This window comes from Rania fehmarnensis, assembly GCF_056494185.1.
Genome location: NZ_CM151398.1, coordinates 5,437,735 through 5,668,420, shown reverse-complemented (window position 1 = coordinate 5,668,420; position 230,686 = coordinate 5,437,735). Strand labels below are relative to the sequence as shown.

Genomic DNA, 230,686 nt, shown 5'->3' with positions numbered 1-230,686 from the left:
CGCACTTAGACGGCGATCGAGCTTACGATTGGCAATGGGCTCGAAGCCAGTGTTTATTGGCTCAAGAAGCAAACGGTATGACCTTGACCGAGCAAGAGATTGAAGACCTGCGCCGACAACTGGCTGCACTAAAAACGCAACTCGAACTCTCTCAGCGAATGGCCACTATTGGTGAGCTTGCTAGCACTACCACACATGAATTTAACAATCTGCTGACGACGATTATCAACTACGCCAAACTTGGTTTGCGGCACAAAGATGAACCGACCCGCGATAAGGCTTTGCAAAAGATCAATGACGCGGCCACCCGTGCAACCAAAGTAGCTAGCAGTGTGCTGGCTATGGCTCGCAGTCGAACAGGCGCGTTTGAGCCAGTGAATTTAGGGTCGGTGCTCGAAGATACGCTGTCGCTTATCGGACGCGAATTTCAAAAACATCGCATCCTGCTGGAAACCGAAGTCGCTTCCGATCTACCGTTGGTGCTCGGCTCGAGCACTCAATTGCAACGCGTGTTGGTGAACCTGTTGGTCAATGCCAGGCAAGCGACCAAGCCTGGTGGGATGGTGCGTGTTCGCTTGGAGCACGATGCACCGACCAATGAAATCGTCTTGCAGGTTCGCGATAGCGGATCGGGAATATCGCCCGAACTATTGCCCAAGATCTTTGACCCCTACTTCACCACCAAAGAAGGTCCTGACGCGAGTGGTCAAGGTGGAACGGGCATTGGCTTGTCCAGCTGCAAGCAAATCATTGATGCACACAGTGGTCGCATCCGAGTCGATAGTGGCCTGGGCAAAGGCACCGCCTTCACCATCCGCCTGCCCGTGCATTCTCAATCCCGCGCTGCCTAGTCGAAAGTTGTAGAGCGGCTGTCCCCAGCCGCTCCGCACCCGGCAAGTCGCTCGCCTGTAACGCTGGTCAGTTGGTCGGAAGAATCATGGGTTAGAGGGTGCTGAGCAGCTGAGGACAGCTGCTCTACGGCAAGTCGCTCGCCCTGTAACGCTGGTCCAGTGGTCGGAAGAATCATGGGTTAGAGGGTGCTGAGCAGCTGAGGACAGCTGCTCTACGGCAAGTCGCTCGGCTGTAACGCTGGTCCAGTGGTCGGAAGAATCATGGGTTAGAGGGTGCTGAGCAGCTGAGGACAGCTGCTCTACGGCAAGTCGCTCGCCTGTAACGCTGGTCAGTTGGTCGGAAGAATCATGGGTTAGAGGGTTCCGAGCAGCTGAGGACAGCTGCTCTACGGCAAGTCGCTCGCCTGTAACGCTGGTCAGTTGGTCGGAAGAATCATGGGTTAGAGGGTGCTGAGCAGCTGAGGACAGCTGCTCTACGGCAAGTCGCTCGGCTGTAACGCTGGTCCAGTGGTCGGAAGAATTATGGGTTAGAGGGTTCCGAGCAGCTGAGGACAGCTGCTCTACGGCAAGTCGCTCGGCTGTAACGCTGGTCCAGTGGTCGGAAGAATTATGGGTTAGAGGGTTCCGAGCAGCTGAGGACAGCTGCTCTACGGCAAGTCGCTCGGCTGTAACGCTGGTCCAGTGGTCGGAAGAATTATGGGTTAGAGGGTTCCGAGCAGCTGAGGACAGCTGCTCTACGGCAAGTCGCTCGCCTGTAACGCTGGTCAGTTGGTCGGAAGAATCATGGGTTAGAGGGTGCTGAGCAGCTGAGGACAGCTGCTCTACGGCAAGTCGCTCGCCTGTCACGCTGGTCCAGTGGTCGGAAGAATCATCGGTTAGAAGGTCCCGAGCAGCTGAGGATAGCTCTTCTACGGCTTGGCCGTAAACGAAACAGCGGCTTGCTCAGAGTTGCGTTTCCACAAATAGACGTGGCCAGCTTCCGAGCCAGCGGCTAGCCAGCCGTTGTCGAGGTCGAGCGACAGTAGCCAATGGCCTCGTTTGGAATCATACGTGGTCGACGATTTCCAACTGACGACGGTCTTCTGTTTGGGCTTACCCGCCTCATCTTGTCCGTCGTCGACTTTTTTGCGCTCGACTGTGTAACTGCGAATACGCCCAGCATCTGCCAAGTGAATGGTTTCATCGTCAGTGACCATACCTTCCAGAAACCGCACGCGTGTATCAGTCTGAGTGATCGTTCGATCGCTGTCATCTCCCGACCATAGCCGCAATTGGCCAGTTTCGTCCAAGGAAACAGGATTCGAACCGATAAAAGCCACGCCTCCAACAGCTCGCTCATGTCGATCGTAGTTAGCGATGAGATCCAGTTGAGGAGCGCGATAGATCTTGGCAGTACGATCGCGCGAACTGGTCATTAGCTGCTGACCATCCTCAGACCAGGCCACACCTAAAATGGCATCGGCATGTGGCGTTAAGGTTCGCACAGCTGATTCCGGGGAATCCGATGCAATTGCTGCCAGGTCAACTAACATGAGCGAGCCATCGCCCTGCGCGATCACCAACAAATTGGAGTTAGGCGCAAAGGCCAGATCGCCGGCCAGATCGTGATGGCTATGAGACCATGTCGGTTGTGCGGGCAACTGGCCGAGCTCAAAGACTTCGACGAACCCCTGTTTTCCCGGAGAGCCACTGGCGACTGCTAACCGCTGGCGGTCATGGCTTAGCGCTAGGGACGCGACGTGCGCACCCGAGACGCTTTGCCGCGCGGTTAGCTGGCTTGAGCCGTCTGGCTCAACTTGCCACAACAAGACTTCTCCATAGCCGCTGGTCCAAACGCGAGGCTGATCGGCGGAATTGGCATCGATGGCAATGGCTGTAATCGGCAGCGACGACGGATAATGGTCCGGGGGGTTCGCCCTTGTGGCTGAGTATGCAAAACTGATAAGCGGGGCTACTTCAATGCTTGAGTCGACTTTAGCGCCCTGATCGATCCAGGTTCTCAACAGCTGTATTTCATCAGCGGTAAGCCGAGGACCTTCAGGTGGCATTCGCTCATCGGCATTCTCCGTCGTAACTCGGCGGAACAATTCACTCTGTTGCGGTTCGCCTGGAGTTAATGGCAGTTGGCCTGAGTCACCGGGTGTGCGCAGTCTAGTCAGTGTGTCGACGCGATAGTCGCCAGATTGTTTTCGGGGACCGTGACAGGTCACACATCGTTGTTGCAATACGCCCGCCAGCAGAGCAACTTGGCGATTGGATTCTTGGTCAGCGGAGGCAATATCTTGTGCCCCCAGTCTGCCGCCAATCGTTATCGCCCAGGTAATGCCGACTAGCGCTCCGACGCGAGCAACCAACTTCGTGGCAGTTAAGCACATTTCAACTCTGTCGCAAGGCGTTGACGACGTTCATGCGAATGGCACGTACGGCAGGAAACAGTCCGCCCAGCAATCCCATGGCCAGCGCCATGGCTACGCCACGAATGAAGATCCAAGGACCAAATTGAAACGAGAACGTCAGCTCGCTAAAAGTTGCAAAATTCGACGAGCCGGCCGTAATTCCGTTAAAGGGTAACGTCAGCAAGCAACCAATGACTCCACCCATCAAGCAAAGTAAAATTGATTCGAGCACAAACGACATGAGGATGCTCATTCTGCCAAAGCCAATGGCTCGCAGCGTGCCAATTTCGCGAGCGCGGTTAGCTACCGCTGCGTACATCGTATTGGCAGCCGCAAACATGGCCCCCAGCGTCAAGAAGCCGCCGATGATATAGCCAATCGCTTTGATCAGGATCGACGATGATGTCTGTTCTTCGTAGTATTTGACTTCATCGACCGGTTTTAACTTAAACCGTTCGTCATCGCGTAGCGTGGTCGTTAGTTGGTCTTTGGCATCTTCATCCACTGCGCGGAGATTGACAATGGAGATTGAGCCTGGCGTGCGGCGGGCGGTATTCAAATCGTCAATCGCTGTCCAAACTTCGGACTCCGACGCACTGCCATCAGCTTCAAAGTGGCCTACCACCGTAAAATCGACTTTGTTGATTTCAAACTTGTCGCCCACGGCCAGGTTCTGAAAGCGCCCAGCCATCGCGGGGCTGGTAATAACCTCGTTGACACCGGTGTTGAAGTCTCGGCCTGCGACGATCTTGAAGTCTGGTCGCAATTGTCGCGAAGCAGGTTCGATACCACGCACGATAACATTGACCGTGCCTCCGTCACCTTGGCGAGGTTTGGTCAAGATGGTTACGAACTCAGCTGCGCATAACGGCGCATTATCTTTGTCCTTAGCGATACCAGGCAAGTTTAAGATCTCGCGAGCCACGCGCTCTTCGACATTGCTGCCTGTTTCGTTGTCGGCCCCTTTTCGCAAGACAACTAAGTCCAGCGGGTCACCCGAGATGCGCAGTGAATGCTCCAGGCCATCCGCTAATCCGAAGAGCAAGACGGTCACCATCACCACGACCGAAGTGGCCACGACGGTCATCAGCGTGGTTACCCAACGCACCCGCAGGTTGCGCACATTGTATTTGATGGGAATCATTCGTCGATCTATTTCAGTTGTTTAGTGTATGTAGCCAAATCGCGATTGATCAACCAACCCGGCGGAGGCCATCGACAACCGATAGCTGTGCAGCGCGAATGGCTGGAATCAATCCGCTTACCAACCCGATCCCGGCGGCAGTTAGTAGCAGAGCTATGATCCATACTCCAACTAGTTCGGAAACCGACAAGGGAATCAGCTGAATCGACGCACGATGCAAGACTTCAAACAAACCGCAACCCAAGGCGATCCCGACTGCTCCGCCGATAGTGGCAATGATGACCGATTCGCCCACGATCATAAGTAGTACTCGCAGCTTGGAGAAACCAATCGCTTTCAGCACGGCAATCTCGGTGGTACGTTCGCGCATCGACATGGCCATGGCATTGCCGGCCACCAGCGACAACGCAAAGACAACGGCCAGGGCGATCCATTGAATGATCTTTTGAATGTCACCCACCATATCGGTGAACATCTTGGCAAAGGCGGCTTCGGTCTGAGTGCGAGTTGGATTCTGCGAACTGGCGAATTTATCATCGATCGACTTGCTGACTGCAGCCATGTCTGCGCCTTCGACCTTGGCCCAAATCGTACCGGAGTTGGCACCTTCTTGAGGAGCGATCTGGCGCACGACTTCATCCATGTATTCCCAGTCGAACAGCAACATGTCGGTGTTCTGCGGGCCTTCGAAGGTGCCCTTGAGCGTCAGCTCCAGAGGCGGGATAGGCATGAAGGTGCTCTGCAGTGGAATCGATTCGCCGATCTTCCAACCGTAGCGGTCAGCCAAATGTTTGTCGGCTACGCAGCCTTGCCGATCCGACTGCCAGTCAGCCAGTTGATCGGGAGCAATCTTCAATTCTTCCCAGACGTTGAACACATGTTTCGGATCGGTAGCAAACTGTGCGAAGGGCATTTTTTCCGTCTTGTAGTCTGCACCAAACCAGGAGTATTGCACGGCATCTTTAATGCCTTCGACCGATCGAACGCGATCGACGTACGCGATCGGTACTTGACCGGCAAACCCTTGAATGTTCATGACCACGATGCGATTGAATTGCACCGACTGGGCTGCCCAGGCCCCTTGCATGGTGATGTAGCCATACAGAATTGTCATGAGCGCCAGGCTGAAGGCAATCGACAAGATGGTCAGGGTCGAACGCAATTTGTTGCGCGTGATATTGCGCCAGATATAGACCAAGGATTTCATGCGCTGGCTCCCTGCACTGTGGTTCGCGTGTCAGAAACTAAAACGCCCTTTTCCAGATGTAGTTGCCGTTTGGAACGAGCAGCCGCATTGGGATCGTGGGTCACCATGATGATCGTTTTGTGAAATTCTTCGTTCAAGCGCCGCATCAATTCGAGGATCTCCGATCCACTTTTGGCATCCAAGTCGCCGGTCGGTTCGTCGGCTACGATCAATGTCGGATCGGTCGCAATCGCGCGTGCGATCGAAACACGTTGTTCCTGACCGCCCGACAACTGCCGCGGATAATGGTCCATGCGGTCATCCAAGCCGACGACACTCAAGGCCGCTTTGACGTGGTCATCGCGTTCGCGTCGCGACAGATGTGTCAGCGTCAGCGGCAATTCGACATTTTCATAAGCAGTCAGAACTGGAATCAGATTGTAAAGCTGGAAGATGAAGCCGATGTGGCGCGAACGCCACTTGGCCAGTTGGCTTTCCGAAGTAGCACCCAGGTCCTGGCCACAAACGATGACTTTGCCTGAGGTGGGTTTATCCAGACCGGCAATTAAGTTCAGCAACGTCGATTTGCCCGATCCCGACGGTCCCATCAGCGACATATATTCGCCCTGGTACAGTTCCAGGTTTAGTCCGCTCAGAACGGGAATGCGGATCTCTTCGCGTCTGAATTCTTTGGTCAGATCGCGAATCGAAACGATAGCTTCTGAAGGTGACAAAGTATCAAGCTCCTGGTGAAGGATCGATTCAAAGCTTCGGTGTGAGTTGGTCGAACCGAGTGCGGGCTATTCGACAACTTTCACCGCTTGATCGGCATATAATTCTGGCGGTTTGGACACAATGCGTTCGTTGCCATCGAGTCCACTGAGGATCTCGACGCGACCGTCTTTGGAATTGCCTACCGTAACGGTCTTGGGCTGAACGTGGTTGGCTTTGTCGACGATCCATACACGTTTGTCGTCGTCGACTTCGACAACCGCATCGGCTGCGCAGAACATGCGCGGCTGGGGATTGACATCGGCAGTTTCGTCAGCGGCCGGCAGGAAGTATACCGTAGCGCTCATCTCCGGGAACAACCGTTGATCGACGTCCACGATAGCGACTTTGACTTTTATAGTCGCGCGGGCGCGGTCTCCCATTGGAATGATCTTTCTCACTACTCCGCGATACCGTTTGCCGGGAACTGCGTCCACAGCGACTTCAGCCGCCTGGTCTGGCAGGATCCGGCTGATGTAATCTTCTTTGACATCGCATTCGACTTCCAAGTGCTCGAGGTCCGCGATGGTTACCGCCGAGCCACGACCCGAGGCTTCACCCATTCCGCCCGGCAAGATTGATTCGCCCACTTCCGCATCTTTGGAGATCACCGTGCCGTCGAAGGGAGCGCGAATGAACATGTTCTCTTTCAGCTGCTGTGCTTCCCTCAGCCGGGCCTCGGCTAGTTGAACATCAGCTTTCATTGACTCCAGCCGCGCAGTTGCGCTTTCGAATTGATAACGAGCTTGATCGAGCTCAGATTCCGAAATGCCGCGCGAGGGCAATAACTCGCGCATGCGTTCAAATTCGCGCTTGTTTTGCGCGATCAGTATCCGCTGCTCGTCGTAATTCGCTTTCGCTCGGGATACACTGGCGGCCGTCGCAGCCAGTGAGGCATCCAAGTCGGCATGCTCGAGCACCGCCAAAATTTCGTCCTTCTTGACACGACTGCCTTCTTCGACATTGACCACTTCAATGCGTCCAGGAGCGCGGGCCCCGATCTTGGCCTGTCTGCGTGACTCAAGATAGCCCGTGGCCACAACTGTAGCATCGGCCGAGCGTCCCTTTTCGATGACCGCTCGTATCACCCGGACTTCGGGCCGCGATTTGATCGCATCGGGCAGCGAGATCCACTTCTCCAGTTGCACCGAACTGTTATTGGAGAGGCCTCCCAAAAAGAGTGCCCAGTATCCGCCTCCACCCATTAGCAGCAGCAGTACTAGCCAAACCATTCGCTTGAGCCACGGAGATCGGCGGCGCGGAGGCGGCGCGGAGCGATCAATTCGCAAAGTGGCCAGCGGGTCGCGTGGCGGTGAAGCCGATGCAGACATAAATATTCTTAGCAATAGACGTTGCAGAATGCAGACACAGAAGGGGCCTCTATGATACCACAACGTACATTCGAGCGAGGAATTTTTTATGTGCCCGTAGCGGAAGCCGTCAAGGCTTTCGTGCTCAGCCTGCCCTACGTCGGGGAACGTTCGAATGCCTTGACGGCGTGCGCTACCTTTCGATGTTCGAAAGCCTTGACGGCTTCCGCTACCTGTCGATCTGCTTGTCGATCAGCGAGGCATGAGCTGCCGAACCTTTCTGCCCAACGTCGCCGATGAAAACGGTTTGGCCAGAAAGTTTGCGTGGTCGCTCGCGACGCCTAGCTCGCCTAACGCTTCGTCTGAATACCCGCTGATATACAACACTTGCAAACCTGGCTGTAACTGGTTGGCAAGTTCTGCTAGCTCCGGTCCGCGCAAAGTAGGCAAAACAACATCTACGATCAATAGGTCGAGGTTCCCCTGCCGCGTTCGCAGCAGTGCCAGCGCTTGCTCCGCGTCAGCCGCAGCCAGCACGCGATAACCTTGCAGCTCCAAGGTCAAGCAAACAACTTTACGAACTTCCTCCTCATCCTCGACGACCATTATGGTCTCAAACCTATCCACACTCCCTGTTGATCCCAACGGGGTTGAACTCACCATTTGCTCCAAACACATATTATCGCAACCCTCCCTTCGTAGGTGGGGTTTTTGTGAAATTACCGCTCAAGTGGAGTAGTATACTGGAAATTTGCAGTAGGCGACAAGCTGTCCGAGGGGGTAATTCCCAAAGACCTCGTGCCCAGGCACTGCGGGTGGCACTGGCAGCAATGCCAGTGCCACCCTGTAGCCGAAGTCGCCAGACTTTGGACGCGTTTCCGATCGACGTCCAATCTCTGGCGAGATCGGCTACAAAGGGCTATGCGCAGCATTGCCAGTGCATGGAAGCTACAAAGACCGATTATCAAACGCTTCGTTGCGAGCACTGGCAATGCTGCGAATAGCCAGTGCCACCCAGAACCCTTAAAGCCATGCAATGCCACACTTTAAAAGCTGGACGATCTCCTTTGAGATGCGCAGGCGGAGCCTGCGAGGCAATGGGTTACCAGGCAAGAGCCTGGTAACCAGAGGCTGCCAGGTAACCAGCTTTGTGGTATCCTATAGTGATTGCAGTAGTCGAGTTCTTAGGTTGTTTTTGGCGGATTGCCGAATGTTTGCACGAGTATCACAAATTGCCTTGGCGACGGCGGGATGGGTCTGGCTGACCGGTATATCTCTGGCGTGTCCAAACTGCAAAGATGGATTTCTCGAGAACGGTCAAACGGGTTTGAATCTGGCGCGCGGCTTCGAATTGAGCATCTATTTGATGCTCGGCGCTCCACTGCTAATTGTTACGACCTTGGCCACCGTCTTCTACTTTCAAATCAAGCGGGCTAAACAGTCGGGTCAGTATCCGGATGCCGCAGAGGTGATTGCACAAGCGGAAGCTCGCCTGCAATCCTAAAGGGATGCGTTACTTCGGGTGCATCTGCAACTTTAGTGCTACGTAAGAGTCCGTTACTTAACATCTTCAACCGCGAGCGGAAACGGAATGACGCTATCTGCCAAAGTTCTTCGATGGTCCTTGGGCTTGTTTGTCGTGAATGCAGGGGTGGTAGTAATCGTCTCCGGGCTGACGCGCGCCGGCGATGAACCGCAAGTGGTCGAAAAGCTCGATGTCGAAGTACCCGTAACGCTCAGCGACCCACCCAGCTTGCCGCAAGTCAATCAAACCAATTCAGCCACGGGCGCTGGGGCGGAAGCAAATTTACTTGGCGATGGCCAGCCTGAATTAAAGACGCCTGCGATTCCGACCATTCCGCCCAGCCTGGGTGCTACCGAAGCCGAGCGAAAGGCCGTTGGAGCCAATTCCGCTGGCAACCAAATGGTGCTGGACGAAATCTTGCAAGCGATTCGAAGCGGCGACCAAAGCCTGGAAGTACCGCCACTAAATTACCCACCTCTCAACACGTCATCTACAGTTTCGATCGATGGTGCGGGTTCGGCGCTAGCTGCCAGCGACTTAGGGCTGCAACATGTTAGCAAGCGAATTGCATCCCTCAAACAATTAACGCTCGCCGCTGATGCCTTAGTCCGTGACGCGCAAGCACTAGCCAGCGCGGGCCAGAGGGCAGAGGCTCGCGCGGTATTAGTACACGTTAATGCCCTACGCTCGATGATCGCTGCGTTGGCTAGCCAACGGTCATCGATTGAACAAGTCGCTCCTTCGGCATCACAGCCCCTTGACGTAGACCCAAATGCACCGACCTTGGATACACTGCCCGCTTCGCCCGGGGCTTAATGTGGTCTTTGAGATGCCTCCACACGAAATGGGACCACAATGTTTGATTTGCAGGCAGCTGTTATCGGAACCGGATTTATTGGGCCGGTACACATTGAAGGACTAATTCGAGCCGGTGTGCAAGTCCGCGGTGTCCTGGGTTCTAGTCCGGAGCGATCCCAATCCTGTGTCGATCAACACGGCCTGCAGCGAGCCTACGCATCGCTGGATGAACTGCTGGCCGACAGCAACGTGGACGTCGTCCATATCACTACGCCTAATCGATTCCATTTTGCCCAAGCCTCTGCCGTTCTGCGGGCTGGCAAACATGTGCTGTGCGAAAAGCCACTGGCTATGAATTCGCAAGAGTCGGCGCAGTTGGTCCAATTGGCAAGCGAAAGTGGGTTGGCGGCGGGAGTGAATTACAACATTCGTTACTACCCACTCTGCCTGGAAGCGGCCCAACGTGTGCGCGATGGCCAGGTCGGCAAGATCGTGCACATGGCCGGCAGCTATGTGCAGGATTGGTTGTTCCATCCCACCGATTTCAATTGGCGCGTTCTGAGCGACGAAGGTGGTCCACTGCGCGCGGTGTCGGATATCGGTACTCACTGGCTGGATTTGATGTATGCGATCACCGGCTGTCATGTCGAAGCGGTATTTGCCGATTTGCAGACAGTGTTTCCGGTGCGACAGCGCCCGGTCGGTAGTGTGGAAACATTCAGCAGCAAACTGAACCAGGCAGTGAACACGGAACCGATCGCTATCGATACCGATGATTGTGGCAGCATCTTGCTGCGGCTAGAGGGCGGTGGTCGCGGTGTAATGTGGGTCTCGCAGGTAACGGCCGGTCGCAAAAACTGTTGTCGCTTTGAAATTGCCGGCTCGAATCAATCATTGGCATGGAACAGTGAATCACCGAATGAATTGTGGATCGGTCATCGCGACCGTGCCAACGAACTGCTCATTCGCGATCCAGCTTTGCTAAGTCCTCAAGCGCGTCAGTTTGCCAGCTACCCAGGTGGTCACAACGAAGGCTTCCCTGATACCTTCAAACAGCTATGCCGTGATTTCTATGGTTATATCGCACGCGGTGATTTCAGTGCCCTGCCAACCTTTCCTACCTTTGCCGATGGACATCGCGAAATCGTCTTGTGCGATGCCATTGTCGAAAGCCATCGCACAGGTAGTTGGGTGAAGATCTGAAACTCAAGGTTTCACGATCGGCAATGTGAACTGCAGGGACCGCTTACTTGGGCATTCCTTCGGTCACGCCTTCCAAATGCGCAATGACTGACGTCGGCATATGATCCAAGTGGTAACCGCCTTCTAGCAGACTGACCAGTCGTCCATGTGCATGAGCATCGACGGCTTGTTTGACGACCTTCGAGAGTCCGCAAAAGTCCTCTTCCATCAAACACAGTCCGCCAACTGGATCGGCCCGATGTGCGTCAAAGCCGGCGCTCAGCAAAACTAGATCAGGCTTTGACTTCTCCAGCATGACCTCCAAACCTCGCGTGAACTTCTCTGTAAAGTCTTGCACGGTAATATCCGCAGGCACCGGTTCATTGCGTACCCAGCCCAATCCTTTTCCCGAACCGGTTTCGCTCTGGCTGCCTGTTCCGGGATAAAAGGGCCAGCGATGGATAGAAAAGAAGGCCACGCGTCCATCGTTGTAAAAGACATCTTGCGTGCCATTGCCGTGATGCACATCCCAATCCACGATCAGCACGCGCACTGCGCCTTGGGCCAAAGCAGCGTGGGCAGCGATCGCCACGTTGTTAAATAAACAGAATCCCATCGGGCCAGTGGGCAACGCATGATGGCCGGGAGGGCGAATAGCGCAAAAGGCCAGTTTGTCTGGCCCGGTCATTACCCGCTTCACCGCATCGATCGCCGCGCCGGCGGCTCGTAGAGCTGCGTTCCAGGATCCGCGACTGACAACCGTGTCGCTCTCGATGCGCCCCGCTGCCTGCTCGCACCAGTTCTTTAACTGTTCAACGTAGGCAACCTGGTGAACCGTTTGTAGTTGCTCGCGCGTGGCCGCATTCCATTGCGGTTTCTCACAACGCTCCACCCAACCGCGCTCGCGCAAGACTTTATTCAGCACACGAATGCGATCAGGGCATTCTGGATGCCGACCGGTATCGTGTTCGACAAAACTCTCATCGATGTAGAGCAGCATGGATTCTTCTCCCGTGCACCGGTTCCTTAGTCTTCTTCGTCGCTATGGTGACCACTGTACACTTCATCGCGACTGCGAAGTTGGCAAAACAGGGCTTTCTTCTGATCGGGCAGCGAGTAGTTGAATCCGAGCTTTTGCAGAAAACTATCTGACGAACTAATGGCCAATACTTCCATTACGCCGCGCTGCTGAGCGAGCTCGACGCAGCGGCGCACTAGCTCGCTACCCAATCCTTGCCCCTGAAACTTGGGTTCAACCGCCAGGCACTGGATCTCGGCTAACTTTCGCGAGTAGATTTCGACAGCAGAAAAGCCAACGATTTGATTATCGGCTATGGCCAAGTAGCCGCTGGGCACTAGCAACTCTAGCTCGGCCCGCGTGCGGCGCAACAGTTGGCGTTGGTTAACGAACGGCTTCAAGAAATCATTGACCGCGCCTGCGTCTTCGGCTGTGCCGCGACGAAACGCAACCTCGGGTTTGGCTGGACGTGTGGCGGCGGTTTTCATCGGTGGCAGACTGCGAGCTGCCGATGGCAACGGGATCGATTCTTGCGAAGGCGTCGAGAGATTGGTGATGTACTGTGTGGCAAAACGACGGAAGAACTTTTCGAAGAGGTCGACTCCCTTCTCGAGTTGCTCGAGCGAAATCCACTCATCAGGTCGATGCGCTTGCTGAATGCTGCCCGGTCCCAACACAATCAAGTCACTCAACTGGGTAAACCAGCAGCCATCGGTTGCATAGCTAACCGAGCCGCTCTGCGCTTGACCGGTCAGCTTCATGGCCGACTGGACGAACGGGCGCTCTGGCGAGGTGTATACCGGCGGCAGCTTGCGGATCGGCGCTACTTCTAATCCCAGGCTGGTCGCTTTGTCGGCTAGCTCATCAACCAGCCCTTCCCAATCCACGTTGGGCATCGGGCGCAAAAAGATCTGCGCGGTCGCCAGTCCCACGGTGATGTTACCGGCGGCGGGCTTATTCTTGATGACCAAGTTGAGCGACAGGTTGGGCGGATCGAAGGTTTCGTTAAGCAGCGTGGGCTGAACCAGGCTACGTTGTTGTACCGATTGGACAAAGGTGAGGTACTCAATCAGTGGCCAATTGGCATTGATGCCTTCGGCTGTACTGCTATGAGCTGATCGTCCATGACTTCTGACACTAACCAGGCAACCGCCTTTGTGCGTATGTTTGACTTGCAGTTCCGTCGGTTCACCGATGATGCCTAGAGTGCCTGCGGCTACCATTTCCGCAAACAGCTGCGAACGAGTGGCCACTAGCTGCGCGCCCTGCATGCCATGTTCTTCATCCGAGGTGGCCACGAAGTAGATTGGCGCAGCCTGTTCTTGCGGATCGATACGCGAAACAGCGGCTAGGGCGGCTGCGGCTGAACCCTTCATATCGCAAGCACCGCGTCCGTACAGTCGACCGTCGCGAACGGCGCCAGAAAACGGACCACCAGCGGCTGCGTTCCAGTCGTCAACCGGTACTACATCGTTGTGGCAGAAGTACCCGATTCCCCCTTGGCCTTTCCCACGCTTGGCGACCAGCGAAACTTTCAACTGGCCGTTGCCATCGGTCATCTCCAGTTGTTCGACATCAAAGGCCAGCGATTCCAGCCAGCGTCGCATTTGTGCGGCCACCGGGGCATTGGAGCGCACGCTCACAGAATCATGAGCGATCATTTCTTGTGCAAGACGTAAAGCGTGCATCCAGGTTTTAATCCGTCGAGTTAAAATCAGGGGCTGAAAGAGCGGACCATTTTCCGCACACATTGCCAAACTGTCAAAGGACCCCAGGGCCTCATGCTGCCAGATCTTCATCGTACGATTGTTGCCCTGGCAAGTGGAGCCCAAGGAGCCGAACGGGCGATCGTACGTCTGGCTGGGCCAGATACAGCCACAATCGTGCAAGCTTTATGCAGCCGCGATTTGGGACCGTCCTCCGTGCCTCCAACTGTGCCTGATGCCCCTGGTTTAACCTGGTGCGATTGCCGGGCTTTTTTACCGCGATTGCAACGTTGGATACCACTAACGCTCCTATACTGGCCCGACGAGCGCAGCTACACGGGTAGTCCAGCTGCCGAACTCCACTTTGTCGGAGCCCTGCCGCTGGCTGAAGCGATCATCGATCGTTGCTGCCAGTTGGGGGCCCAGGTCGCCGGGCGGGGTGAATTTACCCTGCGAGCTTTCTTGGCGGGCAAGCTGGATTTGGCGCAGGCCGAGGCGGTGTTGGGAGTCATTCAAGCAGACTCGCAGGACACCTTGGCAACCGCTTTGGCGCAGCTGGGCGGCAACCTGGCGCCATCCGTTGCGCCTTTGCGTGAAACCGTGATTGGGGTACTGGCCGAACTCGAAGCCGGACTGGACTTTGTCGATGAAGATATCCAATTCATCGACTCGGACCAGTTGCTCCAGCAGCTTCAGACAGTCGCCCATCACTTGCAGCAGTTTGCTGGGAGATTGGACACGCGCTCGAGCACCGATCTGGTCCCCAAAGTCGTGTTGGCCGGTCTGCCGAACTCGGGCAAGAGCACGCTGTTCAATGCCCTGGCCTGCGAAGAGCTAGCGATCGTCGCCGATGTGGCGGGCACTACCCGCGACTATCTACAACATCGTATTACGGTTGAGGATACCGCCTTCGATTTGTTGGACACCGCTGGCTGGGAACTGCTGGCAGATCATTCGCCTCGTGCATTGGCCCAAGCCAAACTGAATCAGTGCCTGGATGAATCAGAATTTGGTGTGCTGTGTATCGACCTTTCGACCACCGACGATTGGTCCGCCGTAACCGATTACTTGCTGAGTCTGCCTGGCTCGGTCGTTCGTTGGATCGTCGTAGGTACTAAAAGTGATAATGCCACCGACCACGGCCGACATGGCCTGCGCGAGGCAGCACAGCGGCTAAATGTGGCTAAGACTCATTGCCTTTTTACGAATTTTCGCTCTAGCGAATCGATCGTCGCCTTACGTCGAGCTATTGCACAATTGATCCGCAGTGAGCGTACTGTGGCCGGCGTCGATCCTTTGGCTTTGGTACATGAGACAGCCGTCCGCTGTCGCTCAGCCCTTCATGCAGCGCAGGCGGCCCTGCAAGCTGCTATCGAACTGGTGCAAGCCGGCGACGGTGAAGAACTGGTCGCAGCCGAACTGCGCTTAGTAATCGAAGACCTGTCGACCATCATCGGCCAGGTTCACAGCGATGATGTCCTAGGCGAAATCTTTTCGAGATTCTGTATCGGTAAGTAAAAAGCCGACCCACGTAGCCGAGTCTCTCCGAGACTCGGATCCCTGCAATTGCAAGACTCTAGCGGCGACTGATCAGCGTCTAGGAGAGACGCTGCTACGTGCACGTAGCCGAGTCTTTCCGAGACTCGAATCCCTGCAATTGCAAGACTCTAGCGGCGACTGATCAGCGTCTCGGAGAGACGCTGCTACGTGCACGTAGCCGAGTCTCTCCGAGACTCGGATCCCTGCAATTGCAAGACTCTAGCGGCAACCGATCAGCGTCTCGGAGAGACGCTGCTACGTGCACGTAGCCGAGTCTCTCCGAGCCTCGGATCTTCTGCAATTGCAAGACTCTAGTGGCGACTGATCAGCGTCTCGGAGAGACGCTGCTACGTGCACGTAGCCGAGTCTTTCCGAGACTCGAATCCCTGCAATTGCAAGACTCTAGCGGCAACCGATCAGCGTCTCGGAGAGACGCTGCTACGTGCACGTAGCCGAGTCTCTCCGAGACTCGGATCCCTGCAATTGCAAGACTCTAGCGGCAACCGATCAGCGTCTCGGAGAGACGCTGCTACGTGCAGTCCGCGGTCTGATGGAGCAGTGTTACTCGTGGCGCAGGGCTTCGATAGGGTTCATCTGGGCAGCGCGGATGGCGGGGTATAGACCAAAGACGATACCGACCAATATAGATATCCCGAAGGCGATGGGAATCGAAGCTGGCACAATCGATGGCGTCACGTTACGTACGACTTCAGGTAGTGCCGCCATCGTATCTGGGTACCAGGCTGAAACTAAATCTCGCAAGCCAACGACGGCCGGTTTGCAGAAGACCCCGGCCAGAATACCGGTTAGCCCACCCACGACGCTCAACACGGCTGTCTCAACCAAGAATTGTCGCACGATGTCATCGCGTTTGGCGCCCAATGCTCGACGGATGCCGATCTCGCGCGTGCGTTCGGTCACGGTAGCCAGCATGATATTCATAATGCCGATACCACCGACCAGCAGCGAAATAGCGGCGACCAAGCCCATGAACACCATGAACATCATGCGCATGGTTCGCGCTTGTTCAAGTAGTTCCAGTGGCACAACAACTTGCACATCTTCCATCTGCTTGTGGCTGGAAAGCGCGTCTTCGATCACTTCGGCGGTCTGCTTGACTTCACCCACGCTGTTGACTCGCAGGGTGATTTGATTCAGTTCGATGATTTCACCGTCGAACGATGCTCCGCGACGAATGGTGATTGTATCACCGATGCGCTGCTGCAAAGTTTTAATTGGGATGTAGATGTCGTTGGAAAAGTCTTGCGCGTCCATCGATCCACCGATCGCGGCCGAGGCGTTGCGATGTTGGAGCACGCCGACGACGGTGTAGAAATCCTTGTGTTCTGGAATGAAAACACGTTTGTTCAACGGGTCTTCGTAAGGGAACAAACGTTCAGCCACACGGGCTGCCAGCACACAGACAGTATCGCGCCTGAAGTTCTCGGCATCGGTAATGAAGTGACCATTTTCGACCACCAGTCGTGTAACTTCGGCATATTCAGGAGTGCAGCCAACCAGACGACCATCGAGAATACGGTCGCGGTACTGAAACTGGCGACGAATCTCACGAATTGGAATGGCGCTTTTGATCGTCGGTATGGTGGTCAGCAGCATATCGAATTCGCTGCGTTTCAGTCCGTAGGGGGTGACGCCTTGGGCGTTGAGTTTTTCGCTAGGTGGTTTGACCGAGCGAATCATGATCGTATCGGCGCCCAAGCTCTCGATCTGCTTCTGAGCTTCGCGACTGATACCTTCACTGATGGCCAATAGCCAGATAACGCTGGCCACGCCGATGAAGATACCCAAGACGGTCAACAGCGAGCGCATCGGGTGCAGCCACAGGCTTTTTATTCCCAGTTCGACAGTTCGCAACCACAACATATCAGCAGCTCGTCATCAAAATCGTCTGAACAAAATTCACTTAAACACCAGCCGGTTCGGCCGGCGGAATGGCGGCCAGTGACCGAGCCGCAGCTTCACGGCGCTGCTCAGGCGTATGCAACTCATCGGATTGCAACAGACCGTCACGCAGTCGTACGACGCGTTTAGCCCGGTGCGCCACATCGTCTTCGTGCGTCACCAAAATGATGGTGCGTCCTTCTTCATTCAGTCGATCAAACATCGACAGAATCTCAGCGGTCGTGCGCGAATCGAGATTACCCGTCGGTTCGTCAGCCAAGATAAAGTAAGGGTCGTTCACCAGCGATCTCGCGATGGCCACACGCTGTTGTTGACCCCCAGAGAGTTGAGTTGGTCGATGGTACAAACGATCTTGCAAACCAACCATGGCGGCCAGTTCTTGACAGCGTTGATGTTCCTTGGGCCCCAAGCGACCTTGATAGTACAACGGCACTTGGATGTTTTCGACAACGGTTAACTGCTGGATCAAGTTGTATGCTTGAAACACAAACCCGATGCGGCGCGAACGGATTTCGGCCAACTCATCATCAGACATTTGAGCTACGTTATCGTCGCCCAGAAACAAACCGCCAGCGGTTGGTTTATCCAAACAGCCGAGCATGTTTAGTAGTGTGCTTTTACCGGAACCGGATGGCCCCATGATGGCGACATAGTCGCCTTCAGGTACGTCAAACGAGACACCGCGCAGCGCGCGCACGGTTTCACCTTTGAGCACGTATTCTTTTTTTAGATCTCGTACCGAACAAGCCAGTTTCATGGTTGCGATTTGATTAGCGTGCTGTGTAAGAACTTGGTTATTGTGGGCGTCCAGCGCCGGGAACGCTGCGCGCTCCGCCAGGTCCACCAGCGGCTCCACCGCCTGCCCCCGGACCTCCCGGACCACCGCCCGGTCCACCGGGTCCTCCGCCTTGAGCCGCACGTTGAGCCATAGCTTTTTTCATGGCTGCCGACAGTTCAGCTCGATCGACCGAGCCATCGCGATTGGCGTCGGCTTGTTGAGCGCGCTCGCGCATGCGTTCATCCATACCAGCCAGCTCGGTGGCTGAGAGTTTTCCATCGTTATCGGTATCCCCGCTGGACATGATGCGATCGACGATGACGTCGGGCGAAAATTGACCGCCTCCCGCACCAGCTGCACCATCAGCCCCTGGTGCCGCGGCAGTGTTTTCACTCTTGGGCATAGGCTCTTTGGCCATGCGGGCTAGCTCTTCGCGATCTTCGACATCTTCGATTTCAGGCAGGTCGAACAACTCCAAACGACTGCGCGGATTGAGAACGATCTCGTCGTTTTCTTCCAGACCTTCTTCGATGGTGACCATCTTGTCATTGGTAGCGCCGATTTTGATCTCGACCGTCTTCCAGCCTGGACCGTCTTTCTTTAAACAGAAATGGTGCCCTTTGAATTCATAAATGCCTTGAACTGGGATTTGAAGCGCATCGTTCAACTGTTCGACGAAAATGCGCACTTCGGCGGTCATGCCGGTTCGAATTGTCTCAGGTGGCTCCATGATCTCGATGTAGGTGGCGTATTCCTTCACCGATGAACTAAACCAACTACCAGGTTCGGCGTATTTGTTAACGCGTTTTACGCGTCCCTTCAGTTCGTCAGAAGCAGCCGTGATGCCGATGCGGACCGGCATGCCTTCGCGAATCAGCGTAATGCGGGACTCGTTAATTTTGGCTTTGACTTGCATGCGGTTCGGGTCGGGCAGTTTGATAATGCATTGGCGTTCGCGAACCGACGCACCAGCTTCCACCACAAACTCTGCCCCGCCGCGACCACTGAACACATTGTTGTGAACCACCACGCCTTCAGCCGGTGACTTGATTACGCACTTGGCGATTTGATCTTCGGCTTCGCGCAGCTTGTTCAGTTCTTCAGCTAACACGCTCTCGTCCGATGACAGCTTGGCCTTGGCGGCATCGATCGCGCTTTCCAACTGGACTTTCATTTTTTCTTTGGTTAGCTGTTCCAGTACGCGTAAGCGGCCGGTAGCCGAATCGAGCATGTTCTTGGCATTAGAGACAGCAAATTTCTCAGCATCGATTTGCAGGGACTTGACCATGCCCTTGGCCGCTAAACGTTCGGCACTGGCCAGGTTCAATTCCATTTTCCGCATCTCTTGCTCGGCCAAGGCGATCTCGCTCAAGATCGCGCGCTTTTCCGTTTCAAACGTGCCTTCGACATACTCTTGCAAGCCGATCTCGGCTGTTCGGACTGCGGCTTTGCTGCTGATCACCACCGCTTCGGCGCTAGAGACCAATATGCGCTGAGCTTGTAGTTCCGTCTCGAGGCCAGAGCTATCGAGTTCGACCAGCTTGTCGCCCTTTTTGACATAAGTGCCTTCGTCGATCACCCACAGAATGGGTGTGCCGGCAGTACCCCGGGTTTTGACTTCGCATAGCACATCGATATTGCTGCTACTCTCGACTTCGCCCTCTTCCAGCACAATGTGGTCGAAAGGGCCGCGAGACACTTTTTGCAGCAGCGGACCACTTTGTTCGCTGTCGCCGGTGGGCATATACAAGCGGTACGCTCCGTAGCCGCCGGCCGCAAATAAGGCGACCAGAAAGAGCACAATGGTCGTGATTCGACCACTACGCGCGCTCTGAATGCGAGCTTTTTTAGAGCGATTCAGGTGGCGCCGAGGTCCGGGAAGAGCGGCCGACGCACTGTCCAAGCTACCTGCGTGAATACACGCTGGGCGATGGTCCATTGCAAAAACTCCAGGAAACAATGCGGAATGTGGGTGGGGATGAAAATGAAAGAATGCGCAGGAGCGGATCAATTGGTGGGGTTCAACCTGTATTGTAGTCGCCCAGGCAAGTACCGTCATCTCGAAAAACGCCCCGCCCAGTTGAGGTTTAACCCCAGCAAAGGGCTTAAGTTTCGGTTAGCCAGTAGCCGAACTCGCCAGAGTTTGGACCGCGGCGTAAGAAAGCAACTAAACGCGGAGACGCAGAGAATCGCAGAGAAGCCATCGTAGAGCAGCTGTCCTCAGCTGCTCCGAACCCTCTAACCAATGTTCCTTCCGACCAGTGGCTCAATGGTCCAGTGTTACAGGCCAGCGGCTTGCAGGGTGCTGAACCGTAGAGCAGCTGTCCTCAGCTGCTCCGAACCCTCTAACCAATGTTTCTTCCGACCAGTGGTCCAATGGTCCAGTGTTACCGGCGAGCGACTTGCCGGGTGCTGAACCGTAGAGCAGCTGTCCTCAGCTGCTCCGAACCCTCTAACCAATGTTTCTTCCGACCAGTGGCTCAATGGTCCAGTGTTACAGGTCAGCGGCTTGCCGGGTGCTGAACAGTAGAGCAGCTGTCCTCAGCTGCTCCGAACCCTCTAACCAATGTTCCTTCCGACCAGTGGTCCAATGGTCCAGTGTTACAGGCCAGCGACTTGCCGGGTGCTGAACCGTAGAGCAGCTGTCCTCAGCTGCTCCGAACCCTCTAACCAATGTTTCTTCCGACCAGTGGTCCAATGGTCCAGTGTTACAGGCGAGCGGCTTGCCGGGTGCTGAACCGTAGAGCTGCTGTCCTCAGCTGCTCCGAACCCTCTAACCAATGTTTCTTCCGACCAGTGGCTCAATGGTCCAGTGTTACAGGCGAGCGACTTGCCGGGTGCTGAGCGGCTGGGGACAGCCGCTCTACACAGGGTCCAGTGTTACAGGCGAGCGGCTTGCCGGGTGCGGACCGGCTGGGGACAGCCGCTCTACTGCTAGGCGACAATATCGTTGATCACGTTGCCGAAGACGTCGGTCAAGCGGTCGTCGCGGCCTTGATGAAAATAGGTCAGCCGCGTGTGGTCCATGCCCAGCAGATGCAAGATGGTGGCGTGAATATCGTGAACGTGCACGCGATTGGTTACGGCTTCAAAACCGAGCTCGTCGGTTTCACCATAAGCCATCCCACCCTTGATCCCGCCACCAGCCATCCAGATCGAAAAGCCATACGGATTATGATTACGTCCTGGTTTGTTGACGCCCTCGCTAAAGGGCATGCGCCCAAACTCACCACCCCACACCACTAGCGTCGAATCCAGCATGCCGCGCTGCTCCAAGTCGGTCAGTAGTGCAGCAATCGGGCCGTCCGTCTCACCGGCATGCCTTCCATGGTTCTTCTCCACACTCTCGTGCGCGTCCCACGTTTCTTCTAAATGCCCGCCGCCTGAATACAGCTGCACAAATCGGACTCCACGCTCCACCAGGCGACGCGCGATCAGGCAATTGCGACCGAACTCGGCGGTCTCCGCTTGCTCAGTGCCATAAGCTTGCAGTGTGGATGCTGATTCTTGCGATAGATCGACCGCTTGGGGCGCTTCGGCTTGCATGCGAAAAGCGAGTTCGTAACTCGCCGCCCGCGCAGCCAGTTCACTTGCACCCGGTCGAGTCGACATGTGTTGACGATTCAATTCCGCCAGTAGATCCAACTGATCTCGCTGTTCGTTACGCGAGACACTGGCCGGTGGACTCAAATCCAGAATTGGAGTACCGGCAGGACGAAAGAGTGTGCCTTGATAAGAAGCTGGTATAAATCCGCTGGACCAATTAGGTTGACCTCCAATCGGTCCGCCGCGTTTGTCCAGCATCACTACATACCCAGGTAGATCTTGATTCTCCGATCCTAAACCATAAGTGACCCAGCTACCTAGCGATGGACGACCAATGATCGGTTTGCCCGTATTGATTTGCACCAGCGCCGATCCATGGGCATGTGTGTCTGTATAACACGAGCGAACCACGGCTAGTTTGTCCGCGTGCTCGCGCAGCTTGGGAAAGAAATCGGAGATCATCAATCCACTCTGACCGCCCGGACGAAACGGACGCACCGATGGTGCCAGCAAACCCACGGCTCGACCACCCGAGTTGATGAACTTTTTGTCCGCTGGCATCGGCTGTCCAGCATATTTTTCCAGCGCGGGCTTGTAGTCCCATGTATCCACCTGGCTCGGCCCGCCATTCATTAGCAGAAAGATACAGCTCTTGGCCTTCGTGGCAAAATGCGGTGGCCGAGGCGACATCGGATTGGTGGGAGCCGTCGGCGGTGCGGCATAGCCAACTTTGTCAAAGAACCCGTCCGCTTCCAACATGGCCGTTAGCGCCACGCCGGCCACGCCGCCACACATTTGCCAGAGCGATTCTCGACGCGTCAAGCGGCAAGGGAATTGGTTCATGATGAATCCTTGGTAGTCACAAATGTCGTGGCACAGGCGAAGCGAGACGGAACGAGGTTCCTAGTCGACGTAAATAAACTCGTTGGTGTTGACCAGCACATGGCAGAGAGCTGTCCAGGCGCTGGTCGGGTCTTCGACATTGGCGACGTGTTTCTGGGCAAGTTCCACTTCAGCGGGTGTCGGCGAGCGACCTAACACGATGCGCCAGGCCGCCACTGCTCGCCCTTCATTATCCGCTGTACTTTCCATCACGCGTTTGGCAATGGCCGCGCTCTCGCTGCGGATCGATTCATTATTCAGCAGAGTCAAAGCTTGCGGAGCCACGATCGTGACATCGCGACGACCAGCCGGGGTGGTCGAATCACAACAATCAAAGACGGTCATCAGCGGAACTTGCAACGACCGTTTAGCAAACATGTAGATACTGCGGCGCGTGGTCTCACTCTCCGGCGAGGCTTGATATGCGCCGGACTTCATCGATAAACCTTCTAGTGCCTCTTGATTGATCGGCGCTCGGAAACTTTCGCCACCACAGCGCGTATCCAAGCGGCCGCTGACCATCAATATCGAATCGCGCAGAGCTTCAGCATCCAAACGCCGGCGGTTGGATCGCCATAACCACAGGTTGTCAGGGTCACGCTGCTCCAGTTCGGCAGCTTGTGGATGTAGGGAGCTTTGGCGGTACGCTTGCGTCGACACGATTTGACGAATCATGCGTTTCAAATGCCAATTGCAGTCCATAAAGTCCTGGGCAAGCCAATCCAACAACTCGCGATGCTCGGGCTTGTGCCCTTGGAATCCCAAGTTATCTGGTGAGCGCACCAGTCCTTCGCCAAAGAGATGCTGCCAAATGCGATTGACCATAACTCGCGCCGTCAACGGATTCTGACGATCGACGATCCAGTGGGCCAGTTGCAAACGACGCTGCGTGGTCTTTGAGTCTGTCGCCGGTGGCTGGAACTCTTTGGCCATCGCAGGTGTCGCCGTCAGCGAACCAGCGCTGACCACTTCGGCCGGTCGATGCACATTGCCTTTCTTCAGCAAATGAAACTCAGGTGCGTCCCGTCCCAGGTCGGTCCAGCCCAGGACATCGTAACCCAGTTCTTCTTTGGTTGGCCCACCGTTCCACTGACGCTCGCGATGAGCCACCGGTCCAGCCCAAAAGGCTGCTGCGATGCGATAATAATCGGTTTGTGGAATCGGATCGAACTTGTGATCGTGACAACGCGCACACTTGACGGTTAATCCCAAAAAGGCCGTCGTGGTCGCATGGACCATATCTTCCAAACGATCGTATTGATACTCCAGAGGATCATTGGGCTCATCGTCCCAAGTGCCCAGTCTCAAGAACCCAGTTGCGATAACTGTCTGTTCCGTGCGCTCGGGTAACTCATCTCCGGCCAGTTGTTCGATCACAAAGCGATCGTATGGCATGTCCGTATTGAAGGCCTGGATTACCCAGTCGCGATAACGCCAGGCATTGGGTTTCACCGCATCGCGTTCGTAACCGTTGGTCTCGGCATAACGCACCACGTCAAGCCAATAACGCGACCAACGTTGGCCGAATTCCGCGCGAGCCAACAAGCGATCGACGATGGCTTGATAGGCACCGTCTTCATTGTTGTTAGTGAACTGCTCGATTTCTTCAGCTGTGGGCGGCAGTCCGATCAAATCGTAATACAGCCTGCGCAACAAGATCGCTTTCTCTGCCAGCGGTGCGGGCGCCATGTTTTGCGACTTCAGTCCGCTCAGCCAAAATGCATCGATCGGCGACATCTGATGCGTACCGGTCGCTTGATTACCGACTGAATCGATTGTCGCTGGTGTGGGTGGCTGAGCATGGCTGAGCGGTTGAAACGCCCACCAATCGCGGCCGCCTCGTTTGGCAGTGGTACGTTCATAAGCATCCAACACTCGAGCCTCGGGCCAGGCGGCGCCTGACTCGATCCAGGCCTTGAGCAGTTGTTGTTCAGCCGGCGCCAGTGGTTGTGGCTGGCCATTTTTCTCAGGCGGCATTTCGCCAGCGTGTACGCGCTGCCACAGGGAACTGGCATCCAGTTTGACTGAATCGATTACCGGTCCGCTATCGCCACCACGTTGCAGACCTTCGGCATTGGTCAAATTCAATCCACCACTGGGGTCAGTGGCTTTATGGCATTCAAGGCAGTTCTTGATCAGCAGTGGAGCCACATCGCGTTCGAAATCCGGTGACTCCGAAAACAAGGGCTCCAACAATGCTGACGATATAAAACCAACGACTGCAAGGGTTGCAATCCAACGGGACATAAGGCGGGGTTCCCTGTGGGTCGATCAAATTGTTTGCGAGGTCAAAGCGGACATGCCGCCGCACACCGACTGGCGGCGATGCGGCTAAACCGTAATTCCAAAGCCCGAGCGCTTTTCACGCGAGATCAAGCCGTTGGCTTCAGCGTCGCCTTCGAACTGCTGCGCTTTGGGATCGAATTTGACCTTGCGGCCGGTCAAGAGCGCGATGTTGGCCAAGTGGCAGGCGTTGACCGCGCGAACGTGATCAACCACGTTGGCTACCGGTTGTTTGCCCGATTTGACGCAGTCAAAGAAGTTGCTCATGTGCCCCAGATGTTCATTGGGCAACGAGCCACCGTATAGCTTGGCCATCAACTCTTCGATCTCTTGTTTGGCCTTCGGGTCGGCATCGATATCTTCCACTGGTTTACCAGTCAAACGTTCGCGGTTGACACGAATACGACCGTTCTCACCCGAGATCAATAGTTGATTGGGACCACTAACCAGCTTGATCGTGTTTCCGGTCGATAGTTTGATATCGACGTCGAAGCTGAAAGCAGTATTGAATCCTGCAGGCATATCAGACGGCGCGACTTTGCCGAGCAGGAAATCGCGAACTTGCTCGCGCTCAACGGCCATGAAATCTCCGGTGCCTTCAGCTTCAACCGCTTGACCATCGGCACCTGCCAAGGCCCAGAAGGCGATGTCGGTGTGATGCACGCCCCAGTCGGTGACTTGCCCGCCCGAGTATTCAAACCACCAACGGAAATTCCAGCCGATGCGCTGATCGCAGAAATCAACCTTTGGCGCTGGGCCAAGCCACAGGTCCCAATCGAGATTCTCAGGCGGAGTCGAGGTAGGGAAGGGGCCGAAGGGTTGATCCTTGTTCGGACTGCGCGAGGCCGCTTTGCCTACCGAACTGACGGCTTCCAAGTTTTTGCCCAAGCGACCGCTTTGCGCGATGGCGACGGCTTTCAAGAAACGCATATCAAATTCGCTGCGTTGCTGCGTGCCGACCTGGAACGTCTTGCCGTATTTCTTTACAGCCGCTTCAACCAACTGTCCCTCAGCAATGGTCATCGTCAGCGGCTTTTCGCAGTACACGTGCTTGCCCGCTTGCATCGCTTCGATAGCAATCTTCACATGCCAGTGATCGGGGGTACCGATCGTCACGACGTCGATGTCCTTTTGCTTGTCCAGCATTTCGCGATAGTCGGTATAGACTTGACTTTTGTGGCCACGTTCCGATTGTTGGGCGGCAAATCGCTCCGCATTGGGCCGCATGACATCGCAAACGGCGACGATATTGCCCAGCTTGCCCGCCTGGTCAGCAATGCCGCTGCCACGACCACCCACACCAATCGCACCGACATTCAAGCGATCATTGGCTGACTCTTGCGCACATAGCTTGGGAAGTATCAACGGCGCAGTGGCTGCAGACAAACCAACAGCAGATGTCTTGAGAAAGCTACGGCGGGAATTCATATGTGCGGGTCCCTACGAAAAGTGGTACTGGGTGGCAGAACGGCATTAGTATAGCTGCAAGGCGCCCCAGGCTTCCAGCCTCCCAGCGGTCAAACGCAGCCAATCGTAGCGGAAGCCGTCAAGGCTTTCGATCTGTAGAGTAGCGGAAGCCATCAAGGCTTTCGATCTGTGGTTGGTATTCGGTTCGAAACGCTTGCCGCGTTCCGCTACGGAAATCTTTCGAAACGCTTGACGCGTTCCGCTACGTATACCGGAAGCGGAGGTCACCTGAGTTGCATTCGGGTCGGGCAGGCGCGATAATTGGATTCCCACCTCAATTATTACCTCCCACACCTCTGGTTCTACCTATGCGCTACTCTTGGCTGGCTCTCTGGCTAGTTGCTCTCTTGGCCTTGCACACACGAGCCGATGCTCCCAAGTTGGACTTTAATCGCGACGTGCGACCGATCCTGTCGGACAAGTGTTTTGCTTGTCATGGTCAAGATGCCAAGCAGCGGCAGGGCGACTTGCGTTTGGATGTGGCTCCAGATGATCAATCGGACATCATCGTGGCGGGCAAGCCAGATGAAAGCCAATTGATTGCGCGCATCGAAGCGACCGATGTCGACGTCGTTATGCCTCCCCCCAAGAGCCACAAACAACTCAGCGAACAAGAACGCTTGATTCTGAAACGTTGGGTCGCCGAGGGTGGTCGATATGCCAGCCACTGGGCGTTCAACGTCCCTCAAAAACAGGTCATACCTGCCGATGCCAATCCGATTGACTACTTCGTCCAACAGAAACTGCAAGAGAAGAACTGGACAATGTCGCCGCCGGCGCTGCCTGAAACCTGGCTGCGCCGAGTTTCGCTGGACCTGACCGGTCTGCCTCCGACGGTCGCTGAAACCGATGACTTCACCACCAGCGTCAAAGACAAAGGTGCGGTGGCTTTTGAACATGCCGTTGATCGACTGCTGGCCAGCCCACGCTTTGGCGAACGCATGGCCCAAGAATGGCTCGACGTGGCTCGCTATGCCGACACACACGGCTTCAACAATGATTCTGCTCGCGAGATGTGGCGCTGGCGCGATTGGGTTATCGATGCCTTCAATGATAACTTGCCTTACGATCAATTTATCACTGAACAACTGGCTGGCGATCTGCTCCCGAGCCCTACTCTCGAACAACGCATTGCCACCGGCTTTTGTCGCAACCACGTGATCAATAGCGAAGGCGGCATTATCCAAGAAGAGTATCGTGTGGAGTATGTGGCGGACCGCGTGCGCACAATGAGCACGGCCTGGTTAGGACTAACGATGGAATGCGTACGCTGCCACGATCACAAGTTTGATCCGTTGACGCAAGTTGATTATTACAGCCTGTTCGCCTTCTTTAATAATGTGCCCGAACATGGTGAAGATGGTCGCATCGCCAACGCCGTACCCATGATCCCCGCGCCGACGCGCGATCAACAACACGAATTGGCTGAGCGATTAAAGGCATTGGAGAAAGTCGATGCCGAGCTAGACAGCCTGCGGCAAGAGTTCTACCAAACAATGCTTCGTGAGCAGTCAGCGCCACCGGCAGAAAATAATGGGGCTCCGGAGCTCACTAAATCCGAGACTTCAACACCGGCTGACAAGGTCGCCGAGGCCAGCACTCCTCTGCCCGCAGGCTCAGCAGCGGAGCCCAGCGGCCCCATCGCAACCGCTGACGCTCAATCAAAAATAGAGGTGCCCGCAGCCGCATTAACGCTGGACTGCGAAAGCGACCAACCCGCTGGCGATAGTTGGAAGGCGTTGGGTGAGCCCATGAAATTGGTGCCCGGAGTTGTGGGTCAAGCCTGGCGGATCGGGGCTGCAGGACCAGTTGCCGAAGTGCCTGCCGGCAAGATCGATCTCGGTAAACGTGGCACTCTATCGCTGTGGATTAAACCCGATGTCGATTGCCCTAACGAGGTGGCCATCCTCTCGAGTGTTAACTATCAAGGCAATAATAGTGCGCAAGGTTTTGCCAAAGGTCACGAACTGCGTTTAAGCGATGGTGAACTGGAACTGCGCACCAACGATACCTTTCCGGCTTATGCAATTCGCATGCGTACCGAGGGTGCCAAGTTGGTGGCGGGCCAGTGGCGACACATCGTGGTAGTTATGGGCGGCACCAAAAAAGCCGTCAACATGCAAGCTTGGATCGATGGCCAGCCGCAACTATTGCATACGACTTACGATGGACTGAGCGGCGACTCAGTGGCCGGCCATGCGACTTACAACGTCGGTGGAGAACGTACTCCACAAGCGCCGGCTTTTCGTGGCGCACTCGATCAGTTGCAATTCTATGCCGCCGAACTCAATACGGCTCACGTTGGTCAACTCTTTCGCGACAGCGGACTGCCCTATGCTCGCGTGCGGGTGGCTCAAGACAAAGCCAACGATCGCGAACGCTTATGGTTGATCGATGCCGCGCTGGGCCAGCAGAACAGCAACTTCGCCCAACTGCTCGACATCCGTAGCAAGTTATGGAGCGAATATCTGCAACTGTATCGTGGTTTGCCGACGACGATGGTGATGCAAGAATTGCCGCAACCCCGACCGACTTATGTACTCAAGCGCGGTGCTTATGATGCGCACGGCGACCAGGTCACGCCGGCCGTACCCGAGAAGTTGTTGGGCGTGTGGCCCGAAGGTGCCCCTCGCAATCGCTTAGGCCTGGCTCGATGGTTGACCAGTCCCGATCATCCGCTGGTGGCCCGTGTTACCGTCAATCGCATGTGGGCCATGCTGTTTGGTAGTGGCCTGGTACGCACGTTGGAAGACTTTGGTTTCCAAGGCGAATATCCCAGTCATCCTGAGCTGCTCGATTGGCTGGCGCGCGACTTTATCGAATCGGGTTGGAACACCAAGCAGTTCCTGCGCAGAGTAGTGCTCTCGCAAACGTATCGACAATCATCCACTGTCAAACCCGAACAATTAAGCGACGATCCGGATAATAGATATTTGGCTCGCGCACCGCGCGTGCGATTGACAGCCGAGATGCTGCGCGATCAAGCCTTGGCTGTATCGGGTTTGCTGCGTGAGCGTTTGGGTGGCCCGAGCGTTTATCCTTATCAACCCGAAGGACTTTATAAGGGGCTGGTCGTGGGCGCCGACTATCCCGGCACGTCGTGGCCAACCAGTACAGGTGACGACCTGTTTCGACGCACCATGTATACTTTCTGCAAACGCACGGTACCGCATCCGGTGATGCAAACCTTCGATGCCCCGGACCGCGAGTTCTGCACCGCGCGTCGTTCACGCACCAATACGCCGCTGCAAGCCCTCATCCTGATGAACGAGCCCGGCTTTTACCAGGCAGCTCAAGCGCTAGGCAAACTCATTACCGCTGAAGGCGGCGCTAGCGATGACGCGCGAATCCAGTGGGCGGTGAAGCAAGTCATTGCACGTCCACCTACCGCAGCAGAAAAGCAGTTGCTGTTGCAAGCCTGGCAAGCAGCTCGCACCACCAATCCAGATACATCCGACACCGTACTCGCTAGTATCTTGTTGAACTTAGATGAAACCGTAACGCGAGAATAACCTAAACCGACGGCGTTAGCCGCGGTTACCAACCTAAACCGACGGCGTTAGCCGCGGTTATTAACCTAAGCCGACGGCGTTAGCCGCGGTTATTGAATTGAGCCGGCATTAGCCGCAGCTATTTTTGAACACGCAATGAATTGGGCACCATCATGCATTGCCAACGATACGAACACAGCAGCAGTCGTCGCGACTTCATAACGCGCACCGGATTGGGTGTGGGCACAGCGGCGCTAGCCCAGTTGCTCACCAGCGACCGCGTGATTGCGGCGGACGCTGCCTTTCCAAATTTTGCGCCCAAGGCCAAACGCGTGATCTGCTTGTTTCAATCAGGCGGGCCATCGCACTTGGAACTGCTGGATCCCAAGCCGCTGCTGAAGGCTCGTTTCAATGAAGATCTGCCGGACTCGGTGCGGCAAGGTCAACGCATCACCGGCATGGTTTCGGGCCAGGCCCGCCTGGCTTTACAGGCCAGCAAGTATGCGTTTCGTCCTTCGGGCAACTGTGGGACTGAGATCAGCGAGCTGTTGCCGTATACACAACGCATTGCAGATGACATCTGCGTCATTCGCTCGATGAATACCGAAGCGATCAATCACGACCCGGCGATCACTTTCTTTCAGACCGGCAACCAACAGCCGGGGCGGCCAAGCTTGGGATCATGGGTCGAGTACGGTTTGGGATCGCTGAACGAAAACTTGCCTGCCTTCATCGTGTTGGTTTCCGTAGCCAGTGATGGCAACGCGGGACAAGGGTTGCTGGCACGCTTGTGGGGTAGTGGCTTTTTGCCCAGTCGCCATCAAGGCGTAAAGCTGCGCGGCAGTGGCGAACCGGTATTGTATTTGGATGACCCTCAAGAGATCAGTCGGTCGCAGCGACGATCGATGCTCGACAGCATTGCAGCCATCAATCGACTGCACCAGGCCGACAAAGGCGATCCAGAGATCGATGCGCGCATTGCTCAATACGAGATGGCCTACCGCATGCAAGCCAGCGTGCCTGAGACGATGGACTTGACCGATGAATCGGCCGGCACGTTGGCCCTATACGGCGAAGACGCTGTCAAACCTGGAACCTTCGCCCGCAATTGTTTGCTGGCTCGCCGGCTGGCCGAACGCGGCGTGCGATTCGTCCAGTTGTATCATCGCGATTGGGATCATCATGGCGATTTAACTGGCCGCATGCCCAAGATTGCCCGCGATGTCGATCAAGCTAGTGCGGCTCTGGTCAGCGACTTGAAGGCGCGCGGTATGCTCGATGAAACGCTCGTCATCTGGGGTGGCGAATTTGGACGGACACCCTATGCCCAAGGCGAAGCTCGAGCGGATAACTACGGACGCGATCATCATGGTCGAGCGTTTTCAATTTGGATGGCTGGCGGGGGCATACGTGGCGGAATGGTGCATGGCAGCACGGATGAATTTGGCTTTAACGTTGTTGAGAATCGCGTTCATATTCATGACCTGCAAGCCACCATCTTGCATTGTTTGGGCATCGATCATGAGCGTTTAACCTATCGTCATCAAGGATTGGATTTCCGCTTGACGGGCGTCGAGCCATCGCGAGTAGTGAAAGAGATATTGGTTTGAAACTCTGGGTTTCTACTTTGAATGTCGAAATTCGAACGTTGATTCTTGGTCTGAGGCCCCTCATTTGCTGTTGATTGACTTTACCTGACGCGGAGCGGTTTAACAGACTCCGCATTTTCAAGTCAACTCTCAATGACTAGCAAGTGAGGAGCAATCACGATGAGCGTCGCAACACGCGGTACAGTTGTCGGAACATTTGAATCTGCTACATCCGCCCAGGCCGCAGTTAATGAACTGCGTAGCTTGGGTTTTACTGAATCTCAAATTGGCGTGGCCTCGCGTTCATCTGGCGAGATGAGCGGCACGATGGCCAAGACCCAGACCGATATGGACGATAACGCTGGCGGAGGCGCCGCCACTGGCGCCGCTGTAGGCTTGGGCGCCGGTGCTCTCTGGGGTCTCGGAATTATGGCAGGTGTCCTGCCTGCCATTGGTCCAGTCATCGCCGGCGGCACATTGGCTGCCATCGCTGCTAGTGCCGCCACCGGAGCCGCAGCTGGTGGTTTGGCTGGTGCCTTGTTGGGCATGGGCGTCAGCGATGACGACGTTAAGTACTATGACTCCGAGTTCAGCCAAGGTCGCACCATCGTTACCGTCGAAGCCGGCACACGCGTTGCCGAAGCTCAATCGGTACTCGCCGCCCACGGTGCTCGCAACCGAGCCGGCCGCTGGTAACGGATTCAAGCAGCGGAATGCGTCAAGCATTTCGAGTTGAAACGTTGTAGCGGAATGCGTCAAGCATTTCGTGTTGCAATGCCGTAGCGGAATGCGTCAAGCATTTCGGGTTGACGATTATTTCCGCAATACGAAAGCCTTGACGGCTTCCGCTACCGGCTTCCGCTGCCAGTTTCCGCTACTTGACAGATTCACTCAGGCGACGGGCTTCGACCAACTTGGGCGAAGCCAGTTGCTGGTGAGACACATGCGAGATCTCGATATTCGCATGGTGTTTGCCCGATTTGGATGGCTGCAACTTGGCCATCGCTTCTTTGCGCATCATTTGCAAGCCACCGAAGTACTCTACGGTCGATTCTTGAGGCTCGGTCTGCGTGGAGAGTTTCTGTGCCCATTGTGTCAAGCGGTTGATAAGGCCGGCATCGATGCGCCGGGCGGTCGTTTGTGAGCGGGCAACGACCAGGCGCGGGTCCGAACGCAGCGCCCACAATCGCCGTAAATCGCCAGCATAGATGCGTCCGCCGGCTTCGGCTGTGAAGACGTAGTCGCCTGTGGCCATTGCCATGGCGGTGGCCATATTGGATTCGAGTGCGCGTTTTTCTGCGAAGCGACGATAGCGAATTTGCGGATAGCGGGCGCTCATGTCTTCGATGACTTCGATCGTGAAGTCGCGCGACGCATTATCGATCACGATAATTTCGAAGGCTGAACTAAGATCCGCCAGGCATTCGACCATCGCGTTCAAATCACCGGCCAGCCAGCTCTGAGCGTTCTCTACCGATAGCAGGACACTAACCGACTCAGAGCTCATCATGACGAATTGGCCTTCTGGTGCAACTGATAAAAGCGAAACAGCGTTGTATTGGCCCAGCCTGGCCGGTTGCCCGTGATCGGCATCCAGCTTCGCTTCCTGCACCCTGAGCCCCCTCGATAGCCACTCCCTGCAAGCTAACGTTTCGGCATTTGCTAGCGTGTGAATTCAACGCGCATCGCCAAGTTCGTTCTGTAGGGAGGATTTCAAATTTGCCAGTCGAGGTCTATTATTAAGTTTTTCGTCACCACCGCGCAGAATCGCTCTATGCAACCTAACTTCGAAGCTGGCCTCCTGCCGGCAATTGCACAGGATGTCAAGACTGGCCAGGTCCTGATGCTGGCTTGGATGAACGCAGAGGCCTACCAGGAGACGATGAGTAGCGGTTACGCGGTCTACTACAGTCGCAGTCGAGGCCGATTGTGGCGCAAAGGCGAAGAGAGCGGTCACCGGCAAAAAGTGATCGAAATGCGCATCGACTGTGACGCCGATGCGATCCTGATGCGCGTCGAACAAATCGGTGCAGCTTGCCACGAAGGTTACGCCAGCTGCTTCTTCCGCCAATTAGACGCCCAGGGCCAGGTGACCATCAACCAGCAGCGCCTAGTCGACCCCGCTACCGTCTACACCCAAAAACCACCGTCTTAGCCCAGGCTTCAGACTTCAGACTTCAATCTCCAATCATCAATCATCAATCATCAATCATCAATCATCAATCATCAATCATCAATCATCAATCATCAATCATCAATCATCAATCATCAATCATCAATCATCAATCATCAATCATCAATCATCAATTCTCGATCCTGCCCTCGCGCAGGCGAATGACGCGGTCGCAGTCAGCGGCGATCGATTCATCGTGGGTGACCATGACGATCGTCAGACCTTGTTCGCGATTGAGTTCCATCAGCAACTGCAAGATATGCCGACCGGTTTCGTAATCCAGGTTGCCGGTTGGTTCATCGGCTAGCAGCAGTGACGGATCTCCGATCAAAGCGCGAGCGATCGCAGCACGCTGCATCTCGCCGCCGGAGAGTTCACGCGGTTTATGACCGAGCCGATGCGATAGACCGACGCGGTCGAGCAGTTGCACAGCTTTGGTTCGATTGGCGGCCCGCTGCCGCATGTAGCTGAATAATCCTTGGCCAATCAAGATCGGCATCAAAACGTTTTGCAACGTAGTGATCTCGGGCAGCAAGTGATAGAACTGAAAGATCATTCCCAGTTGCTGATTGCGGAAGGCATCGCGATGACGGCGCGACAAGTTATCGATGCGTCGACCGTCAAAGTAGATCTCTCCTTCGTCGGGATTATCTAGCGTTCCGAGCAAATGCAGCAGGGTGCTTTTGCCCGAGCCGCTTTGACCCAGGATGGCCGTTACCTTGCCGCGTTCGGCTTGAAAGTCACAGCCGGTTAGCACGCGCACCTCATGGCGTCCTTTGCGGTAAACCTTCGTCACGTTACGCGCTTCCAACACGTAATCCGATTCCGCAGGCAGTGGAATGCGGCCAGCGATGATGGGATTCTCAGTGACGTCGACAGGGGCTGCCCCGTTATCGCGACGCCGAGGAGTGATGCGAACAGTCGAGCCTTCGACGATGTTACTCATAACGCAGTGCCTCCACAGGGCGCATCCGAGCCGCACGCAAAGCCGGCAACACGCTGGCAGCGACTGCGATCAGAACCGCACCGATAATGACCCACACGACCATCCACGGATATACAGCGGTGGGAATGCTGTCGAAGTAGTAAATGGTCGGATCAAAGACTTCGCGGCCCGTGACCCATTCCAGAATGTCAGCGACCTGATTGATGTAAGCCACGAACAACAACCCCAGCACACCTCCGGCTCCCGCTCCCACGGCCCCTAGCAGCACACCATATCCCAGGAAGATGGAGGCGATGCCTGGTCCGGGTGCACCGAGTGATTTGAGGATGCCAATGTCTTTGGTCTTCTCAACCACGATCATGAAGAATGTTGCCAGAATGCCGAAGCCCGCCACTGCGATGATCAAGAACAACAAGATGTTCAAAATGGTTGTCTCCATCTGAACAGCGGCCAGCAGTGGACCCTGTAGGTCCCGCCACGTGCTGACTTGAACCATCATGTCCATCGGAAAGGCTGCCCGCAGTCGATCGCGAGCCAGGTCCAGGTTGGCACCTTTGGTCAGGCGCAATTGAATCGAACTGACCGCGCCGATCTTGCTGGTCGGGTCGACCATGCCGCGCCATTCTTGCAACTTGTCCAGCGGCATAAAGGCAAACGTCATGTCGTAGTCGCTCATCTTACTTTCATAAAAGTCGACTACCGTAAACTTCTCGTTGACTGCTCGCGGCGGCGAGCCCGCGGTCGGAAAGGTCACCGTCACATCATCGCCAGGTCGCACATAATAGAAGTCCGTTACCAGACCGTCCGAGTTGCGATAACGCGAAGTGCCGACGCCAATCCCTAAGACAATACCCGCGTGCTGCTCGGAGCCCATATCGAAGACGTGAGCCTTGTCCATGTCCGCAGGCGTCGATGGAATCGCACTGATGCTTGGCACCGCCGAGCTATCGGTGGCTTGTCCTTCTTCCGTCGGTTCTATCGCAGCTAACTGATTGGCCAGCGACGGGGCTTGGGCAGGTAATTCGGTCACCGGGCCAGTGGTAGGGCCAGGGCTGAGCGAATTCAATTGAGCGCGAAGTTTTTCATTCATCGCCTCTTGTTCTTCGATCTCTGCTTGGATCAGTCTGCGAGTCTCAGCGACTCGTCGTCGATGTTTCCAGCCCGACTCGGGGAAGCCGACTCGTTCGGGTGCGTACCCGCTTTCCTGAAGATTGAAGTTGAGCAGCTTACGATTCTCGGGATGCGTCAGGAACTTGCTGAAGTCGCTGACCGTAGCATACGTTTGAGTATCGATTCCAATGAGATTGATCTGTCGCGTGACCGTCTCGCCATTGCATTGCATGGCGACGATTGCCGGCACATGCACCACAGTCGTGATGCCCTCCAGTTCGTCACCCAGAATGCGCCGAATGCGGTCGGTAAAAATTTGTGGATTCGGTAAACCGCTTGACGAGTGGCTCTCGACGATCACATCCGACAAGATGCCGTGCATTTTGTCTTGCATTGTGAGCGTAAAGCCATCCATCACACTATTAACGATGATCAGCGTAGCCACGCCCAGCGTGACACTGACAACCGAAGCCAGCGCGATATACCGCGTACGCAGATAACGCCAACACAACAGCCAGCGATACATGCAGCCATCCTTAGCTGATGAATTTGGAACAGATCGAGACCCCGCGCCAGCATTTCCTACCCCAGCGCGGTCCGGGTCGGAAGTCTAGCGAGATTTGAACTTGAGCGAAATGGCAAAAAATTTTGGAATTTTGGAGTGGGTCACCACCGACCTCGAGTCGGTGGGAGCATGACTGTCTAGCTAGTCTTGGTCTCGAGCTAGCTAGTCAGTCGTCGGTCCACCGGGACAAGGAGGGCGCTTCGCTTTAATCGTGGGCAAAAGAGGCAATTCTGAGGTATTGCAATGCTTAATCCGGGCTGGCTAGTGGAGCCAGCAGGCGGCACCGAATTGGGTGATCGAGTAGGAGTAGGAGTAGGAGTAGGAGTAGGAGTAGGAGTAGGAGTAGGAGTAGGAGTAGGAGTAGGAGTAGGAGTAGGAGTAGGAGTAGGAGTACGAGTACGAGTACGAAGTTCCATGTGCCATATGGTTACGGTATTGAGCGTCACCGGTTCGCTGGGCCGATGCGAACCCACCCAGCAGATGCTTGCGTTTTTTCGTACTCCTACTCCTACTCCTACTCCTACTCCTACTCCTACTCCATCGTCCCATCCGAGTGCCGCCGGAAGCGATTCTAGCCAGCCAATGAAGCGAAGCGCCCTCCAAGCTCGGTGGAGCCGTTGGCGCCACCAGCCCCTAAAACAGACGATTGAAACCGTTCAGGGCGGCGACGCGGTAGGCTTCGGCCATGGTGGGATAGTTGAACGTCGTGTTGATGAAGTACTCGAGCGTATTGTACGGCGCGGGTTGCTTCATGATCGCCTGTCCGATGTGCACGATCTCCGACGCGTTGGGGCCGAAACAATGTACGCCTAATATCTCCAAGGTTTCGCGATGGAATAACAGCTTCAACATGCCGATGGCGCGGCCGGTGATTTGAGCTCGCGCCAAGCTCTTAAACTGCGAATGACCAACTTCGTACGGGATCTTGGCGGCGGTCAGTTCACGCTCGGTCTTGCCGATACTGCTGATCTCGGGGCTGGTATAGATTCCAGCTGGGCAGTCGTCCAGTTTCAGGCACGCGCTACCCGTGCAACCCATTAAATGCTGCGCCGCGGCTCGACCTTGCATGTACGCCGCACTGGCCAGCGATGGAAAACCAATTACGTCTCCAACTGCGTAGATGTGTTCAACTTGCGTCTGGAAATTCTCGTTAACGCGCAGGTGTCCGCGCGGCGACGGGGTTACGCCGATGTTTTCCAACCCCAAGTCCTCAGTGTTCCCCGAGCGTCCGTTGGCCCACAGAATCACATCTGTCTTAAGCTGTTTGCCGCTCTCCAGATACAGTACGACTCCATCATCCAAGCCTTCGATGCGCTCGAAGGTCTCGTTGTGCCGAATCAGGATGCCCTGATCGCGCATGTGGTACGACAACGCATCGATGATCTCGTCGTCGAGAAACTCGAGCAGTTTTTCGCGCGTGTTGACCAGGTTGACTTTGATACCCAAGTTGCGAAACATCGATGCGTATTCGCAACCAATCACCCCTGCACCGTAGATGCAGATCGATTGAGGTTTGATCCGCAAGTCCAGAATGGTATCGCTATCGAAGATATGCGGGTGCGTAAAGTCGACGTTGGGGGGACGAAAGGGTCGCGAACCCGAGGCGATAACAAAAGCATCGGCGGTCAGCCGTCGATCCTTGCTGACTTCGATCGTATGGGCGTCGATAAAGCGGGCATGACCATGAATGACGGGGACGTTGTTGCGATCGTAGAACGTCTGTCGCATCGATTCTTGTTTGGAAATGATCGAGCGACTACTGGCTCGCAGTTGATCCAAGGTAGGATTGATGCGAAATCCAATGTCTTTCAGAATCGGATTATTCAGAGCTTCCATGATCGAGTAGATCGAGAACCGCAGCGACTTGCTGGGAATCGTGCCCCAGTGAGTGCAACCACCCCCGATGCGCGAATAACGCTCGATTACCGCCACGCGTTTGTCGCTCTTGGCTGCCTGCATGGCAGCCCCTTCGCCACCAGGACCGGTCCCGATAACGATTACATCAAACTTGGATTCTTCCATGTCTTGCTCAGGCGAAATTGTTTATAAGTGGAAATTGTAATGCCTCTTACCTGTAGCCGAAGTCGCCAGACTTTGGACTTACTTGTAGCCGAAGTCGCCAGACTTTGGATGCGTCACCGGCAGTTCGTCCAATCTCTGGCGAGATCGGCTACGTCGTTCGTCCAATCTCTGGCGAGATCGGCTACGTCTCATTAGTCGCATCACCGCGCGGGACGCTTGCCTGTTGATTCCACTCGTACAATTCTTGAGCAGCGCTGGCAACAGTTGATTCTTGTTGGCTGGTCAGTTCACCCAGCATCGGTAGCAACGGTCCGGTGTCGGCAATGCCGGCTAGCTCAACTGCCCGATGCAACACTCGGATCGGTTGAATGGAATTGCGCAAGTTCTCCAGCGGTTCAAAGCGTTGACGAATCGCTTCGGCTTCGTCGTAGTTGCCCGCCTTGACCGCGGCCAGCAGATCCATGGATCGCGATGGGGCTACACAAACGCAGCCGCTGGTGAAGCTGCCGATCCCAAAATCTTGCATATGCGTAATAGCAGGTTGTTCGCCAATACCGCTGACCACCAATTCGCCAGGAACTTCTTGCAGCACTTCACGAAGATAATCGTCTTTAGCTGGATTGTCGCGTACTACGGCGTATTTGACCCAGCTGATCAAGCCATCGCGGTACAGCTGTCCGACGACGGCTGCGTCGAGCCAGCGGTCGTGCTTCAGATACAGCACGATTGGCTTGCCATACTTTTCGGCGAACAGTCGAACACCGCGCGCGATGCCAGTGGCGTCTGCGATTTCGCGCTGAGGCAAAATCATGACGGAGGGAAAATTAAAATCGGCCAACACCTCTGCCTGGTCCATCATGGTGCCAAAGGCTGGGCCTACCGACGGGACCATCAGCGTACCTGCCGCTGCGCTCTCGACCAGCGTTTGTAGCAGCGAGGCGTATTCGCTCAGTCGAACATGGTAGAGAATTGCGTTACCGCCATACAGCAGCGTCGACACGCCGTTGGTTTCCAGATACTGGATTAAGCGACGATTCTGCTCTGGATCGATCGTCAAATCCGCTCGTCGCGCCAGCGGTGGCACTGCAATCACACTGCTAGCCAATCGCTCTGCCGAAATCGTATCAGTATCCATGTTGTCGCTCTAAAACCGTTAGCCGCAAGGCTTGGGAAGTAGCAAACTCGTTCGCGCGCAAGCGCGGGATGCGAGGTTCCCAAAAGATAGCACAACCCCAGTCGACTTAGTAGCCCGCGGCCCGACCGCGCTGCGCGACCAGCACCAGCCCACAGCAAATGCAGGCTACGCCAAAACCAGCCAATGCGTCACTGGGGAAATGAGCCCCACTGTAAATACGCTGAAAGGTTGCCAGGGACGCCAGAAAACAAAACACGATCGCCGCGCGGGGATAAAGCAAACTCAGCCCAATCGCCAGCCCCCACGCAGTTGCCGTGTGCCCTGATGGGAAGCTGCGCTGGCTAGCATCCCAAAAGCTACCGCTTCCCAAGAACTCCCACCCCGTAACATCAGTCGCCGCCGCCGCTCCACTTTCATCATAAGTGTAGGGTCGAGCCCGAGTGAAAGCGGCTTTCAGTATATTGGCGACGATGCCACTACTGGCCGTCATCGCAATCGCTCGCCACAACTGGGGTGACGGAGGCCAGGCCGCCAATGCCATGGCTAACAAGATGGCAGTCACTCCCGAGCCATGGGCGAATGCTTCGCTCAGCTCGATAGCCTTCCGCAAATCACCTGGGACTTGGTAACTACGAAAGTCCTGCGACCACAGATGATCTACTTGAATCAAGGGTAGCGAACCCAAGCCAGCAATGACCCCCACTCCCAGCATCCAGATGGCCAGGCGTTGATGATGGAGCGAGGTTGAAGTTGACGTTGCAGTGTGGTTCATATACCAAATTCTATTCGCTCCAGCGCATCATCCAAATGCCTATTTATGTGCCACTTGGTCGTCGCCGGTGATGAATTTTGTGCCACTGTTGCCGTTGTTGTGGTTGACCGGTGTTGGAAATATGTTGCCAGAGGTAACTGGCATGGTTGTTGCCTTGGCCAAACTCCCGTTACAGTAACAGAGTTGGCAGTCGCTTCGCAGTGACCGCTCTGCATCTATGAAATGAAGACTGAGGAAAGATCGATGTCTAGTTCGTATCGTTGGATGCCCGCTCGCAGGATGTTGGCTTGTGGCAGCTTGATGTCTGCGACCATCGTGGGTGCGTGTGGACTGCCTGCGGTCAGCTTTGCTCAAGACAAAGCCGCAGTCTCTGCCGGCCAAGCTCCGGCGAATGCGGCCAAGCTGATTAGCGCTGGAGTGGAATTCTTGCGCACAGCCCAGGCTGACGATGGTTCGTTTTCGTCACAGACCGGGGTGGGACCAACAGCGCTGGTCGCCGCTGCGCTACTATCGGTCGATGTCTCGCCCCAAGATCCGTTGGTGGCCAAGTCCTTGGCGTATTTGATGAAGAACGTACAAGCTGACGGCGGCATCTATGCGACTGGCTCGCGCCATCAGAATTATGATTCCTGCCTGGCCGTGATGGCGCTGGCCAAAGCTAACAAAGATGGCAAATACACCGAACCGATCAAGAAGATCGAAGCTTTCTTGAAACAGCAACAATGGGACGAAGGTGAAGGCAAGAAACCGGACGACCCGTTTTACGGTGGAGCCGGTTACGGATCCAAAGCCAGGCCCGATCTTTCCAACACAGGCTTTCTGGTCGAAGCTCTGCATGAACTGGGCCGCGATGGGGACGACGAAGCGATTCAACGCGCACTGCTTTTTGTCACCCGCTGTCAGAACTTAGAGTCTCCTCAAAATACGACGCCCAAAGCGGCCAAGGTCAACGATGGCGGTTTCTTTTATACGACCGCCAACGGCGGTGAGAGCATGGCCGGCACCGACGAAAACGGCGGACTGCGCAGTTATGGTTCGATGACTTACGCAGGACTGAAGAGCATGATCTACGCGGGTGTTTCCAAAGACGATCCGCGCGTCAAAGCCGCGCTGAGTTTCTTGGAAAAGAACTACACTGTCGACAATAATCCCGGCATGGGCGGTAGTGGCCACTACTATTACCTGCAAACCATGTCTAAAGCGCTGAAGGCGTTGGGAACTGATTCGTTCCAAGATGGGCAAGGGCAATCGCACACATGGCGCAGTGAGATCGTTAGCAAACTTGCTTCGATGCAGCAACCGAACGGCAGTTGGGTCAACTCCGAGGTTCGCTGGATGGAAGGCGACCCCAACCTGGTCACTGCGTATGCCTTGCTGACTTTGTCAAACTGCAAGTAGGTATTCTCTGCGATCCTCAGCGTCTCAGCGTTTAAAAATAAGAACCTACAAACCACTTAGCCCAGTGGCTAAAGCTACTAGCGATTCCATGTTTAAACGCAGAGTTCGCTGAGAACGCAGAGTTCGCTGAGAACGCAGAGAATACGCTGAGGAAGAATCGTCGACTCTGCGTTTAAGAATAGGGACCTGCGTTACAGCGCTGCGGCGAGGCTGGGGACGCGGGGGTCGGAGGCGGCGGTGAAGGTCTGTTCGATACGCTCGAGACCTTGAGCGACGGCCAGCGTTGAACCGCGGTCAAGTTGATGACCGTAAGACCGTAACTGCTCAACCAACTCCGCGGGTAACGCAGCCTCGTAAGCCAGGGTATTCGGCGACCATTGATGATGGATGCGCGGCGAGCCAATGGCGCTCTCGATGGTTTGCCCCAAGTCGAGCACGCGCACCAGCGTTTGCAAGACGGCGGTTATGATCTTCGGACCGCCCGCAGCACCACAACTCATGCGCAGTTGCCCTTGATCATCCAAGACGATCGTGGGACTCATGCTCGATAACGGGCGTTTGCCGGGCGCTACCGCGTTGGCTTCAGCACCAACCAATCCGAATGCATTGCGCACGCCAGGAGCCAGACTGAAATCGTCCATTTCGTTGTTCAGCAGTACACCTGTTCCAGGCACAACCAGCTTGGATCCAAACGAAGTGTTAATCGTTTGCGTCAAGGCGACTACGTTGCCTTGGTCATCGGCAGTCGTCAAGTGCGTCGTATGTTTGCCGGGCGCGAATAGATCTTCGGTCGAGTTGGGCGGCGTGCCGTGACCAGCTACTTCGGTCACACGTTTCAGATCGATCGCTTTGGCTCGCTCGGCCAGGTAGTCGGCGTCCAGCAACGTTCGCGGCACTTTGGCAAAGTCGGCATCGCCCAGCCAATAGGCGCGATCGGCCATGGCGCGCTTCATCACTTCAGCCAACAAATGCAGCCCCTGAGCGGGCGAGTGCTCGAAGATCGACTTCACATCAAACCCAGTTAACATGCCTAACATCTGCGCGATATGGATGCCACCTGAACTGGGTGGCGGAAAGCCGAAGATGCGTTGGCCTCGATAGCGACTCTCGATCGATGGCCGTTCGGCGACGTAATATTCAGCCAAGTCGTTGGCGCGCAGCACTCCGCCACTGGCCCGCATGAATTTGTCGGTCATCTCGGCAAACGGTCCGCGATAAAACCACTGGCTACCCTTCTCTGCTAACGCCTCGAACGTCTTGGCCAGGTCTGCTTGGACCAACCGCTCGCCCTGCTTGAGAGTTTCACCTTGCGGATTCAGGAACGCGCGAGCAGAATCTGGAAACTTCTTGAGCGTATTGGCATTAGATGCAAACGCGCGTGCCAGTGGCAGGTCGATCGGAAAGCCCCGCGCGGCGATCTCGGCAGCCCCAACCAGCGCCGCTTGCCAACCCTGTCGACCGAAACGCTGCGACAATTGTTCGAGCAAAGCTACCAGTCCAGGAGTGCCCGCCGCCAACGGCCCAGTTTGACTGAGCGCAGGCTCGGGTTGGCCATTGCGCATAAACGTGGCGGGTGACGAGAGCAGCGGAGCGCGCTCGCGCCCATCCAGCGCGAATACTTCGCCTTGGGAGGTGCGAATCAGTGCCAATCCGCCGCCACCTAAGCCTGAATTATGAATGTCGACAACCGATAACATCAACGACGCAGCGACTGCAGCATCAATCGCATTGCCACCGCGTTTGAACTCAGCCAGCGCCGCGCCGGTGGCCAGCGGATGAACCGTGGCCACAACTCCTTTGGTACCACGCGCGACTTTGGCAAGTTCAACGTTGTCCAGTTGGCCAGCGACCCGCTGGATACCTAGGCTCGAAATCATTCCCGAAGCCAACAGTGACGCAGTGAACTGTCGACGATCCATTTCGCTACCTTGAGTTGCTGGGACTTCAGTTGTTCAGAGATAACATGCCTCAACCCAATTCCGCTTTGGGGCGGATCATCAATACCAGGCCGGCTGAGAAAAGTGTAGCTACGGCTACAATTGTGAAAAACACGTTGTCGCCCCAGTTGTTGTCTTTGCACCAACCGTAAATCCAATCAGCAAAGCCGCCGCAGCTGATACTTACGAAGTTCATAATTCCGTATCCCGTGGCCCGCAAATCCGGTCGGGCTATCTGGCTGAGAATCGGCATGTTGTTGCAGTCAAAAAATCCCCAGCCGATACCAAACAGGATCAAGAACAGCACGATCACCGTGACCGATGGTGCATATCCGATGCCCAACAGCGCGGGAACCAGCATGATCATGCCCATCGCACTAACGTTAATGCGACCACGAACAGTCCGACGCATCAGCGTGTCAGCCAACAGGCCACCCAAAAAGGCACCGATCAGAGCGGCGATGTTGACGTATACGGTGGCATAAACGCCGGCAGCGCCTTGTGTCAGATGAAAACGATCTTTCAGAATCGAAGGCATCCAATCCTTGACCACCCAGCCCGCGATGGCTGGCAGGGTGAAGTAGAGCACCAGGAAATAAAACGATGGATTAGTGAATAGATCACTTAGCCGGCCGCGGCGATTGGGCTGGTGCTCATCGTTGGCGGAGGTGATGGCCAACAGGCTCTTGGGCACATCGCGGAGCATCAAGAGTAGCGGCAAAGAATAAACAACGCCCACGGCCCCGGCTATAAAGAACGTCCTTCGCCAACCCAACATCGGTGAATCCGCGGCGTACCCGGTAAAGCCGCCCAGAATCAGTGCCGTATAAATGGCCGTTTGATGGATGCCGATCGCCCGCGAACGCGTAGCCCGCGTGTGATAATCGGCAATCAATGCCAAGGCGGCGGGAATGTAAAAAGCTTCGCTAATGCCCATTAAAGCTCGGGCCAGCAGCAATTGATTAAACGTGGTGGCTTGACCGGTCAAGCAAGTGACCAGGCTCCACACAAACAGGCTGGCGCAAATGATCCAGCGTCGCGAATATCGATCGGCAAAGTATCCGCCAAATGGACTAAGACCTGCATAGACCCATTTGAAGCTAGCGAGCATGATGCCCCAGTTCGCTTGCAGAGCGATCGATGGAATTTCATCCATGATCGAACTCTTCATCGTCGCTATCATCTGCCGATCCAAGTAGTTCAGCAGCGCTACGGGCCAGAGCAGCATCACGACGGTCCAGATGTAGCTCGTCTTGGTAATCTCGCGATCGTCGGTGGGCATAATAAAACTTCAAACGGCGGCGGCAATACGCGACGATTAATTATGGCGACTGATTATGGGGATGACTGGTGGAGAGGATCGATCAGTCCAGCTTGATCCAATCTTTGGAAGCTTGATCATGCGGAACTGGAGGGCTAGCGCGCCTTTGGGCCAGGTGAGGCATCCAGAGTGCCTTGTCGACCAGTTCCAACAATTCGTGCGGATCGAGCGAACGCAGCGCGCAGTAGACACCACCTTGAGCCTGCAAGCTAGCGGCCCAGTGACTGGACATCTGTGGCACCAGAAAAATGATGGGAATCTCACGATGAGCTTCGACCGATCGCAATCGCGATGCGAACTCACAGCCCTGCTCCAGTTGATCAATCCCCAAGACAATCAAGTCGATCGTCTCGCGCTGGAGCGCTTGTTGGGCGACTTCTTCGGTTCGCGCCAGCGTGGCTCGATGTCCTTGCAGGTCCAGAGCCGCACCGATGGCCGTCAGTAACAACGCGTCGGCTTCGATGACCAGAACGTTGGCAGTTGTATGTGCTTTGTGAAATCGTTCCATATGTTCTAACCGCTGCTGTTCTACCAAGGGAAGGCTTCAACAAGCCAAGTTTGCGCTGCCGGTAGGCCTCGCCTGACCGTTAGCCTATCGCTAAAATCCTGTTGAAGTCGACACTGAAAACGTCGAACGCACCAATTTTTAATCCCTTCCATTGAATTTAAGACCGCCAGCATGAACCAGTCGCCTGACCCAGCCACTTCCGGTGAACCGCAGCCTCGCAACGTGCTCCAAGCTGCACGATTGAACAAGCTGCGCAAAATCGAGGAGTTAGGTGTCGATCCATGGGGCGGATATTTCCCTAATCGCGCCATGATCCGCGACGCACGCGCCCAAAGCGATGCCATCAAGTACCGCCTGGCTGATGGTCAAGAGCTCGCCCTGCCCGATTTCGAAGCAACTAGCCAGCCGATAGACTACCGCAAGTGGAAGTCGGATCAAGGGAGCGGCGAAGAGATTGGCCCAAATGTTCGCGTAGCCGGCCGAATCGTGCTCATGCGCCCCACCGGTAAACTGGTCTTTATCAACCTCCGCGATTGGACCGGCGACGTTCAAATTTTCATCGGCAAAGCCCAAGTCGGCGAGGCCGATTTCGAACTGGCTGGGCACTTCGATCTGGGCGACTGGATCGGCGTGGATGGCCGACTGGGGCGCACCAATACCGGCGAGTTAACGGTGTTTGCCGAAAAGCTACACTTTATGTGTAAGACGATGGAGCCACCACCGGAGAAGCATGCGGGCTTGAGCGATCCTGAAATGCGCCAACGTCAGCGCTATCTCGATTTAACCTACAACGAAGGCGTACTCGAGACCTTCTTGAAGCGCACCAAGATCGTGCAAGCCGTCCGCGACACACTCAATCGTCGCGGTTACTGCGAAATCGAAGGCCCCACGCTCCATACCATTGCAGGTGGTGCCGCTGCTCGACCATTCCTGACCCACCACAACGCGCTCAATATGCCCCTGTTCCTGCGCATCGCCCTCGAACTGCACCTCAAGCGTTTGTTGGTCGGGGGCATGGAACGTGTCTATGAACTAGGACGCGTGTATCGCAATGAAGGTATCAGTCCGCGCCACAATCCAGAGTTCACCATGCTCGAATCGTATGAGGCCTTTGCCAATTACGAAGTGATGATGGACTTGACCGAAGAGATTATCTGCAACTGCTTAAAGGCAACCGGTCAAGGCTACAAGGTTGTATGGAACGACAAACCCATCGACTTTACGCCACCCTTCCGCCGCGCCAAGTATAACGACCTGTTCAAGGAATCGACCAAGCTCGATCCATACGATACCGCTGGCATCGCGGCCTTGCACCGCCGCCTAGGTATGGATCCTACTGGCAAACATCCCGATGTGATCAAGAGCGAGGTCTTCGAAGAATTGTGCGAAGAGAGCCTGACGGATCCCACCTTTGTCATCGATTACCCAGCCAGCATCTGTCCCTTGACCAAGCGCAAGACCAGCGACCCAGCAGTGGCTGAACGTTTCGAACTGTTTGTCCATGGCATGGAACTGGCCAACGCCTATACCGAACTGAACGACCCACTGCTGCAAGAAGAACTCTTCCGCACTCAGTTGGACGGTCAAGCCGAAGAGGATTCGATGGCCAAGATGGACCACGACTTCGTGCTGGCTTTGCGCAACGGCATGCCACCAGCTGGAGGATTGGGAATCGGTATCGATCGTTTGATTATGCTGCTGACCGATTCACGCAGCATACGCGACATCGTCCTATTCCCGCTCCTAAAACACGTGGACTAAATAACCGGTTGCCACCGTAGCCACCGTAGCCACCGTCGCCAGACGGTGGTCGCGCTGCACCCAAAATCTCCAATCGTCAATCTTCAATCTTCAATCTTCAATCTCAATTCCCAACTGTTCGCATTGGTCCAACACTATGGCTCGATCGATTTTTGTTTTGCTAACGCAGGCAGCAGCAAAGTAACCGAAGGCGCGGCATAGCTCGCCGCGCACATGATGTCGGTGGTTATCCGGTACATAGCCCGGTCGCGGGACATGGCGAAAGAAGACCGGGTCGATATCGATTGCTTGAGCCTTTTGTTGGGCCAGCATCGCTTGAAAGCGTTCTTCGTAACTATCGATGACGCCTAAGCAATGCGCTACTTCGCCAGCCCAGAACTGGATCTGGGCTGCGTGGCCGCACAGCAGGTCGGATGGCAAACTGGCCATTCGCATGAGTTGTGCCGTTAACTGATGCGCTATCGCCAAAGTGTATTCGGTAACGGTAGCGCCTCCAGTGAACTGACCGTCATTGGTCCACGCCTGGTATTAATCAGCCCGCGAACCACGGCTGGGACCCGATCTGCCTCCGCCGCCAGGTTTCGCACTGCGTGGTTTGCCGCTGCGCGAATCGCGAGCGAATCGACCACCCGTTTTTCCGCCACCCTGACCATCATACCCGCGGTAGCCGCCACGACTACCACTGTATTGCGGCCGTCGCACGCGCGAGCGTTTTTCAGGGACCGAAAGATCGACAAAACGTTCCAGCGAATGATCTGGGCAAGTCGGGATCGATTCTTCCAGCACGCGTTCGATGGCTGTCAATTGCTTGACTTCCAGTGGACAACAGAAGGCAATCGCTTTACCGGCCGCCCCGGCTCGACCGGTACGGCCGATGCGATGCACGTACGTTTCCGGCTCTTGTGGCAAGTCAAAGTTGAACACGTGGGACACGGCTTCAACGTCGATACCGCGAGCGGCCAAGTCAGTGGCTACTAACACTTGAGGCCGCGCTGACTTGAATCGCGCTAGAATGCGTTGCCGCGCATTCTGACTTTTGTTGCCGTGCATTGCCTCGGCTTCGATACCCGACTTGGTCAAATACTCGGCAATGCGATCGGCCCCGTGTTTGGTTCGCGCAAAGACGATCGACCGAGTTCCGCCATCGCGCGGCATCAGCTTGACCAACAGTCGACACTTGTCTTTCTGTTGCACGAAGCACACCTTTTGTTCGATCAAATTCGTGGTCTCTTCGACCGGCGCAATGCTGACGCGCACTGGATCTCGCAACACTCTACCGGCGAGTTCCTCCAATGGTCCGGGCATAGTGGCCGAGAACATAACGTTCTGGCGCTTGGCCGGCAGTACATGCGTAATACGTTTCATGTCGGGCAAGAAACCCAAATCGAACATGCGATCGGCTTCGTCCAGGATAAAGACTTCGATCGCCGACAGGTCGACCAGGCCTTGATTCATCAAATCGACCAGGCGCCCCGGTGTGGCCACGATAATGTCAACACCATGGCGTAGTGCTCGCTCTTGATGGATTTGGTTTATGCCACCGACAATCACTGTTTGTCGTAGGCCGATGCCTCGACCGTAGATGCGCAGGCTATCTTGGATCTGGATCGCCAATTCGCGCGTCGGAGCCAGAATCAGGGCGCGGGGTGGCGTGGCGGCAGCCGGTGGCCGGTTGATTCGCTGGCCACGATGGTTGCGCGCTGGCTTGCCGCGCTCAAGGGATTGTGTAGGTGACTGTGTGCTTTGGGCCGCCGGTGCCTCATCGTTCAGTCGGCTACCGGCCAAACGCACGATCAGCGGTAACGAGAACGCTGCCGTCTTGCCGGTGCCGGTTTGGGCCGAGCCCAATAAATCCCGTCCAGTCAACAATACAGGAATCGACTCAGCCTGGATGGGAGTCGGCTCAGTGTAACCTTCCTCAGCCAAAATGCGCAGGATCTTCGCAGGCAGCCCTAGGGCGTCAAAATTCATACCGGTCCTTTTCTTTTCTTGTGGGGAGTGCTGAAGCGCAGCTTGAGCCTTTACAGACACCACGGTAGACGCGATTCTGGGGGCCAAGTCGGGCTGGCCAAAACTCAAATCGAGCTTCAGCACTCCACCGCTTGGGGCAATAATTCCCAGGACCGAAGGGTTCGGCGCTTAAAAGGAAGCGCACTAGAAGGGCCATTGGACCGGGGCTTAATCCAATGGTCAGATTGTTTCATCATCTGCCTAAGGGATTCAACAGCCCTCAATGTATGCCAAACTCCCCGAACCGTCAAAGGCAAACATTGTTGGAGAAAACACTAATAATGGAGTACAATGTAGTGGACAGCTCCTCAACGCCAGTCGCTATATATAGTCGACCTAGTCTCCTCCTAGTCACCAAACTCCTGGTCCGCTGAGCCTGCCTGTGGCTCGGGCCCCCATTTTATGGGGGCGGCTTCGTATCATCGCGCTTAGAGGTTTCCCGAGTAATGGTGGACCGAGAACCATCGCGAAGCAATCCAGACGATCCGTCGCTCGACGATTGGGACGAGCTGACGGAACCTATCGCCGCTGAAAATGTCGCCGAAAGTGTCGCGCTGGATTTGGATCTTTCAGCTGCGATCAGTGAAACACTGGCCGCCGTCGGACCAGCTGCCGCCGCACCTGCCAATCCGCATCTCGACTCCGCCGAACTTATCAAAGCCGTAGCGGTCACCGCGCCAGTTGGCGCACAACCAGCTCAGCCAGCCCAGACATCTCATCCAGCCCCAGTGACGCCCAGCAAGTCTCCAGTGGATTTAGCACCGGTCGTCCCGACCAACCTGGCGCCTCCCGTCTCGATGCTCAGTCGGCTGGCCATGTTTCGAACTGTACCGAGTTGGTTGATCAGCATGATGCTGCACGTGGCCATCTTGATGACGCTGGCAGCGATTCAAATTGAACCGGTTCGCGATGCCATCGGCATCATGATGACCGCCGTATCGAACGAAGATACTCCAGGCATCGAAGATAGTTTGGAGATGGCTGCTCCGATCGATAATGTGCCCGCCTCTGCGGCCAGCGCCGAATCGGCGCTGGCTAGCGCATCGGATGTTGTGACCTCAGCGGAGATGGCTTTGCCCGATACAGGCAGCCTGGCTAATCCACTGGAAGTGACTGTCGACGTGGGCAAGATTGGTAGCGTGGTCGATAACGTCGTACCCAGCACAGCGCTCAACGCGTCGGCCGGTCGTCTCTCGTCGTCGCTCTCCGGACGCGGCACCGGTTCGATGAAGAGCGAACTAATCGAACGCTATGGCGGAAATGCGGCTAGCGAAAAATCGGTCGCCATGGGATTGAAATGGTTGGCCGACCATCAAGATCGCAGCGGCGGTTGGACCTTTGCTCATTCGGCCGTCTGTCGCGGCAAGTGCGAAGACGACGGAGATATACCTGATGCGGTCAACGCGGCAACTGCTTTGGCGCTGCTGCCGTTTTTAGGAGCTGGGCAAACGCATTTAGATGGCAAGTATAAAACGACGGTCCAAAAGGGCTTGAACTTTCTGATCAGCCGGATGGAGGTTAGCAAAGGTGATCCGCCGCGCGGTTCGTGGCATGAGAAAGATGGATCGATGTACTCACACGGCTTGGCATCAATTGTCGTGTGCGAAGCATACGCCATGACGCGCGATCCGGGACTACTGCAACCGGCGCAGCTGTCGATCAATTACATCTTGTTCGCTCAAGATCCGATCGGCGGAGGTTGGCGTTATGCTCCCAAACAACCGGGCGATACCAGCGTTGTGGGGTGGCAGTTGATGGCGCTCAAGAGCGGCGCGATGGGTAACCTGGCTGTACCCAGCGATACATTTCGCCTGGCCAATGCGTTTCTGGATAGTATGAGCGTCAATGATGGTGCCTACTACGGCTACGACGTACCCACAGCCAGTATCGAAGGTCGTCAAGCGACCACGGCCGTAGGATTATTGTGCCGCATGTATTTAGGTTGGTCAAAAGACCGCGCTGGCATGAAAGAAGGCGTGGCTTATTTGGCCAAGCGTGGCCCAGACGTCAGCGACCTGTACTACTCCTACTATGCAACCCAAGTGCTACGACAACATGGCGGTGCCGAGTGGGAAGCGTGGAATCGTGCTATGCGCGACGGTTTGATCGGTTCCCAGGTGACAACTGGCCATGCAGCGGGCAGTTGGTACACCGCCGCTGGACATAATCTCAAGGGTGGCCGACTCTACTGCACAGCCCTCAGCACCATGATTCTGGAAGTCTACTACCGGCACATGCCGCTCTACTCCGACAAATCGTCCGACGAAGAGTTCGAGTTCTAGCTACGCCCACGTAGCCGAGTCTCTCCGAGACTCGTGGATGGCTAGTATGGTTCGCGGATCTAGCTAGGCAGTCATCGGTCCACCGAGCAAGCTCGGTGGTGCCGGAGGTTTGGTCGACGTTAGCGTTTTCGCGCCGGAGTTGGTTATGCCGAACTATGCTGCGAAAGTCAGTTCAGCCTACAACTCAAGCGAAGTGATCCGGGAATTTATCGCGGCGTCTTGCGTAGCGCATTGCCCCCTCCCGCAGACGAAGGCTAAACGCCTCGTCTGCGACCTCCCCCGCTTCGCGGGAGAGGTGACAGTCACCTCTCCATGCGCAGCATGGGGAGGTCGAATCGAGCCGTGCGAGATTCGGGAGGGGTCTGGGCAGTGGAGGTGGTTAGTACCGCAAGAGTCTTGCGTAGCGCATTGCCCCCTCCCGCAGACGAAGGCTGAACGCCTCGTCTGCGACCTCCCCCGCTTCGCGGGAGAGGTGACAGTCACCTCTCCATGCGCAGCATGGGGAGGTCGAATCGAGCCGTGCGAGATTCGGGAGGGGTCTGGGTAGTGGAGGTGGTTAGTACCGCAGAAGTCTTGCCTAGCGCATTGCCCCCTCTCCCGCAGACGAAGGCTGAACGCCTCGTCTGCGACCTCCCCCGCTTCGCGGGAGAGGTGACACACACAACTGACTTAAAAGCTGTATGATCTCAAGTGGCGAAGGCGGGCCCCATCGCTTTAATATTGCTTTATGTGTAAAGTAATGCGGCCAGCGATCGCCGCCGTTCTTCGTCGGGGTACCAGAACATTATGGATGCATGCGCACCGATCTACTTGCTTCCTGGAATGAGCACGGGATACCCTGTCTACGCTCGGTTACTTCCGTTATTACCGCGTGCTTCCGTCGTCAATTTCTTGCCCGCTAATCACCGGGAATCCCTGGTCACGTACGCTCAGCGCATGGCGCAGACCCTGCCAGCTGACAGTTTCATTGTTGGCGTTTCTTTTGGCGGCATGGTGGCTCTTGAGGTTTCGCGAGTCCTCCGGCCGCTGGGCTGCGTTCTCATTTCATCGATTCGTCACCCCTGCGAACTTCCTCCTTGGTTCCGCGCTTGTCGCGTCATTGGCGGACCAGCTTGCTCCTCCATGATGAAAATTGCAGGGTGGCTTGCTACGTGCGTTCCTCGATCCGTACGCGCGACGTCGACCTTACGCGTAACCAAACTGGCCGAACCTCACGGTCGTTGGCAGCGCTGGGCGACCGCTGCAGTGCTCGATTGGCAACCGCCAGCTAGATTTGATGCATGCCCGCTAATCCACATCCATGGCTGCGCTGACACCACATTCCCAATTCGATACACTCACCCGGATATCAGCATCCCTGGCGGATTACATGCTCTACCAGTTTCTCATCCAATTGAAACCGCAGCCGCAATCCGGACGTTTATGGAAACGGTATAAACAAACGCGTGGGCGCTTGTTAATGCAATAAATGGTACGATGAACCGTCCATGCCAATGGTCAATCGTACGCGGCATTCGTGGGATCTCCGCCGCTCGCCAATCTTTGACCAATAGGAGCAATACGATCGATACGCAGCATCAATGCCCCAAGTGTTCCAGCCCAATGGAACAAGGTTTGATTTTGGATCGCAACCTGATCTCGGCTGTGCCTAGCTATTGGGTTCCGGGGGACTGGTCTGAGCCCAAGGTTGACCTAAATCTCGAACGATACATGGCCAGACTCGGCGAGGTGTTTTCTCGTTTGGCCGAACGAAAGTCACGCAAGTCCATCGGGATCCGGGTTCAAACGTTTCGATGTACGAAATGCGGATTTTTGGAATCGTACGCGCGCGACGAATCTGATAGCGCTGCGAGCTGAAGCAGATCCAACGCCGCAAGGGCTAAATTCTGAGATCCAAGGCCGCTAACAAGATCATAGGGGGAGCGAAGATTTTATGCAAACTGCAAAGCACGAATGGGGCGCGGAGTTGATCTGTCTACGTCCGGCAACGCCGGACGTTCGAGCCATCGCTGCCGAGGTTTATATTCGCACCTGCCGAACCAATTTCGATGCGCCTGGCTTTTGCATAGTCGATGTTGGCTCTGCCATGGAGTCAATCGAGTTTCGGCAACTGATGGTTGACATCAAAGGTGAAATGGCCAGCCTACATCGATCACGAACAGATGAAACGCTGATTTACGTTTCTGCTGCCCGCTTCGATCAACAGGAATCCACCAAGCCACATCTCGATGGCGGTCCTGATGAGTGCTTCCTGATGCTGGGTTATGAGCCAAGCGAGATAGCCTCCGAAATCGAGATAGCCGATTACGCACGTTGCGCCTTTGATCGCGGTTTGTCCCCGAAAGATTTCATGGCCAAACACAATCCCATGTTCAAAACGGGACGTGATTGGCTGGAGTCCTATAGTACGCGTATCCCCTGCTTCTCGAACCGCAATTTTCAGATCGTCTGCATCAACAACTCATCGTCTGCATACTCTGACGATGGTAGCAATTGGCAAGGGACCCTTCACACTGCAACCATACAATCGCCGAACGAATCCACGCGGCGGGTGATCAATTCGACGATGATTGCACGAGCGCCAGCGACCTCGCCGGACTTGATTGATGATTCGGCACTACACTACTTTGTTCATACTTCCGAGGTTAAGCGCCGTGGTTACGACAAGCGGCATTTGGAAGACGACAAGTGACTGGCGAGTTGATGGAAAATGCTAAGCAATTTGTTGCTGAATCGGCGCGGAGTTTTGCTGGTCGATGCACTGGGTGCATCCGCAACGGCATTTACCACCATCTACATTTTGGCAGTTGGACGAATCGATACGGGGTTGCCTGCGGAGCTGCTATACACAATGGGAGCAGTGGCTGCGTGCTTCGCCTGTTTTGATGTTGCAGCGCTGAGCCTAAGCTTTAATCCTTCGTTCGCTCTACGCATAATCGCTTTTGCAAATTTGAGTTACTGCGTGGCGGCTGTCGTTTCTCTGTCACTGTACGGGGCATCTGTAACCAGCCTGGGACTTGTTTACTTTGGCATTGAAATCCCTATCGTGATAGCCTTGGCCATCTGGGAGTTCTGTCTTGCGGCTCGCCAGGCGGACGCGTGACGTATGGAATCCTGCCCGGCGATTAGGCAGAGGAATTCACCCTCCCGAGCGCACGGTCGGTCGAGTATTTGGTTAGCAGGTTCCAAATTAGAAACGCAGAGAAGCTGAGAATCGCAGAGAAGACCGAACTCGGATGATTCACTCGAACGGGTCTTCTCTGCGGACTCTGCGAACTCTGCGTTTTAAAACGAACGGCCAGGCGTCCAAAGTCTGGCGACTTCGGCTACGTCGCAAGACCACCTTTCCCCGAGACTATGTCCGTGCTTCGCAGCGGTATTTGGCTCAGGAGGACCTTCGCCCTCCCGACATGCGTAAACGAAGCAAGGTGGATTCAGCTTCGACCCAGAAGCCTCACCACCTTGCAACCGTATTGGTTTTTCGATCGTCGACGATCCGCTTGGACTAGAACGTCCAGTTCAGACCCAGGTCGACGCCTTGGAACCACATCGATCCGTCGCGATAGTTGAACACTGGCGTCGCAGCGGCTGGACCACCTTGAGCTTGGGTCAGATCGATATTTGGATCGATCTGATTGCCGGCCAGTGCAACCTTCGAGATGTACAAGAAGGTGTACCCTGCCGAGAGAGATAGGTTGTCGCGAATTCGCAATCCACCTTTGACTCCCAGTTCTGGGATGAAGGCAAACGTGTCGCGAGTCACCGTTCCAATATTGCTCTGTTGAGAGTAGATACCACCCGCAGTATTCACGGGAACACCAGCAGGTTGAGTCACCACAGTGTTACCACTGATGTTGGCAACTTGATGCATGTTACCAAAGCTGACTTTGGTCAATGTGCTAAGGCTGATGCGCGAGCGTGAGACCGTATTGGTCAAACCGATGTGACCACCATGGAAAGTGTTTTCCGTGTTGAACAGGTCATTGGTAACAAAGGTAGTGCCGTCCGGAATCAAGTTACCGGTGTTCAAGTCGGTCGAGTTGGTCGAGATACCCAGCGAGTCTTTCATTCGCAGATAGGTATAGCCACCTAGCAGATCAATTTTGTGATCCTTGGCACCGCTGACGAGCAAGCGGAGGGAAGGCTCAGCTGCGATCAAATCCAGTTTGCTAGTGATGGAAGCTGTGCCACTGGCTACTGGCAGGCCGTTATTGAAGGCCACCAAGTAGGAATCGGGCAAACCGATGATCGTATTGATGAACGGCAAGCCAACACTTTGGCCGGCCAGACCGTCACCGCTGGCGGAGAAAGTATCGCTGCTGCGATACAGTCCAAACACGCGGCCGCTGATGCCGACTTGTTTTTCGCGTCCGAAGTACATGCCACCGGAGAGTCGATAACCGGGCATTAAACCTGAGTCGACTCCATTGTCAGGGCCACCCAAGACTGTGGTGACGCCGCCGGGGCCACCGGCAACTGGCAGAACGCCAGCCGGAGCGGTGGTCAGTAGTGGTGGCACATCGCGTTTTTGTCCCCACCACAACAGCGTTTCGGCGCCGAACCACAGGTTGCTACCGCAGGAGCTGCAACCACAGCTGCTACCGCAGCCGCCGCCACAACTGGATCCGCAACCGTCGCCGCAGCTGGCGTCGAACGATCCGCTCGACGCATCATAGCTGGTGGCGCTAGGTGCGATTTCTTGCATACCTGGATCGTACTGGACCATCCGGTATGGGTTTTGGCCTCCGCTCACGGCAACGGCGGGTACAGCATCACCGATGTGTCGGCTGGCATTGCGGGATGCCGATGCTGTCGAAGCCGGAACGGGGGCCTTGGTTTGCGCGGCTGCACTTCCCAGCGTCACGCCTGATAATAGCAAAGTCAAAAACAGTTTTCGAATTCTCATAATTGGTTCTCGCTGGTCGGAGCAAGCGTTAGGGTCGTTACAAGTAGATCGGACTGATTCAGCCGTACTTAGAGCAAAAAAGTCAGAACCGACACTTTCTGTGTAGCTTGCGCAGCTTTACAAACAGTCGTTTTTGATTGGCTTGGCAGACAACTGACAGATATCGCTTAGAATGAAAGCATGGTCCCCTGACCAGCTAAACCCACGGATAACAGAGACTATGAACAACCCTGCGTCTGACCGCACACCGTCGAGCGACTCTGCCGGTCCATCCAATCTCATTCCCCTGCCCGCAGGCGTGGGCGCCGATACGCCGGGACAGTCGACCGCGTCGCCCGAAACCAAAGAGTTACTCAGTAAACCACTAGCGGTTAAGTTGCCGGGCCAGCCGCGTGTGGCGGCTGGTTGGAAGATACCCGGTGCGAGTTCGCTGAAGATTCGCAAGTGGATGGGCACCGTGGCACAGGTCGCGGCGCTCGAGCCACAGCGGCAACGTATGGACGAGAGTCAACTGCGCAAAGAAAGCCTCTCACTGCGTTATCGCGCGATGAGCGGCGAGACGTTGGCTAGCTTGTTGCCCGAAGCCTTCTCGCTGGTGCGTGAAGCCGGACGGCGGGCGTTGAACATGCGGCACTTCGATGTGCAGTTGCTAGGTGGTGCTGCCCTGTTTGATGGCTGCATCGCAGAGATGCAGACAGGTGAAGGTAAGACGCTCACCGCTACGCTACCGCTGTTTCTACATTCCTTAGTCGGCAACGGAGCTCACTTGGCTACCGTCAACGACTATCTGGCCGAACGCGATGCGGACTGGATGTTGCCCATCTATCAACTGCTGGGCGTAACGATCGGCAAGGTCCTTACGGATCACGATTCGGATGCGCGGCGCAAGGCTTACGCGTGCGACATCACTTATGGAACTGCCAAAGAGTTCGGTTTTGATTTTCTGCGTGATCGATTGCTCTTGAGAGCCCAAGGCCGAATGACCGGCGACTTTTTGGGTGAAGGCAGCGCCGAGCGTTGGACCAGCCGAGGTGATCAACCCGTGCAGCGCGGGATGCACTTTGTGCTGGTCGACGAAGCGGACAGTATTCTGATCGATGAAGCTCGTACGCCACTGATCATTGGTTCGCTGGGCGATGAAACTCGCGAAGCGGTCATTGCCACCTACGCCTGGGCTGCTGAACACGCGGACAAGTTCGTACTGAAAGAGCATTACACCTTAGAAGAAGATACGCGCAAAGTCGAACTCAATGGCAAAGGTCGACAACTAGTGCGCAGTTTGCCGCGCAATGAAGTGATGCGCTTGGTTCCTTTGGTCGATCTATATGACTTCATCGAACGCGCCATCAAAGTTCTGAACGATTTTCATCTCGACCGACAATATGTGATTCGCGATGGCGAAATCGTTATCGTCGATGAGTTTACAGGGCGATTGGCCGAAGGTCGCAAATGGCGCGATGGTATTCACCAGGCTATCGAAGCCAAAGAAAAAATCGAGATCACTGTACCTACCGGCCAGGCTGCTCGGATCACTATTCAAGACCTCTTCTTGCGCTACAAGTCGCTGGCCGGTATGACCGGTACCGCTTCAACCAGCGCGCCGGAAATGGCCAAGATCTATAAGACACCAGTGGTGCTAGTGCCTACCAATCGACCTCCCCAACGTGTCCGCTTGCCCGACCGAGTGTATGGCACGATGTTGGACAAGTTCAAAGCAATCGTCGAAGAGACTCAGCAGATGTATGGTAAGGGCCGACCTGTCCTGATTGGCACACGATCGATCGACAAGTCGCTTGTTCTCTCGCAACTACTGAAGCAAGCAGGTATACCGCACGATGTGCTCAATGCCAACGAGATCGCCCGCGAGGCCGAGATTGTCAGCAACGCCGGTCTGCGGGCAAAGGTAACAGTGGCTACGAACATGGCCGGTCGTGGTACCGACGTGAAACTTTCACCGGGCGTGAAAGAGTTGGGCGGGATGCACGTGATTTGTACCGAACTGCACGATGCGGCACGTATCGATCGCCAGTTGATTGGTCGTTGCGGTCGCCAAGGTGATCCGGGTTCGTACTGTCAATATCTATCGTTGGATGACGAGATCCTGCGTTCTGGTTTTGGTATGAAACGTTACGATCACTTGATGAAACTTGGCAAGGGTCAGTCAGGTCCGTTTCACTCGTACAGTCCATTGTTCCGTAAAGCGCAACGTCGAGTGGAACGCAAACATTTCCGCGACCGCATGATGCTGCTGCACCATGAACGCGAACGCACCCGCATCCAGCGTGAAATGGGCCAAGACCCCTATCTAGACACAGCCGAGTAAGCCGCCAACTGTAGAGCAGCTGTCCTCAGCTGCTCCGCACCCTCTAACAAAATCTCGACCGACCTTGTGCCCGGGAGGGCGAAGGCTCCTCCTGAGCCAAACACCGCCACGAAGAACGGGCATAGATCACGGCGACCAATCGGACCGTATCAATAGAACCATCATCTTTTTGCCCAACAATCTTTCTGCCCACCTTCTTCCCCCGGAACAATGTCCGTGCTTCGGTTCGGTGTTGGGCTCAGCAGGAGCCTTCGCCCTCCCGGACATTCGGTCGGAAGCAGATATGGTTAGAGGGTTCTGAGCAGCTGAGGACAGCTGCTCTACACGCCAAAGAAATCGGAAATCGACCTACAACTGCGCGGGTGGATCTTGTACTGTCCCGAAGGCACTAGCGTCCGGGCCTAGAGTGCAAAGTTCCCACCTTACCTAAGCTTCGCATGATTCGCTTGTTTCCAGCCACCATCCAACTCAACTCATCGCGCGCAACTGCTGGTAGGGGCCAGCTGTGGAGCGTTGCGCTTGCATTGTTGATTTTGCTAGCTGTTCACGGCTGTGGGACTACCAAAACTTTTACGGCCACCGAACAGTTGTTGGTTAGCGACGCCATCGACACGACGGTGGCCAAGATCGATTTTCGTCCGCTTACTGGCCACAAAGTCTTCTTGGACAACTCCTACATGCCCAGTCAAAAGGGCGTGCCCACACCCAGTCCATCGCTTGTACATAGTGAGTATGTTACAAGTAGCCTGCGGCAGCAACTGATGGCGGCTGGAGTCTATGTGTGCGAAAAACGTGAGGAGGCTGACATCATTGTCGAAGCTCGGCTGGGTGCGATGGGCTTTGATGGGCACGCGATTACCTACGGCTTGCCATCGAGCAGTTCATTCTCAACCGCCGCCAGTTCGCTAGCCGGGGCGCCGTTTATTCCGCTCTTGCCCGAGATATCTTTTGCCAAGAAGGAAGCCAAACAAGGAGCTGCCAAGTTGGCGCTCTTTGCTTATGAACGTCAATCGTTGCAACCCGTGTGGCAATCCGGCATTGCGCGGGCTGGTAGTTCGGCGCGCGATACGTGGGTCTTAGGGATGGGGCCATTGCAGTACGGAACGATCTACGAAGGCACTCGTTTCGCCGGTAGCCGCATGTTTGGCAAAGCGGTGGGTAAGCTTGTGCCGCATGAGGACGACGAGCCTGAGGAGTTGGTCGATTACAAACGCTCGCAAGTCTTCACCAAACTTGCCAATTCAGATGAGGAAACACCTGGAACAGAAACCGTCAAATCGCCCGAGCCTGGCCAACCTGTTACGCCAGCCACCGCTACTGCGCCGGCCGCTTCACCGGCGGGCGCCACACCGGCACCTGCTTCCGCGGCAGTCACACCGGCTAGTAACGCTAATCCAACCAGCGCGGTCCCCAAACCTCCACCAGCCGCAGGTGCCTCGCAGCACTTGGATGACACTTCAAAGAAGTGATCTTGTGCTGCTTCTCTGGATAACCTACTGAAACTATGGCATCGAGCTTTATGCCAGATGCCAGCCAGTTTCACCAGCCTGTGAGTTATTCACATGCTCGCGCTGGCACATGGATCCCATGCGAAAGGAAGCGCTGCTGGATATGGGTACGGCTACGTCAACCACCAACTTAACGCTACCGCAGCTGCAAGAACTAGCCAACGATTCCGCCGCCACGCTCGGAAACCTCGAGGCAGTGCTAATGAGCTTGCGCAGTTCGGATGACGAGATTGTCAACTGGGCGTGTGAAGCACTTGAGAATTGTGGCACGCCAACGGTTCAATCACTACCCACGTTGCAGAAGCTGATCACGGCTGATGAATCGGCTGTGGCCATCTGGGCTTGCAAGCTGACCGCGCGCTTGGCTCAGGACGCTGCAGCAGTCGAATCGCAACTGGCTGTAGCTCTGCGGCCCGATCAGGAGCCACTGCTGCGTGAAGAAGCGGCCAGAGCGCTGAGCATGATTGGCCCGCTCACTGCAAGCACGACAAATTTACTGGAGCAGGCTGCCAAGGATGGTAGTCCCAGACTGAAACGCATTGCTTCGGCTGCCCTGGGCCGATAGTGCTCAACGGTTCAACCCGCAAAGAACCAACCATTATGCGAGCAGGACGTTCGCGATCCAAGCGTCGAAAACCCAGCACTCTTTCGCGGATCAGCGAATTAGTCGACCCGTTGCAAGGAGGCGATGGGATGCGCCGAGTACCGTTCTTTCCAATGCTCATTACAGTCCTGATCTCCATCGGTGGCTACCTGGGCTGTCAACCGCCACAAGAAATCGTCCAACAAGTTGGACAGCAAGTTGAACAGCGCGTCACGGAAGAAATTGGACGCGTCGGTCAACAGATACAAAACGGTGGCGGGTTACTGCCTGGCGGATTAGTTCCTGGTGGTCTATTGCCTGGTGGCACAGTTCCTGGAGGAATGTCACCGGACGGACAAATTCCGGGCGTACCCGTATCGACTGGGCGCAATGTGCCGCTGACCAATACGCAGGTCATGCCCATCCCCCAACGAACCCAAGCCACTATCCTCATCGGTTCGTTCAACATGCAAAGACTGGGCCCGAGCAAATTGGCCAATCCTACGGTCATGCAGTACTTTGCCAACATCATCCAACGCTTCGATGTGATCGCCCTGCAAGAAATCACGAGCAAAGACCAGACGACGCTTTCTCAGTTGCTGCAATATGTCAACGCTAGCGGAGGTCGATACAGCTACGTCATCAGCGAACCGGTTGGTCGCAGCATTTATCTCGAGCAATATGCATTCGTCTTCGATACGACACGTGTCACTACACGCCAAGATGCATGTTTTGTGATGCGTGATGAGGAAGATCTGTTGCACCGCGAGCCGTTCGTAGGTCGCTTTGCCACTTTGGCCCCGAATCCCTTTGGGTTTGTGCTGATCAACATGCATACCGACCCGGACCTGGTAAATGAAGAGCTCAATACATTGGCCAGCGTCTATATCAACGTGTCCAACTTCTTCTACCAAGGAGCCTATCCCGAGGACGACATTATCCTGCTGGGCGACCTGAATGCTGATCCCAAGAATTTCCGTAACCTGGCGAACGTACCTAACTTGCTACCCACGATTGTGGGCTTGCCCACCAACTTCACTCGCACCAAAACCAACGATAACATTCTGGTCAATCGCGCGGCCACGCGCGAATTCACCGGCAGGTCGGGTGTCTTTGATCTGCAGACAGCTTACAACATCAGCCAAGAACAAGCCAAGCTGATCTCGGACCACATGCCCGTATGGGCCGAGTTCACGATTCAGGAAGTGAACAACGGACAAGTCGCTAGCCAAGGCAGCGTGAGCTGGATGCGATAAAGTGATGACGCTCCACCGGTAGCGGAATGCGTTAAGCGTTTCATGTAGCGGAACGCGTCAAGCGTTTCGAGGAAGTGTTGACAATGCCGAAAGCCTTGACGGCTTCCGCTACGGATTCATGTTGACAATGCCGAAAGCCTTGACGGCTTCCGCTACGAGGGAACGGCTTCCGCTACGAGTGGCTCAATTATCTCGGGCTTTGTCGCGAGCGCTGGCGATTAGGCGGGCGATTAACGGCAAGAGCTGCTTTTTGCGACTGACGACATCGTCGAGCTGGTAGATGTGACGATCGACGCGCGGGTAATTGATCTCCTCCCAGTAGTCGGGCTCGTGGGACATCAGCAATAGACTGCCGTTGGAAACGATGTCGGTCACCAGCAAAGATGAAAACTCCAAACCTCGGGTTTGGGTCATTTCCACCAGCGCCGCCAGAATCTCGTCCTTGCGCTGCCAGAATAGCTCGAATCCGATCTCTTCGATCTGCGAAATCGAAAACCGGATGTCATGTTCGGTGAACTCTTTGCAGTCCTCGCGAATAACATCTTTCGAAGTGCAACTGCGCAGCGCGGAACCGATGGCAAAGAACTGGCGAGCGTAATCATCCAAATCGCAAGTGCAAAAACCGCGCAGCCAATCCAGGCAATCTTTGTCGATAGATGTTGAAGTGGGAGAGCGCAAAAACAGTGTGTCTGAGATGATGCCCGACGCCATGCACAGAGCGATACCGGACGAAGGTGTCAGACCGGCGGCGCGAAACTGTCGCGCGACTAGCGTGCAAGTCGAACCCACCGGTTCATTAATGAAGCGGATAGGTTCCGAAGATTTTAGTGAACCACCCAAGCGATGATGGTCCAGGACCTCGACGATATCGGCCTCATCGGCCCCGACCACGGCTTGCGTCAGTTCGTTATGATCGACCAGTACAAGTTTGGGTCGCGGTGGATTGACCAAGTCGGTTTTCGACAGCACACCGAACAGTTTGCCATTGTCATCGAGCACTGGGAATAACTTTTGCCGACTGCGATCTACCGAGCGACGAACGTCTGCTACTGTGTCTTTGTTGTGTAATGTCAGACCATCGCTATCGATCGCGTCGTCGATCTGGCGAGCCATCTTGATGCGCATGGTCGTGGTCGCTGTATCCAGCGGGCTGTTGATCACGGTGACATTGTTGGCTTTGGCCAGTTGCAGCAAGCCTGGCGATAGCTTGTAACCACCGGTGACGACCATGACCCGCACGCCATGCTCAAGCGCGGGCAGTTGTATCGTGGGGCGGTCACCGCTAACCACGATCAACAACCGTGGATCGAACTTGTGCAGTCGTTTGGTGAAACCTTCGGCGCTCATCGCGCCGACCATGACCATCATTTCCGATGACGATTCAGCATCGAGCACATGTTGGTATTCGCCGTTGATGACTTGGCAAATCTTGTCGACGGAAGTTGATACCTGTCGAAATCGAATCGGATCGTTATCGCCTTCGAAAACCAATTGCAGCAAATTCAACAGCGTCAGCACGCCAGCCAACTTGCCTTCATCGTCCAGTACCGGCATGGCGCCGATTTTGTACTCGTTCATGCGTTGGTAGACTTCGAAGAAGACTTCGCCGGTGCGAGCAATGATGGGATTGCGCCGGCAGACGTCACCAACTTCGGGTCGAACATCCATTACGATGCGGGGCGCGGACAGTCCAGCTCGCTCGAGGGCAAATTCCGTCCGTTTATTGGGCGCACCACAGCAGCAGGCGATCGCATCGGGGCGTGAAGTTCGTTGCAACAGATCAGCGTAGGCCAGCGCCGCACAGATGGCATCGGTGTCGGGATTACGATGCCCAAAGACAAACACAGTCATGCTTTTGTGATACAGGGGCCAATGCTGCCCCGCTCCAGAGAGGGACTATACCGAAAGACGCCTTCGGCTCGCGCCGCCCCTCATGAGCCTGATTAGTCGCCTCGTAAAAATCAACCGATCGAATCCTACCAGTGCGACAGAAAGTCGTAAAGGTCTTCAGCAGTATCGCTGCTCCCACTGACTCAATTCTGCAATCAATTCGTCGTCCAGCGGCATTTCGCCTAAGCGCTGACGCGAATGGTAGATGGCTTCCAAGTCGGTCAAGGGTTCGACGTTGTCCTTCAACTGTACGGGAGTCAGCCGATCGATGAACATGACGCCGTCCAGATGGTCGGTTTCGTGCTGCAAGATGCGGGCCTCGAAGTCCGAGAAATCTTCGTTAATTTCTGCGCCGCCGATCGTGTAGGCGCTCATATGAATGGTTTTGGCGCGGATGACTTTGGCGTTTAGTCCCGGAATGCTCAGGCAACCTTCTTCGGCGGAGTCGTTGCCGCGGGGACGGGTGATGGTGGGATTGATAAACACGGCCGCCTGCCCGCTTTCCGGATCGCCGGTCGGGTCCCACACAAACAAGCGAATGGGCAAGTTGACTTGAGTGGCTGCCAGGCCGACTCCGCGATATTGATACATCAGCTCAATCATGCGCGCGGCGATCTCTTTCAACATGCTGTCGACGCGCTTGATAGGCTTGGCCACATGTCGCAGGCCTGGATGCGGGTAATTGATAATTTGCAATTGCTGGGGCGAAAATTCGGTTACGGACATCAGCTACCCGCCTCGATCAACTTCTGAAAATCGTCTTCGCTCAGCACTGGCACCCCCAGACTTTGAGCCTTATCCAACTTGCTGCCAGCCTTTTCACCGGCCACCAGATAACTTGTGCTGGAGGATACGCTGCTGGTTGCACGGCCCCCCAATCCTTCGATCAATCGCTCGATCTCGTCGCGTTTGTAACGCACGAGTGTTCCAGTGACGACGAAGGTCTTGCCCGCAAACATGCCGGGCGCAGTGGCGGCGCCGTCTCCGGCAGTCGCAGCCTGACCTGCCTGTTCATCTTCGAGCGAAACGCCAACTTTGGCAAGGTCGTCGATTGTGGCTCGACCATATTCGCTGTGGAAAAATTCATAAATGCTCTCCGCGATCGTCGGTCCAATTTCGTCGATCTCGGACAATTCCGCCGCGGTCGCTTCAGCCAGTTTGGGAAGCGATCCGTACTTCTTAGCCAAAATGCTGGCCACGCGTTGACCCACATGCCGAATCGAGATGCCGGCCAAGACGCGACTCGGGCCGCGTTGCTTGCTCTGCGCAATGCCCTCGAGCAGTTTCTCGGCCTTGCGTTTGCCGAAACCTTCCAGCGTCAGTAACTGGTCATTGGTCAAGCGATACAGGTCACCATAGCCATTGACTAGCCGACCTTCGACCAGTTGATCGATGATCTTCTCGCCCAGCCCATCGATTTCCATGGCATCCCGGCTGGCAAAGTAACGTAGCTTCTGCCGCAATTTGGCTGGGCAGACTTCGTTACGACAGCGAATGTAAACACCGGCTTCGTCTTTCACCAGTTCCGTCTGACACTGGGGACAATGCGTCGGGAACTGGTAAGCAGGCAATTCTGTCTCGCGACGATGTTGTTCCACACGCACAATGTGTGGAATGATCTTGCCGGCTTTCTCGACCACCACCCAGTCGCCGACACGAATGTCCTTGCGTTGGATTTCTTCGGCGTTATGCAAGCTCGCGCGGGCGACGGTGGTGCCGGCTAACTGCACTGGTTCCAACTCGGCCACCGGCGTGACCGTGCCAGTCTTGCCGACTTGAACACGAATTTCATTCAGCTTGGTAACGGCTTCATACTTTTCGAACTTGTAAGCCACTACCCAGCGAGGACTCTTGCTGGTGCGTCCGAGTTTCTCGCGCAGGTCGAACTGGTTCAGTTTGAATACCAGGCCATCGACCTCGAAATCCAGTTCATGCAGTTCTTGCTCCAGTTCATCAACGGCCGATACGACATCTTCAACGGAATCAAACAGTCGCACCTTGGGAGTGGATCGCAACCCGAAACTGTTGAGTTGTTTTAGAAAGTCGACATGCGTTTCACTGTGCATGCCTTCGCAGTAACCCACGCCATGGCAAAAGAACCGCAAATGCCGTTGAGCGCAGATGCGCGGATCCTGCATGCGCACTGTACCGGCGGTAACATTGCGCGTGTTGGCAAAGGGCGCCTCGCCATCGGCCACGCGTTGCAGGTTTAGCTTGACCAGTTCGCTGTTGTTCATATAGACTTCGCCACGCACTTCCAGCAGCGGTGGCGGATTACCACTCAGGCGGAGCGGTACATCGGGGATCGTGCGAATGTTATGGGTGATATCGTCACCGACTTCGCCATTGCCACGCGTTACCGCGCGCACCAGCAAGCCATTTTCGTAAACTACGGCGGCGGCCACTCCATCGACCTTCAGTTCCATGACCCAAGCCGTTTGTGCAAGTCCCAGATTCTTCTGAGCCCGCGTGAGAAAGGCTTTCAGTTCGTCCATGTTGTACGTGTTGTCGATCGACAACATGGGCACTTGATGGCGAACTTGCTTGAGTTCGCTGACCGGCTGATCGCCGATCCGCTGAGTGGGACTATCAGCGGTTACCAGATCGGGATGATCAAGCTCAAGCTTCTTTAGCTCGGCGAGCAAACGATCGTATTCTAAGTCGGTGATCTCAGGCGCAGCTTCGACATAGTATTTCTGATCGTGATAGCGAATCTGATCGCGCAGCTGGCTAGCTTGCTCTGAGGGTTCCACGGCTATTCTCCACGACTCCAAGCGCGTTGACAGGTCGAATGCGGGATTATGGCATTCTTCACGCCAAGGAGAAATAGTGTCTCCTTTTGCTCCGCAAAAGGATCTTGGATTTTCTGCGCAAGATGAGCGAGACTTTGGACCACAGTGTCGTTTGCTCCGCGAAAGCACTTTGCCTTTCGCGGAGCGAAAGGAGACTATGCCAAGTCGCGATCTTCGAACAGCAACAACGCCAAGAACATCGAGAGCATCATGTACAGTACGCAGTAGACGAGCGTACCGGAGAGCAGCGACATCGGGATGGGACTGCCGGCATCGATGGCGGCTTGCATCGAGAAGTGTTCGAGAATCGGCGTGACGGTTGCCACTAACTGGGCCACGAATTTTACGATCGGGAATCCTTCGTAGGCACCGCTGACGATGGGCGTGGCCAGGTGACCAATCACGTAGACAGCAAAGCAGACTGCGATGTTGGCCAGCTGTGGCAATCGGGTGGCCAGGGCCACACTGAATGTGCTAAGCAGCGTGGCTTGCATCAAACCCAAAGCTAGGCCAGGCACGGTGGCTACCATTTCACGATGGCAATCTTGCCAGGTCGGCATTTCCAACGAGTTTTCGCGAGCTTCATAGATCGGCTTGTAAGCGACCATGGCCAGTTCCAGTGTGCCCAGAATGACAAACAACATGGCGACCACCCAGAAGATGCCCATGAATTTGCCAAGCACATACGAACGTCGCTGGATAGGCTTGCTGAGCACCGTCAGCGCCGTGCGACCTTCGATTTCTTCGCTGATCGAACTGCTGGCAGACCAGATGCCTTGGAAGGCGGCCAACAACATGATCACCACAATGCCGCATTCTTTCAGCAGCTTGATATCTTCGCCGAAGGTGTAGAACGACAAGAACACAAACAGGATGATCAGACAGAAGCCCATCACCAACAGAACCAGGAACAGCGGTTGAGCCAGTTCGTTCTTGATCGTCGCCAGCGCCACGGCCGAAGCCCGCGGAGCGACCGCTTGTTGCAAGAGCACTGCCAAAGCAGTCAAGAAGACGATGATGGCCGTAATCAAAATCGTGGCGGCTTCTGGTACCGGTGGAGTTGTTGTCGCTATGATCGTCAACTGGCCATCGACCACTTCGCGGTTCAGCACGTGCAGTTTGCGTTCACCAGTAACAGGAATCGGCGGTGCACGACCGTCTTTGCGCGACCAGGTCAGTTCGCCACCGGCTTCGATCTGTTGAGGAGCTTCGAAGAAGTCGGCACTATCGGCTGCGTCAGCCAAATCGACCATCGTCGTGCTCTTGATCACCAGGCTGGTTAGCAACTGATACTCGAGTTGCAGCGGTACTTCGACCAGCTTGGCTTGATCGCGTCCAGCTTCGGGAGTACCCGGAATGGTCTGTGTATATTCACGCGTGCCGGTCTGGAACAAACGCGGAATGCTCTCCAAGGCGACCATCGGTTGCGGAAACAGCAGGCCCGACAGCAGACCGACGACCATCACAACCATGCATACAATGCCCAGCACCGACGAGGCACCTTCGGTCAGCGTGGCAATCAAAGTATCGGCAGACTTTCTGCCAGGACAAAAGGCAAGGGCCCAACCGGCAATTGCGCTGAGCAGCACCACGGCGACAAAGATCAAGCCACGTTCAAGGTTGCTCTCACGTCCCGTAAAGCCGTAGTTGTTTACACCGACGATCACTGCCCCAGCAATAATCGCCGTCAGAACCGCGCCGGCCACATGGCCTGCGGAAGATCGCGACAGGCTTTCCCAGGGCGAAATGTACGAGAGAATCTTGGTCAGGATCAGGAAAACGGCCAAAACCAATAAGCCCAGCAGCACTCCACAACCCACCAAAAAGAATGGGCTAGCCCATTTGATTAGCCAAAATTCCGTGGCGGTATTGGTTTGAGCCAGCAGGCCGGTCGCGAAGGTTTGATTAAGCAGCAGATCCATAGCGTTCGTAGCAACTCGGCAAGAGAAGATCGTCGGTAGGTTAGATAGGTAGCGTTATTCTGCTCGAAACCGAGGGCGGCGTCGACAGCCCACCACCGGTCAATGTCAAAATCCATGATCGTTATGGCAATGTACGCAGGCGGTTGGTGAGGAGTTCGAGTTCAATACCAGCAATTTTGCCCTTGCGTCGTGGACTCGCCCCTCCCGAATCTCGCACAGCCTCGATTCGACCTCCCCATGCTGCGGAGAGCGATGCGATAATAGCAAAGCGTAGTCTCTTATTGATGTGGGGCGGTTGTTTTTTTGCTGACTCAACGCGCTGGGGAGGTTGTTATTTACGAATCCTGGTTCGTCTCGAGGCGAAATTTAGCCCAGACTGCCCAAAGCGGCGATTTGAACGGCTTTTTTCACCCGATTGCGACAGTCGGTGCGCAGCGCTCCACGGCAAGCAGTTTTGCCAGTCGTTTGACGTTCACTGTGAAGCATGTCATCAGTTGTTGGATCTTCACTTTTGCCAGACCGCAGTATCTTGCACAACGACCGCGCCCGTGCCGAGCCACTTCCCCTAACTTCCGTTCGATGGCCGGATGCTCACGCCGGACTTGTTGGTATTGCTCTGTCTTGGACTTCTGACGAGCACGTTTGTATTCTTCTTCATACTCATTCTTATTCACTCGTCGACCTCGACGGCTGGTCTCTTTCATCTTGGGGTTGCACTGCGCGAGCAACGGACAGCCCCAACATTTCTTAGCCGGAAAGTCGAACGTCGTGCGGTTAGGCTTCGTGGCATCTTGAAATCCTTTATTGGATGTGTGGCCAGCTGGACATGTCACATGCTCGCCGTCTGAGGTCAATGCAAACGCCGTCGAAGCAAAGCCTTCATCGTTGCCGAAGTCACGCGGCGGTGTGATCACATCAACTTCCATCCCGCCAGGGCCTTCCAACGCGCGCAGCATTGGCCCGTTAAATCCCGCGCCGTCAAGGGATAGCTGTTCGATCTTGTTGCCATGAGCTTGCTGTTCGCGTTCAATCAGATGAACCGCGTCTTGGGCCTCAGCACCGTTTGCCGGAAGCACCTCAAGTTGAGTGATCAGCTGGCTATCGGCGTCCATCAACACATCGACCAAATAGCCGTCGTAAAACTCGCCATGCATTCCGCGGCGGGCATCGCTATCAACCACGCTCAGCGTGCGATCACCCTGACCTGGGTTCAAGCAATCGCTCACGATCTTTTGAGCGAGCGCACGTACTTCGATGAATCGTTTCCAAGACTCTTGGCAATCACTCTCTTGGGATGGATCGGGCTGCTCGAGCATCCACGTCAGGATGTCGCCGACTAAATCCAGACGAGCATCAAGGCGAATCTCCTCGGATTCTTTCTCGGTTTCGACGCGGCTTCGATCGGTTCGGATACGGAATCCTTGAGCGACCTCAGCATCAATGGGCTCGATAGCAGCGAGCATCTTTTCTCGCAGCTGCGCCAGCAGTTTCAACGTGGTGGGCACAGCAATATTGGCATAGACGTGTGTGGCATCTTTAAGTCGCAACCGATCGCTGACAAGGCCCTTGCTGCGCGCGAAGCTGATCAGTCGGTCGAAAACTTTCTGCATCCCCTCTTCTCCGATGCGACCCCGAAAGCGACTCAAAGTACTTCCGTCCGGCAACTTACAAGTAATCGGCACTTGCAGAAACCAGCGGAACAATAAATCCGAACTGGCTCTTTCTAGGACTTTGCTGTCTGATAGATGATAGAGATATTGCAGGTACAACACCTTCAGGAGGAGGATTACTGGCAGGGTGGGCCTACCTCCCTCACGACAATAATACTTCTCCAGCTCAGGCCGGAAACTTTCCCAGGGGACTATCTCCAACGCATCTAAAAGGGGCGACTTGAGCGGCAGCACACGCTTATAGATCGCCAGATCCGACGCACGAATCTCAAACAAAAAATCGCGATGGTTCGTTAGCATAATGATTGCACCGAGTTGGAACGTCGGCCTCTTCAACCATAATACCCATGCCAGAGCAAATTGGAATTAAATCAGCACTCTCCTGCGCATGGAGAGGTGACTGTCACCTCCCCCGCGGAGCGGGGGAGGTCGCCGACGCGGCGTTTAGCCGTCGTCGGCGGGAGGGGGCCATGCGCCAGGCAAGACTCTTGCGGTAATAACAACTCGAACTTCCCAGACCCCTCCCGAATCCGCACAGCCTCGATTCGACCTCCCCATGCTGCGCATGGAGAGGTGACGCGGTCACCTCCCCAAGGCGCGCCTGGGAGAGGTGTCTACCGTTTACTTATCCGACGCGCGTCGTTCAAATAGTCTGGCCATCCCCATTTCCCGCCTCCCCTAAGCTGCTAGTCTGATGAAACCAATCCGCAAAATTTTGGCTGCCAACCGCAGCGAAATCGCTACCCGTGTCTTCCGAAGTGCGCATGAACTCGGAATTCGCACCGTCGCTATCTACTCGCACGAAGACCGTTTCGCTCTGCACCGGTTCAAAGCGGACGAAGCGTACCAGATCGGGAAACCGGGTGAGCCGATACGCTCGTACTTGGATATCGATGCCATCGTCGACATTTGCCAGCGGTACAAGGTGGATGCTGTTCATCCAGGCTATGGCTTTCTATCGGAGAATCCGAAGTTTGCCGCGGCCCTGGAGGCTGCAGGCGTGGTTTTCGTGGGACCATCGGTCAAAGCCCTGGAGGACCTGGGCGACAAGGTGGCCGCGCGTGAAATTGCCGTGAAGGCCGGCGTGCCCGTTCTGCCCGGCAGTCCCAATGCGGTGACCTCGCTGGACGATGCCCAGAAACGGGCGGCGGCCATGGGCTACCCGGTTATGCTCAAGGCGGCCAAAGGCGGCGGCGGTCGCGGTATGCGGGTGGTCGAAAACGAAGCTGCTTTGGCAAATGCTTTGGAAACGGCTCAGCGTGAATCGCTCAACGCCTTCGGTTCGGATGAAGTCTTCGTTGAGAAACTGGTTCGCAACGCTCGGCATATCGAAGTGCAAATCCTGGGCGACAGCTACGGCGAGTTGATTCATCTCTACGAACGCGACTGCTCAGTACAGCGTCGCCATCAGAAGGTGGTTGAACTCGCCCCCGCGCCCAATCTCGACCCCAAGACCGCCCGCGGGCTGCATGAAGCGGCACTGGCCATTGGCCGCTATGTTGGCTATCGAGCCGCAGGCACGGTTGAGTTTCTGCTGGATGCCGACAGTGGACAGTTCTATTTCATCGAAGTCAATCCACGTATTCAAGTCGAACATACTGTTACGGAGGAAGTTACGGGCATCGACCTGGTGCGGGCGCAGATTTTGGTTTCGATGGGCCACAAACTGGGTGACGATGCGGTCGGCTTGCCGACGCAAGCCGAAGTGAAAACGAACGGCTTTGCGATGCAATGCCGCGTGACGACCGAAGATCCGATCAATCAGTTCCGTCCCGACTATGGACGCATTACGCACTATCGTAGCGCTGGCGGGATGGGCATTCGCTTGGATGCGGGCAGTGCCTTTAGCGGCGCGGTCGTCAATCCATTTTACGACTCCATGCTGGTGAAAGTGACCGCGCGGGGCCGCGATCTGGGCGAAGCGGCCAAGCGCATGGAGCGGGCTCTGCAAGAGTTTCGTATTCGGGGCGTCAAGACGAACATCCCGTTCTTGATTCGACTGGCCACCAATGAAACGCTATTGGCCGGCAAGGCCACGACGCGCATGATTGATACTACGCCCGAGTTGTTTGAATTGCCACGACGGCGCGATCGCGCGACGCGCGTGCTTAGCTTTATGGCCGATACCTTGGTCAATGGCAATGCACAGGCCAAAGGTGGCGCGCCGCTGAAACGCCGCGAGCCTGCCCCGGTTCCCGAAATCAAGCCGGGTATGCCGATGCCTCCTGGCACGCGCGATCGCTTGAAACAACTTGGCCCCGAAAAATTTTCGCAGTGGGTTCTCGAGCAAAAGTCGCTCTTGCTAACCGATACGACCATGCGCGATGCGCATCAATCGCTGTTGGCCACGCGTCTGCGCACTTACGATATGTTGGAGATTGCCGATGCCTACGCGCGCTTGGCTCCACAATTTTTCTCGCTCGAGATGTGGGGCGGAGCGACGTTTGATACGGCCATGCGATTTTTGAAAGAGAATCCTTGGCAACGTTTGACGCAGATGCGCGAGCGGATTCCGAACATCATCTTTCAGATGCTGCTGCGCGCCAGCAATGCCGTCGGTTATACCAACTATCCCGATAACGTTGTGCAGTTGTTCGTCAAAGAAGCTGCCCAGGCAGGCATCGACCTGTTCCGCGTGTTCGACGCGCTCAACTGGGTCGAGAACATGCGCGTGGCCATGGATGCAGTTGTTGAAAGCGGTGCCATCTGTGAAGCAGCCATTTGTTACACCGGCGATATCCTCAATCCCAAACGCCAAAAGTACAACTTGAAGTACTATGTCGATTTGGCTAAACAGCTCGAAAAAATGGGCGCACACATGCTGGCCATCAAAGATATGGCTGGTCTCTGCAAGCCCGAAGCCGCGCGAGTGCTGGTCAAGACCCTCAAGCAAGAGATCGGCATTCCTATTCACTTTCATACGCACGATACCGCCGGCATCCAAGCCGCCTCGATCTTGGCCGCGGCCGGCGAAGACTTGGATATCGCCGATGCGGCCTTAGCCTCGCTCTCGGGTGGGACATCGCAAGTCAACTTGAATACGTTGGTCGAAGCCCTGCGATTCGGGCCACGCGAGAGCCAGTTATCGTCCGAGGTATTGGTTGATCTGTCCGCCTATTGGCAAGCGGTGCGCGAATTTTATTCGCCCTTTGAAAGCGAACCACTCTCGGCCGGTGGCGACTTGTACGAACACGAAATGCCCGGCGGACAATACACCAACTTGTATCAACAAGCACGGGCGCTGGGCCTGGCCGATCGTTGGCAAGAAGTTTGCCACACCTATGCCGCCGTTAATGCCGTGCTAGGTGATATCGTCAAAGTTACACCGACCTCCAAGGCAGTGGGGGACCTGGCCTTGATGCTTGTTTCCAATAACTTGCAGGCCGAAGATATCGTCAAATCAAAACGCGAACTGTCGTTCCCCGCTTCGGTGATCGATTTGCTCAGCGGCATGATGGGCCAACCACCGGGTGGTTTTCCTGCCGATGTTCAGAAGGCCATCTTGCGCGATACGCCGATCGTCGCCGGGCGGCCGGGTGAAACCTTGCCACCAGCCGATATCGAAGCAACTCGCCAGAAGCTGAGCGAGATTTTGAGCGGTGATGTAACCGACCAGCAGTGCGTAACTCATATCCTGTACCCCAAGGTGTATGAAGAGTACGTGGCGCATTACAAGAAATACGGCGATGTCAGCGTGTTGCCTACTCCGTGTTTCTTCTTCGGCCCCGATGTCGCCGATGAAATTGCTATCGATATCGAAACTGGCAAACGTTTGATTGTGCGTTTTTTGACGATCGGCCAGGCCAAACCCGATGGCAAACGCACGGTCTTCTTTGAATTGAATGGTCAGTCGCGCGAAATCGAAGTTGTCGACAACTCGCAACAAGCGACCGCCACCACCAGTGTTCGCGCCGATGCCAACGATCCCACTCACGTGGCTGCCAGTATGCCCGGTATGGTCATCGCGGTGGCTGTCGAAGTTGGTGACTCGGTCAGTAAAGGTGACAAACTAATGGCGCTGGAAGCCATGAAGATGGAAACCATTATCTACGCCGACCGCGCCGGCACGGTCGAACAACTGCTTGCCAAGAGCGGCATTCAAGTCGAAGCCGGTGATCTGTTGGCGGTGGTGAAGTAGTCACACATCTCGTAGCGGAAGCCGTCAAGGCTTTCGGAGTTGGCACGGTAACGAAAACTCAGCCGTAGGCGTCAGCCTGGGGGTTTGGGTGGCACTGGCAATGCTGCGCATAGCCAGTGCCACACCGAAATACTTGACGCATTCCGCTACGTGAAGACCGAAATGCTTGACGCATTCCGCTACGTGAAGACCGAAATGCGTGAAATGGGTGTTAACGCTCGCTGGAGCCTAAGGTGACCGGGACGTTCATGGCCTGGCCGGCGCGGACGATGCCCAGGTTGACGACCTGGCCTGGTCGTAGCTCTTCGATGGTCGAAAGCAATTCGTCGGCGTTGGCTACCGGGCGATCGTTGGCAGAGACGATCAAGTCGGCGGTCTTGGGATCAACGACAGGTTGTTCATATCGGAAAGGTCCTTGGCGCACGGTTTTGCTCTTCAGCGAGAAACCTCGCAAGCCCGCTGATTCGGCCGGGCCGCCTTGGGTCATGGCCACGATCAATAGACCGCCATCGATTTCATAAACGCGAGTAATGCCAATGGTGGCGCGGACGACGCGACCTTCTTTGATCAATTGCGGCACGATGCGGCGAATGGTGCTGGCTGGAATCGCGAAACCGACTCCGGCACTATCGCCGCCGGTGCTCATGATGGCTGCGTTCATGCCGACCAGTTCACCGCGCGTATTGATCAGCGGACCGCCTGAGTTACCTTGGTTCAGCGAGATATCTAGCTGAATCAATGATCGCATGGTGCGATGATTGCCAGCTGGAATCTGGCGATTCAAACTGGAGATGATGCCAGTGGACATCGTTCGTTCCAGTCCAAAGGGGTTGCCGATAGCGAATATACGTTGGCCCACTTTCAAATTGGTCGACTCGCCCCATGACAGTGGCTCGAGTTCCGCAGTGGGCGCATCGATTTTCAGCACGGCAATGTCGGTCTCTGCATCATGTCCCACAAGTGTGCCCGGATAAGACGAGCCGTCGTGCAGGCTGACCGTTATTTCTCTCGCGCCCTCGACGACGTGATAGTTGGTCAGGATGTGCCCTTGCGGATCGATGATCGAACCGCTGCCTGTGCCTTTGCTATAGCTGACTGTTAGCAGCGAATTAATCGGGCGACTCTTGGTGGCAATGTGAACCACGCAGCGGTTGCAGTTCTCATAGACGCCAGTACTGACTTGTTCTTCGGGGCTAAGTAAATAGTCCTGAATCACCGGCGCGGCGGCGCGGCGCGAGGACGAGTTGCCGCGATCGGGTTGAATGGTTAGTCGCGCACTGCCCTGCTGGGCCAGCGAGCGATTATGCCATTCGACCTGGCCTGCTATGAGGCCGACACCCAGGCCGACCAGTAGGGCGATGGCCACGGGCCGATGATTGCTAGCAAATAACGGCAACATCTTGAACTCCTTTTCGATAGTCGGCGGCAATTGCGTCGCTGATGCCGCTATGATCGATTCCAATTACGAATTCGGCAAGCTCAGAATGAATGCTTGACGTTGTCTGATCGTAACATCAACTTTGGAAGATATGGCAGATAGGCAAAATTTCTGCGTTACGCAAAGCTGCGCAGCTCGATAACTAAGCCTATCAATGATAGCTAAAGGCCCGATGACCAGTTTTTGCTGGACTGCACTGATAACTCCAGCCCGCTCCCCAGTGCAGTCAGCCGTGGTAAGCAAGTAGCAAGACCGGTCGCCTCGAGCCTTCCCACCTCACGATTTTTTTCAAATCGCCAATCACCAAGTTAGCAATATCAACCATTTCGTGCGCTCGGCCAGTGCTCCCAATCATAGCTGGCGTCGGAATGTGGAGGACACACGGATGAAAAGTCGCATACGTCGTTTCTGGATCTCGGTATCTTTAGCCACCGGTTCGCTAGCGTTTCCCCTCTCCAGCTCGCTCTGGTCGCATGATTTACCGATACGTTGGACCTCAGGTGCCAATTCAACACCATCTTGGAATCAATTACTGGATGACTGTTTGGATAAGCCGCAGTTTGCTGGACCGCGTTCGCTGATGGATAGCGATGCGGCCCTGCGTCGTGGCACCGAGGATTGGGCCAGTAGTTGTCCAGCCGAATGGACGCAGGCCTTGAGTTGTGGTGCCACGCGGTCGGTCCCGCCGCTGGACACCGACATGTTAGCTCGCAATCCGCTTTCGCGATTCAGCAAGGAGATGACATGCTGGGTCAACGAATGGCATGATTACCAGTTGACGACGGTCGATGCGCCCAGTGGGTCGTCGATGACCTTCGCAGCGCTGCCGGATGAAGGTCAACCACCAGCGCCTGGCTTGGGCGAAATGGATTACCGGCAAGCCGGTGTTGACTATAGTGCCGATACCTGTGCGTTCGACGCAGAGTATCAAGCGCGTCAAACGGCGGCCGACTTGTTGGCCGCCGAGATGGCTCGTGCCGACCAGGTAGCTGCCAACGAAGCTCGCGTCGCTCGGGCACTCAGCGACGCAGATTCGATCGAACGCATCGCCAAACAAGATGCACTTCCAACGGCTACGCCCAATGGCATGCTCGTAGCCAAGAACTTCGCCGAGCCATCGCGCTGTGGTGGCAAACTCAACGAGATCATCAGCCAAAGCTGCTTTCCCAATCGCTTCGCACCCGGCATTGTGGATGAGTATCTGGCATATGAACTAAACGAGAGTGACTCGCATTGGCTCGGCGGGCTCGGTAAGAGCTGGAAGTTACGATCAGCTTTGGCAACTTCGCGCACGGCAACGACTGTTAAGGCAGAAGTCACGGCACAGGACTTTGCCGCTCATACGGCTCCCGAGTCCTTTGTGGCGCCCGACTCAACTCTGGTGCCGGTCAATGACGACGCAGTGGTCTATGGCCCGTTCATGCCGAGCGATACTGAGCAGCTGAACAACTACTTGGATCAATTGTTCGAGCAAGCCCAGCAAAGCACCTTGGCACTGCTGGAGAACGCACGCCTGGCTTCCATGCCAGTTGGGCACACGCTGGCCCAGTCGCCGGACGTGTTACCTGAATTGTTGCCATCGATCAATCAACAGTTGGCGATGGTCAGCGATTGGGTCGAGAATCAACAGTGCCTGGTCTCTGCAGAACTATGCGGCTTTGAACATGCGTACAGCTTGGGTCAAGCCATCGGCAGCCATGCCCGCGACATGGCTGGTTCGGCGATGACCAGCTACATAGCCATGGGCGATTTTCTGGTGGTCAAACCCGAACTAGTTGTCGTCTACGAAGACTCCGATGGCTCGCAGATGGTTGTGCCCAGCTCGATTGCCCGCGCATGGAATCGGCCTGAAGTGGAAAGTGTGGATGCTGAAGAAGCAATGCTCGAGAACCTGGTCGACATCCATCAGCTGCGCGATGAAGTGATCTCGCTGATTGCCGAACAGCTCGATTCGATCGGCATGGCCTGCTTGCAGACCTCTGACCACTTAATCAACTGGTCCAAGGTTGCGCGCAACAAAGGCGCAGATGTCCGCTAAGCGTAAGTTGTAGAGCGGCTGTCCCCAGCCGCTCTGCACCCGGCAAGTCGCTTGGCTGTGCCAAACACCGCTGACATTAACGGACAACGTACCGGGGACCCAGTCGGCTCGCACCATCTCAATCACGGACAACCGGTGTGATGAGACATTGGTTAGAGGGTGCTGAGCAGCTGAGGACAGCTGCTCTACACCATCGCCACCAGAGAGCGCGCGGTGTGATGAGACATTGGTTAGAGGGTGCGCCTCGCCTGCGGCTACGGGTTAAACGATTGAGCCTGGTCGTTTGTTGCAATAAAGCGGATTTCCAGGCGGCGACGATCGGCTTCGGGAATTGCTTCCAGGGCGGCGCGGGTCTGAGTGGCTGGAGCCTGCCAGGCGAGCGCGTCCAGCAGCGATGCCTTTTCGGCCAGGTACGCTGAGGGTTCGATGTTGTCTTTGTACTTTTCGATTACCTGCAAGGCTTGGCCGTGCCACTGGTCACGTCGCAACTGATAAATGTCCAGTTGGAAGAACTCGGGTTGGGCGCGACCTGCCAGTCGCTGTACTTGGTTGGCCGCTTGCAGCACACTGTCGCGTAGCGTTTGCAATTCTTCAGCGGTCAGATCGGTCACGCCTGCCACTGCTTCGCTTTTGCTGTGAGCAGCTTCCAATCCATAGCACACCGCGCGCGAGCGACGGTAGTAGGCAAAGGCCGTGGCTAGCTTGACGTCGTCGGTTTGTTTTTCTTTTTCCAGCAGAGCCAGCACGCGGCCGCAGGCATCGCTGATTTCTTTCCAGTATTCGTTGCGATATCGCGGCTGATCGATCCAGTGCATTTGCAACTGACGCAAACCCAGGTCGCCGGAATGTTCGGAGAGGGCGGTCTGCAAGGCATTAGTGTCCTCGGCTGTGGGGCCGGACTTGTTGCCGAACAGCGCTTGCCGATGTTTGACGGCAAGTTTTTTGGGATCGATGATGGGTTCTTTACGAACCTGAGGCGTGGATTCGGCGTTAGCTTTAACTGCAGTTTCGGGTTCGGCGGCCGCTGCCTGCGCTGCGCGTTTGGGGACCCAAGCGGCCAGCCAGGCACGCTGGGCTTGGAGCTCGGCTTTCAGTTCAGGCTCGATTTTGGCCTGGCCGAGTTGTTGGTCGAAGACCTTGACCTGGACGTCGCGCCACTGGGCATCGGAGTTGCCTTGCGAGAGCGTTCGCAATTGCGCCTGAGCGGCCGTTGGCCAGCATAAAGCCAGGAAACAGAGAACAGCAGGTGTCAATATAAGGAGTAATGCTCGGGACATTAGGATTAGCTAAGCGGTAAAAGGAGCCCCAACGCACTCCGGCCACCAAAGATAGTTGCCAGCTCAGCTGCGTCGGGAGTGGGGGAAACAACAAGGCTAACTGCCCCGCCCACCAAACGCAACCAGCACTTTCGCCTTTACAAGGGCAGGATTGCGAGTCTAATTGCAAGCTGCCCGTGGGTCTTAGAGGCTTGGCCGCCAACTGTCAATTGGAGGCGGAAACGTTTAGCCTATGTGTTTTATGACGGGCATCATCCGGCATGCCTGAACCCTGGCAGTGCCAGCAACCGAGGTCACCAGTTTGAAAACGCTTCCGATCATCGATGCCGCTCCCAGCTGCAGTACGCAGTCAGGTAGCTCCGTTGTCAGCCAGACCAAAGGTCGTTACTGGTTCATCAGTTTGGGCTGTCCCAAAAACCTGGTTGACAGTGAACGCATGTTAGGTCGGTTGCGCGATGAAGGTTATGAACTAGTTACAGAATCCGAAGGGTGTGACTTTGCTGTCATCAACACTTGCGGCTTTATCGACAATGCCCGCACTGAATCGTTTCAAGCCATCGATCAGATGCTAGAGCTGAAGCGGCAAGGCAAGATTCGCGGCGTCATCGTAGCCGGTTGCCTGGCCGAGCGCGAAAAAGAACAGCTCTTGGCGGCGCGGCCCGAGATCGATTCGCTCGTCGGAGTATTTGGTCGCGACGAGATCACCAAGCTGGCAGATCGCCTGATTGATTCGCTGGACGAGCAACGCACGATCTTTCGACCTGCCCCAATTCGCGCTTTGGATGATTCTCAACGCCTGCGCATTACGCCGAAACATTTTGCATATTTAAAGATCTCCGAAGGCTGCGATCGCCTGTGTACGTTCTGCGCCATTCCAAAAATGCGCGGCAAACATGCCAGCAAGCCGCAGGAGCAGATCTTGGCTGAGGCACGCGAACTGGTAGCCTCCGGCGTGCGCGAGCTGATCGTCGTTGCTCAAGATACGACCTACTGGGGCATGGACATGTTTGGCAAGCCCATGCTTAGCCAATTGCTCCGCCAGCTGAGCGCCGTCGAAGGGCTCGATTGGATTCGCTTGATGTACTTCTATCCGATGTATATCGACGATGAGTTAATCGATGTAATTGCCGATACGCCGAATATCCTGCCCTACATCGATATGCCCTTGCAGCATATCAGTGGTGAAATGCTGCGTCGGATGTCGCGACGGGTGACACCTGAACAGACGCGCGAGTTGGTGGCCAAGCTGCGCGAGCGCATCGATGGGCTGGTCATGCGGACCACGTTTGTCACGGGGTTTCCTGGCGAGACTGAACAGCATGTCGACGAGTTGGCCGACTTTATAGCCCAGGCTCGATTCGAGCGCTTAGGTGTCTTTACCTATTCGCTGGAACCCGATACACCGGCTGCCAAGCTGACGGGCCATCTCCCTGATGAAATCAAACAGGCGCGACGCGATCGATTGATGCAAGTCCAGCAGCAAGTGGCCTTTGATTGGACCGACCAAACCGTTGGCAATGCCTTCGAGGTCATGATCGACAAGCCATTCGATACCAGTCGCAATGTCTGGATTGGCCGCACCTATGCTGACGCGCCCGATGTTGATGCGCTAGTGTATGTTACCGGTCAACCGCGACACCCAATCGCCTCTGGGCGCATCATGCCGGTCGAGATTGTGGGGCGCCGCGATTATGATTTGATTGCCGCCACGGTCGGCACCGGTCGCTAACTGTTGCCTAATTTTGCGATGAAAGCCAACGCTTGTTATGGCCGATACGACTCCCAGTAAAGTCAGTTCGCAAGTCTTCAATGTTCCCAATACGTTGTCGATGATCCGCTTGGTGTTGGCGTTGGTGGTGGGTTTGTTGATCGAGCGAGGCAGTTACACGACCGCCTGGATTCTGTTCATCGTGGCCGCCTCCACGGATTTTGTGGACGGCTATTGGGCCAGACGCTTCAATCAGATCACCAAACTTGGACGTATACTCGATCCGTTTGTCGACAAGATCATCATTGTGGCCGCCATGGTGGCGCTAGTGGGTGTGCCTGTCACCGGCGTAGCACCTTGGATGGTTACGGTCATTGTGGGGCGTGAGCTGCTGGTGACCAGTCTGCGAGGCCTGGTCGAGGGTAGTGGTGGTGATTTCAGTGCCCGTTGGCTAGGCAAGTGGAAGATGGTGTTTCAGTGCGTGGCTGTGGTGGCTTGTCTGATGTTAGCCGCCGCCAAGGGTCCGCCTACTTGGTTGGTCTGGACAGCCGTTATCGCACTCTGGTCGGCTGTAATCATGACCATTGCCTCTGGCATGGACTATGTCTGGCTGGTGGTTCATCACCGGCCTCGTAGTTAAAGCCCGTAGCCGAAGTCGCCAGACCTTGGATGAATCGCCTGTAGCCGAAGTCGCCAGACTTTGGATGAATCGCCTGTAATGCCTCCAATCTCTGGCGAGATCGGCTACATAGAATCCAATCTCTGGCGAGTTCGGCTACGTGTCGTGTGGAAAGCTCTGTATCACCTGCCAGGCGGTGACGCTACAATGAGCCGCAAGCGAGAAGGGTCATTCATCTAAAGTTGGCAGCCGCGGGCGGCGCTGCGGTTCAGGAAAATTCATGTCGGCAAAGGTAAGTTCGAAGTATGGCAAGCCTCGGCATGGGGCGGTTGGAATTGTGGTTGAGGATTCGCGGTTTCTGGTCATTCGCCGCAGCCAGTTTGTACGCGCCCCGAACATGATTTGCTTCCCAGGTGGTACCATCGAGATCGGGGAAACGCCCGAGATTGCGGTGGTGCGGGAATTGCATGAAGAGCTGGGCTTGAACGTCAGCGCGCCGCAGCATATCTGGCAGAGCCGCACTAGTTGGGGCACCTTGCTCGACTGGCTAGTGGTCGATCGCGCGCCCGACTCGCAGCCGCAGGCCAATGAACGCGAAGTGGCCGAATTCATGTGGATTGAAGCCAAAACACTGCTGCGACGCTCGGATCTTTTGGGCAGCATGCCCGATTTCTTTGGGGCCTGGGCCAGCGACGCCTTTCAATTACCCGAACGAGCTGGCACCGCCGATCCCAGTTGGCGACGGCTTTTGCGCGCCGATGCGTAGTTATCTCGTAGCCGATCTCGCCAGAGATTGGGATCTTTGTAGCCGATCTCGCCAGAGATTGGATGCTTTACGGGTAATTCATCCAAAGTTTGGCGACTTCGGCCACGGGGTGAATACGTAGGCAATCTCGCCAGGGATGGATGCGTTTGAGGTAATTCGTCCAAAGTCTGGCGACTTCGGCTACAGGGGTAAAAAACTGGAACTCTCTAGCGGGCGAGGTCAATGTCTGCTACTTTGCACTAGTGTCGTTTGGGCCGTTCACTGTTCAAGTGGAGAGGGATAGTATGATGCTCAGTAACAAGTTCCCAGGTCTTATGCTGGGACTGCTGGTAATTGGTACCAGCGTGGTATTCGCAGCCGACAAGCCGAAGCTTGAAGGCGTTAAGTGTATTGTGGCAACTGCCAAGCCAGTGGATGAAACCAAGTCTGCTGAGTGGAAGAAGGGCAAGGTTTACTTCTGCTGTGGCAACTGCGCCAAGTCTTTTGGCGAAGCGAAAGAGAAGTTTGCTACGAAAGCCAATGCGCAGCTGGTTGCATCTAAGCAGTATCAGCAAACGGCTTGTCCGCTCAGCGGTGGCAAGCTGGATGACAGCACGGCTGTTGAAGTAGCGGGCACGAAAGTGAAATTCTGCTGCAACAACTGCAAGGGCAAAGTCGAGGCAGAAAAAGACGAAGCCAAAAAGCTCGAGTTGGTCTACAGCGAAAAGGCTTTCGAGAAAGCTAAGTTTGAACCTGTCAAAGAAGAAGTCAAGTAGCAGCCCAACCTACGCGCAAGCGCGTTGGAGTAGCCACCTAAAGCGCAGCTTTTGAAGCTGCGCTTTTTTTGTATCTATATATTTGCGAGCCCCGACAATTGGTATGCCGGGCTTGACGGTGCGGCGTGCTTTCTGGTGGGCATTTTGTTATAGTTGTCGTCTGGATAGGTTTAGCCTTAGTTCGACAACGGAACATTCGCTGATGTTGCAGGAACCACAACAGAGTCCGTACGACTTGCAGTTTCGCCTGCTCGGATTTCCAGTACGCATAGCGTGGGGATTTTGGATACTGGCGGCTGTCATCGGCTGGAACAACGTTTCCGGCATTGACGAACTCTACGCATCGCAGGATTGGGCCACGCCTGGCACAGCCGTGCTGTTGGTCGTCCATGCCTTGGCGTTGCTCATTTCGATCTTGGTGCATGAGCTGGGGCACTGCTTTCTGTTTCGTCGTTTTGGTACGGATAGTAGCATCGTGCTGTATCACTTTGGAGGCTTGGCGATACCTGGGTCCTTTACCGCTTGGAATGCAGCTCGGCGTCGAATGACGACTCGTCCGCAAGACCTGATCGCTATTTCGGCCGCAGGCCCCATCTTTCAATTGACCCTGGGCATGTTGGTGTGGAGCTTAGCCACGGCTTTCCACATTGGAGTGGGCATGACCTTCTATGTAAAGAACATCTGGGGACTACCGTTGCCGGAGGTTCAGTTACCCGAATCGGCGACGTTACTGGTGTTCTTGGACACGATGATCTATGTAAGTGTCTTTTGGGCCATCTTGAATTTGCTACCGATCATGCCACTGGACGGTGGTCAGATCTTGCGAGAAATTTTACGTCTGCGTGGCAATCGCAATCCCGTGAACACGGCGGCGATGGTGTCGATGGTCACGGCGGGGTTGGTTGGGCTGTATGCGTTTCAGAATGACCAACCCGGTGGCGGACTAATGTGTATCGCGCTTTTAGCCAGTAATTACCAACTCTATCAAGCGTCGCGCTTCGGCGGCTATTGACAGCGAAAGCGTTTATTTTCTATACAGCTTTTGCCAGCTTGCCGTTTCTGTACACAGCCGTCATTGCTGTCGAAAGCGGCGGCATGTTTTTGACATTGTGGAAAAATTGTCAAAAATAAGTGGAAAATGTGTCAGAAACATATTGCATTATTGTGCCGAACTCGTACAAATACCTTCAAGGACGTAGGTAACCGGATTCGTCAAGCCCGGGTTCAAGAAAAGTGCGGTGGCCACCGCGCGAATGAACTTCGGTCATGAAGATACGGTTTTCTTGTTTCGGTGGATGCGAGCTGTAACGTGTGGCTGTTACGGTAGGGCATTACCAAGTTTCCGTTGATCGGAGGATGTGAACGTGGCAAAGAAGAAAGCAGCGAAGACAGGGGCCAAGAAGGCCGGTGGCAAGAAAGCCGCTAAGAAGGCTGGCGGCAAGAAAGCTGGCGGCAAGAAGGCTGGCGGCAAGAAGAAGGCTGCAAAGAAGAAGTCCGCCACCAAGAAGGGCTAAGCTCATCTGGTTGGGGAGCCATGCCGCTTCACTCTCGGTGACCGCATTGCTCGTAACTTCGAACACCGCCGCTGTTTCGCCCGAATCAGTGGCGGTTTTTCGTTGGTCTGAGACTTATTTTGTTCGAGGCTTCAGCCTTGGAGATCTGAGTCCTAGGGTTGGAGATCCTATAAAAAAAGCGACCGCGTTGTGCGGTCGCTTCTTTGGTTTATGCGTTTTGCTAGCGAAAGCCTATTCGCACAGCGGCTTCTTCTTGTCGGTGATCACTGGCGTCTTGGCTGACATTTCTGCATTCAGTTGAACGTAGCTTTTCCACTCATCTGGCACGTTATCTTCGTGATAGATAGCTTCTACTGGGCATTCTGAAACGCAGGCTTCGCAATCAATGCACTCTTCCGGATGGATGTAGAGCATGGTCGCGCCTTCATAAAAACACTGTACCGGGCAAACGACGACGCAATCGGTATAGCGGCAACCATCACAAGGTTTGGTGACAACGTGAGTCATAGGGAACCTTTCTAATGCTCCTACAAACGGGCTATATTGCCAATCGCAGCAAAGTTCAAACCGTCGAATCCTAGGCATTGATCACAGGGATGTCAACTATCCCCCCAGCGCTCGATGATCGCTACGATCGGAACATCCGTAGCTGTGCCATGAGTCCAAAGGAGCGGGCAGTACAAATCTGCCTGAGTTTGCCAGTCTGCCACCCAATGTGGACCTAGGGTTACCCAAGCCGTTTAAACATCGGTTCGCGCGTGCCCCACACCTTTGCGCCTAAGAAGTTCCAATACCTGCGACGGATTCGCGGTTTGGTCATACGAGATCTCTGCTTATGACGCCTGCAGAACTGCTGGTCGAAACATCGGATCTTTTGCCCAACGCCACTGCGGCCGAAGTCTTTCGGATGTGCATGCTTCTGTGCCATGCGCAAGCCCTCGAGTCGCTCGGCACCGAAAATCTGCTAAAACAGATTCAAGAATTGCAAATGCAACTGACGCTGCATGAAGACCAACACGCCGCCGTAGCCGGCGAACTGGACAGCCTGGCCAGCACCGAGCCATGCCAGTTCAACGTCAATCACCTGTGGACGCTGATCCGCGCCATCAAAGTGCAAAGCCAGTATCTGAATCTACATCTGGGCCAGTCTCAGTACGCTAGCACGTAGCCGTCAAGCCTTTGGAGTGCGGTGCCCTCTGGCACCGCTTTGATGTAAGAGAAGTCTACAGCCGCAGCCTGAGTCACTCTGAAAGTTTGGAGTCACCTGGTTCGTGCAGGCTGCGGAACAGTTCACACGCTCACATCAAGGCTACGGCTGCGCCGCAGCGCTCCAAGGAGTTACGGTTTTAGAGGATAAGTCGCGCGACGTTCACATACAGCAGAATTGCGCAGATGTCGTTGATGCCAGCTACAAAGGGGTTGCTCATTAACGCGGGATCCCAGCCGCGTCGCTTGAAATAAACTGGCAAGAGCGAACCAGTTAGAGTTCCGCAGGTAACCACCAGCAACACGGTAATGGGAATCACCAGGGCCGCGCGGAAGGTGGGGGCGAACAGCAAGGCAGGGATCATGCCCACCAATCCCAGCGCGGTGCCCAACAGCAGGCCGGTCGATAGCTCGCGCAGCATGATCTGGAACCAATCGCTGACTTTTACGTCGCCCATTGCCATGGCGGTGATGATCAAGGTGGCTGACTGACTGCCTGAATTACCACCGCAGCCCATGATGAGCGGTAGGAACCATGTCAGCCAGTAGAACTTCTCCAGTTCGGCTTCGTAGTGCTTCATGCTGACAACTGTGACCATTCCCGAGATAAACAGAATGCCCAGCCAAATGCCGCGTTTCCAAGACAGAGTCAGAATGCCGGTGCGTGTGTAACTGTCTTCCAGTGGATCAACGGCTGCGATGCGCTGGGCATCTTCGGTGGCCTCTTCCATGACGACATCGATCACGTCGTCGTGGGTAATGATGCCCAGCATATGGCCTTCGGCATCCAGGACCGGGATGGCCAACAAATTGAACTTGGCTACGGTCTTGGTAACGCTCTCTTGATCATCGGCTGCTCGTACGGCGATCAAGTCGGTTTCCATCAAGTCGGCCAGACGCATATTGGGCTTGCCGATCGATGATACCAATCTGCGCGTGCTGACCACTCCCTTGAGGTGGTTGGTGTCGTCGACGACGTAGATGTAGTAGATGGTCTCGAGCTGTTCGGCTTGGCGCGAAAGTTTTTCCAGAGCCTCGCGCACTAGCAATCGTTCATCCAGGCAGGCCGCTTCGGTGGTCATGATCGCGCCGGCGGTGCCTTCTTCGAAATTCTGCAATCGCCGAATATTGCCACGATCCGGAGCGGGGATCAGCGCCAGTAGATGCTCGACGCGATCTTCTGGCAGTTCGCTGAGCAAATCGACGGCATCGTCAGTGGGCAAGTGCGTGATCAGATCGGCAACTTGCTTGTCCTCTTCGTTGAGCAGAATGGACATCTGCTCGCTCTGATCGAAGTAACTGAAGATCTCCGCTCGCAAGCTGGGAGCGGCAAACTGCAAGACCTCCCAGGCTTCGTGAGCGGAAAGCCCTTCCATAAACTCAGCCGTGCGGCCGGGATGCAGAGCCATACAGAATTCGCGCAGATCGTGTTCGTTGTGCTCCGCCAGCATCTCGCGCAGTTCGGGAAGGTAGAGGGTATTGATCATGTCCCGTCCCGCGGAGAGTAAAAAATCAGTCTGTCACAGTTGAAACATGTTATGGGCTGTGGGGCTTTAGGACTCAATTATGCGAGGCAAATCAAATCTGCGTAGGGGGGCAAAACCGAAGCCGGGCAAACACTGCGTCAGAGACCTCAGTGTTTGCCCGGCAGATTATTTTCAGAACTTCAAACCTCGGAGCTTCAAACTCGAGGACTCAATATCGAAGAATTCGTCCCCTTGGCATTCGAAACTTCTGTCCGACTATTGAGGCTTGGCCACCAGTTGTTGCGAATCTTTCGAACTGGCATCCAAGAAGTACGGGTTGTTGATCACAACTGGTTGCACAGTGCGATGCATGACAACTGGACTAGGTGCGGGAGGGGCGGCGGGAGCAGGAGGAGCCATTTCCATCGGAGCACTCGGTACGACTTCCATCGGCGAATGCATGGGTGGCAAGTTGATGACCACGGGTGCAACATAGTTGGCTGCGGGACGTGGTTCATAACCTACTGGCGAACGCAGTTGTGGCCAGCTGGCAAAAGGGCTTTCACCATATGGGCGCGTGTATTTCTTGCCGTAGTAAACCGGGGGATGCAGCGCAAAGTAAGGAGGTGCTGGAACGAATGAACGAATGGCCGGCGTATTGGACGCTCCATAGCCAAAGAGATATCCATACCCCAAACCCAGTGGATCTTGCGCTTGTGCAGCCATGCAGGGCGCCAACAGTGTTAACAGGCCAAACAGAATCGCAGGCTGACGCGTGATCATGATGCTATCCCAAAACGGTGCGGACTCGTGCAAAGACTCGGTGGCTTAGAATGCTCAAGCCAACTTTCACACTAGTTGCCATCGGTGGGGCGTCAAGCTCAAGCCAGCGCTGTTGGCGTCGCAAAATGTCAAGTTAGGCAGAATAATTGATACTTCCGAATCCGGTCGGAGCGAAAATTGGTTACTAGCTTTCAGCCCTCCGCAGAATCGACTACATTTAAAGGCAGAGTTGGTTCGTTTCTCGTGCCGAGCCGGGAGGTGCTACATGCCACTGTTCGAAATTGAAACTGACGCACATATCATTATTACTTGGGCCAACGACGAGCAAGCTGCTCGACAAGTTGTGGCTCAAGCCTATCCGGGTGACCAAGTAACGCGCATGACCAAACGGCCACGCGATACGTGGGTTATTTCCAAAGGTGTTCTCGGTCTGACGACCAGCCAGATGGACATTTGTGGTGTCGCTCGAGATTGCCTGGCAAAATCCTCGGGCGACAAAGTCCATGCCATCCGACTCTATATGCACGAAACCGGCAGCGACCTGGAAAAGGCGCGCAAGGTTATTGAAAGCAATATGGTCATGGGCTGGTAGCGGAACGCGTCAAGCGTTTCGTCTTATGTTGTCCCCAGGGGATTTCGAAAGCCTTGACGGCTTCCGCTACGAGAAGAGATGCGTAGCGGAACGCGTCAAGCGTTTCGCGAGCCTTCGCAAAGCACTATTCGCAGTGGTTCTTCGTTGACCTCTAACGTCACGTCATTGATGGGCGAGGAATGAACCAGTCGGAAGTCGAAGTCTGCGCCGGTCGTTACACTGGGCAGCGACAGGTAGGATGGACCGGGCACCTGGCTCTTGATATTGCCGCCGATCATGTTGGTCAGTTCGGCAAAGGAATCTTGGATATCGGCGCTGGTCAATTCGGCGTCGTTGATGCACAGCATGCGTGAGGCGGCTGTACGGGCGAAGCCTTCGCTCGACTGCAGGATGACTGCTCCTTGCCAGGTTCCGCTGATTTGTATGCAGCCGGTGACGTGGCCCGGTACGCTATCGAGGACTTGCGGGGCGTCCAGCTCTGATTGAACCTTGACCATCGTATCAAGGACGTTTTGTGCAATAGAGTAAATGTCTTCACTAGTGGGTAGCATGTTAGTTGGCTCCGCGATTTTTAAGTAATCCACTGATTGATGATTCGAACGAAGGACGAACAGTATTTAAGCCTGAGCAGCGTTGCGATAAGCGGTGGCTTTACCGACAGCGATGCGCTCGAAGCTCGTGTCGAGGTTCATCGTTGTTTCCGCGCCGCCCAGGAACAGGTAACCGTCTGGGCGCATAACGCGTCGAACTTTGCCAAGAATCTCTTTCTTGGTTTCAGGGGAAAAGTAGATCAGGACATTGCGCAGAAAGACCACATCCATCGAACCAATTGCTGGCCATGGTTCAACCAGGTTCAGTTCGACGAACTCGACCATGCTGCGAATCTCGTCTTTGATTTTCCAGGTCAATCCATTTTTCTGAAAGTACTTAAGGAGCATCGGTAATGGCAAGCCGCGATTGACTTCGGTTTGGTTGAAGATACCCTCACGTGCCTTGGCGAGAATTTGACTGGATAGATCGCTAGCCAGCAGACGTACTTTCCAGCCGGCTAACTGCGGAAAGTTTTCTCGCAGGAGCATGGCGATGGTATAGACTTCTTGTCCGCTGGAACAAGCATTCGACCAGATCGAGAGCGTGCGCTCGCGTGAACGATTGTTGATTAGTTCTGGCAGAATTATTGACTTAAGCGCATCGAAGGGATGCACGTCGCGGAAGAAACTGGTTTCGTTGGTCGTCATGGCTTCGACGACTTTACGAGTGAGTGCTTGCGAGCCGGGACGGCGCAGGGCTTCGACCAATTCTTCGACGGTGTGCATGCCGTGATCACGGGCCACAGGGGCAAGGCGTGATTCGACCAGGTAGGTCTTGCCGGGCTCCAGCACGATGGCGGAGCGCTGTCGGACCAGGTCGCTGATGTAAGTGAACGCGCTGCCGGTCAAAGTTGCAGTTGTAGTGCTCATAGTTAGGCTTTCACCATCTCCTTGGAACGAAATACGCGACCAACTTCCGTTTCGCGGATGATTTGCATGGCGACTTGGTCAAGGGGCACAATTTTGTCTGCCAGGCCCGCACCCACGACGGCTCCAGGCATTCCCCACACCACTGAACTCTGTTCGTCTTGGGCTAAAATGCGGCCCCCGGCATCGCGAATGACTTCTGCACCGCGAGCGCCGTCTTGGCCCATACCGGTCAGGACAACGCCTAACACATGGGGACCGAACACATCTGCTACGGAACGGAACAGCACATCGACCGCGGGTCGGCAGGAGTTTTCGGGTGGTTGCTGATTGGTATCCAGACGCACGGTCGCACCATCGCGACGAGCGATCATGTGATGGTCACCAGGTGCAATCCATACACCGCCCGGAGCCAAGGTATCTCCCTTGGTTGCTTCGAAAACATTGAGCGTCGAGAGTTGATGCAATCGATCGGCCAAGTGCTTGGTGAAGATTGGAGGCATGTGTTGCACGATCACAATCGGTACGGGAAAATCGGCAGGCAACTTAGTGATAACCGCTTGCAGCGCGTTGGGACCACCGGTGGAAACTCCAATGGCTACGCAGTCGACACGTTCGTTGCGGGCTGGATTGAATGCGCGATGCATTGGCGGGCTGACTGTATTGGCTTTTCGGAGGAGCGGCGTTACGGGTGTCGACATCCATGGACAGAACGCTTTGACTTTCGGAACCAGCTCGTTGCGCACGCTCTGCAGGGCAGCCGTCACGCTGCCGACATTAGCCGGCTTGGTAACGTAGTCGCTGGCACCTTTGGACAATGCATCCAGCGTCGCTTCCGCTCCGCGTTGCGTCAGAGTGCTAAACATGATCACGGGAAGTTTGGGATATGCTTTTCGCAACTCGACCAGCGTCGCGATGCCGTCCATTTCGGGCATCTCGATATCCAGGGTGACCACGTCAGGGTTAACCTGCGGGATCTTGGCTAAGGCAATTCGGCCATTGGGAGCCGTAGCGGCGACTTCGACCATGGGGTCAGAGCTGAGCGCATCGGATAGCAAACGGCGAATGACTGTCGAATCGTCGACGACCAGCACGCGGACTTTGCGCATCATCAAACTCCAATTCCGAGGAGTTGCAGTTTGTCATGAATGGTTTGCTTGTCGAAGGGTTTCATCACGTATTCATTCACCCCGGCCATGAACGCCAAGGCCATGCGTTCCATTTCCGTTTCCGTGGTGACCATCATTAGCGGCAGATCGGCATAGATTGGATTAGCACGCACCGCTTTGATGAACTCCAGGCCGTTCATCTCGGGCATATTCCAGTCAACCAGCACGATATCTGGTGCGCCGTACTGCTGAAGGCGTTCGAGCGCCTCGAGGCCGTTTCCGGCTTCGAGTACTTCGAAGTTCAGCTGCTTCATGATGTCGCCTATAATCCGGCGAATGGCTCGCGAATCATCGACAACTAAAACTCGCATTTGATCAATTCCTATTGTAGTATTTCGGGGTACTGGGGATGCGAACTTTTGGTGGATGCGTTCTCGAGGCGTATGCCCCGAGAACGCATGGACAGGGATGTGCGGTGGACGCAGCCAGCTTGGCCAGCAACAGGCTTGCTGGCCTAGCCGCACTTGCACAGTCGCACAGTGATTAGACGTTCTGATAACTACCCGTATAGGCAGGCATCGAAACAGGTGCCATAGCTGGTCGCTTGGTCAAGCGAGTGTCCAGCTCTTCGCGTTGATACTTGAAGCGGCTGACCAGTTGTTGCAGTTCGGCAGCCATGCGCGACAATTCACCGGCGGCCTGCTGCGTGTTACTGGCACCTTGAGTCGTGCTCTGTGCGGCGGTAGCCACGGCTGTAATGTTCTGAGCAATTTCACCGCTACCCTTGGAGGCTTCGGCGACGTTGCGGCCCATTTCGTTAGCCGTAGCGGTTTGCTCTTCGACGGCACTGGCGATTGTGTTAGAGATATCGTTGATTTGATTAATGACAGCGCTGATTTGACGAATGGCTTCCACGGCGCCCTGCGTATCAGACTGAATCGTTTCGATCTTCAGGCTGATATCTTCGGTGGCTTTGGCGGTTTCTTTGGCCAGTTCCTTGACTTCGTTGGCCACGACGGCAAATCCCTTACCAGCTTCGCCAGCCCGGGCAGCTTCGATCGTGGCGTTCAGGGCCAGCAAGTTGGTTTGCTCGGCGATCGAAGTGATCACTTTGACAACTTTGCCGATTTCGGCCGAGCTTTCGCCCAACTTGGCGATCGTACTGTTAGTCGTATTGGCTACGCTAACGGCTTGTTGCGAAACCTTGGCAGCTTCCGAAGCGTTCTTGGCGATTTCGCGAATCGCCGAGTTCATTTCATCGACGCCCGTGGCCACGGTTTGAACGTTCTGACTGACTTGCTCCGAAGCCGCCGATACAACGTTGGCTTGCGATGATGTTTCTTCAGCATTGCTGCTCATTTGTGAGCTGACGGCTGACAATTCTTCCGAGGCACCGGCCAGAGCAGTCGCGTTTTCGGCAATGGAAGCGACGCTAGCACGCAGGTCTCCGAAGAAGCGCTCTAACGACTCGGCCATCTGTCCGATCGAGTCCTGGCCGGAGACCAAAATGCTTTGTGTCAAGTCACCCTGAGCGGCGGCGTTGACCACTTCCAGAATGGATGCCACTTTGCGCTTTAGCTCTTCACGTTGGGTAACTTGCTCGGTTGTGTCGGAAGCAAATTTCACCACTTTGATCGGCTTGCCGTTTTTATCGAGGATGGGGTTATAGGAGCCATGGATCCAAACTTCTTTTCCACCCTTACCGCATCGTTTGAATTCGCCGGTGAAGGGTTGGCCTCGATTGAGAGCTTCCCAAAACTCTTTGTATTCACGACTGTTACGCCCGGCCGCATCGACAAACATTTGATGGTGCTGACCCTTGATTTCTTCCAGGGTGTACCCCATCGTCCGTAAGAAATTCTCATTGGCTCCGCAAATAGTACCGTCCATACTAAACTCGATCAGTGCTTGCGAACGTCCAACCGCTGCCATTTGACCGGCGTAATCGCGATTGATCTCTTCTTGGCGCACGATGCTACTTCGAATCCACCATGTGAAACCAATGACCGAGGCCAGGACGACACAGCCGATCATTAGCAGGAAAGTCAGACTTCTGGCAACCAGAGCATCCGCTTCCCCCTGAGTGTCCGCTTCCAATTTGTTGACATGCTCGACGACATCCATCATCGCTTTGTAATGGCGATCAAAGACAGCTGGCATTTTGTGATCGATGATCTCGCCAGCTTTGTCAAAGTCCTTGACTCTTAGGGCCGGCAAGAACTCGTTATCCATCAGCGCAAAAAACGCGACTGCCGGCTCGCGAGATTTCTTCAACAAGTCTTCCTTGATTTTGCCCTCTGGCAACTTTTCATCCCAAGTCTTGACGAACGTTTCGTATTCGTTCTTGAGCTTCTCGTACTGAGCTACGCGTTCGTTAAGTAGTGCGGGTGGATTGGCCGGGTCGGCGGCGTCCTGAGCCAGGTGCGACATTAGGTAAGTTTCTACGATGTAACCCGGCGGGGGCAGGATATCAGCCCGCAAGGCCTTGGCATCGACCAGTCGTCCATACATCGGACTACCGATCTTCGATGAATTGATTGCATTGTAAGTGTTGAATCCGAAGACCAGGAATCCAAACGTAAAGGCACATGCCAGTACGATGACCTTGGAGTTCATTGTCAAGTTGTTAAGCGTTTTCATACGGCCCCTCAAAAAAGCTGAAAGTTTGTGTGGTCTATTGGTTGGTAAGCGAACGTGACTAAACAGGGTGTGTCATTCGTCGGTTACTTGAACAACCTGTTCTATATTGAGTAAAAGGAGCAAGCTGTCCTCCAGCTTGTAAGCTCCTTGGACGAAAGAACGTGCCGAACCCCGCAAGGTATCCGGCGGCAATTCAAACCGATCAGCATCGACTTCGATGACGTCGCCGATTTGATCAACAAGCAGACTCACTGCTCCTTCATCGCCGTGAACGACGACGTTCATGGGCAGTTTGTCCGCTGGACGCTCCGTCAATCCCAGTCGTTTCCTTAAGTCGATGGCCGTCACAATCTGCCCCCGCAGATTGATCAAGCCGCTCACAGCCGCTGGCGTCAACGGTACGCGAGTCATCTCTTGATAACGAATGACTTCTTGTACCGACTGGGCGTCGACACCAAACAGATGATCGTCGAGTTTAAATGTGCAAAGTTGTCGCGTGGCTGTAAGCATTTGATGGATTTACGATTTACGATTGGTGATTTACGAGTTTAGATTCACGAAGCAGGATTCACGGTATGCTGGGCGTCAATAGCGACTAAGCACACACGTCGATATCGGGATCGAACTGACGCACCAGCGCGGGCAGGTCGATCAAGTCGGTGACGTGATCACCCACCACAGCTGATCCAAGCAGTCCGTGCCGCTGGCTGGGACGCGTGACCTCTAGCGTAGCGTCGACAATGTCAATGATCCGGTCGACCACCAGGCCGACGCTGCGATTGCCTTCGGTGTAGACGACCACATCCAGCATGCCATCCTCGGCCTGCTGTGAACTGGAAGCGACACACATCGAATCCGCCAACGAGACCAGCGGCAGAATTTCGCCGCGATACTGTACTACCTGTTGTGCGTCTGCCGTCTCGACTGTGCAGGCTTCGATCTTTTCCAGTCGCGTGACTTGCGAGAGTGGCATGGCGTAGCGATTCGCGTGGCCTACGCCCACCACTAGCAGCGATTGAGCATTGGTCAGGCGAGCTGACGAGCGATCGCCAGCGTCAGACATCTGGCGTTCACGTGTTTCGGCAATGACATTGGAACAGTGGGCCAGCCCCAGGACATCCAAGATCAAGGCTACTTTGCCATCGCCCATGATGGTCGTGCCCGAATAAACCGGAACGCATTTGAGTTGTTTGCTCAGGGGTTTGACCACGATTTCTTCGGTGTCATTGATGCGGTCGACCACCAAGCCAAAAGGTCGATCGTCGGCTCGCAGGACAACTATGTTCAGCGCGTCAGCATTGCCGACTAAATCAGTCGACTTCAGTTGCTGCCGCAGATAGACCAGGGGAAGCAGGCGGCCACGCAAGCGATAGACGGGCGCCCCTTGAATCCACTCGACACTCTTGGCGACTTGATCGCCGTCGAGCCTGACCAGTTCTAGCAGGTTGACTTGAGGGATCGCATAGCGATTGCCATCACTGGTCACGATCAAGGCTGGGATGATAGCCAATGTCAGCGGGATCTTGATCTTGATCGTAGTGCCGTAGCCGGATTGGCTTTGCAAGTCGACTGTGCCGCCGATCTTTTCAATGTTTGTCTTGACGACGTCCATGCCCACTCCGCGACCAGAGACGTTCGAGACGGTTTCGGCCGTCGAGAATCCAGGCAAAAAAATCAGGTTGCCTACGTCGCGTTCTGGTAAGCGGGCCGCATGATCGGCGGTGATCAAGCCGCGTTCAACAGCTTTGGCACGAATGCGTTCAATGTTCAGGCCAGCCCCATCATCACAGATCTCGATATTGACCTGGCCACCTTCATGGTAGGCCCGCAACGTCAGGCAACCTTCGATTGGTTTGCCTTTCTGGGCGCGTGTCTCTGGTTTCTCGATCCCATGGTCGACGGTATTGCGGACCAGATGCGTCAGTGGGTCCTTGATGGCTTCGATGATGGTCTTGTCGAGCTCGGTATCCTTGCCTTCCATTTCGATGCGGACTTGTTTGCCGCAGATAGTGGCCAGGTCGCGAACAAGTCTGGGGAATTTGCTCCAGACGTTTCCGATTGGCTGCATACGAGTCTTCATGACTCCTTCTTGCAGTTCGGTCGTGATCAGATTGAGTCGTTGAGAGGTGCGATGAAGTTCGCTGTCGACTTGCGCGTTGGAGAATTGCAGTATTTGGTTGCGAGCCAATACCAGCTCACCGACACACGTCATTAGTTTATCCAGTAACGCGACGTCGACTCGTATCGTACTGTCGGCTGCGGAACCGGTTGCATCGACTGCTGGGGCAGTAGCAGGCTTAGCTGAACTAATTTCTTGGGGGCTCTGCACATTGGCGGGGGCAGCCATCAGTGCTGAGTTTTCTTGTGTGTTCGGTGAGTTGGTTGGCGCTACGGCTGGGGGAACAACCGCAGTTACAGTTGCAGGATTGGGGCATTCCGGCAACTGTGTAGGCTCACCTATTTCACTACCGCGAGGGGCGCTCGCAGCGGGTTGCGACTTGTTCGAAGCTGACTTGCGCGTGGTCTTCTTCGCTTTGTTCGCTTTGGCAGGTGCGGACTGCGAAGTCTGGGCACCAGCCTGTCGTGCTTCGAATAAACTGCTCAGCAGTTCAACGAGCTGTGTAACATCAACTTTCGATTCGGTCCCATCAGCTTCGATCGCAGCCAACAGCTCCCGAACCTTATCAATCACTTTGAACAGCCCGCCGCCAATTTCGGAATCGAATCCGAACTGACCGGCGCGTATGCTGCCCAACAAGTTTTCGGCTACGTGAGTGACACTCTCTAGCTTTGCAAATCCAAGAAAGCCAGCTGTGCCCTTTATTGTGTGTATCGATCGGAATGCGCCGTTGATTACGGCATCGCTCGCGTTTTGGCGTTCGAGCGTCATCAAGTCGCGTTCCAACTGTTCTAGATTATCGTAGCTCTCGATTAAGAACTCACGCATCGCTTCAGAGGAAATTCCATTAATTTGGTTGCTTGTCGGTGCGTTGGACGTGGGTGTTGGTTCCACGATCGGTTCGTCCGCAGCGGTTGTATCGTTGTTGCCATTTAGAATATGGCCTAAAGCAATCATGTGTTCGCTGACATCAACCTCGTTGGACGAATCGATCGCGTCGAGTAGATGTTTCAGTTTGTCGGTGGCGCGCAACAGCGTGTTGATGACTTCACTGGTCGGCCGCAACTCTTGATTGCGAAGTTTGTTGAGCACTTCTTCTTCGCGATGGGCCAAGCCTTGCAGAGTCTCCAGGCCAAGAAAGCCCGCCGCTCCTTTGATCGAATGTACGGCGCGAAACACCGTATTGACCAAAGCGACGTCCATCTGGTCGCCTTGCGATTCCAGCGTTAGCAACTGATTTTCGACATCAGCCAAGTGTTCTTGGGATTCGACCACGAACTCTTTGAGCAGTTCAGCGTCTTCAAAACTCATTGGATTACTAGCCCCGACGAAAAAGAATTGCGCGTCTCTAGGGGAGAAACGCAGCGCTCGTCGGGCACATCGCGGCGCTAGAAGCGCTCATGTGCCAATTGGCTGCAAGAACCTGATGCCTTGAATTGCCCCAGATCCAGTTGTGACCATCGTGGTCACTCCCGCTCCCCCCCGGAAACGGCTCTGTTTGATCTCTGACAAACGTAGGACGTGAATTTGGAGCAAGCAAGCAAGCTGTAGCGCGAATTCCAGAAGTTATGGTCGCTAAGCCCGAATTGGACGAGTCCACCGGCTTGGTCGCTTTTGATTAAAGAAGGGGAGGTTAAGTGAAAGTTGGTGAGGATAACCGTGCAGTCGTCATAACACTGCGGCATTTCATTTCTATCAAGTTTATCAGTAAAGGTTTACGAATAGTTAACCTTGAGACGTGTAGGATTGCATGAGGGGTGCAGGCCAACGATCGTCTCTCATCATCGGGGCAGATGAGATCAGGGGCCGAAGGGATGCGGAATTACCGTCTGGCTGCGCAAGCAGCTCGGGGATGTGTACAACTTCTTCTTGTTGCACACCTAATACCTAGTACCATCGCGGTCCATGCGCAAGAGAGCGCTCTGGACATGCGACCCGAGAATGTCATTACGAATTCAAAGTTGCCGCTGCCTGAACACCCACAGCGCACTCAGGAAGACCCCGAGCATACTCAACCCAAAGCCGCACAACCGGACCGCGAAGCCCGAAGAACCAAACATGTTTCGAACAATCGTTCAAGTGATCGCCTGCCAGTGCCCGGTCGGCCTGGACGCAACCTGGCACCACCCGGCGAGAACCTCGATAGTGGAGACGTTGAAGGGCACGATGATTTAACTCCGGGGCTCTTTGAGCGTCTGCCGCATTCCTTTCGCGATGGAGCGTGGACGTGGGAGTACATCTATACCGGCGAGACCTTCACGAAAGCCACTGGAGGTTTGTCACCGGCCCGCGCTACCAACTATCGCAGCAACCTCGATATTGTCAGCATGATCGACACCGAACGTATGGGGTGGTGGGACGGCGGTCGATTGTTCGTGTACGGCCAAAACCTGACCGGTAAAACCCTGTCTGCCAATTATCTGGGCGATACTCAACTGTTCAGCAACCTCGATTCCACAATCAGCGAGACCGAGCGCCCACACTTCACAACGATTGCCGAATATTGGTACGAACATCATGGAATCGATGATCGCTGGCGTTTGAAGCTTGGCAAACAAGACGCCAATGTCGACTTCGCTTTGACCGATTTGGGCGGTGAGTTTATCCACTCGTCGTTTGGTGTTCCGCCCAATATTCCTTTGCCCACGTTCCCTAGCCAGGCGTTAGGCGTTGCATCATTCTTCGACGCGACCGAAACGCTGAACGTGGGAATGGGTATCTATGATGGTTCACTGCCCAGTGGTCCAACCGGGGTACGTTGGGGATTTGATACGCTTGGACACCATGGCGCGATGTCAATGGCTCAACTGCAGTGGATGCCTCAATTCGGTCCCAACGGTCAATTGCCACATACGACGCGCGTGGGCCTGTGGCATCACAGTGATTCGAGCGTCTGGACCGAACTGACCACCGATCCGAATCCCCGCACCTTTGTGCAAAACTACGGCGTGTTTGCGTCAAGCGATCAAATGGTCTTTAAAGAAGAGTATGGTTCAGACGACACTCAAGGGCTGGGCGTGTTCTGGCAATTTGGCTGGGCGCCAGGCAATCGAAACTTCATTCAAGAGTATTACGGTGGGGGGCTAGTCTATCGTGGTCTTATTCCCGAGCGAGATAGTGATGTGGTTGGCTTGGCTGTCGCCAACGTCCTTTACAGTAGCGCGTTCCGCCAAATGAGCGCAGGCAGCGGAACCCAGATCGACAAATACGAAACGGCCATTGAGCTGTTTTACAAGTACATTCCGTCGCCATACCTATCGCTGCAACCCGACTTGCAATATATCGCCAACCCAGGCGGCCAATACAAAGACGCCTTGGTCCCCGGCCTGCGATTCGAAGTCGTACTGTAGCTCGCAATTGGCCATTGGTAGCGGAAGCCGTCAAAGGTTTCGGTCGGAGTTGCTGTAGCGGAAGCCGTCAAGGCTTTCGTCGGTTCTCCCCGTGTAAGATATTTGAGATACGCACGAAATGCTTGACGCATTCTGCTATGTTAGGCTTTGCCACCAGCGTTGGACGTGTGCTTGCAATTGTTCCAGGTCGCCATCGTTGACGATTGTATCGGTGGCGAACCGGCGTTTATCTTCAATCGACATTTGAGCGGCTTCGCGCCGCTGAAGTTCAGTCGGGGACCAACCTCGAGTCAGAGCTAGTTGTTCGCGTACCTGGCGAGGCGTATCGACCAGCAGGACTCGATCGCACCGCGGCGCCCAACCGGCTTCGATCAGCAGCGGCGCGTCGATGATGACCACAGGGTACTTGGAGCCTTCGGTGGCAATGCGCTCTTCGGTCACCTGGCGTACCAGAGGGTGAACCAGGTCTTCCAACCACTGGAGATTTTCCTTGGCCAGTTGGGTTTCACCAAACACATGGCTCGCAATCTTCTTGCGATCGATGCGTCCAAGTTGATCGAGGATGCCGCTTCCAAACCGCTCAGTCAGCTGGGCGCGCACGTTCGGTCGTTCCAACGCTTCATGTGCCATACGATCTGAATCCAGCCACAACGCGCCGTGGTCCTGAAGCAGACGAGCCACGGTCGATTTCCCCGAGGCGATACCGCCGATAAGTCCAATTACTAGTGGTTGGGGCATGGCGCGAGTTTCGATGATTGTTGTTGAGAGCGTCTCCTTTCGCTCCGCGATAGGCAAAATCCTTTTGCGGAGCAAAAGGAGACACTACCAGCGTACTTCCATCTGGCCGACGATGTCGTGGGCCAGGCGATCGATGGCCCGCATGTGCGCGGTGGAGATGCTCTGTCCGGCCTCGGGCACGAACTCGGTGCCCTGTGCAAATAGCAGGGCGATGTCATCGGGCGGAACGAACTGGTTCTCCATCAAGACATTGTTTTGGCGATCGACCCACGTCAACTGGATAGCGATCTTGGCGTCGAGAGCTCGTGGATCATCGACTCCGTTTTCGGTAATGACGCGTTTGGTCTCGTTGGTGATGCGCACCGTCAGGACGCTATCGGCGGAGGGATCGTTGACCAGGCGATACTGCGTGCGCTGCTGAATGGCTTTTTGAAGTTGTTCGGTTAATTGCTGACCGAGTTCGCTACGCCAGGTATCATTGCGGACAATCGGGACGTAGATGGTTTGCACGTCGTTGCGAAACAGCGTGCGATTGCCATACTGATAACCTGCGCAGCCTACGGTGCCGTAGATCAGGCCCAGGATCAAGCTGGCTTGCAGCCACGCAACTCGTCGTGCCCCGATCATTTACTGCTGCCACCTGTGTTTTGCAGCCAGGGTCGTTCAGCCCCGCGCTCTGGGAACAGCTTTACCAAAGGGCCAAAGTATTGCGGAGGATCAGGGGGCGCATCTTTCAGCTTCTCCATGTTGTCCGAGGCCAGTTTACCAAACGGCGTGTCGGAGTACTTCTTGATGATGATCGCCAGGTTGCGACGACAAGCTTCGTTCTCTTGACGTTTGCGACGAAACTCGGCTTGCTCCCAAAATCGTTCGGCTTTTAGATAGTGAATCTTGGCCAGGGCAGTGTTCAGTTCCTTTTGATTCTCTTGGGATTCTTTGGGGAACTGTCGAATGATTTGTTTGGCGCGCTTCTCGGCATCGATCAACGGTACGCTACTGTACTGGGCACCTTCGTAGGAGGCCATCAGGCTTTGCAGTTCCAGAAACTGCGCTTGAAACTGATGTTCGCTGTCGGGGTACGTAACGCGCAAATCGGAAAAGGTATCGGCTGCGGTTTCGTAGTCTCCTTTTTGGAAACTGGCCACGGCTAAACGCATGGTCGCATCGTCAGTATTCTTGCCGGTGGGATCGTCCAATCGCATATTCTCTAGAACGCGTCGACCATGTCCTCCGGTATCGTTCCAGGGAAACTGACCGTCGGTGAAATTGACCATATAGAAGGGCTTGTGGCTCGCGCCATCGTGTTTCAACCAATAGTCGGCGATCTCGAACCTGCGAGCCCCGATGTGATCCATGTAGCGATTGCGTGGATACTCTTTGACAAGTTTGGCGTATGCTTGCTCTGAGCGATAATAGTCTTCGGCGAAGAAATAACTTTCGCCCATCATCATCAGCGCGTCTTGTTCAAGCGCGGAGGAACGCCAGTTCTTGGCAGCCGATTTGTATTTTTCCGCAGCAGCGCGAAAGGCATCGCTGCGCTGTTCGCCTTCCAAGGCTTTGGCCTGGTTGAACAGATCGTCGGCTTCCAAATATTGTTGCCGCGCCTTGGTAGGATCGATTTTGTCGCGACCGGACATCTGGTCGAAGAGGGCTTGTGGTTTGCTCTTCTTTTCCGCAGCGCGACCTTCGGGTCGATAGATGTCGTCACCGTCGATTTCACGACGGTCTTGCCAGCGATCGATCAGCGAAGCCGAATCGGGATCGAACATTTTGCAGCCGCTCGCAGCGGCTAGCAGCCAACAACATAGACCCAGCACTAGTCCCCGTGACGCAGGTCGAACTCGGGGCATACCGACATTGGTCTTACTCGGACCGAGTAAGTCGCATGGTCGCAGGCTGCTCATTACAGCTGACATCCGTGTCAATGCCCCAATTCCTGGAGGAAGTAACTCAAGTTCAATCGTCGATCAAGCAGGGCCGCCAGGTAGCGTTCCATCACACCTCGCATGGCCGCCCGGGCTTGGCCCGCCACCTGGTCAGTGGCTATGCCGCGCCAGTCCGGTTCGCTGAATCGAAGTAGTTCCAGGCGAGCCGGGGCTGGCAATTGTATCAATGGTCTCAGTCCACTCATGCATTGGCGGCATACAACGCCGCCAACGATGGGCGCGAAGGCAAAAGACTGATCAACTCGTATTGCATTCAAGTCGTTTCCGCATTGGGCGCAACGATCCAACGTCGGTGCGTGACCGACAATGCGCAGCAGTTGCAATTCCCATCGCAGCACCAAAGCGCGCGGTTCGTGACCGAAATCGCCCAGTCCATCGATGGTCGCTACCGCCAGGTCGTACAATTCCGGTTCGGCATCGCCCTTTTCCGTAAAGCGATCCAACAACTCAGAAACGTAGTACCCGCAGTACAGCCGCAATAAATCGCGACGTCCAACGCGAAACCTGTCCACTAGCTTTGCTTCGGTTAGGACCCCGAGTACATCGCCAGCTTTGGGGATGAACACTACGCGACAAATCGACAGTAGGTCAAGGGCACCTTCGAAAGGACTTTTGGGGCGCCATGCCCCTTTTGCCAAGACTGCCTGTTTTCCGAAATTTCGCGTGTACAACGTGGCAATACAGCTAGTTTCGCTCCAGGGAATTGACCGCAAGACAATGGCGTCGGATTGTTCAGCGGTCATGAGAATCTGGAAATGGAAACTTGGATAGCGAATTCAGGGGAGAACTCTTCGATTATGCTGTAACAACGCCCAGTGTACTAGCGGCCAACCCATTCCAGCCTGACTTCTCACTGCCATGCCCAACATCCTTCGATTCTCCCTGCTATGTCAACTGGTGTTCATCGCGTCGGCCAGTCAGCTCTGGGCCGATAAGCCTTATGAACTTGTCATCCAAGGCGGGCGAGTGGTCGACGGCAGCGGCGCTCCGTGGTACGAGGCAGACGTCGCGGTTGCTCAAGGTAAGATCGCTGCTATCGGTCGCATCGATGCGCAATCTGCCACCGAAGTCATCGATGCCCGCGGCCTGATTGTGGCCCCCGGCTTCATCGACATGATGGGGCAGACTGCAACACCCCTGATGCTCAATCCGGAAAGCAGCCGAAACTTGCTGACACAGGGAATCACCACGATCAATTGTGGTGAAGGCAGTTCCGCGGCTCCGCTGAGTGCTGCCGAAGGAACCACCACCGGCTGGACCACCATGCGTGAATACCTGGCTCTACTGGACATGCAGGGGCTGCCGGTCAATGTAGTGCAAACGGTTGGCCATACACAAATCCGCCAGCTGGTTATCGGTGACACCGACCGCCGTCCTAGCGATGACGAATTGAAGCGGATGCAAGAGCTGGTACGCGAATCGATGGAGGCTGGCGCCATTGGCGTATCGACTGCGCTCATTTATCCACCGGCAGTGTATGCAACCACGGAAGAGATTGCTCAGCTGACCAAAGTAGCCGGCGAGTATGGAGGTCGCTACTACACGCACATGCGGAACGAAGGCGACCGACTGTTGGAGGCGATTGATGAAGCCTTGGATGTTGGCCGGCAAGCGGACACTCCCGTACATATCTTTCACCTAAAGACCGCCGGTCAACAAAACTGGGGCAAGATGCCTCAAGCTATCGCGCGCATCAAGGCCGCCCGCGCCCAAGGTCAGCAAGTTGCCGCGGATGTCTACCCATACATAAATAACGGCCTGGGCATATCCGCCCTAATTCACCCGCGACATTCAGCCAACGGACTGTCTAAGTTGATCGAACGCTTGGAAGATGTGAACTTGCGCAGTGAGATTCGTCGTGAGATGCTGGAAACCGAAGGCTGGGAAAACTGGTTTCGTCATGTAGGCCATGACTGGAAGCGAATCGTCTTGGGCCGAACACAAGCCGCACGCTATCGCGATCAGACCGGACAATCCATTGCGGCCATTGCCGAGCAACTGAAGGAAGATCCCTGGGACACCTTCTTTGCACTGGTCAAGAGTGGTGCGTTTGTTCTGCCGCAGAGCATGAGCGAAGCCAACAAGATCCTGGCGATTCAGCAGGAGTTCATGTCGTACTGTACCGACGTCGGACCAGCTAGCGAAGATGAAATTGCCGGGCACCCCAGAGCCTATGGCGCCTTTCCCCGATTGCTCTCGCGCTATGTGCGTGACTTGGGCACGGTCTCACTGGAACGAGCGGTCGCCGGCGCTAGTGCCGTGGCGGCCAACGAGGTTATGGCCTTCGATCGCGGACGCATCTCAGTTGGACTGGCCGCCGATATTATCGTGTTCAACTATGGCCAGCTTGCCGACAAAGCCACGTTCGCGCAGCCCGAAGAAGAGTCGGTAGGCATGCAACATGTTTTGGTAGCTGGTGTGCCCGTATTAAAGCACGGAACAATGACCGGCGCCAAACCTGGACGCGTGCTGCGCGGACCAGGTTATGCTGCGGAGAAGACCTCAGCCAAAATTTCCACCGGTTCAGCATCGCTGGACTGCAGCACGCTTGATCGGTTAGTAAGCAAGTTTGTCCAAGAACATTCGATTCCGGGCATGGCTGTAGCCATTACGCGAAAAGATGATGCGGGGCAGTCGCATATCGTTGTCGCCAAAGGTTTTGGCTATGCAGACCTGGCCAGTCAAGAAGCCGTAACTGCCTCACACCTGTTTCGTATCGCAAGCATTTCGAAGCCGGTCACCGCCGTCGCCATCCTCAAGTTAGTCGAAGATGGAAAATTCAAGTTGGATGACGGCATCGTTGATTTGTTGGAGCTGGACCAAGAGGTGGACCAGGCGGGCGCAGCGTTTGATTCACGTTGGCGGAAGATAACCGTCCGTCAGTTGCTGCAGCATCGTGGCGGCTGGGATCGCGATAAGTCATTCGATGCGATGTTTCAGTCCGTGCGCTTCGCACGCCAATTCGATACCGATGCTCCCGCCAGTCCCGAAGTTATCATCCGCGCCATGTTGCGCCAGCCGTTGGATTTCAATCCTGGTCAGCGATATGCCTACTCTAATTTTGGATACTGCTTGCTCGGGCGATTAATCGAGAAAGTCACCAATCAAGCGTATGAAGATTATGTGCGGCACGCCATTCTGAAGCCGCTTGGTATTGTCAACATGCGACTGGGCAAAACTCTTTTAGGCGAGCGATTGCCTAATGAAGTTCGGTACTATCAACCGGGTCAGGGTCGCTCGGTGTATCAAGCGAACCTGCGCAGCGGGGTGCCCTTGCCTTACGGGGCCTGGCATCTAGAAGCCATGGATTCCCACGGTGGCTGGTTGGCCTCGGCTGAAGACCTGGCTCGCTTCGCGATGGCCTTCGATGATCCAGATCATTGTCCAGTGCTTACTCGCGCATCGATTGAGTGTATGTTCGAGCGCCCCGAAGAACCGCCGCGGCCGTGGCCCGAAAGCGAAGCGGGTTTCTTTTATTCGCTAGGTTGGATGAATCGCATCCTCGATGACGGGCATGTCAACATCTGGCATACCGGTTCACTGGATGGCACAGCCACGATCATGATTCGCCGACACGACGGCGCTAATATGATTGCGCTAATCAACACGCGTTCCAGCCCCATCGCTGCCCATCTTGGCCGCGAAGTCGATCGCTTGCTACACCAGGCCGCCGATAGCCTGTAGCGGAAGCCGTCAAGGCTGTCGTCTCTCATAGTCAGTTGCAACAGCGCAGGCTTAACGGTCCTAAATTGTAGACAGTTAGAGGGTGCATAAATTTAAAACGCAGAGACGCGGAGGATCGCAGAGTAGACCATTTCGATGAGGACCTGTCCTCAGCGTTTTCTCTGCGGACTCCGCGGTCTCTGCGTTTTTTGATCGAGGTGCTGACCAGCTACGAAATGCTTGACGCATTCCGCTACCGCAGGGCGCTTACTATTTGTGTCCTTTCGCGTGTGAGATCTTGGACCGATCGTAGAAATTCTTGCTGCGATTACGCAATGGGTATCGCTGCGCGACGGTTGTCTGCATTTGTAGACTTTGGCCTGCATGTCGGATAATCGGCTCGACGTAGAGGAGGCTGGCTACGGTCACGACAAGTGCCAAAACGATTCTCTGCATAATGGAAGCCCCTGAAAGTAGTTTCTCGGTTGAACCCCAAAACCTCTATGGCCAGGCAGTGCTTGCACAGGCCGTGCCGATTTCGACTGCGATCGTGGGGTAAGTGCGGCGGACTCGCTGGTTATTATGCGCATTTCGAGCATGTTTGCTTGGGTTTTTCAAGCGCGCGCCGGGTGCGAGCTACAGTTGGCTTGTTCAGACGGAACCCGGTCAGCACGAAGCCGGTGGCGTTGCGAGGATGCAACATGTTCCGTTGCATTAGATCAACATTGCTGGCGGTATGGGGGTACCGGTAGCATATGTGGCTCGAGGTTTGGGCACCTCGGGGACAACACATTTTGGTGGGGCCGTTTATGCAACGTCGAATGGGGCTGCGCAGAGTCGTCTGCGCATGGTGCTGTGCATTTGTGAGCTCGATAGTCAGCCTATCGGGGGCAGAGATCGAGATCTATGTTTCACCTGCAGGCAATGATCAAGCTGCGGGTACGCAGACAGAACCACTGGCGACTCTCTTCGGTGCTCAGCAACGTTTGCGCGAATTGCGAGCTGGCGATCAGGCTGATGATGATGCACAGGTGTGGCTGCTGGCAGGCACCTATGAGCTCGACCAACCGCTCGAGTTCACCGCTCTAGACAACTCGCCCAGCGGAGCAAGCACGACTTATGCCGCACGACCGGGCCAGCAGGTTACCTTGCGCGGTGGGCGCACGCTAACTGCTGAACACTTGCAGTTCATAGACGAGCAGCATTGGTTATTCAAAGAATTGCCGCCCGTGGCCAGAGAGCATGTGCGCGCGATCGATCTAGCCAGCTTGCAATTGGACCGCGACCATGCGCTGCATCGCGGCCGAGCGCGTCATCGCCCTATGCATCCGCTGCCGGTCGAGTTGTTTTCAGGTTCGCGTCGTTTGCCAATGGCCAGTTGGCCCAATTCGGGCTGGGCTAACCTGAGCGGTGTGCAACCAGAGAGTTTCAGCTGGCCTGTTCCGGCTGCAGTGCATACTGGCAGTCAATCTACTGGAGCCATGGCGCATGGTTTCTGGATGCATGATTGGCAGGACAGCTGCGAACCAGTAATGATCGACCGGTCCAATACCGGCACGAATCAATTTCGCTTTAACTCTGAGCATGCTCAGCATGTGGGGCACCTACGCAATGGAGCCCGCTATCGAATCGAAAATCTCCTCTCGCAGCTCGATCAGCCCGGTGAATGGTATCTGGACCGATCTGCCAATCGCGCGTATCTATGGCCGACCGATGAAATGCTTCGCGAGGGTCTGTTTGCTTCCACCATGGAAACACCGATCAGCATCTACGATGTTAACCATCTGACACTAACTGGTATCACGATCGAAGGAGCACAAGCTTGCTGTATCGAAATTGCTGGGGGGCAGCAGGTGTGTATCGACAATTGCTTGATTCGTCACGCGGGTAACCTGGGTGTCAACATCTATCACGGTACCGGGCATCGGCTAGTTAACTGCGAGATTACTGTGACCGGTGCAGGCGGCGTGCGCGTTGAGGGCGGCCAGCGTGAAACGCTGACCGCTTGCGATCACTCTATCGAGAATTGTCGCTTGCATGACTACGCCCAGTTGCACCTGGCCTATCGTCCAGGCGTAAACGTGTATGGTGTGGGCGTCAGCGTGATCGGCAATGAGATCTGCGACGCGCCGCATGCAGCTGTGGTATTGCACGGCAACGAACATCGCGTTGAACGAAATCACATTCATCATGTGTGCCGTGAGACCGATGATGTCGGAGCAATTTACCTGGGCCACAATCCAACCTTTCGGGGTAACAAAATTCGCCACAATCATATTCATGATTTGGGTGGTTACAGCTCCCTAGGAATCATCGGCATCTACTTGGACGATTTCGCCAGCGGAACGGAAGTTACGCACAATGTGCTGGTCAGGGCAGGACGTGGAATCGCTATCGGTGGCGGTCGAGATAACCTGGTCGACAACAATCTATTTGTGGATTGTCTGGCTGCTGTACAAATTGATTGCCGAGGCAAGACTTGGGCCAGGCACCACCTGGAAGGCGATGATTCGTTCATTGCCCGCTGTTGCCGCGAAATTGAAATAGAGCAGGGTACGTTTGCAGAGCGTTACCCGGAACTAAGAATGTTGTTCAGCGATTCACCAGAGATCGCCAAGGGAAACCGTATTACGCGCAATCTCATTGAAGGTGAGATCGGCATCGATCTGCATGATGGCCTGAACGAACAAGTGGTGACGGCCTTTGATAACGCCCGGGGCGCGCGGGCAATGTTAGCCGACGTCGACCAGGGCGACTATCGCGCTCAGCGCGGATCGCTGGCTGAGAAGATCAACTTCGAAAACGCTGGGCCAGGTAAGGTCGTGTACGTCAGCAAGTGAAGTGAACTACACCAATTGCGCTAGCGGAGGCTGCTTGGGTTTAGGTCTGCGGAGCAACAGATACAGGCCGATGCCCGCCAAGGACATCAGGCCGATACCCCACAATGGTCGCACCGCAATCCAGGCGACACCGATGGCTGAGAGTGCGAGAACGGAGCCTAAGACTACCGAGATGGCGAAAGTCGCGGTGCCCGCGATGCGCCCCAGAAATGGGATCACGCTAGCCAGCGCCGAAAGTGGTCCCGTGATCAAGCCAAACCCCGCGCATGCCAGAATCCAGCCAACGCCGCGCAGGATCCACGCCAACGCCGTGTTTTGCGCGCGCAGCGAGGCAAACATATCGGCACTACTGCGCTCGCCTTCATCGATGCTCTCGATCATTTCGCCGTTACTGGTGCGAAAGGGTTTGAGCGATTCGTTATCTTGCTGGCTCAGCACACTGATCACCTGTGGATCGATCGATCGAAAACGAATTCGCAAGTCGCCGATCTGGGGTGAGTCAGGGTTGGGATTGCCCTCGGCACCTATGTACAACTGATTGCCACTGACGAGATGCTTTTGTTTTACTGACTCAGATATGGCTGAGAGCAAACTGGATGCATCTAGGGCGAGGTCGTTCCAGCCACCAATCTGTTCGACTTGATCAGGCTGAAGCTTGAAGGCCCCGACGGTGGCGTTTTGAGCAGTTTGCTTTTGCGAGTGGTACGGCAACGGCGGGTTCTTGTGCCCGCTGGCATCATGAAAGTTCTCGCTGTTCTCGCGGTCGTCCGACCAACGCTGCGAATATTCGTAAGTGGTGACCGTTTCACGTCCTCCACCCACTTTCTCACGCGAACGCGTTTCTTTCTTCTCGACCCACTGATACATCTCGACGTCGCGAGCTAAACGCAAGGCGACTTGACTTACTGCAAAGTCACTATCCTTGAGCGTCTCTTCGGTGGTGGCTTGACCAGAGAAATGAACCAGCTTGCCATTTTGCTCCGGCAAGATTTCCAGCGGATCTCGCACTTCTTCAACCACATGTTCGGCTTCCAATAGGCCACGTGTCCGATGGATCGTGCGGTATTCGTTCCAGCTAATCAGCAGGACGGCTCCCGGGATCATCAAGAAACCGATGAGCACACCAACAAGTGAGTTGGCGAGTTTGGAAAAGTAACCTTGATGAGTTCTGGTGGTGAAGACGTCAGGCATGTTTCTTTCTTTGAGGCTGTGGTCTCAACTTTGGGCCGAGGATTCGACCGCAAACCAACGGTCAGATGACTCAGTAGCACGACACGCTTATGGGGTTGCCGTGAGGAATTTGAAAAGTTCGTAAAACTGGTTGGGAATGGCGTAGCAAGCTACGCCGAGAATCGCCACGAGCGCGATCCATAACATGCCGTCGGTAATTGCCCACGGTCGCAGCGATTGATTGACTTTGAAGTAGCGGAAGTACACGGCGGCAGCAGCAATCATTGGCAATGTAGCGCCTTGAGCAATACCACCAATTTTGACCATCAGTTGCGGGTCGCGGGCTACAAAGTAAAACAAAAGTGCCAGGCACGGATAGATTAGGCAGAATTGTCGAATGATCTGGGCGCGCCGATGAGCCGTCGAGCTCTTGGTAAATTTCATCAGGTTCAAAAAATCTGCCGTTAACCGACTGTTGGCGGCACACGAGAGGTACAGCGTCTTGAACAGTACGGCTCCCGCTCCAAACAAGAATAAACTGCGCGCCCACAGGCCGAAGGGCCCCACGTACATATTCGACAGTTCTTCGACTAACTTGGCACCCGCGGGAAACAGTTGTTGCGGATGGAGGACCGCGGCCCCCATCAAATAGAAAGCCACGGTCGACAAGGTGAACACCACCATGCTCACCCAGGCATCCAGATGCATTACACGTATCCACCCCTTGGCACGCGCGGTCCATTCGGCCGAACCATCGTCGCGTCCCACGTAGCGGGCATAGCCTTTCTCCAAGCACCAATACGGGTAGTAAAACAGTTCCGTCGCGCCCACTCCCGTTATGCCGAAGACGGCAAACGCGGCACCGATCCCAGCGGCCGGCACTTGCAACTCCAGTCCACGCGCGATGTCGCTGGCTCGAATGGGATAATCGGTATAGCGCAGGGCATAGGCCGAAAGCACCGTGATGCACGTAGCGCTAACGACAATCACCGTGGTTAGCCATTCGATTCGCCTATAGCCACCACCATAGATGAGCGCCATGGTGACCAAGCAGGTAATGATCGCCCAGGGGAATTCCGGGTGAGTGAGAATATAGTCTTGCAGCGCGGGCGAGAAGCTGCCGGCAACTTGAACGGCGCCGATGGTGAAAAAAGGGAAGGCCAGGTTGAGCGCCTGACCGATGGTGCCGGTCATGCCACCCAATTGCACGACCGTGCAGATCAACATTACAAACCACCACCACACCAACAGCTTGCCCAGCCCTCGATAACGCGTCGAGATCTCGTGCAGCGCGCCCAGCGTCGGCCGGCCGCTCGATATCGCATAACGACCCAGCTCAATCTGCACGAAGACTTTGATGACGCAGCTGAACAGAATCAACCACAGGAATACAAAGCCATGTTTGGCTCCGAGCGAAGTGGTCAAGATCAACTCACCAGAACCCACGATAGTTCCGGCTAAGATAATCCCAGGGCCAATCTGCCGCAGGGCTGTTCCCAGCGATTCGGGAGGAGCTTTAATTGCATCGTCGGGCAATGCATACGGATCGTAGGCTACTTCGGAGTCACTCATGCAGATCGCTTTGCTGTCTAGTCCGCCATTAAACAGGCACCAATGCCCGGCTAGAGAGTATAGCCTGATCACAAGCGAAAGCCCAACATCACAACTTATCAGCCAACTAACCATGACACCGCTGGCTCAAAACAGACTACGATAAAACCAGGCGGTGGGCCGGACATGCAGGGACACAGGAGAACAAGTTGACGACATCATCCATGCGATATAGACGAGCCGCGCAGTACGTGCCGCTGGGCCATGTCGGTCAGGCGCGCATCGAAGCGGCCCGCGTACTAATATGCGGCTGTGGGGCACTGGGCAGCGTCATAGCGGAACGCCTGGCCCGCAGCGGCGTGGGTCAAATGCTGATCGTAGATCGCGATTGGGTCGAGCTGAGCAATCTTCAGCGGCAGACTCTATTTACGGAAGCCGATGCACAGGCCAGCACGCCCAAGGCCATTGCGGCCGTGAGCATGCTGAGGCAGATCAACAGCCAGATTCAAATCGAGGCCATTGTCGAAGACATTACTCACCTGAATATCCAGCGGCTGGCTGAGGGCGTCGATTTGATCCTGGACGGAACGGACAACTTTGAAACACGCTTATTGATCAACGACTATGCACTGAGCCAGCGGGTGCCTTGGATTCACGGCGGATGTTTAGGTGCGAGTGGTCAGGTGATGTCGATCATTCCAGGACAGACCGCTTGTTTTCGATGTTTGGTGCCCGAGTTGCCGCCGCGCGATGCGATGCCCACCTGCGATACAGCCGGTGTACTGGGACCGGCCATCGGTCTGGTGGCTAGTTGGCAAGCGGCTGAAGCTCTGAAGGTACTGAGCGGAAACTTGGACGCAGTGTGCAAAGAGTTGATCACCGTCGACACATGGAACACTAGTTGTCGCCTGTTGTCGCTCGATGCGCTGCGCACGCATGACTTGTGTCCAGCATGCGCTGGACGCGAGTACCCGTTCCTGAGCGGTCGGCGAGCGAGCCTGGCCACGGTGCTCTGCGGCAAGAACGCTGTCCAACTAGCGCCAGCCGAGGGCTCACCGCCTCTCGATCTGGCGCAGATGAAACAGCGTCTGGGGCAACTTGGCCCCGTAACCCTTAATCCATTCTTAATGCGTCTAACCACCGAAAACCACGTTTTTACTCTCTTTAGGGATGGCAGAACCATCGTTGAGGGTACTATTGATCCGGTGGAGGCCCGCACTTTGGCTGCCAAGCTATTGGGGAGCTAAACTTTTTTGCGGCCCCTAGTAGCATTTTGGTTGTAGGGTGGATAATCTAACATTAGTGCCGAAGGCGGTCGGCGTTGTGTTAGTGAGTGGCACATTCTCGGTGGGGCTCTTCACGTCGATTAGTGGCCGATTTCCGCCTCTTAAAGTGAGATTAAATGCGTTACGAATTCCGCTTGGCCGAATTGCTGGGCCACACTCCCGACCGCAAGAAGCGTCCTGGGACGATCAAGAACATCGTTGAATACACGGGTTTGGATCGCCACCAAGTGGCATCCTTGCTCAAGAACGAAGCCAAGTACATTCCGTTGGAAGCGTTGTCGCGTTTGTGTGACTACCTGGTCGAGCACGGCTATGCCTCCGCCGACCAGCTGCCCGGCGCGTTGTTCGCGGTCAAGCCCGAACACTTCTGGGAGTTGTTAGCGCGACGCCGGCGATTGGAGATCTGCGTCGGCGTGCGTCGACCTGAAAAGGATGATACGCCCGATACCGCTTGGGTGGTCGCCTCGGATGCCGTGTTGCTCGGCGAGATGCTCAGTGGTGTCACGACATTGGGAGGGACTGACAAGCTAGCGCGTTCGATGCAACAACCGCGCACCGATTTGCCGACTCACCCTGAGTTGCTCAAGCAAACGCTAGTGTGGAGTCCAGGCGTTGTCCCGCAAAACGAAGCCATCGAGCGGGCAACCTATGTTTATGAAGACTTCAAGTCCGCCGCCGGTGACCGAGCGCTGATTTGTTTGGGTAGTGTCAAGAGTAATCCAGTAGTGGAACTAGTGTTGGCCGAGACGTTCGGCGCGACGCCGTTTGAATCGCAGGATAAAATCTCCAAAGCATCGGATCGACCGTGTCCGTTCTTCCTGCGATACCGCGATCATGATCCGCATCCATCCTGTGCATCAGCTGGTATGCAGTTGAGCACTCATGACAAAGCCGACTTGCCTGGCATCTACTACGAACAAGCCGACGGCACATGGGCTTACGCCGGTGGACAGGATACTGCGTTAGTGTTTTACATCTATCGCGAATCGCTGGGCCGATTGGAGATGGTACTGAGCGGATTCAGCGGCCGGGCCACGCGGCTTTTGGCTCGGACGCTTTCCAATCGTGGTGAAGATTTCTGGCCACCTGTCTTGCAAACCGATTACTTGCAAGTGGGTGCATACATCGTGCAGTACAAACAGTCCGAAGAAGCCGAAGCGCCGTTTGATATTCTGCGCACCGACTTGGTTTCAGCGCCTACGATTACGCCTTTGCCGGTGGAAGCCCTTCGCCGTCGTTTGAGCCAGTAAAAGTCATCTCCATCAGAGGCTATTGAAATCGTACAGCTTCTAAGTCATTTGTGCGAAGGGCTTCATGTCACCTCCCCCGGCGCAGGAGAGCGATGCGATAATAGCAAAGCGTAGTCTCTTATTGATGTGGGGCGGTTGTTTTTTTGCTGACTCAACGCGCTGGGGAGGTTGTTATTTACGAATCCTGGTTCGTCTCGAGGCGAAATTTAGCCCAGACTGCCTAAAGCGGCGATTTGAACGGCTTTTTTCACCCGATTGCGACAGTCGGTGCGCAGCGCTCCACGGCAAGCAGTTTTGCCAGTCGTTTGACGTTCACTGTGAAGCATGTCATCAGTTGTTGGATCTTCACTTTTGCCAGACCGCAGTATCTTGCACAACGACCGCGCCCGTGCCGAGCCACTTCCCCTAACTTCCGTTCGATGGCCGGATGCTCACGCCGGACTTGTTGGTATTGCTCTGTCTTGGACTTCTGACGAGCACGTTTGTATTCTTCTTCATACTCATTCTTATTCACTCGTCGACCTCGACGGCTGGTCTCTTTCATCTTGGGGTTGCACTGCGCGAGCAACGGACAGCCCCAACATTTCTTAGCCGGAAAGTCGAACGTCGTGCGGTTAGGCTTCGTGGCATCTTGAAATCCTTTATTGGATGTGTGGCCAGCTGGACATGTCACATGCTCGCCGTCTGAGGTCAATGCAAACGCCGTCGAAGCAAAGCCTTCATCGTTGCCGAAGTCACGCGGCGGTGTGATCACATCAACTTCCATCCCGCCAGGGCCTTCCAACGCGCGCAGCATTGGCCCGTTAAATCCCGCGCCGTCAAGGGATAGCTGTTCGATCTTGTTGCCATGAGCTTGCTGTTCGCGTTCAATCAGATGAACCGCGTCTTGGGCCTCAGCACCGTTTGCCGGAAGCACCTCAAGTTGAGTGATCAGCTGGCTATCGGCGTCCATCAACACATCGACCAAATAGCCGTCGTAAAACTCGCCATGCATTCCGCGGCGGGCATCGCTATCAACCACGCTCAGCGTGCGATCACCCTGACCTGGGTTCAAGCAATCGCTCACGATCTTTTGAGCGAGCGCACGTACTTCGATGAATCGTTTCCAAGACTCTTGGCAATCACTCTCTTGGGATGGATCGGGCTGCTCGAGCATCCACGTCAGGATGTCGCCGACTAAATCCAGACGAGCATCAAGGCGAATCTCCTCGGATTCTTTCTCGGTTTCGACGCGGCTTCGATCGGCTCGGATACGGAATCCTTGAGCGACCTCAGCATCAATGGGCTCGATAGCAGCGAGCATCTTTTCTCGCAGCTGCGCCAGCAGTTTCAACGTGGTGGGCACAGCAATATTGGCATAGACGTGTGTGGCATCTTTAAGTCGCAACCGATCGCTGACAAGGCCCTTGCTGCGCGCGAAGCTGATCAGTCGGTCGAAAACTTTCTGCATCCCCTCTTCTCCGATGCGACCCCGAAAGCGACTCAAAGTACTTCCGTCCGGCAACTTACAAGTAATCGGCACTTGCAGAAACCAGCGGAACAATAAATCCGAACTGGCTCTTTCTAGGACTTTGCTGTCTGATAGATGATAGAGATATTGCAGGTACAACACCTTCAGGAGGAGGATTACTGGCAGGGTGGGCCTACCTCCCTCACGACAATAATACTTCTCCAGCTCAGGCCGGAAACTTTCCCAGGGGACTATCTCCAACGCATCTAAAAGGGGCGACTTGAGCGGCAGCACACGCTTATAGATCGCCAGATCCGACGCACGAATCTCAAACAAAAAATCGCGATGGTTCGTTAGCATAATGATTGCACCGAGTTGGAACGTCGGCCTCTTCAACCATAATACCCATGCCAGAGCAAATTGGAATTAAATCAGCACTCTCCGCAGCTGGGGGAGGTCGCAGACGAGGCGTTCAGCCGAAGTCTGCGGGAGGGGGCTCGTTACCGAAGAGGAACTGTCTTGCAGTGGAATGCACCACACAATTCATTTCGCGGCATCGACTTAGAAGCTAGACGATCTCCCAAAGCTTGGCTGAGGTGACATGCATTTGCGCTGCACACTCTTACCCTTCGGCAAGCGGCCCCCTCCCGGAGCCTAGCTTAACGCTGGCTCCGACCTCCCCCAAGCAAAGCTTGGGAGAGGTGGCTGGACCTGTCCTACTCCTACTCCTACTCCTACTCGTACCCTTTCGAGTACGAACAGGAGTTTAAAGACCGAGGTCCTGCCCAGTTATTTGGTGAGTTGGCTTAGGCCAGTGTTTCTTGGGTGGCAACGCGCGATGGATTACGGCGTGTGTGGCGGGCGATGGCCGCTTGCACGAATCCTGAGAACAATGGATGAGCGGCAGTGGGTTTCGATTTGAATTCGGGATGGAATTGGACGGCCAAGAACCACGGATGGTCAGGTAATTCCACGATCTCGACCAGGCCTCCATCGGGACTGGTACCAGAGAACTTCATCGAATGGGCTTCGTATTGCTGACGATAGACGTTGTTGAATTCGTAGCGATGTCGATGGCGTTCGTTGATAGATGAAGTTCCATAGACGCGTTGGGCCAGCGAACCATCGACCAGTGAGGCCGGTTGGCTGCCCAGACGCATCGTGCCGCCCATGCGCGTGATCTCGCGCTGTTCATCTAAGAGACAAATCACAGGGTGAGCCGTTTCGCGATCGAACTCGCTGGAATGAGCTCCTTGCAAGCCAATGACGTTGCGACCATATTCGATCACCGCGCACTGCATTCCCAAACAAATCCCGAAGAACGGAATCTGCTTTTCACGTGCAAAGCGGATCGCTTGCAACTTGCCATCGATGCCACGTTCGCCGAACCCACCTGGCACCAAGATCCCATCGTAACCGCTCAAGACTCGCTCTGGCCCTTCGCGTTCGACCTCGGTGCTCTGAATGCGACCCAAACGCACGGAAGCTTGATGATGGATGCCGGCATGATCGATCGCTTCGTAAATCGATTTGTAAGCGTCTTTATGTTCAGCGTACTTGCCGACGACCGCGATACTGATCTCGTGTTTCGGTTCGCGCTGGCGGCGCAAGATTTCGTGCAGCGGTCGCAGGTCGGCTGGATGCGATGGCAGGCCCAGGCGTTTGACGATCAACTCGTCCAAGCCGTTGGTAACCAGGCTCAGCGGTACTTCGTAAATCGAAAAGTCTTTGTCGCGTTCTTCGATCACCGCTTGGACAGGCACATTGCAGAACAAAGCGATCTTCTCACGCTCGTCACGCGATATAGGTTGTTCGCAACGGCAGATCAATACATCGGGCTGAATACCGATTTGGCGCAGTTGGCCGACTGAGTGCTGAGTTGGCTTGGTTTTCAGCTCAGCTGCGGCTTTCAGATACGGCACAAGCGTCAGGTGAATGAACAAGCAGTTCTCTTGCCCGGCTTCGCGTGGAAACTGACGGATGGCTTCGAGAAACGGCAAGCTTTCGATATCGCCTACCGTGCCACCGATTTCGGTGATGACGACATCCACATCGCGTTCGCCCATCTTGCGAATCACGCTTTGGATTTCATCGGTGATGTGCGGAATGACCTGCACGGTCTTGCCCAAGAATTCGCCCCGGCGTTCCTTTTCGATCACGGACAGATAGATTTGCCCGGTCGTGTAATTGGAATCGCGTGTCAGTGGGCCGCTGGTGAAACGTTCGTAGTGACCCAAGTCCAAATCGGTCTCGCTGCCGTCATCGAGCACATAGACTTCGCCGTGCTGATAGGGGCTCATCGTACCCGGATCAACGTTGATATACGGGTCCAATTTCTGCATGCGGACGCGCAATCCACGAGCTTCGAGCAGCATACCGATCGATGCACTCGTGAGCCCTTTACCTATGGAACTGACTACCCCCCCGGTTACGAAGATATGCTTGGTCATCCAGCTGGATTCCTGTTGGGTCGGTCCAGTCAGCGCGGCGCTAGAGCCTGCGGTCCCCGAGGCAAGGCGGCAACTGACATGTAGAAAAGACCGATCTTAACAGGCACAGCGACGTCTGACAAAGGCCCGATAATCATTCCATGTGTCGATCCCTTGCGTCGGCTGGGGGACCGTGCCGACCACAATTGTGCAACCGGCTTGTAAAAAACGGAGTTGCTCGAGTCGTTCCAACTGCTCTAACGGACTTGGCGGAATTTGCCCCAAGCGCAACAAAAAGTCGCGACGATAGCCGTAAATCCCCATGTGTTGCAGGAAGGCTGGTGGATCGCAGCTAAGCAAGGCGTCGTCCCAGGAGCGCGCATGAGGAATTGTGGAGCGACTGAAGTACATCGCTCGGCCGCCGTGGTCGCAGACGACCTTGACGCAGGACGGATCGTCCAGCCGCTCGCGATCGCGAATCGGTGCAGCCAGCGTAGCCACATCGGCTTCGGGGTGATTTTCTAGCAGACTGGTAACCAGGTCGATCGCTTCTCCCGCGATCTCGGGTTCATCGCCTTGTACATTAATAAACAACTCAATTTCGCTGCACTGCCGCGCTACGCTGGCTACGCGGTCGGTTCCGCTGGGCAAATCTGGATCGGTCAAAATCGCCGTGCCTCCAAAAGCCTCAACTTCGCTGGCCAAACGCTGGCAATCAACCGCCACGATGATGCCACTTGGCAGCCTGGCTGCTTGGGCGGATTCGTAGGTATGCTGCAAAACAGTCTTGCCTGTTTCACGAAGCAGAAGTTTTTCGGGCAATCGAGTCGATGCCAGTCGAGCTGGAATGACGATCTGACTATTGAACGCGGATCGCTGAGGTTCGCTGGCTAGAGTGGCCAGCCGCGGAAAGCGTTCAGAAGAATTTGCGTTGGCAGCTTGGGCTGTTTGGGTCATTTGCGTTGCATCCGTGTCCGCAGAATGAATTGTGGCGGGGTGAGATGAGACTACCAAACCAGAGTTTGAGCTCCCAGAGCGATTTTGAGAATTCAGCACCAGCCCCAAGATTGGGGAAACGGCAGATGAGCAACGAATGGCTGTTATGTCTTGGTTGCGGAGTGATTGCTGCGGCTACACTTCTGAGAATGATGCGTCGGCGTCAATTGATATTGGTGACGATGTTAAAGGAGTATGTAGACCGCCAAGTCCAGTGGAACCGACGGCGAGCCAAGGCCAATGCAATTGCGATCGCCGACGAGACCAAGAAAGCTAGCAAAGCAGCAAAAACCGCGGCACTCTTGGGCGCTGAATCTTCGGCAGAATCCCAGTAACGAAGGCCACGAAGACGAGCAAGGTGGTGACGGAGCGTAGGCTCCTATCTTGACGATTGTAGCGCGCAAACTAGGGAACAAAACGCCACTATTTCGCAACTTCGCAAGGACTCGTTACGATAACAGGACAGATAATATACAATCACGCGAAATGTAGGCCGAAACGCAACACACTCTGCGATTGACTCGCATGTCAGATCCACTCGAACTAACCGTGGGCGATGTCCACTTGCTCCTGGCTCGTTGTTATGACGGTCCGGAGAAACCTCGTATGATCCGCCGTTTGGATTTTTTCAACGGCGAGATTCCGGTCAGCGTCGAAGTCAACAAGCTCTTTCACGACATGAAAGTCGTCCGCGTGATTGAGTCCGATCTAGACTTCGTCATCTGCGTACAAGACCCAACGGGGCCCAACACGGTGCTCTCGAGCAATCGTGTTCTCAAGCACAGCGTCAAACGCGTGGTCTACGAATAAACTGCTTTGGAGTGCGGTGCCATGTGGCACCGCTTTGATGTAAGCGTAGTCTCTAAACGCAGCCTGAGTCACGCTGGACGCTTGGAGTCACCTAGTTCGAACCGGCTGCGGTACAGTTGGGTTATCACATCAAAGCTACGGCTGCGCCGCAGCACTCCAAAGGTTCACGGTTGGGGAGCTGGCTTGGGTAGCTGGCGTGGGGTGGGGGCGTCCGATGGGGGCAGGGTGCTGATGCGGATGGCTTGTTCGATTGGGTCGAGGCCCAAAGCCGCTTGCATCTCGGCTAGAGCTGCAAACCACTTATACTGCGATTCAATCAGCTTAATTTCGTATTCGTTGGTTTTGGATTCCAACAAGTTCAAATACACCAAATCGACTTGCCCTTGCAAGAACGCGAAGTTGTAGCGATCGAGGGTCGTGATTGCGCTGCGCAGGGCGGCTTCGGCCTGTTCGACGCCCAGGGCAGCTTGGTCGAGGGCATTGCGAGCCGTCTGCAACTCGGCGCCGATTTTGTCCTGTTGCCAACGCACCTTCTGCTGCAACTGAGCCATCTTGGCAGCAGTGGACTGAATCTTGCCGCGCGCCTTGCGGCGTTGGATAGGCACTTCGCCTTGCAAACCCACTTCTAATTCAAAGCGACTTTTGTCGTTGGCACTGGAGGCCGGGTCGCCGGCATCTTGCGAACCTTCGGTAACTAAATCCAGCTGCGGCAACAGTTGATTACGCGCCAGCCGATTTTCCCAGGTAACTTGTTGCAACTCGAGATTGATCAAACGTAGTTCTGGCCGCTGCGCCATGGCAACGGTCAGATCCGCAGGAAAATCGCCGGGGGGCAAACGCTCGATGCGCGGGAACTTACTGGGCAGCCAATCGCTTGAAGGCACCATCGGTTGCCCGGCTTCATCGCGCAAGAACAATGACAACTTGTATCCAGTTTCGCGATACTTCTGCTCGGTTTCGATGACCAGCAACCGTCGCTCGGCCACCAACTGTTCGTTGAAGATCAAATCAATGCCTTTGTTCTTACCAGCTTTGACCAAATCTTCTAATTGACGCGTCCGCGTTTCGGCCAGAGAGAGTAATTCGCGCTGGGCTTCCAGGCTGCCGCCCATCGCTACCCAGTTCCAGTAAACAATCGCTCCCTCCATCGCGGTTAGCAGTAGTGTTCGATCGATCTCGGGACCAACCGCTTGTTGACGCAGGTTAGCTTGAAAGAGCGCCACACGTGCCGGATCGATTGCGCGACCTTGCAGCAGCGGTTGCACCAAGCCGAGCTTGTACTCGCCACTTTTGTCGGTTTCGCGTTCTTTATACCACGGTTCAAAGTCGCCACGACCAACGCGATAGCCGGCCGACAGATAGCCACCCCACCACAATTGTCGCGCGACACCAATGCCGTGACGATAATTGCGATAGACACCTGTGGGATCCGAAAGTGTATAGCCTTCCAGTTTATGATCGTAGAAGCCGCTTGCGGCCAATTGCTCACCGCCGACTACTCCCCGCTGAAGTCGCGCTTGCTCGATGAGCGGAAAGGCGCGAGCCACGCTGGCCACCACATCCGCTAGCGTCAACTTCCCGCTGGCTAGCAACTCATCACCTACGTTAATCGGCTGCGCAGGGGCAACGACTGATTCCGGCTGGCCATTGGCCGGTAGTGTGGGCGGATTCGTAGATGGTGTCACCTGACTGTCAGGCGTGGATTGAGGATTGGTCGGTTGAGCCGGCGGGAGACTTGGAGCAAAGGGTTGCGGTAGTTGAGGCACTCGCAGCCCATCATTGGTGGCCGGAGGCAGCAGCCTGGCTCCCGAAGTAATGGCCGACTTGACTGGTGCTTCGGGAACTTGAGCAAGGCAGAAAGAAGAATCGCAACTGTAAACCAAACCTGCAATGAGCATGGCTCGCCATCGCCCAATGCGCGGAGGCGCTACATCTTGGGCAGTTTGACCTTCTTGCCTTCCTTGCCTTTGTCCGATGATTGGTAGCCCTTGCCGGGTTCTTGATCGGAAATCACGGGCGGGAATCCGTTCAGTTGCCGCCATACTTCATAACCCAAAGAGACTTGCTTGAGCATAATCCAGCCAGTGGTACGCACGCCTTGTCTAAGATATCGGTTATCCGGCCACTGAGGCTCCTCTGGATCAGGTACAACCAGCACCGAAAAATTTCCACGCGTGTCATCGGTGGGACTGAGGGCCGCAATTTGCCCTCCAAAGGTGCCGACCGCCACCGACGGCCAGCCCACAAATTGCACCGCTGGCCAACCTTCGAATTGCATACGAACTTTGTCACCGACATGCACCAGCGGCATGTCGCGACCAGCCACGTTGAGCGTGACGGCGATGTCGGTTACTTGCGGTACGACAGTAAAGAGCGCATCGCCTTTTTTGACCGTGTTGGCTCCTTCGATCCCGAAAATCTCAAACAATACACCGTCGACTGGCGAGCGGACCTTTAGTCGCCCCAGAGACCCCAGTTTGACACTGAGTTCACTGAGTTCTTTTTCGACGGTGGCCAGCTTTTGTTTCTCTTCTTGAAGTTTGGCCTCAGCCTGACCATTCTTGATTTGGACTTCTTTGCGTTTGGCTTCCAGCTCGTCCTTTTTTGAATTCAGGGCATTGAGGAACTCCTGAACCATGGCTTGTCCTTTTTCCTTTTTCGACACTGCCTGGTCAAATGCATTGAGCTTGCTGTTGTATTCAACTTCCGAAATGAGACTCTTGGGAAACAGGGCTTCGGCTTGCTTCTTTTCGTATTGCTTCTGTTTCAATTCGGCAGTGAGCACTTCGACTTCGTTGTTCTGCTGTTCCCATTTCTTGGCAGCAGCTTCGACGTCTTTCTCACCGGAGGTGATAATGCTGAGCCCGTTAAGTTCTTGCAAGCTAACGTTCTGCTTGGCGACATCCAGCGCAATCTGCGTCGCATCCCGTTTGGCTTGCAGCTGTGCGACTTGCGATTGGACTTGATTGAGTTCATCCGGCGCGAATGGTTCGATCTCCAGCAGGAGTTCATCTTTGGCGACGATGGCTCCTTCGATTAAATCTGACCTGACTTTCTTGACGACCCCATCGGTTGGACTGCCGACGATTTGTGGCCTCTCCTGCGGATTGCGAGCCACCACCATCCCATTGCCGCCAGCGGACTGTTGCCAAGGCAAAAATACCATGCCAATGATGGCCAAGACCAAGAAGACGAAGGTGACCTTGCCCACCAAGCGCACTAGCCAATTGGTGCGCACCAAATGGATGGCCGGCAACATTTGGCCGAGTTGTTGTTCGGGCCGCAAATGATTCAGCGCATGATCGGTCAATTTTTGATCAAGTGCTTTATCCATGAATGGAGCTCTCTGTCGAACCGTGCGATTGATCGTGAATGGTATTGGGTTGGCAAGTCAGTACGCTAGTGCATTGCCTCACAAGTTGGGGATCGTGGGTGGAGAGGACAATTGTCGTTAGTTCTGTGCTCTGATTGAGCTGTGCCCATAGGTGATATCGGCTGTCTGGATCTAGTAGATCCAACATACCATCTATCAGCAGAACGCTGGGTATCGAAACCAGGGCTCGTGCCAAGCTCAATCGCACTGTTTGTTCATACGTTAGGGGATAACCGCCGGTTTGCAATTCTGCATCCAAACCTAACGGGAGCGCGAGAATTTCTTCCCATAGTCCGACTCTTTCCAACGCGCGCCTGACATCGGCGCTCGACAGCCAATTCCGCCCCAATCTTATATTTTCTAGCACCGAACCATTAAAAATTTCGGGGTGACGAGCCATCGAGATTAGATGGCCATCCGATACGCGCGAAGCGTCGCGTGAATCGAAGCCGGCAACTTCGGCGAAACCTTGTGAAGGCTCGACCAGTCCGGCCAGAATGTTCAGCAGTCGACTCTTGCCGCTACCGCTAGGACCAGTGATTGCAAGTCGGCTGCCCGGTTCGATAGTCACGGTGTCGCTGGGAGCACATTCATTAAACTTAATCGGTAAATTTTGCCACCGAATGCGCGGCGGTCCGCTCTCCGCGCTGCGATCCATGGCCGGCGGATCGTAAGGCAGATCCAACATGTGTCCAACTTTGTCTACGGCTGCGCAGAGATCGTAAAACGATTCGAGCGATTTCCCAATCTTGGCGAATGCTCCGACAATCGCCGTTACCACCAGCTCAGCGGCCACCAGCTGTCCCAAAGTCAGTTCACCGCGGATCACCAACCAGCCCCCCACTCCCAACAGAGCGGTCGACGCCACCGCCAAGAGTATCAACGCGAACGCTGACTGGCGCACCAAAACGCGAAAGTGGTCTTGGCGATCCATCAAGTATTGCACGGTCAAGCGATTGGCGCGATCGACCGCGTAACCGGCCCCACCATGCAATCGAAAGGCCGTGGGCATCGAGATCACATCTTGTAGCCAATGGCCCAGCTCATATTTGACTCGCGACTCGGCAATCGACGAGCGAACGCCGCCCCTGCCGAGCAAATAAGTAAACACCGTCATCACCACCAGCAGAATAATATCGAAGCCGAGCAGGTATGGATGATAGAAGGCCAGCAAAACCAAGCCGATCGCAGTCTGCAATACGATCGAAATGCCATCCAGAATCATGTTGGCCGTAGACTTCTGGATAGTCATGATGTCGAAGTAGCGATTGGCCAATTCGGAGGGATGTTCGCTCTCCAAGGCAGATCGCTTGGCCATGGGGAATCGATGAGCCAGATCGCCCACGATGCGCACGAACATCCGTCGCTGTATGATCTCGACAATGATCTGCTGTAAAAGTTTCAATAAACCTGCGAAGGCCAAAAAACCAAACAGCAGCGTGGTCAACACAAATAGCGGCTGCAGATAGGTGCCCCAGGCCACTGTGTTTACTAGTGATTCTACGGCCAAGGGAGTGGCCAGGCCCAGCACTCCGGCCACCAGGGCGAAGAGCGTGATCGTCCAAATATCGCGGGCCTCCAGCCTCAGTAGGCCCCACAATCGCTTCAAGGGCGAAAGGTGGTGGCCATGGTCGTGATGATGTGCGTGGTTGTGGGAGTGTTGGCCATCATTGCCACCTGTTGAAACCGCTCCGGTGTAACGCACGTGGGCTGCATTGTGAGCCGTTGTACCTTGTGCAATCAGCGCCCCCAAACGCTGCTGCCCACCCCAGAAACCTTTCAGTTGTTGCATCGTGACGTGCAGTGGTTCGCTTTCGGACGAATTGGCAGAGGCTTTGAGCTTGAGCGCTTCCAACCGCCAGGCCGTCTTGTATTTGAGCAATAGCCAACTATCGTCGCCCAAATCCAGGACGACAGGAAACCCGTCTGTCACCAACGTCCAGGCATCGCGTGGTCGCAACTCCGTGGCCGCCAAACGCAGTTCCAGTTGCCTGCCAGCCAAAGCCAACAAACCCAACGGCTGCGCCACCTGGGGATCGGTTGAATCGTCCAGCGCCCGTAGGACTTGGTGAATGTCGGCAGCTTCGCGGGGTACCTTTAAACACTCACCAACGCGTTGCAGGATGCTCGCCAATAGCCATGTCTGCTTGGTCCAGGATGGGTCCATGATTTAGTTTCCTGGTTATTCCTATTGGTTTAGCCTTTTGCTCCCGATGTGGGATGCTCGGGGCCACAGACTTTTGCGATTAAGTTGGGCAGGATAACTTTGACACAGGCTAGAAGCCTATTCCACAACACAGGCTGGAAGCCTATGCCACAACACAGGCTGGAAGCCTATCCCACATACCGCAGGTTGGAAGCCTAGGCCACAAGACAAACGCTGGCAGCCTATGCACACATACCACAGGCTGGAAGCCTATGCCACATTAGGCGCTAGGCTGCGGGCATTCCTTCCATTCGCCGCCAAGTGCTGATCTGGCCCAAATGGGAGGTCACATGGCCGACAGCGTAGAACGCCAACATCGAGCCCAATGTGGGACACAGATGCTTTAGAGGAGAATCGGCTGGATTAGGTGCCAGCAACAGCGAATCATCGCAAACGCGCAACGCGGCAAACGCAGCTTCGTAGGTCTGCTGAAAAACCGTTAGAATTTCATCCTTGCCCGGATACTTGACGCCCGATGGGTCGTCCTCGCACTTTTCGTCCTTGGAAAACAGTTCCACAAAACGCGGCGGTGGGGTGGCAGAAGCTTTGTCTTGGCCGAGCAGTTCCACAATCTTCAGTGGATAGAGCGACAAGTGGCCCACATTGAAGGCAGGATGATTCGATGGGACCGCCTGGCCACCTGGACAAGCAATCCTCGCAAATCGTTCCGCCGGAATGCTGTCCAACAAACGCCTGGCGTAACGCATGCCAACACTGCCCGCGTCGGCGATCAGGCCACCAATTTGCCCCATCTGATTGGTACTCCCTATCAAGGTGTCTGCGTGCGGCACCAGCATCCAGCCGGTGTACCGTTATCCGCCATGCAAGCGATTGCTGCGGGCTAATGAATCTTCTGCCATTTGAATGTAACGTGGATCGCGCGTGCCTTCCCAGGCACGTTGATAGCTGACCGACAGGGCCGAGTGGTTCAGAGGTTCGTTTGGCTCCAGTTCAACAGCCCGCAGGTTGTGATTGATCGCGTCATCGTATCGACCCAAATCGACGTAGATTTTGCCAAGCATCATATGGCCGAGCACATAATCGGGGTCATCGCTCAACAACTCTTCGATCGCCTGAGCAGCTTCAGGCAGTTTGCCTGCATCTTTCAATTTCTCGGCGGCATTGTAACGCTGACTGGAAAGTGACATCGGATACCTCGTAACTGGCCATGCAATGAAACGATTGTGAACTAGCTCGCCTCCATACTACAGTGCGTAAAGCTAACTGCAAGTTACTGATTTGTCTATGGACGGTGCGATGAGTGTGGGCCTCCGAACTGGGGCGGTTGTTGGGACAGTTGCTGGTCACTCGTCACAGGCTGGAAGCCTATGCCACACACAGGCTGGAAGCCTATGCCACAGTTACCAGTGCCTTGGCGCGACCACTGGCATCGATGGCGTACGGAACCCAGACCAGGGCGACTAGATCGATGCGTGTGTCACTCTTGCGACAGGGTATGTCCAGCGGCGTCATAGTAATGCCGTGGACAGAGAAACGATTCTTCAGCTGTTCGATCTCGGCTTCGGCTTTCTCAATGATTTCCGCGCGTTCCGTTTGCAAACGCTCGAGTTCTCGCTGTGCATTTTGCGATTGCGAGCGCTGCTGTGCAGCTTTACCAATACCGCGCGTGGTGGTTCCGACGCGCGAACGTTTGTTGCCCAGTAACATGCCCAGTACTGTGCCGCCTATGATGTCGATGGCACTGCCCATGAATTGGCTGTTCTCTTTCGAGGCCCGCTGCTCCGCTGAGGCAATCTTGCTTTCCAAAGCCCGCACCTGAGTTTCATACTTGCTGCGCAGTTTTTCTTTTTCGATATCGCGCAGCTCGCGCAGTTTCTGCTCCAAACCCAATCGCGCGTCCAGTTCGTCTTGCCCTGGTTGGCTGAAGGCTTTCAGGTCTGAACATTCAAAAATTCTTAATGGTTCATGTCGATAAATGAAATCTTTCAGCTGAGTTTGCCATTTCTTGTAGTTGCGTCCGGCCAACATGGTATCTGGCAATTCCGTATAGGCGGCATCCTCGAAGGACGGCTCTTTGGACAATTCCCAGGCTTCACCCGTTAGCCGTTTGGCATCTTCCCACACGTCATCGGCCAATGGACCATCGCTGCCAGCCAGCCAGGTCATATCAACCCATGAGTCGAGGTCGGCAGAGGCCTTGACGTAGTGGCCTGCCACTTTACCCAATAGCGCCGGTCGGTACTCGACGGTGTCTTTTGTGCCCGGAGTTCTGGTGGGCTCGACGAAACGCTCCACCACGTCGGCCGCCACGATGGGACGATTGTTGTGACCAGTGGATTTGGCTGCCGACGGAGCAACGGCGGCCGGGGCTGAGGACGGCGGAGAGTCGGTTGACATTGGTTGCGATACGGGCGGCGGTGCGACGGCTTTTCGCGGAGCCATTAATTTCTGAATGTCTTGACGAGCCAAGGGGCCCCGCAGAAACGACAGTGCCCAGCGAGATTGAAACACAGTGGGGCTGTCGTCATGCACGTTGTTCATCAAGAACACGCGATTGCCCAACGCCGCTAGCGTTCGTTCCATCGCATTGCGATCGAACTTGGCCCCAGCTTGCTGCGCAGCACCTTCCAGTCCCTCGAGCACTCGCGCTTTATCGCGTTCGGTCTGCAAGCGGCCTAAGAACCACGTGCCGATATTAGCCAAGCCTTTGTAGTCTAAATCGACTGGGTTCTGCGTTGCCAATGCAATGCCCAGTCCAAACGCGCGGGCTTGTTTCAGCAGTACCAACATGGGCGGCTTGCTGGGCGGTTTGGCCGAGGGTGGAAAGTAACCGTAAACTTCATCCATATAGAACAGAGCTCGCAGACTGCTGGTTCCCGGTTGTGTGCGCATCCACCCCAGCAACTCATTCAAAAAGATCGTCACAAAGAACATGCGCTCGGCATCGTTCAGATGTGCGATCGAGATGATCGACAAGCGGGGCTTGCGCTCAGCCGTATAAAGCAGACTCTTGATATCTAGCGGTTGACCTTCCAGCCAACCTGCAAAACTGGGCGAAGCCAACAAGTTGTTGAGCGTCATCGCCATCTTCATGCGATCGGCCGCGGGATAAAAACTCTCCAAGTCAAAAACACCTATCTTGCTGATGGGCGGTGTTTGAATCAGCCGAATGAGGGTTCCGAGTTCCAGGTTCTGACCTTTACTCCAGGCGTCGGTGAAGATGTTGGACAGCAGAATATGTTCGCGGCTGGTCAGGGGATCGGCATCGATACCTAGCAGCGTCAGCAACCCGGAAGCCGCACCCGAAATCCGCTCGCGGTACAAGTCAGTATCTTCCAGCACCTCTTTGGGTGGGGCATCAAAGCTGCGCAGCACGGTCATAGGCAGACCGGCATTGCTGCCTGGTGTATAAATCGAGATGTCGACGGAATCGCGAAACTTGGCCACGCGCTCAGGTGACTGCTGCCACGATGCCAGGCCATCGCGCCACTTGGTGGCCGTCTGCGCAGCCAATTCGTCCAAAGAGATGCCTTTGCGCTGTGCCTCTGATTCTTCTAGCCATTCTTTAAATTGCTCTGGTTTGAACTCGGGGAACGTTAACAGCAGATTCCCCAAGTCGCCTTTGGGATCAATACAAATCGCCGGAATGCCATCAATGGCAGCTTCTTCCAACAGCGACAGGCATAGACCCGTCTTCCCACTGCCGGTCATGCCCACACACATGGCGTGAGTCGTCAGATCTTTGGCGTCATAACAGACCAGATCATCCAGCAGTTTGCGATTATCCAGGTCGTATTTCTTGCCCAGGTAGAAGCTGCCCAAACTCTCGTAACTTGCGTCCATGTTCAATTCCAACTGCCGGCGTAATAGGGTGGAAAACGAATAAGCTAACCTCTGCGTGCCAATCGCGAAAGTAAGCGGTCACCTCTGCAGTCACCTCTCCATACGCAGCATTTGGAGGTCGAAGCCAGCGTTAGCCAGGCTTCGGGAGGGGTGTCGCCGAAGTCGCCAGACTTTGGACGCGTTGCCTATTTGTTTTCCATACTCTTGCCTGGTCGTTCAATTGCATGGCGTTTAGGGTTCTGGGTGGCACTGGCAAGGCTGCGCATAGCCAGTGCCACCCTAAGGCCTTTGTAACTCGATAGTTAAAAGCTGCACGATCTCTGCTTCGCCGGTAGAGGTGACCGTGGACTAGTCGATTTTCCGCGGCCGTCGTAAACTTGAAGGCTTCAATTACGGCCGTTTTTTGTTTGTTTTTCGAGCGAGCAGATGCCCAAAGACTTTTTGCAAGGCTGTCAGGATGAATACGACGTGGTGGTCATCGGCAGCGGATTGGCTGGTTTGACCGCGGCCAACGTTTTGGGCCGAGCCGGACATCGCGTACTGTTACTGGAACAACATTACAAACTCGGCGGGCTGGCCACCTGGTTCAAACGCCCGGGCAGCCATACGTTCGATATCTCGTTGCATGGGTTTCCCGCAGGCATGATCAAGAGTTGCCGGCGTTATTGGAACGACGAGATAGCCGGCAACATCGTGCAACTGAAGAACATTCGCTTCGATAATCCGATGTTCTCGCTGACCACCACCTTCAATCGCGAGGATTTTACGCGGCTATTGGTCGAGCGTTTTCAGATCCCTGCGGCCAAGGTCAACGAGTTCTTCGATACGGCCCGGGGCATGAACTTCTATGATGACCAAGATGTGACCACGCGAGAGTTGTTCGAACGATTCTTTCCTGGACGTGAAGACGTGGTGCGTTTGCTGATGGAGCCGATAACGTACGCCAACGGTTCTACGCTGGAAGATCCGGCAATTACCTACGGCATCGTGTTCTCCAACTTCATGGCCAAAGGTGTGTTCATCTACGAAGGTGGCACCGATGACCTGGTCGGCAAGATGCAAGCCGAACTGACACGCAACGGTGTAGATGCCAGAATTCGCTGCGATGTCGAGCGTATCGAAGTCAATCGCCAAGGTGTCCAAGCCGTACAGGTTAATGGTCGACGGATTCGCTGCCGGGCTGTGGTCAGCAATTCAAACTTGCGCGGTACGATTTTCAACCTCGTCGGTCGCGAACATTTTGATCCGGAGTTTGTTCGCGATGCAGAAGCGGTGCGTCTGAACAACAGCAGCACTCAAGTTTATATGGCGCTGAAAGAAGGCGAAGAGATTGACGAGTCGACCGGCGACTTGTTGTTCTGTTCCACCGCCCCGCTGTTCCGCACCGAGATGCTGCTCAGCCGCAACATCACCAGCCGTACCTTCAGTTTCTACTATCCGCGTACCCGTCCTACTGCCAAGCGTCGCTATGCAGTGGTTAGCAGCACCAATGCCAACTACAGCGATTGGGCCAACTTGGACGAAACCCAATACGAGGCCAGCAAGCAAGAACTGATTGAAACGACGCTGGCTGCCTTGGAGCAATACGTGCCGAACGTTCGTGAAAAGATCGACCATGTGGAAGCTGCCACGCCCAAGACGTTTCAGCATTACACGCATCATTTGCAAGGTGCCAGCTTCGGCACCAAGTTCGAAGGCCTGGCCGTTAGCCGTGCGCTCCCACAACAAATTCCCGGCCTGTATCACGCTGGTAGTGTGGGCATCATCATGTCGGGATGGCTGGGGGCAATCAATTACGGTGTGATCGTTGCCAATGAAGTCGATGGCAAGTTATCCACAGCGGCACCCGCCGCGATCGCCACAGCGGAGCAGAAATAAGCTGCGGCTTAAAGTATTGGTTTGCGATTTCAGGTGGCCACCGCTGCCAAGCGGTGGATTCTGTTGCCAAGCGAGTTCACCGTCCGGCCAAGCGAGTCCACCGTCTGGCGACGGTGGCTACTAGCGTTTGACTGGAACTTGGATGTTTGCCGACGCGGCTTGGACAGCCGGTTGGGTCGCAGCGATTTTTTCTTCCAGTAAGTTGGTGATCTTGGTCGACTTGAGCAAACGATCCAGTTCATTCTGCATTTCAATTCGCAGCTTCTTCTCACTGATTTCTCGGGCTAACTCGGCACGAATGGCGGCGTCAAGAGCCGGGGCAATAGGTTCCGTCAGCCCTTGTTTATACATGATGACGAATTGTTCACCGACAGCGATCACGCTTGATAGCTCACCGGCTTGAATTGAGAACGCGGCTTTTTCGAGCGTGGGTTGACCGGAGTGGTGGCGGATTGGTGGCACCTTGCCGAAGTTGCTGCGCGATACTGGTTCCACCGAATACTTAGCAGCCAGGTCACCGAAGTTGGCTTCGGTCAAGTTCTGGCGAGCTTCCGACCAGACTTGTTCCGCAATGCGTTGATTGCTCAGTACGATCGCCAATACTTCTGCACGTGGACCGAAGTTGGATTCGAATCCCTTTTGAAGATCTTCTTCCGTGACTACGACTTTGTCAGCCACCAACTTTTTGAGGGCCACGCTCGGCCAGACTGCATCGCTGACATACAGTTCATAGCTAGCGCCTTCTTCCTCCTTGAGAACGCTCTGAATCCAGGCATCCACATCAGGCGTACCATCTTTCTTGACGTATCCAAGTGCATCGGCCGCGCGAGCGATTTCAGCATCGATGTCTTCTTTGGTGATGACTATCTGCTTGGCTTGAACTGCCGAGCTAATGATGATGCGATTGATCTCACCTTTGAGCACTTGCTTGCCATGACGTGTGATGCATTCAGCGGCTAGTTGGTCCAGGGCAACTGGCTGACCATTGATGACACCGGCTACGTTGGGATATTGTTTTTCCAGTTCAGGCTTGCCTACAACCTGGACGATTTGCGATCCCTTCTGCAGTTCTTTGAACAGTTCGTCCGACGCCTTGATCAAGCGATCCTGTTGCAATTGATCCGCGATGCGTTGCTCGATCATCGGGATATGTTTGGCGTCGGGCGTGCTGGCAGGCATGTGACGTACGCATTGTAGGATCAGCCACAAGTCGGCCGCCTGAAAGACCGGCGAGACCTGGTTGGGTTGCAATTGGAAGGCGATCTTTTCTAGCGCATCATCACCGCTGTACTGCGAGACCGGCGGTAGCAAGCCTTCGACACTAGCACTGGCGGCATCAATACTCTTCTCTTTGGCCAGCCGTTTAAAGGTATCCGGCGCGGCCGTAACTTGCTGGTGAATTTCGTCAGCAGTCTTGCGGTCTCTGACGGCAATCATACGCACTTGAACCTTCGGTCCATACGCATTGGCAAAGACCTTCTGCACATCATCTCGCGAGATCTGAATCTTGTCGGCAGCCAGAGCCTTGAGCGCCAGGACGGGCCACACGATTTCACTGGCATATCGCTCAGGTGGATAGTCGCGGTTCTCTTCCAGGGTCTTCAAGAACTGAGCTGTGGTCAAACCGTAGTTACCAGCCATGCGACCGATCTCGGCGTTGACTTGATCTGTCGTGATGTTGATGCCTTTGGCTCGGCAAGCTTGTAGGATCAAGTGTTTGTTCAGGAAGTTGTCCAGGACCATTGCCCCGTGACGCTTGACGCATTCATGGCCAAGCTGTTCTCGCGTGATGGTCAGTCCACCCACCATGGCTACCACTTTAGGTAACTTCGACATGGGATTGTCATCTTTGGGAGCAGCCGCAGCCGGTGGATCAGCTGCTATGGTTGACGACGACAACAAACCCAAACACAAGCTGGCCGTGGCCATCCAACGCACCAATCGAGACATGTCGAAGGTTCCTCCTGAACCATTTCCGGCGAGTAGTAAATGTGGTTTTAAATAGTAGCGGAGGCAGGCGGTTGGGTACAAGGCAGATTTTCTGGGCCGCGTAGCGGAAGCCGTCAAGGCTTGTAGAGCAGCTGTCCCCAGCTGCTCAGAACCCTCTAACCAATGTCTCTTCCGACCATCGGCCCAGAGTTCCATGAGAACGCATGCCGAGCGCCTCGCAGTTTAGTTCATATGAACTTTACGCATAAAGTAACCGCCGACTGCTAGCAAAGCCAGGTTTCCGAGCCAGACGCTGTAGGGTGGCCAACCGCCATCTTTGGCTTGCTCCAAGCCGAGTGCAAACAGCGGATAATAGACGACCAATAGCGGCAAGAAGGCTATGCCGAAGCTGGACCAGTAGTCCGCTGTCCGGCACCAAATGGCCAGCGGAACTCCCAGCCAAACAAAGCAGAAACAGCTGAAACCACTAGCCCAACGCCGCCAGGGTTCCGTGTTTAACCTGGCCAAACGCTCGCGCGCGGCGTAGATGCGGCCATTGGATTCAACACTTGTCGGCGCGTTCAGCCAATCGTAGCGGCCAACTGCCAAGCCCATCAAGGCTCGCGCGGCTAGCAATTCTTCGCTCTTGCGAATGATCTCGCGCTGGTTGGTTATCTCAGTGTTAATCTGTCGCAGTGGAATCTCGGCCGGCCGACCAGCTTCACGACCTTTGCGTGCTGCTTGCGCCCAACCAATATCGTGCGAAAACGGTTCGGGGAATCGACATTCGGTACTTGTTCCCACATTCAAAATTGCATCTTTTAACGTCACTCGCAAAATTTCGAGTTCGGGAATCAATCGCAGTTCGCCCACGCGGGCCGAAACATTGATCGGGCCGTCATTGCCACCCTGAATCGTAATTTCCGGGTTGATCAGTTCATGACCTTGAACCGAATCAACCATGATCGAGAAACCCCCGCTGGAAGTGTAGGAACCTGTGGAGCGCAAAGTGTGATACACAACCTCTTCGATATGATGCATGATCACACGATCCATCCCCGGTCGACCCCAGGAGACCGCCAAGTCCATCATCCACACGGCGAAAGGGCTGAACAGAAACCCGACTATGATCGTCGGGCCCATAATGCGCATCGGTGGAACACCAGCGGCTTTGACGGCCAAAACTTCATTGTCAGCCGCAATGCGACCAAAGACACTGCACACGGCAAACAACAACGTTGCCGGCAGAGCATACTGCATGGAGATGGGCAAAATATAGGGAATGAGCCCCAGGATTGCCAGGAAACTGACCCGCTCACTGACCAGCTTTTCGACCACGAACAATAACATGATCAAACTGGTAAACGCCAAGAGCGCAACCAGGAAAAGTTTGCTGACTTCCCAAAGTACATAAACCGTAAAACGCCGAATCATAGTGGCGCGGAGTCTAGCGATCACGTCACCGGATCGCAATATCACAAGTTGTGGAATCGAAGGGCCGTAGGGCCAGCCCAAATTCGACGCAAAAAATAGGAATAGGAATAGGAGTAGGAGTAGGAGTAGGAGTAGGAGTAGGAGTAGGAGTAGGAGTAGGAGTAGGAGTAGGAAATTGACACGCATGCTCTTCACTAGCGAAGGGGCAACGACGCATTGGGTAACCAATGCTTGCTCGTACTCCTACTCCTACTCCTACTCCTACTCCATGAGTATCTGTAGTTTTGAGGCCGTGCCACCCGCAGGCCCATTGCACCCCGATCGGATTGAGGGCTAAGGCGACGAAGTAGCCGACATTTCCTTCGTTCCGATGCCAATCGCGTCGTCCAATAGAAATTCCACTCGGCCCGAGCCTACGTTGTAAATCGCGCCGACCAGACCGATCTTGCCCTCTTCAGCTAGTCTGCGCAAGCTCGCACTTTCGTCGACAATCTGACGCAGCGAATGTAACACATTCTGGCGTGTAACCTGTTCGACGAGAATCGATCGCTCGTCGGTTGTGCACTTATCCAAGTCATGGCATTGACCGAGATCGATCGAGTGGGCAATGCGATCGACGATGGAATCCAAATGCTCACACCCGGTGGCATCTTCGGGCTTGGTGCCCGTGGAGGTGAAATTGACCGAAGCGGTCACCGCCCCACACTTGGTGTGCCCCAACACCAGAATCAATTTCGAGCCCGCTACACCGCACGCGTATTCCAGAGAGCCTAGAACCTTGGGGCCAACCACATTGCCTGCGATGCGTATGCTGAAGATATCTCCCAACCCCAGGTCCAGAATAGTCTCCACGGGCGCCCGCGAATCGATGCAACTCAAGATGGCTGCAAACGGGAATTGACCTTGTGCGGCCGTGGCTAGCTGCGTTGAGTAATCTCGAAACAGTGGTTGACCAGCTTGAAATCGCTCGTTGCCGTCCTGCAATATCTTTAGAACTTCGACGGGCTTTAAATCTCGCTGCAGCTCACGGGTTGAATAATCGATGAACTGGGTTTCATTTCCCAAGCTGTACTTGCTCTTGAAGCCACGCAGGCTAACAGCGATGTTGTATTTGGGCGCCGTGCGATCCTTAAAGTCGCGAATCAGACTCAGTACGTCGGGATCAATAAAATCGGTGTTGGTTGCATCTAGCAGGATATGCGATCCGGGTCGAGCGTCGCGCAAGGCGCGTTCAAAGGCGGCGCGATTCAAGAAACTGACTTGGTTACCAAGCTCGATGCGTGTTAGGTCGCCACCGATATGCTTTTCGTTGATCTTCTTCAACGGACGTCGCACGTTGCTGTTGAGTATGAAGACGATGCCAACGGTTAGGCCAATCATGGCTCCAATCAGTTTTTCGGTGAATACGATAGCAATGACCGTCAACAAAAATGGTAGGAACTGATAACGACCTTCGGCCCACATCGATCGAAACAGCGCAGGTTGAGCCATCTTGCATCCGGTCCAAAACAGAATGGCCGCAATGCACGATAAGGGGATCAAGTTCAAGTAAGTGGGAACCAACCATACGCATAACAAGAACAGGCAGCCGTGAATGATGGTCGTCAGCTTAGTTCTGCCACCGGCATCCATGGCTAATTTGGAATGGACAACTCGCGAAGTGATCGGCAAGCCGCCCAAACATCCGCTGAGTATATTGCCAACGCCCTGTGCAACCAATTCGCGATTGGCCGGTGAGTGTCTGAGTTCCGGATCGAGTTTGTCGACTGCATCCAAATTCAACAACGTCTCCAGCGAAGCGACCACGGCAATCAACATAGCGGCCATGTAGATCGTGGGATTGTTCCACTGCGCGAAACTGGGAAACGTCAGTACTTGAGCAGGACCATCGGCGATTGCTCCAGCGACGGGCACTCGCAAGAAGTGCCAGGCTTGACCGCTCCAATTCGTGTCGTATTGCCGTAACCACAATCCCAGCAGACTGCCCACGACGATCACCACCAGCGGCGCAGGCAGGATCTTCATCGATCGATTCTTGCTGAATTCCCAATAAGCCAAAATCGCCAGCGACACCAAACCGATCATGGCTGCGCCAAAATGCGTATCGCCGGATATTTTTAAGAACTCTGAAAAGGTTGTCTGACGGTCGGGTTGCCAAAAGGACATTTCACCGATCGGATCGGAATCGTGACCGAGCAAGTGTGGGATCTGCTTCAAGATTAAGATGATGCCAACTGCGGCAACCAAGCCCTTCACCACGCTCGAAGGCAGAAAGTCGGCAATATCTCCCACGCGAATCAAACCAAAGATGATTTGAATCAGTCCGGCCAACATCAAGGCGAACAAGAAGATCTCAAAGCCTCGCAGGGTGGCCATCTCCGTAAGGATAATCGCCGCCAGTCCGGCTGATGGTCCACTTACGCTAGTATGCGAACCGCTAATCCACCCCACGATCGTGCCACCGATAACTGCGGCGATCAGGCCCGCGTACGGCGAAACATTCAGCATACTGGCAATGCCGAGACTGATCGGGATGGCCACGATGAACAGCGCAATGGCAGCCAGCAGGTCGCCGAATACGGGCGATGGTTTTATGGATGTTGCTGAAGTGGGTGATGATGATTGCATATTTGTCCTTTGTCGGCACTGGTCATTCAATTTGACTTTGATGCCAATGATCATTTGTTCTTGAGCACGGTTCGTCTGGAACACTCAGGCCTACGATACGACAGCTTCTTTTAATTCGTTGTTCAACCCCAGTGCCTGTTCGAGCATGAATTCAATGTGGCCGCTGCGTGGGTCGATCATAGCCCCTACGATGGCAATCTCTTTTTCATCCAATAACTGACGAATCGTCCGGCTCCGCTCGGGCAACAGGCGAACATTGCGTAGTACATGACGGCGAGCGATGGCATCGACGCGAGCTTTGCGCTCCTGGTCGCTCAAACTTCCGTAATCGCTCAACGTTTGATGATCGATGGAATGGCTAATTTCTTCGATGATGTGATCGAAGTGCTGCCCGTAGTCGGTTGAGTCACGCGACTGGCAGGCTGCGGCAACTGCCGATTGCAAGATGCTGGATCCAAAGTGCCCCAGTACGACGACCAATCGCGCCCCCGCAACCGCGCATCCGTATTCAACACTGGCCAACGTGCGCGGCCCCAACAGCGCGTTGGCAGCCTGGCTGACATTCAACAGGTCACCGATTCCCGCGTCGAAAATCAGCGAAGTTGGCGTACGGGAATCCATGCACGTCAGCACGACCGCTAAAGGATACTCACCATGTTCGGTGGCGTTCATCTGCCGGCGCGTATCCCGATAAAGTGGTTGGCCGGAATGGTAGCGATCATTGCCTTCGCGGAGCAACGTCAGAACTTCATCTGGCTTCAACTGGCTCTGCAAATCAGGTGTGCTGTAATCGACGAATTGCAGATAATCGTGGAGCTGGTATTTCTCGCGGAAACCCTTCAGGCTCAGCGGTATACCCAGCGCGGGCGCAGTTGTATCGCGGAACTCGCGAATGAATCCCAGTATGTCCGGGTCTATATAGTCAGTATGACGCGCATCCAACATGACGTGATCGCCCCGCGGGACGCTGCGTAGAGCCTTCTCCAGTGCGGCTCGACTAAGAAAACTCACTTGATTGGCTAGTTCGATGCGATGCAGGCGACCGCCAGCATGTTGTTCGATAACTTTGTGAATGGGACGTTTGGTGTTGCTTGCCAAGATGAACAAGAAGCTCACTCCCAGCCCGATCAAGATGCCAATCAGCAAGTCGGTCAGTACGATGGCCAGGACTGTAATCATAAACGGCAGGAATACCGCCCGACCTTGTTGGTACAGCTGTGCAATCAGCTTGGGGCTGGCCAGTTTGTATCCCGTCATGAACAGGATAGCAGCCAAACTGGACAGCGGAATCATGTTCAGATATTTGGGCAACCACAGGGCAAAGCTGAGCAGAAAACAACCATGCAGGATGGCTGAAACTTTGGATTGAGCGCCCGCATAAATGTTGACCGAGCCGCGCACCACGACGCACGTCATGGGCAAGCCGCCAACCAGGCCCGATGTAAAATTGCCGACGCCTTGAGCAATCAGTTCGCGATTAGGCGGTGACACACGCTGGCGTGGATCGAGATTATCCACCGCCTCAAGGTTGAGCATCGATTCCAGCGTGGCGACAATCGCAATAGTTACCGCAGCCAGATACACGGCCGGTTGATTGAGTGACTGGAAATTGGGATGCATCAAAAAGCCAATGAAGTCCTGGAAACTATTGGCTACCGGTACACTAACCAACTGCGATGGACCAACTTGCCAATCACCGCCCAGTCCACGAAATGCATAGACCAAGGTAACTCCCAACAGCACCACAACCAGTGGCGATGGCACCAATGATTTCTTTAACCATTTGACTTGATCCCAGCCGATCAGAATCGCCAGCGACAATAAACCGATCGTTAGTGCGCCGACGTGGTATTGCCCAGACAGCAATACTACCAACGAAAAAATCGGGTTCTGATGCCCACCCTTTTCGTGTCCGCCGGATTCTTTGGCCATTTCTTCAAAGGCATTTTCACCAACTGATTCATGACCCAACAGATAAGGTAGCTGTTTCAAGATCAGGATCAGGCCGATCGCGGCCAACAACCCCTTGATAACGCTTGATGGAAAGAATGAGGCGATGAAACCGGCTCGCGCTACACCCATGACAACTTGAATCAGGCCAGCCAAAGTGACCGCCATCAAGAAGGTCTCAAACGATCCCAGAGTTGCGATCTGCACCGCCACGATCGCCGTCAGGCCAGCCGCTGGTCCAGAGACACTGGTATGCGATCCACTGATCAAGCCCACTAAGATGCCGCCGATTATGCCGGACAATATTCCAGCAAACGGGGGCGCGCCGGATGCCAACGCGATACCCAAACATAGGGGCAGAGCGACCAAAAACACTACCGTGCCAGCGGTTAGATCGCGCATAAAGACGCTGGGTGTATATCTTGACAGTGTGCCATCAGGCATTCGAACGACTCCGCTGTCGGTCAAGGAACTTAAAGTTGGTTGTCAACTGAAACTAGATCAACGCGACCACCGGGTCGATGCTGGTCCACCAAGTCGATGGCGTTTCACTGTTGGAACAAAAGATGGCTGCTGAGAATCAGCAACGCAGTAGAGAGCCGCATCCATTGCGATTGTTATGAGCCCCTCGAGAAACATCCAGCGTTCCTTGGCGAGCTGTGACTTGGCGCGTTGCAGGCAACCAAGACACGCGGGTCGACACCAGGTGACGCTTGCTCGCAACCTGCACGGCACCCGAGGTGAACTCTTCGATTTCCAGTTGCTCGACGGGCGTAGATCCAGCAGGGGATTCTTCGGCAGGTGATTCTGCCGTGGGGCCGGGTGAGGTACACCACGGAACTCGAAAGCCCACATCGTTGCCCGAGAGCAGGCTTCTTAGACTGCCCCCAAATCCAATTGTGCAGCACAATACGAGCAACAAGCCACGAAGGCATGAGCTGGAACTGGTGACGAATTGAACTGGGCTGAGCTGAAACATGTGGACATTGTAGTCGAAATTCAGGCGGCGGGCGCTGGGTGCGTCCTTGAGAACGGGGCTCTACTTGCCCTTATTCGCATTTGATCCATTTAGTTTGCCTAATAGAAGCGGCCACGTGCTTAAAGGCCGCAGCGCTTTTCAACGATACTCTGATGATGGCGAATGTGGCCGATGATCGCTTTGCCCAAGTCCTTTACTTTCCACACCAGCCCAGCCGCCTGACCGGAATTCTCCCAAGCTGACTCGGGAAGGGTAGCGAACATGGCAATGTTTGCCTGGCGAGCCAAACATAACTGCTCCAAAATGTCCCCAACTGTTCGCTCGTTGTAGTTCGAATTAGCCACAAATTGATGTTCGTCGAAGCCGGAGAGCGGCGTGGGATCGTTGCGCGAAAAACGAAAGGCTCGGTAGGCGAAAATGATCTCTCCGTCGATCAGATGTCCAAGCGCTTCCTTGATCGTCCAAGTATAAGGTGGATGAACCATGTCGCCCTGCTCATCGCTGATTCGCTCCAGCCGTTTGAAGTCGATCTCCAACTGTAGACGCAGCGCATCGACCACATCGGTTTCCGGCACTAGTCGCGTGTAGTTCTCGTAAAAGGGAGCTTGCATAGTCATCTCCAGGGTGAATAAAACTTAGCAAACTTAACGATAGCAAATGGGGCCGTAGGCTGCTGGTCCGAGATGGTTTCGAAGATCTAACTTTGACCAGAATAAAGACGGCCGGGCTGCAGCTAGCCCGACACCAAACTTGCGTTAAACCCGAATGGGGTGTGTCGACGCGCATAGCGATGCCAAGCCCGCGAGTTCCACTTTGAAACGCAGAGTTCGCAGAGCCCGCCGAGCGAATTCAGTATTCTCTGCGATTCTCCTTGTCTCTGCGTTTAAAACAGCGGAACTCTCGAATAGCCACCGGTTGTGTCGCAAAATCGTGCCGGCAGTTCAATTGTCAGGCGACAGCCTCTTACGGCATGGGTGCGCTAGAACTGGCACCCGAACCAGTCGGTGCGCTCGCGCCAGTGCCGGATGCACCTGAAGGCGATCCGCTGGAGTTAGGCATCGTCGAATTCGTTGTGGGCGTCGAAGTCGTCGATGGCGCACTGCCACCTGTACCGTCAGGGTTGGGGTTGGGCTGACAGCCAAGGATCGACAACGACAACAAGGACATCAACGTTGCCAAGAATGTCACACGCTTCATAGTGCGAGAACCTTTCGGAACAAGGGGAACCAGTCGTTTGGCTCCGTGATTGGAAACGGCCCGAAAGGGTAATGGCTCGCAAGCAAAGAGAATGCCGCGGTTCACCGGTCCGCGATTAACTGGAGCGTAACTAGAACGCCTGAGCGGATACGCGTAAGCACCACCGCAAAGTGCTCATGCGTAACAGCTAAGGAAGAAAAGCACGCTCCGTAAACTAACCTCCCAACGCTTGAGAAATTGCAGCGGCGGAACGGTCAAAGCTGGAACCAGTGGCTGTGGCCATATTCTTTACGGCCCCCACACAAACCACAACTATCAAGGCTAATAACACTGCATACTCAACAGCCGTAGGTCCATCCTCGGCACTCATAAAACGCTTGAGTTTGTCGCGCCAGCGAACTTTCGACATAAAAACCTCCAACGAAATCAGCCGCTAATCCCCTGGAACCCCGTTTCCCCAAATCGAAGGCATATCCAGGCGATAGCAGCTTAGGCTCAATGAGGCCTTGGGTGGCCTACAAGTACCCTACGTTAGAATTGTCGCATCGGGTTTCAGACAGGGCCGTTCGGATGATTGATCGTGAATCAGAAGTGGCTCAAACCGTACAATCGTTGCGGCCGGCAGCCACGAACAAATTCGCGCATCGTGCGTCTACCGGCGCGTTCAGCCCAGTTCATCCCTCTACACTTGTACATTACCACGCTGGCACTGCGTTACCACCTAGCTCAACTAAGTGAGTGTACAACGTATCGCAACCGTTGTCGGTCAATCCAGCGAGATATTCAGCCGCTACACGTTGCGGGTTCGAGCGATTTACTCGATTCTGAAAGCGTTCCGGTAGCAACTGTGGCTTCGTAGACAGCTCGCCATGCAACTCTTGGAGCCTGATTGCAGCGCGCTTGCGCATGTCGATCAACTTAGAATGACGGTAGACATTCTCGAAAAGAAAACTCTCCAGCTCGCGCCGCTCATCGGCCACTAGCGGCCCGAAGCCGAGAGTTGTTCCAACTTGGCGCACGGCCGTGCTATCTAGATTGGCCACGTCCAACAGCACATCTTGACTGTGTTCCAACAAGTTAGCCACCTGCACATCGATCAGACTGTGTACCAGCATCTGTCGAGCGGCCAGTGAATTGCCAGTGACCTGGTTGGTTTCGCGCCAGCCACGCGCGCGTCGAACTAGCTCCAAGCCGCTTAGTTGTTGCAGACTGATCAGGCCCAACATGAGCGCATCGTCAACGTCGTGCGCGTTGTAGGCAATACTATCAGCCAGGTCCACGATCTGCACTTCCAGCAGTGGAGGTTGGCCGGCATGAGTGATCCGAAAACGTTGACCACTCAGGACTTCTTCGGTCAGATTCAAACCTGGATACTGGGTGTAGCGAGTCTCCAGTTCTTCAGCCAACGTCAATGCAAAGTCATTATGCGAAAAGCCACCTTGGTCTTGAAGGCATTGATCAAGGGCCTCTTCGCCACTGTGTCCGTACGGGGGATGACCGATATCGTGCAGAAGAGCTAACGCCTCGATCAAATCTTCGTTCAACCGCAACGCGCGACCCAGAGTACGCGCGATCATGGTGACTTCTTGCGTATGCGTCAACCTGGTGCGATGGTAATCGCCCATGTTTCCGGTGAACACCTGCATCTTGCCACTGAGCCGCCGAAAGGCAGCACTATGCAAGACGCGATCACGGTCGCGCTGAAACGGACCACGATAGGCATGCGGCGGTTCGGCATAGCGTCGGCCGGCCGACTGCTTGGAGAACATGGCATACGGAGCCAGCAAGAGCCGCTCGCGTTCCAGCCACGCACAGGTGCTAATATGCTTTGAGGTGTGACTTGTCATACATTAAAGATATCGGCTGCGAGCATTAGAACCAAGAGCAATGTCACCTCTCCAAGGCTTCGCCTTGGGGAGGTCGAATCGAGGCTTTGCGAGATTCGGGAGGGGTCTGGGCACGTAGCCGATCTCGCCAGAGATTGGGAATTGATTGGTGACGCGTCCAAAGTCTGGCGACTTCGGCTACAGGTTTGTCCGCAGGAGTCTTGGCTCAAGCGCCTCGTCGGCGACCTCCCCCGCTGCGCCGGTGAGGTGACTAAGCGCCGAACTTGCGTTTGTAAATCAGTTGTATCAGCGTCTCGGTATCTTTGAACTTGGTGCCTGTGGCTACAGCCTGGTCGATTAAGTTGCGGGCGTCGGCTTCGGCGTGGCCTAGTGCTAGCAGAGCTCGATAGGTTTCTTCAACAACGCCTTCGGCGACATTTTCCGCAGCGGCTGGGGCATCGCGACGCACCAGCAGTGCGAATTTGGGCATCTTGCGACGCAGCTTGGCCACGATTCGCTCGGCTGTGGCCGGGCCTACTCCTGGCAAGGCGGATAGAGCTTTAGTGTCCTGCTGCTCGATCATCACGGCCGTGTCTTGAACCGGCTGAGTCATAGCCCGCAGAGCCTTCTTGACGCCTACCCCATCAACGGAACAAAACAGTTCGAAGAACTCGCGCTCGATGATGGTCAGAAAACCGACCAATCGCGGCATCAGCTTGCCGCCGCTGGCCGCGTTGCCTTCCATGTAATAAATCGTATGCAGCGAAACCGGTTTGCCCCTTTGGCTTTGCAAATGCCGACGCGTGTACTCGGGGATCAGGACTTCGTACTCCATAGGCGGGATGCTCAGCGTGGCTGATTCTTCTTCCAGCGATACCAGGTTGCCGCTAATCTTCGTGATCATTCCGATTTCCGCGTTTTGAGTTGGAGAGCTTCAATTTGTGCGGCCACGCTGGGGCGCGACCGCCGGGTCATGGTGGGAAATTGTGACGGCAATCGTAAAGCTTGAATATGGCACAGTGCAATGGCCAAAGCATCGGCCACGTCAGCCGGCTCGATCGGGGCCGGCAGGTTCAATTGCAGTTGCACAGCCGATTGCATCTGGCTCTTGGGTGCCCGACCGTTGCCCGTTAGAAGTTTCTTAACTTTTGTGGGCTCGTAAGAGGACACTTGCACACCGCTGTTGGCCGCCGCTAAACAGATCACCCCGCGGGCATGGCCCATCAGAATCGCCGTCCGCGGCCGTTCATAATGCGAATAGAGCTGCTCCATCGCAAAACTATCGGGGCGGTGTTCGACCAATATCTCCACAATCCCATCGTACAGCTCTTTTAAACGCAACTCCAAAGGACTGTCGCGCGGTACCCGAATCACCCCAGCATCAACCAACGCCACCTGGCTACCACGAGCTCGGATGACACCGTATCCGGTGGTGCCCAGCGCAGGGTCGATACCCAAAACCTTCACTTCCTTGTTGGTCATTATCCGGTCAGTTCATCCAATAAGTTAGCTGTGGCCTCAATCGCTTCTCCGGGAATTGTATGAGGCCCTTGAAACTGTTGAAATTCAACCTGGCATCCGCCGGACTGGAGCAAATCTCGCAACCATTGCCCGGTCTTGAGCGGCAGAATGGGATCGAGCGCACCGTGGCTCTGAACAATCTTCGTACCGCTCAGCTTGCTGACTTCATTTTTCCATTGCCGCTCGCGGATCAAGCAACCGGAATACAAGGCCATGGCCGCTGGTGGCTCGGGCAAACCACAACAGGCCACCTCCATCGATAACATGGCTCCCTGCGAAAAGCCGCCAATCAAGAGCTTTGAGTAATCCAAGCCGGTTTCCTCAAGTAGCTGGTTGATCACGCCGACCAGCGCATCGCGAGCTTCATCGATTCCCGGAGGACTCTCTTCTTTGACCAGTTCATATTGTCCTTGTTCCAGTGCATTGATCAGGCGCTGAATACTTAAACGCCACCAACAGCGTCCATCGCCATAACCTTCATCGGCCAGTGATAGCAAACCGGCGGGAAAGACCAATTCAATTGGCTCGTCTGTGGCTCGAGATTCCAGGAGATCAGGTGCCAGACCCAGAAGATCATCGCCTGATGCACCGAATCCATGACAAAAGATCGCCAAGCCTCGCGGTGGCTGATCGGGCTTGATGATCGAACAACTGAGCGCACCAATCTGTTGGCGATGATGGCGATATTTCACGGCTGACACTTGGAGATCCTTAAGCTCTAACCCACGGTAGCGCTGACACGTTGCGCCGGCCCTGGTTTCAAGGCCCAGTTTCACTGGCCAGCATCGTAACATAAATGCTGCGGCGCGTTAAAGTTTGCGCAGAATCCGGCCAATTTGCGTGGTGCCGAATGTAACGGCTTTTCCTTCAACTCCGGTTGGATTTCCAGCCGATGCTCAAAGCGAACCATTAAGGGCCAGTCCGTACGAGCCCTGTGTACCAATCAATCCCGGGAGGGAATCCGATGATGTTTCGAAAGAGCATGCTCAGCCTATTGGCCCTGGTTGCCCTTGCCAGCACTGGTGCCGTGATAGCTTCAGCTGACGATTGTATCTATGGCAACTGCGGTGGTGGCGGCAGCGCGGCTGCCGGCAGTCCGTTCTACTACGGTGGTGGCAGCCCCAACAACGCCTTCGGCGCAACCTGGGGCGGCGCAGCAGGCGCACGCGATTGTGCTCGCTTCTACCACTATCCGTACGTTTACTATCCACAGAATTTTTACGGTAGCGAATACTATCGCAGCAGCGACAGCATGTATTACCGCTATCCAGCCGAAATGCAAATTCCGGTCTACAACAAGAAATGGCACAACGAATATCCCAGCCAGCGCCGCTACCACTGGGGTCATCATTTCTTGACCGACGTGTTCTAAGTATCGCTGGCGATCAATCGCCGGCTCACACGAATTGAAAATCCCGCTACGGCGATTGGAGTTGCCCAGCCAATCGCCGTTTTTTCATGCGTGCTTTAGTTAAGTTGTACTGCACTCAACCGATGTTCAGCGCGCGATCGATCTGGCCGGCCACCTTGGCCAGTCGCGCTTGATCTCCGCCACCAACTTCTGCGGCGACCCAGCCGTGGAAGTTGATGTCATCCAGCGCCTGCCGCACTTCTGCCCACGGAATATCGTCTTCCAAGATATCCGCAAACTTGTCGCTTTTGCGCGAGAAGCCTTTGATATCCAGTTTGACGATGCGTGTACCCAAGGTGCGAATCCAATCAGCCGGATTGCCATACTTCCAGTGATTGCCGATGTCGTACTGCATGCCGACAAACGGTGACTTGAATTCGTCGACAAACTTGACGAACTTGTCAGCGCTTTGGTTGTTTGGTCCATTGTGCTCATACAAGAACTGATTCCAAACATTCTCGATGGCAATCGTCACACCCAGTTCGGCCGCCAGTGGTATCGCTTGCTGGATGTTCTCAACTGCACGAGGCCAAATCTCTTTCTCTGGTCCGTCTTTACCAACTCCTACGACCAACAACACCGTATGGCCACCGACAGCATGCGTCTGCTTGAGGGCCGTCTGCAGGTCTGCCAGGGCTTGTGCGCGAATCTTGGGGTCGGCATTGGTGTGCGTGATGTTCCAGTGGGTCGAACAGACCGAACCATCGACGGGTAGTCCACTCGCATCGATGGCCGCCTTGATCGCCGGTACATCGATGCCTGGCGAATCGAGTTCGATGCCATCGTAACCGGCTGCCTTGACGGCTTTGAACTTGGCCGTCATGTCACCTGGGACTTGAACCATGCCAATCTTAAGTGTCTTGAGCAGTCGGCGTGGTTTAGTCTGGTGCGTTACTTCCTCGGCACATGCGCTTGTAACCAGCCTGGACGAAGCCGCCATTGCGACGCCGGCGAGGCCAGTTTGAACCAGGAATTGTCGGCGATTGTTGTTCATGTTGCTGTCTCCAGTAATTGGATTTCTCAAAATTGCTGATCTGAGAATTTGAATTAACTTGCCGCCTGGACGTCACGCTTGGGTGGATGGAAGAACAATGCCAGAGCAATCGCTGCCAGTGTCGCCGCCGCGCAGGGTACCAAGAACAGACCACGCCAATCGGTGATCTTGTCTTTGGTAAAGACTTCGGAGATCAACCATGGGCAGATCGAATTGGCCACTAGCGCACCCACGCCCAAGATCATGACGTTGAACAGGCCCTGGGCACTGGAACGCACATCCTTGGGGAAGTACTCATCCACAAAGATGTACACCGTGGCAAAAAAGAAGGCGTAGCAGATACCGTGCAGGATCTGAACGACGATGATCAACCAAGGCAATTCAGGGAAGAACGCATACACCGCAAAGCGAGCTGCATGCCCCATGATGCCGACAATCATGGTCACCCGCCAACCCAAGGTCTTCAACGTATAACCCAGTACGAGCATGGTTGTGATCTCTGCCAACTGACCCACACTCATCACCGGCATGATCCAGTTACCGGGGATGCCTACGCCGCCTAACTCTTGAGTCGTGCCCAAAAAGGTACCGGTCCAGTTGAAGTAACAATTGTGTACAAACGAATCGACGAAGGTCACCAACCACAGGACCATGACGAAGGGATGTTTGAGCAGTTTGACCGCTTCCAACCACGCCAGGCTGTCGGAGCCATCACCAGCGGGTTTCTTAGGAGGTGTGTGAGGTAGAGTCAGACTGAACGCAGCCAACAGAATCGAAGCAATTCCCGCTACGACATATGTCCACTTCGTGGCGCTCTTGAGCGCGTCACCGGTGAGACCATTACCTAGCACAGCTCCTAACCAGCCCACGATACCGGTCGGGTTGGCTGCATCGACGGCTGCCCAATCGACCAAGATAAACGTAAAGGGCCAGGCCGCCAGAATCCAACCGATCGTGCCGCCCATGCGCACGATACCAAACTCACTCTGCGCATCTTTCATGTTCGCAAACGCGATCGAGTTGGTAATCGAAATTGTGGGCACGTACAGCAAACAGTGTACGAGCATCAGGGCAAAAAATGGCCAGAACGTTGTTACGAATCCACAGCCCAGGATCGCCAGTCCGCCGACCAGATGGCTAAAAGCCAAGTACTTTTCAGCTGCAAAGTTGCGATCAGCAAACTGGTTACTGAAGAACATACCGACGATAGCTGCTATCGGGAATGCATTCAGAATCAACGATTGCTGAGTCGGGGTAAAGTTCAAACTGGGCAGATACGTAAAAATCAATGGCAGCCAGGCACCCCAGATGAAAAACTGGAGTACCATCATAATGAACAATTGAAAGCGTACCGTCGAGCTGCCGCCAGGCGCCGTGGTCGGCGGTTCAGCGGGTCCAACAGTGCCGGGCTTGTACGGTTGATCAGCGGCCACGATAGATGGATACTCCAACTAGATAAAGACGGATGCCTGCAGCAGCACGGCAAGCGGCGAGATGGTTGTTTGAGGCGAGACGTCCAGACTATACTCGCCCGAGGGGCCACTTGGCAACTCGGGCAGTTTGTTCATCCCCATTTTGACCAGCGTTTTCTCTGGATGCCTGGCCTTACTCCAGGCTGAGCAAGCATGCTTCTAACTCAGTGGCGGCCCGCTGATCGTCGAATAAACCCTGTGCTGCTTCCTCCAACCGTCGCTTCACCCCGGAGCGATAACCACTGTCGGTGGCCAAGCGGACTGCCAGGTTTACGTAACTTGTCGGATCGGTTGCAATAAGCTCCTCGAAACCGATTTGTCTGTAGATGGCGCTGGTGATGCGACTGCGCAGATGTTGGCCTTGGATCGTGACCACCGGCGTGCCCATGGCGATCGCTTCCAATGAACTGTTGCCGCCTCCGAAATGAATTGGGTCGATCACCACCTCGCTCAGTGATAACAGGGCCAAAAACTCTTCGCGTGGCAGAGCTGGCAGGAATCGCACCCGCGCACCTTGCCCTGGTAGCGTGCGGCGGAATCGCCGCTTCAAGCGATGCGTCCATTCCGGCAATCTGGCATCCAACAAGACCAGCTCGCCCTGCGGATCGCTCTCGAGAATCGCGGCCAGGTACGGATCATAGTCCGGATGGAATTTGAACAATGTTTGAGGACATGCATACAAGTGTCGATCGTCGGCCAAGCCTAGCTGGCCGCGCGTGACTGGGGCAGCGAGAGCAGGTCGTTGATAATCGATGCCCAGCGACTCCAGCAGCAACAGCTTCTCGGTGTAATCTTCTCGCGCATCGTTACGTTCCAGGTGTCGACTGCTGATGTAATAGTCGATTGTGGGACTGCCAGTAGTATCTGGATGTCCCCAGGTAGCTACCTGGACTGGTGCCAGGCGTGAGTAGGCCAAGGTCTGCGTGAGCGCATCCATACCCACATCTGCGTGGATGAGTACATCCAACTGTAGGTCCGCAACTAGCTTGCAGGCTCCGTCGACGTTGCGTGGCAATGGTATGAATTGATCGGCGGTGCGTGCAAATCGTTCCGTGAATGCATCGCCAGTTCCGCCAGCATAGATAACGCTCAAGTGGATGCGTTCACGGTTTAAATGTTCCAGTCGCTGGATGTTCAGTCGGCCAATCGTGTGATCGCGAAAGTAGGCCGACATGATACCCACGCGCAGTTTGCCACCACCGCCCGAGGCGGCCGGCCGAGCCTGCGTGTAATCGCGACCGCGAATTACTTGCCCGCGCATCGCCATCAACTCACGATCGCTGAGACCTTGATAAGCGGCGAAGAAAGCGGTCGGCACTAGCGACTGAGTGGCATCAACGGTTCCGCCGCTAGAGACAAGTTCACGCAAGATGGCCATTTGCCGAGCGCGCCAAAACTCAATATCTGCCGCCGAATCGTAAATGACAGGCAAGACCGATGATGCCAACAACTTATTCAGGGGCGAGGGATCCAGCGCTATTAAACGCTCGTAAATGTCGTGCGACTTTTCCGCTTCGCCCATGTTGAATAGCAGATAGCCGAAGTTCTGCAGAGCCACCACACTTTGTGGATCCGCTTGCAAGGCGCGCTCGTAACACAGTAGCGCCGCCGGTTGGTTGCCTTGGTCCTGGCGCAAGTTGCCCAGGTCGACTAGCAAGTTGGCCGGTTGCGGATGAGCGGCAATGGCTGCTTCGTAACTGTGCGCGGCCAATTCGAGTTGACGTTGCGCGTGGAAATTTTGCGCAGCAGTCACTAGTTCGCCGACCGATGGTCGGTGCGTGGATGAAACTGCCCCGGGAGCACCGAAGGAATTGGGATCCTGCGACCCAGAACCAGACAACACCTCTGCGCTGGCAAAGATAGGTGGTCGTGCCACCGCTGTAGGACGCGGCGTGCCTTCGGCGGGTACGATCCACACTTCGCGTTCCTGTTGATCGACCGAAGCCCCGGCGATCAGTGGGTTGCTGAAACCCTGCAAGACTTCGACCGCAAAGATCTCGCTGACGCCAGAATGAAACTGAAAGACGGCCACGGTCTGACCACTGGTCAAATCAACCACTCCCACACCACACCGCAGCTCATGGCGATGTTCCGCAATCGGTACTCCGCCAAAGACCGAGGTCTCGCGGATCTTCGATAGGCCGACAAAGGCGAATTGACCACAGAACGATAAACCGCGCGTGTAGCCCGGCATGGCTTCGACTTGGTGATATTGGCCCGTTTTAGGATCGATCCAACCCAAGGTGCCATATCCCGAATTGAGCACCCACAATCTGCCGCCGTACAAGCGCGGCGAATGGGGCATCGAGAGACCGCGACACACGACTTCGCCGGAGGGTACCTCCATCACCACGCCACTGGTGGCTTTAGTTGGTCGCCAACCGGCAGGCGTATCCGTTTCACTCATCGCCGTCACAAAGCGTGGCAATCCATTGTCCAGTGCCATGCCATTGAGATGGCAGCGATCTTGATCGATCAATTGCGAAATAAAGGGCGGTCGCCAATGCGGCACAAAACTGTAATCATCGTGCAAGGTGGACAGGCATGAGAACAACGTGTTGACGATCCATAATCCATCGCGTCCCCAACCGAGATCATGACCATGGATACTGCCCGTGTAGTAACTGCTTCTTGGTACGAAGCAACCGTCGTAGGCACTACCCGGTCCTTGTGTCTGATGGGCCGGCACCAGAAAGTGCATTTGGCGTCGCGTGCCGACAGCAATGCAGTCGGAACTAACGGCCAATCCCATCGGCTGGTCGTAATCCAAGAACGAGATGGTTAACTTGCCTTGGTGAGCCCCCAACACCAGCAACTTGCCCGCCTGGTACGTCGTTACGAGGATCGAGGCCCGCAGATGCGTGAGAATTTCTGGCAAGCGAGGCGTATATTCAAATCGAACTTCGCGCATCTTGGGCGCGAAACTGGAATCATCTTCGGGCGTCTGACTCATTGGTAGTTTTGATCGTTGGGGTCGAATGTGCTGAGGGACAAATGTGCCTTAGAGAGGCAATGCAAAGCTGAGCAACAATGTAGTTCAGCCGGCATCCGCCTACTACCCACCGATCAAAACTGTAGCGGAAGCCGTCAAGGCTTTCGAGGAATTGCCAAGAACCGTAGCGGAAGCCGTCAAGGCTTTCGGCGAATTGCCAGAATTTCAATTGGCTTGATACGGAGCCAGTGCCGATCGAAAGCCTTGACGGCTTCCGCTACCTCGAAATCTAGTACTGCAAGACTTCCGATTGCAGCTTGGCCGTAAAGACACGGGCGCCGCGCTGGAGCAGGTGGTGACCGTCCCAAAAGAGATCGTTCTCGATCCAGTGGCGGGCATCGACCACGCGGGTGCCGAACTCTGCGGTGATCGTGTGGGTGAATCGATCGATGGCTTCCAAAGCTGCAGGTGGATACCAACTGCGAAATTCATCGCTTTCGGGCATCAAAACCATGGCTTCGACAGAAATGTCTTGTTCGCGACAATAACCCAGCAGTTGGCGATAGCAGTTTAGTGATTCTTCCGATACGCTCAGTTGCGTCGCGGCTGTGTAGTAAGTTTGCTTGGCCAGGGCTTCCGCTTCGATGCGTTGCTCTGCTGTTGGCTGGGCAACCCCGAAAGCGATCCAGCCGGTCGAACTGAGAATCGTGCGCCAGGTCTCGGGGCGCGAGTTGGGCGAATTCAACTCGACTTGCCAATCCGGCGCGTACAGGCCTATCAAAGAAAATCGATGAGTGTGCCAGGGAAAGAGGGCATTGTTCAGCAACCATTCACGCGTATGACGAGCGGCTTGCTGTGGCATCAAACTGGCCAGCGATCCACAATCGCTGTATCGCAAACGATGGACAGGGAAATGATAGTGTTCGTCGAAGTATTGTTTGTCACCTAACAAACTCGGAGGCAAAACTTCGATGATGACCGAGCTAGGCTTGAATCCATTGTCCACCAATCTCTTCAATACAAGATATTGCCAGACGGAGGTTCCGCCGGTGATCGAGAAGTTGGCGACCGTCGGACCCTGCGGAGTATGGGCGAGATTGTGATTATGTGTGTAATCGGATTCGAATCCATTGCCCACACGTGAGGAACCAAGCACGACTAGCGAAGGTCGCGACGGATGGTCTGCCCGCAACGTGCGAAGTCTTTCCAAGCGAAATCCGTATTCTGGATCAGCAATGAGTGGATAGCGCAGTTCGACTAGTCCCAACATGAAACATTGCAGGAACACAAAAACCCCTACGCCCGTAAGCAGCGAGATTCTGGATTTTTGAATTCGTCGGCGAGTTTGAGTCGCGAGCATAGGGAATCTTAGAACTGAAAGTAGATGAAGGCTTTACCCGAGGCGGGGGCCAGTACCGAAGCGACAATCGCCAGCACCGCATATCCCACTCCCAAGACGCCAGCCGGAATGCGAGGATGCCAACGTTTCCAAATGCCGCTTTCGCCCAAGTAGTGCGCGAACATGACCAGCGCGAACAAGATCAAAACTGGTTGCACGGACAAGGCGATCATTCGACCATCCAAGTGCATGAACAGGCGCTGATAAACCAGCAGCGATGATTCGAGTGTCGGCGCGCGGAATAGAACCCAGGCAAGTGTTACGGCCAGGAAGGTCGTAGCCATCCGCAATAGGACACCACCGGTTGATTCAAGCATCCGCTGCAAGGCTGGGAATTGTTGGCACATCACCCGCACCTGGCGATGCAAAACCAACAGTAAACCATGGATCACGCCCCAGATGACAAACGGCCAACTGGCACCATGCCACAGCCCACCGAGCGTCATGGTAACCATCAGGTTGCGCGCAGTTTGCCAATTCGCACCACGGCTACCGCCTAGCGGAATGAACACATAGTCACGCAACCAGGTCGAGAGCGAGATGTGCCATCGATGCCAAAATTCTGCCATGTTCTTGGCCAGGTACGGCATGCGGAAATTGATACCCAACTTGTAACCAAACATATGCGCGATTCCGATCGCCATGTCGGAATAGCCCGAGAAGTCGCAGAATATCTGCACGCTGTAGGCCAGCACCGCCAACCATACCGCCAGCGAACCATACGCCGATGGATCGGCAAACACCGGATCAGCAATGGCGGCCATGCGATCGGCAATGGCCATCTTCTTGAACAACCCAAGCAAGAACAACTCACACCCAGCCTGCATGCGCAACCAACTCCAGCGCTTGCGACGATGTGTTTGCGGCAGGAAATCTCGGGCACGCACAATCGGTCCGGCGACCAAGTGCGGAAAGAACAAGATGAAGAGCATGAAATTGGCCAGATTCCGCTCGGCCTTGATACGTCGCTGGAAAACATCAACTGTGTAGCTGATGGCTTCAAATGTGTAGAACGAAATGCCGATGGGCAAAATGATCTGCAGCGTCGGAATCGATGTCTCCATGCCTAGGGCTCGCAGCGATGAAAACATCGATTCGAGGAAGAAGTTCATGTACTTGAAGTACATGAGTATCGACAGATTGAAGCCAATACTCAGCAGGAGCAGACTCTTGCGGACCCTAGCGTGTTCGCTACGCTCCAAGCCTTGGGCAATCAAAAAATCCATCAACGTCGAAACGACGATCAGGAGAGCCAGCCACTTGTTCCAGCAGGCATAGAAATAAACGCTCGCCGCCAACAGCAGATAGACGCGCAAACGCGCCTGGGGCAATACCCAGTACAGCCCGAAAACAATCAGAAAGAAAAAGAAAAAGGCTTGTGAACAAAAGAGCATTCCGGTCATCCCTGATAACGAGCGCGACGAACCCCTGCTCAGGTCGAATTCGTCAACACGTGGCTCCGCCAGCGCGCGGGAGAGTAGCAAATGCCCAATAGCGGGGCAAGAGAAATACGGACAACCGAGCTGGGGCACAAGCGCCCGCGATTAGGTCAATTCAGCAGGGCGTGCTTCGGAGTCAATTGCCAAAAGGAAAAGATTGCAATAGCGTAAGATTACAATTTCGAATGCTGCAAAACTATCGGTCGCACTTTGGGTTTGAATCTGTGGAAACTGAACCCGCAGGGTTGAGGCGTTAGGGTGTGTATCTGATCGAAGTTACCCATGCGACTATTGATTCGTATATTGAGCAACCAGTGGCTGTGGCGGGGGCTAACGCTGTTCAGTTTGCTGTTCTTTGCCTTCGTCTATGGCTTCGTGGCCAACGAATTGCGTTGGTGGCCCTACCAGCGGCTTAACCAAGCGGTGGTGGCCTTCGACGCTCTGGCACAAGCGGTCCGATCGACCAGTGGCGACGGGCTGCAGAATTATCGCCAAATGGTTGATCGCCCCACAGTCAACACGTTTCATCCGCGCGACGCGGACGACTGCATCCTGATCAGCGGTGGTGCCAGCGGTTATCTTACCGAAGAGTATCCCGAGGGCTACATGGCCTGGATCATCGATCGCGCCGGCCAAACCTTACACAGTTGGCGCAATATTCCGGGACTGTGGACCGATACCAAACTGGTCAAGCAAGTGACCGGTATTTCAGGACCAGCCAATCCCACTGGCCTGCACCTGTTCGACAACGGCGATTTGCTGGTCACTTTTCACGGCCAAAACACCTTTCCCTTCGCCGTCGGACTGGCTCGCTTTGATCACCAGGGACAGCTTCTGTGGAAGAAAGAACTGCTCACGCATCACTTCTTCACTGTCGATGCGCATTCGCACATCTTCGTACCGGCTCTTGAAGTGGTGGATTCGCCCGTACAGCTCGGAAATACCGAGATCTTTCTCTGCTCCGAGTCGGGCAAGATCTACGTAGATTACATCCTCGAACTGGACGAACACGGCAATGAGATTGATCGCATCAATCTGCTAGAGTGCTTGTGCCAATCCGGTTGGCATGGCCAGTTGGTCCGCAATAACTCGTTGCGGACTTTTGCCGAGGATCCGCTGCATTTGAACGACGTCCGCGTGCTGGACAAAAGACGGGCGGCCAATTTACCTGGCGTCAACGCAGGCGACTTGTTGGTGTCCATGCGCAATATCAACGCCCTGGCCGTTATCGATCACCAGACCAAGCTGATGAAGTGGCTGACCTCGGGTAGTACGGTCGGACAACATGCTCCTCGAGCTTACAAGAATGGCATTTTGGTGCTCGATAACCTGGGCGGTGATAGTCAACTGGGCGGCTCCCGACTGTTGCACATCGACTACGCGACCCAACGACCTGAATGTCTGTTTCCCAAGAGCCAAGCGGATATGCCAGACCTATGTCGCACGGCCAACTGCGGACATTTAGATATTCATCCCGATGGTCAACATGCGTTGATGGCAGTGACCCATGGTGGATCCATCTGGGAAGTCGATTTGACCGGCGGCAAAGTGACATGGGAATACATCATCCCTGATCAACGCTTGCCAGGAGCCCGTGGCAAGATTGGCTATGCCAGTTATTTGACTCGCCCCACGTTCTTAAAGCCGTAGCTTTAGACGCAAAATAGACTGCTGAAACTCAGGAGCTCACATCCCATGGTCGCAATCTTGATAGGCTACACTGGACCGGGCGCTGGCTTGAGCATGCTGGGGTCGCTAATGGCGGTCTTGGTTCTACTGCTGCTGGCGCTATTAGCACCCGTGGTCTTCACGATTCGCATGCTGATGAAATTGTTCGCCAAGCCTATGAATCTCGACGAGTCGGTTAAAGTTGATGCGGCCGAGTCCCGCGTCGTCGCGGATGAAGTTGCGTTGGTCCACACCGATGGAAACTAGCCATGATCGTCACTGGCGTATCATGGTTACTTGCCGGCGCGGTGGCTGGGACTCTCAGTGAGAGCGCTGCCCAGTATTCCACCATGCGCGATGCAGGTCGTATCAAGTTTAAGGCGCTGGCGGCCAAGTTGTTTAACGGCATGCACGCGGCATTGATGGCCGGCACGCATCGGGAGTTTATCGAGCGGTACGCTGGACTGCTGCGGGTAAGCGGCAGCTGGCTCGTGGGACAACTCCGATTGTTGGCCGCGCAGTTGTTGGTTGGCGGTAGCGTCTACTGTATCGCCTATTTCTTGCTCGGCGTGTTAGCCATCGGGTTCCTATCGGAGTTGGATATGTATACCCGCGATGGCCTGTTCTTATTGGGCGCCTGCCTAACTTATGGCCTGTGCAAGTGGTCGCGTGTGCGGCAGTTGAAAGTGCAACAGTAGAGTAATCGATGCAAATTCGCCGCGCAGACATGTTCCTGATTCGCACTCTGCGTCTCCTGTGGCAGCCACTCTGGCATGTGGCTAATCTCGAGTCGCTGATACTGGCTGGCGAGCTGAAGAAAATCACGCTTGACCGGCCCGTGTTCATTTGCGGCCTGGCGCGCTCGGGTTCCACCATGTTGTTGGAACTGTTTAATCAAATGTCCGACGTAGCTACGCACCGTTATCGCGATTTTCCGTTCGTAGCTGTGCCATGGCTGTGGAACCAGTACTTGGATTGGACAACCGGCCAGGCCCAACCAGCTGTTCAGCGGCCGCACGGCGATGGCATCATGATTACCAGAGAGAGCCCCGAAGCTATGGATGAACCCTTGTGGCATGTCTTCGGAGCCGACCTGCCGCTGTGGCAGTTGCCGCAGGTGACAGCTAAGTCGGATCATCCACTTCTGCCTTTCTTCAGCCAACATCTGCGCAAACTGATGTTGATTCGCGGTGGCTGCCGCATCGTAGCCAAGAACAATTATCATGTCGCCCGCATACCGTTGTTGGCAGCCTCGCTTGATGCTCAGTTTGTGATACCCGTGCGGCATCCTGTCGAACATGTACGATCCTTGATGCGTCAGCACGAAATCTTCTGCCGTTACGCACTAGCCGACCCGCGAGTGCCAGAGTATTTGAAAGCGGTCTGTCACTTCGAGTTCGGCCCACAGCGCCGAGCGTTTTGCTCCACGCCCGATGTCACCGAACGCGTGGAACAACTGTGGCGCAGTGGTCAGGAAGCTGCCGGATACGCTTGGCAGTGGACGAGCATCTATCAGTACGTTGGCGAACTACTCAACTCTCCTCAAATCGGTCCAAACATCCACTTGGTCAAGTACGAAGAATTCTGCCAACAGCCCCAGAGGGCTTGGAACAACCTCTGTCAGGCTGTAGGCTTGGCCCATCAAGCGGACCAGGTATCGCTCGAGCACATCGCCGCCCCAATCGCGTCCGCCTCGCCCAATTCCGACATCGACCAAATCATCTGGTCGATCGCGCAACCCCTTGCCACGCGGCTCGGTTACAAGATCTCAGCCGCCGCATCCGCGTAGCGGAATGCGTCAAGCATTTCCGGATAAACGTAGCGGAATGCGTCAAGCATTTCGAGATCTCGGCTTTTCGAAAATCGAAAGCCTTGACGGCTTCCGCTACACGAAAATCCGCTACGGCTTGTCAGCGGCGGTGCGTTCGATTCATAATACGGCTCCCACCGATCCCACCGCGTTTTACCCTTCTTGGACTTGACTCGATGATTCTCCGCTCGATCTCGCTGGTCTTCATTTGTTTGACCGCCAGCATGGTGCGCCTTGACGCTGCTGAACCTAAGTACAGTGAGCAGCTGATCTTTCCACTGAACGCACAGCACAATCATGCGCCCGGCATTGTTCAACTGAGCAATCACGATTTGTTGGTCTCGTGGTACCGTGGGTCGGGCGAGCGCAGTGCGGACGATGTGGTCGTTTTAGGCTCGCGCCTGAAGGCAGGTCAGTCGCAGTGGAGCGAACCATTTTTAATGGCCGATACGCCAGGCTTCCCCGACTGCAACACCTGCATGTTTATCGACAAGCAAGAGAAACTGTGGATGTTCTGGCCCACGATCATCGCCAACACTTGGGAATCGTGCATAACTAACTTCGCGGAGTCGACGGATTTTTTGCAGAGCGGTTCGCCTAAGTGGACTGGGCAGGGCATGATCCTGCTCAAGCCAGCTGATTTTGGAGACGAAGGCGAGAAGCGCCTGGATGAGTATCTTGCCCGCATCAAAACGCCGCTGAGCGATCGACAAAAAGAAGTTATCGCTAAAGCTCGCGTAAAGTTGCATGACAAGCTCTATCAACGACTTGGTTGGCAACCTCGATGCAAACCAATTCAACTCGACAGCGGTCGCATCCTGTTGCCGTTGTATTCGGATACTTTTTCATTCTCGATCATGGCGATCACCGACGACGGTGGCAAGACATGGCAAGCCAGCCAACCGATCATGGGCTTTGGTGGAATTCAACCGGCCGTGCTACGGCGCAACAATGGTACGCTGGTGGCTTACATGCGTGAGAATGGATACACCGATCATATCCGCGTATGCGAATCGACAGACGACGGGATGAGTTGGGGCGCGGTGACCGAAAGCACGTTGGTAAATCCTGGTTCAGGACTGGACGGCGTGCGTTTGGCCAACGGTCATTGGGTCTTGATTTACAACGACTCGACTGAAGGTCGCAACAGCCTGGCTGTTTCCATATCCACCGATGAAGGTCAAAACTGGCAACATACGCGGCACTTGGAACAACAACCCAGCGGCTCTTATCACTATCCCGCCGTGATCGAAGGCCGAGACGGTCTGATTCACTTCGTCTACAGCTACTTCGTCGAAGGCGGCAAGAGCATGAAACATGTAGCCGTCGACGAAGCCTGGATCTTGGCCGGCGATAAGTAGACCTAGTCAGGCTTCAAACTTCAAACTTCAAACTTCAAACTTCCCATGAATCTTTACGAATTGTCTTGGCCTCAAGTCGATGCGATGCCACGCTCGACGCCCGTGGTAGTGCCGATTGCCGCGGTCGAGCAGCATGGGCATCATCTGCCGGTGTATACCGACAGCATGCTGTTGGGTGAAGTTTGGCGTCGAGCTCATGCGGCCCTAGGCGACCGAGTGTTGTCACTGCCTTTGATGTGGCTAGGCAACTCGGATCATCATCTCGATTTTCCGGGCACGATATCGGCGTCGCCTCGCGTGTATCTGGATTTGCTTGGTGGCCTGATCGACAACCTTGTCTTTCATGGCTTTCAGAAAATTGTGTTGATCAATGGTCACGGTGGTAACGATGTGCCCGGAAAACAAGCCATTTTCGAAGCCCGCCAGCGTTTTCGCGCTCGCCACGATCTGAGGTTGATCTTCACAACTTACTGGGGCTTGGGAGCCCGACCTTGGGAAGCGGATGCGAGTTTCAAACAGCGAGAAATGGGGCATGCATGCGAATGGGAAACGTCGATGATTCTGCGTATTGCGCCCCATTTGGTTGGCGATTACCACTCGGCGCCTGAGGTTTCGTTCAACCAGCCTTACGCACCGGCTAGCCTGGCATGGATTACTAAAGATCGTTCCACGATTGGCCACATCGGTTCGCCCCACTTGGCCACCGCGGAAAAGGGCGAAATCCTGTTTGAAGCGTTCTCGAAAACGCTCATAAAACTGCTCGAAGAAATTGCAATATAAGGCATTCCGGTATGATTCATCGTCGCACCTTCGGTCAACTTTTGGGCGCTAGTACTCTAACACTGGCTGGTTCGCGGTTGGGATTTTCGCAAGACTCGCCCAAGAAGAAGATCGCGTTCTTAGGTACGGTCGTCTTTAAACATTCGCACGCTCAGCATTTCCTTGATCGCTTGTGTGAAGGCTATATCTGGAATGGTGCCTGGCAACAACCGCGTCTGGAAGTAGCTGGTACGTATATCGCTCAATTTCCCGAGGGTACCGATTTAGGGCGTCAGCGACTGGCCCGCTACAATCTGAAACCTGCTGAGTCGATTGCCGAAGCTCTGTGCCTGGGTGGCGATAAACTGGCAGTCGACGGAGTTGTGCTGATCGGCGAGCATGGCGACTATCCCAAGAACGAAAAGGGGCAAGTGCGCTATCCGCGCTACGAGTGGTTCAAAGAAATCGTCAAGGTCTTCGAAAAGAGCGGTCGTTCAGTGCCCGTCTTCAACGACAAACATCTGTCGACCGACTGGAAAGAATGTGCCGAAATGGTAGCTGATGCGCGCCGACTGAAATTTCCATTCCATGCGGGCAGTTCGTTACCAGTTACCGTGCGCATGCCCTCGATTGACATGCCTTGGGGCGCAGATGTGCGTGAGAGCGTCTGTGTGGCTTATGGTGGAGTGGATAGCTACGACTTTCATGCTCTCGAGACGGCGCAGTGCATGTCCGAACGTCGTCGAGGTGGCGAAGTCGGTATGAAACAATTGATTGCGCTCAAAGATGAAAAGGTGTGGCAGTACCTGGCCGAGCCCGCTCAGAAGCGCACGCGTGAGCTAGTGGTTGCTGCGCTGTGTCGCAGTCATAACCTGCCTGTTGAAGGCGGTTACATGACCGGCAAGGTGACCTTCGATTGGGCGCGACAAGCGCTGGGGTCCATTATCGGATACTTCATTACTCATAACGATGGATTCAAGACCGCAGCCTTTATGACCGGCATCCGCGACTTTAACTATGCTGGCTCTGTCGGTGACGAAGGCCAGATCGTCAGTTGCCAAATGTATTTGCCAATGCCCGGCCACGGTTCCACGACCGCTGATTTCTTCAATCCCCTGGTCCGCCACTTGGAGAATATGATTCTGGAGAATCGCCAACCGTATCCAGTGGAACGCACGCTCTTAACTTCAGGCATGGTTATCGCCGGCGTCGAATCGCTGCATCGCGGCGGTGTGATCGTGGAGACACCGGAAATGGCGGTAAAGTACTCAGTGCCCAACGAGACGTACTACTGGCATGATTAGTTGTCGCACAGGCTTCTAGCCTGTGAAGTGTGGCATAGGCTTCTAGCCTGTGTCTTTCGTGAATATGTCGTCTAGCTACACAGGCTGGAAGCCTATGCCACAAGCTGCACAGGCTGGAAGCCTATGCCACAAGCTACACAGGCTGGAAGCCTATGCCACAGTTTCGCGGACGCACTCTTTGAAGGCGTTGACCAGGCGGCTTTGAAAGCGGTAGGGGTTGGAGACCAACACGATTTTGCGAGTCGGTTTGGTCCCGGAAACGGAGCGATAGACACGTTGTTTGCTCGTATCGATTACGCGGGCCATCTCCGGAATCATGCTGACTCCATGTCCCAACGAAACTAGCTCTTGAACGGTGGCTAACTGGCTGGTGCGTTCTACCGAGACAGGATGAAACGACTTTTGCCGACAGAAGGACACAATGTTATCGGTCAGGCAATGGGCTTCACCCAAGAGGACGAAGGGTTGATTCTGAATATCGGCCAGTCGAACTTGGGTTTTGTCGGCCAGGGGATGATGGCAGGGTAAAACCAGCAACAGTTCTTCTTCGAACAGTTCTTCGATCTCTAGATACTTGGCGGCGATCGGCAGGGCCATGATGGCGATATCCAGTTCGCCATCGGTCAACGACTTGAGCAGTTGCTCGGTGGGTTCTTCGTTGATGATGACGCTGGCTTGACGATGCGACTTGCCAAAGTCCTTCAGTAGTTGCGGTAGAAAATAGGGCGCAATCGTGGGAATGGCACCGACGCGTACGCGTCCCGTTTGACCATCATCATTGATTTCGATGCAGGTATCTTCGACCAGGGCCATAATCTGTCGAGCCCGGGCCAATAGTAGCTGACCAGCATCGGTCAGTGAAACGCTGCGAGTCTGGCGTTCGAAAACTGGCTGGCCCAATTCTGACTCCAGTCGCGCGATCGAACGACTGAGGGCGGGCTGAGAGAGTCCGACCGCATCGGCAGCCCGCGTAAAGTTGTGTAGCTCAGCCACCTTCAAAAAGTGCTTTAATTGCTCGAGTTCCATACGATCTTTGGCCCCAAAACATTGATGCGTCGTACGCATTGAACCTATGCAATTCATGCATTGGACGAATTGTGATGCATGGCGAATAATTTAGCAATGGAAATTGAGGGGTTTCCACACGCCCGGTTCAGTTGTTCCAGTGACCGTACTCACTGGAACGATAGTCCCGGGCGTTTTTTTGCGTAGAGCAGCTGTCCTCAGCTGCTCAGCACCCTCTAACCGAAGTATCTTCCGACCAATTGTCTAGTGGTACAGGCCAGCGACTTGCCGGGTGCTGAGCGGCTGGGGACAGCCGCTCTGCATCGGCGGCTGGGGACAGCCGCTCTACGACAACGATTGTGGCAACCATACCTCAAAGCGTGCACCACCTCGTGGGCTATCGCCTACGGTCAAGTGGCCACCGTGTTCTTGCAGGATGCCGTAGGCGATGGAAAGTCCAAGACCGGTGCCTTCGCCAACGTCTTTCGTGGTAAAGAACGGCTCGAAGATGCGCTCTCGTAACTCAGCGGGCACTCCGGGGCCTGAGTCGTCGATGCTGATGATCAACCACTTAGATGAACCCTCAACTTGACTGTTAATGGAGAGGTCAATCGCATCGCCGACGGGCGACGCTTGGATCGCGTTGACGAGCAAATTCGTGAGCACTTGCTGCAACTGAGCCTCATCGGCAGGGCAGACCGTGTCCACACTACCGGTGGGATCGATGATTCGCAATTGAATATGCTTTTTCTCGGCCAGCGTTTCTACCAGTTGCAGCGTGCGATGGGCCAGGGCCAGCACGTCACACTCGGTCGTGTGCGGTCGGCGTTGACGCGCAAAGTCGAGCATTCGCTGAACGATGTTAGTAATGCGGTCGGCTTCCGCTTTGATGGTCCGAGCGCTGTATGCGACTTCATCGTCGGGCAATTTACCTGAGGCAATCAGTGAGGCTCGACCAGCAACGACATTCAGCGGCGTGCCGAGTTCGTGCGCTAGACCAGCTGCCATGCGTCCCAAGGTGCCCAAGCGCTCGGCATGTCGCAACTGCTCGAGCGCTTCAACGCGATCTTGAGTTTCACGCTGAATGGTCGCTTGTTGCGTGGCTAGCTGTTGGCTCATCGAGTTCAAGGCTTGAGCCAACTCGTCCAGTTCATCGCCGCTATCGAGTCTGGTGCGGGCGGTAAAGTCGCCGCGACCGATTTGTTGCGTATGTGCGATCAAAGCCGATAGAGGTTGAGCCACCCAGCGCACGCCCGCGACATAGGCGATCGCCAATCCCAACAGCGCCGAGGCGGCCATGGATAAAATCGTAGCCAGAACCAATTGCCGAGCTTGTTCATCAAGTGCCGATAGAGGTTGCGTTAACTCGAGTGCACCTAAATCGCCTTGCCAGTTCTCCACTGGCATGTAGGTGTGCAAGTTGCGATTGCCCGAGTTATCGACGCTGACCAGCGAAAACATCTGGCCGCGCTGGAGCACCGGCCATACTTCGCGCGGAATGCGCGGCATCAATTGGCGATCCGCCTGAGTATTGAAGAGCACGAACTCGAGCAAGAGTGGTTTGTCGTTCTGCTCGATCCAATCGTGGACCGCACGATCGACCCCGCGCGGACCAGCTCGCCGCCAGGCATCGGCCAGCAAATCTTGCATGTCATCGGCCAGCTCTTGAGTCAGTAGCTCCTGCTGCTTGGTCAGACTCGCATAGGCTGAGCGAACAGAGATCGTCCCGGCCACGAAGGTGACCAGCATAACGACCACGACCAGCAGTAAGAGAATTTTGGTGGTGAGTTTCAAGGGATGAATCCAGGCTTCGAATATTTCGGCGTGCGTTTGGGGAGTTCTGCCGCAGGGTGGGGCAAAATTCCCCGCGCTGTTTTCCCCGCGATCTCGAGTTTATTCAATTTATGGGTGGTTTTTACTGGCAAAAAGCGAATTGCATACCTCTGGCACACTTCGTGCGAATAGGTAACCCTCGCGCTGCCTGCAGCGAAGCAAATCAAAGTAACTGAAGTTTAAAACACACTCGAGTAAGAGGTACGGAAATCATGTCCAAGAAGATGTTGTTCCGCAGAATGATTGCCAGTTCGACGCTGGCAGGTGTCGTCGGTTTGGGTGCTGCCATGGGTTATGTCTACGGCAACCCAGCCACACTTGATCCCACGCCTGTAGTTTACAAGACTAGCAGTGCGCCGGACGTCACGCCTCAAGAGGCCGAGCGTGCGGTTAGCTCTGCGAAGGATCTCTCCACAGCTTTTCGCGTGGCCTCTGATAAAGTCTTGCCAGCCGTAGTGACCATTGAAACCAAGAGCAAGCCAATAGCTGTCAAACGTCAAGCCGATCGTCGTGGTCGCAGCCAACAAGGTAACCCGTTTGCTGGTACGCCGTTTGAAGATATGTTCCGCGGCTTCCCAATGGAAGGCATGGAGGGCCAAGATGGTTTTCAGCAGCGCGGTCCGCGCTCAATGCCCAGCCAGGGACTGGGTTCCGGTGTGGTCATCGATAGCTCAGGGCTCATCATGACCAACAATCACGTTGTGGCCGGTGGTGACAACGTCGATGTGCTGGTGCGCTTGTGGGACGGTCGCGAGTTTAAGGCCGAAAAGGTTTGGACCGATCCCAAGACGGATATTGCGGTCGTCAAAATCCAAGCTGATGACCTGGTGGTCGCTAAGATGGCCGATAGTGATCAAGTCTCTGTGGGCGACTGGGTACTAGCACTTGGTCAACCGTTCGGACTGGAAAGCACAGTCACAGCGGGGATTGTTAGTGCGACGCATCGTGGCGTTGGTATCAACGCTCGCGAGAGTTTCCTGCAAACCGATGCCGCCATCAATCCAGGCAACAGTGGTGGACCGCTCGTGAACTTGGATGGTCAAATCGTCGGCATTAACACGGCTATCTCTTCGCGAGGTGGTGGTAACGATGGCGTTGGCTTTGCCGTGCCTATCAACTTGGCCAAGTGGGTCAGCGATCAACTGGTCAAGAACGGCGAAGTCCGTCGGGCTTACTTGGGTGTCGGTATCCAACCGGTTAATGCCACCCTGGCCAAGGAGTTCAACGTCAAACCACGCGAAGGCGTAGTGGTCACCGATGTGTATCCCGATACACCGGCCGCCAAGTCCGGCCTGAAGTCGGGCGACGTGATTCGTACCTTTGCAGGCGTCAAAGTCGATAGCCCGCGCGAATTGCAATTGCTGGTCGAACGTGCTCAGGTCGGTCGAGCTCATGAGATGGAACTGGTGCGCAACGGCAAGTCGATGACGCTGAACTTCGTGCCCGAATTGCAGCCTGGTGACTTCGAAGCCCAAGCCATTGGCGGCAGTGCGTCGGAAGATTCACCTGCCCAGTCGTCAGGCTTTGAAGCCCTGGGTTTGGAACTGTCGGATCTGAATGCCTCGGTAGCGAGACAGTTAGGTGTTAAAGAGCAAAAGGGCGTGGTTATTACCGATGTCACACCGGGCAGCGTAGCTGATCGCGCCGGTTTGGAAAGCGGTTTGGTGATCACGCAAATCAATCGCGAGCCGGTTGATAGCACTTCAGACGCCGAAAAGACTCTGAAGGACTACAAAGAAGGTGACCAGCTGCTACTGCTGATCAAGAGTCGCGAAGGATCGAGGTTTGTGGCGATCGGCGACTAATTCAATCGCAAGTTGCTCACGCAGGAAACGTGCAATGGGTATTGAGACTCGCAATGTAAAAGGATTCGGCCGACAACTTTGTCGGCCGAATCTCGTTTTGGTAGTCAGTTATTCGTTAACCTCGTTGCCCTCTGGTGGCGGAGGCGGAACGAACTTGGGCGTTGTGGCTTCAATTTTTTCCGGCTCTGGTTGTTGCCAGGCCGGTTTGCTGGTGGCGCGTGGGTCGGGTCGATCCCAACCCTGAAATTCGCGTTGAAAGTCGGTTAAACCTTTGCGGAGTTCCCGATAGCTGCCACCCAGATTTCTGGCGACTTCAGGCAGTCGCTTTCCAAAGAGCATCAGCGCAATGATGCCGAAAAAAATCAGCTCGGTGGGACCAAAATTGAACATGATAGGTAATCCTACTCACCTTCAATTTTCTGAGCTTCATCGGGATCCTCGCGCATCCCTTTCTTGAACTCAGTCGCGCTCTTTCCCAGGTTGCGCATCAGCGTCGGCAGGCGTGCACTGCCGAAGACCAGCAGTACGACTACCATGAAAATGAGCAGCTCTGTTGTACCCAAACCAAACATAGTTACTCCAAGGTCCCAATCTAAACCGCGGCTAGTCCCCTCGCATGGAGGAGCCGCATCCAACGCGCCAGCGAAAGCAGGTCCGTCCCCCTCAACGCGAGAGTACAGCCGGAACTGGCGGTCAGCATGTAGAATGTCTGGCTCTATTCTAAAGTAACCCCCGAAGGTGTCAAACGACTATCCCGTAGCCGAAGTCGCCAGACTTTGGACGCGTAATCAATTCAATTCCCCAAACCCGGTAGCCGAAGTCGCCAGACTTTGGACGCGTAACCATTAGGATCATCCAATCTCTGGCGAGATCGGCTACGAAATCATCCAATCTCTGGCGAGATCAGCTACGAGAGCGCGAGATCGTCCACGGATAGTCGCGTTGACTTTGGCGTACCAAAGCCCAAGAATGTGGGTGAATCTGGCTGCATTGGCGCCCATTTTCTGAAAAAACACGCATATATTTATATACGCAGAGCCCTAACAGTTCGTTTTCCTCTTCCCGAAGGATGGAGCAAACAGCCGTGAGTATGAATAATCCGTACGCCGTGACCAGCAGCGACATACGCGTGGCCGCCTTGGCCGATGTGAGCGAACGCAGCGACTTTATCAAGCGCACCTATTTGCACCTGGGTGGTGCGATCATTGGTTTTGTGCTGCTGGAAGCCTTGCTGCTCAACACAGTGGGGCCAGCTATTCTGACCATGTTCGGAGCCAACCGCTGGATGCCGCTGGTATTCATCGGCGCGTTTGTGGGAGTGGGCTGGCTGGCACGCTGGTGGGCGGAATCGGAAGCCAGTCCCAGTCTGCAATACGCTGGTCTGGGCCTGTATGTCGTAGCCGAAGCCATCATCATGGCCCCGCTGCTATACATTGCCACCCGATTCGATCCCAGTATTCCCATGTCTGCAGGGATTATCACCGCGGTGGTATTCGCCGGTCTGACCGCGTTCACATTTATCTCGGGAACAGACTTCTCGTGGATGCGTGGGCTTTTGTGGGTAGGTGGTCTAGGAGCCATGGCGGCCGTACTATGTGGAGCCATTATGGGCTTCTCGCTGGGCATCTGGTTCGCCGTAGCCATGGTCGTCTTGGCAGCTGGTTACATCCTGTACGATACCTCCAATGTGCTGCATCATTACCGCACGACTCAACACGTCGCAGCTTCGCTGGCGTTATTTAGTTCAGTGGCCGTGCTGTTCTACTACGTTGTCCGAATTCTGATGGCTTTGCGCGAAGAATAAGTTCTTTGGAGTGCGGTGCCACCTGGCACCGCTTTGATGTAAGTACAGTCTCATGCCGCAGCCTGAGTCGCTCTGAACGCCCGCGTCATCTGGTTCGAGCAGGCTGCGGTACAGTTGGTTATCACATCAAAGCTACGGCTAGCGCCGCAGCACTCCAAGGTGCGGTGCCATGGCACCGCTTCGATGTAAGCGAAGTCTCTAAACGCAGCCTGAGTCGCTCTGAACGCCTGAATCACCTGGTTCGAGCAGGCTACGGTACAGTTTGGTTAGGACATCAAAGCTACGGCTGCGCCGCAGCACTCCAAAGAGCGGAAAATCGGGCTGCCCCGTCGTCGTCGGTCGCTCGCTTGCGTAGAATGACCGCCTGCGAACTCTGCATACTCTCTATCTACAGGAGCACCACGGTGGCTCTCAGGCATATCTCTCTTATTTCAATGACAATCATGCTTGGCAACCTGCTGGTTGTCGGCACTAGCGCTAAGCTACAGGCTGAGGAGCACATGGCAACAAAGGTAACATCGATCGAAGGGATTACTGAGTACCGATTGGAAAATGGTACGCAGGTGTTACTGATCCCCGACGCCAGCAAGTCAATGGTCACGGTAAACATGACCGTCTTTGTTGGTTCGCGTCACGAGGGATACGGCGAAGCTGGCATGGCCCATTTGTTGGAGCACATGCTGTTCAAAGGCACACCCACGCACCCAGAAGTGCCCAAGCTTTTGACTGGCCGCGGAGCGGACTTTAACGGCACCACTTGGCTTGACCGTACCAACTACTACGAAACATTGCCCGCTGCTACCGAACGTCAAGCGCAGGAGAACCTCGAGTTCGCGCTCAAGTTCGAAGCTGATCGCCTGCTCAATAGCTTTGTCAAAGGCGAAGACCTGGCCAGCGAAATGACCGTCGTGCGCAACGAATTCGAAAGCGGCGAGAACAGTCCTTCACGCGTGCTGATGCAGCGCGTGCAAGCGGCCGCCTATGAATGGCACAACTACGGCCGCACCACCATCGGCAACCGTAGCGATATCGAACGTGTGCCCATCGATCGACTGCAAGCGTTCTATCGTAAGTTTTATCGACCCGATAACATCATGCTGGTCGTGGCCGGCAAGTTCGATTCCGAAGCGTGCATTGAGATGGTGGAAAAGTACTTCGGAGGACTGAAGAACCCCGAAACGCCGCTCGATCGGACCTATACTACCGAACCAGCTCAAGACGGTGAGCGCACCGTTGTGCTGCGACGCGTGGGCAATTCGCAATTGATCGACTTGGCCTATCACGTACCCAGCGGTGGAGATCGCGATTACGCTGCAGTCGAGATGCTGGCTTACATCTACGGTGCTGAGCCTAGCGGTCGACTCTACAAGGACTTGGTGCTGACCGAAATGGCTAGCTCGGTCAACACCTACGCCATGGCTCTGCATGATCCCGGCTTGATTATGTTCGGAGTGCAGGTCTCGAAAGAAAAGTCGCTGGAGGACGCACGCCAGGCCGCGATCAACTCAATTGAAAATGTGGCGGACAAGCCGATAACGGAAGACGAACTGAATCGTGCGCGCACGCAGTTTCTAAAGGACCGTGAACTGCGAGCCCATGATTCCAAAGACATCGCTATCGAGCTAAGCGAATGGGCATCGCAAGGCGATTGGCGTTTGTACTTCTTGTTCCGCGACTACGTTGAGTCGCTGTCCGCCGAAGAAGTTACGGCTGTGGCCAAGAAGTACTTGCAGCGCAACAACCGCACCGTGGGCCTGTTCATTCCGAGCGAAAAGAGCGAACGCGTGGAAGTACCGACGCGTCCCAATTTGCAAGAGCTGCTCTCGGGCTACGAAGGTCGTGGCGATGTTGAACAGGGTGAAGATTTTGATCCTGATCCGCTGAAGATTGAAGAGCGCACCACGCGAGGCAAATTGAGCACTGGTCTCAAGACGGCCTGGTTGCCTAAGAAGACGCGCGGTGGCATGGTCACCATTCAATTGAATCTGCGTTATGGAAATGAACAAGCGCTGCAACCCCTGGTGGCAGCCATTGAGTTCTTTCCCGAGATGATGCTACACGGAACCAAAAAACTCGATCATGAGCAGTTGCAAGACAAACTGGATGAGCTACGAGCCAAGCTGCGGCTTTCGGGCACGACGGGGCTCTTGCAGGTGACGCTTGAGACCAAGCGCGAGTACTTGCCCAAGATTCTGCCTTTGCTTAGCGAGATTCTGCGCGAGCCACGGTTTGCACCGGAAGAGCTAGAGATTCTGCGCCGCCAAGCGGTGACGGGTACTCAATCGCAGTTGACCGAACCACAAGCCTTGGCTGGTGTGCGCTTGCGACGATTGCAGTCACCTTACTCGGCCGACAATATTCGCTACGTACCCACGCTCGAAGAACGCATACAGCGTTATCAGTCAGTGTCTGTGGAGCAGCTCCACGAGATTCACTCCAAGCTGCTCAACGGCGAAAATGGCGAAGTGGCTGCGGTAGGTGACTTTGATCCTGCCGAACTATCGGCGGCACTGGAACAGATGCTCTCGGGCTGGAAGAGCAACGTAGCCTTCAAACGGGTTGACATGCCTGCTCGCGTGGATGTTGCGGGCGTTTCGGAAGAGATTCTCACGCCGGATAAAGAAAACGCCGTTTTCCTGGCGGGCGAACAAATTGCCATGCGGGATGATCACCCGGACTATCCTGCGCTGACAATCGCCAACTTTATTTTAGGCGGCGGCTCCTTGTCGTCGCGTTTGGCCGATCGTGTTCGCCAGCAAGAAGGCTTGTCGTACGGTGTAGGTTCTAACGTCGGTGGCCATCCCATCGACAATCGCACTTCGTTTAGTTTGTTCGCCATCACCAATCCTGGACAGCGCGATAAACTGGTGAAAGTGATTGATGAAGAGCTGAAGAAACTAGCCCAAGCGGGCGTGACTCAAGAAGAGCTGGATGCAGCCAAAGAGGGTTACCTGCAGAACGAACAGCTAACGCGCACCGACGATCGCATGTTGGCTCAAATTATCAGCAGCGCAGCCTTTGCTGGCCGGACTTTGGAGTATGATGCAAAGTTCGAGAAACGCGTCAGTGAATTGTCGACCAAGGAAGTCTCCGAGGCTTTCAAGAAGTACATCGACCTTTCGCGTTTGATCGTTGTCACGGCCGGCGATTTCGCCGCAGCCCCTGATCCAGAACCAGCGGGAGCCAGTCGATAGCTCGATGCTTAAACGTGCGTTCATCACTGTAGTACGAGGGCAAGCAGCTCAATCCCAATACGAGCTCGACCCGTCTCAACCGGTCCGCATTGGCCGAGGGACCGGTTGTCAGATCTATGTGTCGGATCCGTTGAGTTCACGAACGCACGTGGTGCTCAGTTACGAAGCGGGCCAATGGTTCGCTTCGGATGCTGAAAGTCGCAACGGTACCTTGGTCAATGAACAACGCATTAGCCAGGTACCGCTGGCCGACGGCGATCGAATACGCATTGGATCGACGGAGCTGGATTTTCACTGGGTCGATCCCAGTGATTCCGAAATGGACTCCAGCCCGCTGAATCAAACGCTGGTTCTCGAAGCGCCGATCTCGGCGGAAGCCAGCTACATCAGCGCGATGGGCCAATTGTACTCGCGGCGGCGCATGCAGGACTTGATGGATCTATTCCAACTGAGTCTATGCCTGCTGCGTTGCAGTTCACCAGAGGAGGTGCTGGACTTTGGGATCGATATTCTGCGCGTGCGCACCGAGTCCACCGTGGCCGGCATCTTGTGGCTGGACGATCAGGGCAGATTGAAGCCACAAAAGGTCGTGCCGCCCGAAGGTTTCAATAGCATCCGGCTTAGTCGCAAGCTGACCGACCGCGTGGTGCAACAGGCCAAAGCCGTCTGGGTCAAGCAGGAAGCGGCCACTGCGGGCAAACAAGATTATGCGGATGCCATGTGCATACCATTGATGCGCGGCAGCGAAGTTATGGGCGCTGTCCACCTGTATCGCGAGATTGGCCAATTCGAACAGATGCATTTTGATTTCGCGATCTCCGCCAGTGCAATGCTCAGCACAGCTCTACTCTCGACACGCAATCGCGCCAGCGAGCGGGCTGATCGCAAACGCCTGGCCGATCGCAACGCCGATAGCAGTGAGATGCTGGGCGAATGCACGCCCATCAAAGTGCTCAAAGATCGCATCAAACGCGTCGCCTCGGCCAGTGGCTGTGTGTTGGTGCGCGGTGAAAGCGGTGTGGGTAAAGAGCTGGTAGCGCGAGCCATTCACCGGGCCAGTCCGCGTTCCGATCGACCGCTGCTGTGCGTTAACTGCGCCGCCATACCTGCCGAACTGATGGAGAGCCAGTTGTTTGGCCATCGCCGCGGTGCGTTTACAGGCGCCGAACGCGACCACATGGGCTGGTTCGAGCAAGCGCATACCGGAACACTGTTCCTGGATGAAGTCGGCGAAATGACGTTGGACGGTCAAGCGAAATTGCTGCGCATCTTGGAAGGGCATCCATTCTTGCCCGTGGGTGCAACCAGCGAGGTTACTGTTGACGTGCGCGTGATCGCGGCTACCAATCGCGACCTGCGCGACTACGTACGTGAAAAGAAGTTCCGCGAGGATTTGTATTATCGCCTGAGCGTTTTTGAATTGCTGGTGCCATCGTTACGTCAGCGGGGCGAAGATATTGGCCGACTGATCGATCACTTTCTGAATCACTTTCGCCATCAGCATGGGCGACCCAATATTGCGCTGTCGGAATCCGCGCGCAAGATGCTGCTGGAATATGCCTGGCCAGGCAATGTTCGGCAGCTGCGCAATGTCATCGATAGTGCGATTGTGCTGGCTGGTGGCGACGAAATCGAGCCCCACGATTTAGCCCTCCGGGATGCGGGAGTTGATCAGCTAGATAACTTGCGAATCGATGTTTGGGAAGAGAGGCTCATTCGCGAAGCCTTGCAACGCACCGCCGACAATGTTCCCGAAGCGGCCAAGCTGCTCGGTCTGAGCCGCGCAACTTTGTACCGCAAGCTTGAGCAATACAAGATCGAACGATAAGCACATCGACATTTCGCGGCGTGCAATGTCGCGAATTTTGGTGTACAATCCCATGAACGCTGATTGATTTGTGCGATAATCCCGATATCCTTCTATCCAGCATGTGGAGGCGCATAGCTTCCATGCCCACCAAATACCCTCGCCAACTAAATTCCAACCTGACCCCCAACTCCGTCAACCTGGGGTGATGAGCTGGTGCGTTGACAACGCCCGTTCTGCCAGCTCAACAATCCATGTTAGTTTTCGTTTACATCCGCTTCGGTCCGAATTAATCGCGGCTGATGGGGATGGTATTATTTGTATTAAACCATGGCTACTTACGACAAGTAGCATTGGAGGGGTCATGAAAGCAAATCCGACGGAAACTGAATCATCCAAGGGTCGAACCCTGTTGAAAGACAAAGCCTATTTGGCTCTCAAACAGCAGATACTCTCAGATCGATATCCGCCGGGTACGGCGCTGGCCGAACGAAGGTTGGCTGAAGAATTGGGCATGAGTAAGACGCCGGTCAAAGCCGCACTGGAGCGACTGGAACTGGAAGGCTATATAACCATTGCGCCCCAACAGTTCGTGCGTGTGCGTGAACTTGAGACGGCTGATATTGCTGAACAGTACGAAGTGCGTACTGCCCTTGAAACGTATGTGGTGCGACAACTTGCAGGACACATGTCCGTCGAGCAGCGCGAACGCTTGGAACAAAATTTAAACCGCCAGCGTGAGCTGTCCGCAAGCGCTGCTGAAATTGGCGAGCGCGTGGCCGTCGATGCCGAGTTTCATCTGCTGCTGGCCGAGATGTTGGGTAATCAGTCGCTCTTCCGCATCATGTCGGAACTGCAAGATCGCATCTACCGTGTGATCACGCGCGTCCTTCGGCGCAGCCCGGAGCGTTATGTCGAAAGCGTGCAAGAGCACGACCGCATCGCGCAAGCGCTGCTCTCTGGCGACGGCGAACTAGCCGCGAAGATGATCTCCGATCATTTGAGCCACGGCCGGACCATCATCCTGGGCTAACGGACTCGCCCCTCCCGAATCTCGCAAAGCCTCGATTCGACCTCCCCAAGGCTGCGCCTTGGAGAGGTGACCGTCACCTCTCCCGCGTAGCGGGGGAGGTCGCCGACGCGGCGTTTAGCCGTCGTCGGCGGGAGGGGGCTGGCGCTATGGTTGACTCAAGCGTGAAGGACTTGCCCCTCCCGAATCTCACAAAGCCTCGATTCGACCTCCCCAAGGCTGCGCCTTGGAGAGGTGACCGTCACCTCTCCCGCGTAGCGGGGGAGGTCGCCGACGCGGCATTTAGCCGTCGTCGGCGGGAGGGGGCTGGCGCTATGGTTGACTCAAGCGTGAAGGACTTGCCCCTCCCGAATCTCACAAAGCCTCGATTCGACCTCCCCAAGGCTGCGCCTTGGAGAGGTGACCGTCACCTCTCCCGCGTAGCGGGGGAGGTCGCCGACCCTGCGTTTAGCCGTCGTCGGCGGGAGGGGGCTGGCGCTATGGTTGACTCAAGCGTGAAGGACTCGCCCCTCCCGAATCTCGCAAAGCCTCGATTCGACCTCCCCAAGGCTGCGCCTTGGAGAGGTGACGCATCCAAAGTCTGGCGACTTCGGCTACAGTCGAGGAATCTGCATGTAGGTTTGCAGCGTGGCGATGATTTGGTCGAGATGACTGATGGTTACCATCAAGTCGGCGTCGGACATGTCGGCCACATGTTGCATACGGCCGCGCATCTTGACGACTTCTTTTTGCCACAAGATGCAAGCTTCGCGTACGGCACGTAGTTTCATTTCACACAGCTTGCGGCGCTCCGCCGCTTTGTCGACGCGTTTGCGTTCTTCGGTACAGGGCCGCTTTTCATCAGCACGAACCGTCGCTTGGCAGCGCATCAGTGCTTCGCGACATTCATTCAACCAACGCTCCGCTTGCACGGATTGTTGTTGCCAATAGGCGGCTGCTTCATCCTCCAGCCAGCGCGTCAGTTTGTTTATCTCAGTCTGCAGCGACTCAGTCTCTTTCAAAGTAGAGCCGCGCGTGGTCGTGATGCGATCGCGCAAGGACTGCAGCTGTGATAGCGATCGAACGTCGGCACTTTCGCTCATGTTGGCACCGGTTCCATTCCAGGCATCGCCACTATGGACGATGCCTGTCGGTTGAGTGGCGTTAGGCTTCCCGCCTGTGGAATTGCTTACCGCGCGTACTCGGCGGAGAAGAATTTCTTGCTCTCTTGCACAGTTGGCTTGATCGTCCGCGAACCTTCTTTCCAGTTGGCTGGACAGACTTCGCCGTTCTTCTCAAAGTATTGCAACGCCTGCACCATGCGCAGAGCTTCGTCGACACTGCGGCCCAGCGGCAAATCGTTGACAACTTGGTGACGCACGATACCCTTTTGGTCGATTAAGAACAGCCCGCGCAACGCTACCGACTCATCGACCAGCACGTCGTAATCGCGTGCGATCTTCTTATTGATGTCGGCGACGAGCGGATATTCGATGTTGCCCAAACCACCTTGATCACGCGACATATTACGCCAAGCCAAATGCGTAAAATGGCTGTCGACGCTCACACCGAGAATTTGTACTCCCAAGGCGCTAAATTCGGACGCGCGATCCGAAAAAGCGATAATTTCAGTGGGGCACACGAAGGTAAAGTCCAAGGGGTAAAAGAACAATAGGACGTACTTGCCCTGGTAACCCGAAAGCTTCACTTCTTTGAAAGTGCCATCGGGTAACACGGCTTGCGCTGTAAAATCAGGAGCTGGCTTCTGAACCAAAACACTCATGGAAAGTCTCTCCAAATCCAAACTGGTCGAAAAAGAATTTTGAATCGATGTTGACGGGTTAGTGTTTCGACTTCGCCTGCCCGGCAGACAAACCGTACTGTCTCTGTCTAACTCAACGCTTTTAATACTAACGCCAAACGAAACACTTGGGGAGGGTTCGGCCCGTGCAATCTAACGATCAAACCACCAGTCTCGAAACTCTGAAAAGCTGGATGCGCCAGTTTGTGGCCGAAAGGCAATGGCAAGGCTTCCACAACGGCAAGAATCTCGCCATGTCGCTAGCTATCGAGGCCGGCGAGTTGATGGAGCATTTTCAATGGCTGACCACCGATCAGGTGGTAGCTGGCCAGGGCCTCGACATGGCTGGCATCCGCGACGAACTGGCCGACGTCATCTGTTACGCAGTTTCCCTAGCCAATTCCCTCGAAATCGATATCGCTTCTGCCGTCGAACAAAAAATGGTCAAGAACCGCCTGAAATACCCGGCTTAGCCCGTTACCTCTCCCGCGCAGCGGGGGAGGTCGCAGACGAGGCGTTCAGCCGAAGTCTGCGGGAGGGGGCACTGCGCTAGGCAAGACTTCTGCGGTACTAACCACCTTCACTGCCCGGACCCCTCCCGCATCTCGCTACGGCTCGATTCGACCTCCCCAAGGCGAAGCCTTGGGGAGGTGACCGTCACGTCTCCCGGCGAAGCTGGGGGAGGTCGCAGACGAGGCGTTTAGCCGAAGTCTGCGGGAGTGGGCCGGCGTCAAACTTTGCCGCGCTTACCCAACGGGAAATCGAACTCTGCGGGTTGTGCTGAGTAGCCGGATGGTTCGATGTTGTTCAGCAGAGGACGACTGCTGACCATGACTCCATCCAACGCCTTTGATACCGTTGCCCACCGTTTGCTCGACGATCTCGAGGCACGCCATGATGCCTTGCTGGCGGAACTCGATGCGCTCAATGCGCGTGTCGACGCGGTGCTCTCCCAGTACGTAACGGTTCGCCCCGAAGAGCCGTCACTGCCCTCCGATGATTCCGAAACCGACGAAGAGCAGTAATTCAAATAGTTGGTCAGGCCGACGCGTTTATGGTCCGACTTCTGTCGGAATTACGTTTTCACCCGGTAGTGTGCGGTGGCCCATGCCCATGCGGATCAGTTGCTGAGCCAAGAAGTAGGCGCCGAAGCTGGCGAGCAATCCTTGGATGTCGGCAGGGATGTAAGCGTAGGCTTCTGCAAGCGTCGACAAGATATTGCCATTCATCTGCTCGGCAACATACTGTGGATACTGAAGCTCGGCATACTTGGCCGGATCGGAACCCTGCAACTCTTCTAACTGCGAAATGGGAATAAGAAACCGCTGAAACCCTTCCCGCGCAGACCACACGACACCGCCCAGGATCATTGGCAGATATCCACTGAGTTGTCCCAGCGGTTTGCCAAAGACGCCCATCGTAAGCGGCACAAACAGTGTGCACATAGCCAGCGATAACTGAATATCCAACAGGCTGATAATTGATTCGCCCGTCATGGCTGCGGCGATGCTGCCCGCTGTAACTACCAGGATACAGAAGCGATCCAAGGTCAAGTGACCCGAATCGCCGGTCTTCCATCGACCGAGCACGTTACTGGCCAAAATGGCCGCTTGAGATATCGAAGCGCTGGTGGCCACCGAGACCACAATCGCAATAACCGCAATCACGAATACGATTACCATCATCTCGCCCAGGTAATGACCAGCAATGATTGGTAAGATGCGCTCGTTGTCTAAGTCATCGCCTGTGATCGAAGTTCCCAAGTGTTGAGCGGCGGCTAGCCCCAGAAACACTGGTATCAATCCAAAGGTCAAATAGAAGACGCTCGAAAGTATGCATGACAGTTTCGCTGTACGCTCACTGTCGGAGGAAAAGATCCGCTGCTGCAAATCTTGCCCAGGGACATTACCCAGCAACCCGGTCAAGAACGTACCGACCGCCACAAACACGGCGTAGGGATGCCACGAAGTTAGAAAGGACAGTCGCTCGGGTGGGGCGTCGGCCAACACCTTCTGTACTCCTGCAATTGGATTGCCGTTACCGATGTTGGCAGAGACCGCATAGCCCAGTACTACCAACCCAATAATCGCCACCAAAATTTGCAAGGCATCGGTCAGCGTCACCGACCACATGCCTCCCACCATCGTGTAGGACAGGATGATCACTGCGCAGACCATAATCACGGGAAAGCGTTCGAAGCCGAAGTAGGTATGCGCTAGAGCGGCCAGCGTAATGTACTGAGACCCAATCCAACAGAAGAAGGTAGGGACCTGAATAACGCAAGCTATAAATTCGGCTTTAGGTCCATACTTCTGCAAGTAGAAGTCGGCCATTGTGAAGAGTTGCATGCGCCACAATCTGGCTGCGAATACGACTCCTGTGAAGAGCAAGGTAGCCGAACAGGCAAACGGGTCCAAGATAGTGCCCGAGACGCCATACTCGTAGGAGTTGCGAGTAGCACCCATGATGGCCGACGAGCCGAACCAGGTGGCCATCAGAGCGCCCCACGAGAGATGCAATGGCAAGCGTCGACCTGCCACCAAAAAGTCTTGCTCGGTCTTAACGTTCTTGGCCGCGTACAAGCTGACCGCTAGTAGCCCGACGAAGTAAAAGATCAGGGCAACGACCAGGCCAGTCTGGCCAGCTGGAGAAAGTTCGATGACGGCTAGGAGGGCCGGCTGTAGAAAGTCTGGCATCACGCGCATTCCTAGGATGGCTGTGGAACTAAATGACTTATGGTCCGCCAAGTCCAATTTGCCACAAAATCTACCACGCTCACGCATTCCGGCATAGGCTGCTTTTGCACGGTTCCATACTAAGCCGAGGGCGTTAGCCCCGGTTATCTGCAACAACCGCCCGTGAACGTTCAGAAACCGAGGCTAACGCCATCGGCAAAGTGGTGCATGCATGAAAAAAAGCACGCCAACACTTGCGTGTCGACGTGCCTTTCGCTTTGGATATCGTTAGCAAACAGCAACGCAGGTTACTTGCGTTTCCAAACTGATTCGATTTCGGGAGCCAGCACATTCAGCAAGCTGTCCAGCGAGTCGTCTTCGCCTTCGGCCAGTAAGGAATCGGTTGAAGCCGCTTCACCTTCGCCTGCAATGGTCGTGTTCAGATAGTTGATCACCAACAGGGCGTCAATAGCCGAAACAGATCCGTCGGCATTCACGTCCAAGAACATCTTAGGATCTTCACCCTCACCGCCACCGAGCGAACGTGCGCCGGAGGTGTTCAGGGAGTTGATCACGTTGAGCACGTCCATTGGCGAAACCACACCGTCCGCATTGACGTCGAACGGATTGACACCGTTGGTGTTGCTTTCACCTGAACCGCCTGTGGCCACGATCTGCACGGAATCAAAGCCATAGCGAATCCGGTCGATGTTCACCGCGGTCGGAGGCTGGAACAGCAGCGTATCGTGGAGTGGCGTGATGTCCGCTGGGTCACCAACGAAGTTCAAGTTACCAACGGCTCGGGCTGTCAAGTTAATGGTGAACAGCAACTTCTCTTCAGGTCCGAGTGGTACGTCTCCGTTCTGCACCGCGCCCACTTCGTTGATCAGGCCAGGCGTGCGAGCATCGCCGCTACGCACCGGTGGTGTGCGGCTGTAGTCTGGACCAAACGTTATGGCAAAGCCCAAGGCATTGGAGGTGTCGGCATCGACATTGGCCAGGTTCGAGTTGTAGATGACGTCGGTGAAGGCTGCGAACACGCCACCTTCAAATGGACTGCGCAGGTCTTGCACAAAGCCACGCAATTGGAACTTGCTACCAACGGCAATGGTTTCCCCATCGGCCAGCGGAGTGCCATCTGCCTTGTAGACTTGCAATCGCAACGCTACATCATCATTGGCGTCAGTGATCGCAGTGGAACCAACGCGAACTGTTACCTTGGCTGTGCTCTGAATTGCACGGCCATCTTGGATGGTATAGGTGAACGTATCGGTGCCGGTAAACCCAGTATTGGGCGTGTACAGAATGCGGTCGTCGGTCAAATCATTCGGCGTGCCATTGGTGCCGATAGAGATCGTTCCGTTGGCTGGCTGGGTTGCATTGAACAGTCTCACGCTGCCGGTCGAACCGGTGCGATCATTGTTTAGTACCAACAGCGGGAAGTTCTGTGCGCCAGCAGGGATGTTGGTGCTGAACGAATCATCCACGGCTTGTGGGAACTCGGTGCTATCGCCCACGATTTCAATTGTGGTACCGATGAAGCGAATCTTTTCCGGTGGCAGCGGAGTTGCTTGATCATCAAACAGTAGCGTTTCGGCGATTGGATCGTCTGCTGGATCCGGCGTAAAGGTGGCCAGGCCAGGTGAACGAGCAGTGAAGGTGATCGAGGCCATACGGACAGGATCCGGTTGATTCATGACCGACGCGGTGTTGAAGGCACCAAAGTCATCGATAATGCCCGGGATGCTTGCGTCGCCCAACTGCAGATTGCTGTATTGGTTGAAGAAGGTTACTTCAAAATCAAAGCGGCTGCCGGTCGTCGATGGCACGGTGCTAACCAACTGCAGGTTGTACAGCATGTCAGCGTAAGCAGCCCATACGCCTGGTGCTGCGACGAACACTGGCGAACTGCGGTCATTTCGCAGATCGTCAACGTACACGTCAATCTTGAACTGCTGACCTTGCGGAATCGCAGTAATCGTATTGCCGTTTAGGTCGGTAGCCACGTACCGAATTAGCACATCATCGTTGGTTTGATCACCAGGCAGCGTGTGCAACGTTACTTCCGCGGTCGAGGTCTTGCCCGAAGCATCAGCGACAGTGTAGCTGAAGGTCTCGGTGTCACCCAATCCGCGTTGTGGTGTGTAACGCAGCGATTGACCACCGGTGGCAATCGAAATCTGGCCACCCAGTGTTGGGCTGGTTACCGAGATAATGCTCAACGCACCTGCACGACCTTCGATGTCGTTAGCCAAAACGTTCAGCGGGAAGCTGACCGCGTTGGTGGGCACATCAAAACTATCATCGATAGCCTTGGGATCTTCGAAGAACAGGTTGACCGTCACGGTCACATTGGTCGTCGAAGTTTCACCGGTAGCCGTTTGCACGGTGTAAGGGAAAGTATCGGTGCCGACGAAACCATTAGGTGGCGTGTAGAGAATCTTGTTATCGCTTGTCCGCTGAACAATACCACCAGCCAGGCTTGGTCCGGCACTGATGATGGCCAAGGTCTCACCAGTGACCTTGAAATCGTTAGCGACAACATCCAGTGAGTTGAGCGTTGAGTTGCGGGAAACTTGGAAACTGTCAGCTACTGCAATCTGCGGTGTATTGACGATCGTGACGCGATAGTCTTCAACTTCGCCAGATCCAGAAAGTCCATTGGCTCCCAAATCGCGATCGTTGCTCAAGCGAACTCGCATAAAGGTGTCACCCAGTGTGGCTCCACCCAAAGCTGGGAAGGTTACTGTTTGCGTTCCAGTGGTGACCACTTGATTGGAGATGACCTTTTCGCCCGAGTCGGTGAAGTCACCGTCTGCGTTCAGGTCAATCCACGCATGCAGATAAGCGGTGGTCGATGTTACGCTAGCCGTAACGCTCAGCAAGTTGGTATTGGTTCGCGAGATTGGACGAGCCAGCGATACTCCGTCTTCGTCATCGATGACGATGTCGTTGGCATCCAGAGCACCGGCCAGGTCATCGCCCAGCGCCGTGGCGGTGGGCACACCGTCTTGTTCAGCATCCCAGTTCGTGCCCAAGTGCAAACCTTGGACAAAACCGTGCCGAGCTCCATTGCTTGCATTCAAGGTTCCATAAGTATTGGGCGCGTCACCGAAATCGAGGAACAAGCGGTTGCCGAAGTTCAGTCCAGAAATGTTCGGTAAATCGACGGCAGCATTTCCGGTGACCGACACCACATACTGGAAGTTACTGGCAGCCCCAGGTAACGTTTGAACGTAACCGGGCTCGATCAACTCTCGCACGATGTACGTGCCCACGCTTGGGAATCGGAGCGTGTAACGGCCGTTAGCGTCGGTCTGGGATTGGGGTTCGCCCAAATCGATGCGTCCGTCGCCGTCCAAGTCGATGTAAATCCATACACCAGCCATGCGAGGCTCGTTGGTGTCCAGCAATCCATTGCCGTTGACGTCATTGAACTTGAAGCCAGTGGCAGTCAAGTCGATGCGCTCGTGACCGAAGTTGTAGTTCTGAAGAATCTGACCATTGGCTACCGTAACTGCGTAGAATCCAGAGGTCGGCGTCGTCGGACGCCAGCCCGGAACCGGCAGCATGTCTTGGCGAATGATATAGCTGCCCGGAGTTATGCCTAGACTGTAATCGCCAGTCAGGCTGGTGAGGGCTTGCGGTTCACCGGTATTGAAAACGCCGTTGTTGTTAATGTCGGCGTACACTCGCCACAAAGACAATGGGAATTCGTTGGCATCGCGGGTACGGTTTAGGTTGGCATCCCAATAAACATTACCATTGATGTACGCACCCTGCTTACCTGTACCCAGCGAGTGAGCAATCAGTGCTCCAGTGTTTTGACGGCCACCTACAAAGATCGTGGCTTCATCCAGGAAGTCGGTACCGAAGATTGCGGGAGTGTCATCGGCTGTGCCGAAGATTCTGTCTGGGCCAGTACCCAGGAAACTCTCAAAACTCTCGACGAAACCACCCGCGTCCATAATCTGTTGGTTGGCATTCAGCGGATCAGTGTGCCAGGCGCCAAAGATGTGTCCGGCTTCGTGAGCCGTGGTGACGGCCAAGCCTTCAGCCACCAAATCGAAGACCGAAACACTGCCCGATACAGCAACTAGACCGTAGTTTGGCAGGATGGCTTCGGGCAGCACAACTGCCGTTTCTTCGCGTTTGAAATTACCAACGTCCACCGACTCGGCTAGACCAACCGTATCAATCAGAAACTCGTCGACTGTACCACCGACAATCACGCGACTGACGTTGGGCAGACCCCATGGATCGGCGTGGTCGCGGCTGTTGCGAATTTCAATGTCATAACTGCCAGGGACACCGTTGGTGCGATAGAAACCGTTGCCAGCGTTAGGTACCGTTTGTAAAAATCGCTTTGAAAACGACTCCATGACCGCGTCGATCAGCGCGTTTTCCTGGTTAGCTGGCAATCCCCAGCCGGCCATAAAGCTGGAGAGGGGCGACAAACGAGCAGTGCCCACGGCGCCGAAAATCTCGCGGCGAATCGTAGCTCCGTCGAAATCCACGAAGATAATTTGTTTGGTGCCGATAGGTTCAGCTTCAACGGCGTTACGGTACACGCGAGTGGTCAGCGTGTAAGGCAGGTCTCCCTGACCAACGCGAATGTAATACCGGCCAGCAGAAGGAATGACGACGGCGTTGATAGCCGCAACTGTCGCGCTGCCGACAGTAATGCTGCTCAGAGGTGAGTTGCTCGGATATGAGTAGTCAAACAGTGGAATGTTGGCCGCCGTGACTTCAACTCCATTGACGTCCATGATCGTGAGATCAAAATTCTGCTGGACCGCCCGGATGCTAGTGTCGAGAATATCACCAGCCTTCAAGTCGACGGCATAGAAATCTTCGTCGAACAAATTCAAGCGGGGATTCGAGGGCAACGAGCCGGTTACGTTGACGCCATTATATTCGAATTGCCCAGTTCCCAGCGGCAGGAATTGAGCGGCGGACCGACTGTTGTTCGGTTCGATCTCAACAACCGACAGGCTGCCTAGAGTGCCTTCACCACCCGAATTGCCATTGGGAGCGTCGGCGTATTGAATATCGCTGATCGCCTTGAACTGCTCGTGAGACATGCCGACTGGCAATAGTCCCGACTGCAAGGCTTGAGGCGGATAATAATAGCCGTCCGACCATGGCTGTACGGTCATGAGCCGACGTTCTTCGAGTGTCTCGAAGGTGCGTTGGACTGATCTGCGAACTGCAGACTTATTGGACGATGAAGATGAGCGCTTCTGAGCCTTGCGAGACTTCACTTTACAGTCCTCAAGAAATCGAACGGCATGTTTACAACAGCCAGCAAAATAACCGAATAGCAGCACCCATTACCAGATGCTAAGCCATCCGCCTCTCGACACATGCTACGCCTCGACGAGGCGAAATGGGAATTTGGATAAGATGCGTAGCCTAGAAAAGGCTAGGTTCGATTCTAATTCCGCTCCCCACCCTGTCAACGAACGGCTTTCGTTCTGTGATTGCACAACCGGGGTGCAAGTTCCAGAATGCTGCCAATTTTTACGGTTGAAACACCCAAGATAGGCTAAAAAGCCATTTTTGGCATTTCCTCAGGATAGGGGTAACGGGCGCTGTATCCGAAGTCGCCCGACATTCGTAGCCGAAGTCGCCAGACTTTGGATGCGTTCTTGGCTTCGTAGCCGAAGTCGCCAGACTTTGGATGAAGTACCTCAACGCCTTTCCAATCTCTGGCGAGATCGGCTACTTAGAGACAATCCAATCTCTGGCGAGATCGGCTACGGGATGTCCAATCTCTGGCGAGATCGGCTACTTAGAGACAGTCCAATCTCTGGCGAGATCGGCTACGGGATGTCCAATCTCTGGTGAGATCGGCTACGGACTTATTGCTGAACGGGCATCAAAATCGGTCGGGTCGGTAATGGATGGAACCGCGGATGCTCAGGAGGTTCCGGCAGCTCCTTTTCGGCTTGCCACTTGGCCTGCCAACTGCTGATGAGGCCAGGCACTGGAGCAACCAAAGGTAAACCTGCTTCATCAATGGCCGGGCAAGACAGATCTTGGCAGGCTGGCTGACAGGACTGTCCATAGAACAGGGCGCAGCCAGGCATCGACATCAGCCAGAGAAGCAGAGTCGAAATCGTGATGTATCGGCCTGATAAGCTTTTGCGCACTTTCGCATGTGTCCCTGGGGCGACCATCCGACGAGCGTTTCCCAAAACGGGCGGATGGGGTAGCATGACGGTTGCTTATCTTCTTCCATCGGCAGATGATTGCAGTTCGCTACATCAAAAGTGGTAAACCAGTCGAACTTTGCTGATTTCGCGGTGCGCTTACGGCAAATTCTCATTAATTCCAGATAGATAGCTAAAGATTGTATGTCTGATGCCGCCTTGACCGAGCCGTTAACCAACGCCCTGAATCGCACTTTGCGAATCGGCAATGTCGAAATCGGCTTTCCGGTTGTGCAAGCGGCACTGAGCGGCTATAGCGACTGGCCGATGCGCAAGCTGGCGCGCGAACATGGGGCCAGCTATACCCTGTGCGAAGTCATGCTGGACCAATTCTTAGTATCGCTCAAGGATCGCGAGAAGAACCGGCATTTCCTCTTTAATACAGTCGACGAACAGCCAGTAGCCGGGCAGCTGATGGGGGCTGAGCCCGAGCAATTTGCGGCTGGCGCCCAACGGTTGGCCGAAGCCGGCTTTGCGGTAATCGACATCAACTTCGGTTGCCCGGTCAAGAAAGTTCTCGGTCGTTGCCGAGGCGGATTTCATCTCAGTCAGCCCGATGTCGCCTTGGAAATCGTGGCCCGTACGCGCGAAGTTGTCCCCGCCCAGATTCCGGTGACCTTGAAAATGCGCCGTGGTATCGACGACACTCCGGCCAGCCGCGATAACTTTTTTCAAATCTTAGACGGCGCGTTTGCTCTGGGTGTGGCAGCCATCACTGTGCATGGTCGCACCGTTGAGCAGCGATATAACGGACCAAGTCGCTGGAGTTTTCTGCGCGAAGTCAAACAGCATGTGGGTTTGAAGGTTATCTTGGGCAGTGGCGATTTGTTTACGGCAGAAGATTGCGCACGCATGATGGCGGAAACTGGGATCGATGGAGTAACGGTCGCCCGCGGCTGTATCGGCAATCCCTGGATCTTCCAGCAATGCCGGGCGCTGGCTGCCGGCCTACCCTTGCCGTTGCCACCGACAATCTTCGAGCAACGCCTGGTCCTCGAGCGTCATTGGGAACTGGCCGAAACGCTTTATGGCTCCAGGGCTGGCCCGCTGCTGCGTAAGTTCGGTATTAAGTACACCGCATCGCACCCTGACCACCTAAGTGTCCGGGAGGCCTTTACCAAAGTGCGGTGCCGCGATGATTGGACAGCTGTGCTGGACCGCTGGTATTCAGTTGACAGTCCAGGTGTGTATCCGTCGCCGGAGTTGCATCGGGTCCAGGGCAGTGGTTGCCAAGAAAACCAGTGAAAAATTTGACAGTTGCCTGCTCTCTCGGATAGTCTAGAGCATACACGCCTCTTTTCACCCCGATTCGGTTACGACATCGTTGGTCGCTCGTGCATCGCTACTGCACAGCGAGTGATTGGATGTGAACGCTGTCGGCTTGTCAAAATCTCCGATATCGGATTACGGCTACGGTCGTGGGAGCAAGGAACATGAAATTGCAAAGACAATGGTTGATTGGTTTGTTGGCATTGGCCGGACTGTGGGCTCAGACCGGTTCAGTGACTTGGGCGCAAAACAAATTTGCACAGCGACCAATTCCTCAAAACATTCCATCCAGTGCAAATCTGAAAGCAGCGCAGGCGGAGGCTGGCAGTTTGTCGGCTGGGGCTAAAGATACGCTCAAGGCCATGGTTGACTACTATATGAGCAACATGACCGACCCCAGGAAGTCGGACTTCTATCGCAACAATTTGGAGAGCAATATCCGCCAGATCGTCTCGGCTGATGGCACTAAGGCTACCGCAGAGAAGGTCGTTGAGATAGCCAAAACGATCCTGACTCCAGATTCGAAGTTTCATCCCGCAGTGCGCATCAACACGATGCTGTTGCTAGCCAACTTGGAAGAAGGCGACCGCAATAGTCGCACACCATCGACTACAGCGGCATCCCTGCTGGCACCGATTGCATTTATGCCCAGCTATCCCTGCCACTTGCGATCGGTGGCCTTGATGGGCTTGGAGCAACACGTGCGGGCCCTGAAGCCTACGCCTCAGAATATCACCGATGTCGCAGCGCGTCTCGAGAACATCAACAGCAAGATGATCGAAATCATCGCCAGCCAGCCGGTATCGATTCCGGAAGAAAAGGCGCATTGGTGGATGGTGCGACGTGCTTACGATGTCCTCGATGCATCGCAAGACGTTTTGAATCAGATACCCGCCAAAGACCGTAAGACTCCGCCCTCGATACCCAAGTCCATGCAACAAGCTATGGACCTGTTCCTCGATCCAAACACCCTGCCTAGCGTTCGATTGAGCGCAGGTAAATATCTCACGCACTTCGATTTCAGCGCTCCCAAAGTCCTAACCGCGGACAACAATGTCGATGCGGCCAAGACTCTCGAAAACGAAATCCTGCGCTACAAGATGTTCGTCGGTGTCGCGTTGCTGTTGGATAAAGAAGTCGTGGGTTGGTACGAGGCCGAAAACGACAAGAACCGCATGCAATCCGGATCCATGGGCAGCGGCATGGGCGGCATGGGTGGAATGATGGGCGGCGGCGGCATGATGGGTGGTATGGGCGGCGAGATGATGGGCGGCGAAATGATGGGGGGCATGGGCGGCGGCAAGTTCGGAAGTGGCGGCGGCAGCGAAGGCGGCATGCCTGGCATGCGCGGCAGTGCTGACGGCCCCAAACCTGTCGACACTCAGACCTGGGATCTGCGTCAGAATCGCCGAAAGCTGAACATCTACTGCCAGTTAGCGCACGTGCTGCTCGAAGGTAATCAAGCCGAAGATGAACGCGACTACGATCCAGCCGGTCACGGTACGATGGAAACCGAACTGCCGACCCCTGAATCTGCGCGGGCTGGCAAGTTCATGATCGATGCGCTCGAAGAAGTGCAGACGATCATCAATGAAAAGACCCTCACGACCACGAGTGGCTTGATGAGTCGTGCCCGTTTTCAACTGACCAAGTTGCGCGAAGCCTGTGAGTTGATCGAACCGCTGCGCGAGCCAGCCAAACTCGACAATGTCGGAAAGCCGTTACCCAACGACAACCCAGCCGTGTTGGTGCCAGGCTTCCGAGAGCTATCGCCGCGTATGCAGTCGTTCAAGAAGGCTGATATGAGCGGCCAACTCGAATCACCAGAGGGCGAAGCACAGCCGCCGGCTGATGCCACCGGTGGTGCACCAGCTGGCGATGCACCAGCTGGCGATGCACCAGCTGGCGATGCACCAGCTGGCGATGCCGCTGCGGCTGGTGAAGCGGGGGCACCAGACGATGCCAAGCCTGATCAACCAGCTCAGCCAGCTCAACCCGGGACCGCACCTGGAAATTAAACTCAGTGATAACACACCGAGATTCATATCAGAGCTCCAACGATCGCCAGAGATACCAGCTGGCGATCGATGCATACGGTCTCCACGACTCTGCCAACTCTTCGATCTCCACAGGCTTGGGCAAGAGCTCGAGCCCATAGGACTTCTGGATCGCATTGCGAATACCCAAATCGCCCACGGGCAATACGTCTAAGCGACCGAGGGCAAAGATCATAAACATGTGTGCGGTCCACACACCAATTCCCTTGACCTGGATCAGTTCGGCTACCACTTCTTCATCGCGTTTGCGATTGATCGTCTTGAGATTCAACTCGCCCCGCCCCACGCGATCGGTCAGATCGATGACGTAGCTGGCCTTTTGCTGCGAAACACCGAGTTGACGCAGCGCCTGCAAATCAAGGCTGCTGATCGCTTCTGGACTGATTTTGTGAGGGTGAACGTGATCGACCAACCGTTGCAGAATCGTACGCGCGGCGGCGGTGGAGATCTGCTGCGACACGATTGAGCGGACCAGCACCTGATAGTAATCCCGCTGAGGTTTCAGACTGAATGGCCCAACCTGCCGGATAATCTCGCGCAAAACGCTATCCTTTCGGCGCAGTTGTTTACAACCCAGGCTGATTTGCTCGTCGCGTTTGGTCATGGGTCGAAACTCGATTCTGTTTGTGTCCTAATCCCACGTGGTCCGCGTCCCCGTGCTAATAACAAGCGGCGTTGATTCGCCAATCTTGCCTGGTGGAGGATCATCATATCCCAAAACACCGTCACGCTCGGTGCGCTAGTCGAGGGCACCTAAAGATATCCGCAGCAACCCACTCGTCCTGGTTCAGAAATTTCATCGAAGTAACCGATTTAGTACAACACTTGGAAGGAGCCCTTCGGCCTGGATCCAAGTCAGCTAACCGCCCCGCTGCATACGCCCTAAATTTCGCGTCGTTTTGTGGTGAGATCTTCGGGTTCTGGATTGGGTGGCGAGGATGACCAAACATTACGGTTGGGTCACAGCACTGGTACAAGACGTGACACCTACTCCAATCTTGAGCTGGGTGCACAAGCTAAGAGTACGTTCTCGCAACAACGCGAATTACAAGTCTGTAACAGAAACCCAGCTCAGTCAGATACTGACTTGGTTTGCAACCGATACCGATACCGCCATCGTACTGACCGATTCGCGAGCCATCATACAGTGGGTGAATCCGGCCTTCACCCGCTTAACGGGTTTTCAATCTTCTGAAGTCCTAGGTCAACGCGCTGGTCGAGCCCAACAGGGGCCCGAGACGTCACCGGACACGATCGAGCAGATGCGCAAAGCGATTCTGCGGGGCGAGCCTTGTAATGTGCAGTTAGTCAACTACACCCGCAGTGGAGACGCTTATTGGGTCGACATCGAATCGCGCCCCATCCGTAATCAGGCCGGTCACGTTGAACACATTATCTTTACTCAGAAAGACATTACCCAGCAGCGCCGTCAGACCGAGCAGTTGCAATCTGCCAAACAAGCGGCGGAACGGCTGGCCAATGATCTTGCAGCCAGTCGAGGTCAATTGCGCATGGCAGCCGATGCAGGTGGTTTGTCGCTCTGGGATTGGGACCTGGCCGGTGATCGGTTCTGGATTAGCAGCTTATGGATCCCAGTGGCCAATGAACAATGGATCCAGAACTGTGGCTTGCGAGATCTATTGACGCTCGCTCACGAAGATGACTTGCCGCGAATCGATCACACCATCAATCGCTTGCTCTCACACAACCCACCGCAAATCAATGAACAGTTTCGCATGCTCATCGCAGGCAAATGGCGCTGGGTAAACTTTCGGGGTGCGGTATCAGCGCATGATGCGGCTGGAAGGCCGACGCGTGTTAGTGGAACACTGCTGGATGAAACCGATCGCAAGTTGGCTGAAGAGCAAGCTCAGTCTCAGCGGGAATTAGTGCAGAGCGTCTTGGAACACATTCCGCATGCCGTGTTTTGGAAAGACGATCAGCGTCGATACATTGGCTGCAATGGACGCTTTGCCCAAAGTCTGGGATTGTCATCGGTCACGCAGGTTATCGGGAAAACCGATCACGAACTGCGCACCTCGACCAGCGAAGCGGAGATGATCGCTACCTCAGATCAAGAGATTGTTACACGTGGACGCGAAGTAATTGCGCAACAACAAACTATTTCTCTCCCGGACGGTGACAAGCGAGATTTGTTGATCAGTAAAGTACCGCTGCGCGACGCACGCGGCAAAGTCTTTGGCATGCTCGGGATTTTCAATGATATAACCGAGCAGCGCCGCATGGAAAAACAGTTAACCGATGCCCGTCAACTGGAATCGCTAGGACGCCTGGCAGCCGGCGTAGCGCATGAGATTAATACGCCCATGCAGTACATCAGCGATAACGTTGAATTCCTATCAGAGTCGACTTCGCAAGTCTTCGAGTTGATTGACAACGTTCAAGCCAGTATCGCCAACTTGAGAATCGATGGTCCCGATTCTGTGCGCTGTCCGGAACTGTCCAAGCTCAGCTCTGCTGGAAGCAAGTTGAGCTTCATTCGTGAACAAGTTCCCAAGGCGATCAGAGATTGCCTGGTCGGTTCGCGGCGCGTAATCGAGATTGTCACGGCAATGAAGGTCTTCACGCATCCAGGTACTTCATCGTATGTGCAGACTAACGTCAATGACCTGATTGCCTCAACCGCTTCCATTACTCGCAATCGTTGGAAGTATAGTTCGGAACTGGAATTGGATTTGGCGAAAGATCTCCCCATGATTCGCTGCTTGCCGACCGAAATAAATCAGGTGATGCTGAACCTGCTAGTCAATGCTGCCGATGCCGTGGTGGAACGCTTCGGAACCGGTGATCAGTTACAGGGGCGGATCGTGGTTCGGACGCGCCTCGCCCCTGGAGGCGTTACAATCGAAGTATTCGATAATGGTTGTGGTATTCCGGAAGAGAATCAAAGTCGGATCTTCAATCCATTTTTTACGACCAAGGACGTCGGCAAAGGCACTGGACAAGGTCTCACCTTGTGCTACGGCGTGGTATGCAATAAGCATGGTGGGACTCTTACCCTGGAGAGTCAGCCCGGCGAAGGGACCGTCTTTCGCGTATTTCTGCCCGACATTCCTTGCCCGGTGTCGACCGACGCGCCTGAACAATCGGTCCCCTCGAACGACTGTGTCTGTTAACACTCGAACCCAATGCCCCGACGGGCGGGGATTTATGTTCGCCAGGGAGATAATAGTGGAAACCAATTCCAACCCAAATCGCAACATTTTACTCGTTGACGATGAGCAAGCGATTTTGGATGGCATCGCGCGACGGCTGGGGACAGATTATCAACTAACGCTAGCCAACGCTCCGCTGGCGGCGTTAGACATGTTGGCCGCCGGCGAGAAGTTCGCCGTGGTTTTAACCGACATGCAGATGCCCGGCATGGATGGGCTCTCGTTCATTCGCCGAGCACGTGATGTCTCGCCCTCTTCTGTGTTTTTGATGCTGACCGGCAATCAGGACCTACCCACCGCCACGCGCGCTCTGAACGAAGGTCAAGTCTTCCGATACTTTACCAAACCCTGTGCCAGTGCTGACCTGCGCGCCGGATTGGATGCAGCTCTGCGGCAATGGGAACTATTGCAAGCTGAACGTGAGTTGCTGCAAAGGACCTTCGTCGGGAGCGTAAATATCTTGTGCGACATTATGGGGTACGCTCAACCTCTACTGACAATCGTCAATGAACGAATGCAACGGCTCGTGCGTTCCGCCTGTGCCAACATGGGCTGGCAGGCGCATTGGGAGTATATGGTCGCCGCCAAGTTGGCGCTAGTTGGTTTTGTCGTCATCAAACCCGAGGCCTTCGCGACCTTCATGTCCAGTACGGTTATCACTCCAGAAGACAAGCAGCTCTATCTGGGAGCATTGGATACCAGCGCCCGACTACTCAGCAAAATCCCGCGCTTGGAAAGAATCGCCGCGTTGGTTCATCAGATGCGCATGACCGACGGCGGGCTAATTACCAGTGGCGGTTTTGACGGAGCATGCGATATTGAAAACGGCGGCACGATGCTGGGACTGGCCTTGGCCCATGTCATCGGCACGCGCAAGTATGGTATCGACTTGGCCGCAAATCTGGCCACCGAGCAATTGTATGCCTCGCCCGATGCCAAACTGGTCACCATCTTCGATGAAGTCGACAAGAACTCTCGCGTCAGTCGCAATAAATCCAAGAAGCTTGCCCTAAGCGAGTTGTCGCCCGGCATGGTCTTGGCAGAAGATGTCTGCGTGAAAGGTGCCCACATGACCCTCCGCGCCGGCGATGTGCTGACCGACGTAGCCGTCGCCAACTTGCCCAACATCCCCGGCGTCCCACTGACCATGAGCATCATGGTCCCCGATATCGTTTAACAGAAACAAGGCGCTCGCTTAAGCCAACACATGCACGCGCCTACTCGCTCGCTCGCTCGTGCAGTCGCAAACCATATCGAGTACGAATACGAGTAGAAGTACCAGTAGTGACGCCTCCAATCTCTGGCGAGATCGGCTACCAAGTTGGGTCAGGCACTCGCTCTATGTCGTAATTGTCCAGGCATTCATCTCACCCAATGACGCTGCGTCGGAGAGATCGAATTTCAGTGGGGTAACTGAGATGTGACCATCGGAGACAATGGTCAAGTCGGTTGGATGCGCAGTGCGACGTGGTGGTGGATCATTGGTCGACCAATAGTAGTTGCGACCTTTGGGATCTTGGCGACAAATATAATGCTCGCCGTAACGCTCCACGCCCATCGGGACGCAATGCACTGAAGGATGACCACCTTCAGCGGCCAGCTTAACTGCGGCGGTGGGCAAGTTGATGTTGAACAACTGCGGAGGTCGGGTCTGTTGTTTAAGCACTTGCTGAATGATTCGGACCGCCAGCTTGGCAGCGTTATCGAAATCCGCATGGGCATCATACTCTAGCGAGACCGCAAAACTGTTCAATCGAAAGAAGGCACCTTCGATGGCTGCGGCTACAGTTCCAGAGTACAGCACATTAATGCCTACGTTCAGTCCGCCGTTGATGCCGCTGACAACCAGGTCAACCGGCGCGCCGATCAATTGACTGACAGCCAGTTTCACACAATCGGCGGGACTGCCTTCGACGGCGTAGCCGCGAAAGCGTTCGCCTTCGAAAATCTGTTTGCACAATAGCGGCGTAAGGTAGGTAATCGAGTGACCCACGCCACTTTGTTCGGTAGCAGGGGCAGCGATATGCACTTCACCAATCTTGCGCAGTTCGCGTTCCAGCGCTGCCAGTCCTGGTGCATAGATACCGTCATCATTGGTCAGCAGAATTCGCACTCAGGTTTACTCCTAAACAAAACGTAGTAGCGCATATTTCTTTTTGCCAGATCGCAGCACGATTACCGATTCACTGGCCAGGTCAGCGTCCGTCAGAGTGCGATCCAGTCCGCTGAGCGGCCGATTGTTGATGTAGGCGCCGCCTTGCTCGATCGTGCGGCGAGCCTCACTCTTGCTCGCAGAGAGCTTGGTGTCGACCAAGGCGTCGATCAGCAAATATCCATCTGCCAATCGAGTCTTGTTGACCTCCAGGCTAGGGACATCGGCAAAGATCTCCATTAGTTGCGCGTCCTTCTGATCCACAATCTCTCCGCCGCTGAAAAGCATACCCGATGCTTTGGTGGCGCTGTCTAATCCTTCGGAACCGTGAATGAACTCGGTTAACCATTCAGCCAGTCGCTGTTTGACCGGACGTGGATCGCTTTCAAAAGCGGCCGCTAGCGCATCCACTTCCTCTTTGGGCATGAGCGTTAAGTAGTTGATGCACTTCAACACATCGCGATCGTCAATGTTCTTCCAGTATTGATAGAACGCATAGGGCGAAGTGCGTTCGGGATCCAGCCACACAGTTCCCTTTTCGGTCTTGCCCATCTTGCGTCCATCGCTGGTCAGCAACAGGGGGCAAGTCAGTCCATGTAAGCTCGCACCATCCATGCGCCGCGCCAGGTCGATACCGGCAGTGATGTTGCCCCATTGATCGCTGCCGCCAACTTGCAATTGACACCCGTAAGTGCGCGACAAATGCACGAAGTCGAAAGCCTGCAGCAGCATATAACTGAACTCGGTGTAGCTGATGCCAACTCCCTCGCGCTCGATACGATTCTTGACGGAGTCTTTGGAGAGCATCACAGACACTGGAAAATTCTTGCCGACATCGCGCAAGAACTCCAGGTAACTCCATGGGCCGGTCCAATCGAGATTATTGACGATAATCGCAGCTGAGGCGCCGCTGAAATCGAGATAATGCTCCATCTGTTGGCGCAGGCCACGCACATTTGCTTCGAGCGCTTCCTTGGTTTGTAAGTTGCGCTCCTCGCTTTTGCCGCTGGGATCGCCGATCATGCCCGTCGCACCGCCCACGAGAGCGATCGGGCTGTGACCGTACGATTGAAAACGCCGCAGCATCATCAGCGGCAGCAGGCTGCCGACGTGCAGACTGGTGGCCGTGGGATCAAAGCCGACATAGACCTTTTGTGGTTTTGAAAGATACTCAGCCAGTTCTTTCTCATCAGTGCTTTGATGAATCAGCCCGCGCCACTTCAGTTCTTCGAGTATCATTTAGCCTTCCCGTTTAAGTTGCTTGAGCTTGCCGAGCGCCGCGGCCACGGTCACGCGCTGTTGTTCCAGTTCGGCTAGCGATGCACGTTCTTTGTCGACAACGTCCGCCGGTGCTCGCTCCACAAAGCTCGCGTTATTAAGTTTGGATTTTTTGCCTGCGATTTGCTTGTCGATGTTCTCGAGCAACTTTTCGTTGCGAACGATTTCTGCATCGACATCGATCAGCTTGCCCAAATCGACGATCACTTCGATGCCATCGGTGCTCAGTTGAGCAGCCATGTCGGGTACGACAGCTTTTGTATCCCAGGTGGCGACGGTCGCACCGGCAATCGCTTTGAAGAAACTCTCCATGGGCTTGAGCAACTCGATTGTGGCTGCATCGCACTGTAACTGAAAACTCAGTTCGGCTTTGGGTGGCAAATTTTGACGTGACCGAATTTCTCGTACCGCACCGAGCACGGCAGCAAACTTGGCGAATTGGCCTTCGATAGTTGTATCGCGATCAGACTGTCGAGCCGCCGGCCAGTTGGCGCGTATGATCCATTCCGCTGCCGCCTCCGTCTCGTCCAGCGATCGTCGCGAACCGAATTTAGCCAACTGCTGCCAGATGGCTTCAGTAATGAAGGGAGTCATCGGATGCAGCAGCCGCAGTAGATGATCGAGCACATGCGCAAGAATCAATTGCGTCGACTCTCGCGTTTGTGGATTGGCCAAACGAGGCTTGGCCATCTCCACGTAATAACTGCAGAACTCATCCCATGCGAAGTCGTTCAGTTGTCGAGCCGCATCGGCGAAGTGATAACTCTTCAACGATTCATCGACCATGTGTGTAGTTGTGGCGAGCCGGCTTAGAATCCAGCGATCTTCCAAAGGCAACTTGGCACGGTCGAGCGTTGCTCCCTCTGCCCCGGTGTAGCCTTCGAGGTTGATCATTACGAACCGAGCTGCATTCCAAAGTTTATTGCAGAAGTTACGCGCAACTTCAAACCGCTCGCTGACCACTGCCGCCTTGGGCAGCGCCTTGTCTTCAGCCGACTCTGCCCATTGAGTTGAAAAAGCTTGCTTGCACTTATCGCAATTGAGCTTGGGCAGCGTGCGGTTTTGTTTGGTTTGTGGATTGAGAGCTTCGCAGTGTGGGCACTCATACTGCACGGGCATACGCACGTCTTGCGTATCAGTCGTCAGCCGAGTCAAACCGAAACGCAGGGCATCGGCGCCGAACTTGTCGATGACATCGATCGGGTCAACGCCATTGCCTTTACTCTTGGACATCGTTTCGCCAAAAGCATCCAAGATTTTGGGGTGAATGAATACATCTTTGAACGGAACTTCACCCAAGTTGTTCAGGCCCATCAGCACCATGCGGGCCACCCACAGCGTGATAATGTCGCGACTGGTGATGAGCACGCTGGTTGGATAGAAGTACTCGAGCTCAGGTGTCGCCTCAGGCCAGCCCAAAGTCGAATGTGGCCAGAGCGCCGAACTGAACCAGGTATCGAGCACGTCTTGTTGCCGAGTAAAACCGGCTTGTTCCAGTTGTTTCTCGATCGCGGCGTCTTCACCTCGCAGGCAAACGTGCAACAGGTCGGGTTGTTCAAAATCAACTGCGATCGTGCCACTTGCGCCGGACGAAGACTTCTTCCATTTATCTGCCTCGCGCTGGCGCTCGGTATCAGACTCAAAGGCTCGCGTCCAAATAGGAATCTGATGCCCCCACCAGAGTTGACGACCAACTGGCCAATCGCGCTTTTCGCTCAGCCAATCCAGATAACCTTTGGCATAACGTTCTGGAAATATGCGAACGCGTCCGTCGGTAACGGCATCCATCGCGCTTTGCGCCAGTCGGTCCATGCGGACGAACCACTGATCGGCCAAGAATGGTTCAATCGGTGTCTTGCTGCGGTCGCTATGCGCTAGATCGATTTCGCGAGCTTCGATGCGATCCATCAGTTCGAGCGCTTCCATATCAGCCACAACTTTCTGTCGCGCTGCTTGAATGGATAATCCTCGATACTTACCGGCTTCGGCATTCAGCGTGCCGTCTGAGTTCAAGATGTTGATCATCGGAAGACCAGCCCGCAACCCGACTTCGTAGTCGTTAGGGTCGTGCGCCGGCGTGATCTTGACACAGCCAGTGCCCAACTCCGGCTTGGCCCATGCGTCGGCCACCAGCGGTACTTCGCGATCGATCAGTGGAACTCGAACCTTAACGCCCGCCAGCGCCATATCGCGTAGTTTCAGCATGTCGGGCAACATCGTCGTGCGGCGCTCCTGCAACTCTTCGAGTTGTTTTTCGATAGGAGCTTTTTCTTTGGCAGGGGCTGCCGCCAATTTTTCGCGCAGGGCAACTTCTGCTTGATCCAGGGCCGCAGCCGGATCGGGGTGCACGGCGATCGCCGTATCACCGAGCATGGTTTCGGGGCGCGTGGTGGCAATGGAGACAAACTGCGGACCGTCGACCTTGGCCCCGATGATCGGGTACCGCATGTAGTAAAAGTGACCCTTGACCACTTCGTGAAACACTTCGTCATCGCTAACAGCAGTTTGCAGATAAGTGTCCCAGTTGACCAAACGTTTGCCGCGATAAATTAGACCTTTGGCAAACAAGTCAAAGAAGGTTGCGCGCACAGCGCGAGCGCATGTATCATCCAGCGTGAATCGCGTGCGGCGCCAATCGCAACTGGCGCCCATGCGTTTCAGTTGCCCGAGGATGCGCGTCTCGTATTGATCTTTCCACTGCCAGATGCGGGCCACCAGCGATTCGCGGCCCAGGTCATGTCGCGTTTTGCCTTCGACTTCCTTTAATCGCTTTTCAACGACAGCTTGGGTAGCAATGCCCGCGTGGTCGGTACCTGGCATCCACAAGGCTTCGAATCCTCGCATGCGGTGCCAGCGAATTTGAATGTCTTGCAAAGTATTGTTGAGCGCATGTCCCAGGTGCAGCGCCCCAGTAACGTTGGGCGGCGGGATAACGATCGTAAAGGGCTTCTTGGCTGGCGTTACTTCGGCAGAGAAGCAACCCGCGGATTCCCACTGGGCATAGATGGCCGCCGAGGAGGCCTGAAAGTCAAACCGATTAGGAATGTCTGCCCCGGCGTCAGTGCCGGCAGGATCGTCCGAGTTGGTGGTGCTTGACATGACACTTGCTGGTAGGAGGCGAGTTCGAACTGTGGGCACTGGGCTGTGAAAGCTCTGTGCAAATGAAGTCACGAAAGCAATGTGCTTAAGATGGCACGGTGCTTATGACACAGAGAATTGTAGCGAAGAACCGCCAAATTCGTGACCAGGGGCTAGAAATTTGAAGTGGCTGATTTCAAATCAAATCGACTCGATCCATTCTTCGGCAGCCCGTTTGGCTTGGCCAAGCACATGCTGATACGAGAAATGTTCCAGCTCTTCACCCAGCAACTCGACTTCGTAGTAGCCGCTGTAGCCACCGCGTTGGAAGATTTGCAAAATCTCCGGCAGTGGCAAGAATCCATGGCCCAAAAGGCAGCGATTCTGCTCGCCCATCGGTGCATGTTTGGCGTCGCCCAGTTGGACCAGGCGCACGTAGGGGACGATCGACTCCAGCCAAGTCAGCGCATCGCAATCTTGGCCGAGGTGATAACAATCGAACACCAAGCCCAGATTATCGCGAGCGATCGAGGCGATAATGTCCAGGCACTGGGGCACCGTGTTGATGAACGTCCAGTCGTGGGAGCAGCCGATATGCATTGGCTCCAAAGCCAATTGAACTCCGACGGCTTCCGCCGCTTCGGCCAGTTCCTTCAAGGCGGCTCGCAATAGGCGGTGCGCATGATTGCTAGTATGGCCACTACGACCGCCAGCTAGTACGACCACACACTCAGCTTGCAGGTCAGCCGCCAGTTGGATTGCGTCCAGTCCGTCGTGCAAGCTATCGCGATAACTGCGACCATCGCTGCCGGTAAAGCCGCCGATCCATTGCAGGGACGAGATCGACATATTATTGTCGCGCAGCAATTCCGCCGCTTTCTCTTCGCCGTAATCTGCCAGCTTGGCTCGCCAAATACCGATGGCGTTGTAGCCTTCGGCGCGATAGTGCAATACATCTTCTTCGAACGACCATCGAAACGTCGACAACTCGTTAACAGACAAACGCAACATCCAGTGCGACCACCTGTATGAAAGGGTTCTGCCGAACGGCAATCCGTATGGCGAGTTTGATGGGGACGAGGCAGGCGAGCAACGGTTGTGCTCCGTGCATTAGCCGGGTGGCTATTGTTAGAAACTTTCCGCGTCGTGTAAAGCTGAATCTTGGCGCCTAGCATGAAAGAATTTTCTAGCAAGCACGCCTGGCATACCACCCTTACAGCCAGTCGTCGATTTGCGTACAATACACGTCTAAAGCTTGCGCCGCACATCTTATCATCTGGTGACATCCCAAAACGTCAGAAAGCTGCTTGCACCCGTGTCAGAACCATCGCGTATACGTCGTGCCTTAATCAGTTGCAGCGATAAACTTGGCTTAGTCGATTTTGCTGCTGGGCTGGTGGCAGCCGGTGTTCAAATTTACAGCACTGGTGGCACGCGTCGACATTTGGAAAGTCATGGCATCGACGCCATCGAAGTTTCGCAAATCACCAACTTCCCAGAAATGATGGACGGGCGTGTCAAAACGCTTCATCCGAAAATATTCGGCGGTATCCTCGGTCGCCGAGATAATGTTGGCGATTTGCGATCGATGCAGGAAGAAGGCATTCCAACCATCGATTTGGTGGTCGTCAATCTTTATCCCTTCGAAGCCACCATTCACCGCTCGGGTGTGACCCGCGATGAAGCGATCGAGCAAATTGACATCGGTGGTCCATCGCTGATTCGAGCCGCAGCCAAGAACCATCATTGGGTGACCGTGGCCACTCGCCCCGAACAATATAGTTCGATCCTTGCGGATATCGAAGAACTTGGGACGGTCTCGATGAGTCTGCGCAGGCGATTGGCCGCGGAAGCCTTCGCCATGACTGCTGCTTACGATCAAGTAATCGCAGACTACTTTCGCAGCGAAGCAGCCGTTGGCGAATTTCCGCCTCACATCACGGTCCGCCTGGAACGCAAAGCTCATTTGCGCTATGGCGAAAACCCGCATCAAAAGGCCGCCGTATATCGTATACCCCGCGACCGCTCAGCCAGCGTACTCAGCGCGCGGCATATTCATGGACGCGAACTCTCCTACAACAACTTGTTGGACTTGGACAGCGCACTGGCGATCGCGCGCTCGTTCGCACAACCAGCCGCCGCTGTCATTAAACACAACAATCCGTGCGGGGCGGCAACCTGTGCCAAGTTATCGCTAGCCATTCGCAAAGCCCTCGATGGTGATCCCGTCAGCGCCTTCGGAAGCGTCATCGGGTTTAATCGCACAGTCGATCTGGAAACCGCTGAAATATTGGTCGAGCCCACGCGCTTCATCGAAGCTATCGTGGCTCCGGATTTCGAAGCCGGCGCTGTCGGAGTACTGACAACACGACCCAAATGGCGTGACAATGTGCGACTGATGCAAGTTGGACGTTTGCCCAGCATTGAACCGGAACTGTCGATTCGTTTCTTGGCTGGTGGTGCACTTGTTCAAGAAGCGGACACGCTGCCAGTTATACAATCCCAGTGGCGCACCGTTACCGATGTGCCTGTGGCTGATGCCTTATGGGATGATATTTTGTTTGCTTGGGAAATGGTGCGACACGTCAAGAGCAATGCCATCGTGTTAGCTCGCGATACGTCACTTGTCGGAGTCGGTGCCGGGCAGATGAGTCGCGTCGACAGTGTCGAGATTGCAATTCGAAAAGCGGGTGATCGATCCGCCGGCAGTATTTTAGCGTCGGATGCCTTCTTCCCCTTCCCTGACTCGATCGAGGCCGCCGCGCGTGCCGGCGTGGTTGCCATCGTTCAGCCAGGCGGTTCGCGACGCGACGATGAAGTCATCGCTGCCTGCAACCTGCATCGCATTCCCATGGTCTTCACCGGCGCAAGGCACTTCAAGCATTAGCACGATTCTCGACAAGATCGTGGCCACCAAGCAGCGCGAAGTGGCCGAGGCTCGGAGCAAGCAGTCCATGGTTGACGTCGAGCGCGCCGCTGCTCGAGGTCCAGCCGTGCGCGATTTCCATGCTGCCCTCGCCGGCGGGCCGCCCATTCGCTTGATAGCAGAAGTTAAAAAGGCCAGCCCCTCCAAAGGCATCATTCGTGCCGACTTCGATCCCGTGGCCATCGCGCGACTTTACGAATCGGCAGGCGCCTCCGCGCTCAGCGTGCTGACTGATCAAGAATATTTTCAGGGCTCGATTGAATATTTAAGAGCCATTCGCGCGGCGGTGAGCCTGCCGCTGCTGCGTAAAGATTTCATCATCGATGAATTTCAAGTCTACCAGGCTCGCGCCGCCGGTGCCGACGCAGTCTTGCTGATCGCCGAGTGCCTGAGCGCGGACCGCATGCTCGCTCTCTATCAACTGATTCGCCAACTCGGCATGCACGCCTTGATCGAACTCTATGATCCACGCAACCTGGGATCTGTACTGGCAACTGGTACGCCTATACTGGGTGTCAACAATCGCGACCTGCATACATTTGTAGTGGATCTTGATCACACGCTGCGCCTGCAGCAACAGATACCCAGCGACCGACTGCTGGTCGCTGAAAGCGGCATCGCCACGCGCGCTGATGTCGATAAGCTTGAGCAGGCCGGTGTGGCTGCCATGCTGGTCGGTGAATCGCTGATGCGCCAAGACGACATTGCAGGCGCTGTACAAACTCTTCTTGCCCGAACGAAAGAATCATGAAGAACATCTTGGTAACCGGTGGCGCAGGCTTCATCGGCTCGCATTTAACGCGCGCGCTGGTCAAAGAGGGTCACCAGGTGCGCGTGCTGGATAATTTGTGTACCGGGTTTCGCAAGAACCTAGCCGAAGTTGCCGGAGATGTCGAATTTTTCGAGGGCGATGTGGCTGATGAGGCTATCGTGTCCAAAGCCATGCGCGGGGTGGAGCTGGTTTATCACGAAGCGGCCCTGGCGTCGGTGCCGATGAGTGTGGAGAAGCCACTAGCTACCAACCATGCATGTGTCACCGGTACGGTCAACGTTTTGCATCAAGCTGTCAAGGCGGGAGTCAAACGCGTTGTCTACGCAGCCAGCAGCAGTGCATACGGCGATCGACCTTACTCAGCCAAACGCGAAATCGACTTGCCGCAAGTCTTAAGTCCTTATGCCGCTGCTAAGCTAGCCGGTGAACTTTATCTGCAAGCGTTTTATCACAGTTTCGGAATAGAGACGGTTGGTCTGCGTTACTTCAACGTCTTCGGCCCCAATCAAGATCCAGGTAGTCCCTACTCCGCCGTGATTCCGCTATTTGTTACGCGGTTGCTGAGTGGCCAGCGGCCGGTCGTATATGGCGATGGTGGTCAATCACGCGACTTTACTTTTGTAGGTAACGTGGTCCAAGGCAACTTGTTAGCAGGCTCCGCTGAAGGCATTGGTGGCCAGATCATGAACCTGGCCGATGGCCGACGCACGACGCTGTTGCAGTTGCTTGAATTGTTAGCCAAATACCTGGGCGTCCCAGTCGATCCGGACTTTCAACCGCCACGCGTCGGCGACGTCCGCGAGAGCCTGGCCGATATCTCGATGGCCAGAAAATACCTCGGCTACGAACCAGCCACGTCCCTCGAACAAGGCCTCGCCCAAACGATCGACTATTATCGCTCCCTCGTTTAACCCGTAGCCGCCAGGCGAGGCAATCGCAGGAGTAGTCGATCAAGACCAAGTGATCGAGTTGAGCAAGTAGATGCTCAGGTAAACGCAGAGATTGGTTAGAGTCTGCACCTCGCCTAACCGCGCGACTCGTTTAACCCGTAGCCGCCAGGCGAGGCCATCGCAGGAGTAGTCGATCATGGCCGAGTGACCGAGTTGAGCCAGTGGACGCTCAGGTAAACCCAGAGACTGGTTAGAGGGTGCACCTCGCCTGGCGGCGCGACTCGTTTAACCCGTAGCCGCCAGGCGAGGCCATCGCAGTAGTAGTCGATCAAGGCCAAGTGATCAAGTTGAGCGAGTAGATGCTCAGGTAAACGCAGAGACTGGTTAGCGGCTTCACCTCGCCTGACCGCGCGACTCGTTTAACCCGTAGCCGCCAGGCGAGGGAATCGCAGTAGTAGTCGATCAAGGCCAAGTGATCAAGTTGAGCAAGTGGATGCCCAGGTAGACGCAGAGACTGGTTAGCGGCTTCACCTCGCCTGACCGCGCGACTCGTTTAACCCGTAGCCGCCAGGCGAGGGAATCGCAGTAGTAGTCGATCAAGGCCAAGTGATCAAGTTGAGCAAGTGGATGCCCAGGTAGACGCAGAGACTGGTTAGCGGCTTCACCTCGCCTGACCGCGCGACTCGTTTAACCCGTAGCCGCCAGGCGAGGCCATCGCAGTAGTAGTCGATCAAGGCCAAGTGATCGAGTTGAGCAAGTGGATGCTCAGGTAAACGCAGAGATTGGTTAGAGGGTGCGCCTCGCCTGGCGGCTACGGGTTAAACGAGGCCGCCAGGCGAGGCAATCGCAGTAGTAGTCGATCATGGCCAACTGATCGAGTTGAGCAAGAGGATGCTCAGGTAAACACAGAGATTGGTTAGCGGGTGCACCTCGCCTGGCGGCGCGACTCGTTTAACCCGTAGCCGCCAGGCGAGGCCATCGCAGTAGTGGTCGATCAAAGCCAAGTGATCGAGTTGAGCGAGTGGATGCTCAGGTAAACACAGAGATTGGTTAGCGGGTGCACCTCGCCTGGCGGCTACGGGTTAAACGAGGCCGCCAGGCGAGGCAATCGCAGGAGTAGTCGATCAAGACCAAGTGATCGAGTTGAGCAAGTGGATGCTCAGGTAAACGCAGAGATTGGTTAGCGGGTGCACCTCGCCTGGCGGCGCGACTCGTTTAACCCGTAGCCGCCAGGCGAGGCCATCGCAGTAGTGGTCGATCAAAGCCAAGTGATCGAGTTGAGCGAGTGGATGCTCAGGTAAACACAGAGATTGGTTAGCGGGTGCACCTCGCCTGGCGGCTACGGGTTAAACGAGGCCGCCAGGCGAGGCAATCGCAGGAGTAGTCGATCATGGCCAACTGATCGAGTTGAGCAAGAGGATGCTCAGGTAAACACAGAGATTGGTTAGAGGGTGCACCTCGCCTGGCGGCTACGGGTTAAACGAGGCCGCCAGGCGAGGCAATCGCAGGAGTAGTCGATCAAGGCTGAGTGACCGAGTTGAGCAAGAGGATGCTCAGGTAAACGCAGAGATTGGTTAGAGGGTGCGCCTCGCCTGGCGGCTACGGGTTAAACGAGGCCGCCAGGCGAGGCCATCGCAGTAGTGGTCGATCAAAGCCAAGTGATCAAGTTGAGCAAGTGGATGCTCAGGTAAACGCAGAGATTGTCTAGCGGGTGCACCTCGCCTGGCGGCTACGGGTTAAACGAGGCCGCCAGGCTAGGCCATCGCAGGAGTAGTCGATCATGGCCAACTGATCGAGTTGAGCAAGAGGATGCTCAGGTAAACACAGAGATTGGTTAGCGGGTGCACCTCGCCTGGCGGCTACGGGTTAAACGAGGCCGCCAGGCGAGGCAATCGCAGGAGTAGTCGATCAAGGCCAGGTGATCGAGTTGAGCAAGAGGATGCTCAGGTAAACGCAGAGACTGGTTAGAGGGTGCACCTCGCCTAACGGCTGCGGGTTAAACGAGGGGCACTAGAGCTTGGGGATGGGGCGTGAGATGGGCGGTTGATTGAGCATGCGGGCGCGTTCATCTTGAGCGGCAGTCGGTGGCGGTGGCGGATTGTTGTTGGGCCGCTGCGGTGGTGGCGGAGCCAGATCGGTGAACTCCTCTAGCCATTTCCATCCAATCGGATTGTTCAATTCGTTTTGTGCCAGGCGTGCCCACGGTGTAGCAGCATGTTGTTCAACTACTTGCTGCAGCAACTGACGGGCGAACTCACCTTCCTTGGCATGTTTACTATTGGTAGTAATTTCATTGTCGGGCTTAAGGATCCAAGTATTGTTCTTGGCGTCTTTGAACAGCATGCCGCGTTTGGCTTGAGCCAGCATGGCGTTGTACCCATCGGCACGCACTTTGTGAGCGATGACAGTACCTAAGGCTAGATCGTAGCCAGCTAACCAGCGTGGCGAAGTCTCGCGATCGCGCACCGCTTGCGCTTGCATCAATACTTGGGCCAACCCCGAGAGTTGCGGTTCCAGTCGCGCGGCAGCCTGTTGCGCTTGAGTCAATTCATTAACCAGCGATGGTTCGTCACGGCGCACAAATCGAGTGCGCGGGGCTTGCAAGGTTTCAACTGCCGCCATTCGAGCTGCAGAGACTAGTATTTGCCGCAGTGGACTCTCTTTGGCACGCTTGAGGTACTCATCCTGCGATACATAGTCGGGCCGATATTTGGCCATCACTTCTGGGTCAAAGAAGTAGTTCAGCTCGCTGGAAAACGGATCGATTTCGCGCTTACTCACCCGCTCATTGAATTTGCGATTCGGATGGACCGTAAAGTAAATACCACCGGTCTCGTAGGCCAAACGCGACAAGGCATAAGGTCCGAATCCCGAGTCCATCATCGGCTCATCATAGACGTTGTCGCGATAGCCCAAGCGAACGCGCTCAGGCATCAACGACTCGGGGCCTTGATCGACTTCGCCCCACTTAGGTGTTTGGTCAAACTTCGGATCGGGATCGACGTACTTCATGTACGTGAACTCACGGCCGAAGGGAGCTGGCACGCCGATCACATATACCGGAATCTTGTACTTGGCGCATTCCCGTGTGGTAGCTTCCAAGCCATGCAGGTCCGAGCCGCGTTCATCGGTGACCGCGATAAAAATGACATTCCGCTCAGGGCCCGTGGTAGCTCGGCTGGCGCGGTAAGTCTTGTACTTGTCAACGGCCAGATAGAGCGCGGAAAAGATCTTCTCATTGCCGGAGTTATCCAACGCGATCGAATCGATGACGCTGCGAATCTCGTTCATATCGGCAGTCGGTTTCTCGGTCAGTTGCGAAACACGATCACCGAATGCAAAGATACTGGTCAACAGCGGCTCATCGGCCAGACGGCCCTTTTCTTTTTGAGCTGCGCTGATAATGCCCAACTCGTCATAGATCTTGTCGAAGCGATCGCGAATCTCTTGCCGACGATGCAGCAAGCTGATCGATTGATCAAAGAACCAAACCACCAACGTTGGACGTTCTTCCAACGATTGCAGCAAGTAGTAAGTGATTTGATCGATCGCGCCGTCGGTGCCCGTCGTGCCCACACCAGTCATGCCCTTGGACACGGTTTCCGAACGCACGAGTCCAACGGGTTGCTGAATACGAGCTTCCAGGTTGAATGACGGAATCATTACCGGCGTTTGCGTAGCGAGCGATTCGATGTCGGGAATGTCGGCCACGATGGCGGCTGTATTGAGAGCCATGCCCACATCGGCGCCGAAACTATTCGCACCCATCTTCTCGGCCGGCTCTTCGGCAAACGCTAGGTCTTCAGTTATGGTCAGATCGTCAGGAGCTTCGGCCGTGGCCAGTTCGGTCAACACTACCGGCGCGTCGGTACGCTCCGACAGGATGGGAATCAGCGCCAGACCTAGCAGCATGACAGTGTGCACGACTAGACTGAGCATGAACGACTGTGCATCCCCACTTGAGAGGCTGCTCCAAAAACTCGGGCTCGGAGCTTCTTCCAGATTCTCCTGGTCGACTTCCGTCTCATCGAACAAGAGATCGGTATCAAGGGTGCCAGAGTTCAAAGCACCTTGCTCGCCCAGACTGATTTCACCCTCGACTTCTTCGTCGCCAGTGTAATCCGCTGAGGCATCTTCCAAGTCCGCTTCGACCGGAGCGGGCTCGACCAGCGCAGCGTCCATCAGCGAAGGATCGGCTGCCTCTTCGTGGTCGACCAGTTCTTCGCCCCAGAGTTTTTTCAGCATCTTCAGCAGATCTCCAGGGCTTCCAGCCCACCGCCCACAGTTGCCCCACACACTACCCCAATTGTAACCCAAGCTAGTAGTGATAGCGATATTGAAGGGCGATTTGTACTCACCCGGTAGCGGAACGCGTCAAGCGTTTCGACGGGTTGGGCGTTAATTCCTGGGCCCAAGCACTTCCAACTCGACCCCCGGATCAGCTATCCTAATGATCGGTATCATCGATCAAATTCCGCTCAAGGAAAATCATCTTGCTTAGCCAACAGCAGCGTTTCCGTTGGATCTTTACGTCCGCAGTATTGCTGGCTGCCACGTTTGCCACCCAATTGCGGGCTGATGATGCGTCCGAATTAGCGGCAGCGGCCAACCGCATTACGACCGACTTAACTTACCTGGCTAGCGATGAATTGGCTGGTCGGGGAGTCGGCAGTGAGGGCATCCAGCAAGCTGGTGAGTTTATCGCAGCTCGCTTTAAAGAACTAGGCTTTCAAACCGACGCGTTCGATGGCACACCTTTTCAAAATTTCGGCATCCCCGGCCCGATGGGCCTAGGACCTGCCGAACAGAACGGCCTGAGTTTCAAGATCAAGGGCGAAGCGATACCCGAGCTTAAGTTGTCCGTCGATTACACCCCGCTAACACTGGGAATCAATGGCCAGTTCAGCGGTCAAGTTGCCTTTGCGGGTTACGGGATCTCTGCCCCAGAGCTTGCCTACGACGATTTTGCCGGTTGGGACCCTGCAGGCAAAGTAGTCATCGTGCTCCGAAAAGAGCCGCAACAGAATGATCCCAACAGTGTGTTCGATGGCACTCAGAACTCCAACTATGCCTTCTTCACCGCTAAAGAGTTAACCGCTGCACGGCAGAAGGCAGCGGCCATGATCATCGTAAATGATTCACAAACCGTTCAGAAAGAACTGGCTAAGATCCAAGAGAACCTGGTGCAGGCCGAACAAGCCTTACAGGAACTAAAAGGTCAGCCACTGCCCGAGGATGCACAGCAACGCGAAGCATTTCAGTCGCGTTTGAAAATCGCTTCGCAGTTGGTCGACTCTTTGAACGAAAAGAAAGCCACTGGCGCTGGCGATATCGTTATGACTCCAGAGGCTGCTGGCCTGCCTGCCAGCCGACAAGCCATTCCGACCTATTACTGCACACGAGCCATCATCGACCAACTATTGCAAGCCGCCGGTGCCCGGCCACTGGCGGAGTTAGAAGCGGCCATTGATCGCGATGGCAAGCCACAGAGCATCGTGCTGGAGGGCATCCAAGCGGCAGGCGAAACCAACATCACTGCCACCGAAACTCCCGTGCGCAACGTCATTGCAGTTATGCCTGGTGCTGGCGAACTAGCCAACGAATTTGTCGTAGTCGGCGCGCATTACGATCACGTGGGTATGGGTGGCATGGGTTCTCTCGCTCCAGGAACGGTCGCGGTCCATAACGGGGCGGATGATAATGGCTCTGGTACCGTCTGCATGCTCGAGGTCGCGCGCGAACTTTCGAAGCTGCAGAGCTCCAATCGGCGGACGATTATCTTTATGGCCTTTTCCGCTGAAGAGTCGGGCTTGCTCGGTAGCGTGCATTACGTTCGCAATCCCCGTTGGCCACTCGAGAAGACAGTGGCCATGATCAATCTGGATATGGTCGGACGCCTGCTCAATGATGAACTAACTGTGTATGGCACAGGCACTGCAGTCGAGTTTGCGCCGTTGATTGAGCGCCTGAATGAAGTTTACAAATTTAAACTCGTCAAAGTCCCTCAAGGACGCGGGGCCAGCGACCATCAGAGTTTCTATGACTCGCGCGTGCCCGTGTTCCACTTCTTCACAGGTTTGCACAACGAATACCATCGCCCCAGCGATGATGTGAACCTGATCAATGCGCCCGGCATCGTGCGCATCAGCCGCATGGTTGGCGATGTGACTAAAGAGATTGCCGAAGCGCCCAGCAAGCCTGAGTACCTTGAGATTCGCGGCAGCGCGGCTCCGCGCAGTCAAACGCCGTCCAATCGTGCGATGTTGGGTGTACGCCTGGAACGTCTGATGGATAAACCAGCAACATTGATGGCAGTGACCGATGGCGGTCCTGCGGCCGGCGCGGGTTTGCAGGCCGGCGATATCATCACGTCTATCGGTGACCAGAAGGTCAACACGGTCGGCGAGTTTCGTGAGGCCATGGCAAAATTGAAGAACGGTCAAACTGTGTCCATCGAGTTCAAACGGGACACTGCGACCAAGACCGTCGAGGTTAAGTTAGGCGAGTGAGCGCGGAAGATTCGACCAGCCTTTGGCAAACTGCTTGTTCCTTGTTGACCGATAACGCTATCGATGTCGGTCTGGAACGTATCTACCCGCAGCCGCCGGCGCGGCTAAGTTTGCTCAAGGCGCTGGGGTCAGTCGAACTGGCCGCATCGGAGGCTGCTCATCAACAAGGACTGCAGCTGGCGCAACGTTTGTCGGGGCTCGTGGCCCAAGCTCAGACAATCAATCGTATCGGGAAGTGTCCCGTGGTGGGCATCACGGGTTTGTTGAACTCTGGCAAGAGTTCACTACTGGCTGCGTATCTAAGTCCCAGCGGTCGCCAGCGCGTATTGCGTGGCACGGCCAATAACCAAGGCACACATCGATTCGTGTTGTGGTTGCCAGACGCCTGGTGGCAAGATCAATCGCTCTTGACGTTGCTGAATCAGTACATGACCGACTTGTTCGGTGTCGGCCCTGAACATCTTTCGGACGATCCGCAAGCCGCGTTCGCGCAGTACAACGGCGAGCTTGGGCCAGATGCGCCTGCCGAATGTGATCCACTGACCGTGCCGTTGATTGCCCACGATGCCGGTTTGGATGGACTGGGACTGGCGCTGCTGGACTGTCCGGATATACAAACTGCATTCGGCTCGACATCCACCGGCTACTCTCAGCATGCACTGGACGATGCCTTGCAGTTTCAGCATCGTCGACGAGCCATCCTTGCTCGCGTCGGTCGATTATGCAGCGCGTTTTTGGTCGTGAGCAAATTGAGCAGCTTGCATGACGACACACTGATCGCAATCTTCGAAACACTGCGCGACACCATGCCGGGTGTCCGTCGGATTTTAGCAGTCAATAAAGTCAAGGCTCGCTATTGGCCAGCAGTAGTCGACGAGCAAGCTCAAGGGCTGGTCGATCAGTTCGACATCACCGACGTATACATGGCCTATGACTTTCGTAGTCATTGGGCAGAGCATCGTTTGCCCCCGCCACCGGAGAACTGGCAAGTATCCAGTGAACCTTTACCGATCTTCTTCAAAGCGCGGCGCACCGACCTGCAGTCCGGTGTCGTATCCGCCAATGCATCAACTCGGTCGACCTCAATCGCTCGACATCAACTCGACGATGGTGACGAGCCACTGAATGCCAGTGGCATGCGACCACCAGAGGTCGACTCGTATTTGCAGAACCTTTCGAACTTGTTAGATCCTGGCAGCCTGGTGCTGGAGAGTCGCCGTAGCGTCTTGGCACAATTCAAAACGCATTCGCATGAGGCGCTCGATTGGGTGCAGTCCAATGGCGGTATGCGCGAGAAGAAACTGCATGATGCCTGGCAAACAATCGCCGATGCTTGCCTGGCCTTCATGGCCCAACGCGATGACAATGATCAAACGATTGGCCTGCGCTTGCAGACATCGCCCACCATCGTGGCCCAAATGTCCGATTCGCTCGTGCGCGCGGCTCCGTGGTCGATGAGGCCGAGTTTGTTGATCGATCGCTCGGTGCGTCAACTGCAGACATCGATCGTTGGTGGCGTGCGCCGCGTGCGTTGGCTGCAGTCGATATCTGCCAGCGTTAGCCAATTCGTTAGCAGCTTTCGCAAAGGCCAGACCGGCAAGGTAGTCACCGCCGATCGCTTTCGACAACAACTGGAACGACACGATCGCAAACTGGTGCTCGACAATTGGCCTACGGATCAGCTCAATGCAGTCTGCGAACATGCGCTTGCGCGCTTTCAGAAAGAGGACACCTCGCGACTTGACCAGGCGTGGTTGGATCACTGGAGCGAGGAGGTGTGGAAGAACATGACGCTTAAACGCAAACTCTATGTCGGCATGATGCCGCTAGCGCCGATCTTCGGGCCGCTGCTGGCCGTCACGTTAATTCCCTTTGATGGGGGTGGCACGGCCGTTCTGGTCTTTGCGACGACTAAAGAGCTTTTGTTGGCCGCCGGTATCGCCGCTGTTGCTACTCCCACGATGACCGGTGGTGAAGTGCAAGATATCGTCGAGCGTGAAACTGCCTTAACTCAACTCAGCGAACTGTTTGCAATAGCGTGCGATTCGCTAGGCGTGCCCAGACCTGAGCGCGAACATCTGCCGCGAGTGCAGATCGCTGGCGCGCCCAGAGAGTTGTCGGTCAGCCAATTACCCGTTAAAGCGCCGGCAACGGCTTGTGCGCTGGCCCAGTGGCGATTGGCTGCCAAGTTTTCAGAGCGACTGACGAAAACTCTAGATGCACTACGCCTCGAGCTTGAACGCCAGCAGGCCGACCCACGAGTTGACCATAGGGCCCCTAAAGCATCCTCAACATGACCAGCACCCAACAACCCAACTCAACTGTGCCTAACTTTTATCATCCTCTGGCGGTCAGAATCGCCGATGCGGCCTTGGCAGTCTTTGGCACTTCAGCCACCGCCAACATGGTTCTGGAGGCCTGCCGCAAGTTCGATAACGAAGTTAACAATATCACTGGTTCACGAGGCATCAATGCACTATTGATCGCTATCGTGGGCGCGAAAGGCCAAGGCAAGACCTGGGTCGCAAGGCAGATGGTTCGCGATGGGCAAGTGCGCAGTCGGCTCCGCAGCGGCGACTTAATCGACGATGCCACGACGCGGTTGGTATGGATTGGTCCAACCGCCCCCGAGAAGCTGGACGCCGATAGCGAGATTTACCACGTATGCTCTGCCGATGCCATGTTCGATATCGGCCGACCTTATGTGCTTTTGGATACGCCGGGTTCAACCGACTCCAATCATCGCGCCGCCGAGATCGCCAGCGAAGCACTATCCCTGGCCCCGATCAAGTTGCTGGTGATCGCACGCGATCAAATTCGTTCGGCGGCCAGCATGTCGATCGCTCAGCGCATCGATGGCTCCGAATGTATTCCGGTGATCAGCTCGGTAGAACCCGAAGAACTCAATGCTGAAACCTCGGCTGGGCGACTATTGCGCAATGATCTCGATGCCCTGCGTAAACAGATTAGCACCGTTGCCCCGCGCGTGCGCTTGACGGCCGAGATTCTAGTCCCAGACTTCGAAATCAGTGGCGATGAGACACCTTCGCAAGAATCGTTTCGAACGCAGCTGCTGGCCCGTTTAGGTGCCATGCGACTGGATGAACTCTCACTGGCTTCATCCCGCGAGAATCGCTTGCAGTCGGTCGAATCCAGATTGCGGGCTGCGGTCGGCAAGAACCTGGAACAACAGCTGCCTCAGCTGGCCAGTGCTGTGGGGAGATTGAATCGCGAAACGGACTCGCTGCCCGATCGCGTCTTAGATTCACTGCTGGGTAGTCCGCAACTGCTGGATACTGGAGTGCGCATGCGATTGCGCTCGCAGTTGGTCGGAGATACGTACTTGCTCTGGTTTCCATATCGAACCCTGATGAGTATTCTGAACATGACGCAGGGCGCGTGGGATCGCGTGATGCTGGCGGTAGCCGGTAGCGTTCCAAGTTTGTTCGGAGCGCTAACCACGTGGGCTCGTAACGTACGCCAGAGTCGCGAATTCAATACCGAAGTCGAAGATGGCATTCGGCAACGCATGCAACGTCAAGTCGAAGAACGACTCAAGCCGCTGTGTGACCAATTCCATCGAGCGGTGTGGCGGATGCGGGCCGGCGATGGCGATCAGCCGGCGCCAGATGTCGGCGAGATGAATTTATCGGGCATCGAAGAGTTACAAAATCATTCGCGCTGGATCTTCGAAAAAGCTATGCAGAGCTACGCTACGCCAAGCTGGTTGGCTCAAGCCTTGGCTGTGGGCGGCACCTTGCTCTTCTGGGGTTTCATGGCTGGACCGATCGTTTCAATCTACCATCAATACTTTTCTGCTTCGTATGAATCACTGGTCGATGGCGTCGTGCACCCAGAAGGCTTTCCGCACCCCAACCCCGGCCTGATCTTGACCAGCGTGATCCTGTCACTGCTACCGTTGGTGATCTATTGCATGTTTGTTTTGACTGTTTCCCTCTCGGGACGCAAGATTCGTCGCGTATCAGGTGAGATTCACGCGGAGCATGTACAAGCCATCAACCAGCTGCGCGAAAGTGGCGTGATTCAACTAGAATTTGAAGATCGCTTGCTCGAGCAAGCCAGATTTCTATTGAGCTTGTCACCGGATGACAAGTCGAGCAAGTTAGCTGGCGAAACTGCGCGTCGCCCCGCATGACCATTCCACTGGAGAATAACAGGGGTACGCAGAGAGTGCAGTCAACCACTGCCGAAGTATTAACCGCACCTGTTCCCGCGGCCATTGCCGCAATCGCCGTCCGTGGACCACAAGCCATCGCGATTGCTCAGCCGTTTGTGCATTCAGCAAGCGGCAAAGCGATTCTACTGCGTGCGGGGATGGTCCGGTACGCGCTATGGCACTTCAAAACAGTCTCCATGCAACCGGAGCACATTGTCCTCTTGGTCCGCGATGAGCAGAACGTCGAGATCCATTGCCATGGTGGACTGGCCATAACGAAGACCATTCTGCAAGATCTGCTCGATGGTGGCTGCCAATCCCCTGCTGCCAGTTCCACTGCCGAAAATATCGATGCGCTGTCACCGACGGCGATCGCACTGGCGGCGCGCAACGCTTTGATCCATGCATCGACGTTGAAGGTAGCCGCCGTATTACTGGATCAAATTCAAGGTGCCCTGACTGTCGACTTGCAGCATTTACAGCATGCTATGCGCTTGGGTGATCAAGTCACCGCGCGTGCGCTTCGCGAGCAATTGTTAACACGAGGTCACTTCGGTTTGAAGCTAGTCGAACCGTGGCGACTAACGTTGGCCGGCCCGCCGAATGTCGGTAAGAGTAGTTTACTGAACGCTCTGTGCGGTTCCGATCGCGTCTTGGTGCATGAACAACCTGGAACAACTCGCGATGCGATCGATACACACATGGTGATCGCCGACTGGCCGATCATCGTCACCGATACCGCTGGCATTCGACAAACCGATGAGACCATCGAGCAGCAAGGTATCGCCACCGCCAATCAGCGCTGGCAAGCGTCAGACATTGGGTTACTCATTGTCGATGCCACTAGCGGTTGGACGCCATCGCACACTACGCTGCTCGAGCATCGTCGCTCGCGAGTGATCATCGTGGTGCTCAACAAGTGCGACCGACTGAATGCCGCTGAAGTTGAAGCGGAGTGCCGAAGACTCCATGAGCAAACGCTCGAGCTCGTAGTCCCAACGTCCGCACTGGCCAGTGACGGCGTTGAAGAATTGATACGCAGCATTGGACAGTTGGTCGACAGTCAGCAACCATCCCCAGGTTCGGGCGTTCCATTCACACACGCGCAGCTAGAAGCGCTCCGGAAGTAGAGCGGCTGTCCCCAGCCGCTCAGCACCCTATAACCCAATCCTCGACCGACTACTTGGTCTGGTAGGGCGAAGCCCAACAACGCACAGAAGTATGGACATAGATTTTGGGGAAGGTGGTGGGCGATCGATCCGCGTTGGTTTTGGTGATGACAACCTTCGCCCTCAGGGGCACTCGGTCGGTCGCGAATTGGGTTAGAGGGTGCCGAGCGGCTGAGGACAGCCGCTCTACAGTTCTCCCCCAGCGGGTGTTCGGCCTGGCGCTTTACATTGGCTTAGCACGTTTGGCGTTATAAGCGGCTACGCCGGCGGCGATCTCTTCGTCGGTGATGCCGTAGCTCTTGAGCAAACGGAACATGACATTGCCCATGCGGAAGGGGCGGCCAATTCGCTCACCTACCAGTGCCTCGCTCAGCGATGTGGCAACTTCTGGCTCAACTGCCACTGCGGGTACCGATGCTAGCTCGCGTTCGGCTACAATTACGCCTTCCTCTTCCGAGGTGGCAGCCCAAGGAAAAGTCAGCTGAGTTACCGATGGGCTCGACAGAGTAGCAGTGGACATGTTCGCGTTCGGCTCGAGGCTCTGAGCCGCTCCTGGCAATGTTCGTCGTTACAACGGGCAACCACACTTGTGTTGCGACTGTTGTTAGTTTCGAGAGTTGCTGGACAACTTCGGTCACTGCAATACGGCAGAGAAAATTTTTTGGCGGATACTTGGCTTCTCTAGGAAATCAACGCATGAAAGCTGCTTACATCCATTCCACTGGCAGCCCCGATGTCATTGAGTACGGCGATCTGCCCGAGCCCCAATTGCATCCGGGCCAGGCATTGGTGAAAATGTCCGCCGTTTCGGTCAACCCAATCGACACTTACATTCGCAATGGAGCCAACTATTGGCCCTTGCCCCAGCCATACGTCATTGGTTGCGATCTCGCTGGCACGGTCGTAGCCGTGGCCGATGGTGTCAAAAATGTGCAAGTTGGTCAGCGCGTGTGGTGCAGCAATCAAGGCTTGATGGGTCGTCAAGGCTCCTTCGCAGAACTCTGTGCCATCGACGCACATTGGCTGCACCCAACACCAGAGAAAGTATCCGATCAAGATGCCGCAGCGTGCGCCTTGGTGGGCATCACCGCTCATCTCGGCCTGTTCAAAACTGCCCGCCTGCAGCCGCGTGAGACGATCTTTGTGCGTGGTGGTGTCGGCGGTGTCGGCTCGATGGTCTTGCAGATGGCCAAGAGCATCGGCGCGAAAGTCATCACAACTGCTGGCTCAGCCGAGAAGGCGTATCGATGTCAACAGTTAGGAGCCGACGTGGTCATCGATTACACCCAAGGCGATCTGGCGGAACGCCTGAAAGCCGCCGCACCCAACGGCGTTCATGTGTTTTGGGAAACGCTGCGCGAACCGGATTTTGATCTGGCCGTCCAGTCGATGGCCGAACGCGGCCGCATGGTCCTCATGGCCGGCCGCGATGCTCGACCACAATTCCCCGTTGGACCGTTTTATGTCAAAGGCTGCAGCTTGTTGGGAGTCGTCATGTTCAAGGCTACTCCCGAAGAACAACGCAGCTGCGCAGCGGACATCAATCATTGGCTTGACAGCGGACAACTCAAAGCTGTCATCGATCGCGTTATGCCGCTCAGTCAAGCTGCCGAAGCTCACCGCCTGCAAGAAGCCCACACTGTTCACAAACACAGCTCGCTGCAAGGTAAACTAGTCCTCGTCCCTTAATCACCCACCCGTAGCGGAAGCCGTCAAGGCTTTCGTAATTGATCGTCATCCCCGTTCCCCAGCTCACGAAACGCTTGACGCGTTCCGCTACGAGTGAGACGCAAAGTTACGAAACGCTTGACGCGTTCCGCTACGGATGAAAATACAGTCCAACGAGAAAGCTATTCGCGTGACACAATTGCCGCCACCCACGCCCAGCGTTGAAGTCAAAGACATAGGAGCGACGGGACGCTGGATGGCGTTGATCGCTGCGCTTTTGGGTTGGATGTTTGATGGTGCAGAGATGGGCATGTTCTCGATGGTCGGTCGCGATGCCATCAAGGATTTGTTGGCTGGTACCAATCCAACCGAAGCGGATGTGGGTAAAGCCTTTGGCATAATCATCGCCGTGTTTCTGGTTGGGGCGGCGGCCGGTGGCGTGCTGTTTGGCTGGCTGGGCGATCGCATCGGTCGCGTGCGCGCGATGAGCCTAAGCGTGTTGGTCTATGCATTGTTAACAGGCTTGTGTGGCCTGGCTCGTACACCGTTTGAACTCGGTGTGCTCCGCTTTCTGGCATCACTTGGGATGGGTGGCGAGTGGGCATTGGGAGTGGCACTAGTCATGGAGGTGTGGCCGAATCGATCGCGCGCATTAATGGCGGGATTGATCGGAGCTGCTGCCAACTGCGGTTACTTGATAGTAGGTTTTACGAGTATGGGACTGAACTCGGTGATTCTGTCCTTAGCCGAGACGCTGCAGTCGTTGGGCTTGCAGCAAACAACAGTCGACTGGTTGGTGGCCAATCGCGGTTGGCGCTTGATGATGATGATCGGTACTCTGCCTGCCTTGCTGACCTTCTTCTTTCGCATCTTTGTGCCCGAATCGCATCGTTGGGAAGAAGAACGTCAGCGTGGCCATACCAGTGGCTGGCGCACCAACGACTTAGTCGGCGTCTTGATCGGTTGCTTGGGACCGGCCTTGATCATTGCCGTGTGGGCAGATTCAACCGTGCGGTCCACCGGCGAGAGTGTGGCGCTGCGAGCCGCAGGTACGATCGTCGGCCTGGCAATCGCCACCGCAGGCTTTACGTTTCCAGTGTTGCGTTACATAAGTCGATCTTTGGAACATGAAAACCTGGTTACGTCTTCGGGACTCGATCGACGTCGCGTGTTAGGCCGAATGTACTTGGGCGCCTGCTTAAGCGCGGTAGCTTTGTTGGGTACTTGGGGCACGACACAATGGGCCGTAACGTGGGCGGGCAGCTTAAAAGAAGAATCGCTAAAAATTGCGGTCACAGAAAGTGGCCAGACCATGGAGCAGTTGCTGGCCGGCCAAAACTCTCTGCAGCGATTTGCTCGCGAGTGGACTCAAATCGGCACGGCGGTGGGCGCGATCATCGGTACGCTCCTGGCTGCCTGGGCTGGCGAGCGGCTTGGGCGACGCATTACCTATTTTGCGTTGTGCGTCCTGTCGATGGCTTCAGTCATTTACTTGTACCAGTTTCATAATCGCTTTGATCTGAACTTCTTAATCGCCGCCACGCTGGCTGGGGTATTTACGGCTTCGTTTTACGGCTGGTTACCACTGTATTTGCCCGAACTGTTCCCGACGCGCGTGCGGGCCACTGGCCAAGGCTTTGCGTTTAACTTCGGACGTATTTTGGCGGCGATCGGTACGCTGCAAATGAGCAGTTTGTTAGGCGTCTTTGCAGGCATGACGACCTACGCTGGCAAAGGAGGTTATGCGGTTGCTTGCAGTTCCCTGACCGTCATCTACCTCGTCGGCATGCTCATCATCTGGCTAGCCCCAGAGACCAAAGGCCAGCCTTTACCTGATTGAGTTGTGGACTTAAGACCGTCGCCGTGGTTGGCGATAGGCAGCCATCATAATGCGAGGCAATCCTAAAGTACCCAGCAGGTGACCAGCTGTCATCACACCAGCCATCTGCGCGCCGTTGATACCAGGCATGCCAACATCAGAACCAGTCAGGTACAGACCGGGTAACGAAGTCGCACAGCGCCAACCATCGCCGGTCAAACGATTGCGATCGCACAGTTGACCATAGATGGTTCCTTGCGCATGTCCGGTAAACGATTTCACCGTTAGCGGTGTGGACAGTTCGGCATAATCGATCAGCGATCGCAAGCCAGGTAATCGCTCTTCGACAAAGTCAATCAACTGTTCCGCGTTGTGAACCTTGCGAGCTTCATATCGCTCACCCCGACGTTTCCAATCGCTACCGGAATATTCGTTCCACTCTTGTTCGTACGCAAAGGCAATGATTTGTGCAGTATGGGCTTTGGACTGCGGATCGCGCAGCGAACCAAACGTCAAGAAGACTCCATCCGGTTTTGATTGTTCGCTATCGGTTGCTGGGCGTAGCGTGTGGCTTTCATTCTCGAAGATCCAGTAGTTCGCGTCATCAAAACCGCGCGTGCGTGGATCATCTTTCAAGCCCAGAAACAAAATCATCGCTGAAGGACCCTGCTTCAACCTCGCTAGTCGCTGGCGCTCTGGCAAGCAGTAATCATTCGGTACCAGTTGACCAAAGGTGGTGGCCGCTCCAGCATCGGATACAATTACCGGGGCACGAAACGTCGACTCTCCATGACGCGTCACCACACGCACGCCGCAAGCTCTACCGGCTTCGACCAAAATCTCTTGGACAGGATGATTGATCAAGCATTTGCCACCATGTTGCTCCAGCAGTGCGACCGCTGCTTCACCGATCTTGCGCGAGCCGCCAATGGGATAGAACGCGCCATCAAAGTAGTGCGTACCGATCAAAGCATGAAAGACGAAGGCGCTCAGTTCGGGAGGCGTTCCCATATCGGGCCACTGGCTAGCCAAAATGGTTCGCAGGCGATCCGATTCAAAGCGTTGCAGATACTCTTGAGTTGTTTGAATAGCCAGCCGCTGGCCAGGCCAGGTCAACCACGGTGCCAGTAGGCGATTGGCTTGCTTGGACATAAACCAACGCGCTCCCCAACTCTCCGCAGCCCGCATGTCTCGGAAGTAACGCGCGATGGCTGCTCGTTCCTGCGGGAAGTCTTGCTTCAGTTGCTCTTGGAATCGCTCAGCGGTGGCTGGTACTTCGTAGATGAAATTCGGAAACACAAAGCGTTCGTAAGGCGAGCCGAGCGGGTGCCAATCCACTTTTCCGCCGGTTGCCAAATCCATGATGCGCCGCGACAACGTTCCGGCTTGCATCTGACCGACATAGTGGAGACCGACATCCCATTCATACCGTTGGCGACGAAACGAATGCGTAAACCCACCGGGCTTGAAATGTCGCTCCAGTAACAAGACGCGTTTGTGGCCAACCGTGGCCAGTAAGTTAGCCGTCGTCAGGCCACCGATACCCGAACCGATGACTATACAATCAAAAGACGAATCAACCGAGGGCGCAGTGATCATGTTGTACTCGAAGGTGCCTCCAGGAACCGCTACCGTAGTTTACATAAACTAAGCCGTAGGCGTTAGCCTCGGTTTTTGGAGTGCTGTGGCACCAGCCACAGCTTTGATGTGATAACCCAACCGTACCGCAGCCTGTACGAACCAGTAGTCATGAGTGTATCCTCATGCTTGCAGGCTGCTGTTCAGTCAATGCTTACACCTAAGCCGTAGGCGTTAGCCTCGGTTTTCGAAGTGCTGTGGCACCAGCCACAGCTTTGATGTGATAACCAGACCGTACCGCCTGTACGAACCAGTAGTCATGAGCGTATCCTTATGCGTGTGTTCGCGGCTTAGAGGAGCATCTAGCGGAATGAAAAGCAAAGGGCTACGAATAGCCATCATCACCGTGCCCATCATCGTATTGGCAGGTCTGCTGTTGGCGGTCGTTATATATCGAGCGACCGTGCAGGCGATCGACAAAGCACTAACCAAACGCAACCAAGTAGGTTTCGTAGTTGACGCCGGTGGAGTTGTCTTTCGTACGCCAAATTCGGAACTATGGGCACCGCCCTGGAAGGAACCGGTGACTATGGCGGATCCTAGTACTTTTAAAACTCTCTTTCATTCGACAGAGTTTTGCCTGGGAGCGGACTCCTCGAATGTATTCTTGGGCGAAGGTATACAGGTTTATCGTCTCAGCAACTGTAAAGCACCTACGTTTCGTCTGCTTACGCCTGACGGACGTTTTACCTGCGATGCTCAGCACGTGTATTTTAAGGGTTTCCAACTTCCCCACGCCGACCCAGCAAGTATCAAGATTCTTGGCCAGTTTACATCGAAAGACGCCACGCAAGTCTACGTCGGTCCTCTACTGCTCGAAGGCGCGGACCCCGACACTTTTCAAGTTCAACACGAAGGTGATATTCCGAACCTACAGGCAGACTATAGCCAAGGTCCGTGCAGCGAGCGAAAACTTGGGGACAACCCTGTGGAGGTGAGCAGTTTTCGCGGTCAAGACAAGCACAACCGCTTTCAAGGGCGATCTCGCTACCCGCGACATTCACTGCCTCAGTAGCCGTCACTCTGCTTTACAGCCTGTTTGAGAAATGCCAACAGGAGAAATGCCAAAAGTATCTTTGCGCCATTCAACACTGACACTCCAAAAGGTTACTCGTCCAGCGACGGCACAATCTATGGCATAGCTCCATAGCCAGTAGGACGGGTCTGTAGGACGGGTCTGTAGGACGGGTCTGTAGGACGGGTCTCCAGGCCCGTCCACTCCAAAAAACCAGCTGCCGCGACTGTCGTGTTCACAAGCTTCTTGAGCAGCAAAGTTGGGCGATGCGGACCGCATAATGGACGGGCCTGGAGACCCGTCCTACTAGATACAGCTATTTGATGGACGGGCCTGGAGACCCGTCCTACGTGAGGGAGACGGGCCTGGAGACCCGTCCTACGTAAGAGTGGGTATGAAAAAAAACAGGGCCAGTGCGAACGAACACTGACCCTGCGTAGGTTTGGAAAGTGGTAATGTTTTCCTCGAGGTTAATCGAGGAAGCCAACCAGGTCTTGGCTGCGACTTGGTTGCTGCAGTTTGCGAACTGCCTTGGCTTCGATTTGGCGAATACGTTCGCGGGTCACCTTGAAAATGTGACCGACTTCTTCGAGCGTATAGCTATAACCGTCACCGAGTCCGTAACGCAATTTGATAATCTCGCGTTCGCGGTAACTTAGCGTCTTGAGGACGTGGTTAATGCGATCGCGGAGCATTTCTTGGCCCGCGCCGATGGCGGGGCTCTCGGCAGTACCGTCGGGCAGCAGATCGCCGAACTGGCTATCTTCGCTGTTGCCGACGGGTCGATCAAGGCTGATCGGATAACGGCTCATGGCGAGCACGCGTCGAGCTTCCTCGATCGTCGTTTCAGCACGGCGGGCGGTTTCTTCAAGTGTTGGTTCGCGACCCAACTCTTGCAGCAACTGCCGCGACACGTTTCGGACACGCGACATGGTTTCGACCATATGCACTGGAATGCGAATGGTGCGGCTCTGGTCGGCTACGGCGCGGGTGATCGCTTGGCGAATCCACCAGGTCGCATACGTACAGAACTTGAATCCACGTCGATACTCAAACTTATCGACCGCCCGCATCAAACCTGCGTTACCTTCTTGGATCAGATCCAGGAAGCTTAAGCCCCGGTTACGATACTTTTTCGCGATCGACACGACCAAGCGCAAGTTGCCCTCAGAGAGTTGCTTCTTGGCGCGTTGGTACTCGTTGAAAACCTGCTGAACCATGGCGACGCGGTTGCGCAAGCTGGTCGGTGTCTCCTGAGTTGAAATCAGGATCTGACGATACTCTTGGAGGAGTTCGTTACGTTGAGCAGCGGAAACGCGGTCACCGGCCAAGCGATCGATCTCAGACCGGAGGTCATCGACTCGACGACTAAACTTGGCCAAATCATCGATGCGTGGTTCGAGACGCTGGGTGCGGAGACCCAGCTCTTCTACCAAACGCACAGCCTTGCGACGTCGACGGCCTAACGCTCTCCAAGCCTCTTTCCTTCGTGCCATTGGCGTATTGCTGGCAAGCGCGATACGGTAATCGCGGCGGTTGCGCTTCAGCAGCACTTCGAGAGTCTTGAGATTGTGAGGCAGTCGCCCGAGAATTTGCTCCTTTTCCAAATGGTCAGTAACGGAAACTTGCACGGTACGATCGAACGGCAGCTCGCTACTTTCAACACGTCTGAGGATCTTGTATGCAAACTGCATCACGTAGTCGCATTCAAGCAGCTTGGTGCGGAACCGACGGCGCGTTACTTCAATAGTCTTGGCAAGGCGAATCTCTTCCGCACGTGTCAGCAGCGGAATCTCGCCCATTTGCGTCAAGTACATGCGCACCGGGTCATCCGACCAAGTCTCAATCTCCTCATCGGCAGCGGCCAAGAGCTCTTCGTCGCTTTCAAGCTGAACTTCGCCCTCGGCGGCCAGGCCATCATCATCGGAAAGTACTTGAGCTTCTACCGGCTCATCGTCGTCGATGGCCAGCTTCTCAAAGCCTTCCAATTCGTCGTCGGCACCGCGTGTGGCGTCGTCATCGAATTCGTCCAGCATTACGTCGAACAAGGGCTTACTCCTGTTGTGCCAAAGTGACCATGTCTGCTCTACCAGCAAAAGTGCGAAGCGTAGCGGAGTGGTCTGCTTTCACAAGACACAACTACTCTACCACCTGCTTCACAACTGTTTGCTCCAAGCAAACAAATAGTAAAACGTTCTATTGATTCCAACTATCGCGACTCGGCAATCATTTCAGCTCAGCTAATCTGTGCGCTCATTGGGTGTGCCATCAACCATTCAACGCAATCGTGCAACTTCACCGCAGGCACGCAAAGCACACATGCTCCACACCCCGCGAGTCAAAGTTCCAACGCTCAATGCATCGAGCACTACCGATGTTATCTTATGGCCACCTGAGAGCTGAACCTTACAACCGCTTTGTCGCTTTTCCGCGCTCCATCAAAACCTCGGTGCCACGCCTTGCTCGGACAGCTAGCTCTACGCCGCTGGTTGCGATCCCACTGCTCTTCCCGGTTCGACTCGCTGCCTGCCTCGTCCAATTTGGCAAAAATAATTCCTGTTTGGCGTCAGCTCGTTCAAACTCGTCAGTCGGTTCGCACTCCCGTCGTATCACGTCACCCCAAGCTACTCAATCACCAGCCACCATCCAGCCACTGCGAAGCCAAATGGGTTACCTAGGGGGGCAAGCTTTTGCAGACAAGCATTTGCCCCGAGGTACCCGTTGGCGCAGCCATGACTGGCCCGCTAGGATTGTGTGCACCGAATTGAGTTGACAGGTAAGAGAAAGTCCGCAAATCGCCCGCAAATGAATTGGTTCAGTTCACCGACATCGATCTTTTGGTAGCGCGCGGTCTTTAATATGCGAAGGCCCAGACGCAGAACTTCTCCCCGTGTCAACCATTACGTGAAACCCCGAACTAAGTCGACAGTTCCGTCGTAATGCCGCTCACACTCAGCTTTCCTACCAAGTGAAGCAAGTCCAGCGGGCGCCATGTTTAACGCTCGCCAGTGAACCCAATTCTAACTACCAGACTGGCTCGGTCCAGTCACCGCGACCAAGTTCCACAAAGAAGCTGACCCGGATATCCCCCGGCAGAGTTTACCAACAGAAAATCAACAGCCATGTACTATCAACTTACTTGCACCTGTGGAACCACGCATGCAGTTACCACCAGTCAAGCTGGGCAAACTATCACCTGTGCTTGCGGTCAGAAACTAGAGATTCCCACGTTTCGCGGCCTGCAAGAGCTACCCAAAGTCGAGCCACCGCAGGGCAAAACTTTTCAGGTAACCAGCGCTCCAAGCACCAAAGGCCGCCATGCGATTGTCACCGGTATCCTGTTGGCCCTATTTTTTATTGGGCTACCGACCACGATTTTCTTGACCTACGTGCGTTGGACGATGGACACTTCCCAGAGTGAGGAGGCGGAGCGTACCGCGGCCTTCAAAGCGCTCGACGAAGCCCCACCGGTGGTCCTCAGCGATGCGTGGAGCCAATACTCAAGCGTGGCGCTCGGGCCGCCCGGCAAACCCAACTTCTACTACGTCGACCTGTACCGCAAGCGCATCGAACTTGGCCTGGGCGTCGCCGCCGCGATTACTTTTCTCTCCGGCCTTGGCGCCGCCGCTCTGGCCAGCCGCAAATCGGCCTCGCGAGAGTCCACCACCTAAATTTCTCAAACTGGGCTGGACGAAACCGGCGAGTCGGATACTATTTGACTCGCGGGATGGAGCAGCCCGGTAGCTCGCGAGGCTCATAACCTCGAGGTCGTCGGTTCGAATCCGGCTCCCGCAACTTCTCTGTTTGGTTAGGAAACTGACCGCAGTAGGTTATTCGATTAAGCCGGTGTCTTGCAGCAACGCAAAACATCGGCTTTTTTCGTATTTTCCTGCAATCTCCCGGCTCTCAACCACGCTCCAGAGACTCGATTTCCGGTCGCGACTCTCGCCAAAACAGCCCCTTTCTGGGGACCAACCAGAGACAAATACTCTCAGAGTCTCTGGGTTATGAAAACCGCCGGGTTAACGACTCTGGGTTATGAAATGTCTGCCTGACAGCACTTTCTTTTCCGTTCATTGATCTGCCTCACTAGGAGGCCAAGGTTGCGAACTTTGCGGGCGGGTAATGGGGCAGCGCGACAAAACGGGAGCAGGACGACGGGAAGCGAGAGGATCGCCGTCCAGCGGCAAGCCAATCAGAGATGGAGAGCGGACACGCTGTGACGGGGCTCAAATTGGTCCCGGATGATAAAATTGCATGCGACCTGCGGAGTTGGCGATTGCCTTCGTCCAAAAGAAATCGTTCCAGGTTCGAGAATTCACCAAGTACGCCGGGAGTACAGACCACTGCAGCTTCAAACGATGCGCTCACACGCCGGTACTTCGAGAAAGTTGCTGGCAATTGGTCGAGAACCTATCGTTTTTAGATCACTGATCATGGGGCTATGCGAGCTGAAGTACCTGGGAGGATCGACCGACTGCGATTGTCGATGTTGCACCAAATTTGGCCGGTTCATGTGGAGACATCTGTCAGTTGGGAGGGCGAAAATGATTAAGCAAGAAATAGATGCATTGGTACGCATCTATTTGGCCGAAGCGTAAAGCGTGCATAAACGAGCATGAAGCGTACTAATTGAGTTTCGCGACAGACCAGTGAGCGAGTTTCTCTGGATTTAAGCACATGTATACTCCGCTCACGCCATCCTCGACGCGTACTGATGCGACGTGGACGACTTTACCTGCCAAGGTGAACACTACGCCTGGGGCTCCATTCACAACAGCGGGGAGCATGTCGTAGTCGCGACGTTTGGTGTGGAAAACTTTGGCGAGGAAACGTGCGACGCGCTCGCGTCCGCGAATTACAACACGGGCTGCAGTTACTTTGCCACCGCCGTCGGAATATACTTCCACATCGTCCGTCAAAAATTGCTCGACCAGCTTGGCATCACCCGCTCGACAAGCAGCAACGAATTGCTCAGCCAACTCGTTGGCTTTTTCTCGAGTCGGTCGAAAGCGTGGCGTATCAATCGACAAATGTTCTTTGGCGCGACTGACAATTTTTCGAACGTGCAATTCAGATTTTTCCAGGACGTCTGCGATCTCACTGTACTCATAATCGAAGACCGTCCTCAGCACGAATGCCGCCCGCTCCACGGGTGATAGACGCTCGAGCATCAGCAGAAACCCCAGGCTTAACGACTCATCCAAATTCGCGTTATTGGAACTGGCCGACGTATCAACAGGCTCGGGAACCCACGGACCAATGTACGATTCGCGCCTGTTGTCGCTTCGCAACTTGTCGATACAACGCCGAGTGGTCGTCCGGATTAGGAATCCTTCGGGTGACCTTACATCGTGGGCGGTATGTAAACGAAGAAATGCGTCTTGGACCGCGTCTTCGGCATCCACCACGCTACCCAAAATGCGATAGGCGACGGACATCATCCGGGGACGAAGTGCTTGGATGTGATCCAGCGTTCCGCCACCAGCTTCACTAACTACCGGTATAGCCACTGGATTCTCCTTAGCATCGCCCGGGTTCTTGGAATTAAATGACGAAGTTAATCCTGTCGTTTAACCGGAACAGCAATCTCATCAACATCGTGAGGATGCAAAACTATCGCGATCAAACGCGTATTACCAGCAGCTGAAGGGTTCCTCGATACGCGGTGCAAGCATCCCGTCGGTTCATAGAACGTCTCACCCGCCTTAAATAGCTTGACCGGCTTGTCATCGATCCCTAATTCGTATTCGCCTTCGAGGACATAGACGAATCCTGGACCCGGGTGCTTGTGCGGCAGGCCATTTTCGCCTGGTCCAATGGTCACTTCCACAATTGTCGCTTTTGCTTGATGGCCGTCAAGCTTTTCTTGAATGTCCTGTACCGAAATGACTCGTACTCTCTCGCCATCTTCGTGGGAGTGTCCCGCAATCGCTAAGCCTACTCCTCCAAAAAGGGCGACAGCTAAAAGTGCTGGTAAACGGCTCATTGTCTCTTCTCTTATGGTTCAAGCTGCTATGTACGGCGAATTGCCGAACGACTCAACAACAAGGACGTTTGCGGGCACCGAATTGTGACAGCGAACTCGAAATTCCTCGGAACAGCAACCAAATCGAAGAAGTTTTGGAAGTTTGTCACAAACGGGAACGCTCGTCCGTCCTTGTTGCAGAAGACTGCGACCTGCCAGATTTGGCATGTCGCACTGAGTTTAATCAAGTCAAATCATTGGAGACTGAAATGGTTACCACCACGGACAAGGCCAATACCGAGGCCTACCGCGCCATGCTTGGCGTAGAAAAATACCTCATGAAATGCAGCTTGGAAAAATCGCTGCGCGAGCTGATTAAGCTTCGCGTTTCACAAATAAACGGCTGCGCCTACTGTATCGACATGCACTGGAAGGATGCGAGAGCCGATGGCGAAACAGAGCAGCGACTCTACGGTTTACCTGCTTGGCAAGAAAGTCCGTATTACAGCGAGCGTGAACGAGTCGGTCTTCAACTGGCGGAAGAGTTGACACGCGTTGCTGACGCATTCGTCGCAGATGAACTCCATGAACTAGCTCGCGAGCAATTCAGCCAGCAGGAACTGGCTGATCTTGCTTGGGTAATCGCCTCCATCAACGCATGGAATCGAGTCAACATCGCCTTGCGGACTGTTCCTGGAGATTATCAGCCTGCTCAAGCTTCTCAATAAGCAATTTCACATTCGTTCTATAAAGCCAGAAACTGTCAACTATTTGAAAGCAAAGACTATGAAGATTCTTGTTATTGGTGGAAGCGGATTGATTGGATCGAAGGTGGTCGCAATACTCCGAGACCGCGGCCATGAGGTTATTGCTGCTTCCCCATCGACGGGCGTTAACACTTTGACGGGTGAAGGACTTCGTGAAGCGATGCAAAACGTCGAAGCGGTCGTTGATGTGGCGAATTCACCATCGTTTGAAGATCAGGTTGCAATGAACTTCTTTAAGACGTCAGGTCAAAATATACTCCGAGCGGAAGCGGACGCCGGAGTGCAACATCATGTAGCCCTGTCGGTCGTTGGTACCGAACGTTTGCTAACCAGCGGTTATTTTCGCGCCAAGTTGGCCCAAGAAGAACTGATCAAAGCCTCGCCGATTCCTTACACGATCGTACGTGCAACTCAGTTCTTTGAGTTTGTGAGAGCGATTGCTGAGTCTGCAACGGAGGGGAATTTGGTGCATTTACCTCCCGCCATGATGCAGCCCATCGTCTCTGACGACGTAGCCAAAGTTCTTGCTGATGTGGTTGTCGAGATGCCGCTTAATGAGACCATAGAAGCTGCCGGCCCAGAACCGATTCGCATGGATGATCTCATACGTCGCTTTTTGGAAGCACATGAAGATGGCCGCCAAGTCATAACCGATCCTCAGTCGCGCTACTTCGGAATCGACGTAAACGACCAAAGCCTTGTACCTGGAAACTCACCACGGTCGGGTATGACGCGTTTCGAACATTGGCTGGCCCGCGAACTGGTTTAGACAGAGCGGTAGTTGGCGAGAATCCGGGAACGATTAGTTCAACTTAAAGAAGATCCGCGATCGAATGGTCGCTATCTGAGATAGAGCTCTTACGTGATTGAAGTGTTTCTACAGTGCGTGCTGGATTGAATTCGCCGCTGACTGTTGTCTTCGCCAAGCCAGCAAATACGACTGTAGTTTAGGCTATTCAGTAGAAGGACAAACAAATGAGTATTGTAGTAAATTCAGACGCGGGATCAGCAGCATCAAGCGAGTTGGTGCCGTCGCGCTATGCGCTGCGTATCGGAGAGATTGACGTTCTGGTGATTAGCGATGGAGTGCTTCCGCTACCAACCGCCATGCTGGCGCACAATGCCGACCCGACGGTTCGCGCAGCTTGGCTCGATGAGATGTTCTTGCCACCCGACGCGTTCGATTGGCCGCTGAACGTGGTCTTGGTCCGAAGCGCGGGAAGGACCATCCTTATTGACGCTGGTTTGGGACTTGATCCCGACTTGCACCTGCCGCGAGCGGGGCAGCTTATCATGCGGCTTGAAGATGCTGGCATTGATTTGGCATCTGTGACTGACGTGGTGCTGACCCACATGCATATGGACCACATTGGCGGGCTGCTCATTGACGGAGTGAAAGAACGCCTGCGACCCGACCTGCAGATTCATGTGGCGGCCGCCGAAGTCAAGTTCTGGGAATCGCCCGACTTCTCCCGTGCTGACATGCCTCCTGGGTTCCCTGACGCGCTTCGTTCAACAGCCAATCGTTTTCGCAAAGAGTATGAGAGTCATCTGCATCTATTCGAGGACGACTACGAAGTTGTACCAGGAGTGGTCGTCACTCGTACAGGTGGACACACGCCTGGGCACAGCATAGTCCGCCTAGCATCCGGCGGTGATCGCTTGACTTTTGCTGGCGACGCCGTGTTCCCGGTCGGATTCGAACACCCAGATTGGCATAACGGCTTCGAACATGACCCTGAAGAGGCGGCTCGAATTCGTATCCAACTTATGCGGGAATTGGCAGTTAACTGTGAACTCTTAGTAGCCACTCACTTACCATTTCCGTCCATAGGGCGAGTTGCTATCGATGGCGACGTCTTTCGCTGGGTCCCAGCCTTCTGGGACTATTGATCGCTCGCACTGTTCAGCACAACACGCAACGCACGACAGCGGCCGCCATGACCAACGCCGTGCAAGACTGTGTCACCCATCGAGTTTTCGATGTCAATTGCGAAGTCAATGCAACGGAGAGTAAAAGCAAGTGGGACATGATGAGACCATGCGTGATCGCGTCGTAGTTATCACCGGAGGAGGGACGGGTATTGGGCGGGCGACGGCGGAGCAATTTGCACAGGCCGGTGCTTGGGTAATCGCGGTTGGGCGTCGTTCGGCACCGCTGGAAGATACCGCCCAATCATCTGACAAAGTCGTACCAATTCCAATTGACATTCTGAGTGAGGAAGATCTTGATCGACTCATCCAATTCATCGAGAGACGCTGGGCACGAATCGACGCCTTGATTAACAATGCGGGGATGTTCAAGCAAATCCCACTCGAAAATATCGATTCCGAGACGATATCTTCAATATTCGCAACGAACGTGATTGGTCCAAGCATGATGTGCCATGCAGCGTTACCACTGTTAAAAGCTGCTCAAGGCTCAATCGTTAATTTATCTAGTACCTTTGGGCACAAAGCAGCACCGATGATTTCACACTACGCAGCATCGAAAGCAGCAATTGAACAATTGACTCGGTGCTGGGCGCTGGAGTTGGCACCTTACCGGGTCCGCGTCAACGCGATTGCTCCCGGACCAACAGAGGTGGACATGTTATCCCAATCCGAGCTACTTTCATGGCAAATTGAAACAATCAAAAACGAGGAGTCGAAGCAGGTTCCATTGGGACGACGTGGAAATCCCCATGAAATCGCCAAGTGGATCGTGCATCTTGCGAATCCCTCAGCAACTTGGATTACTGGCCAAGTCATCTCCGTCGACGGCGGACTTAGTGCCACACTGAGCCATGCTCCGTCGCGTGAGGATGAGCGGGGCGACCAATTTAGTTATTGATCATTCGATGCGTTACATTAACTTCCGCCTGTCTTTACTTTCGATGCGGCTGAGATGAGAACGCTAGATTCATTCCAATCTTTGGCCAAATTGAACTGAATCCATTCAGGGCTAAGATGAATATCCAGTGAATCAAGACGTCCGGGACCTAGGTTCTGATAGCCATGTGGAATGTTTGCGGGCCCCAGCACAACGTCACCTGCTTCAGCGTCGATTATCTCGTCCCCGACGGTGAAGCGAGCGCGGCCTTCAGTAATGGTGAAGATTTCGTCGTACGGATGAACGTGTAGCGCAGGTCCCTCACCTATCACCTCCGTGACGTAACGGATTAGCGTGACACCGGTTTGAATGCTCTTCCCTTCTAGCAGCCCCCGCAACGGATGGGTAGAGTTGAGCCATTGGCTAGCTGCGATCTTTGCAGGTTCGGTTTTGGATTGGATTGGCATTGTCGGTTAATCCTTTGTCCTCAAGATTTAGCATTAGAGACATCGACTGACGCTAGAAAAAAGACTGCAATAACTTAGTCGCGGGAGTTTGCAATTAATTCCAATGTGTTGCCGTCCGGGTCAGAGAAGAAAAGTGCAGAGGCATTAAGTGCAGGGAATTCCATTCTCGTAATTTCGATCTCGAATGAGGCCAAACGATCAGCGTGCGCATCGAGTGTGCCCGGCAAAACTTCGAAGGCGACATGATTCAAAGGCGACTGCGAAAAACTCAGCGCGGTCATTCGTGTTCGAGTGAACACATGTCTGCGGAAGTCAATAAGAGCCAAGAGTTGCGGATGGCCGCCATCGCCAAGCGGCGTATCTAGCTCTCGCACTGTTAGGAAAACGATGGTTGGCTTACCTTTTGGATCTGGTGTCGAGTTTTCGAGAGAAACGGAGCTATGAATCTTGAAACCCAGGATCTTGCAATAGAAGTCAACGGAATCCATGAGATTATTGACGTTCAATACAACCTCCGCCAGACCTGTAATCGTCAGAAGATCGCTCATACAATCAACCCCACCGAGTAACATGTTCGTTGCCGCGATTATCTGCCAAGAAAAATAATGGGAATGTAGCGTTAGTCAAGCTGCCGTTTTTAGGAGCATGGCAGTAGCATTGGAGATCGCCCACGCCCACAACTCGACACGCGGCACTCCTTACGTCGTGTCGGACCTTGCTGATTCGCTTCGCGGAAAGATCGAAGGGTACGAAATCGAATATCGACCTCAACTAAAACTCACTTCGGGGGTTTCTGATTCCAAGGGATTTTATGCGTGACGAAAGTGTTGTGGGTTTAATTCCAAGGAGTTCGGCAGCGCCTCCAGCGCCGGCGACTTTTCCATCTGTAATCCTGAGTGCTGCTCTGATGTTGTCAGCTTCAATTTGTCGGATCTGCGCGTCGGTTCGCACCATCTCATCGCCGGCGGGGTTTGCCTCTGTATGCTTTTGCGACTTCATCGTTGAAGGTAGTTCAATGATCAACCGGCCCTTCGGTGAAGTGATCACGGCTCGTTCAACAACGTGCTGGAGTTCGCGCACATTTCCTGGCCAATCGTATTGCTGAAGGCGTTGCACCGCAGCCAGGGTCAGCGTTGGTTTGGAACGCCCGACCCTTCGAGAGGTAGTTTCGAGAAAGCCTTCGACCAAGAGCGGAATATCATCTTTGCGATTCCGTAATGGAGGCACTTCGATAGGAAATACGCTGAGCCGGTAATAGAGGTCTTGGCGGAATCGGCCAGCTTCGGCTTCTTTGCGTAGATCGCGGTTTGTGGCGGCCACAATACGCGTGTTAACGCGCCGAGTCCGTTCTTCTCCGACGCGTTCCAGTTCCCCTTCC

The 230,686-nt window shown here is 55.0% G+C and carries 167 protein-coding genes and 1 tRNA gene (1 of these 168 cut by a window edge); 72 read left to right on the top strand and 96 right to left on the bottom strand.

Annotated elements, in window-relative coordinates:
• Window positions 1-77 precede the first annotated feature (77 nt).
• Entirely contained in the window at window positions 78-851 is a 774-nt protein-coding gene (locus tag SH573x_RS19375; protein WP_479349366.1) for a sensor histidine kinase, read from the top strand.
• Window positions 852-1,759: 908 nt separating this feature from the next.
• On the opposite strand, the gene SH573x_RS19370 is transcribed toward SH573x_RS19375, so the two are convergent.
• The 6 genes from SH573x_RS19370 to SH573x_RS19345 all read right to left on the bottom strand — a co-directional run bounded on the left by SH573x_RS19370 (window position 1,760) and on the right by SH573x_RS19345 (window position 8,264).
• Window positions 1,760-3,226: a c-type cytochrome domain-containing protein gene (locus SH573x_RS19370; RefSeq protein ID WP_479349365.1), complete on the bottom strand. Its 1,467-nt coding sequence runs from the start codon at window positions 3,224-3,226 to the stop codon at window positions 1,760-1,762.
• A 1-nt stretch (window position 3,227) separates the two neighbouring features.
• Window positions 3,228-4,391, bottom strand: coding sequence for an ABC transporter permease (locus SH573x_RS19365; RefSeq protein WP_479349364.1), 1,164 nt, complete (start codon window positions 4,389-4,391; stop codon window positions 3,228-3,230).
• Window positions 4,392-4,440: 49 nt separating this feature from the next.
• A complete protein-coding gene (locus SH573x_RS19360) occupies window positions 4,441-5,598 on the bottom strand; it encodes an ABC transporter permease (RefSeq protein WP_479349363.1) in 1,158 nt (385 codons plus the stop codon).
• Window positions 5,595-6,311 (bottom strand): ABC transporter ATP-binding protein, encoded by a 717-nt coding sequence (locus SH573x_RS19355; protein WP_479349362.1) that lies wholly within the window; start codon window positions 6,309-6,311, stop codon window positions 5,595-5,597. Before SH573x_RS19355 ends, SH573x_RS19360 begins: the two co-directional genes overlap by 4 nt.
• A gap of 66 nt (window positions 6,312-6,377) precedes the next feature.
• Complete coding sequence (locus SH573x_RS19350) at window positions 6,378-7,679, bottom strand: efflux RND transporter periplasmic adaptor subunit (protein WP_479349361.1); 1,302 nt, start codon at window positions 7,677-7,679, stop codon at window positions 6,378-6,380.
• 231 nt (window positions 7,680-7,910) lie between these two features.
• A complete protein-coding gene (locus tag SH573x_RS19345) occupies window positions 7,911-8,264 on the bottom strand; it encodes a response regulator (RefSeq protein WP_479349360.1) in 354 nt (117 codons plus the stop codon).
• 604 nt (window positions 8,265-8,868) lie between these two features.
• Between SH573x_RS19345 and SH573x_RS19340 the strand changes: the two genes are divergently transcribed.
• From SH573x_RS19340 to SH573x_RS19330, 3 genes are all read left to right on the top strand, one after another.
• A complete protein-coding gene (locus SH573x_RS19340; protein WP_479349359.1) occupies window positions 8,869-9,162 on the top strand; it encodes a hypothetical protein in 294 nt (97 codons plus the stop codon).
• Window positions 9,163-9,249: 87 nt separating this feature from the next.
• Complete coding sequence (locus SH573x_RS19335; RefSeq protein ID WP_479349358.1) at window positions 9,250-9,999, top strand: hypothetical protein; 750 nt, start codon at window positions 9,250-9,252, stop codon at window positions 9,997-9,999.
• Between the two features lie 39 nt (window positions 10,000-10,038).
• On the top strand, window positions 10,039-11,184 hold the full coding sequence (locus SH573x_RS19330; RefSeq protein ID WP_479349357.1) for a Gfo/Idh/MocA family protein: 1,146 nt from the start codon (window positions 10,039-10,041) through the stop codon (window positions 11,182-11,184).
• 43 nt (window positions 11,185-11,227) lie between these two features.
• On the opposite strand, the gene SH573x_RS19325 is transcribed toward SH573x_RS19330, so the two are convergent.
• Together SH573x_RS19325 and SH573x_RS19320 are read right to left on the bottom strand one after the other, a co-directional pair.
• Entirely contained in the window at window positions 11,228-12,163 is a 936-nt protein-coding gene (locus SH573x_RS19325; protein ID WP_479349356.1) for a histone deacetylase family protein, read from the bottom strand.
• Window positions 12,164-12,189: 26 nt separating this feature from the next.
• Window positions 12,190-13,869, bottom strand: a complete 1,680-nt coding sequence (locus tag SH573x_RS19320) for a M20/M25/M40 family metallo-hydrolase (RefSeq protein WP_479349355.1) — start codon at window positions 13,867-13,869, stop codon at window positions 12,190-12,192.
• 93 nt (window positions 13,870-13,962) lie between these two features.
• Between SH573x_RS19320 and SH573x_RS19315 the strand changes: the two genes are divergently transcribed.
• A complete protein-coding gene (locus tag SH573x_RS19315) occupies window positions 13,963-15,405 on the top strand; it encodes a tRNA modification GTPase (RefSeq protein WP_479349354.1) in 1,443 nt (480 codons plus the stop codon).
• Window positions 15,406-15,987: 582 nt separating this feature from the next.
• Here SH573x_RS19315 and SH573x_RS19310 read toward each other — a convergent pair.
• From SH573x_RS19310 to SH573x_RS19280, 7 genes are all read right to left on the bottom strand, one after another.
• The gene (locus SH573x_RS19310; protein WP_479349353.1) at window positions 15,988-17,310 is read right to left on the bottom strand and encodes an ABC transporter permease; all 1,323 of its coding nucleotides are present in this window, start codon (window positions 17,308-17,310) and stop codon (window positions 15,988-15,990) included.
• 40 nt (window positions 17,311-17,350) lie between these two features.
• Window positions 17,351-18,106: an ABC transporter ATP-binding protein gene (locus SH573x_RS19305; protein ID WP_479349352.1), complete on the bottom strand. Its 756-nt coding sequence runs from the start codon at window positions 18,104-18,106 to the stop codon at window positions 17,351-17,353.
• 37 nt (window positions 18,107-18,143) lie between these two features.
• The gene (locus tag SH573x_RS19300; RefSeq protein ID WP_479349351.1) at window positions 18,144-20,066 is read right to left on the bottom strand and encodes an efflux transporter periplasmic adaptor subunit; all 1,923 of its coding nucleotides are present in this window, start codon (window positions 20,064-20,066) and stop codon (window positions 18,144-18,146) included.
• Between the two features lie 995 nt (window positions 20,067-21,061).
• Complete coding sequence (locus SH573x_RS19295) at window positions 21,062-22,516, bottom strand: DUF1501 domain-containing protein (RefSeq protein WP_479349350.1); 1,455 nt, start codon at window positions 22,514-22,516, stop codon at window positions 21,062-21,064.
• 60 nt (window positions 22,517-22,576) lie between these two features.
• Window positions 22,577-24,802, bottom strand: a complete 2,226-nt coding sequence (locus tag SH573x_RS19290) for a PSD1 and planctomycete cytochrome C domain-containing protein (protein WP_479349349.1) — start codon at window positions 24,800-24,802, stop codon at window positions 22,577-22,579.
• An 84-nt stretch (window positions 24,803-24,886) separates the two neighbouring features.
• Window positions 24,887-26,266 (bottom strand): Gfo/Idh/MocA family protein, encoded by a 1,380-nt coding sequence (locus SH573x_RS19285; RefSeq protein ID WP_479349348.1) that lies wholly within the window; start codon window positions 26,264-26,266, stop codon window positions 24,887-24,889.
• A 45-nt stretch (window positions 26,267-26,311) separates the two neighbouring features.
• A complete protein-coding gene (locus SH573x_RS19280; protein WP_479349347.1) occupies window positions 26,312-26,578 on the bottom strand; it encodes a hypothetical protein in 267 nt (88 codons plus the stop codon).
• 35 nt (window positions 26,579-26,613) lie between these two features.
• On the opposite strand from SH573x_RS19280, the gene SH573x_RS19275 reads away from it, so the two are divergent.
• The 3 genes from SH573x_RS19275 to SH573x_RS19265 all read left to right on the top strand — a co-directional run bounded on the left by SH573x_RS19275 (window position 26,614) and on the right by SH573x_RS19265 (window position 32,081).
• Complete coding sequence (locus tag SH573x_RS19275) at window positions 26,614-29,817, top strand: DUF1553 domain-containing protein (RefSeq protein ID WP_479349346.1); 3,204 nt, start codon at window positions 26,614-26,616, stop codon at window positions 29,815-29,817.
• Window positions 29,818-29,969: 152 nt separating this feature from the next.
• Window positions 29,970-31,406: a DUF1501 domain-containing protein gene (locus SH573x_RS19270; protein WP_479349345.1), complete on the top strand. Its 1,437-nt coding sequence runs from the start codon at window positions 29,970-29,972 to the stop codon at window positions 31,404-31,406.
• A gap of 159 nt (window positions 31,407-31,565) precedes the next feature.
• Complete coding sequence (locus tag SH573x_RS19265; RefSeq protein ID WP_479349344.1) at window positions 31,566-32,081, top strand: hypothetical protein; 516 nt, start codon at window positions 31,566-31,568, stop codon at window positions 32,079-32,081.
• A 178-nt stretch (window positions 32,082-32,259) separates the two neighbouring features.
• On the opposite strand, the gene SH573x_RS19260 is transcribed toward SH573x_RS19265, so the two are convergent.
• Window positions 32,260-32,997 carry a glycosyltransferase family 2 protein gene (locus SH573x_RS19260; protein ID WP_479349343.1) on the bottom strand — a complete coding sequence of 246 codons (738 nt, stop codon included), beginning with the start codon at window positions 32,995-32,997 and terminating at the stop codon, window positions 32,260-32,262.
• Between the two features lie 162 nt (window positions 32,998-33,159).
• Here SH573x_RS19260 and hisI point away from each other — a divergent pair, with 162 nt between their 5' ends.
• Window positions 33,160-33,540, top strand: a complete 381-nt coding sequence (hisI, locus tag SH573x_RS19255; RefSeq protein WP_479349342.1) for a phosphoribosyl-AMP cyclohydrolase — start codon at window positions 33,160-33,162, stop codon at window positions 33,538-33,540.
• Between the two features lie 148 nt (window positions 33,541-33,688).
• Here hisI and SH573x_RS19250 read toward each other — a convergent pair whose 3' ends face one another.
• From SH573x_RS19250 to SH573x_RS19230, 5 genes are all read right to left on the bottom strand, one after another.
• The gene (locus SH573x_RS19250; protein ID WP_479349341.1) at window positions 33,689-34,504 is read right to left on the bottom strand and encodes an ABC transporter ATP-binding protein; all 816 of its coding nucleotides are present in this window, start codon (window positions 34,502-34,504) and stop codon (window positions 33,689-33,691) included.
• The gene (locus SH573x_RS19245) at window positions 34,497-36,140 is read right to left on the bottom strand and encodes an ABC transporter permease (protein WP_479349340.1); all 1,644 of its coding nucleotides are present in this window, start codon (window positions 36,138-36,140) and stop codon (window positions 34,497-34,499) included. The genes SH573x_RS19250 and SH573x_RS19245 overlap by 8 nt, the downstream gene beginning before the upstream one ends.
• Before the next feature lie 672 nt (window positions 36,141-36,812).
• Entirely contained in the window at window positions 36,813-38,201 is a 1,389-nt protein-coding gene (gene sthA, locus SH573x_RS19240; protein WP_479349338.1) for a Si-specific NAD(P)(+) transhydrogenase, read from the bottom strand.
• A 181-nt stretch (window positions 38,202-38,382) separates the two neighbouring features.
• On the bottom strand, window positions 38,383-39,336 hold the full coding sequence (locus SH573x_RS19235; RefSeq protein ID WP_479349337.1) for a dihydrodipicolinate synthase family protein: 954 nt from the start codon (window positions 39,334-39,336) through the stop codon (window positions 38,383-38,385).
• A gap of 106 nt (window positions 39,337-39,442) precedes the next feature.
• Window positions 39,443-40,108, bottom strand: coding sequence for a phosphatase PAP2 family protein (locus SH573x_RS19230; protein ID WP_479349336.1), 666 nt, complete (start codon window positions 40,106-40,108; stop codon window positions 39,443-39,445).
• Between the two features lie 243 nt (window positions 40,109-40,351).
• Here SH573x_RS19230 and SH573x_RS19225 point away from each other — a divergent pair, with 243 nt between their 5' ends.
• Window positions 40,352-41,506 (top strand): prenyltransferase/squalene oxidase repeat-containing protein, encoded by a 1,155-nt coding sequence (locus tag SH573x_RS19225; RefSeq protein WP_479349335.1) that lies wholly within the window; start codon window positions 40,352-40,354, stop codon window positions 41,504-41,506.
• Between the two features lie 191 nt (window positions 41,507-41,697).
• Here SH573x_RS19225 and ggt read toward each other — a convergent pair whose 3' ends face one another.
• From ggt to SH573x_RS19210, 3 genes are all read right to left on the bottom strand, one after another.
• Window positions 41,698-43,425 (bottom strand): gamma-glutamyltransferase, encoded by a 1,728-nt coding sequence (gene ggt / locus SH573x_RS19220; protein ID WP_479349334.1) that lies wholly within the window; start codon window positions 43,423-43,425, stop codon window positions 41,698-41,700.
• A gap of 49 nt (window positions 43,426-43,474) precedes the next feature.
• Window positions 43,475-44,725, bottom strand: coding sequence for an MFS transporter (locus tag SH573x_RS19215; RefSeq protein WP_479349333.1), 1,251 nt, complete (start codon window positions 44,723-44,725; stop codon window positions 43,475-43,477).
• An 82-nt stretch (window positions 44,726-44,807) separates the two neighbouring features.
• Complete coding sequence (locus tag SH573x_RS19210; protein WP_479349332.1) at window positions 44,808-45,272, bottom strand: PleD family two-component system response regulator; 465 nt, start codon at window positions 45,270-45,272, stop codon at window positions 44,808-44,810.
• Window positions 45,273-45,443: 171 nt separating this feature from the next.
• On the opposite strand from SH573x_RS19210, the gene lysS reads away from it, so the two are divergent.
• Complete coding sequence (gene lysS, locus SH573x_RS19205) at window positions 45,444-47,033, top strand: lysine--tRNA ligase (RefSeq protein WP_479349331.1); 1,590 nt, start codon at window positions 45,444-45,446, stop codon at window positions 47,031-47,033.
• Between the two features lie 90 nt (window positions 47,034-47,123).
• Here the strand turns inward: lysS and SH573x_RS19200 are convergent, their stop codons facing one another.
• Window positions 47,124-47,468: a hypothetical protein gene (locus tag SH573x_RS19200; protein WP_479349330.1), complete on the bottom strand. Its 345-nt coding sequence runs from the start codon at window positions 47,466-47,468 to the stop codon at window positions 47,124-47,126.
• 93 nt (window positions 47,469-47,561) lie between these two features.
• A complete protein-coding gene (locus SH573x_RS19195) occupies window positions 47,562-49,004 on the bottom strand; it encodes a DEAD/DEAH box helicase (protein ID WP_479349328.1) in 1,443 nt (480 codons plus the stop codon).
• Between the two features lie 485 nt (window positions 49,005-49,489).
• On the opposite strand from SH573x_RS19195, the gene SH573x_RS19190 reads away from it, so the two are divergent.
• The 3 genes from SH573x_RS19190 to SH573x_RS19180 all read left to right on the top strand — a co-directional run bounded on the left by SH573x_RS19190 (window position 49,490) and on the right by SH573x_RS19180 (window position 54,428).
• Entirely contained in the window at window positions 49,490-51,325 is a 1,836-nt protein-coding gene (locus SH573x_RS19190) for a prenyltransferase/squalene oxidase repeat-containing protein (protein ID WP_479349327.1), read from the top strand.
• A gap of 2,113 nt (window positions 51,326-53,438) precedes the next feature.
• Window positions 53,439-54,017 (top strand): hypothetical protein, encoded by a 579-nt coding sequence (locus tag SH573x_RS19185; protein WP_479349326.1) that lies wholly within the window; start codon window positions 53,439-53,441, stop codon window positions 54,015-54,017.
• 18 nt (window positions 54,018-54,035) lie between these two features.
• Window positions 54,036-54,428, top strand: a complete 393-nt coding sequence (locus SH573x_RS19180) for a hypothetical protein (RefSeq protein WP_479349325.1) — start codon at window positions 54,036-54,038, stop codon at window positions 54,426-54,428.
• Between the two features lie 402 nt (window positions 54,429-54,830).
• Here the strand turns inward: SH573x_RS19180 and SH573x_RS19175 are convergent, their stop codons facing one another.
• Complete coding sequence (locus tag SH573x_RS19175; RefSeq protein WP_479349324.1) at window positions 54,831-56,231, bottom strand: BBP7 family outer membrane beta-barrel protein; 1,401 nt, start codon at window positions 56,229-56,231, stop codon at window positions 54,831-54,833.
• 220 nt (window positions 56,232-56,451) lie between these two features.
• On the opposite strand from SH573x_RS19175, the gene SH573x_RS19170 reads away from it, so the two are divergent.
• From SH573x_RS19170 to SH573x_RS19155, 4 genes are all read left to right on the top strand, one after another.
• Window positions 56,452-58,554 carry a preprotein translocase subunit SecA gene (locus SH573x_RS19170; protein WP_479349323.1) on the top strand — a complete coding sequence of 701 codons (2,103 nt, stop codon included), beginning with the start codon at window positions 56,452-56,454 and terminating at the stop codon, window positions 58,552-58,554.
• A gap of 437 nt (window positions 58,555-58,991) precedes the next feature.
• On the top strand, window positions 58,992-60,023 hold the full coding sequence (locus SH573x_RS19165) for a DUF6655 family protein (RefSeq protein WP_479349322.1): 1,032 nt from the start codon (window positions 58,992-58,994) through the stop codon (window positions 60,021-60,023).
• A gap of 118 nt (window positions 60,024-60,141) precedes the next feature.
• Window positions 60,142-60,627, top strand: a complete 486-nt coding sequence (locus SH573x_RS19160) for a HEAT repeat domain-containing protein (RefSeq protein WP_479349321.1) — start codon at window positions 60,142-60,144, stop codon at window positions 60,625-60,627.
• Between the two features lie 128 nt (window positions 60,628-60,755).
• Complete coding sequence (locus SH573x_RS19155; protein ID WP_479349320.1) at window positions 60,756-61,901, top strand: endonuclease/exonuclease/phosphatase family protein; 1,146 nt, start codon at window positions 60,756-60,758, stop codon at window positions 61,899-61,901.
• Window positions 61,902-62,084: 183 nt separating this feature from the next.
• Here the strand turns inward: SH573x_RS19155 and SH573x_RS19150 are convergent, their stop codons facing one another.
• The 5 genes from SH573x_RS19150 to SH573x_RS19130 all read right to left on the bottom strand — a co-directional run bounded on the left by SH573x_RS19150 (window position 62,085) and on the right by SH573x_RS19130 (window position 70,475).
• Complete coding sequence (locus SH573x_RS19150; RefSeq protein WP_479349318.1) at window positions 62,085-63,752, bottom strand: putative manganese-dependent inorganic diphosphatase; 1,668 nt, start codon at window positions 63,750-63,752, stop codon at window positions 62,085-62,087.
• A gap of 156 nt (window positions 63,753-63,908) precedes the next feature.
• Window positions 63,909-64,517, bottom strand: coding sequence for a peptide deformylase (gene def / locus SH573x_RS19145; RefSeq protein WP_479349317.1), 609 nt, complete (start codon window positions 64,515-64,517; stop codon window positions 63,909-63,911).
• Complete coding sequence (ligA, locus tag SH573x_RS19140) at window positions 64,517-66,544, bottom strand: NAD-dependent DNA ligase LigA (RefSeq protein ID WP_479349316.1); 2,028 nt, start codon at window positions 66,542-66,544, stop codon at window positions 64,517-64,519. Before ligA ends, def begins: the two co-directional genes overlap by 1 nt.
• 194 nt (window positions 66,545-66,738) lie before the next feature.
• On the bottom strand, window positions 66,739-68,505 hold the full coding sequence (locus SH573x_RS19135; protein ID WP_479349315.1) for a hypothetical protein: 1,767 nt from the start codon (window positions 68,503-68,505) through the stop codon (window positions 66,739-66,741).
• A 407-nt stretch (window positions 68,506-68,912) separates the two neighbouring features.
• Window positions 68,913-70,475, bottom strand: coding sequence for a transposase (locus tag SH573x_RS19130; RefSeq protein WP_479349076.1), 1,563 nt, complete (start codon window positions 70,473-70,475; stop codon window positions 68,913-68,915).
• A gap of 394 nt (window positions 70,476-70,869) precedes the next feature.
• Here SH573x_RS19130 and SH573x_RS19125 point away from each other — a divergent pair, with 394 nt between their 5' ends.
• Window positions 70,870-74,313 (top strand): pyruvate carboxylase, encoded by a 3,444-nt coding sequence (locus SH573x_RS19125; RefSeq protein ID WP_479349314.1) that lies wholly within the window; start codon window positions 70,870-70,872, stop codon window positions 74,311-74,313.
• 211 nt (window positions 74,314-74,524) lie between these two features.
• Here the strand turns inward: SH573x_RS19125 and SH573x_RS19120 are convergent, their stop codons facing one another.
• Window positions 74,525-75,712, bottom strand: coding sequence for a S1C family serine protease (locus SH573x_RS19120; RefSeq protein ID WP_479349313.1), 1,188 nt, complete (start codon window positions 75,710-75,712; stop codon window positions 74,525-74,527).
• Window positions 75,713-76,136: 424 nt separating this feature from the next.
• Here SH573x_RS19120 and SH573x_RS19115 point away from each other — a divergent pair, with 424 nt between their 5' ends.
• Window positions 76,137-77,789, top strand: coding sequence for a hypothetical protein (locus SH573x_RS19115; RefSeq protein WP_479349312.1), 1,653 nt, complete (start codon window positions 76,137-76,139; stop codon window positions 77,787-77,789).
• Between the two features lie 254 nt (window positions 77,790-78,043).
• Here the strand turns inward: SH573x_RS19115 and SH573x_RS19110 are convergent, their stop codons facing one another.
• Window positions 78,044-79,066, bottom strand: a complete 1,023-nt coding sequence (locus tag SH573x_RS19110) for a hypothetical protein (RefSeq protein WP_479349311.1) — start codon at window positions 79,064-79,066, stop codon at window positions 78,044-78,046.
• Window positions 79,067-79,343: 277 nt separating this feature from the next.
• Between SH573x_RS19110 and rimO the strand changes: the two genes are divergently transcribed.
• The 6 genes from rimO (at window position 79,344) to SH573x_RS19080 (ending at window position 84,428) form a co-directional block, all read left to right on the top strand.
• Window positions 79,344-80,795 carry a 30S ribosomal protein S12 methylthiotransferase RimO gene (gene rimO, locus SH573x_RS19105; protein WP_479349310.1) on the top strand — a complete coding sequence of 484 codons (1,452 nt, stop codon included), beginning with the start codon at window positions 79,344-79,346 and terminating at the stop codon, window positions 80,793-80,795.
• 37 nt (window positions 80,796-80,832) lie between these two features.
• The gene (pgsA, locus tag SH573x_RS19100; RefSeq protein ID WP_479349309.1) at window positions 80,833-81,414 is read left to right on the top strand and encodes a CDP-diacylglycerol--glycerol-3-phosphate 3-phosphatidyltransferase; all 582 of its coding nucleotides are present in this window, start codon (window positions 80,833-80,835) and stop codon (window positions 81,412-81,414) included.
• Window positions 81,415-81,673: 259 nt separating this feature from the next.
• Window positions 81,674-82,159, top strand: coding sequence for an NUDIX hydrolase (locus SH573x_RS19095; RefSeq protein ID WP_479349308.1), 486 nt, complete (start codon window positions 81,674-81,676; stop codon window positions 82,157-82,159).
• Window positions 82,160-82,443: 284 nt separating this feature from the next.
• Complete coding sequence (locus SH573x_RS19090) at window positions 82,444-82,914, top strand: hypothetical protein (RefSeq protein WP_479349307.1); 471 nt, start codon at window positions 82,444-82,446, stop codon at window positions 82,912-82,914.
• Window positions 82,915-83,116: 202 nt separating this feature from the next.
• On the top strand, window positions 83,117-83,926 hold the full coding sequence (locus tag SH573x_RS19085; protein ID WP_479349306.1) for a site-2 protease family protein: 810 nt from the start codon (window positions 83,117-83,119) through the stop codon (window positions 83,924-83,926).
• A gap of 352 nt (window positions 83,927-84,278) precedes the next feature.
• A complete protein-coding gene (locus SH573x_RS19080; protein ID WP_479349304.1) occupies window positions 84,279-84,428 on the top strand; it encodes a hypothetical protein in 150 nt (49 codons plus the stop codon).
• A gap of 231 nt (window positions 84,429-84,659) precedes the next feature.
• Here SH573x_RS19080 and SH573x_RS19075 read toward each other — a convergent pair whose 3' ends face one another.
• Window positions 84,660-84,935, bottom strand: a complete 276-nt coding sequence (locus SH573x_RS19075) for a ferredoxin family protein (protein ID WP_479349303.1) — start codon at window positions 84,933-84,935, stop codon at window positions 84,660-84,662.
• A 328-nt stretch (window positions 84,936-85,263) separates the two neighbouring features.
• Between SH573x_RS19075 and SH573x_RS19070 the strand changes: the two genes are divergently transcribed.
• On the top strand, window positions 85,264-85,596 hold the full coding sequence (locus SH573x_RS19070) for a hypothetical protein (protein WP_479349302.1): 333 nt from the start codon (window positions 85,264-85,266) through the stop codon (window positions 85,594-85,596).
• A 178-nt stretch (window positions 85,597-85,774) separates the two neighbouring features.
• Here the strand turns inward: SH573x_RS19070 and mgtE are convergent, their stop codons facing one another.
• Both mgtE and SH573x_RS19060 read right to left on the bottom strand, forming a co-directional pair.
• Window positions 85,775-87,121: a magnesium transporter gene (gene mgtE, locus SH573x_RS19065; RefSeq protein WP_479349301.1), complete on the bottom strand. Its 1,347-nt coding sequence runs from the start codon at window positions 87,119-87,121 to the stop codon at window positions 85,775-85,777.
• A gap of 255 nt (window positions 87,122-87,376) precedes the next feature.
• Window positions 87,377-87,883, bottom strand: a complete 507-nt coding sequence (locus tag SH573x_RS19060) for a hypothetical protein (protein ID WP_479349300.1) — start codon at window positions 87,881-87,883, stop codon at window positions 87,377-87,379.
• A 265-nt stretch (window positions 87,884-88,148) separates the two neighbouring features.
• On the opposite strand from SH573x_RS19060, the gene SH573x_RS19055 reads away from it, so the two are divergent.
• Window positions 88,149-88,475 carry a DUF6793 family protein gene (locus SH573x_RS19055; protein WP_479349299.1) on the top strand — a complete coding sequence of 109 codons (327 nt, stop codon included), beginning with the start codon at window positions 88,149-88,151 and terminating at the stop codon, window positions 88,473-88,475.
• A gap of 95 nt (window positions 88,476-88,570) precedes the next feature.
• On the opposite strand, the gene SH573x_RS19050 is transcribed toward SH573x_RS19055, so the two are convergent.
• The 7 genes from SH573x_RS19050 to SH573x_RS19020 form a co-directional block, all read right to left on the bottom strand.
• Window positions 88,571-89,026, bottom strand: a complete 456-nt coding sequence (locus SH573x_RS19050; RefSeq protein WP_479349298.1) for a chemotaxis protein CheX — start codon at window positions 89,024-89,026, stop codon at window positions 88,571-88,573.
• Window positions 89,027-89,092: 66 nt separating this feature from the next.
• On the bottom strand, window positions 89,093-89,935 hold the full coding sequence (locus SH573x_RS19045) for a CheR family methyltransferase (protein WP_479349297.1): 843 nt from the start codon (window positions 89,933-89,935) through the stop codon (window positions 89,093-89,095).
• Between the two features lie 2 nt (window positions 89,936-89,937).
• Window positions 89,938-91,044 (bottom strand): protein-glutamate methylesterase/protein-glutamine glutaminase, encoded by a 1,107-nt coding sequence (locus SH573x_RS19040; RefSeq protein ID WP_479349296.1) that lies wholly within the window; start codon window positions 91,042-91,044, stop codon window positions 89,938-89,940.
• Window positions 91,044-91,412, bottom strand: a complete 369-nt coding sequence (locus SH573x_RS19035; protein ID WP_479349295.1) for a response regulator — start codon at window positions 91,410-91,412, stop codon at window positions 91,044-91,046. The genes SH573x_RS19040 and SH573x_RS19035 overlap by 1 nt, the downstream gene beginning before the upstream one ends.
• 172 nt (window positions 91,413-91,584) lie before the next feature.
• Window positions 91,585-93,681: a methyl-accepting chemotaxis protein gene (locus SH573x_RS19030; protein ID WP_479349294.1), complete on the bottom strand. Its 2,097-nt coding sequence runs from the start codon at window positions 93,679-93,681 to the stop codon at window positions 91,585-91,587.
• 72 nt (window positions 93,682-93,753) lie between these two features.
• On the bottom strand, window positions 93,754-94,191 hold the full coding sequence (locus SH573x_RS19025; protein ID WP_479349292.1) for a chemotaxis protein CheW: 438 nt from the start codon (window positions 94,189-94,191) through the stop codon (window positions 93,754-93,756).
• 85 nt (window positions 94,192-94,276) lie between these two features.
• Window positions 94,277-97,111 (bottom strand): chemotaxis protein CheW, encoded by a 2,835-nt coding sequence (locus SH573x_RS19020; protein WP_479349290.1) that lies wholly within the window; start codon window positions 97,109-97,111, stop codon window positions 94,277-94,279.
• A 617-nt stretch (window positions 97,112-97,728) separates the two neighbouring features.
• On the opposite strand from SH573x_RS19020, the gene SH573x_RS19015 reads away from it, so the two are divergent.
• Window positions 97,729-99,150, top strand: coding sequence for a carbohydrate porin (locus SH573x_RS19015; RefSeq protein WP_479349289.1), 1,422 nt, complete (start codon window positions 97,729-97,731; stop codon window positions 99,148-99,150).
• A 135-nt stretch (window positions 99,151-99,285) separates the two neighbouring features.
• On the opposite strand, the gene coaE is transcribed toward SH573x_RS19015, so the two are convergent.
• The 4 genes from coaE to recO form a co-directional block, all read right to left on the bottom strand.
• Window positions 99,286-99,888, bottom strand: a complete 603-nt coding sequence (gene coaE, locus SH573x_RS19010; protein WP_479349288.1) for a dephospho-CoA kinase — start codon at window positions 99,886-99,888, stop codon at window positions 99,286-99,288.
• 84 nt (window positions 99,889-99,972) lie between these two features.
• Window positions 99,973-100,515: an LPS assembly lipoprotein LptE gene (gene lptE / locus SH573x_RS19005; RefSeq protein WP_479349287.1), complete on the bottom strand. Its 543-nt coding sequence runs from the start codon at window positions 100,513-100,515 to the stop codon at window positions 99,973-99,975.
• Entirely contained in the window at window positions 100,512-101,657 is a 1,146-nt protein-coding gene (locus SH573x_RS19000) for a tetratricopeptide repeat protein (RefSeq protein ID WP_479349285.1), read from the bottom strand. The genes lptE and SH573x_RS19000 overlap by 4 nt, the downstream gene beginning before the upstream one ends.
• A gap of 152 nt (window positions 101,658-101,809) precedes the next feature.
• Complete coding sequence (recO, locus tag SH573x_RS18995; RefSeq protein ID WP_479349284.1) at window positions 101,810-102,577, bottom strand: DNA repair protein RecO; 768 nt, start codon at window positions 102,575-102,577, stop codon at window positions 101,810-101,812.
• Window positions 102,578-102,692: 115 nt separating this feature from the next.
• Between recO and SH573x_RS18990 the strand changes: the two genes are divergently transcribed.
• The gene (locus SH573x_RS18990; RefSeq protein WP_479349282.1) at window positions 102,693-105,518 is read left to right on the top strand and encodes a serine hydrolase; all 2,826 of its coding nucleotides are present in this window, start codon (window positions 102,693-102,695) and stop codon (window positions 105,516-105,518) included.
• Window positions 105,519-106,306: 788 nt separating this feature from the next.
• Window positions 106,307-108,337, top strand: coding sequence for a right-handed parallel beta-helix repeat-containing protein (locus SH573x_RS18985; RefSeq protein WP_479349280.1), 2,031 nt, complete (start codon window positions 106,307-106,309; stop codon window positions 108,335-108,337).
• Between the two features lie 6 nt (window positions 108,338-108,343).
• Here SH573x_RS18985 and SH573x_RS18980 read toward each other — a convergent pair whose 3' ends face one another.
• Complete coding sequence (locus tag SH573x_RS18980; protein ID WP_479349279.1) at window positions 108,344-109,528, bottom strand: TMEM43 family protein; 1,185 nt, start codon at window positions 109,526-109,528, stop codon at window positions 108,344-108,346.
• 87 nt (window positions 109,529-109,615) lie between these two features.
• Complete coding sequence (locus tag SH573x_RS18975; protein ID WP_479349278.1) at window positions 109,616-111,079, bottom strand: Nramp family divalent metal transporter; 1,464 nt, start codon at window positions 111,077-111,079, stop codon at window positions 109,616-109,618.
• Window positions 111,080-111,282: 203 nt separating this feature from the next.
• Between SH573x_RS18975 and SH573x_RS18970 the strand changes: the two genes are divergently transcribed.
• Both SH573x_RS18970 and SH573x_RS18965 read left to right on the top strand, forming a co-directional pair.
• Window positions 111,283-112,305 carry a ThiF family adenylyltransferase gene (locus tag SH573x_RS18970; protein WP_479349277.1) on the top strand — a complete coding sequence of 341 codons (1,023 nt, stop codon included), beginning with the start codon at window positions 111,283-111,285 and terminating at the stop codon, window positions 112,303-112,305.
• Between the two features lie 155 nt (window positions 112,306-112,460).
• Window positions 112,461-113,594 (top strand): helix-turn-helix domain-containing protein, encoded by a 1,134-nt coding sequence (locus SH573x_RS18965; RefSeq protein ID WP_479349276.1) that lies wholly within the window; start codon window positions 112,461-112,463, stop codon window positions 113,592-113,594.
• Window positions 113,595-113,841: 247 nt separating this feature from the next.
• Here the strand turns inward: SH573x_RS18965 and SH573x_RS18960 are convergent, their stop codons facing one another.
• From SH573x_RS18960 to kdsB, 3 genes are all read right to left on the bottom strand, one after another.
• Complete coding sequence (locus SH573x_RS18960; protein ID WP_479348734.1) at window positions 113,842-115,404, bottom strand: transposase; 1,563 nt, start codon at window positions 115,402-115,404, stop codon at window positions 113,842-113,844.
• A gap of 446 nt (window positions 115,405-115,850) precedes the next feature.
• Complete coding sequence (gene pyrG / locus SH573x_RS18955; protein ID WP_479349275.1) at window positions 115,851-117,494, bottom strand: CTP synthase; 1,644 nt, start codon at window positions 117,492-117,494, stop codon at window positions 115,851-115,853.
• Window positions 117,495-117,590: 96 nt separating this feature from the next.
• A complete protein-coding gene (gene kdsB, locus SH573x_RS18950) occupies window positions 117,591-118,430 on the bottom strand; it encodes a 3-deoxy-manno-octulosonate cytidylyltransferase (protein ID WP_479349274.1) in 840 nt (279 codons plus the stop codon).
• A 125-nt stretch (window positions 118,431-118,555) separates the two neighbouring features.
• Between kdsB and SH573x_RS18945 the strand changes: the two genes are divergently transcribed.
• Both SH573x_RS18945 and SH573x_RS18940 read left to right on the top strand, forming a co-directional pair.
• Complete coding sequence (locus SH573x_RS18945) at window positions 118,556-118,804, top strand: hypothetical protein (RefSeq protein ID WP_479349273.1); 249 nt, start codon at window positions 118,556-118,558, stop codon at window positions 118,802-118,804.
• Window positions 118,805-118,994: 190 nt separating this feature from the next.
• Complete coding sequence (locus SH573x_RS18940) at window positions 118,995-119,279, top strand: hypothetical protein (RefSeq protein WP_479349272.1); 285 nt, start codon at window positions 118,995-118,997, stop codon at window positions 119,277-119,279.
• Window positions 119,280-119,443: 164 nt separating this feature from the next.
• Here the strand turns inward: SH573x_RS18940 and SH573x_RS18935 are convergent, their stop codons facing one another.
• From SH573x_RS18935 to SH573x_RS18910, 6 genes are all read right to left on the bottom strand, one after another.
• Window positions 119,444-121,177 (bottom strand): TolC family protein, encoded by a 1,734-nt coding sequence (locus SH573x_RS18935; RefSeq protein WP_479349271.1) that lies wholly within the window; start codon window positions 121,175-121,177, stop codon window positions 119,444-119,446.
• Window positions 121,178-121,206: 29 nt separating this feature from the next.
• Window positions 121,207-122,613, bottom strand: coding sequence for an HlyD family secretion protein (locus SH573x_RS18930; protein WP_479349270.1), 1,407 nt, complete (start codon window positions 122,611-122,613; stop codon window positions 121,207-121,209).
• Complete coding sequence (locus SH573x_RS18925; RefSeq protein ID WP_479349269.1) at window positions 122,606-124,819, bottom strand: peptidase domain-containing ABC transporter; 2,214 nt, start codon at window positions 124,817-124,819, stop codon at window positions 122,606-122,608. The genes SH573x_RS18930 and SH573x_RS18925 overlap by 8 nt, the downstream gene beginning before the upstream one ends.
• 266 nt (window positions 124,820-125,085) lie before the next feature.
• On the bottom strand, window positions 125,086-125,610 hold the full coding sequence (locus SH573x_RS18920) for a DinB family protein (RefSeq protein ID WP_479349267.1): 525 nt from the start codon (window positions 125,608-125,610) through the stop codon (window positions 125,086-125,088).
• A gap of 60 nt (window positions 125,611-125,670) precedes the next feature.
• Window positions 125,671-126,006: a tetratricopeptide repeat protein gene (locus SH573x_RS18915; protein WP_479349266.1), complete on the bottom strand. Its 336-nt coding sequence runs from the start codon at window positions 126,004-126,006 to the stop codon at window positions 125,671-125,673.
• Between the two features lie 202 nt (window positions 126,007-126,208).
• Window positions 126,209-128,662 carry an ATP-binding protein gene (locus tag SH573x_RS18910; RefSeq protein WP_479349265.1) on the bottom strand — a complete coding sequence of 818 codons (2,454 nt, stop codon included), beginning with the start codon at window positions 128,660-128,662 and terminating at the stop codon, window positions 126,209-126,211.
• Window positions 128,663-129,088: 426 nt separating this feature from the next.
• Between SH573x_RS18910 and SH573x_RS18905 the strand changes: the two genes are divergently transcribed.
• Window positions 129,089-130,540: a phytoene desaturase family protein gene (locus tag SH573x_RS18905; protein ID WP_479349264.1), complete on the top strand. Its 1,452-nt coding sequence runs from the start codon at window positions 129,089-129,091 to the stop codon at window positions 130,538-130,540.
• A gap of 120 nt (window positions 130,541-130,660) precedes the next feature.
• Here the strand turns inward: SH573x_RS18905 and SH573x_RS18900 are convergent, their stop codons facing one another.
• The 5 genes from SH573x_RS18900 to SH573x_RS18880 all read right to left on the bottom strand — a co-directional run bounded on the left by SH573x_RS18900 (window position 130,661) and on the right by SH573x_RS18880 (window position 140,071).
• Window positions 130,661-132,490, bottom strand: a complete 1,830-nt coding sequence (locus SH573x_RS18900; protein WP_479349263.1) for a peptidylprolyl isomerase — start codon at window positions 132,488-132,490, stop codon at window positions 130,661-130,663.
• A gap of 222 nt (window positions 132,491-132,712) precedes the next feature.
• A complete protein-coding gene (locus tag SH573x_RS18895; protein ID WP_479349262.1) occupies window positions 132,713-133,903 on the bottom strand; it encodes an LptF/LptG family permease in 1,191 nt (396 codons plus the stop codon).
• Between the two features lie 333 nt (window positions 133,904-134,236).
• Window positions 134,237-136,531 (bottom strand): SulP family inorganic anion transporter, encoded by a 2,295-nt coding sequence (locus SH573x_RS18890; RefSeq protein WP_479349261.1) that lies wholly within the window; start codon window positions 136,529-136,531, stop codon window positions 134,237-134,239.
• A gap of 90 nt (window positions 136,532-136,621) precedes the next feature.
• Window positions 136,622-138,925, bottom strand: a complete 2,304-nt coding sequence (locus tag SH573x_RS18885) for a bifunctional SulP family inorganic anion transporter/carbonic anhydrase (RefSeq protein ID WP_479349260.1) — start codon at window positions 138,923-138,925, stop codon at window positions 136,622-136,624.
• A gap of 654 nt (window positions 138,926-139,579) precedes the next feature.
• Window positions 139,580-140,071: a DinB family protein gene (locus SH573x_RS18880; RefSeq protein WP_479349259.1), complete on the bottom strand. Its 492-nt coding sequence runs from the start codon at window positions 140,069-140,071 to the stop codon at window positions 139,580-139,582.
• 359 nt (window positions 140,072-140,430) lie between these two features.
• Between SH573x_RS18880 and SH573x_RS18875 the strand changes: the two genes are divergently transcribed.
• Complete coding sequence (locus SH573x_RS18875) at window positions 140,431-140,595, top strand: hypothetical protein (RefSeq protein WP_479349258.1); 165 nt, start codon at window positions 140,431-140,433, stop codon at window positions 140,593-140,595.
• 276 nt (window positions 140,596-140,871) lie between these two features.
• On the opposite strand, the gene SH573x_RS18870 is transcribed toward SH573x_RS18875, so the two are convergent.
• The 5 genes from SH573x_RS18870 to SH573x_RS18850 form a co-directional block, all read right to left on the bottom strand.
• A complete protein-coding gene (locus SH573x_RS18870; protein WP_479349257.1) occupies window positions 140,872-141,066 on the bottom strand; it encodes a Flp family type IVb pilin in 195 nt (64 codons plus the stop codon).
• A 286-nt stretch (window positions 141,067-141,352) separates the two neighbouring features.
• The gene (gene dgt / locus SH573x_RS18865; protein ID WP_479349256.1) at window positions 141,353-142,504 is read right to left on the bottom strand and encodes a dGTP triphosphohydrolase; all 1,152 of its coding nucleotides are present in this window, start codon (window positions 142,502-142,504) and stop codon (window positions 141,353-141,355) included.
• A 250-nt stretch (window positions 142,505-142,754) separates the two neighbouring features.
• Window positions 142,755-143,387, bottom strand: coding sequence for a Holliday junction branch migration protein RuvA (gene ruvA, locus SH573x_RS18860; protein ID WP_479349255.1), 633 nt, complete (start codon window positions 143,385-143,387; stop codon window positions 142,755-142,757).
• Window positions 143,384-143,965 carry a crossover junction endodeoxyribonuclease RuvC gene (gene ruvC, locus SH573x_RS18855; protein ID WP_479349253.1) on the bottom strand — a complete coding sequence of 194 codons (582 nt, stop codon included), beginning with the start codon at window positions 143,963-143,965 and terminating at the stop codon, window positions 143,384-143,386. Before ruvC ends, ruvA begins: the two co-directional genes overlap by 4 nt.
• Window positions 143,965-144,705, bottom strand: a complete 741-nt coding sequence (locus SH573x_RS18850; protein ID WP_479349252.1) for an alpha/beta hydrolase — start codon at window positions 144,703-144,705, stop codon at window positions 143,965-143,967. Before SH573x_RS18850 ends, ruvC begins: the two co-directional genes overlap by 1 nt.
• Window positions 144,706-144,971: 266 nt before the next feature.
• Between SH573x_RS18850 and SH573x_RS18845 the strand changes: the two genes are divergently transcribed.
• Window positions 144,972-145,376 carry a calmodulin-binding protein gene (locus SH573x_RS18845; RefSeq protein ID WP_479356771.1) on the top strand — a complete coding sequence of 135 codons (405 nt, stop codon included), beginning with the start codon at window positions 144,972-144,974 and terminating at the stop codon, window positions 145,374-145,376.
• Window positions 145,377-145,491: 115 nt separating this feature from the next.
• Here SH573x_RS18845 and SH573x_RS18840 read toward each other — a convergent pair whose 3' ends face one another.
• From SH573x_RS18840 to SH573x_RS18820, 5 genes are all read right to left on the bottom strand, one after another.
• The gene (locus SH573x_RS18840) at window positions 145,492-146,409 is read right to left on the bottom strand and encodes a sugar phosphate isomerase/epimerase family protein (RefSeq protein ID WP_479349251.1); all 918 of its coding nucleotides are present in this window, start codon (window positions 146,407-146,409) and stop codon (window positions 145,492-145,494) included.
• Between the two features lie 53 nt (window positions 146,410-146,462).
• The gene (locus SH573x_RS18835) at window positions 146,463-147,842 is read right to left on the bottom strand and encodes a nucleoside permease (protein ID WP_479349250.1); all 1,380 of its coding nucleotides are present in this window, start codon (window positions 147,840-147,842) and stop codon (window positions 146,463-146,465) included.
• A gap of 172 nt (window positions 147,843-148,014) precedes the next feature.
• Window positions 148,015-150,834, bottom strand: a complete 2,820-nt coding sequence (locus tag SH573x_RS18830; RefSeq protein WP_479349249.1) for a TIGR03032 family protein — start codon at window positions 150,832-150,834, stop codon at window positions 148,015-148,017.
• 268 nt (window positions 150,835-151,102) lie between these two features.
• On the bottom strand, window positions 151,103-152,173 hold the full coding sequence (locus SH573x_RS18825; protein ID WP_479349248.1) for a DUF1574 family protein: 1,071 nt from the start codon (window positions 152,171-152,173) through the stop codon (window positions 151,103-151,105).
• An 8-nt stretch (window positions 152,174-152,181) separates the two neighbouring features.
• Window positions 152,182-153,606 (bottom strand): MBOAT family O-acyltransferase, encoded by a 1,425-nt coding sequence (locus SH573x_RS18820; protein WP_479349247.1) that lies wholly within the window; start codon window positions 153,604-153,606, stop codon window positions 152,182-152,184.
• Window positions 153,607-153,933: 327 nt separating this feature from the next.
• Here SH573x_RS18820 and SH573x_RS18815 point away from each other — a divergent pair, with 327 nt between their 5' ends.
• From SH573x_RS18815 to SH573x_RS18785, 7 genes are all read left to right on the top strand, one after another.
• Complete coding sequence (locus SH573x_RS18815) at window positions 153,934-155,301, top strand: arylsulfotransferase family protein (RefSeq protein ID WP_479349246.1); 1,368 nt, start codon at window positions 153,934-153,936, stop codon at window positions 155,299-155,301.
• 45 nt (window positions 155,302-155,346) lie between these two features.
• Window positions 155,347-155,586 carry a hypothetical protein gene (locus SH573x_RS18810; protein WP_479349244.1) on the top strand — a complete coding sequence of 80 codons (240 nt, stop codon included), beginning with the start codon at window positions 155,347-155,349 and terminating at the stop codon, window positions 155,584-155,586.
• Between the two features lie 2 nt (window positions 155,587-155,588).
• Window positions 155,589-156,017 carry a hypothetical protein gene (locus SH573x_RS18805; protein WP_479349243.1) on the top strand — a complete coding sequence of 143 codons (429 nt, stop codon included), beginning with the start codon at window positions 155,589-155,591 and terminating at the stop codon, window positions 156,015-156,017.
• 8 nt (window positions 156,018-156,025) lie between these two features.
• Complete coding sequence (locus tag SH573x_RS18800; RefSeq protein ID WP_479349242.1) at window positions 156,026-157,108, top strand: sulfotransferase; 1,083 nt, start codon at window positions 156,026-156,028, stop codon at window positions 157,106-157,108.
• A 197-nt stretch (window positions 157,109-157,305) separates the two neighbouring features.
• A complete protein-coding gene (locus SH573x_RS18795; RefSeq protein ID WP_479349241.1) occupies window positions 157,306-158,490 on the top strand; it encodes a sialidase family protein in 1,185 nt (394 codons plus the stop codon).
• A gap of 45 nt (window positions 158,491-158,535) precedes the next feature.
• A complete protein-coding gene (locus SH573x_RS18790; protein ID WP_479349240.1) occupies window positions 158,536-159,270 on the top strand; it encodes a creatininase family protein in 735 nt (244 codons plus the stop codon).
• Between the two features lie 11 nt (window positions 159,271-159,281).
• A complete protein-coding gene (locus SH573x_RS18785; protein WP_479349239.1) occupies window positions 159,282-160,553 on the top strand; it encodes a hypothetical protein in 1,272 nt (423 codons plus the stop codon).
• 150 nt (window positions 160,554-160,703) lie between these two features.
• Here SH573x_RS18785 and SH573x_RS18780 read toward each other — a convergent pair whose 3' ends face one another.
• A complete protein-coding gene (locus SH573x_RS18780) occupies window positions 160,704-161,579 on the bottom strand; it encodes a LysR family transcriptional regulator (protein ID WP_479356769.1) in 876 nt (291 codons plus the stop codon).
• A gap of 324 nt (window positions 161,580-161,903) precedes the next feature.
• Window positions 161,904-163,352, bottom strand: a complete 1,449-nt coding sequence (locus SH573x_RS18775; RefSeq protein WP_479349238.1) for a sensor histidine kinase — start codon at window positions 163,350-163,352, stop codon at window positions 161,904-161,906.
• Window positions 163,353-163,603: 251 nt separating this feature from the next.
• Here SH573x_RS18775 and SH573x_RS18770 point away from each other — a divergent pair, with 251 nt between their 5' ends.
• Window positions 163,604-165,196 (top strand): Do family serine endopeptidase, encoded by a 1,593-nt coding sequence (locus SH573x_RS18770; protein WP_479349237.1) that lies wholly within the window; start codon window positions 163,604-163,606, stop codon window positions 165,194-165,196.
• A 108-nt stretch (window positions 165,197-165,304) separates the two neighbouring features.
• On the opposite strand, the gene SH573x_RS18765 is transcribed toward SH573x_RS18770, so the two are convergent.
• Window positions 165,305-165,586, bottom strand: a complete 282-nt coding sequence (locus tag SH573x_RS18765) for a Sec-independent protein translocase subunit TatA/TatB (RefSeq protein WP_479349236.1) — start codon at window positions 165,584-165,586, stop codon at window positions 165,305-165,307.
• 11 nt (window positions 165,587-165,597) lie between these two features.
• Window positions 165,598-165,768, bottom strand: coding sequence for a Sec-independent protein translocase subunit TatA/TatB (locus tag SH573x_RS18760; RefSeq protein ID WP_479349235.1), 171 nt, complete (start codon window positions 165,766-165,768; stop codon window positions 165,598-165,600).
• Window positions 165,769-166,286: 518 nt separating this feature from the next.
• Between SH573x_RS18760 and SH573x_RS18755 the strand changes: the two genes are divergently transcribed.
• From SH573x_RS18755 to SH573x_RS18740, 4 genes are all read left to right on the top strand, one after another.
• Window positions 166,287-167,000, top strand: coding sequence for a Bax inhibitor-1/YccA family protein (locus SH573x_RS18755; protein WP_479356767.1), 714 nt, complete (start codon window positions 166,287-166,289; stop codon window positions 166,998-167,000).
• A gap of 434 nt (window positions 167,001-167,434) precedes the next feature.
• Complete coding sequence (locus tag SH573x_RS18750; RefSeq protein ID WP_479349234.1) at window positions 167,435-170,194, top strand: M16 family metallopeptidase; 2,760 nt, start codon at window positions 167,435-167,437, stop codon at window positions 170,192-170,194.
• A 4-nt stretch (window positions 170,195-170,198) separates the two neighbouring features.
• Entirely contained in the window at window positions 170,199-172,022 is a 1,824-nt protein-coding gene (locus SH573x_RS18745) for a sigma 54-interacting transcriptional regulator (RefSeq protein ID WP_479349232.1), read from the top strand.
• Window positions 172,023-172,365: 343 nt separating this feature from the next.
• Window positions 172,366-173,034 (top strand): GntR family transcriptional regulator, encoded by a 669-nt coding sequence (locus SH573x_RS18740; protein WP_479349231.1) that lies wholly within the window; start codon window positions 172,366-172,368, stop codon window positions 173,032-173,034.
• 590 nt (window positions 173,035-173,624) lie between these two features.
• Here the strand turns inward: SH573x_RS18740 and SH573x_RS18735 are convergent.
• Both SH573x_RS18735 and SH573x_RS18730 read right to left on the bottom strand, forming a co-directional pair.
• Window positions 173,625-174,113 (bottom strand): hypothetical protein, encoded by a 489-nt coding sequence (locus tag SH573x_RS18735; RefSeq protein WP_479349229.1) that lies wholly within the window; start codon window positions 174,111-174,113, stop codon window positions 173,625-173,627.
• Between the two features lie 86 nt (window positions 174,114-174,199).
• A complete protein-coding gene (locus SH573x_RS18730) occupies window positions 174,200-174,793 on the bottom strand; it encodes a peroxiredoxin (protein ID WP_479349228.1) in 594 nt (197 codons plus the stop codon).
• Between the two features lie 164 nt (window positions 174,794-174,957).
• Between SH573x_RS18730 and SH573x_RS18725 the strand changes: the two genes are divergently transcribed.
• Window positions 174,958-175,284 (top strand): nucleotide pyrophosphohydrolase, encoded by a 327-nt coding sequence (locus SH573x_RS18725; protein WP_479349227.1) that lies wholly within the window; start codon window positions 174,958-174,960, stop codon window positions 175,282-175,284.
• Window positions 175,285-175,611: 327 nt separating this feature from the next.
• Window positions 175,612-175,836, top strand: coding sequence for a hypothetical protein (locus tag SH573x_RS18720; protein WP_479349226.1), 225 nt, complete (start codon window positions 175,612-175,614; stop codon window positions 175,834-175,836).
• Between the two features lie 27 nt (window positions 175,837-175,863).
• On the opposite strand, the gene SH573x_RS18715 is transcribed toward SH573x_RS18720, so the two are convergent.
• Together SH573x_RS18715 and SH573x_RS18710 are read right to left on the bottom strand one after the other, a co-directional pair.
• Window positions 175,864-177,507: a sodium:solute symporter family transporter gene (locus SH573x_RS18715; RefSeq protein WP_479349225.1), complete on the bottom strand. Its 1,644-nt coding sequence runs from the start codon at window positions 177,505-177,507 to the stop codon at window positions 175,864-175,866.
• A gap of 287 nt (window positions 177,508-177,794) precedes the next feature.
• A complete protein-coding gene (locus SH573x_RS18710) occupies window positions 177,795-182,750 on the bottom strand; it encodes an Ig-like domain-containing protein (protein WP_479349223.1) in 4,956 nt (1,651 codons plus the stop codon).
• A gap of 1,095 nt (window positions 182,751-183,845) precedes the next feature.
• On the opposite strand from SH573x_RS18710, the gene SH573x_RS18705 reads away from it, so the two are divergent.
• Window positions 183,846-184,946, top strand: a complete 1,101-nt coding sequence (locus tag SH573x_RS18705) for a tRNA dihydrouridine synthase (RefSeq protein WP_479349222.1) — start codon at window positions 183,846-183,848, stop codon at window positions 184,944-184,946.
• A gap of 188 nt (window positions 184,947-185,134) precedes the next feature.
• Complete coding sequence (locus SH573x_RS18700) at window positions 185,135-186,988, top strand: hypothetical protein (protein WP_479349220.1); 1,854 nt, start codon at window positions 185,135-185,137, stop codon at window positions 186,986-186,988.
• 28 nt (window positions 186,989-187,016) lie between these two features.
• Here the strand turns inward: SH573x_RS18700 and SH573x_RS18695 are convergent, their stop codons facing one another.
• On the bottom strand, window positions 187,017-187,631 hold the full coding sequence (locus SH573x_RS18695) for a DNA-3-methyladenine glycosylase family protein (RefSeq protein WP_479349219.1): 615 nt from the start codon (window positions 187,629-187,631) through the stop codon (window positions 187,017-187,019).
• Window positions 187,632-187,965: 334 nt separating this feature from the next.
• On the opposite strand from SH573x_RS18695, the gene SH573x_RS18690 reads away from it, so the two are divergent.
• Both SH573x_RS18690 and SH573x_RS18685 read left to right on the top strand, forming a co-directional pair.
• A complete protein-coding gene (locus SH573x_RS18690) occupies window positions 187,966-190,164 on the top strand; it encodes a PAS domain-containing sensor histidine kinase (protein WP_479349218.1) in 2,199 nt (732 codons plus the stop codon).
• 55 nt (window positions 190,165-190,219) lie between these two features.
• Window positions 190,220-191,380: a response regulator gene (locus tag SH573x_RS18685; RefSeq protein WP_479349217.1), complete on the top strand. Its 1,161-nt coding sequence runs from the start codon at window positions 190,220-190,222 to the stop codon at window positions 191,378-191,380.
• A 162-nt stretch (window positions 191,381-191,542) separates the two neighbouring features.
• On the opposite strand, the gene surE is transcribed toward SH573x_RS18685, so the two are convergent.
• The 4 genes from surE to SH573x_RS18665 form a co-directional block, all read right to left on the bottom strand.
• A complete protein-coding gene (gene surE / locus SH573x_RS18680; RefSeq protein ID WP_479349215.1) occupies window positions 191,543-192,316 on the bottom strand; it encodes a 5'/3'-nucleotidase SurE in 774 nt (257 codons plus the stop codon).
• Window positions 192,317-192,328: 12 nt separating this feature from the next.
• On the bottom strand, window positions 192,329-193,594 hold the full coding sequence (tyrS, locus tag SH573x_RS18675) for a tyrosine--tRNA ligase (protein ID WP_479349213.1): 1,266 nt from the start codon (window positions 193,592-193,594) through the stop codon (window positions 192,329-192,331).
• Complete coding sequence (locus tag SH573x_RS18670; protein WP_479349212.1) at window positions 193,595-196,732, bottom strand: valine--tRNA ligase; 3,138 nt, start codon at window positions 196,730-196,732, stop codon at window positions 193,595-193,597.
• 180 nt (window positions 196,733-196,912) lie between these two features.
• Entirely contained in the window at window positions 196,913-197,722 is an 810-nt protein-coding gene (locus tag SH573x_RS18665) for a sugar phosphate isomerase/epimerase family protein (RefSeq protein WP_479349211.1), read from the bottom strand.
• Window positions 197,723-198,026: 304 nt separating this feature from the next.
• On the opposite strand from SH573x_RS18665, the gene purH reads away from it, so the two are divergent.
• Genes purH through SH573x_RS18650 form a run of 3 tightly spaced genes read left to right on the top strand, consistent with a single transcriptional unit; the run spans window position 198,027 to window position 201,320 of the window.
• Window positions 198,027-199,598 (top strand): bifunctional phosphoribosylaminoimidazolecarboxamide formyltransferase/IMP cyclohydrolase, encoded by a 1,572-nt coding sequence (gene purH / locus SH573x_RS18660; protein WP_479349210.1) that lies wholly within the window; start codon window positions 198,027-198,029, stop codon window positions 199,596-199,598.
• Window positions 199,525-200,388 (top strand): indole-3-glycerol phosphate synthase TrpC, encoded by an 864-nt coding sequence (gene trpC, locus SH573x_RS18655; protein ID WP_479349209.1) that lies wholly within the window; start codon window positions 199,525-199,527, stop codon window positions 200,386-200,388. Before purH ends, trpC begins: the two co-directional genes overlap by 74 nt.
• Window positions 200,385-201,320: an SDR family oxidoreductase gene (locus SH573x_RS18650; RefSeq protein WP_479349208.1), complete on the top strand. Its 936-nt coding sequence runs from the start codon at window positions 200,385-200,387 to the stop codon at window positions 201,318-201,320. Before trpC ends, SH573x_RS18650 begins: the two co-directional genes overlap by 4 nt.
• Window positions 201,321-203,309: 1,989 nt before the next feature.
• Here SH573x_RS18650 and SH573x_RS18645 read toward each other — a convergent pair.
• Entirely contained in the window at window positions 203,310-205,544 is a 2,235-nt protein-coding gene (locus SH573x_RS18645) for a vWA domain-containing protein (protein ID WP_479349207.1), read from the bottom strand.
• 248 nt (window positions 205,545-205,792) lie between these two features.
• On the opposite strand from SH573x_RS18645, the gene SH573x_RS18640 reads away from it, so the two are divergent.
• Genes SH573x_RS18640 through SH573x_RS18625 form a run of 4 tightly spaced genes read left to right on the top strand, consistent with a single transcriptional unit; the run spans window position 205,793 to window position 213,115 of the window.
• Window positions 205,793-207,808, top strand: a complete 2,016-nt coding sequence (locus tag SH573x_RS18640; protein WP_479349206.1) for a M20/M25/M40 family metallo-hydrolase — start codon at window positions 205,793-205,795, stop codon at window positions 207,806-207,808.
• A complete protein-coding gene (locus tag SH573x_RS18635; RefSeq protein WP_479349205.1) occupies window positions 207,805-210,105 on the top strand; it encodes a hypothetical protein in 2,301 nt (766 codons plus the stop codon). The genes SH573x_RS18640 and SH573x_RS18635 overlap by 4 nt, the downstream gene beginning before the upstream one ends.
• The gene (locus SH573x_RS18630) at window positions 210,102-211,964 is read left to right on the top strand and encodes a hypothetical protein (RefSeq protein ID WP_479349204.1); all 1,863 of its coding nucleotides are present in this window, start codon (window positions 210,102-210,104) and stop codon (window positions 211,962-211,964) included. The genes SH573x_RS18635 and SH573x_RS18630 overlap by 4 nt, the downstream gene beginning before the upstream one ends.
• Before the next feature lie 35 nt (window positions 211,965-211,999).
• Window positions 212,000-213,115 carry a GTPase gene (locus SH573x_RS18625; RefSeq protein WP_479349202.1) on the top strand — a complete coding sequence of 372 codons (1,116 nt, stop codon included), beginning with the start codon at window positions 212,000-212,002 and terminating at the stop codon, window positions 213,113-213,115.
• 262 nt (window positions 213,116-213,377) lie between these two features.
• On the opposite strand, the gene SH573x_RS18620 is transcribed toward SH573x_RS18625, so the two are convergent.
• Window positions 213,378-213,674: a hypothetical protein gene (locus tag SH573x_RS18620; RefSeq protein ID WP_479349201.1), complete on the bottom strand. Its 297-nt coding sequence runs from the start codon at window positions 213,672-213,674 to the stop codon at window positions 213,378-213,380.
• A gap of 176 nt (window positions 213,675-213,850) precedes the next feature.
• On the opposite strand from SH573x_RS18620, the gene SH573x_RS18615 reads away from it, so the two are divergent.
• Window positions 213,851-214,843, top strand: a complete 993-nt coding sequence (locus tag SH573x_RS18615; protein WP_479349199.1) for an NADPH:quinone reductase — start codon at window positions 213,851-213,853, stop codon at window positions 214,841-214,843.
• 136 nt (window positions 214,844-214,979) lie between these two features.
• Entirely contained in the window at window positions 214,980-216,662 is a 1,683-nt protein-coding gene (locus tag SH573x_RS18610) for an MFS transporter (RefSeq protein WP_479349198.1), read from the top strand.
• 9 nt (window positions 216,663-216,671) lie between these two features.
• Here the strand turns inward: SH573x_RS18610 and SH573x_RS18605 are convergent, their stop codons facing one another.
• The gene (locus tag SH573x_RS18605; RefSeq protein WP_479349197.1) at window positions 216,672-218,240 is read right to left on the bottom strand and encodes a phytoene desaturase family protein; all 1,569 of its coding nucleotides are present in this window, start codon (window positions 218,238-218,240) and stop codon (window positions 216,672-216,674) included.
• Between the two features lie 349 nt (window positions 218,241-218,589).
• Here SH573x_RS18605 and SH573x_RS18600 point away from each other — a divergent pair, with 349 nt between their 5' ends.
• On the top strand, window positions 218,590-219,294 hold the full coding sequence (locus SH573x_RS18600) for a DKNYY domain-containing protein (RefSeq protein WP_479349195.1): 705 nt from the start codon (window positions 218,590-218,592) through the stop codon (window positions 219,292-219,294).
• A 470-nt stretch (window positions 219,295-219,764) separates the two neighbouring features.
• Here SH573x_RS18600 and SH573x_RS18595 read toward each other — a convergent pair whose 3' ends face one another.
• Window positions 219,765-221,342: a sigma-70 family RNA polymerase sigma factor gene (locus SH573x_RS18595; protein ID WP_479349194.1), complete on the bottom strand. Its 1,578-nt coding sequence runs from the start codon at window positions 221,340-221,342 to the stop codon at window positions 219,765-219,767.
• Between the two features lie 1,074 nt (window positions 221,343-222,416).
• On the opposite strand from SH573x_RS18595, the gene SH573x_RS18590 reads away from it, so the two are divergent.
• Both SH573x_RS18590 and SH573x_RS18585 read left to right on the top strand, forming a co-directional pair.
• On the top strand, window positions 222,417-222,965 hold the full coding sequence (locus SH573x_RS18590) for a hypothetical protein (protein WP_479349193.1): 549 nt from the start codon (window positions 222,417-222,419) through the stop codon (window positions 222,963-222,965).
• Window positions 222,966-223,015: 50 nt separating this feature from the next.
• A tRNA-Met gene (locus SH573x_RS18585) sits at window positions 223,016-223,089 on the top strand.
• An 833-nt stretch (window positions 223,090-223,922) separates the two neighbouring features.
• Here the strand turns inward: SH573x_RS18585 and sigJ are convergent.
• Window positions 223,923-224,807, bottom strand: a complete 885-nt coding sequence (sigJ, locus tag SH573x_RS18580; protein WP_479349192.1) for an RNA polymerase sigma factor SigJ — start codon at window positions 224,805-224,807, stop codon at window positions 223,923-223,925.
• A 47-nt stretch (window positions 224,808-224,854) separates the two neighbouring features.
• On the bottom strand, window positions 224,855-225,283 hold the full coding sequence (locus tag SH573x_RS18575) for a cupin domain-containing protein (protein ID WP_479349191.1): 429 nt from the start codon (window positions 225,281-225,283) through the stop codon (window positions 224,855-224,857).
• A 134-nt stretch (window positions 225,284-225,417) separates the two neighbouring features.
• On the opposite strand from SH573x_RS18575, the gene SH573x_RS18570 reads away from it, so the two are divergent.
• The 4 genes from SH573x_RS18570 (at window position 225,418) to SH573x_RS18555 (ending at window position 228,862) form a co-directional block, all read left to right on the top strand.
• Window positions 225,418-225,990 (top strand): carboxymuconolactone decarboxylase family protein, encoded by a 573-nt coding sequence (locus SH573x_RS18570; RefSeq protein WP_479349190.1) that lies wholly within the window; start codon window positions 225,418-225,420, stop codon window positions 225,988-225,990.
• A gap of 58 nt (window positions 225,991-226,048) precedes the next feature.
• Window positions 226,049-226,798 carry an SDR family oxidoreductase gene (locus tag SH573x_RS18565; protein WP_479349188.1) on the top strand — a complete coding sequence of 250 codons (750 nt, stop codon included), beginning with the start codon at window positions 226,049-226,051 and terminating at the stop codon, window positions 226,796-226,798.
• A gap of 206 nt (window positions 226,799-227,004) precedes the next feature.
• On the top strand, window positions 227,005-227,922 hold the full coding sequence (locus SH573x_RS18560) for an MBL fold metallo-hydrolase (RefSeq protein WP_479349187.1): 918 nt from the start codon (window positions 227,005-227,007) through the stop codon (window positions 227,920-227,922).
• Between the two features lie 148 nt (window positions 227,923-228,070).
• Window positions 228,071-228,862: an SDR family NAD(P)-dependent oxidoreductase gene (locus SH573x_RS18555; RefSeq protein ID WP_479349186.1), complete on the top strand. Its 792-nt coding sequence runs from the start codon at window positions 228,071-228,073 to the stop codon at window positions 228,860-228,862.
• Window positions 228,863-228,879: 17 nt separating this feature from the next.
• Here SH573x_RS18555 and SH573x_RS18550 read toward each other — a convergent pair whose 3' ends face one another.
• The 3 genes from SH573x_RS18550 to SH573x_RS18540 all read right to left on the bottom strand — a co-directional run.
• Window positions 228,880-229,308 (bottom strand): cupin domain-containing protein, encoded by a 429-nt coding sequence (locus tag SH573x_RS18550; protein ID WP_479349185.1) that lies wholly within the window; start codon window positions 229,306-229,308, stop codon window positions 228,880-228,882.
• A 74-nt stretch (window positions 229,309-229,382) separates the two neighbouring features.
• Complete coding sequence (locus SH573x_RS18545) at window positions 229,383-229,856, bottom strand: VOC family protein (protein ID WP_479349184.1); 474 nt, start codon at window positions 229,854-229,856, stop codon at window positions 229,383-229,385.
• Between the two features lie 223 nt (window positions 229,857-230,079).
• Window positions 230,080-230,686, bottom strand: the 3' portion of a protein-coding gene (locus SH573x_RS18540) for a sigma-54-dependent Fis family transcriptional regulator (protein WP_479356765.1). The gene runs 1,013 nt beyond the window's last position; 607 of the gene's 1,620 nt are visible here — the last part of the coding sequence; the start codon falls outside the window, past its right edge — the gene reads right to left on this strand; it ends in the stop codon at window positions 230,080-230,082.

Bases quoted from the DNA above. Each gene is read 5' to 3' on its own strand.
- SH573x_RS18795 (WP_479349241.1), top strand. From the start codon at position 157,306: ATGATTCTCCGCTCGATCTCGCTGGTCTTCATTTGTTTGACCGCCAGC.
- SH573x_RS19050 (WP_479349298.1), bottom strand. From the start codon at position 89,026: ATGCTACCCACTAGTGAAGACATTTACTCTATTGCACAAAACGTCCTT.
- SH573x_RS19215 (WP_479349333.1), bottom strand. From the start codon at position 44,725: ATGCCCACCGACGATCGCGAGATTACCAAGACGAGCTACATCTGGACC.
- SH573x_RS18715 (WP_479349225.1), bottom strand. From the start codon at position 177,507: ATGCCAGACTTTCTACAGCCGGCCCTCCTAGCCGTCATCGAACTTTCT.
- SH573x_RS19340 (WP_479349359.1), top strand. From the start codon at position 8,869: ATGTTTGCACGAGTATCACAAATTGCCTTGGCGACGGCGGGATGGGTC.
- SH573x_RS19325 (WP_479349356.1), bottom strand. From the start codon at position 12,163: ATGCTGCTCTACATCGATGAGAGTTTTGTCGAACACGATACCGGTCGG.
- SH573x_RS18550 (WP_479349185.1), bottom strand. From the start codon at position 229,308: ATGCCAATCCAATCCAAAACCGAACCTGCAAAGATCGCAGCTAGCCAA.
- SH573x_RS18705 (WP_479349222.1), top strand. From the start codon at position 183,846: ATGTCTGATGCCGCCTTGACCGAGCCGTTAACCAACGCCCTGAATCGC.
- SH573x_RS18575 (WP_479349191.1), bottom strand. From the start codon at position 225,283: ATGAGCCGTTTACCAGCACTTTTAGCTGTCGCCCTTTTTGGAGGAGTA.
- SH573x_RS19335 (WP_479349358.1), top strand. From the start codon at position 9,250: ATGACGCTATCTGCCAAAGTTCTTCGATGGTCCTTGGGCTTGTTTGTC.
- SH573x_RS18930 (WP_479349270.1), bottom strand. From the start codon at position 122,613: ATGGATAAAGCACTTGATCAAAAATTGACCGATCATGCGCTGAATCAT.
- SH573x_RS19110 (WP_479349311.1), bottom strand. From the start codon at position 79,066: ATGTCCCGAGCATTACTCCTTATATTGACACCTGCTGTTCTCTGTTTC.
- SH573x_RS19290 (WP_479349349.1), bottom strand. From the start codon at position 24,802: ATGTCCCGTTGGATTGCAACCCTTGCAGTCGTTGGTTTTATATCGTCA.
- SH573x_RS18615 (WP_479349199.1), top strand. From the start codon at position 213,851: ATGAAAGCTGCTTACATCCATTCCACTGGCAGCCCCGATGTCATTGAG.
- SH573x_RS18740 (WP_479349231.1), top strand. From the start codon at position 172,366: ATGAAAGCAAATCCGACGGAAACTGAATCATCCAAGGGTCGAACCCTG.
- lptE (WP_479349287.1), bottom strand. From the start codon at position 100,515: ATGATCGGGGCACGACGAGTTGCGTGGCTGCAAGCCAGCTTGATCCTG.
- SH573x_RS18970 (WP_479349277.1), top strand. From the start codon at position 111,283: ATGCGATATAGACGAGCCGCGCAGTACGTGCCGCTGGGCCATGTCGGT.
- SH573x_RS19020 (WP_479349290.1), bottom strand. From the start codon at position 97,111: ATGAGTTTTGAAGACGCTGAACTGCTCAAAGAGTTCGTGGTCGAATCC.
- SH573x_RS19055 (WP_479349299.1), top strand. From the start codon at position 88,149: ATGCCACTGTTCGAAATTGAAACTGACGCACATATCATTATTACTTGG.
- SH573x_RS18975 (WP_479349278.1), bottom strand. From the start codon at position 111,079: ATGAGTGACTCCGAAGTAGCCTACGATCCGTATGCATTGCCCGACGAT.
- SH573x_RS18890 (WP_479349261.1), bottom strand. From the start codon at position 136,531: ATGCAATCATCATCACCCACTTCAGCAACATCCATAAAACCATCGCCC.
- SH573x_RS18900 (WP_479349263.1), bottom strand. From the start codon at position 132,490: ATGTCTCGATTGGTGCGTTGGATGGCCACGGCCAGCTTGTGTTTGGGT.
- SH573x_RS18670 (WP_479349212.1), bottom strand. From the start codon at position 196,732: ATGTCAAGCACCACCAACTCGGACGATCCTGCCGGCACTGACGCCGGG.
- SH573x_RS18720 (WP_479349226.1), top strand. From the start codon at position 175,612: ATGTTGTTCAGCAGAGGACGACTGCTGACCATGACTCCATCCAACGCC.
- SH573x_RS18555 (WP_479349186.1), top strand. From the start codon at position 228,071: ATGCGTGATCGCGTCGTAGTTATCACCGGAGGAGGGACGGGTATTGGG.
- SH573x_RS19365 (WP_479349364.1), bottom strand. From the start codon at position 4,391: ATGATTCCCATCAAATACAATGTGCGCAACCTGCGGGTGCGTTGGGTA.
- SH573x_RS19245 (WP_479349340.1), bottom strand. From the start codon at position 36,140: ATGTATCGCTGGCTGTTGTGTTGGCGTTATCTGCGTACGCGGTATATC.
- kdsB (WP_479349274.1), bottom strand. From the start codon at position 118,430: ATGACCCAAACAGCCCAAGCTGCCAACGCAAATTCTTCTGAACGCTTT.
- SH573x_RS18545 (WP_479349184.1), bottom strand. From the start codon at position 229,856: ATGAGCGATCTTCTGACGATTACAGGTCTGGCGGAGGTTGTATTGAAC.
- SH573x_RS18845 (WP_479356771.1), top strand. From the start codon at position 144,972: ATGTTTCGAAAGAGCATGCTCAGCCTATTGGCCCTGGTTGCCCTTGCC.
- SH573x_RS19330 (WP_479349357.1), top strand. From the start codon at position 10,039: ATGTTTGATTTGCAGGCAGCTGTTATCGGAACCGGATTTATTGGGCCG.
- SH573x_RS18980 (WP_479349279.1), bottom strand. From the start codon at position 109,528: ATGCCTGACGTCTTCACCACCAGAACTCATCAAGGTTACTTTTCCAAA.
- SH573x_RS19135 (WP_479349315.1), bottom strand. From the start codon at position 68,505: ATGGATCTGCTGCTTAATCAAACCTTCGCGACCGGCCTGCTGGCTCAA.
- SH573x_RS18910 (WP_479349265.1), bottom strand. From the start codon at position 128,662: ATGGACGCAAGTTACGAGAGTTTGGGCAGCTTCTACCTGGGCAAGAAA.
- SH573x_RS18985 (WP_479349280.1), top strand. From the start codon at position 106,307: ATGCAACGTCGAATGGGGCTGCGCAGAGTCGTCTGCGCATGGTGCTGT.
- SH573x_RS18885 (WP_479349260.1), bottom strand. From the start codon at position 138,925: ATGCCTGATGGCACACTGTCAAGATATACACCCAGCGTCTTTATGCGC.
- SH573x_RS18895 (WP_479349262.1), bottom strand. From the start codon at position 133,903: ATGATTCGGCGTTTTACGGTTTATGTACTTTGGGAAGTCAGCAAACTT.
- pyrG (WP_479349275.1), bottom strand. From the start codon at position 117,494: ATGACCAAGCATATCTTCGTAACCGGGGGGGTAGTCAGTTCCATAGGT.
- SH573x_RS18945 (WP_479349273.1), top strand. From the start codon at position 118,556: ATGAGCAACGAATGGCTGTTATGTCTTGGTTGCGGAGTGATTGCTGCG.
- SH573x_RS19315 (WP_479349354.1), top strand. From the start codon at position 13,963: ATGCTGCCAGATCTTCATCGTACGATTGTTGCCCTGGCAAGTGGAGCC.
- SH573x_RS18905 (WP_479349264.1), top strand. From the start codon at position 129,089: ATGCCCAAAGACTTTTTGCAAGGCTGTCAGGATGAATACGACGTGGTG.
- SH573x_RS19125 (WP_479349314.1), top strand. From the start codon at position 70,870: ATGAAACCAATCCGCAAAATTTTGGCTGCCAACCGCAGCGAAATCGCT.
- ggt (WP_479349334.1), bottom strand. From the start codon at position 43,425: ATGGATCGTCGACAGTTCACTGCGTCACTGTTGGCTTCGGGAATGATT.
- SH573x_RS19095 (WP_479349308.1), top strand. From the start codon at position 81,674: ATGTCGGCAAAGGTAAGTTCGAAGTATGGCAAGCCTCGGCATGGGGCG.
- tyrS (WP_479349213.1), bottom strand. From the start codon at position 193,594: ATGATACTCGAAGAACTGAAGTGGCGCGGGCTGATTCATCAAAGCACT.
- SH573x_RS18785 (WP_479349239.1), top strand. From the start codon at position 159,282: ATGATTCATCGTCGCACCTTCGGTCAACTTTTGGGCGCTAGTACTCTA.
- ruvA (WP_479349255.1), bottom strand. From the start codon at position 143,387: ATGATCACGAAGATTAGCGGCAACCTGGTATCGCTGGAAGAAGAATCA.
- SH573x_RS19015 (WP_479349289.1), top strand. From the start codon at position 97,729: ATGCGACCCGAGAATGTCATTACGAATTCAAAGTTGCCGCTGCCTGAA.
- SH573x_RS18965 (WP_479349276.1), top strand. From the start codon at position 112,461: ATGCGTTACGAATTCCGCTTGGCCGAATTGCTGGGCCACACTCCCGAC.
- SH573x_RS18880 (WP_479349259.1), bottom strand. From the start codon at position 140,071: ATGCAAGCTCCCTTTTACGAGAACTACACGCGACTAGTGCCGGAAACC.
- SH573x_RS18800 (WP_479349242.1), top strand. From the start codon at position 156,026: ATGCAAATTCGCCGCGCAGACATGTTCCTGATTCGCACTCTGCGTCTC.
- SH573x_RS18940 (WP_479349272.1), top strand. From the start codon at position 118,995: ATGTCAGATCCACTCGAACTAACCGTGGGCGATGTCCACTTGCTCCTG.
- SH573x_RS19345 (WP_479349360.1), bottom strand. From the start codon at position 8,264: ATGGTCGTCGAGGATGAGGAGGAAGTTCGTAAAGTTGTTTGCTTGACC.
- SH573x_RS19115 (WP_479349312.1), top strand. From the start codon at position 76,137: ATGAAAAGTCGCATACGTCGTTTCTGGATCTCGGTATCTTTAGCCACC.
- SH573x_RS18770 (WP_479349237.1), top strand. From the start codon at position 163,604: ATGTCCAAGAAGATGTTGTTCCGCAGAATGATTGCCAGTTCGACGCTG.
- sthA (WP_479349338.1), bottom strand. From the start codon at position 38,201: ATGGAAGAATCCAAGTTTGATGTAATCGTTATCGGGACCGGTCCTGGT.
- SH573x_RS18750 (WP_479349234.1), top strand. From the start codon at position 167,435: ATGACAATCATGCTTGGCAACCTGCTGGTTGTCGGCACTAGCGCTAAG.
- SH573x_RS19360 (WP_479349363.1), bottom strand. From the start codon at position 5,598: ATGAAATCCTTGGTCTATATCTGGCGCAATATCACGCGCAACAAATTG.
- SH573x_RS18645 (WP_479349207.1), bottom strand. From the start codon at position 205,544: ATGCTGAAAAAACTCTGGGGCGAAGAACTGGTCGACCACGAAGAGGCA.
- SH573x_RS18560 (WP_479349187.1), top strand. From the start codon at position 227,005: ATGAGTATTGTAGTAAATTCAGACGCGGGATCAGCAGCATCAAGCGAG.
- SH573x_RS19295 (WP_479349350.1), bottom strand. From the start codon at position 22,516: ATGAACCAATTCCCTTGCCGCTTGACGCGTCGAGAATCGCTCTGGCAA.
- hisI (WP_479349342.1), top strand. From the start codon at position 33,160: ATGCAACCTAACTTCGAAGCTGGCCTCCTGCCGGCAATTGCACAGGAT.
- ruvC (WP_479349253.1), bottom strand. From the start codon at position 143,965: ATGACCAACAAGGAAGTGAAGGTTTTGGGTATCGACCCTGCGCTGGGC.
- SH573x_RS19030 (WP_479349294.1), bottom strand. From the start codon at position 93,681: ATGAAAACGCTTAACAACTTGACAATGAACTCCAAGGTCATCGTACTG.
- SH573x_RS18990 (WP_479349282.1), top strand. From the start codon at position 102,693: ATGCCCAACATCCTTCGATTCTCCCTGCTATGTCAACTGGTGTTCATC.
- SH573x_RS18600 (WP_479349195.1), top strand. From the start codon at position 218,590: ATGAAAAGCAAAGGGCTACGAATAGCCATCATCACCGTGCCCATCATC.
- SH573x_RS18925 (WP_479349269.1), bottom strand. From the start codon at position 124,819: ATGGACCCATCCTGGACCAAGCAGACATGGCTATTGGCGAGCATCCTG.
- SH573x_RS18730 (WP_479349228.1), bottom strand. From the start codon at position 174,793: ATGAGTGTTTTGGTTCAGAAGCCAGCTCCTGATTTTACAGCGCAAGCC.
- SH573x_RS19265 (WP_479349344.1), top strand. From the start codon at position 31,566: ATGAGCGTCGCAACACGCGGTACAGTTGTCGGAACATTTGAATCTGCT.
- SH573x_RS18830 (WP_479349249.1), bottom strand. From the start codon at position 150,834: ATGAGTCAGACGCCCGAAGATGATTCCAGTTTCGCGCCCAAGATGCGC.
- SH573x_RS18735 (WP_479349229.1), bottom strand. From the start codon at position 174,113: ATGAGCGAAAGTGCCGACGTTCGATCGCTATCACAGCTGCAGTCCTTG.
- SH573x_RS19025 (WP_479349292.1), bottom strand. From the start codon at position 94,191: ATGCTTACAGCCACGCGACAACTTTGCACATTTAAACTCGACGATCAT.
- SH573x_RS18815 (WP_479349246.1), top strand. From the start codon at position 153,934: ATGCGACTATTGATTCGTATATTGAGCAACCAGTGGCTGTGGCGGGGG.
- SH573x_RS19310 (WP_479349353.1), bottom strand. From the start codon at position 17,310: ATGTTGTGGTTGCGAACTGTCGAACTGGGAATAAAAAGCCTGTGGCTG.
- SH573x_RS19185 (WP_479349326.1), top strand. From the start codon at position 53,439: ATGGTTGACATCAAAGGTGAAATGGCCAGCCTACATCGATCACGAACA.
- SH573x_RS19000 (WP_479349285.1), bottom strand. From the start codon at position 101,657: ATGTTCGATCCCGATTCGGCTTCGCTGATCGATCGCTGGCAAGACCGT.
- SH573x_RS19175 (WP_479349324.1), bottom strand. From the start codon at position 56,231: ATGAGAATTCGAAAACTGTTTTTGACTTTGCTATTATCAGGCGTGACG.
- SH573x_RS18630 (WP_479349204.1), top strand. From the start codon at position 210,102: ATGACCAGCACCCAACAACCCAACTCAACTGTGCCTAACTTTTATCAT.
- SH573x_RS18565 (WP_479349188.1), top strand. From the start codon at position 226,049: ATGAAGATTCTTGTTATTGGTGGAAGCGGATTGATTGGATCGAAGGTG.
- SH573x_RS18820 (WP_479349247.1), bottom strand. From the start codon at position 153,606: ATGCTCTTTTGTTCACAAGCCTTTTTCTTTTTCTTTCTGATTGTTTTC.
- SH573x_RS19210 (WP_479349332.1), bottom strand. From the start codon at position 45,272: ATGGAACGATTTCACAAAGCACATACAACTGCCAACGTTCTGGTCATC.
- SH573x_RS19155 (WP_479349320.1), top strand. From the start codon at position 60,756: ATGCGCCGAGTACCGTTCTTTCCAATGCTCATTACAGTCCTGATCTCC.
- SH573x_RS18825 (WP_479349248.1), bottom strand. From the start codon at position 152,173: ATGCTCGCGACTCAAACTCGCCGACGAATTCAAAAATCCAGAATCTCG.
- recO (WP_479349284.1), bottom strand. From the start codon at position 102,577: ATGACCGCTGAACAATCCGACGCCATTGTCTTGCGGTCAATTCCCTGG.
- SH573x_RS18665 (WP_479349211.1), bottom strand. From the start codon at position 197,722: ATGTTGCGTTTGTCTGTTAACGAGTTGTCGACGTTTCGATGGTCGTTC.
- SH573x_RS19085 (WP_479349306.1), top strand. From the start codon at position 83,117: ATGTTGCAGGAACCACAACAGAGTCCGTACGACTTGCAGTTTCGCCTG.
- SH573x_RS18840 (WP_479349251.1), bottom strand. From the start codon at position 146,409: ATGAACAACAATCGCCGACAATTCCTGGTTCAAACTGGCCTCGCCGGC.
- SH573x_RS18790 (WP_479349240.1), top strand. From the start codon at position 158,536: ATGAATCTTTACGAATTGTCTTGGCCTCAAGTCGATGCGATGCCACGC.
- SH573x_RS18690 (WP_479349218.1), top strand. From the start codon at position 187,966: ATGACCAAACATTACGGTTGGGTCACAGCACTGGTACAAGACGTGACA.
- SH573x_RS18780 (WP_479356769.1), bottom strand. From the start codon at position 161,579: ATGGAACTCGAGCAATTAAAGCACTTTTTGAAGGTGGCTGAGCTACAC.
- SH573x_RS19300 (WP_479349351.1), bottom strand. From the start codon at position 20,066: ATGGACCATCGCCCAGCGTGTATTCACGCAGGTAGCTTGGACAGTGCG.
- SH573x_RS19060 (WP_479349300.1), bottom strand. From the start codon at position 87,883: ATGATCACGCGTCAGCCTGCGATTCTGTTTGGCCTGTTAACACTGTTG.
- SH573x_RS18805 (WP_479349243.1), top strand. From the start codon at position 155,589: ATGATCGTCACTGGCGTATCATGGTTACTTGCCGGCGCGGTGGCTGGG.
- SH573x_RS18760 (WP_479349235.1), bottom strand. From the start codon at position 165,768: ATGTTTGGTTTGGGTACAACAGAGCTGCTCATTTTCATGGTAGTCGTA.
- SH573x_RS18875 (WP_479349258.1), top strand. From the start codon at position 140,431: ATGGGTGCGCTAGAACTGGCACCCGAACCAGTCGGTGCGCTCGCGCCA.
- SH573x_RS18755 (WP_479356767.1), top strand. From the start codon at position 166,287: ATGAATAATCCGTACGCCGTGACCAGCAGCGACATACGCGTGGCCGCC.
- def (WP_479349317.1), bottom strand. From the start codon at position 64,517: ATGTCCGTAACCGAATTTTCGCCCCAGCAATTGCAAATTATCAATTAC.
- SH573x_RS19235 (WP_479349337.1), bottom strand. From the start codon at position 39,336: ATGGATACTGATACGATTTCGGCAGAGCGATTGGCTAGCAGTGTGATT.
- SH573x_RS19200 (WP_479349330.1), bottom strand. From the start codon at position 47,468: ATGCGAATGGCCAGTTTGCCATCCGACCTGCTGTGCGGCCACGCAGCC.
- SH573x_RS18920 (WP_479349267.1), bottom strand. From the start codon at position 125,610: ATGGGGCAAATTGGTGGCCTGATCGCCGACGCGGGCAGTGTTGGCATG.
- SH573x_RS19120 (WP_479349313.1), bottom strand. From the start codon at position 75,712: ATGTTGCCGTTATTTGCTAGCAATCATCGGCCCGTGGCCATCGCCCTA.
- pgsA (WP_479349309.1), top strand. From the start codon at position 80,833: ATGGCCGATACGACTCCCAGTAAAGTCAGTTCGCAAGTCTTCAATGTT.
- SH573x_RS19230 (WP_479349336.1), bottom strand. From the start codon at position 40,108: ATGAACCACACTGCAACGTCAACTTCAACCTCGCTCCATCATCAACGC.
- SH573x_RS19250 (WP_479349341.1), bottom strand. From the start codon at position 34,504: ATGAGTAACATCGTCGAAGGCTCGACTGTTCGCATCACTCCTCGGCGT.
- SH573x_RS18745 (WP_479349232.1), top strand. From the start codon at position 170,199: ATGCTTAAACGTGCGTTCATCACTGTAGTACGAGGGCAAGCAGCTCAA.
- SH573x_RS19035 (WP_479349295.1), bottom strand. From the start codon at position 91,412: ATGCGAGTTTTAGTTGTCGATGATTCGCGAGCCATTCGCCGGATTATA.
- SH573x_RS19320 (WP_479349355.1), bottom strand. From the start codon at position 13,869: ATGCACGCTTTACGTCTTGCACAAGAAATGATCGCTCATGATTCTGTG.
- SH573x_RS19045 (WP_479349297.1), bottom strand. From the start codon at position 89,935: ATGAGCACTACAACTGCAACTTTGACCGGCAGCGCGTTCACTTACATC.
- lysS (WP_479349331.1), top strand. From the start codon at position 45,444: ATGAACCAGTCGCCTGACCCAGCCACTTCCGGTGAACCGCAGCCTCGC.
- trpC (WP_479349209.1), top strand. From the start codon at position 199,525: ATGAAGTCATCGCTGCCTGCAACCTGCATCGCATTCCCATGGTCTTCA.
- SH573x_RS18610 (WP_479349198.1), top strand. From the start codon at position 214,980: ATGAAAATACAGTCCAACGAGAAAGCTATTCGCGTGACACAATTGCCG.
- SH573x_RS19070 (WP_479349302.1), top strand. From the start codon at position 85,264: ATGACGCCTGCAGAACTGCTGGTCGAAACATCGGATCTTTTGCCCAAC.
- SH573x_RS19270 (WP_479349345.1), top strand. From the start codon at position 29,970: ATGCATTGCCAACGATACGAACACAGCAGCAGTCGTCGCGACTTCATA.
- SH573x_RS19375 (WP_479349366.1), top strand. From the start codon at position 78: ATGACCTTGACCGAGCAAGAGATTGAAGACCTGCGCCGACAACTGGCT.
- SH573x_RS18695 (WP_479349219.1), bottom strand. From the start codon at position 187,631: ATGACCAAACGCGACGAGCAAATCAGCCTGGGTTGTAAACAACTGCGC.
- SH573x_RS19285 (WP_479349348.1), bottom strand. From the start codon at position 26,266: ATGAATTCCCGCCGTAGCTTTCTCAAGACATCTGCTGTTGGTTTGTCT.
- SH573x_RS18700 (WP_479349220.1), top strand. From the start codon at position 185,135: ATGAAATTGCAAAGACAATGGTTGATTGGTTTGTTGGCATTGGCCGGA.
- SH573x_RS19275 (WP_479349346.1), top strand. From the start codon at position 26,614: ATGCGCTACTCTTGGCTGGCTCTCTGGCTAGTTGCTCTCTTGGCCTTG.
- SH573x_RS18650 (WP_479349208.1), top strand. From the start codon at position 200,385: ATGAAGAACATCTTGGTAACCGGTGGCGCAGGCTTCATCGGCTCGCAT.
- SH573x_RS18590 (WP_479349193.1), top strand. From the start codon at position 222,417: ATGTACTATCAACTTACTTGCACCTGTGGAACCACGCATGCAGTTACC.
- SH573x_RS18960 (WP_479348734.1), bottom strand. From the start codon at position 115,404: ATGCTAACGAACCATCGCGATTTTTTGTTTGAGATTCGTGCGTCGGAT.
- SH573x_RS18870 (WP_479349257.1), bottom strand. From the start codon at position 141,066: ATGTCGAAAGTTCGCTGGCGCGACAAACTCAAGCGTTTTATGAGTGCC.
- SH573x_RS18915 (WP_479349266.1), bottom strand. From the start codon at position 126,006: ATGTCACTTTCCAGTCAGCGTTACAATGCCGCCGAGAAATTGAAAGAT.
- SH573x_RS19225 (WP_479349335.1), top strand. From the start codon at position 40,352: ATGTCTAGTTCGTATCGTTGGATGCCCGCTCGCAGGATGTTGGCTTGT.
- SH573x_RS19180 (WP_479349325.1), top strand. From the start codon at position 54,036: ATGCTAAGCAATTTGTTGCTGAATCGGCGCGGAGTTTTGCTGGTCGAT.
- mgtE (WP_479349301.1), bottom strand. From the start codon at position 87,121: ATGATCAATACCCTCTACCTTCCCGAACTGCGCGAGATGCTGGCGGAG.
- SH573x_RS19170 (WP_479349323.1), top strand. From the start codon at position 56,452: ATGAACAACCCTGCGTCTGACCGCACACCGTCGAGCGACTCTGCCGGT.
- SH573x_RS19190 (WP_479349327.1), top strand. From the start codon at position 49,490: ATGGTGGACCGAGAACCATCGCGAAGCAATCCAGACGATCCGTCGCTC.
- SH573x_RS18620 (WP_479349201.1), bottom strand. From the start codon at position 213,674: ATGTCCACTGCTACTCTGTCGAGCCCATCGGTAACTCAGCTGACTTTT.
- SH573x_RS19040 (WP_479349296.1), bottom strand. From the start codon at position 91,044: ATGATGCGCAAAGTCCGCGTGCTGGTCGTCGACGATTCGACAGTCATT.
- SH573x_RS18605 (WP_479349197.1), bottom strand. From the start codon at position 218,240: ATGATCACTGCGCCCTCGGTTGATTCGTCTTTTGATTGTATAGTCATC.
- SH573x_RS18810 (WP_479349244.1), top strand. From the start codon at position 155,347: ATGGTCGCAATCTTGATAGGCTACACTGGACCGGGCGCTGGCTTGAGC.
- SH573x_RS19150 (WP_479349318.1), bottom strand. From the start codon at position 63,752: ATGACTGTGTTTGTCTTTGGGCATCGTAATCCCGACACCGATGCCATC.
- SH573x_RS19165 (WP_479349322.1), top strand. From the start codon at position 58,992: ATGATTCGCTTGTTTCCAGCCACCATCCAACTCAACTCATCGCGCGCA.
- SH573x_RS19090 (WP_479349307.1), top strand. From the start codon at position 82,444: ATGATGCTCAGTAACAAGTTCCCAGGTCTTATGCTGGGACTGCTGGTA.
- SH573x_RS19160 (WP_479349321.1), top strand. From the start codon at position 60,142: ATGCGAAAGGAAGCGCTGCTGGATATGGGTACGGCTACGTCAACCACC.
- SH573x_RS19370 (WP_479349365.1), bottom strand. From the start codon at position 3,226: ATGTGCTTAACTGCCACGAAGTTGGTTGCTCGCGTCGGAGCGCTAGTC.
- SH573x_RS19075 (WP_479349303.1), bottom strand. From the start codon at position 84,935: ATGACTCACGTTGTCACCAAACCTTGTGATGGTTGCCGCTATACCGAT.
- SH573x_RS19195 (WP_479349328.1), bottom strand. From the start codon at position 49,004: ATGAATTTTGACGCCCTAGGGCTGCCTGCGAAGATCCTGCGCATTTTG.
- SH573x_RS19305 (WP_479349352.1), bottom strand. From the start codon at position 18,106: ATGAAACTGGCTTGTTCGGTACGAGATCTAAAAAAAGAATACGTGCTC.
- dgt (WP_479349256.1), bottom strand. From the start codon at position 142,504: ATGACAAGTCACACCTCAAAGCATATTAGCACCTGTGCGTGGCTGGAA.
- coaE (WP_479349288.1), bottom strand. From the start codon at position 99,888: ATGCCCCAACCACTAGTAATTGGACTTATCGGCGGTATCGCCTCGGGG.
- SH573x_RS18935 (WP_479349271.1), bottom strand. From the start codon at position 121,177: ATGCTCATTGCAGGTTTGGTTTACAGTTGCGATTCTTCTTTCTGCCTT.
- SH573x_RS19350 (WP_479349361.1), bottom strand. From the start codon at position 7,679: ATGTCTGCATCGGCTTCACCGCCACGCGACCCGCTGGCCACTTTGCGA.
- SH573x_RS19130 (WP_479349076.1), bottom strand. From the start codon at position 70,475: ATGCTAACGAACCATCGCGATTTTTTGTTTGAGATTCGTGCGTCGGAT.
- SH573x_RS18765 (WP_479349236.1), bottom strand. From the start codon at position 165,586: ATGTTCAATTTTGGTCCCACCGAGCTGATTTTTTTCGGCATCATTGCG.